Source organism: Micromonospora sp. NBC_00330, assembly GCF_036136635.1.
GTDB lineage: Bacteria > Actinomycetota > Actinomycetes > Mycobacteriales > Micromonosporaceae > Micromonospora > Micromonospora salmantinae.
Genome location: NZ_CP108012.1, coordinates 112,098 through 342,783, shown reverse-complemented (window position 1 = coordinate 342,783; position 230,686 = coordinate 112,098). Strand labels below are relative to the sequence as shown.

Annotated in this window: 211 protein-coding genes, 3 tRNA genes, 1 other RNA gene, 2 pseudogenes and 1 riboswitch (2 of these 218 only partly in view); of the genes and pseudogenes, 93 read left to right on the top strand and 124 right to left on the bottom strand. The window is 71.2% G+C overall.

Going from position 1 to position 230,686, the window contains the following annotated elements:
• Positions 1-371: the 3' portion of a peptidase inhibitor family I36 protein gene (locus tag OG598_RS01655; protein ID WP_328652734.1), read on the top strand. Its footprint begins 16 nt before the window's first position; 371 of the gene's 387 nt are visible here — the last part of the coding sequence; its start codon lies beyond the left edge, outside the window; the stop codon is at positions 369-371.
• 107 nt (positions 372-478) lie between these two features.
• Here the strand turns inward: OG598_RS01655 and OG598_RS01650 are convergent, their stop codons facing one another.
• Together OG598_RS01650 and OG598_RS01645 are read right to left on the bottom strand one after the other, a co-directional pair.
• Positions 479-3,505, bottom strand: a complete 3,027-nt coding sequence (locus OG598_RS01650) for a bifunctional [glutamine synthetase] adenylyltransferase/[glutamine synthetase]-adenylyl-L-tyrosine phosphorylase (protein WP_328652733.1) — start codon at positions 3,503-3,505, stop codon at positions 479-481.
• The gene (locus OG598_RS01645) at positions 3,505-4,272 is read right to left on the bottom strand and encodes a type 1 glutamine amidotransferase (protein WP_328652732.1); all 768 of its coding nucleotides are present in this window, start codon (positions 4,270-4,272) and stop codon (positions 3,505-3,507) included. Before OG598_RS01645 ends, OG598_RS01650 begins: the two co-directional genes overlap by 1 nt.
• A 113-nt stretch (positions 4,273-4,385) precedes the next feature.
• Between OG598_RS01645 and OG598_RS01640 the strand changes: the two genes are divergently transcribed.
• Entirely contained in the window at positions 4,386-5,321 is a 936-nt protein-coding gene (locus OG598_RS01640; protein WP_328652731.1) for a S66 peptidase family protein, read from the top strand.
• 166 nt (positions 5,322-5,487) lie between these two features.
• Here OG598_RS01640 and OG598_RS01635 read toward each other — a convergent pair whose 3' ends face one another.
• Entirely contained in the window at positions 5,488-6,390 is a 903-nt protein-coding gene (locus tag OG598_RS01635) for a Vgb family protein (RefSeq protein WP_328652730.1), read from the bottom strand.
• Between the two features lie 185 nt (positions 6,391-6,575).
• Here OG598_RS01635 and OG598_RS01630 point away from each other — a divergent pair, with 185 nt between their 5' ends.
• Positions 6,576-7,034 (top strand): hypothetical protein, encoded by a 459-nt coding sequence (locus OG598_RS01630; RefSeq protein WP_328655241.1) that lies wholly within the window; start codon positions 6,576-6,578, stop codon positions 7,032-7,034.
• A gap of 720 nt (positions 7,035-7,754) precedes the next feature.
• Here OG598_RS01630 and OG598_RS01625 read toward each other — a convergent pair.
• The 4 genes from OG598_RS01625 to glnA form a co-directional block, all read right to left on the bottom strand.
• Positions 7,755-8,138 (bottom strand): VOC family protein, encoded by a 384-nt coding sequence (locus OG598_RS01625; RefSeq protein ID WP_328652729.1) that lies wholly within the window; start codon positions 8,136-8,138, stop codon positions 7,755-7,757.
• 271 nt (positions 8,139-8,409) lie between these two features.
• Positions 8,410-9,102, bottom strand: a complete 693-nt coding sequence (locus OG598_RS01620; protein ID WP_328652728.1) for a helix-turn-helix transcriptional regulator — start codon at positions 9,100-9,102, stop codon at positions 8,410-8,412.
• 114 nt (positions 9,103-9,216) lie between these two features.
• Entirely contained in the window at positions 9,217-9,642 is a 426-nt protein-coding gene (locus tag OG598_RS01615) for a DUF350 domain-containing protein (protein ID WP_112582646.1), read from the bottom strand.
• Between the two features lie 89 nt (positions 9,643-9,731).
• The gene (gene glnA, locus OG598_RS01610; RefSeq protein WP_091409557.1) at positions 9,732-11,081 is read right to left on the bottom strand and encodes a type I glutamate--ammonia ligase; all 1,350 of its coding nucleotides are present in this window, start codon (positions 11,079-11,081) and stop codon (positions 9,732-9,734) included.
• A 284-nt stretch (positions 11,082-11,365) separates the two neighbouring features.
• Here glnA and OG598_RS01605 point away from each other — a divergent pair, with 284 nt between their 5' ends.
• Together OG598_RS01605 and panB are read left to right on the top strand one after the other, a co-directional pair.
• Positions 11,366-13,123 carry an NAD+ synthase gene (locus OG598_RS01605; RefSeq protein WP_328652727.1) on the top strand — a complete coding sequence of 586 codons (1,758 nt, stop codon included), beginning with the start codon at positions 11,366-11,368 and terminating at the stop codon, positions 13,121-13,123.
• 208 nt (positions 13,124-13,331) lie between these two features.
• Positions 13,332-14,177 (top strand): 3-methyl-2-oxobutanoate hydroxymethyltransferase, encoded by an 846-nt coding sequence (gene panB / locus OG598_RS01600; protein WP_124855798.1) that lies wholly within the window; start codon positions 13,332-13,334, stop codon positions 14,175-14,177.
• Positions 14,178-14,235: 58 nt separating this feature from the next.
• On the opposite strand, the gene npdG is transcribed toward panB, so the two are convergent.
• The 4 genes from npdG to OG598_RS01580 form a co-directional block, all read right to left on the bottom strand.
• The gene (gene npdG, locus OG598_RS01595; protein ID WP_091409546.1) at positions 14,236-14,934 is read right to left on the bottom strand and encodes an NADPH-dependent F420 reductase; all 699 of its coding nucleotides are present in this window, start codon (positions 14,932-14,934) and stop codon (positions 14,236-14,238) included.
• Positions 14,935-15,048: 114 nt separating this feature from the next.
• Positions 15,049-16,479 carry an RNB domain-containing ribonuclease gene (locus OG598_RS01590; RefSeq protein ID WP_328652726.1) on the bottom strand — a complete coding sequence of 477 codons (1,431 nt, stop codon included), beginning with the start codon at positions 16,477-16,479 and terminating at the stop codon, positions 15,049-15,051.
• Between the two features lie 80 nt (positions 16,480-16,559).
• Positions 16,560-17,390, bottom strand: a complete 831-nt coding sequence (locus OG598_RS01585; RefSeq protein WP_328652725.1) for a histone — start codon at positions 17,388-17,390, stop codon at positions 16,560-16,562.
• An 83-nt stretch (positions 17,391-17,473) separates the two neighbouring features.
• Complete coding sequence (locus OG598_RS01580; protein ID WP_328652724.1) at positions 17,474-17,677, bottom strand: hypothetical protein; 204 nt, start codon at positions 17,675-17,677, stop codon at positions 17,474-17,476.
• 175 nt (positions 17,678-17,852) lie between these two features.
• Between OG598_RS01580 and OG598_RS01575 the strand changes: the two genes are divergently transcribed.
• Positions 17,853-18,350 (top strand): NUDIX hydrolase, encoded by a 498-nt coding sequence (locus OG598_RS01575; protein ID WP_112582642.1) that lies wholly within the window; start codon positions 17,853-17,855, stop codon positions 18,348-18,350.
• A 3-nt stretch (positions 18,351-18,353) separates the two neighbouring features.
• Here the strand turns inward: OG598_RS01575 and OG598_RS01570 are convergent, their stop codons facing one another.
• Genes OG598_RS01570 through OG598_RS01555 form a run of 4 tightly spaced genes read right to left on the bottom strand, consistent with a single transcriptional unit; the run spans position 18,354 to position 21,595 of the window.
• The gene (locus OG598_RS01570; protein WP_328652723.1) at positions 18,354-19,310 is read right to left on the bottom strand and encodes a hypothetical protein; all 957 of its coding nucleotides are present in this window, start codon (positions 19,308-19,310) and stop codon (positions 18,354-18,356) included.
• Between the two features lie 31 nt (positions 19,311-19,341).
• On the bottom strand, positions 19,342-20,376 hold the full coding sequence (locus OG598_RS01565; RefSeq protein ID WP_328652722.1) for a hypothetical protein: 1,035 nt from the start codon (positions 20,374-20,376) through the stop codon (positions 19,342-19,344).
• On the bottom strand, positions 20,370-20,702 hold the full coding sequence (locus tag OG598_RS01560; RefSeq protein ID WP_328652721.1) for a PadR family transcriptional regulator: 333 nt from the start codon (positions 20,700-20,702) through the stop codon (positions 20,370-20,372). Before OG598_RS01560 ends, OG598_RS01565 begins: the two co-directional genes overlap by 7 nt.
• Before the next feature lie 20 nt (positions 20,703-20,722).
• Positions 20,723-21,595: an AraC family transcriptional regulator gene (locus tag OG598_RS01555; protein WP_328652720.1), complete on the bottom strand. Its 873-nt coding sequence runs from the start codon at positions 21,593-21,595 to the stop codon at positions 20,723-20,725.
• A 143-nt stretch (positions 21,596-21,738) separates the two neighbouring features.
• Here OG598_RS01555 and OG598_RS01550 point away from each other — a divergent pair, with 143 nt between their 5' ends.
• Both OG598_RS01550 and OG598_RS01545 read left to right on the top strand, forming a co-directional pair.
• Positions 21,739-22,359 carry a GrpB family protein gene (locus tag OG598_RS01550; RefSeq protein ID WP_328652719.1) on the top strand — a complete coding sequence of 207 codons (621 nt, stop codon included), beginning with the start codon at positions 21,739-21,741 and terminating at the stop codon, positions 22,357-22,359.
• 38 nt (positions 22,360-22,397) lie between these two features.
• Positions 22,398-22,916 carry a hypothetical protein gene (locus OG598_RS01545; protein WP_328652718.1) on the top strand — a complete coding sequence of 173 codons (519 nt, stop codon included), beginning with the start codon at positions 22,398-22,400 and terminating at the stop codon, positions 22,914-22,916.
• 14 nt (positions 22,917-22,930) lie between these two features.
• Here the strand turns inward: OG598_RS01545 and OG598_RS01540 are convergent, their stop codons facing one another.
• On the bottom strand, positions 22,931-23,506 hold the full coding sequence (locus OG598_RS01540) for a GNAT family N-acetyltransferase (protein ID WP_328652717.1): 576 nt from the start codon (positions 23,504-23,506) through the stop codon (positions 22,931-22,933).
• Positions 23,507-23,643: 137 nt separating this feature from the next.
• Here OG598_RS01540 and OG598_RS01535 point away from each other — a divergent pair, with 137 nt between their 5' ends.
• Positions 23,644-24,456: a transglutaminase domain-containing protein gene (locus OG598_RS01535; RefSeq protein WP_328652716.1), complete on the top strand. Its 813-nt coding sequence runs from the start codon at positions 23,644-23,646 to the stop codon at positions 24,454-24,456.
• Here OG598_RS01535 and OG598_RS01530 read toward each other — a convergent pair.
• From OG598_RS01530 to OG598_RS01520, 3 genes are all read right to left on the bottom strand, one after another.
• Positions 24,443-25,384, bottom strand: coding sequence for a redoxin family protein (locus OG598_RS01530; RefSeq protein ID WP_328652715.1), 942 nt, complete (start codon positions 25,382-25,384; stop codon positions 24,443-24,445). The two genes, OG598_RS01535 and OG598_RS01530, sit on opposite strands and share 14 nt — an antisense overlap.
• Entirely contained in the window at positions 25,385-26,611 is a 1,227-nt protein-coding gene (locus tag OG598_RS01525; RefSeq protein ID WP_112699541.1) for an epoxide hydrolase family protein, read from the bottom strand.
• 155 nt (positions 26,612-26,766) lie between these two features.
• Positions 26,767-27,603 (bottom strand): SDR family oxidoreductase, encoded by an 837-nt coding sequence (locus OG598_RS01520; RefSeq protein WP_328652714.1) that lies wholly within the window; start codon positions 27,601-27,603, stop codon positions 26,767-26,769.
• Between the two features lie 119 nt (positions 27,604-27,722).
• Here OG598_RS01520 and OG598_RS01515 point away from each other — a divergent pair, with 119 nt between their 5' ends.
• From OG598_RS01515 to OG598_RS01500, 4 genes are all read left to right on the top strand, one after another.
• A complete protein-coding gene (locus OG598_RS01515) occupies positions 27,723-28,325 on the top strand; it encodes a TetR/AcrR family transcriptional regulator (RefSeq protein WP_328652713.1) in 603 nt (200 codons plus the stop codon).
• Between the two features lie 55 nt (positions 28,326-28,380).
• Entirely contained in the window at positions 28,381-29,307 is a 927-nt protein-coding gene (locus OG598_RS01510; RefSeq protein WP_328652712.1) for an expansin EXLX1 family cellulose-binding protein, read from the top strand.
• Between the two features lie 88 nt (positions 29,308-29,395).
• Complete coding sequence (locus OG598_RS01505; protein WP_328652711.1) at positions 29,396-30,616, top strand: MFS transporter; 1,221 nt, start codon at positions 29,396-29,398, stop codon at positions 30,614-30,616.
• 156 nt (positions 30,617-30,772) lie between these two features.
• Positions 30,773-33,568, top strand: coding sequence for a TIM-barrel domain-containing protein (locus tag OG598_RS01500; RefSeq protein ID WP_328652710.1), 2,796 nt, complete (start codon positions 30,773-30,775; stop codon positions 33,566-33,568).
• A 72-nt stretch (positions 33,569-33,640) separates the two neighbouring features.
• On the opposite strand, the gene OG598_RS01495 is transcribed toward OG598_RS01500, so the two are convergent.
• Both OG598_RS01495 and OG598_RS01490 read right to left on the bottom strand, forming a co-directional pair.
• Positions 33,641-33,907, bottom strand: a complete 267-nt coding sequence (locus OG598_RS01495; protein ID WP_328652709.1) for a hypothetical protein — start codon at positions 33,905-33,907, stop codon at positions 33,641-33,643.
• Positions 33,904-34,170, bottom strand: coding sequence for a hypothetical protein (locus OG598_RS01490; protein ID WP_328655240.1), 267 nt, complete (start codon positions 34,168-34,170; stop codon positions 33,904-33,906). The genes OG598_RS01495 and OG598_RS01490 overlap by 4 nt, the downstream gene beginning before the upstream one ends.
• 274 nt (positions 34,171-34,444) lie before the next feature.
• On the opposite strand from OG598_RS01490, the gene OG598_RS01485 reads away from it, so the two are divergent.
• The 3 genes from OG598_RS01485 (at position 34,445) to OG598_RS01475 (ending at position 39,234) form a co-directional block, all read left to right on the top strand.
• Complete coding sequence (locus OG598_RS01485) at positions 34,445-35,251, top strand: helix-turn-helix domain-containing protein (protein WP_151496849.1); 807 nt, start codon at positions 34,445-34,447, stop codon at positions 35,249-35,251.
• Positions 35,238-35,429, top strand: a complete 192-nt coding sequence (locus OG598_RS01480; protein WP_328652708.1) for a DUF397 domain-containing protein — start codon at positions 35,238-35,240, stop codon at positions 35,427-35,429. Before OG598_RS01485 ends, OG598_RS01480 begins: the two co-directional genes overlap by 14 nt.
• Before the next feature lie 616 nt (positions 35,430-36,045).
• Complete coding sequence (locus tag OG598_RS01475; protein WP_328652707.1) at positions 36,046-39,234, top strand: NACHT domain-containing protein; 3,189 nt, start codon at positions 36,046-36,048, stop codon at positions 39,232-39,234.
• Positions 39,235-40,144: 910 nt separating this feature from the next.
• On the opposite strand, the gene rnpB is transcribed toward OG598_RS01475, so the two are convergent.
• Positions 40,145-40,560, bottom strand: an RNA gene (gene rnpB / locus OG598_RS01470) — RNase P RNA component class A.
• A gap of 127 nt (positions 40,561-40,687) precedes the next feature.
• Between rnpB and OG598_RS01465 the strand changes: the two genes are divergently transcribed.
• The gene (locus tag OG598_RS01465) at positions 40,688-41,449 is read left to right on the top strand and encodes a sulfite exporter TauE/SafE family protein (RefSeq protein WP_328652706.1); all 762 of its coding nucleotides are present in this window, start codon (positions 40,688-40,690) and stop codon (positions 41,447-41,449) included.
• 153 nt (positions 41,450-41,602) lie between these two features.
• Here OG598_RS01465 and OG598_RS01460 read toward each other — a convergent pair whose 3' ends face one another.
• On the bottom strand, positions 41,603-42,835 hold the full coding sequence (locus OG598_RS01460) for an MFS transporter (protein ID WP_328652705.1): 1,233 nt from the start codon (positions 42,833-42,835) through the stop codon (positions 41,603-41,605).
• A gap of 54 nt (positions 42,836-42,889) precedes the next feature.
• Here OG598_RS01460 and OG598_RS01455 point away from each other — a divergent pair, with 54 nt between their 5' ends.
• Positions 42,890-43,351, top strand: coding sequence for a MarR family winged helix-turn-helix transcriptional regulator (locus OG598_RS01455; RefSeq protein WP_210783502.1), 462 nt, complete (start codon positions 42,890-42,892; stop codon positions 43,349-43,351).
• 332 nt (positions 43,352-43,683) lie between these two features.
• Here OG598_RS01455 and mctP read toward each other — a convergent pair whose 3' ends face one another.
• The 7 genes from mctP to OG598_RS01420 form a co-directional block, all read right to left on the bottom strand.
• Complete coding sequence (gene mctP, locus OG598_RS01450; RefSeq protein WP_328652704.1) at positions 43,684-45,333, bottom strand: monocarboxylate uptake permease MctP; 1,650 nt, start codon at positions 45,331-45,333, stop codon at positions 43,684-43,686.
• Complete coding sequence (locus tag OG598_RS01445; protein WP_091409411.1) at positions 45,333-45,575, bottom strand: DUF3311 domain-containing protein; 243 nt, start codon at positions 45,573-45,575, stop codon at positions 45,333-45,335. The genes mctP and OG598_RS01445 overlap by 1 nt, the downstream gene beginning before the upstream one ends.
• 162 nt (positions 45,576-45,737) lie before the next feature.
• Positions 45,738-46,895: a bifunctional RNase H/acid phosphatase gene (locus tag OG598_RS01440; protein WP_328652703.1), complete on the bottom strand. Its 1,158-nt coding sequence runs from the start codon at positions 46,893-46,895 to the stop codon at positions 45,738-45,740.
• Between the two features lie 3 nt (positions 46,896-46,898).
• Complete coding sequence (locus OG598_RS01435; protein ID WP_328652702.1) at positions 46,899-47,636, bottom strand: zinc ribbon domain-containing protein; 738 nt, start codon at positions 47,634-47,636, stop codon at positions 46,899-46,901.
• Positions 47,626-48,462, bottom strand: coding sequence for a Nif3-like dinuclear metal center hexameric protein (locus OG598_RS01430; RefSeq protein ID WP_442931487.1), 837 nt, complete (start codon positions 48,460-48,462; stop codon positions 47,626-47,628). Before OG598_RS01430 ends, OG598_RS01435 begins: the two co-directional genes overlap by 11 nt.
• 118 nt (positions 48,463-48,580) lie before the next feature.
• A complete protein-coding gene (locus OG598_RS01425; RefSeq protein WP_238690551.1) occupies positions 48,581-49,153 on the bottom strand; it encodes a flavoprotein in 573 nt (190 codons plus the stop codon).
• 16 nt (positions 49,154-49,169) lie between these two features.
• On the bottom strand, positions 49,170-50,399 hold the full coding sequence (locus OG598_RS01420; RefSeq protein WP_328652700.1) for a helix-turn-helix domain-containing protein: 1,230 nt from the start codon (positions 50,397-50,399) through the stop codon (positions 49,170-49,172).
• Positions 50,400-50,647: 248 nt separating this feature from the next.
• Here OG598_RS01420 and OG598_RS01415 point away from each other — a divergent pair, with 248 nt between their 5' ends.
• On the top strand, positions 50,648-51,319 hold the full coding sequence (locus OG598_RS01415; RefSeq protein ID WP_091409390.1) for a bifunctional DNA primase/polymerase: 672 nt from the start codon (positions 50,648-50,650) through the stop codon (positions 51,317-51,319).
• Positions 51,320-51,720: 401 nt separating this feature from the next.
• Here OG598_RS01415 and OG598_RS01410 read toward each other — a convergent pair whose 3' ends face one another.
• Genes OG598_RS01410 through OG598_RS01390 form a run of 5 tightly spaced genes read right to left on the bottom strand, consistent with a single transcriptional unit; the run spans position 51,721 to position 58,011 of the window.
• Entirely contained in the window at positions 51,721-52,443 is a 723-nt protein-coding gene (locus OG598_RS01410) for an FAD:protein FMN transferase (RefSeq protein ID WP_328655239.1), read from the bottom strand.
• A gap of 49 nt (positions 52,444-52,492) precedes the next feature.
• Complete coding sequence (locus OG598_RS01405; RefSeq protein ID WP_328652699.1) at positions 52,493-53,110, bottom strand: FMN-binding protein; 618 nt, start codon at positions 53,108-53,110, stop codon at positions 52,493-52,495.
• Positions 53,111-53,123: 13 nt separating this feature from the next.
• Positions 53,124-54,542, bottom strand: coding sequence for a ferredoxin reductase family protein (locus tag OG598_RS01400; protein WP_328652698.1), 1,419 nt, complete (start codon positions 54,540-54,542; stop codon positions 53,124-53,126).
• Positions 54,539-55,921 carry a DUF1501 domain-containing protein gene (locus OG598_RS01395; RefSeq protein ID WP_238687240.1) on the bottom strand — a complete coding sequence of 461 codons (1,383 nt, stop codon included), beginning with the start codon at positions 55,919-55,921 and terminating at the stop codon, positions 54,539-54,541. Before OG598_RS01395 ends, OG598_RS01400 begins: the two co-directional genes overlap by 4 nt.
• Positions 55,922-55,929: 8 nt before the next feature.
• Positions 55,930-58,011 (bottom strand): DUF1800 domain-containing protein, encoded by a 2,082-nt coding sequence (locus OG598_RS01390; protein WP_328652697.1) that lies wholly within the window; start codon positions 58,009-58,011, stop codon positions 55,930-55,932.
• A 431-nt stretch (positions 58,012-58,442) separates the two neighbouring features.
• Here OG598_RS01390 and OG598_RS01385 point away from each other — a divergent pair, with 431 nt between their 5' ends.
• Positions 58,443-58,700 carry a DUF3040 domain-containing protein gene (locus OG598_RS01385; RefSeq protein WP_091409372.1) on the top strand — a complete coding sequence of 86 codons (258 nt, stop codon included), beginning with the start codon at positions 58,443-58,445 and terminating at the stop codon, positions 58,698-58,700.
• Between the two features lie 46 nt (positions 58,701-58,746).
• Here OG598_RS01385 and OG598_RS01380 read toward each other — a convergent pair whose 3' ends face one another.
• Both OG598_RS01380 and OG598_RS01375 read right to left on the bottom strand, forming a co-directional pair.
• Entirely contained in the window at positions 58,747-59,676 is a 930-nt protein-coding gene (locus tag OG598_RS01380; RefSeq protein ID WP_328652696.1) for an SWIM zinc finger family protein, read from the bottom strand.
• Positions 59,673-63,029 (bottom strand): SNF2-related protein, encoded by a 3,357-nt coding sequence (locus tag OG598_RS01375; protein ID WP_328652695.1) that lies wholly within the window; start codon positions 63,027-63,029, stop codon positions 59,673-59,675. The genes OG598_RS01380 and OG598_RS01375 overlap by 4 nt, the downstream gene beginning before the upstream one ends.
• Before the next feature lie 191 nt (positions 63,030-63,220).
• On the opposite strand from OG598_RS01375, the gene OG598_RS01370 reads away from it, so the two are divergent.
• On the top strand, positions 63,221-64,093 hold the full coding sequence (locus OG598_RS01370) for a carbohydrate kinase family protein (protein ID WP_328652694.1): 873 nt from the start codon (positions 63,221-63,223) through the stop codon (positions 64,091-64,093).
• Between the two features lie 28 nt (positions 64,094-64,121).
• On the opposite strand, the gene OG598_RS01365 is transcribed toward OG598_RS01370, so the two are convergent.
• The gene (locus OG598_RS01365; RefSeq protein ID WP_328652693.1) at positions 64,122-64,640 is read right to left on the bottom strand and encodes a DinB family protein; all 519 of its coding nucleotides are present in this window, start codon (positions 64,638-64,640) and stop codon (positions 64,122-64,124) included.
• An 82-nt stretch (positions 64,641-64,722) separates the two neighbouring features.
• Between OG598_RS01365 and OG598_RS01360 the strand changes: the two genes are divergently transcribed.
• A complete protein-coding gene (locus OG598_RS01360) occupies positions 64,723-64,929 on the top strand; it encodes a hypothetical protein (RefSeq protein WP_030488784.1) in 207 nt (68 codons plus the stop codon).
• A gap of 8 nt (positions 64,930-64,937) precedes the next feature.
• Here OG598_RS01360 and OG598_RS01355 read toward each other — a convergent pair whose 3' ends face one another.
• Together OG598_RS01355 and OG598_RS01350 are read right to left on the bottom strand one after the other, a co-directional pair.
• Entirely contained in the window at positions 64,938-66,080 is a 1,143-nt protein-coding gene (locus tag OG598_RS01355) for a polysaccharide pyruvyl transferase family protein (protein WP_328652692.1), read from the bottom strand.
• A 92-nt stretch (positions 66,081-66,172) separates the two neighbouring features.
• Positions 66,173-66,652 carry a GNAT family N-acetyltransferase gene (locus OG598_RS01350; protein WP_328652691.1) on the bottom strand — a complete coding sequence of 160 codons (480 nt, stop codon included), beginning with the start codon at positions 66,650-66,652 and terminating at the stop codon, positions 66,173-66,175.
• 120 nt (positions 66,653-66,772) lie between these two features.
• Between OG598_RS01350 and OG598_RS01345 the strand changes: the two genes are divergently transcribed.
• Together OG598_RS01345 and OG598_RS01340 are read left to right on the top strand one after the other, a co-directional pair.
• Positions 66,773-68,191, top strand: coding sequence for a glycosyltransferase (locus OG598_RS01345; RefSeq protein ID WP_328652690.1), 1,419 nt, complete (start codon positions 66,773-66,775; stop codon positions 68,189-68,191).
• Positions 68,128-68,361: a hypothetical protein gene (locus OG598_RS01340; protein WP_328652689.1), complete on the top strand. Its 234-nt coding sequence runs from the start codon at positions 68,128-68,130 to the stop codon at positions 68,359-68,361. Before OG598_RS01345 ends, OG598_RS01340 begins: the two co-directional genes overlap by 64 nt.
• Before the next feature lie 6 nt (positions 68,362-68,367).
• Here OG598_RS01340 and OG598_RS01335 read toward each other — a convergent pair whose 3' ends face one another.
• Positions 68,368-68,997 carry an HAD-IA family hydrolase gene (locus tag OG598_RS01335; RefSeq protein WP_328652688.1) on the bottom strand — a complete coding sequence of 210 codons (630 nt, stop codon included), beginning with the start codon at positions 68,995-68,997 and terminating at the stop codon, positions 68,368-68,370.
• A 237-nt stretch (positions 68,998-69,234) separates the two neighbouring features.
• Here OG598_RS01335 and OG598_RS01330 point away from each other — a divergent pair, with 237 nt between their 5' ends.
• Positions 69,235-69,978: an SDR family NAD(P)-dependent oxidoreductase gene (locus OG598_RS01330; protein WP_328652687.1), complete on the top strand. Its 744-nt coding sequence runs from the start codon at positions 69,235-69,237 to the stop codon at positions 69,976-69,978.
• A gap of 874 nt (positions 69,979-70,852) precedes the next feature.
• On the opposite strand, the gene OG598_RS01325 is transcribed toward OG598_RS01330, so the two are convergent.
• From OG598_RS01325 to OG598_RS01295, 6 genes are all read right to left on the bottom strand, one after another.
• Complete coding sequence (locus OG598_RS01325) at positions 70,853-71,197, bottom strand: hypothetical protein (RefSeq protein WP_328652686.1); 345 nt, start codon at positions 71,195-71,197, stop codon at positions 70,853-70,855.
• Positions 71,198-71,759: 562 nt separating this feature from the next.
• Positions 71,760-71,831 (bottom strand) — tRNA-Val (locus OG598_RS01320).
• Positions 71,832-71,907: 76 nt separating this feature from the next.
• Positions 71,908-72,372, bottom strand: a complete 465-nt coding sequence (locus OG598_RS01315; protein ID WP_328652685.1) for a peroxiredoxin — start codon at positions 72,370-72,372, stop codon at positions 71,908-71,910.
• A gap of 87 nt (positions 72,373-72,459) precedes the next feature.
• Positions 72,460-72,897 (bottom strand): DUF3052 domain-containing protein, encoded by a 438-nt coding sequence (locus OG598_RS01310; RefSeq protein ID WP_030330240.1) that lies wholly within the window; start codon positions 72,895-72,897, stop codon positions 72,460-72,462.
• A 112-nt stretch (positions 72,898-73,009) separates the two neighbouring features.
• A complete protein-coding gene (locus OG598_RS01305; protein ID WP_442931445.1) occupies positions 73,010-75,568 on the bottom strand; it encodes a thiamine pyrophosphate-dependent enzyme in 2,559 nt (852 codons plus the stop codon).
• Between the two features lie 51 nt (positions 75,569-75,619).
• Positions 75,620-76,024, bottom strand: a complete 405-nt coding sequence (locus OG598_RS01295) for a MarR family winged helix-turn-helix transcriptional regulator (RefSeq protein WP_328655238.1) — start codon at positions 76,022-76,024, stop codon at positions 75,620-75,622.
• A 279-nt stretch (positions 76,025-76,303) separates the two neighbouring features.
• Here OG598_RS01295 and OG598_RS01290 point away from each other — a divergent pair, with 279 nt between their 5' ends.
• On the top strand, positions 76,304-77,953 hold the full coding sequence (locus OG598_RS01290; RefSeq protein WP_328652684.1) for an alkaline phosphatase D family protein: 1,650 nt from the start codon (positions 76,304-76,306) through the stop codon (positions 77,951-77,953).
• Positions 77,954-78,083: 130 nt separating this feature from the next.
• On the opposite strand, the gene OG598_RS01285 is transcribed toward OG598_RS01290, so the two are convergent.
• Both OG598_RS01285 and OG598_RS01280 read right to left on the bottom strand, forming a co-directional pair.
• Positions 78,084-78,488, bottom strand: coding sequence for a YjbQ family protein (locus OG598_RS01285; protein ID WP_328652683.1), 405 nt, complete (start codon positions 78,486-78,488; stop codon positions 78,084-78,086).
• 26 nt (positions 78,489-78,514) lie between these two features.
• Positions 78,515-78,988 (bottom strand): hypothetical protein, encoded by a 474-nt coding sequence (locus tag OG598_RS01280; protein WP_328652682.1) that lies wholly within the window; start codon positions 78,986-78,988, stop codon positions 78,515-78,517.
• Between the two features lie 178 nt (positions 78,989-79,166).
• Between OG598_RS01280 and aceE the strand changes: the two genes are divergently transcribed.
• Positions 79,167-81,905 (top strand): pyruvate dehydrogenase (acetyl-transferring), homodimeric type, encoded by a 2,739-nt coding sequence (gene aceE / locus OG598_RS01275; RefSeq protein WP_328652681.1) that lies wholly within the window; start codon positions 79,167-79,169, stop codon positions 81,903-81,905.
• Positions 81,906-82,038: 133 nt separating this feature from the next.
• Here the strand turns inward: aceE and OG598_RS01270 are convergent, their stop codons facing one another.
• Positions 82,039-82,485 carry an SRPBCC family protein gene (locus tag OG598_RS01270; protein WP_238680317.1) on the bottom strand — a complete coding sequence of 149 codons (447 nt, stop codon included), beginning with the start codon at positions 82,483-82,485 and terminating at the stop codon, positions 82,039-82,041.
• A gap of 188 nt (positions 82,486-82,673) precedes the next feature.
• On the opposite strand from OG598_RS01270, the gene OG598_RS01265 reads away from it, so the two are divergent.
• From OG598_RS01265 to gltX, 3 genes are read left to right on the top strand one after another with little or no spacing between them, the layout of a single operon-like run.
• Positions 82,674-84,023 (top strand): GH1 family beta-glucosidase, encoded by a 1,350-nt coding sequence (locus OG598_RS01265; protein ID WP_328652680.1) that lies wholly within the window; start codon positions 82,674-82,676, stop codon positions 84,021-84,023.
• On the top strand, positions 84,020-85,297 hold the full coding sequence (locus tag OG598_RS01260; protein ID WP_328652679.1) for an MFS transporter: 1,278 nt from the start codon (positions 84,020-84,022) through the stop codon (positions 85,295-85,297). The genes OG598_RS01265 and OG598_RS01260 overlap by 4 nt, the downstream gene beginning before the upstream one ends.
• A 51-nt stretch (positions 85,298-85,348) precedes the next feature.
• Positions 85,349-86,758 carry a glutamate--tRNA ligase gene (gene gltX, locus OG598_RS01255; RefSeq protein WP_328652678.1) on the top strand — a complete coding sequence of 470 codons (1,410 nt, stop codon included), beginning with the start codon at positions 85,349-85,351 and terminating at the stop codon, positions 86,756-86,758.
• 114 nt (positions 86,759-86,872) lie between these two features.
• Here gltX and OG598_RS01250 read toward each other — a convergent pair whose 3' ends face one another.
• Positions 86,873-87,478 carry a copper resistance CopC family protein gene (locus OG598_RS01250; protein WP_328652677.1) on the bottom strand — a complete coding sequence of 202 codons (606 nt, stop codon included), beginning with the start codon at positions 87,476-87,478 and terminating at the stop codon, positions 86,873-86,875.
• Between the two features lie 252 nt (positions 87,479-87,730).
• On the opposite strand from OG598_RS01250, the gene OG598_RS01245 reads away from it, so the two are divergent.
• Positions 87,731-88,381, top strand: coding sequence for a hypothetical protein (locus OG598_RS01245; RefSeq protein WP_328652676.1), 651 nt, complete (start codon positions 87,731-87,733; stop codon positions 88,379-88,381).
• Between the two features lie 56 nt (positions 88,382-88,437).
• Here the strand turns inward: OG598_RS01245 and OG598_RS01240 are convergent, their stop codons facing one another.
• Complete coding sequence (locus tag OG598_RS01240; protein ID WP_112582586.1) at positions 88,438-88,767, bottom strand: hypothetical protein; 330 nt, start codon at positions 88,765-88,767, stop codon at positions 88,438-88,440.
• Positions 88,768-89,080: 313 nt separating this feature from the next.
• Here OG598_RS01240 and OG598_RS01235 point away from each other — a divergent pair, with 313 nt between their 5' ends.
• The 7 genes and pseudogenes from OG598_RS01235 (at position 89,081) to fabF (ending at position 95,801) form a co-directional block, all read left to right on the top strand.
• Positions 89,081-90,265: a sensor histidine kinase gene (locus OG598_RS01235; protein WP_328652675.1), complete on the top strand. Its 1,185-nt coding sequence runs from the start codon at positions 89,081-89,083 to the stop codon at positions 90,263-90,265.
• Positions 90,262-90,963, top strand: a complete 702-nt coding sequence (locus OG598_RS01230; RefSeq protein WP_328652674.1) for a response regulator transcription factor — start codon at positions 90,262-90,264, stop codon at positions 90,961-90,963. Before OG598_RS01235 ends, OG598_RS01230 begins: the two co-directional genes overlap by 4 nt.
• 37 nt (positions 90,964-91,000) lie before the next feature.
• Entirely contained in the window at positions 91,001-92,302 is a 1,302-nt protein-coding gene (locus OG598_RS01225; protein WP_328652673.1) for a PucR family transcriptional regulator, read from the top strand.
• 78 nt (positions 92,303-92,380) lie between these two features.
• A pseudogene (locus OG598_RS01220) lies at positions 92,381-93,298 on the top strand (ACP S-malonyltransferase); the annotation flags it as partial.
• Positions 93,299-93,303: 5 nt separating this feature from the next.
• Positions 93,304-94,248 (top strand): beta-ketoacyl-ACP synthase III, encoded by a 945-nt coding sequence (locus OG598_RS01215; protein ID WP_328652672.1) that lies wholly within the window; start codon positions 93,304-93,306, stop codon positions 94,246-94,248.
• Positions 94,249-94,332: 84 nt separating this feature from the next.
• Complete coding sequence (locus OG598_RS01210) at positions 94,333-94,572, top strand: acyl carrier protein (RefSeq protein WP_030330276.1); 240 nt, start codon at positions 94,333-94,335, stop codon at positions 94,570-94,572.
• Positions 94,573-94,574: 2 nt separating this feature from the next.
• Entirely contained in the window at positions 94,575-95,801 is a 1,227-nt protein-coding gene (gene fabF, locus OG598_RS01205) for a beta-ketoacyl-ACP synthase II (protein WP_328652671.1), read from the top strand.
• Between the two features lie 50 nt (positions 95,802-95,851).
• On the opposite strand, the gene OG598_RS01200 is transcribed toward fabF, so the two are convergent.
• Positions 95,852-96,070, bottom strand: a complete 219-nt coding sequence (locus OG598_RS01200) for a hypothetical protein (protein ID WP_238687213.1) — start codon at positions 96,068-96,070, stop codon at positions 95,852-95,854.
• A gap of 136 nt (positions 96,071-96,206) precedes the next feature.
• On the opposite strand from OG598_RS01200, the gene OG598_RS01195 reads away from it, so the two are divergent.
• Positions 96,207-96,878, top strand: a complete 672-nt coding sequence (locus OG598_RS01195; RefSeq protein WP_328652670.1) for a lipoprotein — start codon at positions 96,207-96,209, stop codon at positions 96,876-96,878.
• Positions 96,879-96,986: 108 nt separating this feature from the next.
• Positions 96,987-98,870: a potassium channel family protein gene (locus OG598_RS01190; protein WP_328652669.1), complete on the top strand. Its 1,884-nt coding sequence runs from the start codon at positions 96,987-96,989 to the stop codon at positions 98,868-98,870.
• Between the two features lie 19 nt (positions 98,871-98,889).
• On the opposite strand, the gene OG598_RS01185 is transcribed toward OG598_RS01190, so the two are convergent.
• Together OG598_RS01185 and OG598_RS01180 are read right to left on the bottom strand one after the other, a co-directional pair.
• Positions 98,890-100,623, bottom strand: coding sequence for a glycoside hydrolase family 3 protein (locus tag OG598_RS01185; protein WP_328652668.1), 1,734 nt, complete (start codon positions 100,621-100,623; stop codon positions 98,890-98,892).
• Between the two features lie 87 nt (positions 100,624-100,710).
• Positions 100,711-101,202 (bottom strand): DUF3145 domain-containing protein, encoded by a 492-nt coding sequence (locus OG598_RS01180; protein ID WP_328652667.1) that lies wholly within the window; start codon positions 101,200-101,202, stop codon positions 100,711-100,713.
• 308 nt (positions 101,203-101,510) lie between these two features.
• Here OG598_RS01180 and OG598_RS01175 point away from each other — a divergent pair, with 308 nt between their 5' ends.
• Positions 101,511-101,840: a hypothetical protein gene (locus tag OG598_RS01175; protein ID WP_030330285.1), complete on the top strand. Its 330-nt coding sequence runs from the start codon at positions 101,511-101,513 to the stop codon at positions 101,838-101,840.
• A gap of 89 nt (positions 101,841-101,929) precedes the next feature.
• On the opposite strand, the gene OG598_RS01170 is transcribed toward OG598_RS01175, so the two are convergent.
• Complete coding sequence (locus tag OG598_RS01170) at positions 101,930-102,553, bottom strand: carbonic anhydrase (RefSeq protein WP_328655237.1); 624 nt, start codon at positions 102,551-102,553, stop codon at positions 101,930-101,932.
• Between the two features lie 170 nt (positions 102,554-102,723).
• Between OG598_RS01170 and OG598_RS01165 the strand changes: the two genes are divergently transcribed.
• The 5 genes from OG598_RS01165 to OG598_RS01145 all read left to right on the top strand — a co-directional run bounded on the left by OG598_RS01165 (position 102,724) and on the right by OG598_RS01145 (position 108,914).
• Positions 102,724-103,695, top strand: a complete 972-nt coding sequence (locus OG598_RS01165) for an alpha/beta fold hydrolase (protein WP_328652666.1) — start codon at positions 102,724-102,726, stop codon at positions 103,693-103,695.
• 107 nt (positions 103,696-103,802) lie between these two features.
• Positions 103,803-105,920, top strand: a complete 2,118-nt coding sequence (locus tag OG598_RS01160) for a HelD family protein (RefSeq protein WP_328652665.1) — start codon at positions 103,803-103,805, stop codon at positions 105,918-105,920.
• Positions 105,921-106,026: 106 nt separating this feature from the next.
• A complete protein-coding gene (locus tag OG598_RS01155) occupies positions 106,027-106,944 on the top strand; it encodes a cation diffusion facilitator family transporter (protein WP_328652664.1) in 918 nt (305 codons plus the stop codon).
• Between the two features lie 118 nt (positions 106,945-107,062).
• Positions 107,063-107,194, top strand: a riboswitch (cyclic di-AMP (ydaO/yuaA leader).
• A 5-nt stretch (positions 107,195-107,199) separates the two neighbouring features.
• Entirely contained in the window at positions 107,200-108,264 is a 1,065-nt protein-coding gene (locus OG598_RS01150) for a coiled-coil domain-containing protein (protein ID WP_442931444.1), read from the top strand.
• A gap of 140 nt (positions 108,265-108,404) precedes the next feature.
• Positions 108,405-108,914 (top strand): hypothetical protein, encoded by a 510-nt coding sequence (locus OG598_RS01145; protein ID WP_328652663.1) that lies wholly within the window; start codon positions 108,405-108,407, stop codon positions 108,912-108,914.
• 21 nt (positions 108,915-108,935) lie between these two features.
• On the opposite strand, the gene OG598_RS01140 is transcribed toward OG598_RS01145, so the two are convergent.
• Positions 108,936-109,400, bottom strand: a complete 465-nt coding sequence (locus OG598_RS01140) for an SRPBCC family protein (protein ID WP_196919149.1) — start codon at positions 109,398-109,400, stop codon at positions 108,936-108,938.
• Positions 109,401-109,589: 189 nt separating this feature from the next.
• On the opposite strand from OG598_RS01140, the gene OG598_RS01135 reads away from it, so the two are divergent.
• Both OG598_RS01135 and surE read left to right on the top strand, forming a co-directional pair.
• The gene (locus OG598_RS01135) at positions 109,590-110,567 is read left to right on the top strand and encodes a 1-phosphofructokinase family hexose kinase (RefSeq protein WP_328652662.1); all 978 of its coding nucleotides are present in this window, start codon (positions 109,590-109,592) and stop codon (positions 110,565-110,567) included.
• On the top strand, positions 110,564-111,391 hold the full coding sequence (gene surE, locus OG598_RS01130) for a 5'/3'-nucleotidase SurE (RefSeq protein WP_112700029.1): 828 nt from the start codon (positions 110,564-110,566) through the stop codon (positions 111,389-111,391). Before OG598_RS01135 ends, surE begins: the two co-directional genes overlap by 4 nt.
• Positions 111,392-111,408: 17 nt before the next feature.
• On the opposite strand, the gene OG598_RS01125 is transcribed toward surE, so the two are convergent.
• Positions 111,409-111,771, bottom strand: coding sequence for an STAS domain-containing protein (locus OG598_RS01125; protein WP_030330302.1), 363 nt, complete (start codon positions 111,769-111,771; stop codon positions 111,409-111,411).
• Between the two features lie 386 nt (positions 111,772-112,157).
• Between OG598_RS01125 and OG598_RS01120 the strand changes: the two genes are divergently transcribed.
• Positions 112,158-112,301, top strand: a complete 144-nt coding sequence (locus OG598_RS01120) for a hypothetical protein (RefSeq protein ID WP_158629639.1) — start codon at positions 112,158-112,160, stop codon at positions 112,299-112,301.
• Positions 112,302-112,470: 169 nt separating this feature from the next.
• On the top strand, positions 112,471-112,869 hold the full coding sequence (locus OG598_RS01115; protein ID WP_112582570.1) for a hypothetical protein: 399 nt from the start codon (positions 112,471-112,473) through the stop codon (positions 112,867-112,869).
• A gap of 153 nt (positions 112,870-113,022) precedes the next feature.
• Here the strand turns inward: OG598_RS01115 and OG598_RS01110 are convergent, their stop codons facing one another.
• Positions 113,023-115,746, bottom strand: coding sequence for a cellulose binding domain-containing protein (locus tag OG598_RS01110; protein ID WP_328652661.1), 2,724 nt, complete (start codon positions 115,744-115,746; stop codon positions 113,023-113,025).
• Positions 115,747-116,105: 359 nt separating this feature from the next.
• Here OG598_RS01110 and OG598_RS01105 point away from each other — a divergent pair, with 359 nt between their 5' ends.
• The 3 genes from OG598_RS01105 (at position 116,106) to OG598_RS01095 (ending at position 117,931) form a co-directional block, all read left to right on the top strand.
• The gene (locus tag OG598_RS01105; protein ID WP_328652660.1) at positions 116,106-116,792 is read left to right on the top strand and encodes a BON domain-containing protein; all 687 of its coding nucleotides are present in this window, start codon (positions 116,106-116,108) and stop codon (positions 116,790-116,792) included.
• Between the two features lie 96 nt (positions 116,793-116,888).
• Entirely contained in the window at positions 116,889-117,386 is a 498-nt protein-coding gene (locus OG598_RS01100) for a redoxin domain-containing protein (RefSeq protein ID WP_328652659.1), read from the top strand.
• Positions 117,383-117,931: a DsbA family protein gene (locus OG598_RS01095; RefSeq protein WP_328652658.1), complete on the top strand. Its 549-nt coding sequence runs from the start codon at positions 117,383-117,385 to the stop codon at positions 117,929-117,931. Before OG598_RS01100 ends, OG598_RS01095 begins: the two co-directional genes overlap by 4 nt.
• Before the next feature lie 5 nt (positions 117,932-117,936).
• On the opposite strand, the gene OG598_RS01090 is transcribed toward OG598_RS01095, so the two are convergent.
• A complete protein-coding gene (locus OG598_RS01090; RefSeq protein WP_328652657.1) occupies positions 117,937-120,783 on the bottom strand; it encodes a helix-turn-helix transcriptional regulator in 2,847 nt (948 codons plus the stop codon).
• A gap of 144 nt (positions 120,784-120,927) precedes the next feature.
• On the opposite strand from OG598_RS01090, the gene OG598_RS01085 reads away from it, so the two are divergent.
• From OG598_RS01085 to serS, 5 genes are all read left to right on the top strand, one after another.
• Positions 120,928-121,368: a hypothetical protein gene (locus tag OG598_RS01085; RefSeq protein ID WP_328652656.1), complete on the top strand. Its 441-nt coding sequence runs from the start codon at positions 120,928-120,930 to the stop codon at positions 121,366-121,368.
• Entirely contained in the window at positions 121,365-122,513 is a 1,149-nt protein-coding gene (locus tag OG598_RS01080) for an alcohol dehydrogenase catalytic domain-containing protein (protein ID WP_328652655.1), read from the top strand. Before OG598_RS01085 ends, OG598_RS01080 begins: the two co-directional genes overlap by 4 nt.
• Before the next feature lie 50 nt (positions 122,514-122,563).
• A complete protein-coding gene (locus OG598_RS01075; protein ID WP_328652654.1) occupies positions 122,564-123,760 on the top strand; it encodes a saccharopine dehydrogenase family protein in 1,197 nt (398 codons plus the stop codon).
• 25 nt (positions 123,761-123,785) lie between these two features.
• Positions 123,786-124,868: a DNA polymerase III subunit beta family protein gene (locus OG598_RS01070; protein ID WP_328652653.1), complete on the top strand. Its 1,083-nt coding sequence runs from the start codon at positions 123,786-123,788 to the stop codon at positions 124,866-124,868.
• Between the two features lie 96 nt (positions 124,869-124,964).
• Entirely contained in the window at positions 124,965-126,248 is a 1,284-nt protein-coding gene (serS, locus tag OG598_RS01065; protein ID WP_124853442.1) for a serine--tRNA ligase, read from the top strand.
• A 15-nt stretch (positions 126,249-126,263) separates the two neighbouring features.
• Here the strand turns inward: serS and OG598_RS01060 are convergent, their stop codons facing one another.
• From OG598_RS01060 to OG598_RS01045, 4 genes are read right to left on the bottom strand one after another with little or no spacing between them, the layout of a single operon-like run.
• Positions 126,264-127,178: a cytochrome c biogenesis CcdA family protein gene (locus OG598_RS01060; RefSeq protein ID WP_328652652.1), complete on the bottom strand. Its 915-nt coding sequence runs from the start codon at positions 127,176-127,178 to the stop codon at positions 126,264-126,266.
• Positions 127,175-127,795: a TlpA family protein disulfide reductase gene (locus OG598_RS01055; protein WP_328652651.1), complete on the bottom strand. Its 621-nt coding sequence runs from the start codon at positions 127,793-127,795 to the stop codon at positions 127,175-127,177. The genes OG598_RS01060 and OG598_RS01055 overlap by 4 nt, the downstream gene beginning before the upstream one ends.
• 51 nt (positions 127,796-127,846) lie before the next feature.
• Complete coding sequence (locus OG598_RS01050) at positions 127,847-129,310, bottom strand: NADH-ubiquinone oxidoreductase-F iron-sulfur binding region domain-containing protein (RefSeq protein WP_328652650.1); 1,464 nt, start codon at positions 129,308-129,310, stop codon at positions 127,847-127,849.
• Positions 129,310-130,956 (bottom strand): ferric reductase-like transmembrane domain-containing protein, encoded by a 1,647-nt coding sequence (locus tag OG598_RS01045; protein ID WP_328652649.1) that lies wholly within the window; start codon positions 130,954-130,956, stop codon positions 129,310-129,312. Before OG598_RS01045 ends, OG598_RS01050 begins: the two co-directional genes overlap by 1 nt.
• A 272-nt stretch (positions 130,957-131,228) precedes the next feature.
• On the opposite strand from OG598_RS01045, the gene OG598_RS01040 reads away from it, so the two are divergent.
• Positions 131,229-132,674, top strand: coding sequence for an alpha-amylase (locus tag OG598_RS01040; protein ID WP_328652648.1), 1,446 nt, complete (start codon positions 131,229-131,231; stop codon positions 132,672-132,674).
• A gap of 75 nt (positions 132,675-132,749) precedes the next feature.
• Positions 132,750-133,661 carry a L,D-transpeptidase gene (locus OG598_RS01035; RefSeq protein WP_328652647.1) on the top strand — a complete coding sequence of 304 codons (912 nt, stop codon included), beginning with the start codon at positions 132,750-132,752 and terminating at the stop codon, positions 133,659-133,661.
• A gap of 16 nt (positions 133,662-133,677) precedes the next feature.
• Here OG598_RS01035 and OG598_RS01030 read toward each other — a convergent pair whose 3' ends face one another.
• From OG598_RS01030 to OG598_RS01015, 4 genes are read right to left on the bottom strand one after another with little or no spacing between them, the layout of a single operon-like run.
• Entirely contained in the window at positions 133,678-134,310 is a 633-nt protein-coding gene (locus OG598_RS01030) for a response regulator transcription factor (RefSeq protein WP_328652646.1), read from the bottom strand.
• A complete protein-coding gene (locus OG598_RS01025) occupies positions 134,307-135,437 on the bottom strand; it encodes a sensor histidine kinase (protein WP_328652645.1) in 1,131 nt (376 codons plus the stop codon). Before OG598_RS01025 ends, OG598_RS01030 begins: the two co-directional genes overlap by 4 nt.
• Positions 135,438-135,463: 26 nt before the next feature.
• Positions 135,464-136,276, bottom strand: coding sequence for an ABC transporter permease (locus OG598_RS01020; RefSeq protein ID WP_328652644.1), 813 nt, complete (start codon positions 136,274-136,276; stop codon positions 135,464-135,466).
• Between the two features lies 1 nt (position 136,277).
• Positions 136,278-137,177, bottom strand: a complete 900-nt coding sequence (locus tag OG598_RS01015) for an ABC transporter ATP-binding protein (RefSeq protein WP_328652643.1) — start codon at positions 137,175-137,177, stop codon at positions 136,278-136,280.
• A 59-nt stretch (positions 137,178-137,236) separates the two neighbouring features.
• Between OG598_RS01015 and OG598_RS01010 the strand changes: the two genes are divergently transcribed.
• Positions 137,237-138,172 (top strand): alpha/beta hydrolase, encoded by a 936-nt coding sequence (locus OG598_RS01010; RefSeq protein ID WP_328652642.1) that lies wholly within the window; start codon positions 137,237-137,239, stop codon positions 138,170-138,172.
• Between the two features lie 160 nt (positions 138,173-138,332).
• The gene (locus OG598_RS01005; protein ID WP_328652641.1) at positions 138,333-139,472 is read left to right on the top strand and encodes a site-2 protease family protein; all 1,140 of its coding nucleotides are present in this window, start codon (positions 138,333-138,335) and stop codon (positions 139,470-139,472) included.
• A 70-nt stretch (positions 139,473-139,542) separates the two neighbouring features.
• Here OG598_RS01005 and bdeA read toward each other — a convergent pair whose 3' ends face one another.
• The 3 genes from bdeA to OG598_RS00990 form a co-directional block, all read right to left on the bottom strand.
• Positions 139,543-140,451: a bis(hydroxyethyl) terephthalate hydrolase gene (gene bdeA, locus OG598_RS01000; protein ID WP_328652640.1), complete on the bottom strand. Its 909-nt coding sequence runs from the start codon at positions 140,449-140,451 to the stop codon at positions 139,543-139,545.
• Positions 140,452-140,594: 143 nt separating this feature from the next.
• Positions 140,595-141,866: an FAD-binding protein gene (locus OG598_RS00995; RefSeq protein WP_328652639.1), complete on the bottom strand. Its 1,272-nt coding sequence runs from the start codon at positions 141,864-141,866 to the stop codon at positions 140,595-140,597.
• Complete coding sequence (locus tag OG598_RS00990) at positions 141,863-142,582, bottom strand: hypothetical protein (protein WP_328652638.1); 720 nt, start codon at positions 142,580-142,582, stop codon at positions 141,863-141,865. The genes OG598_RS00995 and OG598_RS00990 overlap by 4 nt, the downstream gene beginning before the upstream one ends.
• Positions 142,583-142,732: 150 nt before the next feature.
• On the opposite strand from OG598_RS00990, the gene OG598_RS00985 reads away from it, so the two are divergent.
• On the top strand, positions 142,733-143,155 hold the full coding sequence (locus OG598_RS00985) for a hypothetical protein (protein ID WP_091409158.1): 423 nt from the start codon (positions 142,733-142,735) through the stop codon (positions 143,153-143,155).
• Between the two features lie 18 nt (positions 143,156-143,173).
• On the opposite strand, the gene OG598_RS00980 is transcribed toward OG598_RS00985, so the two are convergent.
• Positions 143,174-144,103 (bottom strand): LLM class F420-dependent oxidoreductase, encoded by a 930-nt coding sequence (locus OG598_RS00980; RefSeq protein WP_328652637.1) that lies wholly within the window; start codon positions 144,101-144,103, stop codon positions 143,174-143,176.
• A 98-nt stretch (positions 144,104-144,201) separates the two neighbouring features.
• Between OG598_RS00980 and OG598_RS00975 the strand changes: the two genes are divergently transcribed.
• The gene (locus OG598_RS00975) at positions 144,202-144,513 is read left to right on the top strand and encodes an ArsR/SmtB family transcription factor (protein ID WP_112699184.1); all 312 of its coding nucleotides are present in this window, start codon (positions 144,202-144,204) and stop codon (positions 144,511-144,513) included.
• Positions 144,514-145,044: an SRPBCC family protein gene (locus OG598_RS00970; protein WP_328652636.1), complete on the top strand. Its 531-nt coding sequence runs from the start codon at positions 144,514-144,516 to the stop codon at positions 145,042-145,044.
• 47 nt (positions 145,045-145,091) lie between these two features.
• On the opposite strand, the gene OG598_RS00965 is transcribed toward OG598_RS00970, so the two are convergent.
• The 5 genes from OG598_RS00965 to OG598_RS00945 all read right to left on the bottom strand — a co-directional run bounded on the left by OG598_RS00965 (position 145,092) and on the right by OG598_RS00945 (position 149,303).
• Positions 145,092-146,129: a hypothetical protein gene (locus OG598_RS00965; protein WP_328652635.1), complete on the bottom strand. Its 1,038-nt coding sequence runs from the start codon at positions 146,127-146,129 to the stop codon at positions 145,092-145,094.
• Entirely contained in the window at positions 146,129-146,398 is a 270-nt protein-coding gene (locus OG598_RS00960; protein ID WP_328652634.1) for a hypothetical protein, read from the bottom strand. The genes OG598_RS00965 and OG598_RS00960 overlap by 1 nt, the downstream gene beginning before the upstream one ends.
• 442 nt (positions 146,399-146,840) lie before the next feature.
• A complete protein-coding gene (locus tag OG598_RS00955; protein WP_328652633.1) occupies positions 146,841-147,635 on the bottom strand; it encodes a class I SAM-dependent methyltransferase in 795 nt (264 codons plus the stop codon).
• A 45-nt stretch (positions 147,636-147,680) separates the two neighbouring features.
• Complete coding sequence (locus OG598_RS00950) at positions 147,681-148,235, bottom strand: Uma2 family endonuclease (RefSeq protein WP_091409135.1); 555 nt, start codon at positions 148,233-148,235, stop codon at positions 147,681-147,683.
• Positions 148,236-148,283: 48 nt separating this feature from the next.
• Positions 148,284-149,303: an aldo/keto reductase gene (locus OG598_RS00945; protein ID WP_328652632.1), complete on the bottom strand. Its 1,020-nt coding sequence runs from the start codon at positions 149,301-149,303 to the stop codon at positions 148,284-148,286.
• Positions 149,304-149,444: 141 nt separating this feature from the next.
• Between OG598_RS00945 and OG598_RS00940 the strand changes: the two genes are divergently transcribed.
• From OG598_RS00940 to OG598_RS00925, 4 genes are all read left to right on the top strand, one after another.
• Positions 149,445-150,038, top strand: coding sequence for a TetR/AcrR family transcriptional regulator (locus OG598_RS00940; RefSeq protein ID WP_442931486.1), 594 nt, complete (start codon positions 149,445-149,447; stop codon positions 150,036-150,038).
• A gap of 10 nt (positions 150,039-150,048) precedes the next feature.
• A complete protein-coding gene (locus tag OG598_RS00935) occupies positions 150,049-150,522 on the top strand; it encodes a GNAT family N-acetyltransferase (protein ID WP_328652630.1) in 474 nt (157 codons plus the stop codon).
• A 9-nt stretch (positions 150,523-150,531) separates the two neighbouring features.
• Positions 150,532-151,011 carry a hypothetical protein gene (locus tag OG598_RS00930; RefSeq protein WP_328652629.1) on the top strand — a complete coding sequence of 160 codons (480 nt, stop codon included), beginning with the start codon at positions 150,532-150,534 and terminating at the stop codon, positions 151,009-151,011.
• A gap of 75 nt (positions 151,012-151,086) precedes the next feature.
• Positions 151,087-152,307 carry an MFS transporter gene (locus tag OG598_RS00925; protein WP_328652628.1) on the top strand — a complete coding sequence of 407 codons (1,221 nt, stop codon included), beginning with the start codon at positions 151,087-151,089 and terminating at the stop codon, positions 152,305-152,307.
• A gap of 6 nt (positions 152,308-152,313) precedes the next feature.
• Here the strand turns inward: OG598_RS00925 and OG598_RS00920 are convergent, their stop codons facing one another.
• Positions 152,314-152,907: an HD domain-containing protein gene (locus OG598_RS00920; RefSeq protein ID WP_328652627.1), complete on the bottom strand. Its 594-nt coding sequence runs from the start codon at positions 152,905-152,907 to the stop codon at positions 152,314-152,316.
• A 99-nt stretch (positions 152,908-153,006) separates the two neighbouring features.
• On the opposite strand from OG598_RS00920, the gene OG598_RS00915 reads away from it, so the two are divergent.
• Complete coding sequence (locus OG598_RS00915) at positions 153,007-153,951, top strand: RNA polymerase sigma-70 factor (protein WP_328652626.1); 945 nt, start codon at positions 153,007-153,009, stop codon at positions 153,949-153,951.
• Positions 153,952-153,967: 16 nt separating this feature from the next.
• Here the strand turns inward: OG598_RS00915 and OG598_RS00910 are convergent, their stop codons facing one another.
• The 3 genes and pseudogenes from OG598_RS00910 to OG598_RS00900 form a co-directional block, all read right to left on the bottom strand.
• Positions 153,968-154,585, bottom strand: a complete 618-nt coding sequence (locus OG598_RS00910) for a response regulator (protein WP_442931485.1) — start codon at positions 154,583-154,585, stop codon at positions 153,968-153,970.
• A gap of 250 nt (positions 154,586-154,835) precedes the next feature.
• A pseudogene (locus OG598_RS33495) lies at positions 154,836-155,759 on the bottom strand (sensor histidine kinase); the annotation flags it as partial.
• A gap of 85 nt (positions 155,760-155,844) precedes the next feature.
• Positions 155,845-156,432 (bottom strand): hypothetical protein, encoded by a 588-nt coding sequence (locus OG598_RS00900; protein ID WP_328652623.1) that lies wholly within the window; start codon positions 156,430-156,432, stop codon positions 155,845-155,847.
• Positions 156,433-156,683: 251 nt separating this feature from the next.
• Between OG598_RS00900 and OG598_RS00895 the strand changes: the two genes are divergently transcribed.
• Positions 156,684-157,871: an NAD(P)/FAD-dependent oxidoreductase gene (locus OG598_RS00895; protein ID WP_328652622.1), complete on the top strand. Its 1,188-nt coding sequence runs from the start codon at positions 156,684-156,686 to the stop codon at positions 157,869-157,871.
• Between the two features lie 204 nt (positions 157,872-158,075).
• Positions 158,076-158,660 carry a hypothetical protein gene (locus OG598_RS00890; protein ID WP_328652621.1) on the top strand — a complete coding sequence of 195 codons (585 nt, stop codon included), beginning with the start codon at positions 158,076-158,078 and terminating at the stop codon, positions 158,658-158,660.
• Here OG598_RS00890 and OG598_RS00885 read toward each other — a convergent pair.
• The 7 genes from OG598_RS00885 to OG598_RS00855 form a co-directional block, all read right to left on the bottom strand.
• Positions 158,655-159,875, bottom strand: a complete 1,221-nt coding sequence (locus OG598_RS00885; protein ID WP_328652620.1) for an Imm21 family immunity protein — start codon at positions 159,873-159,875, stop codon at positions 158,655-158,657. The two genes, OG598_RS00890 and OG598_RS00885, sit on opposite strands and share 6 nt — an antisense overlap.
• 100 nt (positions 159,876-159,975) lie before the next feature.
• Entirely contained in the window at positions 159,976-161,406 is a 1,431-nt protein-coding gene (locus OG598_RS00880) for a hypothetical protein (protein ID WP_328652619.1), read from the bottom strand.
• On the bottom strand, positions 161,403-161,933 hold the full coding sequence (locus OG598_RS00875) for a SigE family RNA polymerase sigma factor (protein ID WP_328652618.1): 531 nt from the start codon (positions 161,931-161,933) through the stop codon (positions 161,403-161,405). Before OG598_RS00875 ends, OG598_RS00880 begins: the two co-directional genes overlap by 4 nt.
• A gap of 98 nt (positions 161,934-162,031) precedes the next feature.
• On the bottom strand, positions 162,032-162,340 hold the full coding sequence (locus OG598_RS00870) for a hypothetical protein (protein WP_328652617.1): 309 nt from the start codon (positions 162,338-162,340) through the stop codon (positions 162,032-162,034).
• Positions 162,341-162,445: 105 nt separating this feature from the next.
• Positions 162,446-163,315, bottom strand: coding sequence for a hypothetical protein (locus OG598_RS00865; RefSeq protein ID WP_328652616.1), 870 nt, complete (start codon positions 163,313-163,315; stop codon positions 162,446-162,448).
• Positions 163,316-163,358: 43 nt separating this feature from the next.
• Entirely contained in the window at positions 163,359-164,078 is a 720-nt protein-coding gene (locus tag OG598_RS00860) for a hypothetical protein (protein WP_328652615.1), read from the bottom strand.
• A 93-nt stretch (positions 164,079-164,171) separates the two neighbouring features.
• The gene (locus OG598_RS00855) at positions 164,172-166,943 is read right to left on the bottom strand and encodes an AfsR/SARP family transcriptional regulator (protein ID WP_328652614.1); all 2,772 of its coding nucleotides are present in this window, start codon (positions 166,941-166,943) and stop codon (positions 164,172-164,174) included.
• 131 nt (positions 166,944-167,074) lie between these two features.
• On the opposite strand from OG598_RS00855, the gene OG598_RS00850 reads away from it, so the two are divergent.
• The 6 genes from OG598_RS00850 (at position 167,075) to OG598_RS00825 (ending at position 170,958) form a co-directional block, all read left to right on the top strand.
• The gene (locus OG598_RS00850) at positions 167,075-167,923 is read left to right on the top strand and encodes a hypothetical protein (RefSeq protein WP_328652613.1); all 849 of its coding nucleotides are present in this window, start codon (positions 167,075-167,077) and stop codon (positions 167,921-167,923) included.
• 38 nt (positions 167,924-167,961) lie between these two features.
• On the top strand, positions 167,962-168,594 hold the full coding sequence (locus tag OG598_RS00845) for a dihydrofolate reductase family protein (RefSeq protein WP_328652612.1): 633 nt from the start codon (positions 167,962-167,964) through the stop codon (positions 168,592-168,594).
• A 57-nt stretch (positions 168,595-168,651) separates the two neighbouring features.
• Positions 168,652-169,104, top strand: coding sequence for a hypothetical protein (locus OG598_RS00840; RefSeq protein WP_328652611.1), 453 nt, complete (start codon positions 168,652-168,654; stop codon positions 169,102-169,104).
• Between the two features lie 373 nt (positions 169,105-169,477).
• Positions 169,478-169,636 carry a hypothetical protein gene (locus OG598_RS00835; RefSeq protein WP_328652610.1) on the top strand — a complete coding sequence of 53 codons (159 nt, stop codon included), beginning with the start codon at positions 169,478-169,480 and terminating at the stop codon, positions 169,634-169,636.
• A gap of 146 nt (positions 169,637-169,782) precedes the next feature.
• The gene (locus OG598_RS00830; RefSeq protein WP_328652609.1) at positions 169,783-170,487 is read left to right on the top strand and encodes a TMEM175 family protein; all 705 of its coding nucleotides are present in this window, start codon (positions 169,783-169,785) and stop codon (positions 170,485-170,487) included.
• 54 nt (positions 170,488-170,541) lie between these two features.
• Positions 170,542-170,958, top strand: coding sequence for a hypothetical protein (locus OG598_RS00825; protein ID WP_328652608.1), 417 nt, complete (start codon positions 170,542-170,544; stop codon positions 170,956-170,958).
• 6 nt (positions 170,959-170,964) lie between these two features.
• On the opposite strand, the gene OG598_RS00820 is transcribed toward OG598_RS00825, so the two are convergent.
• Positions 170,965-171,663 carry an AAA family ATPase gene (locus OG598_RS00820; protein ID WP_328652607.1) on the bottom strand — a complete coding sequence of 233 codons (699 nt, stop codon included), beginning with the start codon at positions 171,661-171,663 and terminating at the stop codon, positions 170,965-170,967.
• A 153-nt stretch (positions 171,664-171,816) separates the two neighbouring features.
• On the opposite strand from OG598_RS00820, the gene OG598_RS00815 reads away from it, so the two are divergent.
• The 6 genes from OG598_RS00815 (at position 171,817) to OG598_RS00790 (ending at position 175,990) form a co-directional block, all read left to right on the top strand.
• Positions 171,817-172,392, top strand: a complete 576-nt coding sequence (locus tag OG598_RS00815; RefSeq protein ID WP_328652606.1) for a hypothetical protein — start codon at positions 171,817-171,819, stop codon at positions 172,390-172,392.
• A 169-nt stretch (positions 172,393-172,561) separates the two neighbouring features.
• The gene (locus OG598_RS00810; RefSeq protein ID WP_328652605.1) at positions 172,562-172,786 is read left to right on the top strand and encodes a hypothetical protein; all 225 of its coding nucleotides are present in this window, start codon (positions 172,562-172,564) and stop codon (positions 172,784-172,786) included.
• 59 nt (positions 172,787-172,845) lie between these two features.
• Positions 172,846-173,190 carry a hypothetical protein gene (locus OG598_RS00805; RefSeq protein ID WP_328652604.1) on the top strand — a complete coding sequence of 115 codons (345 nt, stop codon included), beginning with the start codon at positions 172,846-172,848 and terminating at the stop codon, positions 173,188-173,190.
• 613 nt (positions 173,191-173,803) lie between these two features.
• Entirely contained in the window at positions 173,804-174,616 is an 813-nt protein-coding gene (locus OG598_RS00800; protein WP_328652603.1) for a hypothetical protein, read from the top strand.
• Between the two features lie 135 nt (positions 174,617-174,751).
• A complete protein-coding gene (locus tag OG598_RS00795; protein WP_328652602.1) occupies positions 174,752-175,315 on the top strand; it encodes a hypothetical protein in 564 nt (187 codons plus the stop codon).
• A 102-nt stretch (positions 175,316-175,417) separates the two neighbouring features.
• Positions 175,418-175,990 (top strand): hypothetical protein, encoded by a 573-nt coding sequence (locus OG598_RS00790; RefSeq protein WP_328652601.1) that lies wholly within the window; start codon positions 175,418-175,420, stop codon positions 175,988-175,990.
• Between the two features lie 202 nt (positions 175,991-176,192).
• Here OG598_RS00790 and OG598_RS00785 read toward each other — a convergent pair whose 3' ends face one another.
• A complete protein-coding gene (locus OG598_RS00785) occupies positions 176,193-176,729 on the bottom strand; it encodes an SUKH-4 family immunity protein (RefSeq protein WP_328652600.1) in 537 nt (178 codons plus the stop codon).
• Positions 176,730-177,142: 413 nt separating this feature from the next.
• On the opposite strand from OG598_RS00785, the gene OG598_RS00780 reads away from it, so the two are divergent.
• Complete coding sequence (locus OG598_RS00780) at positions 177,143-177,934, top strand: hypothetical protein (RefSeq protein WP_328652599.1); 792 nt, start codon at positions 177,143-177,145, stop codon at positions 177,932-177,934.
• 82 nt (positions 177,935-178,016) lie between these two features.
• On the opposite strand, the gene OG598_RS00775 is transcribed toward OG598_RS00780, so the two are convergent.
• The 4 genes from OG598_RS00775 to OG598_RS00760 form a co-directional block, all read right to left on the bottom strand.
• Positions 178,017-178,093, bottom strand: a tRNA-Ile gene (locus OG598_RS00775).
• A 121-nt stretch (positions 178,094-178,214) separates the two neighbouring features.
• Positions 178,215-179,453, bottom strand: coding sequence for an FAD-dependent oxidoreductase (locus OG598_RS00770; RefSeq protein ID WP_328652598.1), 1,239 nt, complete (start codon positions 179,451-179,453; stop codon positions 178,215-178,217).
• Complete coding sequence (locus OG598_RS00765; protein WP_328652597.1) at positions 179,443-181,560, bottom strand: MMPL family transporter; 2,118 nt, start codon at positions 181,558-181,560, stop codon at positions 179,443-179,445. The genes OG598_RS00770 and OG598_RS00765 overlap by 11 nt, the downstream gene beginning before the upstream one ends.
• Positions 181,561-181,717: 157 nt before the next feature.
• A tRNA-Asn gene (locus OG598_RS00760) sits at positions 181,718-181,790 on the bottom strand.
• 261 nt (positions 181,791-182,051) lie between these two features.
• Here OG598_RS00760 and OG598_RS00755 point away from each other — a divergent pair.
• Positions 182,052-182,456, top strand: coding sequence for a hypothetical protein (locus OG598_RS00755; protein ID WP_091409037.1), 405 nt, complete (start codon positions 182,052-182,054; stop codon positions 182,454-182,456).
• Positions 182,457-182,520: 64 nt separating this feature from the next.
• On the opposite strand, the gene OG598_RS00750 is transcribed toward OG598_RS00755, so the two are convergent.
• The 17 genes from OG598_RS00750 to OG598_RS00670 form a co-directional block, all read right to left on the bottom strand.
• Positions 182,521-183,528, bottom strand: a complete 1,008-nt coding sequence (locus OG598_RS00750) for a sugar phosphate isomerase/epimerase family protein (protein ID WP_030488695.1) — start codon at positions 183,526-183,528, stop codon at positions 182,521-182,523.
• Between the two features lie 212 nt (positions 183,529-183,740).
• On the bottom strand, positions 183,741-184,244 hold the full coding sequence (locus OG598_RS00745; protein WP_328652596.1) for a sensor histidine kinase: 504 nt from the start codon (positions 184,242-184,244) through the stop codon (positions 183,741-183,743).
• A gap of 490 nt (positions 184,245-184,734) precedes the next feature.
• Positions 184,735-186,843, bottom strand: a complete 2,109-nt coding sequence (locus OG598_RS00740) for a ThuA domain-containing protein (protein ID WP_328652595.1) — start codon at positions 186,841-186,843, stop codon at positions 184,735-184,737.
• Positions 186,844-186,918: 75 nt separating this feature from the next.
• Positions 186,919-189,774: a PQQ-dependent sugar dehydrogenase gene (locus OG598_RS00735; protein WP_328652594.1), complete on the bottom strand. Its 2,856-nt coding sequence runs from the start codon at positions 189,772-189,774 to the stop codon at positions 186,919-186,921.
• Positions 189,775-189,994: 220 nt separating this feature from the next.
• The gene (locus OG598_RS00730; RefSeq protein ID WP_112675806.1) at positions 189,995-191,062 is read right to left on the bottom strand and encodes a polyprenyl synthetase family protein; all 1,068 of its coding nucleotides are present in this window, start codon (positions 191,060-191,062) and stop codon (positions 189,995-189,997) included.
• Complete coding sequence (locus OG598_RS00725) at positions 191,059-192,474, bottom strand: alkaline phosphatase family protein (protein WP_328652593.1); 1,416 nt, start codon at positions 192,472-192,474, stop codon at positions 191,059-191,061. Before OG598_RS00725 ends, OG598_RS00730 begins: the two co-directional genes overlap by 4 nt.
• On the bottom strand, positions 192,471-193,670 hold the full coding sequence (eboE, locus tag OG598_RS00720) for a metabolite traffic protein EboE (RefSeq protein ID WP_328652592.1): 1,200 nt from the start codon (positions 193,668-193,670) through the stop codon (positions 192,471-192,473). Before eboE ends, OG598_RS00725 begins: the two co-directional genes overlap by 4 nt.
• Positions 193,670-194,527, bottom strand: a complete 858-nt coding sequence (locus OG598_RS00715; RefSeq protein WP_196919223.1) for a TatD family hydrolase — start codon at positions 194,525-194,527, stop codon at positions 193,670-193,672. Before OG598_RS00715 ends, eboE begins: the two co-directional genes overlap by 1 nt.
• Entirely contained in the window at positions 194,528-195,136 is a 609-nt protein-coding gene (locus OG598_RS00710) for an EboA domain-containing protein (protein WP_328652591.1), read from the bottom strand.
• A gap of 20 nt (positions 195,137-195,156) precedes the next feature.
• Positions 195,157-196,083: a sugar phosphate isomerase/epimerase family protein gene (locus OG598_RS00705; RefSeq protein ID WP_328652590.1), complete on the bottom strand. Its 927-nt coding sequence runs from the start codon at positions 196,081-196,083 to the stop codon at positions 195,157-195,159.
• Complete coding sequence (locus OG598_RS00700; RefSeq protein ID WP_328652589.1) at positions 196,080-197,039, bottom strand: SCO3242 family prenyltransferase; 960 nt, start codon at positions 197,037-197,039, stop codon at positions 196,080-196,082. The genes OG598_RS00705 and OG598_RS00700 overlap by 4 nt, the downstream gene beginning before the upstream one ends.
• Positions 197,023-198,189 (bottom strand): inositol-3-phosphate synthase, encoded by a 1,167-nt coding sequence (locus OG598_RS00695; protein WP_328652588.1) that lies wholly within the window; start codon positions 198,187-198,189, stop codon positions 197,023-197,025. Before OG598_RS00695 ends, OG598_RS00700 begins: the two co-directional genes overlap by 17 nt.
• Positions 198,190-198,831: 642 nt before the next feature.
• A complete protein-coding gene (locus OG598_RS00690; RefSeq protein ID WP_442931484.1) occupies positions 198,832-200,007 on the bottom strand; it encodes a Gfo/Idh/MocA family protein in 1,176 nt (391 codons plus the stop codon).
• 54 nt (positions 200,008-200,061) lie between these two features.
• Positions 200,062-201,114, bottom strand: a complete 1,053-nt coding sequence (locus OG598_RS00685; RefSeq protein ID WP_328652586.1) for a substrate-binding domain-containing protein — start codon at positions 201,112-201,114, stop codon at positions 200,062-200,064.
• A 97-nt stretch (positions 201,115-201,211) separates the two neighbouring features.
• A complete protein-coding gene (locus OG598_RS00680) occupies positions 201,212-202,339 on the bottom strand; it encodes an ABC transporter permease (protein ID WP_091408995.1) in 1,128 nt (375 codons plus the stop codon).
• Positions 202,336-203,844, bottom strand: a complete 1,509-nt coding sequence (locus OG598_RS00675; RefSeq protein ID WP_328655235.1) for a sugar ABC transporter ATP-binding protein — start codon at positions 203,842-203,844, stop codon at positions 202,336-202,338. The genes OG598_RS00680 and OG598_RS00675 overlap by 4 nt, the downstream gene beginning before the upstream one ends.
• Positions 203,845-203,977: 133 nt before the next feature.
• On the bottom strand, positions 203,978-205,156 hold the full coding sequence (locus OG598_RS00670) for an ROK family protein (protein ID WP_328652585.1): 1,179 nt from the start codon (positions 205,154-205,156) through the stop codon (positions 203,978-203,980).
• A 532-nt stretch (positions 205,157-205,688) separates the two neighbouring features.
• Between OG598_RS00670 and OG598_RS00665 the strand changes: the two genes are divergently transcribed.
• A complete protein-coding gene (locus OG598_RS00665) occupies positions 205,689-206,162 on the top strand; it encodes a hypothetical protein (RefSeq protein WP_328652584.1) in 474 nt (157 codons plus the stop codon).
• Between the two features lie 73 nt (positions 206,163-206,235).
• Here OG598_RS00665 and OG598_RS00660 read toward each other — a convergent pair whose 3' ends face one another.
• The 5 genes from OG598_RS00660 to OG598_RS00640 form a co-directional block, all read right to left on the bottom strand.
• Positions 206,236-207,258 carry a YihY/virulence factor BrkB family protein gene (locus tag OG598_RS00660; protein ID WP_328652583.1) on the bottom strand — a complete coding sequence of 341 codons (1,023 nt, stop codon included), beginning with the start codon at positions 207,256-207,258 and terminating at the stop codon, positions 206,236-206,238.
• A 64-nt stretch (positions 207,259-207,322) separates the two neighbouring features.
• Positions 207,323-208,132: an ABC transporter permease gene (locus OG598_RS00655; RefSeq protein WP_091408985.1), complete on the bottom strand. Its 810-nt coding sequence runs from the start codon at positions 208,130-208,132 to the stop codon at positions 207,323-207,325.
• A gap of 80 nt (positions 208,133-208,212) precedes the next feature.
• On the bottom strand, positions 208,213-209,001 hold the full coding sequence (locus OG598_RS00650; RefSeq protein ID WP_328652582.1) for an ABC transporter permease: 789 nt from the start codon (positions 208,999-209,001) through the stop codon (positions 208,213-208,215).
• Between the two features lie 336 nt (positions 209,002-209,337).
• Complete coding sequence (locus tag OG598_RS00645; protein WP_328652581.1) at positions 209,338-209,886, bottom strand: hypothetical protein; 549 nt, start codon at positions 209,884-209,886, stop codon at positions 209,338-209,340.
• 198 nt (positions 209,887-210,084) lie between these two features.
• A complete protein-coding gene (locus OG598_RS00640; RefSeq protein WP_328652580.1) occupies positions 210,085-211,017 on the bottom strand; it encodes an ABC transporter ATP-binding protein in 933 nt (310 codons plus the stop codon).
• A gap of 144 nt (positions 211,018-211,161) precedes the next feature.
• On the opposite strand from OG598_RS00640, the gene OG598_RS00635 reads away from it, so the two are divergent.
• Positions 211,162-213,591 carry a TRAP transporter fused permease subunit gene (locus tag OG598_RS00635; protein ID WP_442931443.1) on the top strand — a complete coding sequence of 810 codons (2,430 nt, stop codon included), beginning with the start codon at positions 211,162-211,164 and terminating at the stop codon, positions 213,589-213,591.
• Positions 213,588-214,607, top strand: coding sequence for a TAXI family TRAP transporter solute-binding subunit (locus tag OG598_RS00630; RefSeq protein WP_328652579.1), 1,020 nt, complete (start codon positions 213,588-213,590; stop codon positions 214,605-214,607). The genes OG598_RS00635 and OG598_RS00630 overlap by 4 nt, the downstream gene beginning before the upstream one ends.
• Before the next feature lie 9 nt (positions 214,608-214,616).
• On the opposite strand, the gene OG598_RS00625 is transcribed toward OG598_RS00630, so the two are convergent.
• Both OG598_RS00625 and dnaG read right to left on the bottom strand, forming a co-directional pair.
• Positions 214,617-215,153: a hypothetical protein gene (locus tag OG598_RS00625; RefSeq protein WP_328652578.1), complete on the bottom strand. Its 537-nt coding sequence runs from the start codon at positions 215,151-215,153 to the stop codon at positions 214,617-214,619.
• The gene (dnaG, locus tag OG598_RS00620; protein WP_442931442.1) at positions 215,154-217,034 is read right to left on the bottom strand and encodes a DNA primase; all 1,881 of its coding nucleotides are present in this window, start codon (positions 217,032-217,034) and stop codon (positions 215,154-215,156) included. It abuts the gene before it with no gap.
• Positions 217,035-217,169: 135 nt separating this feature from the next.
• On the opposite strand from dnaG, the gene OG598_RS00615 reads away from it, so the two are divergent.
• The gene (locus OG598_RS00615; protein WP_328652577.1) at positions 217,170-218,375 is read left to right on the top strand and encodes a low temperature requirement protein A; all 1,206 of its coding nucleotides are present in this window, start codon (positions 217,170-217,172) and stop codon (positions 218,373-218,375) included.
• Between the two features lie 7 nt (positions 218,376-218,382).
• Here the strand turns inward: OG598_RS00615 and OG598_RS00610 are convergent, their stop codons facing one another.
• From OG598_RS00610 to OG598_RS00600, 3 genes are read right to left on the bottom strand one after another with little or no spacing between them, the layout of a single operon-like run.
• Positions 218,383-219,231: a siderophore-interacting protein gene (locus OG598_RS00610; RefSeq protein WP_328652576.1), complete on the bottom strand. Its 849-nt coding sequence runs from the start codon at positions 219,229-219,231 to the stop codon at positions 218,383-218,385.
• Positions 219,232-219,246: 15 nt separating this feature from the next.
• Positions 219,247-220,518, bottom strand: coding sequence for a deoxyguanosinetriphosphate triphosphohydrolase (locus OG598_RS00605; RefSeq protein WP_328652575.1), 1,272 nt, complete (start codon positions 220,516-220,518; stop codon positions 219,247-219,249).
• A gap of 42 nt (positions 220,519-220,560) precedes the next feature.
• Complete coding sequence (locus OG598_RS00600; protein WP_328652574.1) at positions 220,561-220,914, bottom strand: VOC family protein; 354 nt, start codon at positions 220,912-220,914, stop codon at positions 220,561-220,563.
• A 253-nt stretch (positions 220,915-221,167) separates the two neighbouring features.
• On the opposite strand from OG598_RS00600, the gene OG598_RS00595 reads away from it, so the two are divergent.
• Entirely contained in the window at positions 221,168-221,668 is a 501-nt protein-coding gene (locus tag OG598_RS00595) for a roadblock/LC7 domain-containing protein (protein WP_328652573.1), read from the top strand.
• A 42-nt stretch (positions 221,669-221,710) separates the two neighbouring features.
• On the opposite strand, the gene ppdK is transcribed toward OG598_RS00595, so the two are convergent.
• Positions 221,711-224,419 (bottom strand): pyruvate, phosphate dikinase, encoded by a 2,709-nt coding sequence (ppdK, locus tag OG598_RS00590; protein WP_328652572.1) that lies wholly within the window; start codon positions 224,417-224,419, stop codon positions 221,711-221,713.
• 316 nt (positions 224,420-224,735) lie between these two features.
• Between ppdK and OG598_RS00585 the strand changes: the two genes are divergently transcribed.
• Together OG598_RS00585 and OG598_RS00580 are read left to right on the top strand one after the other, a co-directional pair.
• On the top strand, positions 224,736-226,403 hold the full coding sequence (locus tag OG598_RS00585) for a beta-N-acetylhexosaminidase (protein WP_328652571.1): 1,668 nt from the start codon (positions 224,736-224,738) through the stop codon (positions 226,401-226,403).
• An 811-nt stretch (positions 226,404-227,214) separates the two neighbouring features.
• A complete protein-coding gene (locus OG598_RS00580; protein WP_328652570.1) occupies positions 227,215-227,877 on the top strand; it encodes a C39 family peptidase in 663 nt (220 codons plus the stop codon).
• Positions 227,878-228,192: 315 nt separating this feature from the next.
• On the opposite strand, the gene dusB is transcribed toward OG598_RS00580, so the two are convergent.
• The gene (dusB, locus tag OG598_RS00575; RefSeq protein WP_328652569.1) at positions 228,193-229,365 is read right to left on the bottom strand and encodes a tRNA dihydrouridine synthase DusB; all 1,173 of its coding nucleotides are present in this window, start codon (positions 229,363-229,365) and stop codon (positions 228,193-228,195) included.
• A gap of 64 nt (positions 229,366-229,429) precedes the next feature.
• Positions 229,430-230,686 carry the 3' portion of a glycine--tRNA ligase gene (locus OG598_RS00570; RefSeq protein WP_091409675.1) on the bottom strand. The gene runs 123 nt beyond the window's last position, so the window shows 1,257 of its 1,380 coding nt (coding positions 124-1,380); the start codon falls outside the window, past its right edge; the stop codon is at positions 229,430-229,432.

Here is a 230,686-nt window from a genome sequence, read left to right as displayed (position 1 = left end):
CGACGCTGGCCACCCTCGCCCTCGTCGGCACCGCGGTGCTGACCGGCGCCCCTGCGCAGGCCGCGACCTCCGCCGATGCCAGCCTGGCACTGAGCTGCCCCTCGTCGGGTGCGCTGTGCCTCTACAACAACATTGACCACACCAGCATCCTGGAAGTTCTCAACGGCAGCGCCAGCCTGGCCGGTCAGTACTCCGACAACAAGACCAGCTCCGTGCGGAACCGCTCAAGCTGCGCATACAAGCTCTACCGGAACAGCGACCGCTCGGACACGCCCATCACCGTGGGTCCGCGGACCGAGATCAAAAACCTCGGCACCTTCTGGGGCCAGCAATGGCAGGACTCAATCAGCTACGCGCAGATCTACTGCTGATTAATCGCCGAGCGGGGCGAATAAACATTTGACGTTGCCAGCATTGGCAATTCTGTCAATTCTTGTGGCCGCCTTTTGGCAGCACCCAGTCCTCAACGCCGGTGCGCTCACGCACCGGCGTTGAGGACCCGCTCCGCCGCGGCTCGGGAGCGGCGGCCGGTACGCAGGTACTCGTCGAGGAACTCCCCCGGGTCGTCGCGCCCGAGCAACCGGGCCACGCCCGCCAGCTCCACCCCGTGTCGGGGCAACTGGTCGCCGGCCCGGCCACGGACCAGCATCAGCGCGTTGCGGACCTGCGCGGCCAGGGACCACCCGGCGGCCATCTCCGCGGCGTCCGCCGGGTCGACCAGGCCGGCCTCCCGGGCGGCCGCGAGGGCGTCGAGGGTACGCGTGCCGCGCAGCGACGGAATCGCGCCGGCGTGCCGGAGCTGGACGAGTTGCACAGCCCACTCCACGTCGGCGAGCCCACCGCGCCCCAGCTTGGTGTGTGTGGCCGGGTCGGCACCCCGGGGCAGCCGTTCGGTCTCCACCCGGGCCTTGATCCGGCGGATCTCGACGACCTGCTCGCGGCTCAGCCCGTCGGCCGGGTACCGCACCGGCTCGATCATCGCCTCGAACTCGGCGCCGAGGTCGGCATCACCGCAGACGAACCGGGCGCGCAGCAGTGCCTGCGCCTCCCACACCCGCGACCAGCGGGCGTAGTACTGCGCGTACGCGGCGAGGCTGCGTACCAGCGGACCCTGGCGGCCCTCCGGCCGCAGGTCGGCGTCGACGCCCAGCGGCGGGTCGGGGGCGGGTACGCCGAGCAGCCGGCGCAGCTCCTCGGCGACGGCGTGCGCGGCGGCGCTGGCGGCGCTCTCGCTGGTGCCCGGCGGCGGGTCGTAGACGAAGAGCACGTCGGCGTCGGAGAGGTAGTTCGACTCGTACCCGCCGAGCCGGCCCATGCCGATCACCGCGAACCGCAGCCCCGCCGGTGCCGGCTGGCTGGCCTGGGCGGCCCGCAGCGCGGCGGCCAGGGTGGCGTCGGTGACGTCGGCGAGCGCCGTACCGACCTCGGTGATGTCGGACAGCCCGCGTGCGGGCCGGTTCGCGCCGTCCGCCCGGGTGGGGCTGGGCGCGAGCGCGCCGGCCCGGCAGAGCACGTCGGCGCAGGCCACCCGGACCAGCTCGCGACGTCGCAGCGCGCGCACCGCGCTGGTGGCCTCGACCGGGTCGGTGTGCCGGGCCGCCGCCGCCAGGAACCCCTCCCGCAGCACCCCGGGCGCGCGTGGCGCCAGCTCGTTCTCCTCGGCCAGCAGCCGCAGCGCCTCCGGGTCGCGGGCGAGCAGGTCGGCGACGTACCGGGACAGCGCGAGGACCCGGGCCAGCCGACGGGCGACCGGGCCGCCGTCGCGCAGCAGCCGCAGATACCAGGGGGTGCTGCCCAGCTTGTCGGAGACCTTGCGGTAGTTGAGCAGCCCCCGGTCCGGCTCCGGCGCGTCGGCGAACTCGCTGAGCAGCACCGGCAGCAAGGTGCGTTGGATGGCCGCCGTGCGGCTCACCCCGCCGGTGAGCGCCTGGAGGTGACGCAGCGCCCCGGCCGGGTCGGCGAAGCCGAGGATCTCCAGGCGGTTCCTGGCCGCCTCCGGGGTGAGCCGCAACCCGTCGGCCGGCACCCGGGCCACCGACTCCAGCAGCGGCCGGTAGAGCAGTTTGGCGTGCAGTCGGCGTACCTCGGTGGCGTGGGTGACCCACTCGGCCCGGAAGCTCTCCACGGCGCTGCGCCCCGGCGCGGCAGTGAAACCCAGCGCGGCGGCGAGCCAGCGCAGCGCGCCCGGCTCGGCGGGCACCGTGTGCGTACGACGCAGGCCCTGGAGTTGCAGCCGGTGCTCGACGCTGCGCAGGAAGCGGTAGCCGCGCAGCAGGGCCTCGCCGTCGGCCCGCCCGACGTAGCCGCCGGCGACGAGCGCGCGCAACGCCGGGATGGTGCCGGGCGGGCGCAGCGTCTCGTCGCCGCGACCGTGCACGAGTTGCAGCAACTGGACGGCGAACTCGATGTCGCGCAGCCCGCCGGGACCGCGCTTGATCTCGCGCTCCAGCTCCTTCGGCGGAATGTGGTCGATGATCCGGCGGCGCATGGCGCGGACGTCCTCGACCGCCTCGGGCCGCTCGGCCGCCCGCCAGACCAGCGGCGCGAGCTGGTCGATCCACTCCTGGGCCAGCGGCAGGTCACCGGCGGCCGGGCGGGCCTTGAGCAGCGCCTGGAACTCCCAGGTGCGCGCCCACCGCCGGTAGTAGGCCAGGTGGCTGGCGAGGGTCCGCACCAGCGGGCCGCGGCTGCCCTCGGGGCGCAGCGCGGCGTCCACCGGCCAGGCGACCAGCCCACAGATGTAGATCAGCCGGGTCGCCACCAGGGTCGCGGCAGACAGGTCGGCGTCCTCGGCGGCGACGAAGATGACGTCCACGTCGGAGACGTAGTTCAGTTCGCCGCCGCCGCACTTGCCCATCGCCACGACAGCGAGTCGGGGCCTCTCGGTCCCCTCCGCCAACTCCGCGACAGCGATCTCGTACGCGGCGGAGAGCGTCGCGTCGGCCAGCGCGGAGAGCGCGGCCATCGTCTGTTCCAGGCCGCGACCGCCGGTCAGGTCGGCCGCCGCGATCCGCAGCAACGCCAGGCGGTACGCGGTCCGCAGCGCCGCCACCGCGTTGCCGCCGTCGGCCGGCTCCAGCCGCCCCTCGGCGATCGGGGCGAGCCCGTCCGGGGCGGTCCGCAGCGCCTGGTAGTGCTCGGGGTGGGCGACCAGGTGGTCGCCGAGCGCCGCCGACGCGCCGAGCACCGCGATCAGTCGCCGCCGCAGACCGGGGTCGTTGTGCACGTCCGCGAGCAGCGGCGATCCGGCGCTGCCCTCGATGGTGCGGCCCTCGGCCTCCACGATGCGATGCAGTTGGCGCAGCGCCAGATCCGGGTCGGCGGCCCGGGACAGCGCGGCGAGCAGCTCCGCGGCGGCCTCGTCGACCGGCTCCTGCTCGTCCGGCCGCCACAGCCGCAGCCCTTCCGGGCCGAGCAGGTCCGCGGCGCGCGCGCCGCCGTCGCCTTCGGCGGTGCCGAAGCCGTACCGGGCGAGCCGGCCCGGTGCCCTGGTCGGCCGGCCCATCAGTGCCCGAGCAGCGGCAGGCCGCGCCGCGTCGTGCTGTCGTCCAACTCGCCGAGGGCCAGCGCGGCGAACCGGGCGGCGAACGGTTGCCAGACCTCCTCGACGTCGGCCAGCACCGAGGCGCAGGCCGCGACCACCAGCTCCGGGTCGTAGCCCAACTCGGCGAGTTGGGCCGAGTCGGTGGCCCAGTCGGCGATCATCGCGGTGTCGCACTCGATGTGGAACTGCAACCCCCACGCCCGGTCACCGAGGCGGAACGCCTGATGCGGGTAGCGGGTGGAGGCGGCCAGCAGGGTCGCGCCCCGAGGCAGCTCGGTGATCTCGTCGGCGTGCCACTGGAGCACGTCCGGGATCAGCGGCACGTACCGGAACAACGGGTCGTTCTCGGCGGCGTCACGCCGGCCGACCACGCCCGGGCCGATCTCCGGCCCGGACGGGCTGCGCTCCACCAGCCCGGCGTGCGCGGTGGCGAGCAGCTGCGCGCCCAGGCAGACCGCCAGGGTCGGCACCCGGTACCGAACCGCCTTGCGCAGCAGGCCCTCCACGGCGGGAAACCACTGCGCGCCGGGCGAGCCGTCCGGCAACGGGTACGCCTGTTGGTCGCCGCCGAGCACCACCAGCGCCGCGTACCCCTCCAGGTCGGCGGGGAGCTCGTCGCCGGCGTGCGGGCGCACCACCCACAGCTCCAGCCCAGCCTCGGTCAGCCACTCACCCAGCCGGCGCGCGTCGTCCGTCGGGTCGTTCTCGATCACCAGCGCGGTTGCCACAGGTCGAGGCTAGCCGGTACGCCGCACGGCACCACGCCCCGGCACGGGCCGGGCGGCTCCCGCCGCCCGTGCACAGGTCCCGAGGACGGCGGGGGTGATTAGGCTCTGCGGTTGTGATCAGCGAGGACACCACCGCCGTACGCCCGCCCGTCCTGCGCCCGGGTGACACGGTGCTGCTGGTGTCGCCGTCCGGGCCGACCTCGCCGGAGCGGGTGGCCCGGGGCATGGAACTGCTCACCGGCTGGGGCCTGCGCCCGGTGCCGGCGCCGAACGCGTACGCCCGCCACGGCTACCTCGCCGGCACCGACGACCTGCGCGCCGCCGACCTGAACGCGGCCTTCGCCGACCCGGACGTGCGCGGGGTGATCTGCACCCGCGGCGGCTACGGCGCCCAGCGGATCGTGGACGCCATCGACATGGCCGCCGTGCGCCGCGACCCGAAGGTGGTGGCCGGCTTCTCGGACATCACCGCGTTGCAGTTCGCACTGTGGCGGGGCGCCCGCCTGGCCGGGGTGCACGGCCCCGGGGCAGCCTGGCGCGACGAACGGACGTCGCTGCGCTCCGCCGAATCCCTGCACGCGGCGCTGATGACCACCGAACCGGTGTCGATCACCGCGGTCCCCACCGAGGAAACCTTCGACGTACGCGTCCCCGGTCGCGCCACCGGCACCCTGCTCGGCGGCAACCTGTGCCTGATCGCCGCGTCGATCGGCACCCCGGACCTGCCCGACCTGACCGGTGCGGTGCTGTTGATCGAGGACGTGCAGGAACCCCCGTACAAGGTCGACCGGATGCTCACCCACCTGCGCCGGGCCGGCGCGCTGGACGGACTGGCCGGGGTGGCGGTCGGTCAGTTCACCGATTGCGGCGACGGCTGGGACACCACAATCGTCGACGTGCTCACCGAACGCCTCGGCGACCTGGGCGTACCGGTCCTCGGCGGCCTCCCCATCGGCCACGGCCCCAACCAGCTCACAGTCCCGGTGGGCACAACCGCCACCCTCGACACCACCACCGCCACCCTCACCGCAACCCCCGCAGTCCACTAACCCCCTCTCCCTTCCCCCGCCCCCGTCCCTCCCCGGTGACCGGCCCTCCCCGGTGATCAAGAGGTTTGCGTCATGTTCGGAGCGGATCCTGACGCGAACCTCTTGATCAACCAGGGCTGGGCTGAGGGATGGGCGGGTCGGCGGGGCAGGCGGGGGTCGGTGGGGGTCAGGCGGGGGCGGGCGGGATTGTGGGTGGGGTCAGGTGGGCTACTGCGCCGATTTCCAGGGCGGCCCAGATGCCGGTGGGGGTGCGGGTGATGCCGTGGGGTTCGGCGTTGGGGGTGGGTAGGGCGTAGCCCTCGATTCGTCCAGCGGGGTCGAGGTGACCGATCCGGTTGGCACCCCACTCGGTGAACCACGCGCCGCCGTCCGGGTCGGCCACTATCGCGTGCGGGCGGGCCGCCCGGTCCGGCAGCGGGAACTCGACGATCTTGCCATCCGGGTCGATCCGACCGAGCTGACCGGCGGCGATCTCCACGAACCAGATGACGCCGTCGTCGCCCAGGGTGATGCCGACCGGGCCCGCGTTCGCGGTGGGTAGCGGATGCAGCGTCACCCTGCCGTCGACGTCGATGCGACCGATGGCATTGGCCTGGTGGAGGGTGAACCAGAGCGCCTGGTCCGCGCCAGCAGTGATCATCGAGGCGAATCCGCCGGTCACCGGCAGCGGGAACGCGGTGTGGGTGCCGTCGGTCTCGACCCGGCCGATGGTGTCGGAGGTCATCCCGGCGTACCAGAGCGCGCCATCAGGCCCCGCCGCGATGCCGCCCGGTCCGGTGCCGGCCGGCACGGCGACGGTGCGCTGCTCACCGTCGACGGTGATCCGACCGATCCGGTCGTCCCCCGAGCGGGTGAACCAGAGCGCCCCGTCCGGCCCGGCCGTGATGATCAAAGGGCGGCCGCCGGCCGGATCCAGCGGGTAGGTCCGTACCGCACCGTCGGGCGACAACCGGGCGATGCCGCCGGCATGGGCCAACGTCAGCCACAGCGCGCCGTCCGGACCAGGCGTGATGCCGTACGGCCCGGCGCCCGGCTCGACGAGTGGAATCTCCCGAATCTCGACGGTCATGCCACGGTGTCCTTCCGTCGGTGGATCGTCCACCCTGACCGCTCGGCCAGCGACCACACAACCGATTTCGCCCACCGCCGGCCCTGATTGTCAGCTCGCTGACAGGGTCGCCACGGCTTCCGCCCAGACTGCCCGGTCACTGTCGGTGATGACAGCGCAGGATGACCGAACCTCTGGAGGACAGCATGTCCCGCACCATCCGTAGGAAGCACCTGCTGGCCGGCCTGGCCACCGCCGGCGTCCTCGGCGTCGGGATCGCGGCCCCGACGATCGCGTTCGCCGCCGACACTCCCACGCCGGCACCGAGCGGCAGCACCGCCCCGGCTCCGGGCGCGAAGGCCGACCGGCAGGGCGAGTTCGCCGAGGCGCTCGCCAAGGAGCTGGGCGTGCCCACCGACAAGGTGACCGCCGCACTGGAGAAGATCCGCGAGCAGCACCGGCCGGCCGACCGCCCGCAGCGCCCGTCCACCGAGGACCGGCAGGCCGCGCTCAAGCAGCGCCTGGACCAGGCCGTCAAGGACGGCAAGATCACCCAGGAGCAGGCCGACGCCATCACCAAGGCCGTCGAGGCCGGCGTCTTCCCCGGCCCCGGCGGCCACCGCGGCCCAGGCGGCCACCACGGCGCTGGTACGCCCGGCAAGTAGTCCGGCGAGCCCGGCCCCGGCGTGCCGGGGTCGGCCCCAGCACGCCCCGGGGCATGCCGTGGCCGACCGCGGCATGCCGCGGGGCAGGCCAGGCCGACCCTCGGTACGCCCCGGGCAGGCCGCGGCCGACCTCGGTACGCCCCGGGCAGGCCCGGTCCGCCCTGTCGTGCCCCGGGCAGGCCCGGCCGCCTCTTCGTGCCGGGCCTGCCCGGGCCTGTCGCGGCTTGATCGACTCGGTTTCCGTGAAGTCGCGGTGTCCGGCGCACTCGGACATCGCGACTTCATGAAAACCGAGTCGATCACCGGTCCCGAGGCCCCGCCGGTCAGGCCGAGCACTCCCTGACAAGCCCCGACAAGCCCTGGTACGCCCGAATAGTCAGGCTTTGCGCTGGACGAGCGCAGCAGGTCAGGCCCTACCCCAGCTTGATCGACTCGATTTCCGTGATGTCGCGGTGTTCCGCGCGCCCGGACACCCCGACATCATGAAAACCGAGTCGATCACGCGCGCGGGTGCGTGCGGCCAGGGCGGCTCGGGCGTCACACCCGCTCAGGGTGACGGCCCCAGAGCCAGCCCGACCCAGAGCCAGGCCACCCGGGCCAGGCCAGCCCCGGACCAGGCCAGCCCTCACCCGGGGCCAACCCCACCCGGCGTCAACCCGACCCAGAGCCAGCCCGAGCGACAGCCAGGCCAGCCGGGCATCAGCTCGGCCCGGGAAGAGGTCAGGGCTGCGGGGGCGGGGGCGTGAACACGCCCAGGTGGTTGCCGGCCGGGTCGAGTAGGTGGGCCAACGTGAGACCACTCGGCGCCGTACGCGCTGGCACGAGGACCCGGCCGCCGGCAGCTTCGGCCTGTCGGCAGGTCTCCGCCACGTCGGCGACTTCGGCGTAGAAGACCGCGTAGTTCGGCGACGTACCGTCGATCGCTCGGATCGCCCCGCCGATCCCGTTGTCGCCGCCGGCCCCGGTCACGCGGTAGGACCCGCCGCTGGTCGAGCCCTGCTCCTCGAAGGTCCAGCCGAACAGCTCTCCGTAGAACCGCTCCGCGTCCTCGGGCCGGTCGGTGCCGATCTCGAACCAGGTGATGGGCGTGGTGGACCTGGACATCTACTGCCTCCAGAATTTCCGTGCCGGCCGTTCGGCCGTCGTCTGGAGCAGTCTCGGGGCCGTTGGCGACAGCGTCCTGTCGGTGTTTTCGGATCACCCGGCGGGGTTTCCAGCAACGAGAGCCACCGGGGCCCGCCGCGCCGCGGACGGGCCTCAGACCCGGCCGCCGAGCCGACCCCGTCTTAGACCAGGCCCGCCGCGCCGACCCCGTCTCAGACCAGGCCGCCACGCCGACCCCGTCCCGAAGCAGGCCCGCCGCGTCGAGCAGATTTCAGACCAGGCTCAGCCGGCGGACCCGCTCGTGCGGGATGTCGAGATCCGTCAGGCGTAGCTCCCGGGCCACCACGTCGGGCAGCGCCCAGACGCTCCGGATCCGGTCGGTGCGGAAGCACCGCAGTTCGTCGCGCAGACGGCACCAGGCGACCAGGTACCAATGTTGGGAGTTGCCGAGGTAGCCGAGTGGCTCGACGTCACGGGTCGAGTCGGCGCCGGCGCGGTCGGCGTACCGGATGCGCAGCACCCGCCGCGCGGCGACCGCGTCGGCGACGGTGGCCGGGACGGGCGCGGCCGGCCCGTCGCCGATCAGGTGCACCCGGCCGGCGAGGCGGTGTGCCTCGGCGGCGTCGGCGGCCGGCAGCACCGCCACCAGCTTGCGCAGCGCGGTGGCGGCCGGCCCGGCGAACGGCGAGCCGGCGAGCCGGTGCAGCGCCACTGCCATCGCCACGGCCTCGGAGGCGGTCAGGTTGACCGGCGGCAAGGTGCGGGCGCGGTCCAGGACGTAGCCGCCGGTGCGACCGGCCTCGGCCCAGATCGGCACCCCGGCCTCCTGCAACGCGCCGAGGTCCCGTTCGATGGTCCGGCTGCTCACCTCGAAGCGCGCGGCCAGCCAGCGGGCGCTGCGCGGCCGAGGTGACACCGCCCGCAACTCCTCGACCAGCGCGTAGAGGCGATCCGTGCGGTTCATGCCCCGCACGCTACGGCCGGGGTACGACGCCCGCCGGCGGCCACCCACACGGCAACGCGGACAACCGCCACGACGACGCGGACAGCCGCCCGCGTAACAACCCGGGCAGCCAGCTCAGGCGATGCAGGCGCAGACGATCAGCGCGGCCCCGAAGTGGGTGGCGGCGCTGACCCGGGCGGCCGGGTGCGGCTCGGGTGAGCAGATGACCTCGCCGAGCTTGCCGGGGGTGAGCAGGTCCAGCACCACGAAGGCCAACGCCATGATCGCCAACCCGACCAGCCCGAAGACCACGGTGGAGGCGAGCCCCTTGCCGAAGTCGCTGTAGCTGGTGAGGATCGCGGTGAAGACGATCCCGGCGATGCCGAGCTGGTTGGCGGCGAGCAGCAACCCCGCGTTGGCGTTGCGCTCGACCCAGATCAGGTCTCGCAGCCGGCCCGGGGTGAGCAGGTCGACGAGCCCGAAGCCGGCGGCCATGAGGCCGACGCCGACGATCCCGAACACCACGCTCTGCCAGGCACCGCTGAACAGATCCTCCAGCACCGACTTGCCTCCCGACTCTCCGCCCGGAGGGGTACCGGCGCGGTGATCGAGACGATAGCGGCAGCGCGCAACGGCGTCAGCCCCTGCGTCTACAGGGCCAGGTAGCGCTGCCGCTCGTACGGGGTGACCTCGCGGCGGTACTGCTCCCACTCGGCCCGCTTGTTGCGCAGGAAGAAGTCGAAGACGTGCTCACCGAGCACCTCGGCGACCAGTTCGGAGCCGGCCATCACGTCGATCGCCTCGGCGAGGTTCTCCGGCAGCGCCTCGTAGCCCATGGCGCGCCGCTCGGCGCTGGTCAGCGACCAGACGTCGTCCTCGGCGCCCGGGGGCAGCTCGTACCCCTCCTCGATGCCCTTCAGGCCGGCGCCGAGCAGCACCGCGAAGGCGAGGTACGGGTTGGCCGCCGAGTCCAGCGAGCGGACCTCGACGCGGGCCGAGTTGGGCTTGCCGTACGCGGGAACCCGGACCAGCGCGGACCGGTTGAGGTGACCCCAGCAGACGTACGCCGGGCTCTCGGTGATCCGGTCGGGCAGGTGCTGCGGGAAGAGCCGCTTGTACGAGTTGACCCACTGGTTGGTGACCGCCGTGTACTCCCGGGCGTGCACCAGCAGGCCGGCGATGAACGACTTCGCCACCTTGGACAGCTTCATCGGGTCACCGCTGTCGTGGAAGGCGTTGCGCTCTCCCTCGAACAGCGACAGGTGGGTGTGCATCCCGCTGCCCGGCTGGTCGGTGAACGGCTTCGGCATGAAGCTGGCCTGCACGCCGGTGGAGAGCGCGACCTCCTTGACCACGTGTCGGAAGGTCATGATGTTGTCGGCGGTGGTGAGCGCGTCGGCGTAGCGCAGGTCGATTTCCTGCTGGCCGGGCGCGACCTCGTGGTGGCTGAACTCCACCGAGATGCCGATCCGTTCCAGCGCGAGTACGCCCTGGCGGCGGAAGTCCCGGGCCACGGCGTGGGTGGTGTGCTCGAAGTAGCCGCCGGTGTCGACCGGGGTGGGCACGGAACCGTCCTGCGGACCGTTCTCGAGCAGGAAGAACTCGATCTCGGGGTGGGTGTAGAAGGTGAAGCCCTTCTCGGCTGCCTTGGACAGCGCGCGGCGCAGCACGTGCCGGGGGTCTGCCCAGGACGGCCCGCCGTCGGGCAGCAGGATGTCGCAGAACATCCGGGCGCTCTCGCCGCTGACCCCGCCTTCGAAGGGGAAGACCTGGAAGGTGGTCGGGTCGGGCATGGCCACCATGTCCGATTCGAAGACCCGGGCGAAGCCCTCGATCGCCGAGCCGTCGAAGCCGATGCCTTCCTCGAAGGCCGCCTCGAGCTCGGCGGGTGCCACCGAAACGCTCTTGAGCGTGCCCAGAACGTCGGTGAACCACAGCCGGACGAACCGGATGTCCCGCTCTTCCAGCGTGCGGAGGACGAACTCCTGCTGACGGTCCACTTCCCCAACCCCTCGCGACACTCTTTTGTCCGCCTTGGCCGGGCTGTACCCGACCTGATCGCCCAGTCTTCCCGGGCCTGGTTACGCAGACGTTACGCGAACTGCCGCCGGTCGTCCCCTCGTGTCCCGCCCGGCGAGCGCGGGCCCCCGCCGTGCCGCCGGGTCCGCCGCCACGACGGCCGAGCTCACGCCGTCGCGGCCTCGCGGACGCCCGTCGCGGCAGGTGGCGGCAATCTCGTCCGAGGGTACGGATTGTCGCGACGAGGCTGGGGCAAGATGAAGGCATGCCCACCCTGCGTCTCGCCCTGTCCCAGGTCAACCCGAGCGTCGGCGACCTCGCCGGAAACGCCGACCTGGTCCGCAGCTGGACTCGCCAGGCCGCCGATGCCGGTGCCCAGCTGGTGCTCTTCCCGGAGATGATGCTGACCGGGTACCCGGTCGAGGACCTCGTCTTCCGGCGTTCCTTCGTGGCCGCGTCCCGGGCCGCCGTGGAGCGGCTGGCCGCCGACCTGGCCGCCGACGGTCTCGGCGAGTTGCCGGTCGTGGTCGGTTACCTGGACGCCGACGGTCCGCCGCAGGTCAGCGGGGACGCCGAGCCGGGCCGAGGTGCCCGCAACGCGGCCGCGTTGCTGCACCGGGGCGTCGTGGCCGCCCGCTACTTCAAGCACCACCTGCCCAACTACGGGGTCTTCGACGAGGACCGGTACTTCGTCTCCGGTGACGAGCTGACAGTGGTGCGGATCGGCGGCGTGGACGTCGCGCTGACCATCTGCGAGGACCTGTGGCAGGCCGGCGGTCCGTTCGCCGCCGCCCGCAGGGCCGGCGTCGGCCTGGTCGTCAACATCAACGGCTCGCCGTACGAGCTGAACAAGGACGACATCCGGCTGCCGCTGGTCCGCCGCCGGGCCGCCGAGGCGGGCGCCGCCATCGCGTACGTCAACATGACCGGCGGCCAGGACGAGCTGGTCTTCGAGGGCGACTCGATGATCGTGAGCGCCGACGGTGAGCTGCTCACCCGGGCACCGCAGTTCGTCGAACACCTGCTCGTGCACGACGTCGAGTTGCCGGCCGCCGCCGCCCCGCCGACCACCGAGACGCTGGCCGACGGGATGCGGATCGCGCACAGCACGCTGGACGGCATTCCGCCCACGCCGTCCGGCCCGGCCGCCACCGGCGGGCTGATCGAGCCGGTGGCCGACGAGGCCGAGGTGTGGCAGGCGCTGGTGCTGGGTCTCCGCGACTACGTCAACAAGAACCGGTTCCCATCGGTGGTGCTCGGCCTCTCCGGCGGCATCGACTCGGCGGTGGTGGCAGCGCTCGCCGTCGACGCGCTCGGGCCGGACCGGGTGGTCGGGGTGTCGCTGCCCAGCCAGCACTCCTCGGAGCACTCCCGGGAGGACGCCGCCGACCTGGCCAAGCGCACCGGCCTGGACTACCGCGTCGAGCCGATCCAGCCGATGGTCGACGGCTTCCTGGCCAACCTGTCGCTGTCCGGCGTGGCAGTGGAGAACCTGCAGGCCCGGGTCCGTGGCGTGATCCTGATGGCGTTGTCGAACCAGGAGGGCCACCTGGTGCTGACCACCGGCAACAAGAGTGAGCTGGCGGTCGGCTACTCCACCCTGTACGGCGACTCGGTGGGCGGTTTCAACCCGGTCAAGGACGTCTGGAAGACGCTGATCTGGCGGCTCGCGAAGTGGCGCAACAGGGACGCGGCCCGGCGCGGTGAGACCGCCCCGATCCCGGAGAACTCGATCGGCAAGCCGCCGAGCGCCGAGCTGAGCCCGGGCCAGCTCGACAGCGACAGCCTGCCCGACTACGACGTCCTGGACCCGATCCTGATCGGCTACGTCGACGGTGACCTCGGCCGCGACGGGCTGGTCGAGTCGGGTCACGACCCGGCGATCGTGGACAAGGTGCTGCGGCTGGTGGATACCGCCGAGTACAAGCGACGGCAGTCGGCGCCGGGCACGAAGATCTCCATGAAGGCGTTCGGCCGGGACCGCCGTCTGCCGATCACCAACCGGTGGCGCGAGCACGGCTGAGCCGTACCCCTGGGGGTGCCGGGTCGGTGGCGCGGCCCGGCGCCGCCGCGCGGTGACCGCGCGGCGCGGTCCCGGTTTGCCAGGTGGGCGGCCCCGCGCTGGTGGAGTGACATCTTGCACTGGGCCCTGCCGTCAGCCCGTCTCGCGGTGCGACGATCGCGACGGAACCCGGGGACCGCGCAGGCGGCCTCGAGGAAGGGAGACAGAGATGGTGGAGTCCACTCCGCACGAGGTGACCGCGTTGTACGGCGGCCCGGCCACCCGACGGGTCCGCACCCGCGACCTGATGGCCGCCAAGGAGCGCGGCGAGCGCTGGCCGATGCTCACCTCGTACGACCAGTACACGGCGTCGATCTTCGACCAGGCCGGTGTTCCGGTGCTGCTGGTCGGCGACTCGGCCGCGAACAACGTGTTCGGTTACGAGACCACCCTGCCGATCACCGCCGACGAGCTGCTTCCGCTGGTCCGGGCCGTGGTGCGGGCGACCCGGCAGGCGCTGGTCGTCGGTGACCTGCCGTTCGGCTCGTACGAGGAGGGCCCGGCCCAGGCGCTGCGCACCGCAGTCCGGTTCATGAAGGAGGGTGGCTGTCACGCGGTGAAGTTGGAGGGTGGCCGCCGCAACGCCGCGCAGATCGCCGCTATCGTCGGCGCCGGCATCCCGGTGATGGCGCACATCGGTTTCACCCCGCAGAGCGAGCACACACTGGGCGGCTACCGCGTGCAGGGTCGCGGCGACGCCGCCGACGAGGTGCTGGCCGACGCACGGGCGGTGGCGGAGGCGGGCGCGTTCGCTGTGGTGTTGGAGATGGTGCCCGGCGAGGTGGCCAAGCGGATCACCCACGAGCTGCCGATCCCCACCGTGGGCATCGGCGCGGGCCCGGACACCGACGCGCAGGTGCTGGTCTGGCAGGACATGGCCGGGCTGCGGACGGGCAAGGCGCCCCGTTTCGTCAAGCGGTACGCGGATCTGGCCGGCGCTCTCACCGACGCCACCCGCCGTTTCGCCGACGAGGTCCGCGGCGGCGAGTTCCCCGCCGCCGAACACACCTTCTAGGACCTGAGTACGGCGTGATCCACTCGGTGCCGAACCGGAGTGGATCACGCCGCTCGGGTCAGAGGTCGGTGACGCGGATGCCGGCGTGCGCCTTGTAGCGCTTGTTGATGGCGATCAGGTTGGCGGTGAACGCCTCGATCTGGTGGGCGTTGCGCAACCGGCCGGCGTAGATGCCCCGCATGCCGGGGATCCGGGCGGCGAGCGCGCCGACGATGTCGACCAGCTCGCGGTCCTCGGTGCAGATCAGCACGTCCAGGTCGATCCGGTCGACCTCGGGGTCGGCCAGCAGCGGAGCGCTGACGTGGTTGAACGCGGCGCAGACCCGGGAGTCGGGCAGCAGCGCGGCGGCCTGCTGCACGGCGCTGCCCTCGGCGACGGTCAGCGCGTACGGGCCCTGCTTGTCGAAGCCGAGCGGGTTGACGCAGTCGACGACGATCCGGCCGGCGAGCGGCTCGGCGAGGGCGGCGACGGTGGCGGCGTGCCCGTCCCACGGCACCGCGATGATCACCACGTCGCTGCGTCGGGCCACCTCGTCGTTTGCCGCACCGGTGACGCTGCCGCCGGCCGGCACCCCGGGCAGGGCGGCGATCTCGGCCGCGGACTCGGCGGCCCGCTCAGCCGACCGGGACCCGATCAGCACCGTCTGGCCGGCCCGCGCGAACCGGTAGGCGAGGCCCCGCCCCTGGTCGCCGGTGCCGCCGATGATGCCGACCGTCAGCCCGGACACGTCGGGCAGCGTGCTCGCGTCGTATGCCATGGCATCATCCTCGCAAACCGCTCGTCCGGCAGCAGCGCCGAGCGCTGTGAGAATCCCCGCTGCCGCGAGCGCCCCGCGCCGGGGGCGAGGGTCGGGCCAGCGACGGCGGCCCGGTCAGGGCAGCTCGAACAGGACGGTACGGGCGGCCGGGTCGGCGGTGACCAGGCGGACCCGGACCCGTTCGCCGAGCGGCAGTTGGCCGAGGCAGCGGGCGCGTACCGGCGGGGCGTCCAGCGCGACTGTGCCACCGGGCGGTCGGGGCCGGGACTTGCCGTTGGGCGGGGCGTCGACGTCGAGGACGGCCGCGTCGAAGGTCTCGCCCACCCGGTGTTCCAGCACCGCCGCCTCGGCCAGGTCGACGGCGCCACGAGCCGCCGCCGAGGCGACCCGGTCGGTGCTCGCCATCACCTCGGGCAGCCGGGGCAACGCGGCGCGGGCCCAGTCGGGCACCGTCTGGCCCGTGTGCAGGGCCAGGCAGACCTCGGTGGCGTACCGGTCGGCCAGCCGCCGCAACGGCGCCGTCACGTGGGCGTACGCGGCCGCCACGCCACCATGTTCCGGCTGCTCCGGCAGCTCCCCGTCGAAGGCTGTGTACGCGGCGCCGCGCATCAGCTCGGCCGCCTGGTCGATGAACGCGGCGGCGCGCGGCTGGGCGGCGTCCAGACCGGCGATGACCTGCCCCGGGCCCACGTCGTCCGGCCAGTGCACGCCCAGCGGCGCGGCGGCGGCCCGGAGCCGCTGCACCGCCTCCGGCTTGGGCGCCGGCATCGTCCGCAGCAGACCCACCCGGCCGGCCAGCATGATGTCGGCGGCAGCCATCCCGGTCAGCAGGGAGATCTGCGCGTTGTGCTCTTCCATCGGCACCGGCGCGCGCAGCACCAGCCGCCAGCCCTCACCGTCGGGCTCCAGATCCTGCTCGGGCAGCGGCAGGTTGATGGCGCCCCGGCTCAGCCCACGGGCGGTCAGTCGGTCGCCGATCTCCGGCAGCAGCGCGATCGGGTCGGGTAGCCGGCCCGCCTCGGCTGCCGCCTGCACCCCGGTGTAGTCGAGTTTGGCGCGGCTGCGGACCAGGGCGCGTTCCAGCTCGACGGCCACGGTGCCGCCGTCGGCGTCCAGGTCGATGGTCCAGACCACGGCTGCCCGGTCGTCGTCGGGCAGCAGGCTGGCCGCACCCTCGCTGAGGGTGTGCGGGTGCAGTGGCACGTTGCCGTCGGGCAGGTAGATGGTCTGCCCCCGCCGCCAGGTCTCCGCCTCCAACGCCCCACCGGGGGTGACGTGCGCGGCGACGTCGGCGATCGCGTACCGCACCCGGTAGCCCCCACCGGGGCGGCGGCTGAGGTGCATCGCCTGGTCCAGGTCCCGCGAGGTGGCGGGGTCGACGGTGACGAACGGTATGTCGGTGCGGTCGACGGGCGGCTGCGGCGGTGCCGCAGCCGCCTCGTCGGCTTCACGCTGGGCGTCGGCCGGGAACTCCTCGGGCAGGCCGAGTTCGCGGCGCAACGCGCCGAAGTCGATGCGGGGCGCGAGTACGCGTCGGATGACCACGGGTCAATCCTGACAGCGCCACGGGTGATCCGCTTCCGGTGACCGGCCGGAAATCCGCCGGGTGAGGGGATGCCCCGCGCTCAGCCGGTCGCCTTGCGGGCGGCTGAGCGGGCCCCCCTGGGGGCGGTGGCCCGGGCGGCGACCGGGCGGGCCGGAGACTTGCGGGCGGTCACCTTGCGGGCCGGCGCCTTGGCCGCGACGGTCTTCTTCGCCGGGGCCTTCTTCGCCGCCGCCTTGCGGGCGGTGGTCGACGAGGTACCCGTCGCCTTCGCGGCCGGGGCCTTCTTGGCCGGAGCCTTGCGCGCGCCGCCGCTGGGGCGGGTCGACGCGGTCTTCTTCGCAGCTGTCGTCTTCTTCGTCGCTGTCTTCTTGGCGGTCGCCTTGGTCGCCACTTTCCGCGCCGGGGCCTTCGCCGCGCTGGTGGTCTTACGCGCCGAAGCCTTTGCGGCGGTGGTGGTCTTGCGCGCCGGGGCCTTCGCCGCCGTGGTGGTCTTCTTCGCCGCCGAGGCGGTGGTCTTCTTCGCCGCGCTCACCGTCTTCTTCGCCGTACCCGTGGTCTTCTTCGCGGCGGTGGTGGTCTTGCGCGCGGTGGACGCCGGGGCCCGCTTGGCGGCGGTGGTCGTCTTGCGGGTGGTGGTCGAGGCCTTCGCGGGGGCCTTCTTGGCCGCGGCGGTGGTCTTGGTCGTGGCCTTCTTCGCGGGGGCCTTCGTGGCCGCCGTGGTGGTCTTCCTGGCCGGGGCGCGCCCCGCCCCGCCGGCGGCCTTGCGGGCCGGTGCCTTCGCGGCAGCCGTGGTGGACTTGCGCACGGGGGTGGTCCGGCTCGCCGCCGTGTTCCGCTCCGCCGCGGCGGTCTTCTTCGCGGTGGTGCGTCGGGCGGCCGGGCGCTTGGTGGCCTGCTGTGCTTCGGCCATCGTGGTTCCCTCCTCGGGGGACGTGCTCTCGCGTGCGTCCTCGCGGAGCACGAAATACCTCGGCGCGAGCCGTCCCGCGCCGCCTATCTGTCGTCCCCGGCCCAACGAGCGTCCTCGGCATCCCACGCCTCGTTCCGCTCCTGCACTCGTTGCAGGGCGTTCTCCGCGTCGGCCGCCGAGTCGTACGGGCCGAGAACGTGCTTCGCCGGACACACGTCGGCGTCCGTCTCGACCCGGTGATGCCGGGTGCACCAGTAGAACTGCCCACCACGTTCGCTGTCGCTCATGGGAATCACTGTGCACCGCGAACCGGCCGGCCGCCACCGGATCGCACAAGTCGCCGACGATCTCCACAGTAGATATGCATTGCGTTCGTCGGGCCGAAATGGCGAAACGCGTGGGACTGGAACTCCAGAAGATGCGCAGGTGAGCCTCGCTCCAGGGCACATCTATGATCGCCGGATGGCGATACCGGACTACATCGTGGGGTTGCGCAAGCACGTCGGTCACGACCTGCTCTGGCTGCCGAGCGTCAGCGCGGTGGTCCGCAACGACGCCGGTGAGCTTCTGCTCGGCCAGCGTGCCGACGACGGGCGCTGGTCGGTGGTCAGCGGTTTCGTCGAGCCGGGCGAGCAGCCGGCCACCGCGCTGGTCCGCGAGGTGCGCGAGGAGACGGGCCTGGAGGTGGCGCCGGTGCGGATGTCCAGCGCCGTGTCGCACCCGCACACGTACCCGAACGGGGACCGCTGCGACTACCTGAACCTGGGGTTCCTGTGCCGGTTGGTGGCCGGCACCGCGCGCGTCAACGACGACGAGTCGCTGGCCGTGCGGTGGTTCCCGCTGGATCGGCTGCCCGAGCTGGACAAGCACGCCCTGCTGGTCATCGCGTACGCGCTGCGCGAGAACCAGCTGGCCGGTTACCTGGAGCCGGGTACGACGTGGGACGACGTACCCGACTGAGGTTCACACCGGGGTCGGTGCGAGGGCGACCGGCTCGGCGGGGGCCGACCGGGCCGCCCGGATGGCGTACGCGAGCGCGTACGGCATGCAGGCCAGGTAGAACATCGGCTCCAGCAACAACTGGTCGGTGATCAGGAAGATCTCCCACGACGTGGGGCGGGGCAGGCCGAAGTTCCAGTCCGTCCAGCAGGCGAGGAGCCACAACGGCGCGGAGATCCGGTCGACGCTGTCGGGTGTCATCGGGTCGACCGGACCGGTGCCGGGCCCCGGAATGGTCTGGATCACGAAGAGAATCACGGCCAGGTCGGCGGCGACGAGCGCGCCGACGAGGCCAACCAACCAGGCGAGGCCAACCCGACCCCGGGCGGCGAGGCTCGCCGCAGCCCAGAGGGCCAGCGTCAGGCCAGCCAACCAGAGCAGCAGACCGGGTACGGAACGGCCGAAGCCGTCGCCGCTGACGACGGACATGATCACGAGTACGGCCACACCGACGGGGAGCACCACGCCGAGCGCGATGCGCAGCGGGCCCTGCAGTGCGGTGTGCCGGGCCGACCGTGACGTGTACTTCGCCAACAGCACCGCGAAGCCGACGGTCAGCGTCGACCAGAGCGGCAACTGTGCTGCTGTCGACCAGCTCACCCGCATCGACAGCCAGTTGTAGACCAGATTCATGGCCAGCGCGCTGACGACGACGATCCCGGCGCAGGCGATCGGTGCCAGTGACAGGGCGGCGGCGGTGCGGCGGGCCCGCCGATGCATCATGCTGCGATCGAGAAGTGGAGCGCCGGCCCGGCTCACGGCCAGGCTCACGGCGAAGCCGACCATCGTCGTCCAGCGACCGCTCTCGGCGAGGACGTGCAGCTCGGCGGCCCATTCGCGGCGCAGGTCGTCGCGGACGTCGGTCGGCCAACGGCGCGCGGCCAACTCCAGCAACAGCTCGGCGATCCGTCGGGTCACCATGGCGGCGCTCCGGTGGTTGCTCCCGTTTCCCTCACCCGTTCGCCGATCGGGTGCCTCGATGGGGCTTTCCGCTCGCCTTGTAACTCCAGCCCGTGGCGCTGCGCGTCTGGACCAGAGCGACCGGCGCGGTGGGCGCGGACCGGGCCGCCCGGATGGTGTACGCGAGCGCGTACGGCGTGCAGGCCAGGTAGAGCATGGGCTCTATCAACACCCGGTTGGTGATCAGGAAGATCTCCCAGTCGATCGGCCGGGGCAGGCCGAAGTTCCAGTCCGTCCAGCAGGCGAAGAGCCACAGCGGCGCGGAGATCGGGTCGACGCGCTCCCGTGCCTCGATCGTCGGCCCGGCGCCGAATCCGGCGGGGTATGCGTCGACGATGACGAGGATCACCGCGAGGTCCGCGGCGACGAGTGCGCCGAGGACGCCCACCCACCAGGCCGCGCGGACGCGACCCCGGGCGGCGAGGCTCGCCGCGGCCCAGAGCGTGAGGGTCAGGCCGGCCAACCAGAGCAGCAGACCGGGTACGGCGTCGGCCAGGCCCTCGGCGTTGACGACGTACCTGAAGTTGACGACGTACACGAACAGGATGACGGCCGTACCGACCGGGAGCACCACGCCGAGCGCGATACGCAGTGGGCCGTCGAGTGCGTTGTGCCGGGCCCAGCGGGCGGCGAACACCGCCAGCACGACCGCCAGCACGATGGTGAACGCCGCCCAGACCGGCCTCTGCGCCCGCTCCACCCAACTCGCCCGCACCAGCAACGAGTCGACGGAGAACAGCGCCAACACACCGAGGGCCACGATCCCGACGCAGGCGATCGGGGACAGCAGTAGCGCTGCGGCGGTGCGGCCGGCCCGACCACGCATCACTGTGCGGTCGACGAGTGGGGCGCCGGCGCGGCTGACGGCCAGGCTCGCCGCGAAGCCCACCATCGTCGTCCAGCGACCGCTCTCGGCGAGGACGTGCAGCTCGGCGGCCCACTCGCGACGCAGGTCGTCGCGAACCTCGGCCGGCCAGCGGCGCGCGGCCAACTCCAACAGCAGCTCGGCGACCCTGCGGGTCACCACGCCGGCGCCCCGGTGGGCTCGGCGCCGCCCCACGATGGACGGCCGTCGGGGATCGCGGCCCGCAGGTCGGCGAGCGCCTGGCGGGCCTGCGTAACGCCCTCGGCGGTGAGTCGGTAGTAGCGGCGGGCCGGCCGGCCGGCCGCGACGGGGTCGATCGCCTCCCAGTCGGCGGCCAGCCAGCCGGCCCCCTGCAACCGGTGCAGCACCGGGTAGAGGGTGCCGCTGGGCAGGCCGGTCAATCGCATCAGGTCGAGCCCGTAGCGCTGCTCGTCGGGCTCGGCGAGCAGCGCCGCGAGCACCTTCGCGACCGGAATCGTCATCCGCATCCGACCACTGTATCGGAACTCTACATAGGGGTGGGTACCCGTTCGACGGGAATCCACAGCTCGGCGTCCGCCTGGGTGCCGTCCGCCGACACCCGGACCCGGGAGATCTCCGGTCCAGGTCGGCTGCGGTACGGGTTGGACGGAAACCACTGGGTGAACACGTCACGCCACAGGTACTGCACCGCCTGCGGAAAAGCGCCGGAGGTGGTGAAGACCGCCCACGACCCGGCCTGCACCGGCAGCGCGTCCAGGTCCTCCGGCGGCGCGGCGCCGGTCACCACCCCGTGCCAGTAGTCCAGCTCGGTGCCCTCCTGCCGGCTGTCGGCGAGGTTGTCGCTGACGTTGACGATTCCTTTCGGCTCCTGATCGGAGAGCGCCTCGATCCGCTCGGTCGTCTCCTTGTCGATGCTCCGGATGAACGCGACGATCGCCGGGTTCATCCCCTCGTGCACCAGCGGGACCCGGGCCTTACGCCCCACCAGCGCGAACGCGTCCTTGTCGACGATCCGGTACTCCATGCTGCCGCTCCCTTCGACTGTGAGTCGGAAGGACATCCGGGGCTGGGCGCGCAGCGCTGCCCCCGTACGCCGAGCTTCTCCGGGGCCCACGCCGTGCACGGCGTGGAACGCCCGGGCGAACGCCTCCGCCGAGCCGTAGCCGTAGTGCACGGCCACGTCGAGCAACGTCCGCTCCCCCGCCAGCACGTCAGCACCGGCGACGGTGAGCCGACGCCGACGGATGTACTCCGACAGCGGCATCCCGGCCAGCGCGGAGAACAGCCGCCGGAAGTGGTACTCCGACGTCAGCGCGATCCGCGCCAGCTCGGCCACCTCGATCTTCTGGTCGAGGTGGCGCTCGATGTACGCCATGGCCTCGTTGAGCCGATCCAGCACCCGGGCCTCCTTCCCTTTCGAGTACCGACGCTAGGTCGCGGGGTCGGTCGCCCACCCGACATCCGATGCCCGCATCGGTCGGGTACGGCCGCACCGGTCGTCGTGTCGTAGCCTGGCGGACTTTGCTTCCCGAGGAGGTTGACGTGGCCGAGTATCCGCAGGACGTCGTGCAGCGCTTCCACGGCACCCCCGAACAGGCCGACGCGGGCCTGGTGGGCGAGCCGCCACGGACGTGGGAGTCCGTCGTGATCGAGGAGTACGACAGGTCCTGGGCACAGCGGTTCATCGCCGTCCGGTCGTCGCTCACCGAGGCGCTGGGTGGGCTGATCATCACTGTGGAGCACGTCGGGTCGACGGCGGTGCCGGGCCTTGCCGCCAAGCCTGTCATCGATGTCGACCTCGTCATCGGGGACACCGCCGAGGAGGCCGCCTATCTCCCCGCCCTGGAACGGCTCGGGTACCGGCTCGTCCTTCGGGAACCCTGGTGGCACGGGCACCGGATGCTTCTCAGCCCCGCCGAGGACGTCAACCTGCACGTCTGGCCGCAGGGTGCGCCGGAACCCGTCCGGCACCTGCTCTTCCGCGACTGGCTGCGCTCGCATCCGCACGACCGGGAGCGGTACGCCGCGACCAAGCGCCGCCTCGCACGGGACACCGCAGACCGGCCCCGCGACTACAGCCTGGCGAAGAACGACGTCATCGACGAGATCTACGCGCGCATCTTCGCCGCTGCTGCGGCGGCGGCAACCGAGGCCGACGGTTGATAATCCTGGCGGTCACTCTGCCGGAAAAGGGGTCTTCGATGGTGCGATGGCACTGGGTCGTTCCGGTGGTGGCGGTGGCGATGATCGCTGGTTGTGACACCGACCCGGACGCCCCTGTCGACGCCGCGCTACCCCGCGGCGAGAGCCTCGGCGAGCTGCGTCAGCAGGCACGGGAGGCTTTGGCCCGGTACGACCAGGCCGTCATCGACGCAGGTGGCGCTGGCGCCGTCACCCCGACACCACCAGTGTGGAACTCCCCGCCGGGCATCGCCGTCGAGTCGGCGACCACGATCGGTGCCGGTACGCAGTTGGCGGCCACCTTCACCGGCGCTCGGGGACCAGCCACCGAGAGCTGCGGCGCCGACTATCACGCCCAGCCTGTCGAGTCGGCCAACGCCGTCGTGGTCATCGTCATCGCGCAGTATCACGACACCAGCGAGGTGTGTCCCATGTCGGGCTACCAGCGCACCGTCACCTTCAACCTGGCCCAACCGCTGGGCAAGCGGCCGGTCCTCGAGATACGCCAAGGGCAACCGGTCCCGCTCACCCGCAGGTGAGGCAATCAGCGTGTTCAGCGCGGCGGCTGCTGCATGATCCAGGTGGGCACGGGCTCCGGCAGGAAGCCCGCCACCTCCCAGCCGGCCCGGCGGTACAGCTCGACGTTGACCGGGTTGCTGGTCTCCAGGATCGCCGGCAGGCCGTCGGCGGCGGCGCGGTCCAGCCCGGCCCGCATGACGGCACGGCCCCAACCGCGTCCGGCGCTGTCGGGGTGGGTGCCCAGGACGCCGAGGTACCAGAACGGGAACGTCGGCAGGGCGGCGTGCACGGCGTCGTCGTAGCTCTGGACGCGGGCCAGCACGTCGGCGGGGTAGTGCGCGGCGAGCCCGGCCTTCGGTGACCCGGTCGGCGACCCCGCCGGTGGCTCCCAGATGGCGACCGACGCGCCCCCACCGAGCGTCCAGATCGACGACTGGTGCACCCGCTTGTCGAAGAGGTGCCCGAAGAAGACGGCGGCGTACCGCGGATAGGTTTCCTCGTCGGGGAAGAGGCACCGCAGGATCGGATCCTTCACGAACGCGGCGACCAGCGTATTGACCACCGCGTCGCGGTCCGCCGGGGTGGCGATGGTGATCTCGGGCGTCGTCACAGCAGTCGACACTATCCGGAGAAGCGCCTTGACCCTGACACGGTGGCGGGCCGGAGACTGGCCGCATAGACCTCGATGACTACCGGGAACACTCCCCCTACAGCGACCCTGGTCGGCGCGGCGGGCTCCTCGACGCCGTGGCGTCCGACGTCTCCACAGTGGCGGCGATCGCCCGCAACGTGATCGTCCACTACCGGGCCGGCGGCGTTGACCTGCCCGTCGACCGGCTGGACGAGGTGAACCTCCGCTGGGTGGACCGCATCCTCGACACCGACCAGTCCCGCTTTCCCCTGCCGCTCACCGCTGAGCGCTCGGCGGTGGACCGGGTGGCCGGCTGCTGCCGGGACCACACACTGCTATCGGTTGCGATCCTCCGTCAGCACGGCATTCCCAGCCGCAGCCGGGTCGGCTTCGCCTCGTACTTCACCCCCGGTTGGCACCACGATCACGTGCTGCTGGAGTACTGGAACGGCGAACGCTGGGTCTGGGCCGACCCGGAACTCGACCCGGCCGGCGACTGGCGGTTCGACGGCTACGACATCGACCCGACGGCCGGCCTCTTCGACTCGGCGGCGCGGGTGTGGTCGGCGTACCGGGCCGGGACGATCGACCCCGAGGTGTACGGCGTGAGCCCGGAGCTGCCGATCCGAGGTGCCTGGTTCATCTACACCTACGTCCTCCAGGAACTGGCCCACCGGCAGAAGGACGAGTTGCTGCTGTGGGACAGCTTCGGCGCGATGACCGACGACCTCGCCAGCGCCGACCTCACGCTCGCCGACGAGATCGCCGCCCTGCTGCTCGAAGCCGACGACGGCGACGAGGCCGCGGAGAAGGCGCTCGCCGACCGGTACGCGACCGACAGCCGTCTACGTCCCGGCGCTGAAATACGCAGCTTCTCACCGGTCTGCGGCACTGTGAACACTGTCGATCTGCACGTCAGCCGAAGGTGAAGGCGTACGCCTCGGCGCCGGGCTCGCCGAACGTGATCTCCAGGGTCCGCTCCCGGACCGCGCCGTCCTGGCGGACGAGCTGGTAGAGCCTGCCGTCCTGGAGTACGCCGTTGCCGTTCTCGTCGACGTCGACGCCGTGTGACGGGCCGGGGGCGTCGCCGTCGAGCAGCACGCGGAACGGGATCGACGCTCCCGCCCCGGGGGCCAGCACGAGATGCGCGTCGCGAGCGTGGAACCGGAAGGCGATGCCGCCGCGGGCCCGGTCCAGCACGACGTTGTCCGACCCGATCGTCCACTCCCCCGCCAGCGCCCACTGGTTGAGGCCGAGGCTCTCCGGCACCTGGTAGGCGCGGCGTTCGTCGAGTGCCGGGCCATTCGGCGACGCGAAGTGTTCGCCGCGACCGAAACCGAGGTACGTCTCGGGCGTGCGCAGGTTGGCCCAGTCGGCGTCCGCCTCCGGGCCGAGACCCTTGACGGGTACGGGTTTCCGCTCGATGCCGAGCAGTTGCTGGAGCACCCGTTCGGACTCTTCGTAGCGTCCCTCGCCGAAGTGCTCGTCGCGGATGACGCCGTCGGTGTCGACGAAGTAGAGCGCCGGCCAGTAGTGGTTGTCGAACGCACTCCAGATCGCGTAGTCGTTGTCGACAGCCACCGGGTAGTCGATCGATCGGGCCGCCACCGCCCGCCGCACCCAGTCCACGTCGTGCTCGAATCCGAACTCCGGGGTGTGCACCCCGACGACGACCAGCCCGTCATCGCGGTAGGCCTGCGACCAGGCACGCACGTACGGCTCCTGGCGCAACCAGTTGATGCAGGTCAGCGTCCAGAAGTTGATCAGGACGACGCGCCCACCCAGGTCGGCGAGGCCGAGTGGCTCGGAATTGAGCCACTCGGCGGCCCCGTTGAGCGGGGGCACGTGCACGGCCATCTAGCGCAGTGACCGGAAGGCGGTGCGAAGCTCTTCGGAGAAGATCTTCGGCTGTTCCCAGGCCGCGAAGTGCCCGCCCACGTCGAGCTTGTTGTAGTAGATGAGGTTGGAGTACGCCTGCTCGGCCCAGCTCTGCGGCGCCTCGTACAGCTCGTCGGGGAAGACGCTCACGGCGACCGGGACGTTCACGCCCTTGGCGGCGAAGAACGACAGCTTGTTCTCCGCGTACAGACGGGACGCGGAGATTGCGGTGTTCGTCAGCCAGTAAAGCGAGATGTTATCCAGGATGTCATCGCGGGTGAGGCCCGCTTGGGCCCCATCGAAGACCTGCGCGATCAGGGCCAGACTCTTCGCGTCGTGGTCGAGCAGGAAGGACGCCAGGCCAACCGGAGAATCCGCCAGCCCGGTCAGCGTCTGCGGACGTGTCGCCATCATGAGGGCGTACGCGACATGTTTCCAGACGTAGTTGGCTTCCTCGGCGGCACGCATTTCGTCGTCGGAGAGCCCGGATGGCAGCGAGCCCATGGCGTTGTTCGCGCCGGTGGTGTCGCCCTGGAACAGCAGGTCGATCTCCGGCGGGATCGCACCGGGCATATTGGTGTGGATGCCGAGCAGTTCCGGAGGCGCCTGAATGCCCATCTGGTCGACGATGACCGCGCCCCAGTCGCCGCCCTGCGCGACGAACCGGTTGTAGCCGAGCCGCTTCATCAGCTCGGTCCAGGCGGTCGCGATCTTCTGCGGGTTCCACCCCGACTCGGTCGGCTTGCCGGAGAAGCCGTGGCCGGGAAGCGACGGAATCACCAGGTGGAAGGCGTCCGACTCGCTCCCGCCGTGCGCCGTCGGGTCGGTGAGCGGCTCGATGATCTTCATCTGCTCGATCACCGAGCCCGGCCACCCGTGGGTGACGATGAGCGGCAGCGCGTCCTCGTGCTTCGAGCGCACGTGGATGAAGTGGATGTCCACCCCGTCGATGGTGGTCATGAACTGCGGTACGGCGTTCAGCCGCGCCTCGACCTTGCGCCAGTCGTACTCTTTCTCCCAATAGCGGGCGACGGCCTGAATGGTCGCGAGTGGCACGCCCTGCGACTGGTCGTCCACAGTTTCCTTGTCCGGCCAGCGGGTGGCTTTGATGCGCCTCTTCAGGTCATCAAGGTCGGCCTGAGGAATGTCGACCGAGAACGGCCGAATCTCCGTGGTGCCGGGACGAGTCTTGGTTTTGACAGCCATGCGTGTTTCCTCTCCGTCTAGGTTTGCGCCTCGCGAGGAGAAATCATGGGTGAAAGGCTCTGCCCGGACTTATGTGCCAAGGATGGGCACGCCGCCGCCATATCTCGGAGCCTAGAACGCCGCACCGGTTGCTCGTGGCGATACGAGCAGCCCTCTCATCCGTCAGCTCCGGGGGCCGCGACGGCGTGTTCGGCGGCGCGGCTGACCTGCTCCCAACTCGCCCAGGTGTCCATCCGGCGACGGGCGATGTCGAACGCCAGGTCGTACACCATGCTGCCGAGCAGCAGCCGCAGCGGCGGCTCGTCGCTGTCGACCAGTTGCAGCAGCGCCTCGGCGGCCAGCCGCGGTTCGCTGTCGATCGAGCCTTCCGCCCACTGCCGCTCCAGCTCGGCGCGCAGTGGCGCGTAGGCGTCCATCGGGGTGGTGGCGCGCACGCTGGTGTAGAGGTCGGTCCAGTATCCGCCCGGCTGCACGATGCTGAGCTTGATGCCGAAGGCCGCCGCCTCCATCGCCAGGGCCTCGCTCATGCCCTCCAGGGCGAACTTGCTCGCGCTGTACAGGCCGGTGCTCGGGAAGCCGCCGAGCGCGGCGATGCTGGAGACCTGCACGATGTGGCCGGACCGTTGGGCGCGCAGGTGCGGCAGCACTGCCTGACCGACCCAGAGCGCGCCGAACAGGTTGACCTCGAACTGAGCGCGCGCCTCGGCCTCGGTGAACTCTTCGATCATGCCCATGGACAGGGTTCCGGCGTTGTTGACGACGATGTCGAGCCGGCCGAAGTGCGCGACGGCGGTGTTCACGGCGGCGATGACCGCCGCGCGGTCGGTCACGTCGAGGGTCAGGGCCAGCAGCCGGTCGGCGTACTTCTCGTCGAAGTCGGCCTGGGCGATGGTCCGGGCGGCGGCGACCACCCGGTCGCCCCGGTCGAGTGCGGCGTCGGCGAAGGCGCGGCCCAGGCCGCGGCTGGCACCGGTGATGAACCAGGTACGCATGTGTTCTCCCAACGTTTCAAGACGAGACGGTCCGTCTCGCGATGTGCCGAGACTAGGCCCGCGACATCCCCGTCGTCAAGACGAGACGGTTCGTCTCGTCCGCTGGTATCGTTCCCCCCATGACGCCCAACACGGCCCGCCGGAGAGAGACCTCCCGACGCGCCATCCTCACCGCGGCCTTCGACCTGCTCCAGGAAACGGCGTACGCGAAGCTCAGCATCGAGGGCATCGCCGCGCGGGCCGGCGTCGGCAAACAGACCATCTACCGCTGGTGGCCGTCGAAGGGCGCTGTCATCTTCGACGCCTTCCTCATGCTCAGCGAGGCCACCGAGGGCGGGCCGCCGACGCTGCCGGACACCGGCGACCTGGCGGCGGACCTGACAGTGGTGCTGCGGGCGACGGTCGAGGAGATGAACGACCCCCGGTACGAGCAACCGATGCGCGCGCTGGCCACCGAGATCGCGCTCGACCCCGAGCTGGCCGCGGCGTACGCCGAACGGCTCGACGGGCCGTTGAAGGAGGCCAAGCGGCAGCGCCTGCGCAGCGCCCAGCAGGCCGGCCAGATCGCCGACGACGTCGACCTCACCGTGGCGGTGGACATGATCTGGGGGCCGGTGCTCAACCGCTGGCTGCAGCGCAGCGGGCCGCTCACCGCCGAGTACGCCGACCTCGTCGTCGCCACCGCCCTCAACGGATTGCGCCCCCGCCGATCCGGCGAGTGACGATCGGTGGGACGGCTTTGCGCTGCCACAGCGCCTTGCGGCAACATCAGGCGCCGTGACGGCACCAGGCACGGCCCCCGACAACGACATCCCGGCCGGCGACGACGGCACGCCCCGGTCGAGTCGGCGGGTCAGACACTGGTTGGCCGGCGCGGGGGTCACCGCCCTGGCCGCCGTCCTGGGCATCACCCTCGCGGTCCGCGGCGGCGCCACCCCGGCCTGTGCCGCGCCACCGACGGGCAACGCCATCCACAAGGGAACTGCCAGCTTCTACGACGCGGGCCGCTCGGGCGGCAACTGTTCCTTCCCGGGTCCGCCGGCGGACCGGCTCTACGTGGCCCTCGGCGCATCCCAGTACTCCGGATCGGCTGCCTGCGGCAGTTACCTGGAGGTGAGCGGCCCGAAGGGCAAGGTCCGGGTCATGGTCATGGACCAGTGCGGCGGCTGCGGACCCAGCAAGATCGACCTGTCCACCGAGGCGTTCACCAGGATCGCGGACCGGTCGCAGGGCATCGCGTCCGTGTCGTACCGGGCGGTGGTGAACCCGCCACTCGACGGAGGGCTCACCTTCCGGATGAAGGGCGGTGCCTCGAAATACTGGTTCGCGGTGCAGGTCGGCAACCACGGCAACCCGCTCCGCTCGGTCGAGGCGAAGGGACCGGGCGGCGGCTTCCGCAAGGCCGCCCGGCAGAGCGACAACCACTGGGCCATCGAGGGCGGGATCGGCCCCGGGCCGTACAGCATCAGGGTCACCGACGTGTACGGACGCCAGGCGACCGCCACCGGCATCCGCATGGTCACCAAGCAGGTGCAACGCAGCACTGCCACCCTCGCCAGCGCCTCCCCCACGCCCAGCAGCTCGCCCTCGGTCCCTCCGACCCCCAGCGCGGTGCCCTCGCCTACCCCGGCGGAGTCGGTCGCACCCACGACGACAGTTGAAGCCCTCGCTGGCGCCGCGCCACTCGACCGCCCCCGCTGCTGACCCTCGGAGCCTTCACGGCGCGTCTCGCCACCCGACGTGTCGGCTGGGCCAAGGTCAACATCCAGGGATGGAGTACTAGAGTCGGGGGGTGTCCGAGCAGCGCAGCCTTCCGCTGTGGGCGGGACGCACTGCCGCGCTGCTGGGCATCGTGCTCGTCGCATTCACCCTGCGCCAGGCGGTTGCGACGATATCGCCGATCCTCGGCGACATCCGGGTGGACATCCCGATATCGAACATCGGCGTCGGCCTGCTCGGCACGCTGCCACCGATCCTGTTGGCGGCATCCGGGTTCATCGCGCCGCGCGTCGCCCGTGGCTTCGGCCTCGACGGCGGCCTCGTGCTCGCGCTACTGCTCATGACCCTCGGCCATCTCGTGCGCGCGTTTGCCCCGGGCTTCGCGGTGCTGCTCGGCGGCAGTGTCGTCGCGCTCGCCGGTACGGGAATCGGCAATGTGCTGCTGCCGCCGATCGTGCGGCGCTACTTTCCCGACCGGGTGGCGCTGCTGACCGCCGTCTACGTCTGCGTCGTGGGCGTGGGCACGGCCGTGCCCGCCGCGGTCGCCGCTCCGGTCGCCGAGCAGGTCGGCTGGCGGTTCCTGCTCGGCCTCTGGTCGGTGAACTCGGTAGTCGCGCTCGTTCCGTGGCTGGTCATCATCGCGCGGGAGCGCCGCCAGCGACGCTCGGATGCCGTCGCCGTCGAGTCCCCGCCTCCCGCCCTCGTCACGCGACTGTGGCGGTCACGCGTGGCCCTGTCGATCACCGTCGTGTTCTCGACCAGCACGATCTGCACCTACGCGGCTTTCGCGTGGCTGCCCGAGATCCTCGGCGACATCGCCGGCTCGACGCCGACCGAGGCCGGTGTGCTGCTCGCCGTCACCGGGATCATCAGCGTGCCCGGCGCATTCATCGCGCCCCTGCTCGTCGCGCGGCTGCGCAATGTCGGCTGGCTGATCGCCGCCGGTGTCGCCAGCTTCGTGTTCGGCTACCTCGGCCTGCTGCTCGCGCCCGCGACACTCACACTGCTCTGGGTACTGCTCATCGGCTCGGGATCGATCCTGTTCCCGGTCTGCCTCGTGCTCATCAACGTTCGCACTCGAACCCAAGGCGGCACCGTCGCGCTGAGCGGCTTCGCCCAGGGGGTCGCGTACGCGCTCGGCGCGCTCGGTCCGCTGGTCGTCGGGCTGCTGCACGACGTGAGCGGCGGGTGGACCCTGCCGCTGCTGTTCCTGCTCGCTGTCACCCTCGTGGCGGCCATCCCGGCGATCACGCTTGCCAGGCCCGCGTTCGTCGAGGATGAGCTCGCCCACTGACGCACCGCTGGACCACAGTGGCGATCCTCGCCGACCCCTTCCTCGTCGCTGGTGAAAGAGAGAAGGGACACCCTCCGCGGTCCGTTGACATGTGTTTCAGGTGAGTGACAGCGTTGTCATCGACTCATTTCCTCCATTTGAGACGAGGAGCGCATCTTGCTCTATCGGAACTCACAGCGCCGCAGCGCGACAGCAGCCGCCGCAGTCGGCATCCTCATCACGGGGCTGGCGCTCGCCCCGTCCGCGCCGGCCCAGGCCAGCCGCCACCGGGCGCAAGACGGAGCCGTACGCTCGGGTGACGCACGTTTCGAGGTGCTGTCCCCGACCCTGATCCGCACCGAGTACCAGAAGGACGGCAGGTTCACCGACGCCGCCACGTTCAACGCCATCGGGCGCGACGATTTCCCCCGTACGCGTTTCACGAAGCACGTCGACCACGGCTGGCTCACCATCGACACCGGCGCGATGACGTTGCGTTACCGGGTCGGTTCGGGCGCGTTCACCGCCGACAACCTCACAGTGCAGCTCAAGGCCGGCAAGCAGGTCGTGCAGGGCCAGCCGTGGGCCGGTCACACCGCCCCGGCCTGCGCGTTCGGCGCGCTCTGCGAGGCCGAGTCGTTGCAGTTGAACGGCCCCGGCGTGGCCACCGACCACAAGGGATTCACCGGACGCGGCTTCGCGGCCGGCTTCGCCTCGTCCGGCGACTCGGTCACGTTCGCGCTGGACGCTCCCGAGGGCGGCACGAAGCAGCTCGCCGTCCGCTACGCCAACAGCACCGGCGGCGACGGCCAGAACGTGGACCGCACCCTGACCGTTCAGGTCGACGGCGACGCCGGCAACACGCTGACGCTGCCGCCCACCGCGAACTGGGACACCTGGGGCCTGGCCACCGTGCCGGTCGACCTCACCGCGGGCCGGCACGAGATCAGCGTCGTGCGGGGTCCGAACGACTCCGGCAACGTGAACGTCGACAGCCTCGCGGTGGTCAACCCGGGTGATTCGTTCCCGGCGCCGACCCCGCCCCAGCCGCAGCCCCTGCGGTTCGGCACGCTGGCAGAGGCCGAGACCGGCGCGCTGACCGGCGGCGCGAGGCCCGCGAACGACCACAACGGCGCATCCGGTACGGGATTCCTGGCCGGCCTGGAGAACACCAGCTCCGCCGACGCGCTCACCGTGACTGATGTTCCGTCCGCCGGTGACTACCAGGTGCAGATCCGCTACGCCAACGGCCAGGCCGGCGCCCAGCCGAGCCAGACGCGCACCATGTCGGTCACCGCGGGAACGGCGGCGCCGGTCACGGCGACCCTTCCGCCGACCAGCGGATGGGACTACTGGAACACCGTTTCCGTCCCGGTCCACCTCAACAAGGGCACCAACACGGTGACGCTGGGGTGCCCCACGGACGCCAGTTGCAACGTCAACGTCGACACGGTCGCCGTCACGAGCAAGGGCTCCCCGCTGCTCGCCCCGCACGCGCCGCTCGGCGGCTACCGCCGGGGCCTGGACGGCGTGACCGGTTCCGCCCTCACCGCTCCGGGCCTGCTCTACCAGGACGGCTGGTACCTGCTCGACGACTCGGCCTCGGCCCTGAGCACCACCAAGCCCCGGCCCGCCGCCGAACAGGACGGCTACGTCTTCGCGTATGGGCAGGACTTCACCCGCGCTCTCAAGGACCTGTCGACCCTGACCGGGCCCACGAAGCTGCTGCCGAAGTGGGCGTACGGGGTGTGGTACTCCGAGTACTACGACCGCACCGCCACCGAGTTCCAGAACCTGGTGACCCGGGCCAAGGCCGAAGGCGTGCCGCTGGACGTGCTCGTCCTCGACACCGACGTCAAGGCGCCGGACAAGTGGAACGGCTGGAGCATCGACCCCACCCGCATCCCCGACCCGAAGGCGTTCTTCGACTGGGCCAGGAAGCAGGGCCTGCACACCGGCATCAACATCCACCCGAGCATCCTCGGTTCGGACCCGAAGTTCGCGCAGGCGCAGGCCACCGCGAAGGGCAAGCTCCAGCGCGTCGGCTGCAACGGCGGCCCCGACTGCTACGCGTTCGACTTCGGCGACCCGGACCAGCTCACCGCGTACATGCAGCTCCACGACGGGATGATCCCGAAGGGCAGCAAGGGCCCGGACCTGTGGTGGCTGGACTGGTGCTGCGACAACACGAAGTCCTCGCTCGCCGGGGTGACCGCCGACGCGTGGATCAACAAGCAGTACGCCGACAAGACCGGCTTCGCGTTCTCCCGGGCGTACGGCTCGTTGCAGGCCGGCGGCTACAGCAGCCCGACCCCGGTGTCGACCGGGCCGTGGGCCGACAAGCGCACCACGCTGCACTTCACCGGCGACACCACCTCCGACTGGTCAACCCTGCAGATGGAGGTCGGCTACACGCCGGGCGAGTCGGCAGCGACCGGGCTGGCCGCTGTCAGCCACGACATCGGCGGGCACACCGGCGGCCTCCAGGAGCCGGGCAGCGAACCGGGCAGCACCAAGCTGCCCGACGACCTGTACGCCCGGTGGGTGCAGTTCGGCACGTTCCAGCCGATCGACCGGCTGCACTCCAACCACAGCGACCGGCTGCCCTGGCAGTACGGCCCGGCGGCGAACGCGTCGGCCAAGAAGTTCCTGAACCTGCGGGAGAAGCTGCTGCCGTACACCTACGCCGCAGCCAAGGAGGCCACCCGCACGGGTACGCCCATCGTCCGCTCGATGTACCTGGCGTACCCGAACGAGCAGGCCGCGTACGCCACCGCCGGTTCGCAGTACCTCTACGGCCCGGACTACCTGGTGGCACCCGTGACGACGCCCGGCACCACCGCCACGACGTCGGTGTGGTTCCCGCCGGGCAACAGCTGGACCGACATCTTCACCGGGAAGACGTACCGGGGCGGCACCACGCAGAACATCACCACCACGCTGGACACCATGCCGGTGTTCAAGAAGCACTAGAGCCTGTTTGCAGGGATCCGGACACCGGCCGGGTGGGGCAACCCACCCGGCCGGTTCGTTGCTTGGCTGGGCTCACCGTCGGTGGGGCCGGCGGGCCAGCGACAGCCAGCCGAGGAACCTGGCGTGCATCGCGGGCAGGTCCGGGCACAGCCCCAGGCCGTACACGTCGTCGATGGCCTCCTGCATCGACGCGGCCAGGTAGAACGCCAGCGCGATCGAATGACCGTAGAACTCGGTCACGAGGGCGAGCTGCGCCGGGCCGCACGGCCAGGGCGCGGCGCAGTTGCGGCACCGCCACGCCGGGCGCATCGGCAGGTGCGGGCGAGGGCGCGCGGTCATCCGACTCGCACCGGACGCCGTCGGCGTTTGGCTGGCCTGGTCGGTTTGACGGGCAGGGCTTGCAAACGCACGCCCGCGCGCATCACGTACAACTCGCGCCGCGCCACCGCGTCGCCCGCCGCGTTCAGCTGGTAACCCTCAATCCAGACCCACCCGTCGTACGTGTGCCGCTCGGGCAGCTCGCGGATGACGCGAACGAAGATCGGGTGCAGGAACTGCACGCTCGCCGCGGTGGTCAGGTGGACCACGTCGCCGGCCTTCATCTTCCCGATCGTCTCGGGTTTGTCGTCGGGCACGGTCTCCCCTTGGTGCCGTTGGGAAGGGGCCGCTCCCGTGAGTGCACGCCCGTCGGGAGCGGCCCCGCTACGAACGCGACCGCCGGATCTCGTGGGCCTACCAGCCGCGCCGCCTGGTGACACTCTGCTGTGGAGACCATTACGCTCGGAAGGCGTTCCAGGTGTCCGGGCCGGAGCTGGCAGAACAGGCTCCAGGCGTGTGGCACCTCGGGTAGTCGATCTTTGAGTTGAGGGGCGTTGTATGGCTGACGTACCAGGGCCGCTATCGGCGTTCATCGTTGGCGAGATCCGCCGCGCCCGAGGGGCTTCCGGCATGACGCAAGAGTCCTTCGGCCGCGCTGCGGGCTTCAGCGCCTCACACGTCAGCGCCGTGGAGAGCGGCACGCGAGCGCTGACGATCGACTTCATCAAGGGTGCCGATCGAGGGCTCAACAACGGTGGGCTCTTCGAGCGCCTGGCGACGAAGTTCGGCGCACCGTCGTGGTTCCTGCCCTGGCTGGACGCTGAGCGCGAAGCGACACAGCTTCGCTACTTCGAGCCCAACCTGATTCCCGGTCTACTACAGGTGGAGCACTACGCCCGCACCGTCCTGCGAACAGTCGAAAGCCTTACCGATGACGAGGTTGAGCAGCGCGTGCAGGGGCGCATGAGCCGGCAGGCGATCCTGACCGGAGAGCGTCGGCCGCAGTTCGTCGCCGTGCTGGACGAAGCCGCGATCCGGCGCACGGGTGATGGTCTGGGCGGAATCATGGCCCAGCAGGTCGCTCACCTGGTCGCGATGGCCGAGCTCCCCCACGTTCACGTCCACGTCATCCCGATCGGCAGCGGCCTGCACATCGGGCTGTCCGGGCCGTTCGCGCTGGCTCGGTCCAGCGAGGGCGTGTGGGTCGGCCACCTCGAAAACCAGCTTGGCGGGGACGTCATCGACAAGGACGATGATGTAGCTACGCTTCAGGCAAGGTGGGAGAGCGTCCGAAACGAGGCTCTACCGCGCCGGCAGTCCATCGACCTGCTGAAGGAAGTTGAGAGCCATCATGGACCTCAGTAACGCCCGGTGGCGCAAGTCCACCCGCAGCGGCGCGAGCGGCGGGAACTGCGTCGAGGTAGCAAGCAACCTGCCCGGTGTTGTGGCGGTCCGCGACTCGAAGGACGTCACCGGACCGGCGTTGACCTTCGCTCCTGCTGCTTGGGCCGCGTTCGTCGCCCAGATCGCCGAGCGGCCGTGAGCGGCGGGGTGGAGAACACCCGCTACGACCGGAACGAGACCAGCATGCCGAGCAAACCCTTACAGAATCACAGCAGGGCTGCCGTCTAAGTTCCACCTCTACATCTAAAGGCCAGCGCCCCTTACGTTGGCGCCACGAACCGGGAGCACGGCAAGCGGGTGTCAGGCTCCGAATCGCCGACTTCGAGCCGAGTAGGTGCCCACGGCGTCAGGTGCCGCCGATCCGGAAGCGCGCAGCCCTTTCGCAGTTGACTTGGGCGGGGGTCACCGCCGGTCCTGATGAAGTCGCGGAGCGGCGTGCGGGGCCGCCTCGCAAGGTTATTGGCGCTTCCCGGCGTGGCGTGACAGCCCTACACCACCGGTGCTAACCCCGAGACCTCGGCAACTCGGCCAAAGCGCCTGTTGCCTGGCAGGGCCAAGAGCCTGCCGAGGATGCAGACGACGTCCTCCACAACGACCAGCACTGGTGTCACAAATGAGACGGGGTTAGAGACTCCTCGAGGTATTGAGCCCGCACTCGGCAGGCCTTACGATTGTGATTTCGTTCACGACCAAGCCCTCGCCCTGCACACCATCCACATCTCACCATTTAGCGTTACCCAGACTCAGGAGGATCGATGCCCGCATTGGAGGCAATTGCATATGTGCTCGGAACAGCAATTGCGAAAACGGCGTGTGGGCTATGGGCCGGGAATAACGAGTTTGGCAAAGAATTAGGCAATAGCGTCATCGATCGCATCGCGGGGCAACTTCCGAGCTCGAAGCAGCAGCGAAGATTTCGTCAGATCTGGACTGAAACTGCTGATGTTGTTTCCGACAGTATCGAATCTCTGATCGAGACGGAATTCCCAGATGTCCCGGCTCACGAACGGGAAGCAGCAGCCCTCGCGGTAAGCAAGACGTTCGAGAGTGCGACGCTTAGCGAAGAGGACCTCTTCCGACGCGACTTGGACGCGGGATTCCTAGACCGATTTCTTCGCAGCAAAGACCCCGATCGAGCTGCGCAGGCCCTTCTCTCCGATGGAGGGTCGCGCCTGTATGACCGTCTACTCAGGGAGTCATGCGCTTACGCAATCGAGGTCGTTCGAACGCTGCCGCGTGGGAACATGATCGCATTGTCCGAACTGCTGTCACGGTCTCGACAGATTCTCGATGAGCTTGCAGAGGTCCTACGGCGCTTGCCTACACTCAGGGCCGGGGTCGATTTCGAACGTGATTACCGGCAGCTTGTCGCAAATCGACTAGACCAGATAGAACTGTATGGTGCGACATTATCTGAGGGAAGTAAACGTTACCCGCTTTCCGTCGCCTACCTGAGCCTGAACGTGGGCAGCCATATCATCAATTCGGTTGAACCCATGAGCGACTGCGAGGTTCCAGTTGCCACGGCAGCCGCAGGGGAGCTATTCCGGATTGAGCGCCTACTCGCGAGTTCAGACCGCATCTTCATCAGAGGCCATGCGGGAATCGGAAAGACCACGTTGCTGCAGTGGATAGCCGTGAACAGTGCGCGTCGAAGTTTTCCGCCGGATCTTGCAAGCTGGAACGGGACCGTTCCATTTGTAGTAACGCTCAGGCGTTATGCAGCCGAAGATCTACCCACCCCTCAATCATTTTTGCGCGAGGTTGGAAGGCACATCGCCGACGAAATGCCAGCAGGATGGGTTCAGACCCATTTGCGGTCTGGACAAGCCGTTGTGTTGGTAGACGGGATTGACGAGCTTCCGGAAGGTCGACGCCGTCAAGCTCGATCCTGGATCGCGGAGTTAGTATCGACCTTCCCCAGCTCTCGTTACATTGTAACTTCGCGCCCTGGAGCCGTCCCCGCTGAGTGGCTCGGCGATGAAGACTTTACCGTCGCGGAGCTCGCCCCTATGGAACGTAATGATATTTCCGTTTTTGTCCGTCGCTGGCATGAAGCGATGCGGGGTCAAGCCCGGACCGATGCTCAACGAGACCAAATCTCGGCATACGAGCGTCGCCTTAACGAGGCGCTTGATCAAAATCGACACCTAAGACAGCTAGCTAGGTACCCACTTCTGTGCGCCCTGACTTGTGCCCTACACCAGGACAGACGCGGCCAACTTCCGAGCAGCCGTATGGAGCTATATGAGGTGGCTCTCCACATGCTGCTTGAAAGGCGCGACGAAGAACGTGAAATAAAGGCTATCAACACCTTGAGCAGGACGCAAAAGACGTTGCTTCTTCAAGACCTTGCGTACTGGTTGATACGGAATGGACAATCCGACGCACCCCGAGAAACTGCGATCGAAAGAATCCACAATAGAATAAATAAGATGCCACGGGCCGACATTGGCCCCGAGGACGCCTACAAGGTCCTCCTCGAGCGGAGCGGCTTGCTCCGGGAGCCGGTCTACAACCGAGCCGATTTCGTGCACCGAACATTTCAGGAGTACCTCGCCGCAAAAGAAGCTGTGAATGAAAACGACATTGGAGTGCTAGTTATCAACGCCCATCTCGATCAATGGCAGGAGACCATTGTGATGGCGGCTGGCCACGCTGGACCCGCTGCTCGTCGAACTCTTCTCGAAGGCATCTTGGACAGAGGCAGCCGGGACTCGGAAGGAATCGAGGTGCAGACCGCCCTGCACCTTCTTGCGCTTGCATGTCTGGAGACCTCGCCCGAGTGCGAACCCGACATTCAAGAACGTGTCCTTGCCGCAACGGCGGGCCTACTGCCGCCGGCATCTGGTGAAGCTGCGGAAGCGCTCGCCCGTGCTGGAGCACTCTCGCTCGACCTCTTGATGCAGTCACCGATTACCGACGAGCGGGACGCAGCTTTGACGATCAGGACTTTGGCCTTGATAGGAGATGCTGCGGCGATTCCATTTATGGCGAGTAGATTCGGGACGGACTCTAGGAGCCTAGTCGTGGCGAGCTTACTCATGGCTTGGGAGTACTTTGACCCGGACGATTTCGCCCGGAAAGTCCTCGCCGATTCACCTCTTGAGCATAATGGACACGCCTCGGTGACGAGCTTGGAACTTTTGCCGGCGGCCCGCCATCTAAAGAATTTAAAGGCACTAGTAGTGGGCGATCGAAATCGAACGGACAGCGTCGACCTTGCGTTCCTTGAGACATTGCCCAGCCTGATATCGCTATCAGTCCCATATTCGCAGGACTTAAGTCCTGTCGCAAGGACATCACTCAAGTTCCTTGCCGTTACTGGCGGTTACAGGGAGGACCTAGTGGTTGATGTCGGCCCCCTTGGACTAAATCAGAACCTAGCCAGTGTTCACCTACCTCACTGCAACGTTTCGAACATTGACGCATTGGGGAGACTTCCCCGACTAGAATCGCTTGGCCTTTCTTCCGCTGCCCTTGAGACGCTCACAGCGCGCTTCGATCTGCCCGCGCTGCGCCGTTTGCAGATTGTTGTAAAATCGCCAGATATGGCATTTACGCATAAATGCATCGGACAAATTATGGAGCTTAGACTGACGGTCGAGACGCCCACTGATTTGACGTTTTTGCGGAATTCCTCTCGTCTATCCACACTGAGCATAACGTCCCGTGAGGATATAGATCTGACACTGGTGCCACAACTCCCGGATCTTCGCCGCTTGGAACTTGCGCTGTGGGCACCTGAGAATGTGAATCGAGCGCTGCCCTGGGTATCTAAGATGACCGGCTTGAGGAGGCTAGAGTTGCACACTTTCGCGAGAGGAGTTGTCGACCTAAGCCCACTGCATGGAATGGAACAATTGCTGGTGGTCTTGCACGGGGCGCGTTACGTTGACTATCGCGGCAAAGAGGGTATCGCGGACCTACGAGTCGTGAACTAGCCTTCTATGTAAATCTCCGCCTCTCTTCACATACTCGCTAGAGCAGAAAATGTGTCATCTACGGCAACTTCCAGCCTCCCGCAGATTAGTCCAGACTTACGGCCTGCTTACAGGCAACGCATTGTGTGACACCGACAGATCTTAGGTCGTCATGTTCTACTACCGATTTCTTCTGTTCTGGATCAAAGCACCGCACTCCGCGCGATGCTGGGCTGGGCAAGTCCGGCTGGCGGCAAGCCGCCCCGGCTGCCTACGGCACGGGGAGGTGAGCCACGACAGTCGCCGGGCCACCACCCTTACGCCGGATGCCGGCAGCATTACGATCGCAGCATGGACGGCCCGGTCGAGCTGCGACTCGACTTGCCACCGCCAAGGACCTTCGCAATGCGTTGCACGACTGGACGAGCATCAGGCACCACAGGGAGGCCGATCCCGCACATGGACACCGAGACCAGCGGACGGCTCGGCGCGATCATGCGAGACTTGGACATACGGTTGGGGCGGCACGGACGGGTTGTATGGCTGGCTTGTCAGCGAGCGGTACGGAAGTCAGCACGCCGAACCGCCGTCGTGGTTGGGGCTTCCGCCTACCGCGCCAGGCCGGCCTCGGACTAGCTTGCCACCGAGTCGCTGGTTCGCTCCAGCGGTTCCACCGCCAAGACGCGCCCCTCCCCGCAGCCCGCCAGCTCGACACCGGACCCATCGAGCGCCGGCGGGAAGATGGCCCACGACAGCACAACCGACCCCCGGCCCGAGACGAGGTCAGCTGAGCCGACGCTCAGGGCGTCTCCAGGGCGCCAGGGCGTCGTCAGGGTGCCAAACGCCGCCCAATGTTGATAATGAACGACCATCGACACCCGAAGATAGAACCAGCTCAGAACCATGATCACGGCTCTGAGCTGGTGGGCGACGGACGAGTCGACCTGTACGCCGGATTCTGTGCGCGGCGCGTACCCCGAGGGGTTTGCGCCGGCGGCGGCCATCCATCTCGGCCTGCCGTTGCCGGCAGGCTCCAGCGGCCTACCCGCAGACATCGGGCGGGCAGCCCTCAAGCGTCTGCGCCGGGTCGTCATCTTGCGGTGACGGCCCTTGCTTGGCCTTGCTCCGGGTGGGGTTTACCGAGCCACCCCGGTCACCCGGGGTGCTGGTGGGCTCTTACCCCACCGTTTCACCCTTACCGTCCCCGTTGGGGTCGGCGGTCTGTTTTCTGTGGCACTGTCCCGCGGGTCGCCCCGGGTTGCCGTTAACAACCACCCTGCCCTGTGGAGTCCGGACGTTCCTCGGCGGCGGGCCGAAGCCCGCCGACGCGGCCGCCCGGTCGACTCGTCCGTCGCGCTCTCATCCTAACGACGAGCGTGCTGCCGGTATTGCCGCCCCGCCCGGGCAAGATCGCGCTGCTCACGGACGATCCGGCGAATGCGTGCCGTAGGGCAACGGCTAGCCTCGTGGGGCTATGGATCTCTCCCACGCCGCGCTGCTGCTCGCCGCCGGTCTCGCCGCTGGCACTGTCAACGCGGTGGCCGGTGGCGGTTCGTTGATCACCTTTCCGGCGATGATCGCGATCGGGTTGCCCCCGGTGCCGGCGAACGTCAGCAACTCCGTCGCCGTCTTCCCCGGGTACCTGGCCAGCGTGGCGGGCAGCCGGCAGGACCTGCCGCGCCCCCGCGCGCTGGCCACGCTGGTGCCCACCACCATCGTGGGCACGATTCTCGGGGCGTTGCTGCTGCTGGCCACTCCGGCCCGCGCGTTCGAGCTGGTCGTACCGTTTCTGGTCCTCGGCGCGACAGCGGTCCTGGCCTTCCAGGACCCGCTGCGCCGGCTGGTCGGTCACCCCCGGGACCTGTCGCCACGCCGGCGGACGGTCACGGTGCAGACGATGGTCGGGCTCGGCGCGGTGTACGGCGGTTACTTCGGTGCGGCGCTCGGGGTGATGCTGGTGGCCGGGCTGGCCCTGGTGCTGGACGCGACCCTGGCCCGGGTGAGCGCGATCAAGAATCTGCTCTCCGCGGTGGTGGGGTTGACGACGCTCGTGGTGTTCGCCCTGTTCGGCCCCTTGAACTGGGCGGCGGTCGCGGTGGTCGCGCCCGCCACCTTGATTGGGGGGTACGCGGGCGCCCGGCTCGTCCGCCGGCTACCGCCGGTGGTGCTCAAGACGGTGATCGTGGTGTTCGGCACGACGATCGGCCTCTACCTGCTCTGGCGCGCCCTGAACTAAGGGCGCCCGGCCCGCAAACACCGACGCGCCGTCCAAGATCTACGCAACTTCAGGGAAAGTGCTGCCTCAACCGGCAGCGAGGCAGCAGTTTCCCTGAAACTGCGCGGATCTTGGACGGCGCATCGCGGAGCGGCAGGGCCGGGGCCGGGACGGTCAGTAGGCCTCGCCTACCGGTTCCTCGGCGGCGTGCTCGGTTTCCGCGGCGGCGCGGTTCCAGCGGGACCAGAGGACCCGCTCGCCGTAGCCGGCGGCCATCACGTGTGCGAAGGCCAGGTAGACGAGCACGCCGACGGCGAGCACCCCGAATCCGACCCAGAACGGCAGCGACAGCGACTGCTCGGCGAGTTTGCCGGAGATGATCGGTGCCGGCGCGGCGGCACCCCAGCGGACCAGGTTGAACGCGCCGGTGGCGACGCGCCGGTCGCTGGAGCCGAGGCCGAGCGCCAGGTCGGTGAGGTTGGCGTTGGCCAGCCCCATGCAGAGTCCGGCGAGCACCAGGACCACGAGCGCCTCGGCGGTGCTGGTGGAGGTGGCGAAGAGGACCATGCAGACCAGCAGCCCGGCGATGGCCACGCCGACGGTCTGTACCGCGCCGATGCGGTGGGCCAGCCGGTGGCCGATCACCATGATGCCGGCGGCCAGGCCGAGACCCCAGCCGGTGAAGGCGAGCCCCAGCGAGATGACGTCCAGGCCGAGGAAGAGCGGCGTGTAGCCGAGCACCACGAAGAACACGAAGTTGTACGCGGCGGTGACCACGCAGAGGGCGATGAACGCCGGCCGGCGGTAGGTGGCGAAGATCTGACCGACGCGTACCGGTGCCTGGCGGTTGGTGGGCTCGCGGAGTTTGCGGGAGGCCACGCCGAGGGCGAGGACCATGAAGACACCGCAGACGAAGAACGGCAGCCGCCAGCTGACCTCGCCGAGCAGGCCACCGATCAGCGGTCCGACGGCGAAGCCGAGACCCAGGGCGGTCTCGAAGAGGCCCACCACCCATTCCCTGTCGACGGCCAGGTTGACCAGGACCACCATGGCGGTGGCGAAGAACATCGCGTTGCCCAACCCCCAGACGCCGCGCAGCACGGAGAGCTGCACGATGTTGTCGCTGAACGAGGCGAGGATCGCGGCGAGGCCGACGACTGAGACGCCGGTGATGAGCACCGGCTTGAAGCCGAACCGCCCGCTCGCGAGGGTCGCCGGGATCATGCCAAGGGCCATGACCGCGATGTACGCGGTGAACAGCAGCTCGACCTGCCAGGCGGTGACGCCGATCGCCTCGCCGATGGCGGGCAGGATCGGGTCGACGACGGCGATGCCGGCGATGGCGAGAAAGGCCACCAGCGTGGTGGCGTAGATGGCACTGCGGTTCGGTTCGGAACGCCGATCCACTCCGACTCCTCAGATAGCTGTATCGTACAGGTACTTATTCTGTATCATACAGCTATGAGCGACGACCATGACGAGAGCACCCTCGGCCGGATCGAGACCGAGGTGGCCCTGCTGATGCGCTTCGGCGAGGCCACCCGGCGGGCCACCGGCACCGCCGAGCACCGGGTGCTGGACCGCGCGGCGTACGTCATCCTGCGCCACCTGGCCGACGCCGGCCCGCAGAACGTCTCGGCGCTCGCCGCCCGACTCAACCTGGACGGCTCGACAGTCACCCGGCAGGTGTCCGCGCTTCAGCGCGACGGCCTGATCACCCGCACCCCGGACCCGTCCGACGGCCGCGGCACTGTCATCTCCCCCACCCCGGCCGGCCTGCAACGGATGGCCGCCGTCCAGGCCGCCCGTACCCGGCTCTACGGCGACATGCTGGCCGACTGGACCCCCGAGGACCGCAGCACGCTGGCAGCCCTACTGGGCCGCCTGAACCAGGCCCTGATCAACCGCAACCGCCCCCGCTAACCCGCCAAACCCCTGCTCTTACGCCCTCTCCCCCTCCCGCCTTCCGGCCCTCCCAGCCCCGAGCCTCACCCCGCCCGCCCGCAGCTCGTCGATCTTGGACTTATGGTGGGGCACAAGAGCCGTGAGTCGCCACATATCGCACACCACGAGTGCAAGATCGGCGCCAGCTTCGCCGATCTTGCACTTACTGTCGGAAGAAACAGGGGCGAATCGACACCGAACGGGCACCATAACTGCAAGATCGGCGCACGCACGCGCGGCACGCGAGGGGCTCGGATACGGGTACGCCCGGGCACCGACTCACGTCGGCACCCGGGCGTTCGTGCCTAAGGTCAGGCGACCGGTTCGCGGGCCGAGTCGGCGTCGCGCTCGGCGCCCGGGGTGACCCGGGGGTCGCCCTCGTCGGCGAAGTAGTCGTCCGGCTCGGTGCCGTCGACGCCTTCCTCGACCTTGGCGGCCCGCAGCACGAGCGTCACCAGCGCCGCCACGGCCAGGTTGACAGCCACCGCCACGATGCCGACGTAGATCGTCCGGGTGGTGTCGAACCCGAACTCCGACAGCGGGAACGCCGAGCCGCCGAAGTGCTTCCGGGTCGGGCTGGCCACCTGGTAGAGCATCCACATGCCCAGCCCCATGCCGGCCACCCAGCCGACGATCAGACCGGTGCGGTGGAACCAGCGGGTGTAGAGGCCCAGCGCCACCGCCGGCAGCGTCTGAAGGATGATCACGCCACCGATCAGTTGGAGGTCGATGGAGAACTGCGGGTCGAGGAAGACGATGCAGGCCACCGCACCGACCTTCACCACCAGCGAGGTGATCTTCGAGACGTTGGCCTCCTGGGCCGCGGAGGCGTCCCGCTTCAGGTACTCCTTGTAGATGTTGCGGGTGAACAGGTTCGCCGCCGCGATCGACATGATCGCCGCGGGCACCAGCGCGCCGATGCCGATCGCCGCGTACGCGACGCCGGCGAACCAGTCCGGGAACTGCTGGTCGAACAGCAACGGCACGACGGTGTTGCTGTCGACAGTGCCTTCCTTCGCGCCGGGCAGTGGCTTCACGCCGGCCGCGATGGCCATGTAGCCGAGCAGCGCGATCAACCCGAGCAGCAGGCTGTACGCGGGCAGCGCCGACATGTTCCGCTTGATCACGTCACGGTTCCTGCTGGCCAGCACACCGGTGATGCTGTGCGGGTAGAGGAAGAGCGCCAACGCCGAGCCGAGCGCCAGCGTCACGTACTGAAGCTGGTTGTTGCCGTTGAGCAGGATGCCGTCGTTGGGGTTGGGTGAGGCGTCGAACTTCGCGTCCGCGGCGGCGAAGATGTCACCCCAGCCGCCCAGCTTGTACGGCAGGTAGATGACCGCCACCAGGATCACGATGTAGATCAGGCTGTCCTTGACGAACGCGATCAGCGCTGGCGCGCGCAACCCCGACTGGTACGTGTAGGCGGCCAGGATGGCGAACGCGATGATGATCGGCAGGTGCCGGGCCAGCGCGTTGTCGCCGGTGACGCCCATCGTCTTGAGCACGGCCTCGATGCCGATCAGCTGCAACGCGATGTACGGCATGGTGGCGACGATGCCGGTGATGGCGATCAGCAGCGCCAGCACCGGCGAGTCGAACCGGTTGCGGACGAAGTCGGCAGGCGTGACGAACCCGTGCCGGTGCGACACCGACCAGAGCCGCACCAGCACCAGGAAGACCAGCGGGTAGATGACGATGGTGTACGGCACGGCGAAGAACCCGGCCGCGCCGGCACCGAACATCAACGCCGGCACCGCCACGAAGGTGTACGCGGTGTAGAGGTCACCGCCGACCAGGAACCAGGTGATCCAGCCGCCGAAGCTGCGCCCGCCCAGCCCCCACTCGTCCAGGTGCGCCATGTCCTTCGGTGCCCGCCACCGGGCGGCCACGAAGCCCATCACGCTGACCAGGAGGAACAGCAGGGAGAAGACGATGATCTCGGTGAGATGGTCGCGCCACATCAGCGGCCTCCCCGCTTCTTCGTCATCTGGTAGACCAATGTGGTGGTGCCGACGCCGAGCAGGATGAAGGCCAGTTGCAGCCAGTAGAAGCGCGGGAAGCCGAAGACCCGGGGCGAGTCGCCATTGAAGAACGCCGGGATCAGCGGCACCACGATGGGGATGAAGAGCAACCAGTTCCAGGGGCTGTGGTCCTTCGCCCTGGTCGGCGCCGTGGGCGGCGCCTCCGGTTCGGGTGCAGCCATCTGACACACCTCCGGGGAGTCGTGGCTCTCGATGTAACGGCCGGAGGCTACGACTCTGTGATGGCGGTCACCTGACCCGTTCGGAGGGTGCTGCGCCGAACGGCCGGTCGGCTGCGCCGAACGGCGCGGCCGACCGGCCGTAGCAACGAGGGGTGTGGCGGCTCAGTCGAGGGTGGCGAGGTGGGCGGTGTCGTTGACAGTGCGCACTGCCACGCCGCCGTCGGGCCACATGTCGAGCACCGAGATGCCGGCCGCGTCCAGGAAGAGCCGGTGCAGGAAGCCGTCGCCGGCCGCGAGGGCGTCGCGCAGCATCAGCTTGATCGGCGAGACGTGCGAGACGACCACCACGGTTTCACCGGGGTACGCGGTGAGCAGCCCCGAGATGACCCGGTGCGCGCGTTCGGCGACCTGGGTGAACGACTCCCCGTCCGGGGGCGCGATCCGGGGTGAGGCGAGCCAGGCGTCCATCTCCCCCGGCCACTGCTGGCGTACCTCGGCGAAGGTGCGCCCCTCCCACTGGCCGAAGTCGCACTCGATCAGGTCGTCCTCCGTGCGGACCGGCACGTCGCCGCCGAGCGCTTCGGCGATCGACGCCGCTGTGGCCGTACACCGGGACAACGGTGAGCTGAGCACTGCCGCGACGGACGGGGCCAGCTCGGCCACCCGGGTGCCGGTGGCGCGGGCCTGGGCCCGGCCACGGTCGGAGAGCGGGACGTCGCCGCGCCCGGAGTAGCGCCGCTGCTCGGTGTACGCCGTCTCGCCGTGCCGGACCAGGATCAGCCGGGTGGCGGTGAAGGTCGGCCGTGGCTCCCAGGAGGCCGGCGCGGTCGCCGGGTCGCTGCCGATGATCGGGGCGGCGGGCGTCGTCGTGGCAGGGCGGGCGGGGGCCGCGGTCGCCGAGGGACGACCCGCTGCGGCGTCCATTGCGGCGTTGGCGAGGGCGTCGGCGTGCCGGTTCTGCTCGCGTGGAATCCAGCTGAACCGGACCGCTGTGAACCGGCCCACCAGCGCGGCGGCCTGGGCGGCGAGAGGCCGCAGGCCGGGGTGCTTGATCTGCCACCGGCCGCACATCTGCTCGACCACCAGCTTGGAGTCCATCCGGACGTCCACCTCGGCGGCGCCCAGCTCGGCGGCGGCGGTCAACCCGGCGATCAGGCCCTGGTACTCGGCGACGTTGTTGGTGGCGGTGCCGAGCGACTCGGAGCGCTCGGCGAGCACCTCGCCGGTCTCCGGGTCACGGACCACCGCGCCGTAGCCGGCGGGGCCGGGGTTGCCCCGGGACCCACCGTCGGCCTCCATGGAGACCACGCGCGGCGCCACGACCTACAGGCCCGACTCGTTGGTGCGAACCATGATCCGTCGGCAGTCCTCGCAGCGGACCACGTCGTCGGGGGCGGCCTTACGGATCCGGGCCAGGTCGGCGCCGGACAGGTCCAGGCGGCACCCGCCGCAGCGGCCACCGGTGAGCAGCGCGGCGCCCAACCCGGTGTCCTCGCGGATCTTGTCGTAGAGGTTGACCAGGTCGCTGGGGAGGTCGGCGGCGAGCGGCTGACGGGCGCCCCGCTTGAACTCCTCCTCCTTGGCGATCTCGGCCAGCGTTTCGTCGCGGCGCTGCTCGGTAGCGGCCCGCTTGTCCCGGGTCTCGGCCAGCCGCTGCTCCACGCCGTCCAGTACGCCCTGCGCGGTCTCCCGCTGCTCCATCAGCTCCAGCTCGGCGTCCTCCAGGTCGCCCTGGCGGCGCTTGAGCGAGACCAGCTCGTGCTGGAGCGCCTCCAGCTCGCGGGCCGGGCCGGTGCCGGCGGCAAGCCGGTTCTCGTCCTTCTCCTTGCGGGCGCGGACCTGCTCGACGTCCTTCTCCAACCGGGCGATGTCCCGGTCCAGGTCGTCCACCGCCACCTGGGCGCGGACCCGCTCGTCCTCCATCGACGACAGCTCCCGGGCCAGTGACTCCAGCTCGGCCCGCTCGGCAAGCGTCCGCCGACGGTGGGCGAGCTGGGCGAGGTTGGTGTCGATCGCCTGGAGGTCGAGCAGGCGGCGCTGCACCTTGGGGTCAGCCTTCACGGTCGGGCTCCTTGTCGTCCACAGCGGGTGCGGCGGCGTGCACGGTCCACGGGTCGGTGTCCAGGTCGGACACCAGCGTCTCGACGTCCAGCGCCTCCCGGAGGAAGGCGGCCAGGTCGTCCAGCCACGGTCGTTCCGTCGCCCAGTGGGCGGCGTCGATCAGGGCGGGACCATCGGCGGCGAGGTGCTCGCCGGCCGGGTGGTGCCGCAGGTCGGCGGTGAGGAACGCGTCCACCCCGGCGGCGGTCGCGGCGCCGAGGAAGCTGTCCCCCGACCCGCCGCTGACGGCGAGGGTACGAACCATACGCCCGGGATCCCCCGCCGCGCGAACTCCCCAGGACGTGACGGGGAGCACCGCTGCCGCGTGCCGGGTCAGCTCGGCGAGGGTCATCGGCTGGGGCAGTTCGCCGATCCGGCCGAAACCCCTGTCGTCGCCGTGGGCGGGCGAGCCGGGCGCGGGTCGTTGAAGTGGGCGCAGACCGGTGAGCCCGAAGCGGGCGGCGAGGGCGTCGGAGACGCCCGGGGAGGCCACGTCGGCGTTGGTGTGCGCCGCGTAGAGCGCCACCCCGGCCCGGATCAACTGGTGGATGATCCGCCCCTTGAAGGTCGTCGCGGCGACCGACGACACCCCGCGCAGCAGCAGCGGGTGATGCGCGACGATCATGTCCGCGTCGGCGGCGAGGGCCTCGTCGACAGTCTCGGGCACCACGTCGACCACGCAGAGCACCCGGCGGACCGGGGCGGCCGGCTCGCCGAGCACCAGGCCCACCCGGTCCCACTCCTCCGCCCAGACCGGCGGAAAGCGCCGTTCCAACGCGGCCACCACGTCGCTGACAGTGGGGGCGGATCCGCTTGTGCTCACGGCGGGCCAGCTTACCGGCGTCGGGGCCGCCGGGCGGTGACACCCGGCCCGGCCGCGTCGTGTGGAAGATCTGCCGGACGCGCTAGGCGGCGCTCCAGGAGACGGTCTGCAATGCGGCCAGCGGCATCGCCCAGGGGAAGGCGTGCAGGTGCTGTTCCCCCGTTCCGGGCGGATGCAGAGCGATCACGTCGTCGCCGAAGAGCACTGTGACACCCCACTCGGCCAACCGGGCCACCCCGGCACGAAACGCCGGGTGGCAGGCCATCGCCGCGTTGGTGTACGGCACCGCCACGATGGGGACGCCCTTGCCCTGTGCCTCGACCAACAGCCCGAGCGCCAGTGTGTCGGTGATCCCGGCCGCCCACTTGTTGACGGTGTTGACCGTGGCCGGGCAGACGATCATGGCGTCGGCGGGCGGCAGCACGTCCGGGTCACCGGGGTTCTTGTAGTGCGTCCGCACCGGGTGGCCGGTCTGCCGAATCAGGGCCGACTGGTCGACGAACTTCGCACCGTCCGGCGTGGTGACCACGCAGACGTCCCACCCGTCCTGTTGGGCGAGGTCGACCAGACGACCGACGTGCCGGGCCAGCGGCGAACCGCAGGCGATGACGTAGAGCACCTCGCGGTGCCCGCTGTTGTGCGCTGCACCGGCCATCAGACCGGCTCCGCGCTCATACCCCTACTCCCATGTGCTCAGCCAACTCCGCTACCGGAGAAGGCGGCGCACCACGTGTGCGACGGAGGATGTCGGACATCACCTCGTGCGCGATCGGCCGGCAGCGGATCTCCGACGGGGCGAGCCGATCACCGAGCAGCAGCATCTCGCCGGCGTTCGCCACGTCACCGATCTGGGCGTACCCGCGGGCGATGTCGAGCAGGTGGTGGGCGCGGCGCTCGGGCAGCAGCGCGTTGAAGGAGGGCTCCGCGATGCGAAGCTGGTGCACCTCCACGGCCCGCCCGCCGTCGCCCAGCTCCACAGCGGCGGCGGCCCGGTGCAGTTCGACGTTCGTCGGGCCGAACGACGTCCAGTAGTGGTTGTGGTCGCCGCCGAGCAGGGTGGCGGCCTCCTGCGCGCAGTTGATCAGGTCGTCGACGCTGGCCGAGTCACCGATGCGGGACGCGGCCATCGCGCCCTGGAGCAGCAGCATCCCGTAGACGGAGAGGCGGGCCGGCGAGACCTCGTTGCTGCCACCCGGCGCCAGCCGGTTGGCGATCTGGACGTTCAGCTCCAGCGCGGGGCGGGCCCGGCCCATCGCGACCAGGGCGTTGCACACCCGGGTGGTGGCGATCCCGGCGAGCAGCGGGTCGTCGGCCCGCTGGGCCACCGCCATCGACCGGTCGGCGGCCAACCAGGCGAGCTCGCACTCGCCGAGCTTGCGCAGCACCGAGGAGGCGATCTGGTAGACCTGGCCGAGCAGGTGGGCCGCCTCGGCGGCCTGTTCACCGCCGTAGGCGGCGTCGGCCGCCTGGGCGTCGCGCAGCAGCTTCGGCAGCGCCCGGGTGAGCATCCCGTAGCGGCCGTACTGGTAGGTGAGCCAGGCGTGGTTGACGGCCTTGCGCATGTCGTCCATCGGCGGCGGGTACGGCACCGCGTCGAAGTACGCGCTCATCGAGTCGTAGCGCTCCAGCGCCGCCCGGATCTCCTGCACCTCGACCTGGTCGATGCAGTTGAGGGCATCAGCGCGCCGCTCCGGGTCCTTGCCCATCAGCAGCTGCACGTCCATCTGGAGGATGTCGGCGATCTCGTACAGGACGGAGAACTTGTCCAACCGTCGGACGCCGCGTTCGACCTTGTCCACCCAGCTCTTGGACTTGCCCAGCCGGTCCGCGAAGACCTGCTGCGACATCTTGCGTCGCCCCCGCCAGTAGGCCACTCGCCGTCCTATGGGTAGCTCGTCCATCTCCCCATCCTCCCCTGCCACCGACGACCAATCGAGTCGCGGCGATGTCCGCGGGTGCGGCGACTGCCGTTCATTTTCAGGTTTTCGCTGGTCGCACAGGATGTACGTCAGCCGTACAGCTGGTCCTCGTACTTTTCGTGCAAGTTGCACGAGCCGTTCGTCAACCTCAACGATCGTGGGTTACGGCAGTGACGGTGCTCGACATGCGACCTGGCGAACGCCGGGCCCGACGAGAGGAGTTGGCACACATGTGGGGGAATGTCGTACCGCGCGTTGCCGAACTGTCGCCGCTGGAACGGGTCCGGCTGCGCCGGGTCGCCATCCGGTACGCGGTACACGGCTGGGAGGTCACCCCGGGTGCCTGTCTGGCCCGCAGCCGCTTCGTCTGCGGCCGGGCCGGCTGTCCCACAGTGGGCTGCCACCCCGCCCTGGAGAACTGGGAGTTGGCCGCCAGCGCCGACCCGGCCCGGGTGGCGACCTGGTGGCGGAGCCGACCACACGGGGTGCTGCTGCCCACCGGCCGGGCCTTCGACGTGCTGGAGGTGCCCGCCCACCTCGGCCGGCACGTGCTCGACGCGGTCCAGATCCACCCGGCCGGCACCGGCGTACGCGGACCGGTGCTGGTCACGCCCACCGGCCGGTGGATGTTCCTGGTCCGCCCCGGCGACCCGCTCCGACCGGAGTTGGAGCACTGCTTCCACGTGGTCCGGCACGGGCCGGGCTCGTGGATCCCCGCGCCGCCCACCCGGCTGCCGGAGGGCACCGTCCGCTGGGCGGTCGCCCCGGAGCAGGCGCGCTGGCAGCTTCCGGATTCGTACCTCGTGCAGAACACGTTGATCGGGGCGCTGCGCGCCGCCGGGGTGACGCTCGCCCCCGACCTGCTCCCCGGTCACCTGCCGCTGCCCCGACGAGGCATGTGAGACCGGCCCGGTCGACGATTCGATCCGGTGCCCGACAGCGTCGCCGAGGCGTCGGTCCTCGTTGACAGGGGGACGGTGCGAACGCGCGCCACGAACGGGGGAACGATGTCCAGCAACGACAGAGCGCCTCACCCCGGCGGCACCGAGCCGCCCCGGCGCAGCCACCCGGGGCGCCGCTGGGCCGGCACCCGACCGTCCGGGTCCCGCCCCGGCCGCCCACGCCCCACCGGCTCCCGCCCAGCCGGCACCCACCGCCCCATCCGTTAGCCGGTCACCGCGACCCCACCCGGCTCTGCGGCGATCTTGCACTTTCTGTCCCGACAATCTCCATACAACGGGACAAACCAGCAACCGAAACCGCAAGATCGCGGGGAGCGGAGGGGCCGCGCGGGGCGCGGGGTCTAGTCGGTCAGGGGAAGGTCGGCGGAGTGGTACTGGCGGGCGTTGTCGGTTATCGCCGCGTGGGTGTGGTCGTCCAGGCGGGCCAGCCAGTTGAGGCCGGGGGTGCCCATGGCGAGGGCGGCGGTGGCGTACGCGTCGGCCAACCCGAGGTCCGTGCCGACCACCGTCACCGAGCGCAGCCCACTGGCCGGTGCGCCCCGGCGCGGGTCCAGCACGTGCCGGCCCCGCTCGTACACGCCGGACGTGGCTACGGCCAGGTCGGTCCCGCTGAGCACCAGGCAGGCCGCCATCGCGTCCCACGGATGCCGGATACCGATGCGCCACGGCTCCCCCGACGGCGACAGGCCCCGCACCCGTACGTCGCCGCCGGCATTCACGCAGTGGTTGACGGCTCCGGCGGCGACGAGGCGGTCCGAGGCGACCTGAGCGGCCCAGCCCTTGACGTAGCCGGACGGGTCGAGCCGACCGGTGGCGTACGCGTCGAAGAACCCGTCGGTGGCGCCCCACAGGTCGGCGCAGGTCTCCAGCACGTACCGCAGGTCCGCTGACGCCTCGGAGAGCAGCACCTCACCCCTGTCGAAGCGGCACACCTCGCTGTCCGGCTGGTAGGTGCTGAACCGCGCGTCGACCTCGTGCATCCAGGCGAAGACCTCGTCCGCCAGCTCGCGCACTGTCGCCGGTGGCAGATCGTCGGCGAGGTCCAGGGTGATCGTCGTACCCATGATCTGTTCGACCCGGCACAGCCCGGGTCGGGTCAGCGTGGCCCGCACGTCAGAATGCCTTCTCGATGGCGGACCGCAGGGACTTCTTGTAGGCGTCGCTGGTCGCGGTGGCACCGGAGACGGTGTTGAGGTTGGCGCTCTGTTTCTGCACCACCTCGGCGCCGCTGCCGTCGTAGGCGGTACGAACGTCGCCGCTGTGGATGTCGGATTCACCCCCGCTGGGCAGCGACAGCGCGACGGCGTCGACGATCCGGTTACCGGAGACGACGATCTGCACCAGCACGTACCCGTACTTCTGGCTGCCCTCAGTCGCGTCGAAGCCGGCTCCGTCGATCCGCCGGGTGGTCGACTGGGGTGCCTTGGTGGTGGTCCGCGGAGCGCTGGGGGCCTTCGTCGTCTTGGTGCCCGACGGGCGGGCGGTGGTCTTGCCGGGCTTGGGCGACGTCGACGGCTTGGCGCTTTCCGATGACGTCGGCGTGCCGCCGGCCGGGTCGGTGCCCGGCGCATCCGCGAGGGCACCGGGGTCGGTGCCCGGCCCGGAGGGGTTGACCGGCTGGGCGGTCGGCAGGTTCTGGGCGACCTGACTGGTGCCTGGCGAGCCCTTGAACACCACGAGCGCGGTGGTGCTGGCGGCCAGGCCGGTGATCGCGAGGAGCGCGCGACGCATGGGGATGCCCTTCCTACAGCTCGAACGTGGCCAGATGGATCTGCCGTCGGGGCACGCCGGCCCGCCGCAGCGCCCGCACCGACTGTTCCACCAGACCGGGCGGCCCGCACAGGTAGACGTCGCGTCGGGCCACGTCGGGCACCAGTTGCCGCAGCCCGTCCGGGCTCATCAACTGGCGGGGGCCGGGGTCGTCGCGGGAGCCGATGACGTACCAGACGGAGGTGTGGCGTTCCTGGGCCAGCCAGTCCAACTCGCGGCTGAGCAGCACGTCGGCCGGTGTGCGGGCGCGGTAGATCAGCGCGGCGCCCGGCGGCAACTCCTCCAGCATGGCCCGGATCGGCGTGATGCCGCTGCCACCGGCGATCAGCAGCGCCCGCTCGCCGAGCCGGTGCGCGGCGGTGAAGGTGCCCGACGGGCCTTCGGCCCAGACCCGGGTGCCCGGTTCCAGGTCGCGCAGGTCGGCGGTGTGGGTGCCGACCACCTTGACGGTGACCCGCAGCCAGCGGCCGTTGGCGGCGGCGGAGACGGAGAACGGGTGCGACTGCCACCAGCAGCCCCGGGTGAGGAACCGCCAGCGGAAGTGTTGGCCGCCGAGCATCGCCAGCCGGCCGAGCCGCTCCCCGGTGAGGTAGATGGAGATGGTGTCGGGGCTCTCGGCGACCACGTCGGCGACCCGCAGCTTGTAGCGCAGGTTGAACGCCAGCGGCGCGATCACGCGGCCCCAGAGCAGGGCGGCGACCACCAGCACGTAGAGCGCGATCCAGCCGGTGCGCACCGGGCCGGGCCGGTACAGCTGCGCGCCGTGGGTGAACTGGTGGCCGAAGCCGAGCAGCAGGACCAGGTAGCTGGACAGGTGCAGCAGGTGCCACATCTCGTAGGGCAACGCCCGCCGGATCGCCCGGATGCTGCTGAACCCGACGAGCATCATGATGCCGGCCGCGACGAACGCCGAGACCATGTCCTCGTAGTCGCCGAGCAACGTGCCGACCTCGGCGAGGATCGACTGCTTACGCAGGTCGGCGTAGCCGACCAGGATCAGCGACATGTGCGCCAGCACGGCGACCAGCAGGGTGGCGCCGATGTCCCGGTGCCAGCGGGCCATGTGCTCGCCGCCGATCCACCGTTCCAGCACCGGCAGTCGGCTCATCATCAGCACCTGCACCAGCAGCAGGTAGCCGGCGACCAGGCCGGTGATCCGGCCGGCCGAGGTGACGGTGGCCGCGGTGGTCCGCAGCGATCCGGCCGGGGTGCCCAGCCACCAGGGCAGCACGCTGGCGAGCAGGCCGACCAGGAGCAGCACGCCGAGCAGCCGTCGGCCGCCGGGTCCGCGCCGGTCCGGGATCTGCGGGGGTACGGGCGCAGCCGACCGGCCGCCGTGCCGGGACGAGGTCCCGGTACGACGGCCGGCGGCGTGGGTGTGCGAATGCGTCACGCGTACAGCTTCATCGGGGCGTACTTCTGGCGGGGGAAGACCTTGTCGACCTCCGCGTTGGTGAGCCCGAACCGGCCCTGCGCCACGGCGCCGTAGACGTTGAACATGTTGTTGTACTCCGGCACGTCACCGGAGTCCAGCTTGTCCAGACCGTTCCAGGTGCCCAGCAGCGAACCGGCCAGCTTCTTGCCGGACAGCAGGGTGACCACGCCGCCGTGCCCGTGGTCGGTGCCGTTGTTGTTGGAGCCGACCCGACGGCCGAACTCGCTGGACACCATGATCGTCACGTCGGCGGCCTTCGGGCCGAGGTCGGTGAAGAACGCGGCCATGGCGCTGGCCAGCTCGTTGAGCCGGCGGTGCAGCTGGCCGCCCTCGCGGGTGCCCTGGTTCTCGTGGGTGTCGTAGCCGCCCATGCCGACGGTGGCGACCCGGACGTTGGCACCGCCCTTGATCAACTGGGCGAGTTGCTGGAACGCGTTGCCGACGCCCTCGTACTTGACGCCCTCGGCGGGCTGGTACGGCTTGGCGGCGAGCTTCTGGGCGGTGGCCAGCGCGCCCATGCCCTCCTGCACGGCTTCCTCGACCGGGTGGTTGATCCCGGTGAAGAGGCCCTTGATGGCCTTCTCGGTGGCGGCCCGGAACCGCTCGTCACCGTTGAGCCGCAGGGAGCCGACGTTGTTCAGCGACAGCGCGCCGTTGTTGCCGACCAGCGAACGCGGCAGCGTGCTGCCGATGCCGACGCTGCGGAACGCGGTGCCCTTGCCCAGGTTGTCGACCAGACCGTCGAGCCAACCCCGGCCGCCGGTCTCGTTGGGCAGCCCGCCCAGGTTGCAGGCGTCGGCGGCCTGGAAGTGGCTGCGCGACAGCCGCTCGTCGGAAACCGCCGGGATGAAGCCCAGCTGACCGGCCGTGAGCCACTTCTCCAGCGGCTTGAACGCGCTGGTCAGCTTGAAGCCGCGGCCCAGGGACAGCGAGTCGTTGCCGAGCAGCAGGTCGGGCCGGGCCTTGTTGAGCACCGCGTCGTTGTCCGGCGCGATCAGGCTCAGGCCGTCCAGCCCGCCGTAGAGGAAGACGTGGATCAGGGTGCCGGTCTTGGTCGCCGCGAACGACGCCGAGGTGGTGACGAACTGGGCGGTGGCCAGCGCGGTGGCGGTGGCCGCGGCACCGGCGACGAAGGTCCGCCGGGTCACGCCGCGACCGTCCTGCTGGGCCTCCTCCAGGTCCTCCAGGGTGCGGTACCTGTCGAACTCGGCGGCGTTCTCGGCGGCGACGATGTCCGCCTCGGCACGCAGCAACGCCTCGGCCGGGTTGTCGGCCAGCCGTCGCACGTCGGGGCATTCGGGGTGCAGGGGGAAAGAGTTGTACACAGTCTTCTCCATCGGGTGCCTCACCGGAGGTGGTGCTGGGGGGAAGCGAGGATCGCCCGCGCGACGGCGGTGATGGCCCCGTTGAACGTGGCGTCGACCTTGGTGGTCGCCGCCACACCGGCCACGCCGAGGATGAGGTTCTTCTCCCGCGTGCTCAACTTCTGGCCCACCAGCCGCAGGGAGAGCGCATCCACGTACGCCCCGGCCGTCGCCGGTGGCTTGGCGACCAGCTTCTCCGGCGCCGTGTACGTGAAGGTGGTGCGGTAGCCGGCGAGGATCTCGCCCGCCTCGTTCCAGCCGTTGACCATCGTGCCGGCCGAGGTCCACGCGACGTAGACGTCCGGGTAGCCGTCCGGGGTCGGGTGACCCATCGGGGACTGGCCCAGCTCGCGCATCTTGTCGTGGATCTGGCGCAGCCCTCGGGCGTACGCGGTGCGCTTGTTGTCGCCGTTGTTGTGCTTCGGCGACGCCTCGGGCGAGACGCCCAGGGTGCGGTACGTGGCGACCAGGTACTCCATCGGCCGGCGCACCTTCTGGCCCACACCGGCCCAGAACTCCGAGGAGCAGAACAGCGTCATCAGGACCGGCTTGATCATGCCCTTGTTCGTGGTGTACGTCTTGGCCAGCCGGTCCACCAGGGACTTCGGCGGGGTGTCCGAGACGAACCGGGTGGCCAGGCTCTGCGCCACGTACTTCGCCGTCGACGGGTGCGTCGCGATGTAGGTGATGTACGCGTCGATCGCCGCTTCGGCCTTCTTCGGGTCGGCCGAGCTGTTCGGGTGGGTGAAGCCGAGGATCTTCACCTTGCCGACGTAGTGCTGCTCAGGGCGGAAGACGTACTTGCCCTTGTCGTCGACACCGCGGCCGGTCTGCAACATGGCGGCCTGCCGGACGTCGGGCTCCTTGTAGCCGCCGTCGACACCGACCGAGTAGAGCTCGAGGTTCTCCCGGGCGAGGTTCTCGTTGATCGCGTCCTTGCGGGAGTCCTTCTGGTTCAGGTAGATCAGCAGCGCCGGGTGCTTGTTCGCGGCAACCAGCATCTCGGGGTAGCTGCCCAGCGCGTGCTTGCGCACGACGTCCTGGTCGAACGAGTTGCGGTACACCTCGCCGCCGTCGAAGTCCGCTGCGACGTGCAGGAAGTCGTTCCAGAAGTCGACCATCACCTCGAACAGCTGGCGCTTGGACCAGATCTGCCGGGCGATGGTCGCGTCGACCATCTCCCGCTCCGGCTGGGCGTCCTGCTCGTTGAGCTTGTCCCGCTGGTCACGCAACTGCTGCACGGAGAGCTTCTGGGTCGGCAGCTCGGCGAGCTTCAGCTCGCCCTTGCTCGGCTCCAACTTCCCCGGGTCCAGCTGGGCGCGGATCCAGGCGTCCATGCCCTCGCGCTTGATGTCGGCGATCACCGCGGGCGTCGCGCCGAAGGTAGCGCGCCGGGCCAGGTGCAGGATCGGGTCCTTGGCCAGGACCGTCTTCACCGTCACAGTGGTCGCCGCCGCGGCCGCTGCCGGACCGGAGAAGGTCCGCCCACCGGCCGGCGCGTTCTTCTTCAGCGCCTCACCGGCCCGCGAGCCCATGTAGCTTTCGTTCTGCTCGGTGTAGGTACGCACGGTGCTGGGCTGCTGGCCGCTGGGCCGCGCCGCGGTGCCGTCGGTCACCGTGCTGCCGGTCGCGTCGCCGGCCACCGCGTCGTCGCCGAAGAGGCCACGGATCTGCGGGGTCATGGCGAGCGCCGCGCCACCGGCGACGACGGCGGCGGTGCCGCCGAGGGCCACCATCGCCTTACGTCGACCGACCTTGCGACCCGGCTCGTTGTCATCGTCGAGGGTGGGCAGTCCGGTGCCGGCCGGTCGTGCCGGGGCCGGACGGCCGAGGCCCTCCGGGCCGACCCACTGCGGACCGCGCGGGGCGGGCGCGGGCTGCCCGGCGTACTGCTCACGCGGGTCGGCCTGCGCGGCGTAGCCGCCCTGGTAGGGGTGGGGCGAGTCGTAGCCGTAGGGCGCCGGCGTGTGGGGGTCGCCGTAGCCGTCAGCGCTGGGGTGCTGATGTCCGTCCCAACCGCGGTCGTCCCGCGGTCGACGTGGTGGCACATTCTGGTCGGCCATGTACCAATCCCGATTTCTGATGAGCGCCGAAAGCTGCTACCGGGCAGGTGCGGCAGGTGCGGCGACTGTTGCCTGAGGGGGTTGCTACGGCAAGGTAACCAAGGCCCCAGGGCCCTTCAAGGTGGCCGGAACCCACTCGTGAGGGCACTTAAGACAGCGCTCAGCGCAACCTCGGCGGTGGGCGCTGGGATGGATCTGCCCGCAGACCTTCCCAGCAGGGCGTACGCGCGGCAGCCGAGCACGGATCGGACCACGCCGCCGTACGCGACAGTTTCGGCGCCGTTCACCACCAAAGGCAAACTTAAGGTTCAGGTAAGCCGGACATGAAGCGCGCTCGCGTGGAGGAAAAGTAGCAGCAGCGGGTGAGCGTGAGCCGCCACCGCAGCGGGTATGCCGCCGAACCGCTGAACGCGTGAGGGGAAGGCAGCGCCATGCTCAGCAAAGAGGATCAGCGCAGATTCGACCAGATCACCCGTCAGCTCCGGGAAAGTGACCCGGCCTTCTTCAACCGGCTGGACCATCGGGCCCGAGCCCGCAGGGGCCGCTACCTGATGTTGTTGACCATCGTGCTGTGGGCGTCGCTGCCGGCGATAGCCGTGTTCGCCGGTCGACTCACCGGCGCGATCTGCGCGGTGGTGCTGGTGGCCAATGCCGCGATCATGTGGCGGTTCCGCCGCCGCTGGACGTGACTACTCGACCGCTCGACGGGACGGCTCAACAGGTGGACGTGACAGCTCACCTGTCGGCCGGACCGAACGCCCGGTACGCGCGGCGCAACCGTTCGAGCAGTCCCGGCCCACCAATGGCCGGGGCCGGCGCTCCGAGCTGGCGCAACAGCAGGTCGGTGCCGGTGACCAGTCGGGGCGGCCGATCCGGCAGCGGCACCGGCGCCGACCAGAACCGGTCCGCCGTATCCGCCAGCGGCGTCGCCGACAGCCCGGCGAGCGCGCGGGCGGCACCGACCGGCGCCACGACGTCCACTGTCGACACCGCACCGTCCGGTCCGGACGGTGGGTCGACCGGTGGGGGCGGTGGTGTGGCACCGGTGGTCGCGGCCCGCCGGGCGCGGAGTTCGTCGAGCAACTCCGCGCGGGACCGGCCGCGCCAGTGCAGCAGCTCGAACGGGTCCGCGTCGAACGCCTCGGCCAGCAGGTAGAACGTCGCCGCGAGGTGCTTGCACGGCACCGCGAAGTCGGGGCAGTTGCAGCGCTGGGTCAACTCGTCGACGGCGGCCGGGAAGAGCGGCGCGCCGGCGGCGGCGAACAGCTCCTCCAACTCGTCGGGGAGGTCCCCGGCGAGCAGCCGGGCACTGAAGAACGCCTGCCCGGCCAGCTCGTCCTCGATTCGGGACCACAGCGCCGCCGGGAACGGCTTCAGCGCGATCGACACCTGGTACGGCTGCGGCCGGGAGCCCTGCACCACCGCGTCGACCCGCCCGGGTGTGACGTCGAGCGTGAGCACCTGGCCGGCGCGCGCGTACGACCGGCCCCGGGTCAGCCGGGTGCCGAGCGCGAACGACTCCAGCACCTCCAGGAAACGCCGCGACCACCAGGACCGGCCGATCGCGCCCCGGGCGCTGCGCGCCCGCAGACCCCCGTCGACCCGACGCGGACGCCCGTAGTCGGCGAACCGGTCGGTGCTCGCGCCAACGCTTCGCTCGCTCACTCCACCACCGCGCCGGCTTCCAGGGCGAACAGGTCCCGCAACTGGCCGGTGGACAACTCGGTGATCCACTGCTCGCCGGTGCCGACCACCCGTTGGGCGAGGCTGCGCTTGTCGGCGATCATCGCGGCCACCTTCTCCTCGACAGTGCCGGCACACACGAACTTGCGCACCTGCACCCGTCGGCGCTGCCCGATCCGGAACGCCCTGTCGGTGGCCTGGTCCTCGACCGCCGGGTTCCACCACCGGTCCACATGCACCACATGGTTCGCGGCGGTCAGGGTCAGCCCGGTGCCGCCGGCCTTGAGGGAGAGGACGAACAGCGGCGGACCCTCCGCCGACTGGAAACGCTGCACCAGGGCGTCCCGCTCGGCCTTGCCGAGGCCACCGTGCAGGAACAGCACCTCCCGGCCGAACCGCGCCGACAGGTGACCCCGCAACATCGCACCGAACTCGGCGTACTGGGTGAAGAGCAGAGCCCGCTCCCCCGCCGCCAGCACCTCCTCCAGGATCTCGGTGAGCCGAGCCAGCTTGCCGGAGCGGCCCTCCAGCGGTGAGCCGTCGCGCAGCAGTTGCGCGGGGTGGTTGCAGACCTGCTTGAGGCGGGTCATGGTGGCCAGCACCAGGCCGCGTCGTTCGATGCCGTCGCTGGTCTCGATCCGGGCGAGCATGTCGTCGACCACCACCCGGTACAGCGCGGCCTGCTCCGCGGTGAGGTTGCAGAGCACCTCCATCTCCAACTTCTCCGGCAGGTCGGAGATGATCGACGAATCGGTCTTGAGCCGGCGCAACACGAACGGGCCGGTGATCCGGCGGAGCCGCTCGGCGGCCTCGGCGTCGCCGTGCCGCTCGATCGGCTCCGCGAACCGTTTGCGGAACGTCGCGGCCGGCCCGAGCAGACCCGGGTTGGCGAACTGCATGATCGACCAGAGGTCGGCGAGGCGGTTCTCCACCGGCGTACCGGTCACCGCCACCCGCTGCCGGGCGGGCAGCGCGCGCACCGCCTCGGCCTGCCGGGTCGACGCGTTCTTGATCGCCTGCGCCTCGTCCACCACCACCCGGTGCCAGTCGATGCCGGCAAGGTCGGCGGCGTCGCGTGCGGCCACCGAGTAGGTGGTGAGAACCAGGTCCGCGCCGTGCGCGGCCGCTGTGAACTCCGCCCCCCGCGCCCGCTCGGCACCGTGGTGTACGTGCACCCGCAGCTCCGGGGTGAACCGGGCCGCCTCCCGCTGCCAGTTGCCGACCAGCGACATCGGACAGACCAGCAGGGTCGGCCCGGCCTCCGGTGAATCCCCGGCGAGCAACGCGAGCAGTTGCACGGTCTTGCCCAGCCCCATGTCGTCGGCGAGCACACCGCCCAGACCGAGTGAGCGCAGAAAGGCCAGCCAGGCCAGCCCCCGCTGCTGGTACGGCCGCAGCGTCCCCCGGAAGCCCGGTGGCGGGTCCAGCGGGGTGAGTCGCCGCTCGACCGCGCCGGCGAGCAGGTCGCCCAGCGCCCCGTCGGCGGTCACCTCCAGCACCGGCAGCTCACCGGTGGCCTCGCCGTCGGCCAGCCCGAGGCGGAGCAGATCGGCGACGGTCAGCTCGCCCGCTGAGCGGAGCAGGCGCAGTCCGGCTGCGAGCCGCCCCGGGTCCAGCTCCACCCACCGGCCGCGGAGCCGGACCAGCGGGGTCTTCGTCTCGGCCAGCGCCGCCAACTCCTCGGCGGAGAGCGGGTGATCACCGAGCGCGATCTCCCAGCGGTAGTCGACCAGGGCGTCCAGACCGACACCGGCGTCGGCACCACCGACAGTGCCCGGCGCGGTGCGGCTGCGCGCTCGCAACCGGGCGCCCAGTCGCGCCGACGGACGCTGCCACCAGGACGGCAGCAGCACCCCGAAACCGGCCGCGTGCAGCACCGGGGCGCCCGCACTGAGGAACCGGTGCGCCCCCTCGACGTCGAGTTCCATCGCCTCCGGCGCGGCGGTACGCAGCGCGGCGTCCAGGTCCGGCCAGAGCCGACTGGCCCGGCCCAGCTCGGCGAGGAGCGTCTCCTGCGGGCTGGTCGTCCGGCCGACCAGGCCGCCGAGGGTCTGCGGCGCCCGCCAGATGTCCCCGGCGTCGACGTGCAGGCCGGGCTCGTCCGCGGCCTGCAACCCGAACTCCAACCGCCAGCGCCCGGCACCGATCGACCCGACCGACACCGGCGCGCTGTCGGCGGGCACCGGCGCGGGCGCACCGTCGGCGGACACCGGTACCGGCGTACTGCCGGCAGGCACCGGCGCGGTGCCGGCGGGGACCGCTCGGGTGGCCAGGATCGGTTCGGTGACCTCGTCGGGGGCTGGTTCCACAAGGCGGAAACTCGCCCGCACCGGGCCACCGGCGGCGTCGCGCTGCCAGGCGTCCAGTTCGGCGGAGAGGGTGTCCAGCCCGGCCGGGTCGATGGTGAAGTCCCGCTGCGGGCCGGCGAGCGCGGCCAGCCAGGCCGGTGCCGGACCACCCGGGCGCAGCCCCCGGGCCAGCGTGGTGGTCGCCAGCGCAGCCCTCGCGGCGGCGTCGGTCAACGCGTCCAGCGCATCCGCGACCAGAGCGGCAGCGGTCAACTCAGGCCCGCCCGAACCAACGCTCGCCGCAGCGGAGGTGACGGCGCTCCCGGTGGGCCCCTGAGCGGCGACGGGGGACGGCAGCGCGGCGGTGGCGGGCGGCTGGACGGCGGCTCGGGCGGCCGGTGGCAGGGCCAGCGCCAGCGAGCGCGCCCACGCGGCGTCGGTGCCGGTCAGCAGCGGACGCCAGACCGCCTGCGCGGGCACCTGCCCGGCGCCGCCCGAAGCCGTCGTCGCGCCAGCGCCGGGCGTCTGGTCGGCCGTCGTCGCTCCAGCGCCGGGCATCTGGTCGGCCGTCGTCGTGCGCACGCCGGGGAGGACGCGGCCGCGGGCCACCAGGTCGGCGGCGAAGTCGGCCAGCTCGGCGAGGTGCCGCACTGTGGCCCCGGCCACCGCCGGGATGTCGTCCAGGGCTCGCAGCAGCGACAGGGCGTCGTCCGGGGCGTACACCACTGTGGGGACCCGCCACCCGGCCAGTGTGAGCCGGCCGCGGGCCGCAGGTGCGACGGTGGTCCGGATCAGCTCGGGTGAGTCGGTCGGCGCACCCGCCAGGGTGGGCAGGGTGAGCAGCGCGGTGTCCGGCCGGCTCGGCTCGGCGGCGTCGGCGAGGACGGCGGCCAGATTGGTGTGCCCGGCGGCGAAGGGGTGCGGGCGCTCCCGGGCCGGCCGGCCCGAACGCGCAGCGGGAATCGGTGCGGCGCTGTCCTCGGCCCAGACGGCGAGGCCGCCGGTCGAGCTGCCGCCGGGCAACCACAGCCCGTGGATGACCAGCACCTGCTCCCCCTAGTCGCCGCCCGCCCCCAGAATAGGCGGCCCGCCCGACCAGGCGTCCGCACCCACCGGCCCACCTGCGCGATCGTGCAGTTCGTGTCGGCGTTCTGCGAACGGTGCACCTTTTGTCGCCACAGAAAGTGCAAGATCGCGGGCGCTGGAGGTGGGAGCGGCAACGGACTAGCGTCGGCGTTGTGGTCGATCTCCTTGTTCTCGGCGGGCTCGGCGTGGACGTACGGGTTCGGGTGCCCGCTCTGCCTCTCCCGGCTGCCGATTCCCACACCGTCGAGCCGATCGAGCTGCGGATCGGCAACACCGGTGCCGGGGTGGCGTTGGCCGCCCGGGCGCTCGGCCTGCGGGTACTGGTGGTCGACACCCTCGGTGCGGATCCGGCCGGTGAGCTGGTCCGGGCGGCGTTGACCCGGGCCGAGGTGCCGGCGTTGTTCGCCGAGCACCGGGGCGGCACCCGCCGGTCGGTGAACCTGGTGGACCCGGGCGGGCGGCGCACGTCGCTGTACGACCCGCGCCCATGGCAGGGCGGTCCACCGTTTGTCGCCAGCGAATTGGCAGCACTGGTCCGCGACGCCCGGCACGTCCACCTCTCGATCATGGATTGGACGGTGCCGTTGCTGCCCGCCGTTCGGGCTGCCGTTCCGACGGGCGTGGCGCTCTCCACCGACCTGCACGACTGGGACGGCCAGAACACCTACCACCGGCCGTTCGCCGAGGTCGCCGACCTGGTTCTGCTGAGCGGGGTGCGGTTGGGCGACCGGGCCGCGTCGATCGCCGGCACGCTGGCGCCCCGGACTGTGGTGGTGACCCGCGGCGCGGACGGCGCCGAGCTGTACCCGGGCGACGGCACTGCGGTGCCCGTGCCACCCGCCGCCCCGGGAAAGCCGGTGGTGGACAGTAACGGGGCGGGCGACGCCTTCGCGGCCGGCCTGATCGCCGCCCGGCTGCGCGGCGAGCCACTGGCGCGTGCCGCCCGGTACGCGGCGCGGGTTGCCGCTGCGGCCTGTACGCATGACGGGATGGAGTACCCGCCGGGCCTGTTGCCCACCGGTTGACGGCCGACGGGGTGCGGCCGACCGGGGCTCAGAGCGCGCCGGCCTCGCCGTCGGTCAGCTCGCGCAGGATGTCGGCGTGGCCCGCGTGCCGAGCCGTCTCCTCGATCATGTGCGCCAGAATCCAGCGCAGCGACACCTCACCGAGCTGCGGGTGCGGCACCACGTGGTCGAGGTCGATGCTCGCGGCGACCGCCCGGGAGCGGGCACAGGCCCGCTCGTACGCCTCCGTGAGCCCGACGATGCTGTCCTGGTCGCCCAGCGTGAAGCTGGCGACCGCGTCCTCCTCGGAGGTGAGGTAGACGTCGCCGGGCTCGGGGGCCAACAGGGTCGGGAACCAGTTCCGCTCGACCACTGTCAGGTGCTTGACCAGCCCGGCGAGCGTGGTCGCCGACGGCACCAGCCGGCGTCGGGCGTCGGCGTCGGAGAGACCGCGCAGTTTGCGCAGCAGCACGGCCCGGTGGAAGTCGAGGAACGAGGTCAGGACGGCGCGTTCGTCGCCGGTGCGGGCGAGCACCGGACCGAGCGTGGGATCGATCGTCTGCTCCATCCGCCGACCCTAGCCACGGGCCGGGCGCCCCGCTGCCCCGCTATCCGCTGCGGGCGGGCGCTGGGCCGGGCAGGATGGGCGCATGGCTTCCTCCGTGCAGATCCTTCTCGTCGGCGGCACGGCGGACGGGCAGACCATCACCGTCGAACTGGACAGCAACGGTCGTCCGCCGCTGACCCACCATCACCTCGGCTCGGGTGGGCTGGCCGACGCGCAGATCTACGAGTTGGAGACCGCCCGCGAGGAGGCCCGCGAGTGGCGCTACCGGTGGACCGGCCCGGCGGTGTGACCGCCCGCTCAGACGCGGGTGAGGGCCTGGCTTCGCAGGCTCTCCAACACGCCGCGCGTGACCTCCGAGGTGCCCCGCGCCTGATCGCACACCTCCGCCACCCGTCGTGCGGTGGCCTCGGCGCGTTGCTCCCGCTCGTCCCAGAGCCGGTCGACCTCGGCCAGCAGCGGGCCCTCGACCTCCCGTTCCACGCCGCGTAGCGCCGGCACGCCGAGTCGTTGGGCCAGGTCGAAGACCTTGCCGGCGTACGGCAGGGGCAGGAACGGCGTACCGACCATCGCCGCGAAGATCAGGAAGTGCAGGCGCATGCCGACGGCCAGGTCGAAGTGGCGCATCAGCCCCAGCACCTGCTGCGGAGAGTAGGTGCCGTGCAGGATGCGACCTCGTTCGGCGGCGACCATGTGCGACAGCACCCCGTGGGAGTGCCGGATGTCGTCGCGCTCCATCGGCACGAACAGCACGTACGCGTCGATCCGGTGCACCAGGAAGTCACCGATCTGGGCCAGCAGCCGGTGGTAGCCGTCCACGTCGAGGCGTTCGGCGGCCCGGCCCGGCTCCCGCACGCTGATCCCGACGAGGCGCTTGCCGACCGGCACACCCTCCTCGGCCAGCAGGTGGGCCGGAAACTCCTCCGGTTTCAGGAGGAACGCCGGGTCCGCGGTGACCGTGATCGGGTTGAGCAGGCCGGCCTCCTCCAGCACCATCCGGGACTCCTGGTCCCGGACGGTCACCTGGGTCGCGCTGGCGAGCGTCTCCCGGACCATGCCGGTGTCCACCGAGTCGCTGAGCGGCCCGACCCCCACCGCGTACGTGATCAGCGGCAGGCCGCGTTCCTGGGCCACCCGGACCACCCGCAGGTAACGGCGGGCCTCCCGGTCGTACAGGATGCCGCCGCCGCCCAGGATGAGCAGGTCGAGCTGGGCCAGAACCAGGGCAGAGTCGGTACGGCTCACGCCCTCCCAGGGCACCGCTTCGACATCCGGGTGTGCAGCCCGGGTGTGCTCCGGGTTCCGAGAGAAGACGATGATCCGGGCGTTCGGTTCCTGCATACGCAGATCGGTGAGCAGGCCGGTGAGGATCGCCTCGTCCCCGAGGTTTCGCCCGCCGTACGAGCCGAGCACACCGATGGTCAGTCCGGCGCCATGCGTCATCCGTCGCTCCTCCCCAGGTGCGGTCCGCGCCGGTTTCCCGCTGGGCAGGTGAACAGTCCTGCCGAGGGGACCCGTCCCAGGCCGCCGCCGGCTCAGCCCGCCGGGGTGAGGCGCTTTGCCATCTGCTGCGAGGTGACCTCGAAGCCCAGACTGCGGTAGAGGCCGATCGCCACGGTGTTCGTACCGAAGACGTTCAGACCCAGCTCGGCCACGCCGAGCTGGGCGAGTTCGGCCTCGATGAGCTGGATCATCCGCCGCGCGTACCCGTGTCCCCGGTGCCCCTCGTGCACCTCGATGTTGTGGATCCAGGCCTGGTCCGGGGCGGCGGCCGTCGGCAGTGTCACCCAGATCCAGCCGACCTCGGTGTCGCCGACCCGGCCCACCCGCAGCAGGGCCCCCTCGGTGGCCGCGCCCGCCGGCAGCGACTCCCGGATCTGGGTGACCGACCGATCGAGGGCCGCCTCCGGGGTCATCCCCCGGTGCGCCACCAGGTCGTCGGCGTACCCCTGCTCCAGTGATTCGAGCAGGCGGGCCAATTCCTGTGCCGTCATCGGCGTCAGCGTCAACTCCACCGCGTCTCCCTCGTCGTCGCGAGCGGGTAGTGCAGCAGAACCGGCCCGGCCACGCCAACTGTTTCTCCGCCCGGGGCGGACGGGACGGCCGGGGGTGCGCGGGCGGGCGACGATGGCAACGTGCGGATCGCCCATGTCAGCGACAGCCACCTCACCAACCCGGAGGGGGTGGCCACCTCGGTCGGCACCACTGTGGCGCTGCTGCGCGCCGCCGGGCACCGGGTCGTGTTGCACTGCCCCGGCCCACTGTTCCGGTGTCGCCGCCGACCGGGCGAGGTGCCCTCGCTGTCGGTGCCGACCCGGCCGTACCGGTTGGCGCTGCCCCGGCCACCCAGCGCACCGGTCGACGTGGTGCACGTGCACACCACCGGCCCGCTCGGCGTCGCCGGCCTGCGCTGGGCCGCCACCCGGGGCGTACCGACCGTGCTGACCTGGCACACCGACCTCGTGGCGTACGCCGCGCACTATCCGGAGATCCCGATCGGGGCCGCGTACGCCGGCATGCGGCTGGGCCTGCGCTGGCGGGTGGGCGACCTGTGGGCGCTCGCCCACCCCGGACCGGGTCGACAGGCCCGACTGGCGGCGCTCGGGCGAACCCTGCTGGCCCACACCACTGTCCTGATCGCCCCTTCGGCGAAGACCGCGGAGATGATGGCGACGATGGCGGGGCGTACGCCGGTCGTGGTCCTGCCGACCCCGGCCGCCGCGCCGCTCGCCGACGCCGACGACCGGCGGCGGCTGCGGGCCCGGCTCGGCATCCCGGCGGACGCGCCGGTGCTGCTCGCTGTGGGACGGGCCACGCCGGAGAAGAACCCCGAGCTGCTGCTGGCCGCGTTCGCCCAGGTCCGCAGCGAGTTGCCGGCCGCCCGGCTGGTGCTGCTCGGGGCCCGACGGCACCGGCTCGCGGTTCGCCGGATGGCCCGCCGGTACGGCGTGGCGGGCGCGCTGCACCTGCTCCGTCCGGTGCCACGCCACCGCGTCGGCGCCCACTACCGGGCGGCGGACGTGCTCGCGTTCACCTCCACCACCGACACGCAGGGCCTGGTGCTCGCCGAGGCCGAGGCGTACGGACTGCCGGTGGCCATGGTGGACACTCTGCTCGCCGAGCGGCCGGGCACCGGCACCACCCGACCGGTCGCCGAGCCCAGCCCGGCGGCGTTCGGGGCGTTGCTGATCCGGCTGCTGACCGAGCCTGAGTTGCGCGGGACCGTGATCCGGGACGGCCGGGCGGCCGCGACGGACTGGTCCGCGGAGCGCTACCTGGCCGAACTGGTCAAGCTGTATGCGTCGCTGCCGCCCGTCAGCCCAGCGGGAGGCACTGCCATTCCCGGGGCGCGGCGAGGTGACGCGGGGGCCGGGTCGCAGCGACCAGTCGACCCGGCGCCAGCCGGGCACGGCTGCTCGTCACCGTCTACCTCGTCGGCACCGCGGTGGTCTTCGTCCTCGTACTGGCCAACCCGTGGAGCGGCTACGCCATGGTGGCGACCCCCGAGGCTCGGGGGCTGGTCTCCGACGCCGGCAACCTGCTGCTGTGGCTGACGGTGATCCTGGTCCGGGGCGCCTTCGGCGAGGGCCGCTACCTCTACCCGTTCCTCGACGTACCCCGACTCGGGTATCCCACCGTCGCCCTCAACGCCCTGCTCTTCGGCGTCACAGTGCTGCTGATCGCCCTGACCGCGGTTCGCCTCACCCGACGGCGCATTGGTTGACAGTGGTCAGGGTGCCGACGGCGTCGACTCCAGTTGGTGCGCCAGTTGGGCCAGGTCGTGCAGACGCAGGTCGCCGTCGAGGCCCTTCAGCGCGGCGGTCATCGCCTCGGCCGCCCGACCGGCCCGCAGGCCGACCTCGGCGTCCTCGACGACCAGGCACCGCGCCACGGGTACGCCCAGCAGCGCCGCGCCCCGCAGGTAGCCCTCCGGGTCCGGCTTGCCGACGCTGACGTCCTCCACTGTGACGAGCACCGGCGCCTTGATGCCGGCGGCACCGAGCCGGGCCTCGGCGAGCCGCGTGTCGGCGCTGGTCACCACCGCCCAGGGCAACCCCAGCCGGGCCAGCGTGTTCAGTAGTTCGTGCGCCCCGGGGGTGGCCGTCACGTCGGACAGGTCGTCGTACTGTAACGCGAGCTGTCGTGCCGCGGCGGCGGCGACCGCGGCCTCGTCGAGCGCGGGCAGCAGCCGGCGGATGGTCCGGTCGGCAGGGCTGCCGTGCGCGATCGCCAACGCCGACGCCGGGTCGACGGCGTACTCGGCGGCCCACCGCTCCCAGGCCCGCTCCACGGCGGCGTCGGAGTCGACAAGGGTGCCATCCATGTCGAACAGCACCGCGCCAATGCCTGCCAATTCCACGACCACGCTCCCCGAATCGCTCGCCCCACCCTCCCCCACCTCGCAAGATCCGTGCAACTTCGGTGATCCTGCTGTCTCGTCGCCTGGTGAGGCAGCAGGATCCGTGACGTTGCGCGGATCATGGCGCCCGCGGGGTCCGCAGGCCGTCGAGCGATCGCGGGTATCGGACCTTGCGGTCGGAACGAGACGTCCGATGGCCGCCAGACGGGAGGGCTGCGCGGCCAGATGATCGTTTGCATGACGACGACACTCAACGACAAGGTCGCCTTGGTGACCGGCGGTTCCCGGGGCATCGGAGCCGGCATCGCGCTGCGCCTGGCACAGGACGGGGCCGACGTGGCGCTGACCTACCGGCAGGACGCCGCGCGGGCCGCGACAGTGGTGAAGCAGATCGAGGCGCTGGGCCGCAGAGCGCTGGCGATCCAGGCGGACGGCGCCGACCCGGCCGCCGTGCGAGGCGCGGTCGACCGGGCAGCCGCCGAACTGGGTCGGCTGGACATCCTGGTGAACAACGCCGCGGTGTTCCTGGTCGGCGCCCTGGACGAGCTCGGCTCGGCAGAGATGGAGCAGACCATCGCGGTCAACATCCGGGCACCGTACGTCGCCGCGCGGGCGGCCCTGCGGCACCTGGGCGACGGCGGACGGATCATCAGCATCGGCAGCAACGTCGGTGAACGGGCGGTCTTTCCCGGGCTGACGCTCTACGCGATGAGCAAGACCGCCCTGGTCGGGCTGACCCGGGGCCTGGCCCGTGAACTGGGCCCACGGGCCATCACCGTCAACCTGGTCAACCCCGGGCCGACGGACACCGACGCCAACCCGGCGGACGGACCGAACGCGGCGGCGATCAGCGGATTCACCGCCGTCGGCCGGTACGCGCGCCCCGCCGACATCGCGGCCACCGTCGCGCACCTGGCCAGCCCCGAGGCCGGCTACGTGACCGGTGCGGTGGTGAACGTGGACGGCGGCTTCACCAGCTGACTGTCGGCGTACAGCGGCACCGGGGTACCGGGCGGGGCGTGACCGCGACCCTTCTGGGTGCCAGACGTGATCACCACCATGCGGTACGCGTCGTCCGGGCCGACCATCCGTTCCGTACCGGCCTCCCTCTTCAACTCGCCGTGTCGAGGACGCCACGCGGCACGAATGGGGGATGATATGCGCCAAATGTCCCGCCACGGTTACGTCACCGCTGGACTGCGCGTTGGGTAGTGCGGCGGCCACGTGCTCGGAGCTGATGCGTGCCGCCCAAAGCCGTGGAGTGCCAGGAGCGGGGATACCAGACGTGACCGTGTCAGTGATGGTGGGCGTGTTCGTCCAAGCGGTGGCAGTGGCGTGGGTCCACGCCACTATCCGGGGTGAGTGGCTGCGACGGCCGGGCGCCCTGATGCTGCTGGCCGCTGTCGTCTTCCACGGGGTCACAGAGGTGATGCAAGCGGTGTGGCCTGGCCGCAACTTCTTCCGCACCTACGTCGACCAACGGCTGATCGACGACTGGATGTTGCTCGTCTCCGCCGCCGTCGCCTGCTACGCGCTCGCGTACGGGCTGTTCGTGGTCCGGTCGCGGCGCGTCAAACCGGCCGCCCATGCCCACCATGAGGTCGGTTTGGCGCGGTTGCGCCTGCCGTGGCTGCTGCTGCTGGCGATGCCGCTGCTCGTGGCCACCAGCCAGGGAAAGGGTGCGCTGCAACCCCTCGCACCGGGGGCCACTGAGGGAGACGTCCCCGAACGCGGTGGCGTCCTCGTGGACCTGGCCGGCGAGTTCCTGGTGCCAGTGGTCGCGATCATTGGCGCGGTGTTTGTGGTCAGGTGGGGCATGCGGTGGCTTGTGCCGGTTTTGGCGGTACAGGGGGCTCTACTCGCGTTGGCGGGCACCCGCTCGATGATCGTTTTCGCTGCTGTTCTCACGCTGGTCGGCGCGGCCGTGCATGGCCTGCGACCATCCCGGCGGCAGGTGGCATTGGTCTTGGTGGTCGTCGCCGCCTTCACGGCGTTGATCTCGTCCACCCGCGCGGTCGCCGGCCGAGAAGTGTTCAACGCAGGACAGGGCGGCGGTGAGCGGGCGGAGGCCCTCATCGACGGCGCGGCGAGAATCCACACCGAGGAAAGCCGCGAAGCGATCCTCAACGATGTTGTCTACCGGTTCGACGGCAACACCTTCGGTGCCTTGGTCTTCGACGGACTGCGCGGCGCCGGGCAACCCGTCGGGCTGGAAACCGTCGGGAACAACCTCGCGATGCTCGTCCCGAGTTTCCTGGCCCCCGGAAAGCTGGGGAACCGCAGCCTGGAGCAGCGCAGCGAAGAGTCGTACATCGACTCAGCGCACGGGCTGAGTCAGCACGTCGACTGGCTGCCGACGATCCTCGGAACAGTGGTCGCCTACTACGGGCCAGTGGGGCTGCTGCTGATCGCCCTGCTCCTTGGCGCGGCAATGGGGGCCGCCGAACTGTTCGCGCTCCGGTCGATGAGCACCGTCCGGGTGGTGTTCGCCGTCGGGCTCGGGCAGTGTGCCCTGCTGTACGGGTCGGGCCCGCAGTCCGTCATCACCACGCTGCGGATGGTTGTCGTGCTTACGTTGCTGATGTCGGCGGTGGCGTGGCTACGGAACCGTCGGACGGCACGGGCGGCGCCTTTCGACCCGAGGCGAGCTGGCGTGCGGCGGGCATCGGAGCCGAGGCACAGGGTGGCCGGACCGGCCGGCACCGTGAACGTGCCCGCAAGGCTGCACGCCCTCGACGTCCTGCCTGGTCGGAGGGGGGTTGTGGGCGCGGCAGGTTTCGAACCTGCGACCCCCCGCTTGTAAGGCGGGTGCTCTCCCACTGAGCTACGCGCCCGGATCGCCCGTGTGGCGGGCCGGTGGCTGGCAAGTTTACCTGCCCGCCACCGACCCGGGCGCACGGCGTACCCCGGTCAGTTTGTCGCTTCGGCGATGGCCTTGCGCCAGCCGTGCTGGTCGCGGGCCTCGCCCGGGCCGTTCATCTCGGCGAAGCGGACCACCCCGGTCTTGTCGATGACGAAGGTGCCCCGGTTGGCGAAGCCGGCCACGTCGTTGAAGACCCCGTACGCCTGGGCGACGGCACCGTGCGGCCAGAAGTCGGCGAGCATCGGGAACTGGTAGCCCTCGCGGTCGGCCCAGATCTTGTGGCTGTAGGCCGAGTCGACGCTGACGGTCAGCACCTGGACGTCGTCGTTCACGTACTCGCCGAGGTTGTCGCGCACCTCGCCCAACTCGCCCTGGCAGGTGCCGGTGAAGGCGAGCGGGTAGAAGACCAGCAGCACGGCGCGCCTGCCCCGGAAGTCCGAGAGGCGGACCTCCTGGTTGTTCTGGTCCTTGAGCACGAAGTCGGGTGCTTCGGCACCAACCTCGATGGGCATGCGAACTCTCCTCGCGTCGAGTCGGGTGACGGCGTCAGCCTGCTACCCGGCGGTGGGCGGACCGTCGGGCGAGCGGAGCGGCGCTGGCTACTTCTTGGCCTTGGCCCCTCGACGCAGCACCAGACGGGCGCCGCTCCAGTCCCGGCCGGCGTTGACGGTCGAGGTCTGCTGGAGGCCGGCGGTGGGCGCGGACTCCGCGACCTCGCTCGGCTCGACGTGCCCCTCACGCCCCGCCTTCGGGGTGAGCAGCCACACGACGCCGTTGTCGGCCAGCGGGCCGAGGGCATCGACGAGCAGCTCGAAAAGGTCACCGTCGCCGTCCCGGTACCAGACCAGCACCGCGTCGACCACCTCGTCGGTGTCCTCGTCGACCAGATCTCCACAGCGGTCGGTCAGGGCGTCTCGGAGATCCTGGTCGACGTCGTCGTCGTACCCCATCTCCATGACGACCATCCCCGGTTCGATTCCGAACCGGTCCGCCAGGCTGCGTACCCCGTCGGCGGCCTGACCAGCGGTCGCGCTCACTGTCGCGTGCCTCCTCATCTCGTCCCTGCTCGCGACGTCGCTGCGACGCCGTCAGGCAAAGTCCACACAGTTGTGCCTCCGCGCGCAAGTGGCGCACCGGGTGGAACGGAATTTACCGTGCCAGCAGCGTACGGGCACCGTCGGTAATGGCTTCCTCGGAGACCAGTACGTGACGTGCTGCCGGACCTAATGGTACAAACGAGTCAACTCCTGCCACTCGACGTGCGGCACCGACATATCCGGCGTCGACCAACGCGGCGATCACACCCTCGCCGACCCCGCCGGAGCGGCGTGTCTCGTCCACCACCAGCACCCGGCCGGTCGCCGAGGACTCCCGGATGATGTCGGCCACCGGCAGCGGAGCCAGCCAGCGCAGGTCGACCACGCGGGTGCCCACCCCCTCCTCCGCGAGGACGGCCGCGGCCCGCAGCGACATCCGTACCCCGTTACCGAAGGTGATGATGGTGAGGTCGTCCGCCGAGCCGACCCGGTAGACCCGGGCCCGCCCGATCGGCACGTGCCCGGCCACCCACCCGCCCGGCTCCGGATAGCCGGCCAACCACTCCCCGTCACCATCGGTGTACAGGTCGCGGGTGTGGTAGAGCGCGATGGGTTCCAGGAACACGCAGACACTGCCGTCCACCGCCGCGCTCGCCAGACAGGTCCGCAGCATGGGCGCGGCATCGTCCGGCCGCGCCGGCACCGCGACCACCAGACCGGGCACATCCCGGAGTACGGCCACCGAGTTGTCGTTGTGGAAGTGCCCGCCGAACCCCTCCTGGTACGCCAGGCCCGCCACCCGTACCACCATCGGGTTGCGGAACGCCCCCTGCGAGAAGAACCGCATGGTCGCCGCCTCACCGCGCAGCTGGTCCTCGGCGTTGTGCAGGTACGCCAGGTACTGGATCTCCGGCACCGGCAGCATCCCGGCCAGCCCGGCACCGAGGCCCAGCCCGAGCACCGACGTCTCGTCGAGCAGGGTGTCGAAGACCCGGGCCGCCCCGAACCGGTCGCGCAGCCCCTTCGTCACCCCGTACACGCCGCCCTTGGCCGCCACGTCCTCGCCGAAGAGCGCCATCTGCGGGTGGTCGAGCATCCCGTCGGCGAGCGCGGCGTTGATGCTCTGCGCCAGGGTCATCGGCCCGGCCAGCTCCGGCGGCTTCCCGCCGAACGCCTCCGCCCGGGCGCCCGCGCCCGGTCCGCTGGCCCGCGCCGCGGCGTCGGCCACCGCCCGCGCCACCCGCACCGGACGTCGGGGGGCCAGCGCCGACACCACGTCGGCCGCGGAGGCCAGCTTCGGCTCGCCCAGCACCTCCTCGGCCAGCCGGCGTACCTGCCAGCCGGTCTCGTCGTACCGGGCCAGCAGCTCCTCGCCGGTCGCCACGCCGGCGTCCACCAGCAGCCGCGCGGTGGCGGCAACCGGGTCCCGGTCCAGGTCCTCGGCCAGCTCGGCCGGGCTCCGGTACGCCGACTCCGCGTCCGCCCCGGCGTGCCCCATCAGCCGTACGGTGCGCAGGTGCAGCACGGCCGGCCGCCGGTTGCGGCGTACCCAGGCCGCGGCCTCCGCCGCCACCTCGTACGTCCGCACCGGGTCGGCGCCGTCCGCGCTGAAGTAGCGGATGCCCGGCTTGGCCCGCAGGGTCGCCTCGACCCAGCCCTCCGGCGAGCGGACGCTGATGCCCAGCCCGTTGTCCTCGCAGACGAAGAGCACCGGAATCCGCAGCCCGGCGTGGTCGTACCACCCGGCGGTGTTGAAGGCGGCGGTGGCGCTGGCGTGGTTGACCGAGGCGTCGCCGAAGGAGCAGACCACTATGGCGTCCGGTGGCCAGGGGGCGTGCGTGGCGCCCGCGCCGCTGCCGACCCGCACCCCGGCCCCGGTACGCCGTCCGGCGCTGTCCAGCCGGCGCAGCCGCTCCACCGCCAGTCCCATTCCGACCGCGCGGGGCAGGTGCGAGGCGATGGTCGAGGTGGTCGGCACGATGGCCAGGTCGGCACGGCCGAACACCTTGTGCCGGCCCCCGGCGATCGGTTCGAGGCTGGACGCGACCATCCCGCGCAGCACGTCCCGGGCCGCGTCGGCGTACGCCGCGAACCCGTTGGCGGCCCCGGTCGCCGATGTCGCTTCAATGCCGGCCGGCTCCGATTCGGACACCTGCGGATCGGCTGCCGACTCGGGTTCACTGGTCGACGCGTCGTCGACTGTCGACTCACCGTCGGCGGACCGCACGGCGCCAACGGCCCGCTCTCGGTCGGCGTCCTGGTCGGGGTCGACGGTTCGCGCCGGGACGGCGGACGGCTCGGCGTCGGTGGCCAGCGTCGGGTCGGCGGCGAACTGAGCGGCACGCAGGCAGTAGAAGGCACCCGAGCGGTAGTGCAGCAGCGCCGGATCGGTGGGACGCAGCGCGGCGGCGACAGCGGCGTTGCCCTCGTGCCCGGCCGAGCCGATGGTATAGAAACCCTCCCCGAAGCTGCGCAGCCAGCGGCCGGCCAGGTCGAGTTGCCGGCTGGTCACCTGCGCGTCGAACAGGTCCAGCATCTGCGCGCCGGTCAGCGGGGCATCGTCGGTGACCGGGTCGGCGGGGTCACGCCGCCGCTCGGCGGCAGGCAGCGCCGCCAGCGTCTCCCGGAACCGGTCGTCGAGATCTTGCGGGGTGGTCACGTCGGACAGCATTACCGACGGAAGCCCTGCTCGCCCAGTGGGACACGGCCGGCGGGGGTGCGCTCACTCCGGCCCGAGGGACTCCGGACAACCGCCGTCGGACACCTTCCAGACCAGGTCACGAAGGGTGCTCAGCTCCTCGTCGCTCAGCCCGGACAGGAGTCGGGAGTCGGACATCACCTCGATCACCCGGGCCCGCACGACGCGACCGTCCTCGGTCACCACCAGCGTCTTCTGCCGCCGGTCCGTCGGGTCGGTGCGGCGCTCGACCAGCCCGGCCTGCTCCAGCTTGTCGACAAGCACCGTCACGTTCGACCTGTCGCAACCCAACTGACCGGCGAGGTCCCGGGCCGGCAGCGGGTGGTCCGGGTCCAACTCCCGCAGCGCCCGGGCCGCCGCCGGGGTGAGCCCCAACTCGGCGAACGCGGAATCCTGCCGGTGTCGCAACGCGGCGGTGACGTGCGCCATCCGCCGCACCACGTCGACCGCGAGGCCGGCGCGGTCCACCGGCTCACCTGTTGCGGGACCGACCTGCTGCGCCACCGCCACATCGTACGCACGCCATCTGGCCGCCCAGGTCAGCGATCACACTCCTCGCCGAGGACCGGAGCCCGGCAGGGACGGATCGACCGCGATCATCGGTGTTCGACTGCCGGCGACGGACCGGGGCCCTCGCCGTCACCTCCCGGCCACCAACGCTCGCGAGGCTCCCCTGGTCACGAGAGATCGGATTCTGGGGAGGATTTCGTGTCACTGTCCCGACGTACCATCCTGCTGTCCGGCGCCGCACTCGGCGCCGCGGGCGCGGTTACCGGGCTGCCGGTGGCGGCCGGCGCGGCGGCGGCCCACCGGCCGCTGACCTACCCGTTCACCCTCGGTGTCGCCTCCGGCGACCCCGACCACGACGGGTTCGTGCTGTGGACCCGCCTGGCCCCGCAACCTCTGGCCGAGGACGGCCTCGGCGGCATGCCGGACCGCGACGTGCCGGTGCACTGGGAGTTGGCCGCCGACGAGCGGTTCCGGCACGTGGTGCGCCGTGGGGTCGCGGTCGCCCGCACCCGCTCGGCGCACAGCGTGCACGTGGAACTGGCCGGCCTGCTGCCCGGGCGCGAATACTTCTACCGGTTCCGCGCCGAGCGACACCTCTCGCCGATCGGGCGCACTCGCACCGCTCCCTCGCCGTCGAGCATGCCGGCCGCCCTGGCGATGGGCTTCGCGTCCTGCTCCCAGTACGAGCACGGCTACTTCACCGCCTACCGCCGCCTCGCCGAGACCGAGCCGGAGCTGATCCTGCACCTGGGCGACTACCAGTACGAATACGCCCCGGACACGTACAACGTCCCGGGTGGCAACCCGCGTGACCATGAGGGACCGGAGACGCGGACGCTGGCCAACTACCGGCAGCGGCACGCCCAGTACAAGACCGACACCGACCTGCAGGCGGCGCACGCGGTGGCGCCCTGGGTGGTGGTGTTCGACGACCACGAGGTGGAGAACAACTGGGCCGACGAGGTGCCCGAGGCGCCGGACCCCGAGTTTCCCGCGCGTCGGGCGGCGGCGTTCCAGGCGTACTACGAGAACATGCCGCTACGACGCGCCTCGATCCCCCGGGGCATCGACATGCAGCTCTACCGGAGGGTGCGCTGGGGGCGGCTGGCCACGTTCCACATGCTCGACACCCGGCAGTACCGCGACGACCAGGCCTGCGGCGACGGCTACCGGGACTGCGCGGCGGCATCGGACCCGGGCCGTTCCATCACCGGCGCGGAGCAGGAGGCGTGGCTGCTGGACGGCTTCCGCCGTTCGGACGCCCGGTGGGACATCCTGGGCCAGCAGGTCTTCTTCGCCCAGCGGGACAACAACGCCGGGCCGCTCACCGTCACCAGCATGGACGCCTGGGACGGCTACGTCGCCTCCCGGGACCGGATCACCCGGGGCTGGCTCGGCGCCGGGGTACGCAACCCGGTGGTGCTGACCGGCGACGTGCACGCGCACTGGGCCAGCGACCTCAAGCTGGATTACGCCGACCCGACCTCACGCACCGTCGGCACCGAGCTGGTCTGCTCGTCGATCACCTCGACCGGCGACGGCGCGGACTCGGTCTCCGGCTCGCACCCGTGGTTCGCGTTCAACCCGCACCTGCGCTTCCAGAACAACCTGCGGGGGTACGTCCGCACGACGATCACCCCGGGGCAGCTCACTGCCGACTTCGACGTACTGCCGTACGTCACTCGGCCGGACGCGCCCGCGTACACGCGGGCCTCGTTCGTGATCGAGGACCGCGTGCCCGGCCTGCACCAGACGGCGGACAACCCGCTTCCGTCAGCGGCCCGCACTGCCACGCCATCCGCGGATCCCGGCCAGCAGACCGTCCAGCAGGAGACCGCCCGCCCGTAACCCGCCCTACGCCTCAAGATCCGCGCAACATCAGGGAACGTGTTGCCTCGCCACGCGCTGAGGCAGCAGTTTCGGGGAAGTTGTGCGGATCTTGAGGCGGGACGGCGGCGGCGCCCGACAGGGAACGTGATCAGCCGGGGAGGAAGGAGAAGCGGACCTGGCGGGTCGGGTTGTCGCCGTTGGTGTCGACGAGGCAGATCGACTGCCAGGTGCCGAGCGCCAGTCGACCGCCGAGCACCGGCAGCGTGGCGTACGGCGGGATGAACGCCGGCAGCACGTGGTCGCGGCCGTGGCCGGGCGAGCCGTGTCGGTGCCGCCAGCGATCCTCGGTGGGGAGCAGGTCGTCCACGGCGCTGAGCAGGTCGTCGTCGGACCCCGACCCGGTCTCGATGATCGCCAGGCCGGCGGTGGCGTGCGGCACGAAGACGTGCAGCAGGCCGTCGCCCTCGCCCGAGACGAACTGCTGGGCCTCGGCGGTGATGTCCCGGACGGTCGGCCGGGACCCGGTCTGGACGGTGATCACGTCGCTGCGCATACGTCGCATTCTGCCGCAGGGTGCGGTCAGGAACTGCCGCCACCGCCGCCAGAGTCGCCGCCACCGGACCAGCCGCCACCGGAGTCACCGCCGGACCAGCCGCCACCCGAGTCACCGCTGGACCAGCCCCAGCCGGACCAGCCTCCCCCGGAGTCGCCGCTGCCGCTGGCCGGCTCCGGATCGTCGGAGCTGTCGTGGTCGCCGTCCCGCTGGCGGCCGACGTGCCCGCTCCCGGCGTCCCCGGCGGGCATCGGGTAGAAGCCGTACCCGCCGCCGTCCGAGTCCGGGCGACGGCGACGACGGCCGTCCTGGCCGCTCGGACGGGCCGCGCGGATCGCGTCGCGCAGCAGGCCCGCGCCGAGCACGGCCACCAGGGCGCCGAGGGCCACCAGTCCGACCATCGGCAGGTTGCCGGCGGCGAGGGTGACAGCGCCGATGACCAGGCCGACCACCCCCACAACGATCATGCTCGCGGCGACCGCGACACGGCGTCCGTTCATGGCGGCAACGGTAGGAGTGACGGTCAAACCGCTCAGGTTCCACACTGTCGTCGCGCTAAGTTACCGGCGAGTACCTGTGTTCAGCATCGCGTCGGGGGGACCTAGACGTGACGACGGGTGCCACCAGGGGGCAGGATGGCGCTAGAGACCTATCCCACACACAACCGAGGGAACGCCTGTGGCTACGGAACGCAAGCGCCCGGTGATCAGCGACGGCCTACCGAGCCAGCTTCCGGACATCGACCCTGAAGAGACAAGCGAATGGGTCGAGTCGCTTGACGGTGTCATCGACGAACGCGGGGCCAAACGCGCCCGCTACGTCATGCTGCGCCTGCTGGAGCGGGCCCGTGAGCGCCAGGTCGGGGTTCCGCCCCTGACCACCACCGACTACATCAACACCATCCCGTCGGAGCGCGAGCCCTGGTTCCCGGGTGACGAGCACGTCGAGCGGCGAATCCGGGCGTACGTCCGGTGGAACGCCGCCATGCTGGTGCACCGGGCGCAGCGCCCGGAGATCGGCGTCGGCGGGCACATCTCCACCTTCGCCAGCTCGGCGTCGCTCTACGAGGTGGGCTTCAACCACTTCTTCCGGGGCAAGAACCACCCGGGCGGTGGCGACCAGATCTTCTACCAGGGTCATGCCTCCCCCGGCATGTACGCGCGGGCGTACCTGGAGGGGCGGCTCAGCGAGCACCAGCTCGACGGGTTCCGCCAGGAGCTGTCGCACCCCGGTGGTGGGCTGCCCTCGTACCCGCACCCTCGGCTGATGCCGGACTTCTGGGAGTTCCCCACCGTCTCGATGGGCCTCGGCGGTCTGAACGCGATCTACCAGGCCCGGTTCAACCGGTACCTGCAGCACCGCGGCATCAAGGACACCTCCCAGCAGCACGTCTGGGCGTTCCTCGGCGACGGCGAGATGGACGAGCCGGAGACGCTCGGCGCCATCGGCGTCGCCGCCCGCGAGGAGCTGGACAACCTCACCTTCGTGATCAACTGCAACCTGCAGCGGCTGGACGGCCCGGTCCGGGGCAACGGCAAGGTCATGCAGGAGCTGGAGGCGTTCTTCCGGGGTGCCGGCTGGAACGTGATCAAGGTCGTCTGGGGTCGTGAGTGGGACCCGCTGCTCGCCGCGGACACCGACGGCGCGTTGGTCAACCTGATGAACACCACGACCGACGGTGACTACCAGACCTACAAGGCGGAGTCCGGCGCGTACGTGCGGGAGCACTTCTTCGGCCGTGACGCACGGACCCGCAAGATGGTCGAGCCGCTCAGCGACGACGAGATCTGGAACCTCAAGCGGGGTGGGCACGACTACCGCAAGCTCTACGCGGCCTACAAGGCGGCCACCGAGCACACCGGTCAGCCCACTGTCATCCTGGCGAAGACGATCAAGGGCTGGACCCTCGGCTCGCACTTCGAGGGCCGCAACGCGACCCACCAGATGAAGAAGCTGACGCTGGAGGACTTGAAGACCTTCCGCGACCGGCTCTACCTGGACATCCCGGACTCGGCGCTGGAGGACAACCCCTACCTGCCGCCGTACTTCCACCCGGGCGAGAAGTCCGAGGAGCTGGCGTACCTCAAGGAGCGGCGCGAGCAGCTCGGCGGGTACCTGCCGTCCCGGCGGACCAGCACGAAGCGGCTGGCCATCCCCGGCCCAGAGCGGTTCGCCGACATCAAGCGCGGCTCGGGCAAGCAGAAGGTGGCCACCACGCAGGCCTTCGTCCGTCTGCTCAAGGACGTGATGAAGGACAAGGAGTTCGGCAAGCGTTGGGTGCCGATCATCCCGGACGAGGCCCGCACCTTCGGTCTCGACTCGATCTTCCCGACCGCGAAGATCTACTCGCCGCACGGCCAGCGCTACACCTCGGTCGACCGGGAGCTGTTCCTGTCGTACAAGGAGTCGACCTCCGGGCAGATCCTGCACGAGGGGATCAACGAGGCCGGTTCGGTGGCCTCGTTCACCGCTGCCGGCTCGGCGTACGCCACGCACGACGAGCCGATGATCCCGATGTACATCTTCTACTCGATGTTCGGGTTCCAGCGGACCGCCGACGGGCTGTGGGCCGCGGCCGACCAGATGGCCCGGGGCTTCCTGCTCGGCGCCACAGCGGGTCGGACCACGCTCAACGGTGAGGGCCTTCAGCACGAGGACGGGCACTCGCTGCTGATCGCCGCCACCAACCCGGCCGTCGTCGCGTACGACCCGGCGTTCGCGTACGAGATCGCGCACATCCTGGAGCAGGGTCTGCACCGGATGTACGGGGACGCGCAGGAGAACGTCTTCTACTACCTGACGGTCTACAACGAGCCGACGCTTCAGCCCGCCGAGCCGGCCGACGTGGACGTGGAGGGCCTGCTCAAGGGCATCTACCGCTACTCGCCGGCACCGCAGGTCGACGGCCCGAAGGCCAACCTGCTCGCCTCGGGCACGGGGATGCAGTGGGCGCTCAAGGCCCAGCAGCTCCTCGCCCAGGACTGGGGGGTGGGCGCCAACGTCTGGTCGGTGACCTCCTGGACCGAGCTGCGCCGCGACGCGGTGGAGACCGAGGAGTACAACCTGCTCAACCCGGGCGCCGAGGCGAAGGTTCCGTACATCCAGCAGAAGCTGGCCGAGGCGGACGGGCCGAAGATCGCGGTCAGCGACTTCATGCGCGCGGTACCGGATCTGATCGCCCGCTGGGTACCCGGCGACTACACGTCGCTCGGCACCGACGGTTTCGGCATGTCGGACACCCGGCACGCGCTGCGCCGGCACTTCCACGTCGACGCGGAGTCGATCGTGGTGGCCACGCTGCGGCAGCTCGCCCGCAGCGGCGCGGTGGCGACCACGGTGCCGGCCGAGGCCGCCAAGAAGTACGCGATCGACGACGTCAACGCCGCCCCGGTCGGCGAGACCGGTGGCGACAGCTGATCCAGCACCACTGAGGAGGGCCCGGCGCATCAGCGCCGGGCCCTTTTCGGTGTACGGAGCGGCGGTGGTCCGGGGCCCTGGCGGGGATCCGGACCACCGCCGTCGCGGGTGACGCCGGGAGGATGGGCGCTCGTCAGCCGACGGCGGCCAGGTCGGTGAGCCGGGCCAGCGAGTCCTCCAGGTCGGCGCCGACCCGACGCAGTCCGAGGCGCAGCATGGCCGCCTTGACCGGGCCGGCCGGCCAGCGGACCACGATGAGGCGCACGATGGTCCCGCCCTCCTCCTCGTCTCCGGTGAGCTGGACGTAGATCTCGGTGCGCGCTTCCGCCCGAGATCCAGCACCCCTGGCCCGTTCCCGCCAGCCGATCAGCGTCGGCTCCTGGTAGGCGATCACCTCGGCCTCATGCGCCGAGCCGCGCCCAGCCTGGACGAGTTGTCGCCGCCCGAAGCCCTCTCCCGAGAGCACTTCGGCCGCTCGGACCCCGGCCAGCCAGGCCGGCAACTGCTCGGCCCGCTGCACGACATCCCAGACCACTTCAATTGGCGCCGCCACGTGCGCACTGCGTTCCACGAGGATCATTTCCGTCTTTCCTCCGGTGAGGACATCCCACGATATCGGCACTCTATGCGCTAAATCGGACTTACCTGGACGGGTTCGGAAAAAGACACGCCGATCAACCATTGCGGAATGCGCCAGGCCGGCCTATGGCGCATTCATCGAGAGCGCCCTAAAGTCCCGAGCACGTTTCACGTTGACCGGGAGGGCGCATGTCGACCGCACCGATGCCCCAGTTCCCCACCGGCTTCCGCTGGGGCGTCTCCACATCGGCCCACCAGATCGAGGGCGCCACCACTGCCGACGGCCGAGCTCCGTCCATCTGGGACACCTTCGCGCGCTCTCCCGGGCGGATCAGCGACGGCAGCAGCGGTGAGGTGGCCTGCGACCACTATCACCGGCACACCGAGGACGTGGCGCTGCTGGCCGGCCTGGGTGTCTCCGCGTACCGGTTCTCCATCGCCTGGCCCCGGGTCCAGCCCACCGGCGCCGGCCCGGCCAACCCGGCCGGCCTGGACTTCTACGACCGCCTGGTGGACGAGTTGCTGGCCGCCGGCGTCGACCCGGTGGCCACCCTCTACCACTGGGACCTGCCGCAACCCCTCGAAGACGCCGGCGGCTGGATGCACCGCGACACCGCCGCCCGCTTCGCCGAGTACGCCGAGAAGACCGCCGCCCGTCTCGGCGACCGGGTCCGGCTCTGGATCACCCTCAACGAGCCGTTCATCCACATGAGCCTCGGCTACGGCATGGGTGTGCACGCCCCCGGCCGAATCCTGCTGTTCGACGCCTTCCCGGTCGCCCACCACCAACTGCTCGGGCACGGGCTCGCCGTCGCCGCGCTGCGGACCCACACCGCCAGCCCGGTGGCGATCGCCAACAACTACTCGCCGGTGCGGGTGCTCGGCGACAGCGACGCCGACCGGGCCGCCGGGGCGGCGTACGAGGCACTGCACAACCGGCTCTTCACCGACCCGCTGCTCGGCCGCGGCTACCCGGAGCTGCCCGGCTTCGACCCGGGCGTCATCCACCCCGGCGACCTCGACACGATCGCCGCGCCGATCGACGTGCTCGGGGTGAACTACTACAACCCCACCGGCGTACGGGTGGCCGAGGAGGGTTCGCCCCTGCCGTTCGACCTCGTGCCGCTGGACGGCTACCCGCGTACCGCCTTCGACTGGCCGGTGGACCCGGACGGGCTACGCGAGCTGCTCGGCTGGCTGCGCGACACCTACGGCGACGCGCTGCCGCCCATCGAGATCACCGAGGGCGGCTGCGCGTACGACGACACACCCGACGCCGACGGGCAGGTGGCCGACCCGGAGCGGATCGCGTACCTCGACGGGCATCTACGGGCGGTACGGGCCGCCATCGACGACGGGGTGGACGTCCGCGGGTACTTCGTCTGGTCGCTGCTCGACAACTGGGAGTGGGCCGAGGGGTTCACCAAGCGCTTCGGTCTGGTGCACGTCGACTACGCCAGCCAGAGGCGTACGCCGAAGTCGTCGTACACCTGGTTGCGCGACGTGATCGCGGCCAGCCGGCCGGGGTCGGCGCGGTGACCACCCTCGACCCGACGCCGGCGTCGCTGCCGGCGGCGCTCGCCGAGCCGACGGTGCCGGTGCGGCGCGGCTGGATCGGCCTGATCTTCGCGGCCAACCTCGGCGTGTGGATGGCATTCTTCACGCCCATCCAGGTGCTGCTGCCGCAACAGATCGAGCAGATCGCGCCCGGCGACAAGGAGAACATGCTGGCAGTGGTCACCGGCCTCGGGGCCTTGGCCGCGGTGCTGGCCAACCCCCTGGCGGGCGCGTTCTCCGACCGGACCTGCCTGCGGATCGCCGGCCGCGAGTTCGGTCGTCGCCACGTCTGGACGGCGGGCGGGGCCGTGCTGGGCGCGGCGGCCCTGGTGCTGCTGGCCCAGCAGCGGACCATCCTCGGGGTCGCCCTGGGCTGGGTCGCCGCGCAGGTCTGCTTCAACGCGATGCTGGCCAGCCTGAGCGCGGCCATCCCGGACCGGGTTCCGGTGCGCCAGCGCGGCGGGGTCTCGGGGTGGGTGGGCATCCCGCAGGCGCTCGGGCTGGTGCTCGGCGCGGTGCTGGTCACCGCCGTGGTCACCGGCAACGCCGCGGGCTACCTGGCCATCGCCGTGGCCATCCTGCTGCTGTCGCTGCCGTTCGCGCTGCTCACCCCCGACGAACCGCTGCCGCGTACCCATCGGCCGGCGATCCGGACGCGGGCGCTGCTGGCCTCGATGTGGATCAGCCCCCGCCGGCACCCGGATTTCGCCTGGGCCTGGATCACCCGGTTCCTGGTCCAGTTGGGCAACGCCCTGGGCACCCTCTACCTGCTGTACTTCCTCAGCGACGGGGTGCGCCACCCCGACCCCGAGGGTGGCCTGCTGGTGCTGATCCTGCTCTACACGCTCGGGATGATGCTGACCGCAGTGGTCGCCGGCCGGATGTCCGACCGTTCCGGCCGCCGCAAGATCTACGTGATCGTCTCCGGGCTGATCATGGCGGTGGCGGCGCTGCTGCTCGCTGTCGCTCCGGTCTGGCCGATGGCGATCGTCGCGGCGCTGCTGCTCGGCGCCGGCTACGGCGTCTACCTCTCGGTGGACGCCGCGTTGATCACCCAGGTGTTGCCCCGGGCCACCGACCGGGCCAAGGACCTGGGCGTCATCAACATCGCCAACTCGGCGCCGCAGGTGCTCGGCCCGGCGCTCTCCGCCCCGCTCGTGGTGTATCTGGGCGGCTATCCCACGCTCTACGCGGTCACCGCAGTGGTCACCCTGCTCGGCAGCGCGCTGGTCGTCAAGATCCGCTCGGTTCCCTGAGTCGAGGCCCCTGGCCGGAATGCGCTCGACCCCCGCCGTAGGCTGGGGGACGTGACAGTACGTGTGCGCTTCGCCCCTTCCCCGACCGGTATGTTCCACGTCGGCGGCGCCCGCTCGGCGCTGCAGAACTGGATCTACGCCAAGCAGCAGGGCGGCGTGTTCGTGCTGCGCATCGAGGACACCGACGCGGCGCGCAACAAGCCCGAGTGGACCGAGGGCATCCTCTCCGCGCTGGACTGGATCGGGATCTCCCGGGGCAGCTACGAGGGCCCGTACTTCCAGTCGGCGAACGCAGGCGAGCACCGGGCCGCCGCCGCGCGCCTGAACGAGTCGGGCCGCGCCTACTACTGCGACTGCACCCGCGAGGACGTGCAGGCCCGCACCGGCTCGCAGTACCAGGGCTACGACGGCTACCACCGCGACCGTGGCCTCGGCCCCGGCCCCGGGCACGCCCTGCGCTTCCGTACGCCCGACGAGGGCACGACAGTGGTGGTCGACCTGATCCGTGGTGAGCCCACCTTCGAGAACAAGCTCATCGAGGACTTCGTCATCGCCCGGGGCGACGGTTCGCCGGTCTTCCTGCTGGCCAACGTCGTCGACGACATGACCATGGGGATCACCCACGTGATCCGGGCCGAGGAACACCTGCCCAACACCCCCAAGCAGCAGTTGCTCTGGGAAGCCCTCGGGGCCAAGCCGCCGATCTGGGCACACGTGCCGGTGGTGGTCAACGAGAAGCGGCAGAAGCTCTCCAAGCGCCGGGACAAGGTCGCCCTGGAGGCGTACCGCGACGAGGGTTACCTCGCCGGCGCGATGCGCAACTACCTCATGCTGCTCGGCTGGGCCCCCTCCGGCGACCGGGAGATCGTTCCCTGGTCGGTCATCGAGGACGAGTTCCGGCTGGACGAGGTCAACCTCTCCTCGGCGTTCTTCGACGAGAAGAAGCTGCGCGCGTTCAACGGCGAATACATTCGTGCGCTGCCGGTGGCCGAGTTCATCGACGCCTGCCAGCCGTGGCTGACCGGCACGGGGACCATCGCGCCGCCGCCGTGGCAGCCGGAGGAGTTCGACGCCGACGCGTTCGCCGCCGTGGCGCCGCTGGCCCAGACGCGGATCGCGGTGCTCAGCGAGATCGTGCCGAACGTCGACTTCCTCTTCCTGGCCTCACCGCTGATCGACGAGGCCGCCTGGACCAAGACGATGAAGGACGGTTCCGCCGCACTGCTGGACGACGCCGTCGCGGCGTTCGAGGCGCTGGAGTCCTGGGACGCCGAGTCGTTGAAGTCGACGCTGGAGGCGGTCGGTGCCGAGCGCGGCCTCAAGCTCGGCAAGACGCAGGCGCCGGTGCGGGTCGCGGTCACCGGCCGCACCGTGGGTCTGCCGCTGTTCGAGTCGCTGGAGGTGCTCGGTCGCGAGCGCACCCTGACCCGGATGCGCGCCGCCCGCCTGCGTCTGGTCTGACCCACCACCACCAGTACCGCGCCGATCTTGCACTCTCTGTTGTCGACATGAGTGGGATGCCCCTTGTGTCGGGACAGTAAGTGCACGATCGGCAGAGCAGGGCCAGCCCGGTGGTCAGTGGGCTTTGCGTCGGCGGCGGAACACGAGGCCGGCACCGAGTGCGGCGAGCAGCAGCAGGCCGGCGAGCGCCCAGATCCACCAGCGACCGCCGGAGTCTGACCGCTCCGACGCCGCCGGCACGGTGGAGGCCGTCGGGCTGCCCGGCGTCGCCGACGTAGGCCCGGCGGAGGGTGCGCCGACGGCCGAGGGCGAACCGGCCGGGTTGGTGCTGGCGGCGGCCGACGGCGAGGCGGACGGATCGGCCGCGGTGCCGGTGGTGAGAGTGAACCGCACCTCGCCCTTCACCGGGTGCCCGTCGGACGACGCGAGTTGGTAGCCGACGATGTAGAGCCCGGCGGCGGCCGGCGTGAACGGCACCCGCACCCGAGTGCCGTCGAAGGCGGGAGTCCCGCCAGCGACCACATTGTCCGGTCCGGTTATTGTGATCTTCGTCGTAGTCGGCGACGGCTTGGCGAGGAACCGCAGCTCCACCCGGGCGGGTGCCGACGCCACGCGGGCGCCGTCGCGCGGGTTGCTGCCGGTCAGCTCGTTGTGGGCGGCGGCCGGAGTCGCCGGCACCAGAAACGACACACCGAACGCCACGCCGAGCACCACTGGCATGACCCGCACCGTACGTGTAACCCTGCCCCCCATGAACCCCTCCGTAAGGGTACGATCCGCCCGCTGATCAAACGGCTCCTCATTAGTCGAGCAGAGATCGCAGATAGTTCCAAATACTGTTCCGAAAGCTGCAACTCATCGACGTTCTGCGGAGTCTGTAGGAGTGGACGCGACCATCCGGTCGATGCCGCACCGGCAGATCGGTCCAGACGTCACGACGAAGCCATCCATCGAACGGGGCGAGGAGGCGGGATGGTCCGACACATGAGGCGGTTGGCCGCCGTGTTGGCGGGCACGCTGGCGGTGGCACTGCTGTCGCTCGGCACCGCCGGCTCGGCCTCGGCGGCGCCGAAGCCGGCACCCGCCGGAGTGGACATCACCGGCACGGGGCTGTCCGCGCCGCTGCGGTTGCACGCGGACAAGGAGCCCGCCCTCGTGGGCGCGGTCATCGACCAGGTCAACTTCCTCGCTCGCACCGGCATGCCGACCGGTCCGAAGGCAGCCAACCTCGGTCCGAAATACACTGTCGTGGTGCTCGCCGGCGAGACGCCGAAGCAGACCTACGACCTCTATCCCAAGGCGATCGGCGGCCCCCGCGTCTTCCGGCCGGCGAAGCAGCCGGACGGCCGCAAGGCCAGCGCCGGCTGGTTCCTGGGTCGGCTCAGCATGTCCGAGACCCTGCGCACCGCCGGTGTGCCGCTGGAGCGGCAGTTCGACACTGTCAGTGGCGGCGCGGGCGGCGGCGAGCGTGTCCTCCCTGAGGACACGCTGGACCCGGCGAAGGACCTCGACGAGGCGCTCGGCGACCTGCAACACCTGCTGCTGCTCAACGTCGGCGTGATGCTGACCATCACTGTCGGCCTCGCCGGGATCGCCCTGCTGATCCGCCGCCGCACGCGCTGAACCGGCTCACGCGCTGACCCGACGCACTCGCTTCTCGGCGGGTGCGTCGGCGGTGCTCAGCACCAGCGGCGCGGTGGGCGCTCCCGGCGGGTGGCCCGCGGCCGTGGTCGGACCGCGCCGTGCCGATGTGCCCCGGCCCAACCGGGAAGTTCGCTGAGGCAACCAGCGGGAACGTCCGAGTCGGGTTCGGCGAGACCGGCGGGCTCGGCGGAGCGCTGACGCGGCAGCACGGGCTCGTCATCGACGCGCCCGTGCAGTGGCTCCACCGGGTGCGATGGTGCGCCGCCGACCGGCCGGCGATGCTTGCCAGCCGCCTGCGGGTCGTGGTGCCCCGGCCGGCAGGGCTCGCCCTGGGCGCAGCCGTGCTCGGCCTCCCCGTGCGCCATCCCCGGTCTCCTCACGCTCGCCTCACCCTCGGGTGCTCTCCCCGAGGTGCCCTGTCACCGTACTGGCCGGGACCGACGGGCCGCGCGCAGCGTACCCGTGGTCCGGACCGGCCGATCCTCGAAGACGCCGCTGAGCGCGGGGGCCGGTTACGCAGTTCACAGCTTCTTCTGGTGCCGTTCACCCGGGGCGTTCCGGCCGCTGGCGTACCGGCGGTCGGTAAGGGCCCGCGTACCCCTTTCGGCGCATGGCGGTGCGGCCGAGGTCCTCCCCCGGTGGGAGTTCTGCGGGCGACGGCTGTGGTGGGATCGGGGCATGCGTGCGCCACCGTGGCTCGACTCCGGCACCCTCGGCCGCGACCTCGTGCTGGCCGGCGCGTCACTGGCCGGTGGCCTGGTGCTGCACGCCCTGGGTTGGCAACCGCAGGTCCGCCCGGACGGGAACGTGCCGTCGGCGTTGTTCCTGCCGCCGCTGGTGGCGGTCTGCGTCGCCGTCGGCCTACGGCGGGTCGCGCCACGCGCCAGCCTGGCCGTGGGGACGGGCGCGCTGGTGGTCGACACGGCGCTGGGCAGTTCGCTGGGCACGGTCCTGGTCTACACGCAGGTGCTCTACGACGCCTGCGTGTACGGCCCGCCCCGGCTGTGGCGGTGGTTGCTGCGGATCACCGTGGCGCTGAGCCTGGTCGGGGTGGTCGTCGGCGTGCTCGGGTACGGCCAGTGGCGCGGCGCGGCGCTCGGGGTGCTTGTGGTGCTCGCCGGGGTGCTGCCGGTCCTGACCGGCATCAGTGTGCGGCAGTACCGCGACCAGGCCGCCGCCGAGCGGGCGCGGGCCGAGCAGACCGCCCGACTCGTCGAGTTGGACCGTCGGCAGGCGGTCAGCGCCGAGCGGGCCCGGATGGCCCGGGAGCTGCACGACGTGGTCGCGAACCACCTCAGCGCGGTGGCCATCCACGCCACCGCCGTGCTCTCCGTGCCGGGCTTGGATCGCGGTCAGGTGGAGTCGGCGTTGCGGGTGATCAGGGAGAGCAGCGTGCAGGGCCTCGCCGAGATGCGTCAGATGATCGAGGTGCTGCGCGAGCCCGGGACCAGCGCCGACCCGGCCACGCCGGAGGTGGTCACCGCGCGGCTGGCCGAGGCGGACGGACTGGTCGACCGGGTCCGGGCGGCCGGCCTCGCGGTGCGGGTCCGGACCGATGGCACGCCGGGCGCGTTGCCGGTGGGGGTGGACCTCGCCGCGTACCGGATCGTGCAGGAGTCGCTGACGAACGCGCTCAAGCACGGTACGGGTGAGGCGGAGCTGACGATCGCGTACCGGCCGGCCGAGGTGGTGCTGACCGTGGAGAACCCGGTGCGCCAGGCCGGGGCCGGGTTGCCGGGCGCCGGGGCCGGGCTGATCGGCATGCGGGAACGGGCCACGCTGCTGGCCGGCCGGTTCACCGCCGGGCCGCACGACGGCCGCTGGCAGGTGCGGGCGGCCCTGCCCACCGGGGAGGGCGGGTGACCGCGCCGGCGCGGCCGACGGACGACGCGGGCCCCGCGACGGTACGGGTGGTGCTCGCCGACGACCAGCCGGCGGTACGGGCCGGACTGGTCCTGATCCTGAACGGCTCACCGGGCGTCGAGGTGGTCGGCGAGGCGGCCGACGGCGATGCCGCGGTACGCCTGTGCCGGGAGTTGCGCCCCGACGTGGCGGTGCTGGATGTGCGGATGCCGCACCGGGACGGGATCGCCGCCACCCGGGCGATCGTCGGCGACGGGCTCGCCGACGTGCTGGTGCTCACCACCTTCGACCTGGACGAGTACGTCTTCGGGGCGTTGCGGGCCGGCGCGGCCGGGTTCCTGCTGAAGGACACCGATGCCGACGGCCTGGTCAGCGCGGTGCGGACGGTGGCGCGGGGCGACGGCTTCATCGCGCCCACAGTCACCCGCCGGTTGATCACCGCGTTCGCGGCCACCGCGCCGGGTGCGTCGGCGGACGCCCGGGCCGCGCTGGGCACCCTCACCCCGCGTGAGCGTGACGTGTTGGCCTGCCTCGGGTTGGGCCTGTCCAACCAGCAGATCGCCGATCGACTGATGCTGGCGGAGAGCACCACCAAGACCCATGTGAGCCGGATCCTGGCGAAGCTGGACCTGCGCAGCCGGGTGCAGGCCGCGATCCTGGCCCAGGAGGTGGGCCTGCCCGCTCCCCCGCAGCCGTGAGACGGGCGCCGGCGGTGGTCGGCGGACCGGTGCCGGCGTGGTTGGCCTGCTCACGACGTGTCAGGCTAGGGCGGTGAGCACGCCGGGCGGTGGGGAGCTGTCGGCCACGCTGCGCCGGATCGAACGATCGGCGGGGGCGTTGGCCACCTCCAGCGTGGCCCGGATGGACGAGACGCTGCCCTGGTTCCGGGCGCTGCCGGCCGACCAGCGTTCCTGGGTGATGCTGGTGGCCCAGGCGGGCGCGAGCTCGCTGGTGCAGTGGCTGCGCGAGGGCGGCGGCACGGCGGACAGCACCCAGGAGGTGTCGGACGAGGTCTTCGCCGCCGCCCCGCAGGCGCTGGCCCGGTCGATCACCCTCCAGCAGACCGTGGCGTTGATCAAGGTGACGATCGACGTGGTCGAGGAGCAGGTGTCGCACCTGGCCGCCGAGGGTGAGGAGCAGCAGCTACGCGAGGCGGTGCTGCGCTTCTCCCGGGAGATCGCGTTCTCCGCCGCCCGGGTGTACGCGCGGGCCGCCGAGTCGCGCGGCGCCTGGGACGCCCGGTTGCAGGCGCTGCTGGTCGACGCGCTGTTGCGCGGTGACTCGCCGGACGTCCTGGCCAGTCGGGCCGCCGCGCTCGGCTGGGCGGACGCGCCGCCGGTGGCGGTGGCTGTCGGTCGGTCGCCCGGCGGCGAGGTCTCCGCGGTGCTGCACGTGGTCTATCGGCAGGCCCGCCGGATCGGCGTGGAGGTGATCGGCGGTGTGCACGGCGACCGGCTGGTGATCGTGCTGGGCGGCGCACCTGACCCGCTGACCGCCACCGCGAAGCTGCTGAGCGCGTTCGGGGACGGCCCGGTGGTGGTCGGTCCCGCCGTACCGAGCCTCGACGAGGCGACCGAGTCGGCGCGGGCCGCGCTGTCCGGCTTTCGGGCCGCACCGGCCTGGCCGAGCGCGCCCCGGCCGGTGCCGGCCGCGGACCTGCTGCCGGAGCGGGCCCTCGCCGGCGACGCCGAGGCCCGTCGGCGGCTGCGTCACGATGTGTACGCGACGCTGGTGCGCGCCGGTGGGGAGCTGCTGGCGACCCTGGACGCCTTCCTGGCCGCCGGTGGCACGCTGGAGAGCGCGGCCCGGGCACTGTTCGTGCACCCGAACACGGTGCGCTACCGGTTGCGGCGGATCGCCGAGGTGACCGGGTTCTCGCCACTGTCGCCGCGCGACGCGTTCGCCCTTCAGGTCGCGCTGACAGTGGGTCGGTTGGATCCGGTCGCCCCGCTGGCCTCGCCGGTCCCGACTCAGACAATGACCCCGGCTACCCGGAAATCCGCCCAAACCGAGGATGATCCTCGCCGATCTTTGTAGGAAACCTCTAAAGGTCCTAGTGTGGTTTGGTCGAAGGCGGCACCGCGTTACCCGCCTTTATCCGGGAGAGTCATAGACGTGCTCGCCGTACTTAGTCCCGGCCAGGGTTCTCAGAAACCCGGCTTCCTGACCCCCTGGCTCGACCTGACCGGCACCGAGGCGCGACTGCGCGACTGGTCGGCGTTGGCCGGGGTCGACCTGCTGCACCTGGGCACCGACGCCGACGCCGACGAGATCAAGGACACCGCCCGCACCCAGCCGTTGCTGGTCGCCGCGGCGTTGCTCGCGGCCGAGCACCTGCCGCTGGACGGCGTCGCGCTCACCGCCGGCCACAGCGTCGGCGAGTTGGGTGCCGCCGCCCTGGCCGGTGTGCTGTCGGCCGACGCCGCGATCACCCTGGCCGGCGTTCGCGGCCGGGAGATGGCCGCCGCGTGCGCGCTGGAGCCGACCGGAATGGCCGCGGTGCTCGGTGGCGACCCCGACGAGGTGATCGCCGCCATCGAGGCGAACGGGCTCTACCCGGCCAACCGCAACGGCGCCGGGCAGATCGTCGCCGCAGGCGCCCTGGACGGGCTCGACAAGCTCGCCGCCGCGCCGCCCGCCCGGACCCGGATCATCCGACTCCAGGTGGCCGGCGCGTTCCACACCCCGTACATGGCTCCGGCCGAGACCGCGCTCGCCGCGGAAGCCGCCGGGATCACCCCCGCCGACCCGGCCCGGACCCTGCTGTCGAACCTCGACGGCACCGCTGTCGACAACGGCGCGGCCATGGTGCAGCGCCTCGTCCGTCAGGTCACCGCGCCGGTGCGCTGGGACCTGTGCATGCGTACGCTGGCCGACCTCGGGGTCACCGGCGTGATCGAGCTGCCCCCGGCCGGCACCCTCGCCGGCCTGGTCAAGCGGGAACTCAAGGGCGACGGCGCCCCGGAGATCGTCACCCTCAACACCCCGGACGACCTGCCGGCCGCACGGGACCTGATCGCCCGCATCGGAGGTCGTTCATGACTGGCAGTCGCATCGTCTCGATGGGGCACTACCAGCCCTCCCGGGTGGTGACAAACGACGACATCGCCCAGCTCGTCGACACCAACGACGAGTGGATTCGCGACCGGGTCGGCATCGTCAGCCGGCGGATCGCCGACAGTGAGACCGTCGCCGACATGGCCGCCGCGGCTGCCGGCAAGGCGCTGGCCAACTCGGGCCTGACCGCCGCCGACATCGACCTGGTAGTGGTCGCCACCTGCTCCTCCATCGACCGCAGCCCCAACGTGGCCTGCCGGGTCGCCGCCAAGCTGGGCATCACCGCCCCGGGCGCGTTCGACCTCAACACCGCCTGCTCGGGCTTCGCGTACGCGCTGGGCACCGTCGACCACGCCATCCGGGCCGGGGCGTCGCGCAACGCGATCGTCATCGGCGCGGAGAAGCTGTCCGACTTCACCGACTGGAACGACCGCTCCACCTGCATCATCTTCGCGGACGGGGCCGGCGCCGCGGTGGTCTCCGCCACCGCCGACGACGAGCCGACCGGGATCGGCCCGGTCGTCTGGGGTTCGGTGCCGGACAAGAGCGACGCGGTCCGCATCGAGGGCTGGCGCCCGTACATCCAGCAGGAGGGGCAGGCCGTCTTCCGCTGGGCCACCACCGCCATCGCGCCGCTCGCGCTACAGGCCTGCGAGCGGGCCGGGGTCCACCCGTCCGAGCTGGCCGCGTTCGTGCCGCACCAGGCCAACGCCCGGATCATCGACGGCATCGCCAAGCGGCTCAACATCCCCGACGCGATCATCGCGAAGGACATCGTCGAGTCCGGCAACACCTCCGCGGCGAGCGTGCCGCTGGCCCTGTCCAAGCTGGTCGAGCGCCGGGAGGTGCCCTCGGGCGCACCGGTGCTGCTGTTCGGCTTCGGCGGTGGCCTGACCTACGCCGGTCAGGTCGTCCGCTGCCCCTGATGCCCCCTCGGGCGCGTACGCGTCCAGGAGTGGCGGTCGGCGACGCCGACCGCCGGAGAACCCCGATGAAAGGAACCAACCGCAATGACCCGTGACGAGATCACCACCGGCCTCGCCGAGATCCTCGAAGAGGTTGCCGGGGTGAACCCGGACGACGTGGCCGAGGGGAAGTCCTTCACCGACGACCTCGACGTCGACTCGCTCTCCATGGTTGAGGTAGTGGTCGCGGCCGAGGAGAAGTTCGGCGTCAAGATCCCGGACAACGAGGTGCAGAACCTCAAGACCGTCGGCGACGCTGTCAGCTACATCGCGGCGCAGTCCTGATCATGAGTCGTCCAGACGTCGTCGTCACCGGGCTCGGCGCGACGACCCCGCTTGGCGGGGACGTCGCGTCGACCTGGGACGCAATGCTCGCCGGCCGCTCCGGGGTGAGTGCCCTCACCCAGGAGTGGGCCGAGCAACTGCCGGTCCGGATCGCCGCCCAGTTGGCAGTGGAGCCGTCCGAGGTGCTGGACCGGGTCCGCCTGCGCCGCCTGGACCGTTCCGAGGCGATCGCGATCATCGCGGCGCAGCAGGCCTGGGCGGACGCCGGCCTCGCCGGCTCCGACCTCGACGGCGAGCGGTTGGCCGTCAGCGTCGGCTCCGGCATCGGCGGCGCCACCACCCTGCTCGCCCAGGACGACATCCTGGAGGCGTCCGGGCCGCGGCGGGTCTCCCCGCACACCATCCCGATGTTGATGCCGAACGGTCCGGCCGCCTGGGTCGGGCTGGAGCTGGGCGCCAAGGCCGGCGTGCACTCGGTGGCCAGCGCCTGCGCCACCGGCGCCGAGGCGATCGCCCTCGGTCTGGACATCATCCGCTCCGGCCGGGCCGACGTGGTGGTGGCCGGCGGCACCGAGGCGGTCATCCATCCCCTGCCGATCGCCGGCTTCAGCTCGATGCGGGCCATGTCGACCCGCAACGACGACCCGGAGCGGGCCTCCCGCCCGTGGGACCGGGGCCGCGACGGCTTCGTCCTCGGCGAGGGCGCCGGCATCGTGGTGCTCGAGCGGGCCGAGCACGCCGCAGCCCGGGGCGCCCGGGTGTACGCGCGCCTCGCCGGCGCCGGCATCACCTCCGACGCGTACGACATCGTGCAGCCGCACGCCGAGGGCGAGGGCGCCATCCGGGCCATCGCCAAGGCGATCGCCGACGCGGACGTGGCCAAGCGGGACATCGTGCACGTCAACGCGCACGCCACCTCGACCCCGGTCGGGGACATGCTGGAGATCAGCGGGCTGCACAAGGCGCTCGGCGACCACCCGGTGCTGTCCGCGACGAAGTCGATGACCGGTCACCTGCTCGGTGCGGCCGGTGCGCTGGAGTCGATCGCCACCATCCTGGCGATCCGCGACAGCGTCGTCCCTCCGACGATCAACCTCGACGACCCTGAGCCAGGCCTCACCCTGGATGTCGCCGCGCACAAGGCCCGTCACATGGAGATCCCGGCCGCGTTGAACAACGCGTTCGGCTTCGGCGGCCACAACGTGGCGCTCGTCTTCGCTCGCCCCTGAGATCCCGCGAAAGGGCCCCTCCTCGTCGAGAGGAGGGGCCCTTTCGTCGTTCAGCCTCGGTTGCGGGGGTGCTGCTTCGCGGTGCGCTCGTTGCCGTGGCGGTAGTTGCCCGTCCAGCGGGCCATCACCAACTGCGGGTCGTCGTCGACCTCGGCCAGGAACTCCGCGGCCCGAGCGCCGCGCAGCGTGCCGGCGACCCGGCCGTGGTGGGTGATCACCACGGTGCCGTCCGCCCGTTGCTCGTGCCGGAATCCTGCTGCCGCTCCCATGGGGCTGAGGCTGTCAGACCGACCGGCACGGAGGCGACCGGATTTCCGTCGTGCGGGGCCCACGATCCCGATTGACGTCGAAAGACCGCACGGCTTAGATGGGCCGACTGAAGATCGACTGACGGGGATCACCATCATGGACACTCGTGCCCGCGTCGCCGTGTCGGCGGCGCTCACCCTCGGCCTGCTGGCCGGCTGCGGCGACGACGCCGCCGCTCCCGCCGGGCCCGCGGCCGGCGGCCCGGCCCCACAGGCCACGGGCGAGCCCTGGTACGACGAGGTGACCCCGGCATCGCCCGGCGGCACCGCCGGCGGCGCGGCTTCCCCCTGCCCGGTACCGGTGACGTTTCCGCTGGCCGAGGGCTGGACGGCGAAGGCGATCGAGCCTCCCAAGGGTGAGCTGGCCGAACTGGTCGGCGAGGTGCTCACCAAGCGCGGCGGCAGCACCGTGCGCTGCGAGGTGGACGGCCGGCCGGCCGGTGGCGGATTCCTGCGCATCTGGGCGGCGGACTCGCCGACCGTCACGCCGCGCGCCGCGCTGGAGAGTTTCGCCGCCGGGGCCGGCGAGACGGTCGCCGGCCAACAGTTCCGCGACCTCCGCGCCGGCGGCTTCGACGCCACCGAGATGACCTGGCTCGCCACCAACCCGCTGGTCGAGGAGGAGGACGAGTCGCGGAACTGGGCGCTGGCCGTCCAGTCGGCGGGGCAGACGCTGGTCTTCGCTGTCAACGAGGGGCTGATCACCGAACGGACCGACGTGCTGCCGGCGTACCGGCTCGCGGTGCGGGGGCTCGCGAAGGGCGAGTAAATCATCCGAGGGCGATTGTTCCCGCCGATCCGATCGGCTCTCCCGACGATCCTTCCGCATGGGGTCGCGCGGACCGGTCGCCTGGTCAGCGCCAGCTACCATGCGGGCGTGCCCGACGACAGCGCGGACGGCATCGAGCCGGAGCCCGGTCGACGATTCGTGGTCTGCGGCGACAACGCTCTGGCCCGCCGACTGATCACCGAACTGGTCGACCGGCACGGCGTCGCGGTCACCGTCCTCCTGCCATCGTTGTCCGACAACCACGCACCGGACATCGCCGAGCTCGCGTCGGACCCTGACGCGCAGGGCTCACGCCCCGAGGTGGTGGTGGCTCGCCGGCTGACCGCCGAGGTCCTGGAGCGGGCCGGCGTACGGGCTGCGGCGGCGGTCGCTGTGGTCAGCGCCGACGATGTGGCCAACGTGGATGCCGCGCTGATCATCCGGGAGTTCGACCCGGACGTACGGATCGTCGTTCGCCTGTTCAACCCGGTGCTCGGCGAGGGCGTGGCCACCATGCTCGGCGACTGCGCGGTGCTGTCCGGTTCGGAGATCGCCGCGCCCGCGTTCGTCGCGGCCACCCTGGGCGACGACACGCCGACCTTTCTCCGGCTGCCCGACGACGAATTGCTACGGACAGCGAGCCGGGACGCGCTCGACCCGGCCACCGCGGACGTGGTCTGCGCACTCGCCGACACCAGCGGGCGCGAGCCGATCACGCTGCCAGAGGACGAGGACTCCGCCGATCTCGTGCTGGTGCGGGCGTACGGTCGGCAGCGTCCTGTTCGTGCCCGACCTCGCCGCCAACTGCTGCAGACCGCCCGGCTGATTCTCAGCAGACGCCTGCGCTGGGCGTTGGGCGCTTCAGCTGCGCTGCTCGCCGTCGGTAGCGTGCTGCTTGGCCAGGCTCGGGACCTGGACCCGATTCAGGCCGGCTACCTGACCCTGCTCACCGCCCTCGGCAGCGCGGAAGCGAATCCGGCCGGGTCATCGGTGGAGAAGCTCACCGCGCTCCTGTTGGTGATCATCGGCGTGGCCCTGGTCCCCACGGTGACCGCACTGGTGGTCGACTCGGTGGTACGGGCTCGGCTGGCGGTCGCGGCCGGTCGTCTCACCGAACCGCTCGACGACCACGTGATCGTGGTCGGGCTGGGCAACATCGGCACCCGGGTGATCCAGGAACTGCATTCGTTCGGCGTGGCCGTGGTGGCGGTGGACCGAGCGCCGACGGCCCGTGGCGTGGCAGTGGCCCGCGAGCTGGGCCTGCCGTTCCTGATCGGCGACGCGACCAGCCCGGAGATGTTGCGGGCGGCGTCCGTGTCGACCTGCCGGGCGCTGGTGGTGCTCTGTGCGGACGACGTGACGAACCTGGAGACCGCGCTGCTCGGCCGTTCGCTGCACAGGGTGGCGAACGGCGGTGTGGCGACTCCGTTGCGGGTCGTGCTGCGGCTGTTCGACGAGGGGTTCGCTCAGCGGGTGCAGCGCGCCTTCGGGATCAACCACTCGCGCAGTGTCTCGTACCTGGCGGCGCCGGCGTTCGCGGCGGCCATGATGGGCCGTGAGGTGATCGACACGATCTCGGTGGGACGGCGGGTGCTGCTGGTCGCCGAGCTGCCGGTCGGGGCCGGCTCGGATCTGGAGGGGCGCTCCTGCCCGGAGGTCAGCCGCCCGCGCGAGGCCCGGGTGATCGCGATGCGGACTGGGCGGGCTGGGCAGACCATCTGGTCACTGCCGCAACGCCGGCCCCTGGTGCGCACCGATCGGCTGCTGGTCGTCGCCACCCGAGCCGGACTGGCGGCACTGCTCGGCCGCACGGTGGCCAGCGCCGATCCGCCACCGACGTCACCGGCCACCGTCGGTGGCACGCCGCTGCGGTTGCTGCGCCCACCGGCGACCCGCCATCCGGCTGGGCGGCCGGAGGCGGACGCGCCATCGTGCCCCGAGCCGGCCGGCGGAGACATCACCGACCGGCCGACGGCTGAGGGTGGGCTCTGACCGCGTCCGCGCCGACCGGTCAGGTGCGACAGGTCGTCGCGGGCAGTCCGGGAACGGCCACCGGGGACCGACCGCCCGGCCGGGCCTTGCCGGCGAGCACGGCGGCCAGGGCGGTCATCGACGCCCGACTGGAGGAGTACGTCGCCAGCAGCGTCGGTGACTTCGCGTCGGCCAGCACGTACGGGGTGTCCATGGCGACGGTGACCGCCGCGTCGGGGCTCAGGTCCTTGGCGCCGTCGCCGTAGCCCACCAGGTGCACGATCGTGCCGCCGCTGGGCTTGACCTGCACCCCGGCGGCGGTCAGCGCGGCGGTCAACGTGGCCCGGGTGCCGTCCCGACCGCCGGACGAGGTGACGGTGACCGGCCCGCGTACCGCTTTGCCGCAGGCGCCGCGCAGCACTGTGACGGCGGCGGCGGCCAGCGCCTCGGCCGCCGCCCGGTGCTGCGGGGTGTTGAGCGTGGACATCTGCGCGGCCGGCAGCTCCGCGAGCTGGAACTTCATGGTCAGCACCCGGGTGACCGCCTCGACCAGCCGGGTGCGGGGCAGCGATCCGCCGCGCAGCGCGGCGAGCAGCCCGTCGTACGCCTGACCGACGTTCGGGGTCATCAGGATGAGGTCGTTACCGGCGTTGAGCGCCCGGACCGCCGCCTCGCCGGGGGCCCAGCGCTTCGCGGGCGGCATGTTCATCCCGTCGGTGATCACCACGCCCTTGAAGCCGAGTTGGCCGCGCAGCACCTCGGTGAGCAGCTTGTGCGAGAACGTCGCCGGGGTCCCCGGGTCGATCGCGCGCGCGTCCAGGTGACCGGACATCACCGCCATCGCGCCCGCGTCCATCCCGGCGGTGAACGGCGGCCACGCGCCGCTCTGCAACGCCGCGGCGGACTGGGTCAGCACCGGAAGGTCCTGGTGCGAGTCGTCGGCGCTGTGGCCGTGCCCGGGGAAGTGCTTCAGGGTGGCCGCGACCCCGACCGCCTGGAGGCCCCGGACCGCGCCGCCCACCTGCGCGGCGGCCTGCTTCGGGTCGGCGCCGTACGACCGGGAGCCGATCACGGCGCTGCGGGTGGCCAGCACGTCGGCCACCGGGGCGAAGTCGATGTTGATGCCCATCGCGGCCAACTCGGCGCCGGCGGCCCGCCAGGCGGCCTCGGTGAGCTTCGGGTCACCGGCCGCTCCGGCCGCGAGGGCGCTGGGCAGCACTGTGACCCCGTCGGTCACGCGGGTGACGACGCCGTACTCCTGGTCGGTGCCGATGAGCAGCGGCGCCGAACCGGCGGCGAGCCGACCGGCGGCGGTACGCAGCCCGGTGGTGAGCTCGTGCACCTGCTTGGGGTTGTCGACGTTCGTGGTCTCCTGGTTGCCCTTGGTCGGGTCGTCGGCGCTGAAGCCGACCAGGATCAGGCCACCCAGTCGGTACTTGGCGATCATCTCGGCGGGGGTGTCCACCCCGGCGAGGGCCTGGTTGCCGGCCGCCGAGCCGGCGGAGACCTTCGTCGCCGAGTCGCCGTAGGCGTACGGCATCAGCACCTGGCCGACCAGGTCTTCGTCGGACAGCGTCGCCACCAGCGCGGCGGCGCGGCTGGCGGGGTCGCTGGCCGGCGGCGCGGCCGGGGCGCTCGGGCCCGCGGACGTGCCGACCGGGCTGGGCGTCGGCGTGGGGCGCTCCGGGTCACCTGAGCAGCCGGAGACGAGCAGGGCGGTCAGGGCGGCGACAGCGACACTGGCGCGCCACGGGCGATTCGACACGCCGCCCATCCCACCAGCTTCTCCCTTATCGGGGCAACTTGACCTTACCGGTCGTCACCGGCGCGACGGCGTACGGCCAGCGGCCCGCCGGCCGGATCAGCCGACCCGAGTGAGCAAGGTCACCGGGGCGCCGTCGCCGGCGTACCGGTAGGGCTCCAGGTCAGCGTCCCATGCCGTGCCGAGCGCCTTGTCGAGGGCGTGCGCCAGCGCCTCGGGGGCCCGGGAGGCCGCCATCAGCGCCCGAAGGCGGTCCTCGCCGAGCTGGATGTCGCCGGCCACGCCGACCGTTGCCCGGAACAGGCCACGGGCCGGCACGTACATGAAGCGCTCACCGTCGGCATTGGGACTCGGTTCCTCGGTGACCTCGAAACGGATCATGGGCCACTGCCGTAGGGCAGCAGCCAGCTCGGCGCCCGTCCCCGGACGACCGGTCCACCCGCACTCGGCCCGGCGTGCGCCGGAGTCGACGGGCTGAGCCGTCCACTGCAGGTTGACCGGCGCGGCTAGGACGCGCGCGATCGCCCACTCGACGTGTGAGCACACGGCGAGCGGGGTCGAATGGACGTATACGACGCCACGCGTTGGCACGGTGACCTCCCGGAGAGCGAGGTGCGTCTTCCCCTACGACCTCGTCCACCCAGGTGGCTGCTGCAACACATGATGACTCCTGTGACAGGTGGTGCGCCAGGGAATCGGAAAAAACGCCGGGTGGAATAGCCGGACGGGTGGTCGCCGTTGCCTCTCAGGACACCGCGACGACCAGCATGATGTCGTGGTCCTGTACAGTTCCACCGGCGGCTTATGCCGCGTTACACCTTCGCGGGTCGAGTCACGTACGACCCGCACACAGCCCCCGGACGTCCAGTCCTCCCGTACGTCTTGCAAGGAGTACCTCCGTGGCGAGCAACACCTCTAAGACCGCGCGCGCGTCCGTCCGGGCCGGCCAGGCTGGCCAGGGTGGCGCCCTCAGCGTGCTGGGCGAGTTCAAGTACCTCATCCCGCTCAACGGCGGCAAGCACGCCTACGTGCGGAACCTGACCAACGGCAAGACCGCGCACCTGCGCACGGACTCCGACGCCTTCGTCGAGGAGATCCGCGTTCTGGCCGCCGCCGGCCACGCCGCCAAGATCCGGGCGGAGATCAACAACCTGGCTGCCACCCACCCGGGTGACGGCTGGGAGGCCACCGAGAAGCGCCTGGTCGCGGCCGGCGTCTTCGAGGGCTGAGCCCTCCCCCACCGCACCAACGAAAACGCCCACCGGGAGTTCCCGGCGGGCGTTTTCGCATGTCCGGGGACTGGAGGGCCGGGGCCGGGTCAGCCCGGATCGAGCAGGGCGACCTCGCCGGTGGCCAGGTCGTAGAGGCCGCCGACCACTGCCACCCGGCCGGCGGCCACCGGCCCGGCCAGCAGATCGTCCTCGCGCAGGGTGCGCACCGTGCGCCGGACGTGCCGGCGGATCGCCAGCGGCTGCACCGCCGGATCGTCCAGCCCCACCTCGGTCACCGCCGGGGCGATCTCGTCCACCAGGTGCGCCAGCGACCCGCCGGGACGCTGCCCGGTGCGCAGCGCCTCCACAGTGGCCTGCACCGCGCCGCACCGCTCGTGGCCGAGGACCATCACCAGCGGTACGCCGAGCTGGCCGACCACGTACTCGATCGAGCCGCAGACCGCGCGATCGAGGACGTGCCCCCCGGTACGGATCACGCAGATCGCGCCGAAGGTCTGGTCGAAGATCGCCTCCAACGGCACCCGGGAGTCGATGCAGCCCAGCACCACCGCGTACGGCTGCTGGTCGCCGGAGGCCGCGGCGGCGGCCGTGACGTCGTGTCCGTGCACCGGCTGGCCGCTGACGAACCGCCGATTGCCTGCCAGCAGGTCGGCCAGCGCGGCGCGGGGCGTACCGCCGGCCTGCCGCCCCTGCCCCGACGTCGCACCCATGGGCGCTCCCGACGACCCCATGCCGTTCAGCTTGGCCCGCCGCCGTCCGGCACGGGCGAGGTCGGGAATGTTCGCCACGGTGCGATTGGCGTGGTGTCATGGCGGGTAGCCGGTGTTACCGCCGGGTATCGGAGGTGCTGGTGGTACTGGGCGGCCCTGGGGAGGTGGCGATGCCGGAGCGGTTCGAGGTCGGTCTGCCGGACGGCGTACGGCTCAACGTCGAGGCGACGGGTCCGACGGACGCCCAGGTCACCGCCATCCTGCTGCACGGCTGGACGCTGGACGGGCGCGCCTGGCACCGGCAGGTCGACGCGCTCACGGCGCCGCCGTTCGGCGGTGACGTGCGGGTGGTCGCCTACGACGCGCGGGGGCACGGCCGGTCCAGTTGCATGGCGCTGCCCACTGCCACAGTGGCCCAGTTGGGTGACGACCTGGCCGCGGTGATCGACGCGGTCGCGCCGACCGGCCCGGTGGTGCTGGTGGGGCACTCGATGGGCGGCATGACGATCATGGAGTACGCCCACCGCCACCCCGCGCACTTCGCCGCCCGTACCGCCGGCCTGGTCTTCGTCTCGACCACCGCCGAGGGGCACACGCACACCGTCTACGGGCTCTCGCCGCGAATCGCCCGGTTGATCCGGTTGGCCGAGACGACCGGCGCCGGCGTGCTGGCCCGGTGTGGCTCGTGGCGCGCGCCCCGGGCACTGCTGAACGCGCTGCAACCGAGCATCCGATGGATGCTCTTCGGTGACCGCTGCGAGCCGGCCGACATCCGCCTGGTGACGTCGGCGGTGGCTCGGGCCTCGCTGCGCTCGATCGGCGGGTTCCGCGCCTCCATCGGCACCCAGCATCGACTGGACACCCTCGCCGCGTTGGCCCACCTGCCGGCCGCCGCGCTGGTCGGGGACCGGGACCGGCTGACCCCGCCGCCGTGCGCCGAGTCGATCGCGGCGGCTCTGCCGGCCACCGAGCTGACCGTCTGCCCGGGTGCCGGGCACATGCTGATGATGGAACGTCCGGACGAGGTCAACGCCGCGCTGACCGGCGTCGTACGACGGGTGCTCGCCGAATCGCCGTCGGCCCACCGTGGCGCATCGTCGCCGGCTCACCGTGGCGCGACCCCCGCCGAGGCGGGTGCCTGAATACGTTCGCGCACCTCGGGCGCGGCGGGTCGGGCCCAGGGCCGTACTCTTCTCTGTTGGCCCGCGCGGTTCCCGCCGCCTGCCGGCGACCTCTGAAGGAGCGTGCGTTGACCGACCAGACCGGCCTGGAGCAGGAGATCGCCGTCGAGCAACGACACCTCGACCGGGTGTACGCCCGACTGGCCGAGCTGCGGCAGTCAGCCGTCCGCGCCGAGCGTGACGGCTACCGGATGGCCCGGGTGGGCACGCACGGCGCCCTGGTCGAGCGCGACGCGATGGTCTTCCACGCGGCGCAGCGGCGGCACACCCTGGACGCCGAGCACGAGGGGCTGGTCTTCGGCCGGCTGGACCTGCGCGACCGTCAGGTGCTGCACGTCGGGCGACTGGGGATCCGCGACGAGAACGCCGTCACGCTCGTCGTCGACTGGCGCGCGCCGGCCGCCGCCGCCTTCTACCAGGCCACCCCGGCGCAGCCGCTGGACGTGGTGCGGCGCCGCACCATCCAGTCCCGCGCCGAGCGGGTCACCCGGATCGAGGACGACCTGCTGGACCCGACGGCCGCCCCGGAGGGGATGACCGTCGTCGGTGACGGCGCGTTGCTGGCCACCCTGTCCAAGGCCACCGGCCGGGGCATGCGCGACATCGTGGCGACCATCCAGCGGGAGCAGGACGAGGCGATCCGTTCGCCCGGCTCCGGGGTGACGATCGTCGCGGGCGGCCCCGGCACCGGCAAGACCGCTGTCGCCCTGCACCGGGCCGCGTTCCTGCTGTACTCCGACCGCAGCCGCTACGCCGGCGGCGGCATCCTGGTGGTCGGCCCGTCGTCGGTCTTCGTCGAGTACATCGGCTCCGTGCTGCCGTCGCTCGGTGAGGACACCGCGACACTGCACTCGCTGGGCACCCTCTTCCCGGGGATGACCGCCACCCGCCCCGACCCGCCGGAGGTGGCGGCGGTGAAGGGCTCGCTGCGGATGCGCCGGGTGCTGGAGCGGGCGGCCCGCGACGCGGTGCCGGGCGGCCCGGGTGAGCTGCGACTGCTCTACCGGGGCACGCTGCTGCGGCTGGACCGGGCCGCGCTGGACCGGATCCGGGACCGCGCGCTGCAACGCGGCGCACGACGCAACGAGGTGCGCCGGGCCGGTTTCGACGGGGTGTTCGCCGCGCTCTGGGCGCAGGCCCGTGAGCTGAGCAGCGGTCGGCTGCCGGAGCAACCGGCCTTCGAGGCGGAGATCGCCGAGCGGTCGGAGTTCCGGGAGTTCCTCAAGGCGTGGTGGCCTCGGCTGCACCCCCGACACGTGCTCGGCTGGCTGGCGCAGCCGGACCGGCTACGCCGGTACGCCGGGGGGATTCTCTCCTCGGCGGAGATCCGGCTGCTCAACGCCGCGTACCGGAATCTGGACTCGGCGGGGCTGACGATCGCCGACGTGGCGCTGCTGGACGAGTTGGACGCGCTCCTCGGCAAGCCCGCGCAGCCGGCCAAGGCGCGACGCGACCCGTTCCAGCTCGCCGGTGGCGTCCGCGAGCTGAGCACCCTCGGGGAACGGCAGCGGGCCGCCCGCGCGGCGGCCCGGGAGCGTCCGGAGGACTACCGGGAGTACGCGCACGTGGTGGTGGACGAGGCGCAGGACGTCTCGCCGATGCAGTGGCGGATGATCGGTCGACGCGGCCGGCTGGCCTCCTGGACCGTTGTGGGCGACCCCGCACAGACCGCGTGGACCGGCGATCCGGAGGAGCTGACCCGAGCCCGCGACCAGGCGCTGGGCCGGCGCAAGCGACACGACTTCACGCTCACCACCAACTACCGCAACTCGGCGGAGATCTTCGCGGTGGCGGCGGCGGAGATCCGTCGGCTCTACCCGGACCTGCCGCTGCCGACTGCCGTCCGCTCCACCGGGGTCGAGCCGGTGGAGCTGGTGGTGCCCCCGACGGGGTTGGAGACCGCGACGGTGGAGGCCGCCACCGGCCTGCTGGCCGAGGTGGAGGGCACTGTCGGGGTCATCACGCCGGTCCCCCGCCGCGACGAGGTCGCCGGTTGGCTCGGCGCGCTCGGCGCGCCGAGGTTGCAGGTGGTGACCAGCCTGGAGGCCAAGGGCATGGAGTACGACGGGGTGGTGCTGGTCGCCCCGAGCGAGATCCGGGCGGATCCGGGCGCCGGGGTGCGCACCCTGTACGTGGCGCTCTCCCGGGCCACCCAGCGGCTCACCACCATCGACCCGACCGGCTGACGTGCGCGGACTGCCGCCAACGGAAGGCGCCGCCCGTACACTTGCACACATAGCGATGTGAGCATACATTTGACCGGGTCCCGACCAGCGGCGGAAGGTGGTTCTCGTGGGCGCAGGTCATGACCACCACCATGGGTCCGTCGCCAATGCCGCACACCAGCACCGAGGTCGCCTCTGGGCGGCATTCGGGTTGCTCGCCACCCTGATGGTGGTCGAGGCGGTGGCCGCCCTGCACACCGGCTCGCTCGCCCTGCTCTCCGACGCCGGGCACATGTTCACCGACGTGCTCGGCATCGGGATGGCGCTCGCCGCCATCACGGCGACCCGGCGGGCCACCGGCGACCCGCAACGCACCTTCGGGCTCTACCGGCTCGAGGTGCTCGCCGCGCTGGCCAACGCCGTCCTGCTCTCCGGCGTCGCGATCTACGTGGTGATCGAGGCGATCCGCCGTTTCGGCGACCCGCACCAGGTCATCGCCGGCCCGATGCTCGCGGTGGCAGTGCTCGGCCTGCTCGCGAACATCGCCGCCTTCGCGCTGCTGCGCGCCGGGGCCCGGGAGAGCATCAACCTCCAGGGCGCCTACCTGGAGGTGCTCGGTGACCTGCTCGGCTCAGTCGGCGTCATCGGCGCGGCGCTGCTCATCACCGTCACCGACTGGTGGTGGGCCGACCCCCTGGTCGCGGTCGCCATCGGCGTGTTCATCCTGCCGCGCACCTGGCGGCTGGCCCGCGCCGCCATCCGCATCCTGGTGCAGGCCGCCCCGGAGCACCTCCAGGTGACCGCCGTGCACGACCGGCTCGCCGCCGTCCCCGGTGTCGTCGAGGTGCACGACCTGCACGTCTGGACGCTCACCTCGGGCATGGAGGTGGCCTCCGCTCACCTGACCATGGCACCCGACGCGGAGGTCGGCGCGGTGCTCACCGCGGCGCGTACCGCCCTGCACGACGACTTCCGCATCGAACACGCGACGTTGCAGATCGAGCCCGGCGCCGCTTCTGGAGCCTGTGGCTCCATCGAATGGTGACGGGGCCGTCATTTTCCGTGGTGACGCACGCACCGTCCGTCACATTGGCTGCAGCCGCCCCATCCGCACCGGTAGGCTCGGTCCCGGCCTCCACCAGGCGGCGCCCTCCCGGCGCCGGTGGCGGTCGCCGCCTAATCGCCCAACTGGGCGAACCGGGGAACCATGTTCCTGGGGTGTATCCGCGTCAGCGGTAGGGATCTTCCGTCCCGAACCCGTCAGCTAACCCGGTCGGCGGCTGACGGAAGGACATGCGCAGTGGCACCAGCACGACCACCCGCCGCCCGACTGGCGGCCCTGATCGTCGCGATGTTCGCCCTCGGCGTCGCGCTTCCGGCCGGCACCGCCTCGGCCGCTCCCCCGACCGGCCTGCGGGCCGCCGCACCCGACTCCGACGAGGAGGGCGGCACCCCGGCGTTGCGCGCCCAACTCGAGGCGGCCAGCAAGGGCTACCTGGACGCGAAGCGCGCCCTGGACACCTCAGTGCAACGGCAGAAGCAGCTCGCCACCCAGCTGACGACCATCGAGGTCGAGATCGACCAGCGCAACGGCAAGGTCAGCGAGATCGCCGAGGTGGCCTACCGCACCGGCCGGCTCGGTGCGATGTCGGCGCTGCTCAACAGCAACACTCCGGAAGGCTTCATGGACCGGGCGGCCGCGCTGGACGCGGTGGCGGCCAACGAGGACCGGGTGCTGCGCGACCTGCTGAACAGCAAGGACAAGGCCAACCGCACCCGGGTCGCCCTGGACGGCGAGATCAACGAACAGCGCAAGCAGGTCGCGGTGATGGCCAAGCGCAAGGAGCAGGCCGAACGGGCCCTGACCGTGGCCACCACACCCAAACCGCAGACCACCGCCGACGCCGGCTCCAACCGGGGCACCTCCAGCGCCAACGCGAAGGCCGCGCCGCGCAACTCCGACGGCTCCTGGCCCTCCGAGTCGTGCAGCATCAACGACCCCACCCCGGCCAGCGGCTGCATCACCCCCCGCACCCTGCACGCGCTCAACCAGGCCAAGGCCGCCGGATTCACCAGGTACGTCTCGTGCCACCGCCCCAGCGGCTCCGGTGAACACCCGAAGGGCAGGGCCTGCGACTTCGCGGCGCAGAAGGGCGGCTTCGGCGGGGACGCCACCGGCGGCGACAAGACGTACGGCAACAACCTGGCCGCGTACTTCATCCGCAACGCCGACCGGCTCGCCGTGCTCTACGTGATCTGGTACAGGCAGATCTGGCTGCCCAGCAGCGGGTGGAAGTCGTACAGCGGGGCTCACGGCACCCCGTCCACCGACCACACCAACCACGTACACCTGTCGGTCTACTGACCCACGCGTCGTGATGCCTGTGAGTCGCCGATGACTCACAGGCATCACGTGCGTCCGGGGCCGGACTACGTCGCCGGGCGTACCCCTGATGTCGTCGCTCGTCGGACGACCCGGCCGCGGTCGGCGGGCAGCATCGCGGTATGCCTCGGATCCGACCCACCACCCGCAAGGCGCTGCTCACCCTGCACCTCGTCACGTCGCTCGGCTGGCTCGGCACCGACCTGGTGCTGCTCACCCTCGGCATCGCCGTTCAGCGGGGCGCCGACCCGGCGGTGGTCTACCCGGTCACGGCCCTCGTCGGCACCGTGCTGTTCGCGCCGCTGAGCGTCCTGGTCTGGCTGATCGGAGTCACCAGCTCGCTGCTCACCCCGTGGGGCCTGCTGCGCCACCGCTGGGTGCTGGTCAAGCTCGTGCTCACCACGGTGATGGTCGGGCTGGTGCTGTTCCTGCTCACCCCGAACCTGCGTCACGCCGGAGCGGTCGGCGCCGCCCTACCCGCACGGGATCGCGCCGACCTGGTCATCGCGCCGGCGGTGTCGACCAGCCTGATGATCATCGCGACGGTGCTGTCCACCTACAAGCCGTGGGGACGGCGTCCCGCCACCCGACCGGCCCGCACGAGCCGTGATCGCGCCACAACCACGATCTAGACGCCACCGCCGCGGCGCGGGTCAGGTGGGCGGGGGGTTGCCGGTGCGGTCGAGGGCGGCGCCCAGGCGGGTGGCGAGGGCGAGGTGAGCGGCCTGGGCCTGGCGGAACGCGTAGCGGAACAGTGGCGTCGGCGCGGTCAGGGTGATCTCGACGTCGATGCGGACCAGGCCGTCCGGCTCGGCGCGTAGTCGGGTGTGGTTTCGCACCGTGGTCGCCGGCCACTGGCGGGCCACCATGACGATCTCGTCGGCCTCGCTGATCAGCACGTCCGCGTGGTAGGTGGTCCGGAAGCGCAGCGGACCGGCCGCCAACCGGTCGTTGATCGTGTAGCTGGCCTGGGCGCCGGGCCGGGGCGGCACCCGGCGAACCCGGACGATCAGCGGATGCAGCTCGCCCTGCCGGGTCAGGTCGCTGAGCAACGCCGCCGCCTCGGCGGGTGAGCACCGGGCCTGGACGGTGTAGCTGAAGGTATCGCTGCTGAGCACACCGTCTCCCGCCGTCGTTGGTCGCCCGATCGTCCCGTACCGATGTCTGGCTGGCAACGCCCCTGGGCCGTCAGCGCCGCGCCGGACCGGGGCGATGCGACGACCTGCCACCACCTGCGCCATTAAGGTCGATTAGTACGAAATCTTCCGAAGGTGCCGGAGGGCGGCCAGCATGAACGGCGACGACCGATGAGTGGGCACGTGATGGTCTTCGCGCCCACTCCACAGCTGACGGTGACTGTGGACCAGCCCAACGACCACCCCGAGCTCCACCTGCACCCCGGCGGGCAGGGCGTCTGGCAGGCCCGGATGGTGATCTCCCTCGGAGTCGACGTGGTGCTCTGCGCCGCCCTCGGCGGTGAGATCGGCCAGGTGCTGGAGCCGCTGTTGGTCAGCGAGGGCGTGGACCTCAAGGTGGTGGTCCGTGACTCCGGCAGCGGCGGGTACGTGCACGATCGCCGCGAGGGCACCCGCCAGGAGATCGCCGACGTGCCCGGTCAGCCGCTGAGCCGGCACGAGATCGACGAGCTGTACAACCTCGCCCTCGGCGAGGGCCTGCGGGCCTCGGTGAGCATCCTCAGTGGGCCGAACGAACCGTGGCTCGTACCCGCCGACCTGTACCGACGCTTCGCCGCCGACCTTGGCGCGAACGGCGGCCGGGTGGTGGTCGACCTCTCCGGCGATCACCTCGGTTCGGTGTTGGAGAGCGGGGTGTTCTTCCTCAAGGTGAGTCACGAGGAGTTGATCCGCGACGGCCGCGCCCGCAGCGACGACACCGAGGAGCTGACCCGGGCCATGTACGAGTTGCACGCGGGCGGCGCCGAGACGGTGGTGGTGAGCCGCGCCGACCAGCCGGCGTTGGCACTCATCGACGGGGAGCTGTTCCAGGTCGAGATGCCCCGGCTGGAGGCCGCCGACCCCCGCGGCGCGGGCGACTCGATGACGGCCGGAGTGGCGGCCGTCGTGGCCAGGGGCGGGGACATTCGGACCGCCATCCGCACCGGCGCCGCCGCCGGCGCGCTGAACGTGACACGGCACGGCCTGGGCACCGGGCGGCTGGACTCGATCACCGGCCTGGTGGACCGGGTCCGGCTGGTGCCGGCGGACAGCCGGCAGCAGGAGCGGACCACCCCGGACGAGTTGGCCGGCCGGGTGGTCGAGCGATGACGGTGCGGGTGTTGATCACCAACGACGACGGGATCGCGGCGCCGGGGATCCAGGCGCTGGCCTGGGCTGCCCGGCAGCGGGGCCTGGACGTCGTCGTGGCCGCGCCCATGGAGGAGGCGAGCGGCACCAGCGCCGCGATGAGCGCCATGGAGCGCGACGGGCGGGTCGTCGTGAACGACCACCCGCTGCCGGATCTGGCGGGTGTGCCGGCCTACGGGGTTGCCGGGTCCCCGGGCTTCATCACGCTGATCGCCCTTCACGGGGCGTTCGGCCCACCGCCGTCGGTGGTGCTCTCCGGCGTCAACCGGGGCGCCAACGCCGGCCGGGCGGTGCTGCACTCCGGGACCGTGGGCGCCGCGTTCACCGCCGCCACCAACGGCTGCCGGGCGATGGCGGTCTCCCTGGACGTGCTTTCCGCCGGCGAGGCGACGGCCGCGAGCGGTGGCGCCGCAGTGGACGCCGCCGCCCGGGTACGCGACGCCGAGCGGCACTGGGGCACCGCCGCGCGGGTCGCCCTGGACCTGCTCCCCCGCTTGACCTCCGCGCCCATGGAGAGCGTGCTCAACGTGAACACCCCGGACCTGCCGCACGGGCAGTTGCGCGGAGTGCGGCGCGGCACCCTGGCCAGCTTCGGTCAGGTGCAGATGACGGTGGCCGAATCCGGGCACGGGTTCGTCCGCACCTCGTTGGAGGAGCCGGGGCAGGCCGCACAGCCGGGCACGGACGTGGCGTTGCTGGCCGCCGGGTACGCGTCGGTGACGGCCATCCGAGCGGTCACCGAGGCGACCGACATCGACCTGACCGGCCTGGACGAGCAGCCCTGACGGGACGCCCGGCGCGCTCAGGCGCCGGGCAGCACCTCGGGGGTGGCAGCGCCGGCGAAGTAGGGCTCCGGGGCGCCGAAGAGGCCGAGCAGGCCGGTCACCCAGAGCTGCCGGTGCACGAACCGGCTCGGCTCGGTGACCACCAGCTTGACGTCGCTGACCTCGGCTGTCTGGAAGCCGGCGACCATGGCGCTGATGCCGACCGAGTCGATGAAGGTGACCAACCTCATGTTGAGTTCGATGCGTAGAGGGCGGCCCTTGGCCAGCACCTCTGCGATCGCTTCGCGCACCTCGTACGCTGTGTCGACGTCGATCTCACCCCGTGGGGCGATCTCCACGACACCACCGGACAGAACCGACTTCACGATCGACAGGCTCACGCGAGCACCTCCACCCGCCCGTCCCCCGGGCGCCTCATCAGTACGCGGGCCGCGACCGAGAGTATTCCTCCGACGGCCTCGGTCGCCACCCCTCGGGATGAGCAATTCGCGGATCCGGGCCCACAAAGCCACCCATATCCGTACTTTTCAGTATCTGATTACTCAAGACTTTTCGTTATCTGACCATCGACGATCGGTCGTGACCGACGCGCCGCCGAACCAGGGTAGCGGTCCGGACCCGGCACGCCCGACAACCGGCCCATGACGTACGCCTGCCCCGTGTGCCGTCGGCGTGTCGCCCATTGCCGTCCGGCGCGATCCGCGTCCCGGGTTGCCGACGCGCCCTAGCATCGGCCGGGACACCACCGCGACGGAGAGGATCTTCGATGATCAAGCGACTTGCCGGGCTGGCCGGCGTCGGTGTTCTGCTCGCCCTCGTCCTGGCCTGCGGTTTCGGTGGCGGAGGCGACGATGACGACGATGACGACGACGACTTCGCCAGGGGTGTCGCCGTGTCAGCGGTGCGCTGATCCGGTGGCGCGTCGGGTTCCGGCGCGCCGAGCTACCGGTGCTCCGCGGAGGTCGGGGTTTGCGTCCGGCTGACGCGGGGCACTGCGGGGTAGGCGACACCGTGACGCGCTGGAGAGACGCCGAAGTCCGAAGTGGCCGGCGGCTTCGGTACCCGAGGAGGTAACCACGATGTTCGGAACCAACCTGCTGGACCGCCGCAGCAAGCCGGAGCGGATCGCGGACCAGGCCTGGGAGCACCTGCTCTCGGCCGTCAGCTATGCCGGAGACAGTGTGCGGGACACCGCCCGCTCGGCCCGCCAGAACAGCAGCGATCTCGCCGACGGGGCGGGTGACCTGGTGGGATCCGCCGCCGAGGAGGCGCGACGCCGCGCCTCGCTGGCCTTCGACGCGCTCGCCGGCCGCCAGCCGGCACTGCCCTGGACGCTCCTGATCGGCGCCGCGCTCGTCGGCGCGGCGGTCGGCTGGGCCGTCGGCTCCGCCGCGCGGGCCGCCGGCAGCCGGGACGACAGTGCCGTCGACGACGTGGAGTTCGTCGACGTCGACCGCCCCAACTCCCCCGCCATCTGAACGACAGCGCCACAGCGGGCCCCGATCGACTCAGGTCGAGCGGGGCCCGCTGTGGTGCCGGGGTGGACCCGGTCCGCCGGGTGCCGGACCCCTCAGGCGGCCCGGCGGACCGGTGTTCGGTGGTGATCCGGGGTCCCGACCCGGATCACCCGCTCAGCGACTCGTGCAGGTGATGGCAGCCGGGGACGTGTTGCTACCGGCCCACGAGCCGAGGAAACCGGCTGTGGTGCTGGCCCCGGCGGCGAGCGCGCCGTTCCAGCCCGTGTCCCGGACCGACACGGCGGCTCCGGTCTGGGTGTGGGTGCCTCCCCAGAGCTGGTCGATCCGCTGGCCGTCGGTGAAGGTCCAGCCCAACGTCCAGCCGGCGATGGGGGCGCTTCCGGCGTTACGGACCACCAGCTCGGCCTGGAAACCGCCGGACCAGGAGCCGGTCACCCGGTAGGTCGCCGCGCAGCCGGCGGACGGCGGCGGCGTGGTCGGGGGCGGCGTGGTCGGGGGCGGCGTGGTCGGGGGCGGCGTGGTCGGGGGCGGCGTGGTGGGCGGTGGGGTCGTCGGGGGTGGCGTGGTCGGGGGCTCGCCGCCGGTGCGATCGGCGACGAGGATGCCTCGGCCGTTGGTGCCGAGGTAGACCCGACCGTAGACACGCGGGTCGCCGGTCAGCGCCTCGGTCGGATTGCCGTACTGGTGGCGGTCGTCGTTGACGCGTACCCAGGTCGCGCCGGCGTCGTCGGAGCGGTGCACGCCCGGTTGACCGTTCACGGTGCCGTAGAGGAACACGGCGGGGTTGGTCCGCCCGGGTGCCGCCTTGCCGAAACCGACGTTGCCGGAAGCGCTGACGCCGTCCAGCCTCGTGAAGCTGGTGCCGGCGTCGGTGGAACGCCACAGGCCACCCGGCCCGGCCAGCCACAATTCGCCGGCCCGGCCCGGGAGGGCCTTGAACCGCACGTCGGTGGTGGGCAGCCCGGTCGCCGCGGTCGGGGTGAAGCTGGCCCCGCCGTCGGTGCTCAGGTAGAAGCGCCCGCCGCTGAAGCCGTAGAACCGGGTGGGGTCGACCCGGTCGGACTCGATCGTGGCGTTCGCCGGGATGCCTGTCGACGCTGCCCAGGAGTTGCCGAAACCGACCGAGTGGACGACGCGTTGGCCCGCGTCACCGGGCGCCCAGACGAAGCGGCTGCCGTCGGCCGCAGCGGCCACCGTGCCGCCGAGGTTGACCCCGGACGGTTCGGTGCCCTGGAACCAGGTGGCGCCGCCGTCGGTGGAGAAGGCGACGTGACTGTCGTTGGGCCGGTCGGCGTCGGTGAAGTTGCCGGCGCGCACCAGCACCGCGGGCTTGCTCTCGGCGTAATCGAGGCTGGTGGTGGACGTGAACACCGGCTGGGTGAACAGCATCGACGGAATCGCGTCCAGGTCGGTGTGTCGGAAGCCGCCGACGTCGCCGAGCGCGCTGATCAGGGGTGCGCCGCTGGGCGGGCTGACCAGGTCGAGGACGGCGGTCTCCTCCAGCCCCCGGACCATGGGCCGGAGGGTGAACTGACCGCCGGTGTCCCACTTGGTCAGGTCGGTCGTGCCGTAGATGGTGGCGCCGGTGCCGTACATCATGCGGTTGGAGTCGTGCGGGTCGATCTCCACCGACTCGTTCATCCAGCCGAGCTTGGGCGCGTCCTCCGGGGGTGCCGGGTTGAGACCGAAGGTCAACCAGGGCACCGAGCTGATGTCCATGGTGTAGCGGCGGGACCTCTGCGGGTAGTTGCTGAACTCCCAGATCCGCGTCCAGCTCGCCCCGCCGTCGGTGCTGCGGAAGAAGATGGCGTCCGGCCACCAGGAGACCTGGGTGGCCACCAGCAGGGTGTTCGGGCGAAGTCGATCGATGGTCAGCCCGCTGTAGCCGAAGTAGGCGTCGGCGCTGGTGGAGGGCACCGGGCTGATCCGCGTCCAGGCCCCGGTCGACCGGGTGAACTTCCAGACGTCGCCCTTGCCGCCGTCGTACGGGCCGCCGGTGTCGCTGGTGGCGATGTAGAGGTGACCGCCGACCGGGTCGACGACCCCCTTGTGGGCCAGGTAGCCGGTGGGCTGACCGGGGATGCGCGCCCAGGTGACGCCGCCGTCGGTGCTGCGGTAGACCGGGTTCTCCTTGTCCGCCACGCCCACGTAGATGGTCTGCGTGGTGGAGCCGGCGGTGCCGGTGCTCTTGTCGAAGCTGACCCAGGTGAGGCCCTGGTTCTGCCCGTTGTAGCCGTTCGGGTCGCTCGGGTCCGCCCGGTAGTTGCCGACGTTGGGGAAGGCGGCGACGCGGGCCCAGGTCACGCCGTGGTCGGTGCTGCGCCACAGCCCGTTGCCACCCTCGGCGCCGTAGTACACGATGCTGTTCCGGTTGGGGTCGACGGCGAGCCGCTCCCCCATTCCCCGGCCCGGCATGTTGCCGCCGTTCTTGAACGGCAGCTCGGTGGCCTGCCAGGTGGCGCCCTTGTCGGCCGAGCGCAGGATCGCGCCGTTGTTCGGGTCCCAGCCGTTCGTGTACATGCCGACCGCGGCGTACACCCGGTTGGTCTGGACCGGGTCGGTGGCGATGCTGACCACGCCGTTGTAGCCCCACCGGTCGGCGCCGACCCAGTCGAGCAGCGGCGTCCAGGACTGGCTGGTCTGTTCCCAGCGGTACGCCCCGCCGATGTCGGTGCGCGCGTAGACGAGGTTCTTCTCGGTGGGGTTGAAGACGATGCCGGGTACGAAGCCGCCACCGCCCACCGGGACGTTCCGCCAGGTGTACGCCTCCGCTGCGGCCAGGGTGGGGGCCGACCCAGCGGCGGTGAACGGGACCACCACGACGGCTGTGGCGGCGGCCAACACGGACACGACAGTGCCGGCGAGACTTCTCCGCATCTGCGGTTCCTCTTTCGGATGGAGCCCCGGGGGACGGGGTCGATCGCCTGGGTGACGCCGTGGCCCGGGGGACGAGCACGACGTCGGGGACGGGCAGAGCTGCCCTGGCTCCACCACCCGACGCGACGGCTCCCGCGATCGAGGAACGCGATTACCGTAACCGAAATCGGCTCGCTTTGGAAGCGCTCCCATCATCGATGTTGGTCCCCGTTTCCCACCCGTGCCGCCCAGGTCGGACCCCGCCGTCACCCGGTCCGGGCGAGGGCGGCTCACCCGGGGCGGCGGCAGGATCGCAGCACGGCGGACCTCAGGCCGCGGCCACCACCCGGTCCGCCATCGGAACAGCGGAGGAGGGACAGATGGCCATCGCGGAGATCAACCGCACCGACCAGGACATCCAGTCCGCCGTGCTCGACGAGCTGACCTGGGAACCGCGGGTGCAGCCGCACGAGATCGGCGTGACCGTCGCCGAGGGCGTCGTCACCCTGACCGGCCGCGTGGACAGCTACGCCAAGAAGTGGGCCGCCGAACGGGCCGCCCACCGGGTCGCCTCGGTCCGGGCGGTCGCCAACGACGTGGCCGTGCAGCTCACCAACGGCACCGAGCGCGCCGACAGCGACCTGGCCGCGGCGGCCAGCCACGGGCTGGAGTGGGACGCGTTCGTGCCCATCGAGAAGCTCCAGGTCACCGTCTCGGCCGGCTGGGTGACGCTGCACGGCGACGTCGAGTGGGAGTACCAACGTCGAGCCGCCGAACGCGCTGTGGCCCGGCTGACCGGCGTACGCGGGGTGAGCAACGGCATCACCGTCCGACCGGCCACCGCGCCGGACGCCCGCAACCTGGCCGACCGGATCGTCGACGCCCTCGCCCGGGCCGGAGCGACCGAGGCCGAACGGATCAGCGTCCGGGTGCACGGCGACACCGCGATACTCGCCGGGTTGGTGCACTCGATGCCCGAACGGGCCGAGGTCGAGCAGGTGGCCTGGTCCGCGCCGGGCATCCGGGAGGTGCAGAACCACATCGCTGTCGCCCCGGTGCTGCGCTGAGCGGGCGCGGACGCCCGGCCAGCGGGCGCTGAACGCGCGCGGAACCACCCGGGGTGGGTGAGCCCGTCTCACCCACCCCGGGAGCAGGCTGGCGGCATGAGTGATCCGAACGGGCTGATCCAACCGGGACGCACCGCGCCCGGTTTCACACTGCCGGCCACCCCGGACGGGGCTCTGCTGGGGCCCGAGCAGTTCCGTGGCCAGCCGGTCGTGCTCGCCTTCTACCCCGCCGACTGGAGCCCGGTCTGCGGTGACCAGATGTCGCTCTACCAGTCGGCGGCACCCGTCTTCGCCCAGTACCGGGCGGTGGTGCTCGGCCTGTCGGTGGACGGCATCTGGTCGCACCGGGCGTTCGCGGAGAGCCGGGGCATCGAGTTCCCCCTGCTGGCCGACTTCGAGCCCAAGGGCGAGGTGGCCCGCAGCTACGGCGCGTACATGCCGAACGGTGAGGCGGCCCGCGCGCTGGTGGTGCTGGACCCGGCGGGGAAGGTGACCTGGAGCTACCTGTCGCCGCCCGACGTCAACCCCGGCGCGGACGGCATCTTCGACGCGCTGGACCAACTCGCCGCCGATCGGAAGGTGATGGCCGGATGAGTACGCCACTGCAGGTCACCGCCCGACTTCGAGACCCGGTGACCACCGACGACCACATCCGGGGGCCGTCCGACGCGGCGGTGACCATCGTCGAGTACGGCGACTTCCAGTGCCAGTTCTGCGGTGCCGCGTACCCGAACCTGCACGAGTTGCTGCGGCAGCGGGCCGACACCGTACGGCTGGTCTACCGCTACTTCCCGATCGCCAACGTGCACCCGTACGCCGAACGGGCCGCCGAGACGGCCGAGGCCGCCGGGGTTCGGGGCCGGTTCTGGGAGATGCACGACTGGCTCTACGAGCACCAGGACCAGCTCGACCCGGTGCACCTCTCGCTCGGCGTCGAGCAGGTCGGGTTGCCGCCGGACGAGTTGAACGCCGAGGTGGAAAACCGTGCGCACGCGGACCGGGTGCGCCGGGACTTCGTGGGGGGCATCCGCAGCGGGGTGAACGGCACCCCGACCCTGTTCGTCAACGGCATCCGGCACGACGGCGGGTACGACCTGCCCGACCTGTTGACGGCCGCGGACGCCGCCGCCAACGCCTGACCCGCTCAGATCAGCCGCAACTCGCGCGCCCGCCGGACCGCTTCACGCCGGCGGGTCGCGTCGAGTTTGCGGTAGATGTTGCGGACGTGGGTCTTCACGGTGTTGACCGAGAGGGACAACTCGCCGGCGATCTCCACGTTGGACAGGATGCTCTGCAGGTAGCGCAGAATGGTCAGCTCCCGCTCGGTGAGCGGCTCGTCGAGCGCGCCCCTCGGCCCGGCGGCCGGCCCGTCGGCGCCCTGCCCCGCACCCCGCACCAGGTCACTGACCAACGCGAAGTGCGCGGTGCCCGCGTCCAGGTGCGCGGCCAGCAGGTCCCGCACCGATGGTTCGGCGCGGGTGAAGACCCTGCGGCAGCCCTGCGGGCCGGCCAGGTCCAGCGTCTGCTCAAGGATCCGACCCGCCCGACGCCCGTCCCCGGCGCGCTGGGCCAGCATCGCTTCGAGCAGACCGGCGTCCAGGCGTACCGGCAGCGGCCAGGCCGTGGCGGCCGGCGCCTGCCAGTCCGGCAGGGTCCGCTCGGCCGTGGCGGCGTCGCCGGCTCGCAGCTGCACCTTCGCCAACGTCACCGCGAGCACCGGGTCGGCCCCCTCGTCGGCGGCGTCGGCCAGCAGGTCGCGGGCGGAGTCCAGGTCGCCCCGCGCGGCCCGCAGTTCGGCCTCGGCGGCCCGCAGCAGACCGGTCAGCTCGTCGGCGGACGGCCGGTCGGCCAGCGCCTCCCGGGCCCGGACGAGCAGCCGCTGGCCGGTCGCCGGGTCGCCGGAGTCGCTGCGTAGCTGCGCCCGGCACAGCGCGGCCACCGCCGCCGCCACCGGTTCGTCGGAGGCGGCGGCCAGCCAGTCGCCGCCCACCTCGGGCTCGCCGGCCCAGCCGCCACTGACGTCCAGCGCCGGGAGGGCGAGGGCGAGGTTCGTGGTGGCCTCCTCGGGCTGGTCGCGCATCAGCGCCACCACGGCGAGAGCCAGGTACGCGTGCCCGCAGTCGAGCCGACAGGACCAGCCCCGACAGGGCGGCATGCCGAGCGCGTCCCTGGCCGCCTGCTCCGCCGACCGCAGCTCGCCGCGCACCGCGAGCAGCAGCGCGGCGCGGCTCGCGGCGACCAGCTCGGTACGTGGCCGGCCGGCTTCCCGAGCGGCCGCCCGGGCCCGCACGAACCGGGCGGTGGGCAGCGCCCCGTCGGCCAACTCGGCCAGCCCCAGCGCGGTGCCGGTGAACGCCCGCAGATCCAGGTCGTCGGCGGCGCCGCCACCACCGGCCGTCGGGGCGGAACCGGTCACCTCCGTCGGCACCCGGGTCGGCGTGGCCTCCGCCGGGCGGGTGCGCAGCAGGCGAGCGGCGGCGGCCCGGACCTCGGTGCGGTCGTCGCCGAGCCGGGCCGCTGTCAGCTCCAGCGCGGTGACCAACCGCAGGAACCGGTCCCGGCGCGGCACCGGCAGCCCCGCGGCGTGCCCGGCGGCGGCCCGCAGGTGACCGGTGGCGGCCGGCAGGTCACCGGCGTACGCGCGCTCGGCGGCGCAGGCCAACGCCACCTCGGGGTCGGCGCGGATCACCTCCGCCGGCGGCGGGGTGGGTGGCGGGGCGTGCACCGGGTCCCGGTCGTAGCGGGTCAGCTCCGGCCAGTGCGCGACGAACAGGTCACCGGCCAGGTCCCAGCGGCCGGCGGCCAGGGCGTGCCGCAGGGCGTCGGCGGGTCGGCCGTCGCCCGCGTACCAGTCTGCGGCCCGGACGTGCAGCTCGCGTAGCTCCTCGGCGGGCAACCGGGCGAGGTCGGCGCGGAGCAGGTCGGCGACCAGGGACTCGTACCGGTACCAGGGCGGCCGGGTGTCCTCCCGGTGCAGCAGACCACCGGTCCCGGCCAGGTCGGCCAGCACCTGCCCGGCGTCGGCGCGGCCGGTCAGCGCCTCGGCCAGGTCGGCGCAGACGGTGTCGACGACGGCGGTACGACGCAGCAGGTCCTCCTCGGCCGGGTCGAGCGTCGCCAGCACCTCCTCGTGCAGGTAACCGGCGATCTCCGGCTGGTCTCCGCCGAACTGCCCCACCCAGCGCTCCGGGTCGGGCTGTCCGCGTACCGCCAGGGCGGCGATGCGCAGCGCGGCCGGCCAGCCGCCGGTGCGCTCCCGCAGCCGGTGCACGGCGGTCGCCGGCAGCGCGGCGGCGTGGGCGGTGAGCAGGTCGGCCACCTCGTCGTCGGTGAACGCCAGCTCGTCCGGGCCGATCTGGGTCAGCTCGCCGGCGAGGCGGAGCCGGTGCAGTGGCAGGTGCAGTCCGGCCCGCGCGCCGATCACCAGACGAAGCCGCCCCCCGGCATGCCGCAGCAGGAACTCCAGGCCGGTCAACGCCGCCGGGTCGGCGACCCGGTGCAGGTCGTCCAGGATCAGCAGCACCGGCCGGTCGGCGGCGGCGAGCGTGGCGGCCAGCGCCTCCAACTGGTCGGGGCGCGGCGGCCGGTCGGGCACCGGGCCGCCCTCCGTCGCCCCGGTCGCCGAGCGCAGCGCCGCGGCGAGGTACGCCCAGAGCCGGTCGGAGTCGTCGCCGGCCTCCACCGACATCCACGCCGAGACCGGATCGTCGGCGGAGGAGACCGACAGATCGCCGGAGTCCGGCACCATCGCCCCCGGCTCCACGTCGGGTGGCGCCCCGCCCAGCCGCATCCAGGAGGCGAGCAGTGTCGTCTTGCCCCAGCCGGCGGGGGCGGCCACCAGGGTGACCGGTCCCGCGCTGCCCTCGTCCAACCGGCGCAGCAGGCGGGGCCGGGCGACCACCGGCTCCGGCGGCACGGCCGGCGTCAGTCGGGACGCCAACAGCCGTGGCCCCGGTGCCGGTTCGACCCGTACGTGATCCTGTTCCGGCACCCAGCCCCACCCCCACCACGCGCTCCGCCCCCGGTCGGCGAGCGGTTACCCGGCACGGGCCGGTTCACCCCTTCCGGGCGAGCGCGCTTCACCCGGGTGCGACAGACGATCGGGGGACGTGAACCGGGAGGACGGGTGGTACCGATGGGACGGCTGGCGCGGGCGGGACCCGCCCTCGGCGGCGCGGCGCTGGCCGGGGCGGCGCGGCTGCTGCGAGTACCCCGTCGGGGTGCCCGGCCCGGCGCGGACGGCGACGCTGCCGCGCCGGCCCGGTGGGAGGTGGTGACCGTCGACCGGCCGCCGGAGCAGGTGCTGCCGGACGGCCGCTGGCCCGAGCCGCTGCGCCGCCTGGACGGGGCGGTCGAGGTGCGGGTGCGCCCGGCGCCCGGTGACCGGGGCACCGAGTTGGCCGCCCGGCCGCTTGTCGGCGTCACCCCGCCCACCGGGCTGGCCGCGCATCTGGTCGGCGACGACCCGGGCCTGCTGGTCCGTCGAACCCTGCTCCAGATCAAGCAACGGGTGGAGGCCGGTGAGGTGCTCCGCGCGGACCGCTCCGCGCTGGACCGCCCCGAGGTCCACTGGTGAGAGCGCTGTGTTGGGTGGCCGCCGGCGAGCTGGCCGTACGCGAGGTCCCCGACCCGGAGCTGCGCAATGAGCGTGACGTGATCGTCCGGGTTCGGCGCAGCGCCACAGGCGGGGGTGACCTGCCGCTGCTGGCCGGCCGGCACCCGCTGCTGCGGCCCGGCGACGTGCTCGGCGCGGAGTTCCTGGGCGAGGTGGTGGAGGTCGGCCCCGGGGTCCGCCGACACCGCGCCGGCGATCGGGTGGTCGTCGGCGCGAGCGTGGCCTGCGGCGGTTGCTGGTACTGCCGCCAGGGCCTGCACTCCTGCTGCGACAACGCCAGCGCCGACCTGCCCAGCGCCGACCCCGACCGGGCCCGCTCCGACGCCGGCTGTTTCGGCAGGCCCCGGGCGGCGGGCGGTTTCGCGGGCGGCCACGCCGAGTACGTGCGGGTGCCGTACGCCGACGTGAGCGCCTTCCGGGTGCCGGACGCCGTCGACGACGACCGGGCGGTGTTCGCCGCGGACGTGGCGCCGACCGGGTGGCTCGCCGCCGAGTTGGGTGCGGTGCGTCCCGGCGACGTGGTGGCGATCTGGGGCGCCGGGGCGGTGGGTCAGTTGACCGCCCGGGCGGCGGCGCTGCGCGGGGCCGCCCGGGTGCTGGTCGTGGACCGGCACGAGGAGCGGTTGCGGATGGCCGAGCAACACTTCGACGCCGAGCCGCTCGACTACCGCCACGCCGACGTCACGGCGGAGCTGCGCGACCGTAGCGGTGGGCGCGGGCCGGACGTGTGCGTGGTGGCGGTCGGCACGCCGCCGGCCCGGTCGAGGGCCGACCGGTTCGGCGGCCAGCACGCCGACCGACCGGACGCGCTGCGGGAGGCCGTGCACGCGTGTCGCAAGAGCGGCGTGGTGGTGGTGCTCGACGGGACGGCCGGGTTCGTCGACGCGTTCCCGCTGGGTGCGCTGACCGAGCGGCGGCTCACGCTGCGCGGTGCCGGTCGGCCGGATCTGCGGGACGTGCCGATGCTGCTGGACCGGATGGCCCGTGACGAGTTGCGGACCGAGCACCTGGCCACCCACCGGCTGCCGTTGGCGCAGGGCCCCGAGGGGTACGCGCTGTTCCGGGACCGGGTCGACGGCTGCGTACGCGCCGTGTTCACGCCGTGACCGCCTGCTCGTGATCGCTGATCGGCGACCACGAATGGCAGACTCTGAGGATGACTGGCGAGCGAACGTACGACGTGGTGCTGTTCGGAGCGACCGGGTTCACCGGCGGCCTGACCGCCGAATACCTGGCCCGGCACGCGCCGGCCGAGCTGCGCTGGGCGCTGGCCGGGCGCAACCCGCAGCGCCTCGCCGCCGTACGGGACCGGCTCGCCGCCATCGACCCGAGCCTGGTTGACCTGCCGCTGCTCACCGCCGACGTGACCGACGCCGACTCCCTGCGGGCGGTGGCGGAGAGCGCCCGGGTGGTGGCCAGCACTGTCGGCCCGTACATCCACCACGGGGAGCCGCTGGTCGCGGCCTGCGCCCGGGCCGGCACCGACTACCTGGACATCACCGGCGAGCCGGAGTTCGTCGACAGCATGTACGTGCGTCACCACGCCGAGGCGACACGCACCGGCGCGCGGCTGGTGCACGCCTGCGGCTTCGACTCCGTCCCGCACGACCTGGGCGTCTGGTTCACAGTCAAGCAGCTGCCCGCCGACGTCCCGATCACAGTGGACGGGTACGTGCGCGCCGGCGGCCGGTTCTCCGCCGGCACCTACCACTCGGCGCTCACCGCGTTCTCGCGTACCGGGCAGGCCAGCCAGGCCGCCCGGGACCGCCGGGCGGTCGAGCCGCGGCCCACCGACCGGCGGGTCCGGGCGGTGCCCGGCCGGCTGGCCCGCTCGGCGGAGCTGGGCATCTGGACCGTGCCGCTGCCGACCATCGACCCGCAGGTGGTCCGCCGCTCGGCCGCGGCCCGCCCGGAGTACGGCCCGGACTTCCGCTACCGGCACTTCGCCGCCGTGAAGCGGCTGCCCACGGTGCTGGCCGGCGCGGCCGGGCTCGGCGCGCTGATCGGGCTGGTGAAGCTGCCGCCCAGCCGACGCTGGCTGCTCGGCCGGCTCGCGTCCGGGCAGGGGCCCACCGCCCAGCAGCGGGCGTCGTCCTGGTTCCGGGTCCGGTTCGTCGGCACCGGCGGCGGGCAGCGGGTGGTCACCGAGGTCGCCGGCGGTGACCCCGGCTACGACGAGACGGCGAAGATGCTCGCCGAGTCGGCGTTGTGCCTGGCGCTCGACGAGCTGCCGTCGACCGCCGGCCAGCTCACCCCGGTCACCGCGATGGGTGACGCGCTGCTCGACCGGCTCGTCCGGGCCGGCCTCACCTTCCGGGTCCTCAAGCAGGAGACGCGGGAGCCCGCGGCTTGACCCTCAACCGGGTCGAGGGGGCAGGATGCCCAGCGTGAGCGACCTGCACAGCATCGGCGAGCTGGCCCGGGCCAGCGGCCTGACCGTCAGCGCACTGCGCTTCTACGACTCGGCGGGGGTGCTGGAGCCGACCCTGGTCGACCCGGTGACCGGCTACCGCTGGTACACCGAGGGCCAGATCGCCCCGGCCCGGCTGGTGGCCGGGCTGCGTCGGATCGGCATGCCGGTGCCGGAGATCGCCGCCGCGGTACGCGCCGAGCCGGCAGTGGTGCACCAACTGCTCGACGCGCACCTGCGCCGGCTGGCCGACGGGCTCAGCGACGCCCGCCGCGAGGTCGACCGTCTCCGGGCCCTGGTCGACCCGGCCCCGCCGACCGCCACCACACTCCTGGTCGCCCCCGCCGCCCTGGCCGCCGCGCTCGACGCGGTGCGCTTCGCCGTCGGCGTCGATCCGGAGCTGCCGATGCTCGCCGGTGTGCTGTTCGACGTGGAGTCCGACGGCGTCCGGCTCGTCGCCACCGACCGGTACCGGCTCGCGCTGGCTCGGGCCGGGGCCGACGTCGACGGACCGCCGGTGCGGGTGTTCCTGCCGGTGGCCCTCGCCGACCAGCTCCGGCCACTGCTCGACACCGCCGACACCTGGCCGGTGCGTCTGACAGTGGCGGGCGCGGACCTGCGGGTGCGGGTGGCCGACCGCACGCTGACCGGCGCCGCCCTGCCGTACGACTTCCCGGACTACCACCGGCTGCTGCGCAAGTCCGTCGGTGAGCGGCCGACCGCGCGCCGGATCCCGGTGGACGTGGCAGCGCTGCGCGCCGCGCTTGCCGACCCCGCAGCCCCCACTGTCGCCCTCGACCACGACGGCACGACCCGTGAGGTCACGGTGCTCGGCGTGGACGACCAGGGCGGGCTGCGGCTGCTTCCCGCCGCCGACCTGGGCACCGACGCGCTGCGGGTCGGGGTGGACGGTGGTTACCTGCTGGACGCGCTGAACGCGGCCGGCGCGCCGCAACTGGTGCTGGAGCTGGACGGGCCGATCGCACCGCTGGCCGTACGCCGACCGGACGACGCGGACACCTACTCGGTGCTCATGCCGATCCGGCTGTAGAAATCCCTCGCGCTCCCCGTCCCCGGGTGGAAACGTGCGCGACGGTAACATCTGATGGTTCACCAGTGAACCCCGGACGGAGGCGTACGGAGCAGCATGCTCGACATGGAGTTGATCCGGAAGGATCGCGAGGCGGTGGCAACCGCGCTGGCGAAGCGTCTGGATCCCGCCGAGGTCACCCGTGCCCTGGACGAGATCCAGCGGCTCGACCAGGAACGCCGCGCCCTGATCACGGAGATCGACGCCGAGCGGCAACGCCGCAAGGCCGAGGCCCGGGCGTACGCGCAGGCGAAGCGGGCCGGCGAGGAGCCGCAGGCCGCCGCGCCGGAGGCGGAGCGTAAGCAGCTCGCCGAGCTGGAGTCCCAGCTCGACGAGGTGCAGGCCCGGCTGCGCGACGCGATGAGTGAGCTGCCCAACCTGCCCAGCGACGACGTCGTGGCCGGCGGCAAGGAAGCCAACCGGGTGGTGAAGACCTTCGGCGAGCCGCCGGTGATCGAGAAGGTCCGCGACCACGTGGAGCTGAGCCGCGCGTTGGGCCTTGTCGACTACGAGCGCGGGGTCAAGCTCGGTGGGTCCGGTTTCTGGATGTACACCGGTGTCGGCGCCCGGCTGGAGTGGGCGCTGCTCAACTACTTCGTCGACCAGCACATCAAGGCCGGCTACGAGTTCCTGCTCCCGCCGCACCTGCTGCTGGATTCGGCCGGCTTCGCCGCCGGGCAGTTCCCCAAGTTCTACGACGACGTCTACCACCTGGACTCGGCGTCCGCCCCGCGTGGCCAGTTCCTGCTGCCCACGTCGGAGACGGCGATCCTCGGCGCCTACCAGGACGAGATCCTGGAGACCCCGAAGCTGCCGCTGAAGGCGTTCGCCTACACCCCGTGCTACCGGCGGGAGTCGGCCGGCTCGCACTCGGACGAGCGGGGCACGGTGCGGGGGCACCAGTTCAACAAGGTGGAGATCTTCCAGTTCACCCTGCCGGAGCAGGCCGACGCGGCGCTGGAGGAGATGCTCGCCCACGCCGAGAGCCTGGTCGAGGGGCTGGGTCTGCACTACCAGCGCACGTTGCTCTCGGCCGGTGACGCCAGCGCCTCGATGAAGAAGACCCTCGACATCGAGGTGTGGATGCCCAGCACCGGCAAGTACAAGGAGGTGTCGTCGGTCTCCTGGGCCGGTGACTACCAGGCTCGTCGGGCGGCCATCCGTTACCGCGAGCCGGGCGGCAAGCAGACCCGCTTCGTGCACACCCTCAACGGGTCGGCGTTGGCCACCAGCCGGCTCTTCCCGGCCATCCTGGAGCAGTACCAGCAGGCCGACGGCAGCGTCCTGGTCCCCAAGGTCCTCCAGGACCGCCTAGGCACCGACCGCCTAACCCCCCGCTAGCTCGGACCCGTTCCCTCACCCCGTCGATCTTGCAGTTTCGGTCTCCGCAGTGCTGGGCTCCGCGGCTTTTGCCGTGACAGAAACTGCAAGATCGCGGGGGTGGGGGCGGCGCTTCGCCAGGGCTGCGGTTAGCAGCAGGAGGGCCGCCAGGGCGGCCAGCAGCAGGGTTGGGCCCAGGGTGTCCAGGGTGTTGGACACTGTTTGTTGTAGGTGGGACGCCGCTTGGATCACCGGGTCGTCGAGGGCTTCGCGGTGACCGGCGGCCAGACGTAGCTCGTAGCGGCCGTACCAGGCGACGTAGCCGCCGGCGACCAGCAGCACCAGGCCACTGAGGCGGGGCACCAGCGCGCCGGCGACGCGCAGCCGGGCCACCAGGCCGTCGCGCAGCAGCGCCACCCCGAGCGCGGCGACCGCTACCACCAGACCCATCCCGAGGGCGTACGCGCCGAACAGCGCCAACCCCTGACCTGTCGAGCCGGCCTGGAGGCTGGTCACCACGATGGCCAGGAACGGCGCGATGGCGCAGCCGAGCGACGCCAGCGCGTACACCGCGCCGAACAGCGCCATCGACGGCCAGGACCGGGTCAGCCGGGGCGCCCGGGCGGACCAGCCGGGGGCGGGCAGCCGCCGACCGGCGAGCAGCCAGCAGCCGGCCGCCAGCAGCAGCACGCCGAGCGCCACTGTCAGCCACGGCAGCCGGGGCCGCAACCAGCCGGCCAGCGGCGCGAGCGCCAGGCCGAACGCGCCGAACACCAACACGTACCCCACTGTCAGCCCGGCCGCCGCGGTGAGCGCGCGGCCGACCGCGCCGCGGGTGTCCGACGTCCCGGCGACCAACAACGAGAGGTACGCGGGCAGCAACGCGAAGCCGCACGGGTTGACAGCGCCGAGCATGCCGGCGGTCAGCGCGAGCAGCAGTGTGGCGGTCACGCCCCGGCCAGTGCGGCGACCTTGGCGGTGAGCGCCTCACCGTCGAGGAAGCCGTGGTGGACGACAGTGCCGTTCCGGTCGATGATCACGAAGATGCTCTGCTCGGTCACCTTGAACCGCTTCCAGAGCGCGCCAGTGCTGTCCTCGATCTGTGGCGTCGCGCCGAGGTCGAACTCGGTGACGAACTCCTTCATGGCCTTCCGTTCGCCCAGCCCGGCGACGCCGACGATCGGCACGGTGTCCCGGTACCGGGGTTCGATCTCGGCCACCGTCCAGGCCTGGCTGGCGCAGGTGGCGCACCACGGCGCCCAGAACCACAGCACCACCGGTTTGCCGGCGAGCTGTGCAGCGTCGAACGCGGCCCCACCGAGCGTGGTCCCGGTGAAGCGCAGCACGTCCGGGACCTGCGCCGAGGGTGGTCCGCCGGTCGGGGTGGACGGAGCGTCGGTCGGCGTGGGCGGGGCGCCGGTCGAGGCCGGGGCCGATCCGGCGGCGGCCGGCCCACCCGGCGCGGTGCCGGTACAGGCGGCAACACCCAGCAGGGCCACCACGAGCGCCCCGGCGGTGGCGGCACGGCGAAGCTGCCCGGCCCCTGTCCACGCCATGCTGATCCGCATCCGCTTCTCCGTTCCGGTCCGGGAGGGACCCCTGCTGGGCCTGAGGCTTCGCTATTCGGCCTTGGCGAGTCGGAGAGCCAACTCCGGGCAGACCTTGACCGCCTTCAACGCGCCCTCGCGCAGCCAGGTCGGTACGGGGGTGGCCGGGAAGGCGGGATATCCGTTGGCGTCGAGCCGGATGAAGTCCGGTACGACGTGCGCGCAGAGGCCGTGCCCGTCGCAGCGGGACCAGTCCAGTGTGAGCTTCTGCGGGTTCGCGTCGGGTGCGCCCGGCAGCCCCATCATGCCCTTGACCCGTCGGCCGCAGCCGTCGCCGGTGCTGTGCAGCCGCAGATCCTCGGCGAAGACCTCGATCGCGGAGAGCGCGAAGCGGGCGGTGCCGTCCGGGTGGCTGCACGCGCCCCGGCCCTTCACCTCGCCGGCAGCGGCGCGCACCACGTCCGCCGGTTGGCTGCCGGCGACGGCCAGGTCCACGGCGCGGGCCAGGTCCGGCAGACCCATCTTGCACGGCCCGCACTGGCCGGCGGACTCGCCGGCCAGGTAGCGCACCACCTGGGCGGCCTCACCGAGCGGGCAGGTGTCGACACCGAGCGGGATGATGATGCCCGCACCGAGGGTGCCGCCGACAGCGGCCAGCCCCTTGCGGGAAACCTCGGCCTTCTCCGCCGCCTCCGGGGTGATCCACTTGCCGTGGTAGCCGCCCATCAGGATGCCCTGGACGTCCGGGACCTCGCACAGGTCGAGGACGTCGCGCAGCGGCATGCCGGCGGTGCACTCCACCACTGCCGGTCGGCCCGCCGCGCCGGTCACTGTGAGCAGCACGGTGCCCGGCTCGTCGTCGGTGCCGAGCGCCGCGTACTCGTACGGGCCCAGTCGGGCGCCGATGGCGAGCTGGGCGTACGTCTCGGCGTTCGACAGCAGGGTGGGCAGGCCGCTGACCCCGGAGTCGCTGGAACGCTTCTTGGTGCCCGGCGGGATGTGCGGCAGCCCGTTGATCCCGTTGACCAGCGCGCCGCCCTCGCCGGAGATGAACCGGTGCGGCACTGTGACGATCGTCGTCTGCACCGGCATCCGGCGCTCTTCGAGGGCGTCCATCAGGGAGTCACGGCCGACCCCGTCGTCCGCCACGCCGATCACGATCTCGTCGGCGTCCAGCGCGTACGCGGCCAGCGCCGCCCCGTCCAGGATCAGGTGCGGGGCGCGGGTCAGCAGCACCTTGTCCTTCCAGCTGGCCGGCTCCCCCTCGGTGGCGTTGACCACCACCACGGCGGCGAGGTCCTGCCGCTCGCAGGACTCCAGCACCGCGCGCAGTTTGCGGGCGAACGGGAAACCCGCTCCGCCCTTGCCCTTGAGCTGCATGCCCTCGGCGAGTTGGAGCAGCTGGGCCGGCTCCATCGGGCCGATCGGTCCGTGCACCTCCTCGTGGGCGAGCAGGTCGAGCCGGCCGTACTCGGCGAAGCCGGCGGTGAGCCGGGGCTCGCCGACACAGGCGACCGGCGGCACGACGGTCCGCATCACTTCGCCTCACCCCGCAGCCCGGCCCAGTACGCCCCGTCCACCGCGTCGGCGCTGGCCTTGCGGCGCTTGGACTTGCCCTCGCCGGCTGCCCGTCGGGCACGGCGGGACGCCAGGTCGACAAGGGTGGGGGTGTCGTCGACGGGCGGCGCCACCTCGTCCGGCACGTACCGGGCCGGCGGACGCCAGTAGTCCGGCTCCTCGGGCAGGTCGTCCTCGGCGCTGTGCCGGCCGCTGCCGCTGCGCGGCGCCGACGAGATCGGGCTGCTGGAGATCGGGCCGACCGAGATCGGCTCGACGGAGATCGGGCCGGCGGAGATGGGCTCGTCGGCCTGCCACCGGCGTGGACTGTCCCACGGCTCCTCGGCGTCGTCGACTGTCGCCTGCGGTGGCGCCGAGTAGCGGCTGCCGTCGTCCTCGCTGCGGGACCGGCGACGGGACCGCTCAGAGGTCTGCTCGTCGGCGCGCCGCCGGCCGGTGGGCACTGCCTCGTCGCGGGTGCGGGAGCCGCGCCGCCGGGTCACCGGCTCCAGCTCCTCCTCGTCACGTCGGAACGTGCCGGTGTCCTCCACGCTGCGGCGGGCCGATCGGCTGGTGGTGGTCTCCTCGACCCGCCGGCTGCGCGAGGACCGTTCGGTGTCGCGGCGGGCCGCCGGCTCTTCCTCCCGCCGACGCCGGCTGGGCCGGGTCGGCTCGACGAGGGAACCGGGCTCGGGCACCACCGGGACGGTGAACCGTTCCGGGTCACGTCGCGCGGCCGGTGCGGCCCAGGTGGCGGTGGTGGTCTCCGCCCAGGCGGGACGCTTGTCCGCGGCCTTGCTGCGCCGACCCAACCCGGCCAGCAGCGATCGGGCGGTCTTCGCCTCCTCGGCCCGGCCTGCCATCACCGCGTTGCGCACTGCGGCCTGGTGCTGCTCGCGGCTGCGCCGACCGATGGTGACCGAGAACCGGACCAGCAGGGCGAGCACCACCAGCAACATGCAGCCGAGGTAGCTGAACATCACCCAGGGCGCTGCGGCCCGACCGGCGTTGAGGCCGTGAAAGATGGCGAACGGCCAGGCCAGGTACGCGGTGGAGTGCAGCGTGCGCCACAGCCACTTCGGACCGACGCCGGCGAAGCGGGCCCTGATGATGCCGGTCCAGATCACGCTGACCATCAGCAGCGCGGCCACGGTGCCGAGCCCGACGTAGAGCCCTCGGCCGCCGACGAACGGCACCAGCGCGTCGGTCGGTGCCGCCCGCCCGGTGGCGATCTTGGTGAGGACGTGGAAGCCGAGCCCGGCCACGCCCAGCACGCCGGTGGCCCGGTGCGCCGACTGCATCAGCACCCGGTGCGCGATGCGCAGCACCAGCCGGTCGGTGGCGAGCAGGCCGAGCATCACTGTGAGGCTCAACGCCACCAGGGAGACCACCCCGGCGAAGAACTCGGTGAAGAAGAAGCCGTACGCGTACGCCGTCTGACCGACGCCGGTCAGCATGATCGCCGCCCAGAGCGCGGCGAGCAACGACGCGATCAGCAGGGCGGTCGCCGACCGCGTCGGGGTGCGCACCCCCCGACTGCTGGCGCTGGTCCGGACCGTCGCCGCCTTCTTGTCCTGCTGTGCCCGGGCCATCTGCTCCTCGATCGTCTCGCGGCGGCGTACCACCGGCCGACCCCTGCTCCCCCATCCAGTACGGACCGGCGGGGCGCGCGGATCACCCGCCGACGGAAATTTCTCTGCCGAAATCGAACCGAGGGGGGCGGCCGTGCGTTGCACCCGCCTCCACCCACCGATCAGGACAGTGACGAATATGCATGCATTGACAGTCGCCGCAACACGCTTGTAACCTTTCAGCAAATTTCAGCCAGGCTTGCAAGATTCCGGCAACCCGGCACTCCCCCACCGCACCACCACCCCCGCTCCCGTCAGGAGTCCCCATGCACCGACGTCGACGCGGCTCGGCGCTCCTCGCCCTCGGCCTGATCGCCAGCCTGCTCGTCCCCACCGCAGTGACGGCACCCCCGGCCGTCGCCGCACCGTCCGGCGGCAAGAAGGTCATCGTCCAGCTCTTCGAGTGGAACTGGCCCTCGGTGGCCAGCGAGTGCCAGAGCACCCTCGGCCCCAAGGGTTACGGCTTCGTGCAGGTCTCACCCCCGCAGGAGCACGTGCGGGGCAACCAGTGGTGGCTGGCGTACCAGCCGGTCAGCTATCGGATCGAGTCCCGCAAGGGCACCCGGGCCCAGTTCCAGTCGATGGTGAACACCTGCCACGCGGCCGGGGTCAAGGTGATCGTCGACGCGGTGGTCAACCACATGTCCGGTCAGGACAACGGCGGCACCGGCTGGGCCGGCTCGTCCTACTCGCACTACGACTACCCGGGCATCTACCAGACCCAGGACTTCCACCACTGCGGGCGCAACGGCGGCGACGACATCGCCAACTACAACGACCGGTACGAGGTGCAGAACTGCGAGCTGGTCAACCTCTCGGACCTGAAGACCGAGTCGGACTACGTCCGCACGAAGATCGCCTCGTACCTCAACGACCTGCTCTCGCTCGGCGTCGACGGCTTCCGGATGGACGCCAGCAAGCACATGCCGACCGCCGACATCGCCGCCATCAGGGGCAAGCTGTCCCGCTCCGCGTACATCGTGCAGGAGGTCATCCACGGCGCCGGCGAGCCGGTGCAGCCGACCGAGTACACCGGCAACGGTGACGTGCACGAGTTCCGCTACGGCAAGGACCTGGCCCGGGTGTTCCGCTCCGAGCGGTTGGCGTACCTGCGCAACTTCGGCGAGGGCTGGGGGCACCTGCCCACCGGCCCGGCCTCGGTGTTCGTGGACAACCACGACACCCAGCGCGACTCCGGTGGGGTGCTGACCTACCGCGACCGGGGCATCTACGCGCTGGCGAACGCCTTCATGCTGGCCTGGCCGTACGGCTCCCCGACCGTCATGTCCAGCTACACCTTCAGCAACCGCGACGCCGGCCCACCGTCGGACGGCGCCAACAAGACGCTCAACGCCACCTGCTACTCCGGCTGGGAATGCGAGCACCGCTGGCCGGTGATCGCCAACATGGTCGGCTTCCGCAACGCCACCGAGGGCGCCAGCGTGGCCAACTGGTACGACAACGGCAACAACCACATCGCGTTCAGCCGCAGCGGCAAGGGCTTCATCACCGTCAACGACGAGGACGCCGCTGTGAACGGCCGCACCTACTACACGGGGCTGCCCGCCGGTCGATACTGCGACGTCATCCACGGCACGTACGCGGGCGGCACGTGCAGCGGACCGGTGATCACGGTGGACGGTAGCGGCTGGTTCGCGGCGAACGTGCCAGCGCACGACGCCGTGGCCATCCACATCGGCGCGCGAATCTGATGCGACAGGGGCCTCCGGACGGCGGGTCTCGCCGAACCGGGGGCCCCGAAGCATCCGCCACCATAGAGTGGTTTCGTGCCGTTTGACCGAAAGACTCCGTACCGTCGTCGCGGCGTCTGGGTGGCCGCCGCGATCGGCGTACCCGCGCTGCTGGTGACCGCGCTGCTGGTCGGCCAGGCCCTCACGCCCAGCTCGACGGCCCCCGACGACCGCAACGTGGTGGCAGCCGACCCCACTCCGAGCAGTGTGGAGCAGAGCCCGGAGGAGTCGATCCCTCCGGCCGCGCCCGCCCCGGACGGGCTGCCGGTGGTCGACTACGACCCCGCGCCCGGAGGGTTCCCCGCCGATCCGAACACCCTGGACGTCACACCGCTGACCGAGGGCGTGCACCCGACCACACGGATCGCCGCGTACGACGCGCCCGGCGGTCGGCCGCGCGCCTTCCTCGAACCGAGCATCCGCGGTGTCGAGCTGACCATGCCGATCGCCCAGCGGCGCGCCGGCTGGACGGCCGTCCTGCTGCCCTCGGCCAACCGCCGGCTCGCCTGGCTGCCGCCGGGCGGGTTCGAGACGGTGCCGCTGCGCGACCAGATCGTGGTGGAACGCAAGGTCCACCGGCTCACCTGGTACCGGGCCGGCAAGGCGGTGCGCTCCTGGGAGGTCAGCCTCGGTCAGTCCGGCCAGGAGACTCCACTGGGGCGGACCTTCATCCTGGGCCGCACCCCACCGCCGGAGGAGGTCTACGGCGGGGTGGACATCTACGCCCTCGGTTCGGTGCCCGACGACCCGGAGTCGGTGCCGTCCGGGCTGCGCGGCGCGCACATCGGGGTACACACCTGGCAGCACGACGACGAGCTGGGCGAGAACACCACTAACGGCTGTATCCGGCTGACCCGCAGCGGTCAGCGGGAACTGCTCGCCGAGGTCCGTCCCGGCAGCAGCGTCGTCGTGGTCGACCAACTGGCCGCCCCGCCGCCGACCGCCTGAGCGCCCGAGCGCCCTGTCACTCGCCGAGCAGCCAGCCGTTCTGCTCGGCGACCCGGATCGCGTCGGCCCGGTTGCGGGCACCGGTCTTGCCGATCGCCGAGGACAGGTGGTTGCGTACCGTTCCCTCGGAGAGGTGCAACGCCCTGGCCAGGTCGGCGACGCTGCCACCGCCCCGGGCGGTGCGCAGCACCTCGGTCTCCCGCTCGGTCAGCGGGCTGACCCCGGCGGCCAGCGTCTCCGCGGCCAGCGTCGGGTCGACCACCCGCAGGCCGGCGTGCACCCGGCGGACCGCGTCGGCGAGCTGCCGGGCCGGGGTGTCCTTGACGACGAAACCGCTCGCACCGGCCTCCATCGCCCGGCGCAGGTAGCCGGGTCGGCCGAAGGTGGTCACCACCAGCACCCGGCAGGTCGGCAGCGCGGCCCGCAACGCCGCGGTGGCGGCGATCCCGTCCAGGCCGGGCATCTCCACGTCCAGCAGGGCGACGTCGGGGCCACTGCGTCGGGCCTCGGGCACCACCTCGTCGCCCCGGCCGACCTCGGCGACCACTGTCAGGTCCTCCTCCAGCGAGAGCAGGGCGGCCAGCGCACCCCGGACCAGCGCCTGATCGTCGGCGAGCAGCAGCCGGATCGGCGTGGGCACGGCGCTCACCGGGCTCCCGCCGGCGCGTGCACCCGCAGCAGAAAACCGTCACCCGCCGGTCGACGACCCACGGTCACCACCGCGTCCAGCCGCCGCGCCCGCTCCCGCAGGCCCACCAGCCCGTGCCCGTTCGCGTCGGGAGTGGACGGGCCACGACCGTCGTCACTGATCTCGACCCGATCCGGGTGCACCCGGATCACGCAGCACCGCGCCCCGCTGTGCCGGACCACGTTCGTCACCCCTTCCCGTACCGCCCAGCCGAACAACCGGTCCCACTCCTCCGGCAGCTCCGGCACCTCGGCCGACACGTCCGCCGCGATGCCCGCCGCGGCCAGCGCGGAGCGGGCGCCGGCCAGCTCGGCGGCCAGGCTGACCTCGCGGTACGCCCCGACCGTCTGTCGTACGTCGGCCAGCGCGGCCCGGGCCAGCGCCTCCACCTCGGCGATCTCGGCGGCGGCCCGCTCCCGGTCGACCTCGATCAGACGCCCGGCCAACTCGGCCTTGATCGCCACCACTGTCAGCGAGTGCCCGAGAATGTCGTGCAGGTCGCGGGCGGCGCGGGCCCGCTCCTCGGCGACCGCGAGCCGACCGATCTCCTGCTGGGCGGCCCGGAGTTCGCTGTTGCGCTGCGCCAGCCGGGACACCCCGAACATGGCGAACGAGGCCAGCAGCACCGCGAAGGTGACAGTGCTCTCCCCCGTCCAGGTCGGCACCAGCCAGGCCCCCACGAGAGGGATCAGCGCGCAGAGCCCCACGATGATCAGCGCCTGCACCGCCGACAGCAGGAACACCGCCGACGCGGCCACGAACACCAGCGTCGCCGTCCAGTCCCCGGCGGTGCCCGGAATGCCGGCCAAACCCAGCACGACCAGCCCCACCAGCGCGAGCCCGGCGCGGCCTGGAGGGATCGGTCGGAGGTGCTCGCGCAGGTTACGGGCCCACTGGAACAGCAGCACGTAGCCGAGGCCAAAAGCGAACAGGGTGGCGACGCCGACGATCCGCCGCCACGGCTGCGGCTGGTGCAGCGCTGTGGAGAGCGGCACGTTGAGAAAGAACAGCCACACCCCGGCCAGCAGCCAACCGGTGAACCGCCATCGGCGGCTCACCGGTCGGGGTTGACCCGTCAGGGAGTCCATCGGGTCCACGCTAACGGTCGCGGTGGTCAGACCCGCGCGGTGTCCCGGCGGAACAGCCGGGCCGCGCCGACGCCGAAGACCAGCGCCCAGAAGACCATGTTCGCCACGCCGGCCATGCTCACCCCGTCGCCGGTGAGCGGGGCGCGGGACAACTCGCCCATGCCGTACACCGGGGTGAACTTCGCGACCTGCTGAAGCACGTGCGGCAGCACCTCGACCGGGACGAACAGCCCGCCGAACATGGCCAGGATGGCGAGGATCGGGCCGATGAACTGCATGACGTTCTCGGCCGGCACCAGATAGCCGATGAACAGGCCGAACGCCGCGAAGACCAGTGAGCCGATCCAGGCGGCCAGCCCGGACAGCAGCCAGACGTACGCCGGGATGCGGACCCCGGCCACCGCGCCCACCGCGAACTCGACGACGACCGCGAGCAGACCGAGGGTCATCGCGGTGACCAGCTTGGTGGCCACGTACGCGGTCGGGCGCAGCGGGGTGAGCCGCAACTGCCGGCTCCAGCCCAACGCCCGCTCGGTGGCCACCGCGCCGCCGGCGCTGGTGGTCGCCACCATGGCCGCGTAGACGGCCAGGCTGATCATGACGTACGCGGTGACCGGGCGGCCGTTGTCCAGGTTCTGTCCGCCCTGCGGCAGGCCGAAGATGAGGAAGAAGACACCCGGCATGATCAGCGTGAAGGCGAGGGTACGGCGGTTGCGCAGCACCCGGCGCAACTCGATGAGCAGGACGCCCGGGGAGAACCCGCCCAGGGCGGGCAGCCGACGATCCGGCTCGTCGGCGCGGACGGGAGTGGGGGTGGGGGTGGCCGGCAGGGTGGTCATCTCAGGCTCCGGTCTGCGCGGTGGTCAGGGCGAGGAAGGCGTCCTCGAGGTTCTGCGAGGTGATCTCGACGTCCCGGGCCTCGGTCCGGGTCAGCAGGTGCCGGGCGATCGCGTCCGAGTCGCCGGTCCGCACCAGCACGCTGTCTCCGCGCACCTCCACGGCGTCCACGCCGGGCAGCGCCGCGAGTGCGGCCTGGTCGGCACCGGGCAGGGTGGCCCGCACCGTACGGCCGGCGGCCAGGTTCTTGATCTCCGCGGTGGTGCCGTCGGCCACGATGCGCCCCTGCCGGACCAGCACGATCCGGTCGGCGTACGCATCCGCCTCGTCGAGGTAGTGGGTGGCGAAGATGACTGTCCGTCCGCGCCGGGCGTCACGGCGCAGGGCCTGCCAGAAGTCGCGCCGACCCTCGACGTCCATGCCTGTGGTCGGCTCGTCGAGCACCATCAGGTCCGGGTCGGGCAGCAGGGCCAGCGCGAAGCGCAGTCGTTGCTGCTGACCGCCCGAGCAGCGTCCGACCACCCGATCGGCGATGTCGGTGATGCCGGCGCGCTCCAGCACCTCCGCCGCCGGGCGGGTGTGCCGGTAGAAGTGGGCGGTCATCCGTACCGTCTCGCCCACTGTGAGGTCCTTGAGCAGCCCGCCGGTCTGGAGCACGGCGGCGACCCGACCTCGGGCCACCGCGTCGTCCGGGGTGCCGCCGAGGACGCGGACGGTGCCCGTGTCCGGACGGGACAGCCCGAGCAGCATGTCGATGGTGGTGGTCTTGCCCGCGCCGTTCGGGCCGAGGAACGCCACCACCTCGCCAGGCTGCACCCGTAGGCTCAACCCGTCGACAGCGGTGACAGCGCCGAAGCTCTTGGTGAGGCCGTCCAACTCGACAGCCGGATGCGTACTGGTCATGCCACTGATGCTCCGGCGGCGCGTACCCCGATGCCCGGAGCGGTCGTCACGCTCCGACCGTGACATTTGTCAGGGCGGCCGGATTCCGGACGGGCACAGCGGGTAACCGCCGGGCCGAGCCGCGACACCGGGAGGACGCGATGGGTGCCAACTCGCAGGGTCAGGTCGACACTGTCGTACTGATCCACGGGCTCTGGATGACGCCGCGCAGCTGGGAGGGGTGGACCCGGCGGTACACCGAGCGCGGCATGCACGTCATCGCCCCCGCCTGGCCCGGCATGGACCGGTCCGTGGAGGAGTTGCGCGACGACCCCGCCCCGATCGCCGAGCAGAGCATGGCCACGATCGTGGCGCACTACGACCGGATCATCCGGGCGCTGCCCCGACCGCCGATCATCATGGGGCACTCGTTCGGCGGCCTGTTCGCCCAGGTCCTCGCCGACCGGGGTCTCGGCGCGGCAGTGGTGGGAGTGCACCCCGCCGCGGTGAAGGGCGTGCTGAAGGTGCCGCTAAGTCAGCTGCGCTCGGGCTTTCCCATCCTGCGCAGCCCCGCCAACCGCGGCAAGGCCGTCCCGTTCACCCCTGACGACTTCGCCTACGCCTTCGGCAACACGATGAGCCGCGAGGACTCCGACCGGGCCTGGCGGCGCTACGCAGTCCCCGGTGCCGGGCGGGTCTTCTTCGAGGGCGCGTTCGCCAACCTCGACCCGCGCTCGCCGGCCCGCGTCGACGTCGGTCGTACCGACCGGGCGCCGCTGCTGCTGATGGCCGGCGAGGTCGACCACGTGGTGCCGGCGTCGGTGGTCCGCGCCAACGCCGGGCTCTACCAGAAGTCCCGGGCCCTCACCGCGTACGAGCAGTTCGCCGGCCGGTCACACTTCACCGTCGGCCAGGACGGCTGGGAGCAGATCGCCGACTACGCGCTGGACTGGGCACTACGCGCGGCGGCCCTGCCCCGGGAGATGACCATCGCCAGCGAAACCCCCCGCCGCTGACCGGGGCTCGGCCACCATACAGCCGAGCATGATCCACTCGACGTCCGTGAAATCGCGGTAACCCTGGCGCCGAAACCCCCCGACTTCACGAAAGCGGAGTGGATCACACGGTCTGGCTGATTCTCGGCATGTCCACGGTCTGGCGGGGTATCCCGGTGGGATGAGGGCCAGTTTCCGGCTTGGCCGGGTCGCGGGAGTGCCGGTCGGCGTCAACTGGAGCGTGCTGGTCATCTTCGCGCTGATCGCGTGGGGGTTGGCCGCGAACCAGTTCCCCCGCTCGTACCCCGACCGCTCGTCACTGGCGTACCTGAGCGCCGGGCTGGCCGCGGCGGTGGTCTTCTTCGTCGGCCTGCTCGCCCACGAGGTGTCGCACGCGGTGGTGGCCAAGCGCAACGGGCTGGAGGTCGACGGCATCACGCTGTGGCTGTTCGGCGGCGTGGCCGAGTTGCGGGGCGAGCCGCGTGACCCGGGCGCGGAGTTGCGCATCGCGGGCGTCGGTCCGCTGGTCAGCCTGCTGATCGGGGCGTTCTTCGGTGCCATCGCGGCGCTGCTCGCGCTGGCCGGGCAGGGCGGGCTGCTGTTCGGGGCGGTGGCCTGGCTGGCGGGGATCAACGTGCTGCTGGCCATCTTCAACGTGCTGCCGGCCGCGCCCCTGGACGGTGGCCGGTTGCTGCGTGCCGCGGTCTGGAAGGCGACCGGTGACCGGACCCGGGCGTCAGTGGTCGCCGCCCGGGCCGGCTGGGTGCTGGGTGTGCTGCTGATCGGCCTGGGGTTGTGGCAGTTCCTGTCCGGTGTCGGTTTCGGGGGGCTCTGGTTGGCGCTGATCGGCTGGTTCCTGATCGGGGCGGCCGGGATGGAGGAGCGGCAGGCCCGCACGGGCACCGCGCTGCGCGGGATTCGGGTGGGCGATGTGATGACCCCGCAGCCGCAGACCGCCTCGGCGCAGATGACTGTCGCGGACTTCGTCGACCACTACCTGTTCGCGTACCGGCATTCGGCGCTGCCGCTGACCGAGGACGGCCGGCCGACCGGCCTGGTCACCGTCGACCGGGTGCGGGGCGTGCCGCCGGAGCGGCGGGCGTCGACAACGCTGGCCGAGGTGGCCTGTCGAGCCGACCAGTTGGTGCTGGCCCAGCCCGACGAACAGCTCAACGACCTGCTCCCCCGGCTCTCCGAGTGCGCCGACGGCCGCGCCCTGGTGGTCACGGAAGACGGCCACCTGACCGGCATAGTCTCCCCCAGCGACATCAGCCGAGCCGTCCAACGCAGCACCCTCCGCACCCCCACCCCCTCCCGGTGATCATGGAGTTGACGGCGCGACACGCCGACCTCGGCACCGCCAAGCCCATGATCAACGGAGGGGGCGCGGGTCAGGAGTGGGGGCAGGTGTTGCGGTACTCCTGGATGGTTGTCGAGGCCGGGGGTGCGGGGCAGAGGAACTGGTCGTAGCGGGTGTCGTCGTCCACGAAGCGCTTCAGCCAGGAGATGCTGTACTTGGCGACGGTCACGTTCGTCGAGGTGGGCGCTGAGTGGCTGGCGTTGTTGAGTTCCAGGTACGCCTTGTCCAGCGTGGACGGCAGGCTGGTGTAGAAGGGCTTTGAGTGCGACGACACCGGCGCCACCGAGTCGTTCTCCGCGCCGACCACCAGCGTCGGCACCCGTACGCCGGACCAGTTCTTGACTGTGTGCCAGCCGGTCAGTGGGATCGCGGCCTGCAACTGCGGTCGTGAGTTCGCCGCCGAGAGGCTGCCGCCGCCGCCCATCGAGTGCCCCATCACGGCGAGCCGGTTGCGGTCGATCCGGGTACGCACGCCGCTGGTGTTCGTGAGGTAGTCCAGGGCTGCGAGCAGTTGCGTGCCCCGGCTGGCCGGTTGGTCGTAGCGGGACAACGTGTCGATGGTGATCACCACGAAGCCCTGCGAGGCGAGGCGCGGCCCCAGCCAGGCCACGCTGGACTGGGTGGCGGTGTAGCCGGGTGAGATCGCCACCGCGCCGAAGGTGCCCTCGGCGGTGCTGGTCGGGTAGTAGATCGTTCCGCCCCGGAAACCGCTGACGCTGGAGGCGGCGACGGTGCTCTGGGCGATGGCGAACGCGCCCCGGCTGGCCTCGATGCTGGCCACTGTGGGGGCCGGGCCGCGCTCGTACGGGCTGGCGGCGGCGTGGGCGGCCGGCGCTGCGCCCAGTCCGGCGCCGAGCACGGCCAGGGCGAGCGCCCAGCGCAGACCGCGACGGGGGCGAGGGGCGACTGGTTCGGGGGTGATGGCGGGTACGGGCTGCATGTCTCGCTCCGAGGGGTGGAGCCGACGGTCCCGGGACGGGGACCGGACGATGAGACTCATCGACATGCATCAGTGTCTGTCCGGTGTCTTCCACCCCACCAATCCCAGCCGCCCCATGCCACAGCGCTATGGCACGCGCTCGGTCACCGGGGGAAGTAGCGGTCCAGGGCGTCGGTGCGGAACGTGCCCTTCGGGTCCAGGTCGGCCAGGAGCGCGGCGAAGTCGGCGTACCTCGGGTAGCGGGCGGACAGCTCGGTCGGGTCGGTGACGAAGACCTTGCCCCAGTGGGGGCGGGGCGCGAAGGGCGCCAGCCGCTCCTCGACGGCGGCCACCACCGGCAGCACCGCCGCGGTGTCGTCGACCCAGGTGAAGTGCAGCACGAAGCTGTCCCGCCGGTAGTTCGGGCTGAGCCACAGCTCGTCGGCCGCGACCGTCCGCAGCTCGGACACCAGCAGCACCGGTGCGATCAGGTCCGCCAGGTCGTCCAGCGCGGCGAGCGCGTCCGCCGCAGCCGTACGCGCGACGTGGTACTCGGACTGCAGTTCGTCGCCGCTGCTCGGTGTGAAGCCGAGCTTGAAGTGCGGCAGCCGCTCGTGCCACGGGCCCGGCTCGCCGAGCTGTGGGGTGCAGTTCTCCGCCGGCATCCCGAGCACCGGGTGCCGGGGCTGGTCGGCGGCAGTGGTGCCCAGCCAGTCCGCCGAGGGTGGCGGCTGGTCCGCCAACTGCTTGCGCCACACCTCGCGCAGCCGGGGCGTACGGAAGTCGGTGAAGACACTCACGCTGTACGCCGAGCCGAGCGCCTCGTCCAACGCAGTCCGGTCCAGGTCGAGGCGTACGTACTGGCGCAGCGCGAAGGTCGGCACGACGTCCACTGTGACGCGGGTGACCAGGCCGAGCGCGCCGAGGCCGACCACCATGCCGGCGAACGTGTCGGTGTCGCGGTCGACGCGGAGCAGATCCCCGTCGGCGGTGACCAGCTCCAGGCCGGCGACAGTGCTGGCCAGGTTGCCGTGGGTCTGGCCGGAGCCGTGAGTGGCGGTGGCCACCGCGCCGGCCACCGAGATGTGCGGCAGCGAGGCGAGGTTCGCCAGCGCGTACCCCTGGGTGTGCAGCTGTCGGGCGACGTCGCCGTAGCGCAGCGCGCCGCTGACTGTGGCCTGCCCCCGCTCGTGGTCCACCTCGACGACAGCCGGCAGCCCGGCGAGGCTGACCAGGTCACCGTCGGTGTCGCCGAGACGGTTGAAGGAGTGCCCGCTGCCCACCGCGCGGATCCGGCCGCTGCCGGCGACGAGCCGGCGCAGTTCGTCGACGGAGGTGGGGCGGTGGAACGCCTTCGCGGCGTACCGCACGTTGCCGGCCCAGTTGCGGCGCGGAACGTCAGTGGTCGACGCGGCGTGCGATCCCTGCGCGGTCATGTGGCGGTCTCCCGATCGGTGCTCTGGTGGTCGGCCAACGCGGTGACGAGGGCGTCCAGAACCGTATCCGTCTGGAAGGTGCTGTAACCACGTTGGGCGATCGGCAGACCGGCAGTGGTGGCGCGTTCGATCTCTCCCCGGGCCGCCTGCCGGGCCGACGCGTCCCCGGACATCAGCGCGTCCTGGCCGCGTCGGATCAACCGGTCGACCCGGTCCATCTGGTAGCCACGCAGGCCGACCGGGATCTCCGGGGCTTCGAAGGCGGCGCGACGCAGCGCGAGCAGGTCGACGAAACGGCCGCCGGCATATTGGGTGAGCGCGGCGGACACCTGCTCGGGCTGCTCGCGGACCTGGTCGAGGACGAGCAACTCGACGGCGGGTCGGCCGTCGAGCGGATGGCGGGCCGTCAGCTCAATCGTCACACCCGGCACGGGCACCAACAGCAGTCGCGGCGGCTCCGGGTGGCCGTCGCGCCGGGGCGGCTCGTCGAGGACCAGCGCGTCGACCTCCGCCCACCGGACGTCCCGGCGCAGGCCGGGCCGCCGGATGGTGAGCCCGTCCGCGTGGATCCCGAATCGGAACGGCCGCATCGCGCTGACCAGCGCCACCGCGCCGAGCGCTATCGCCCCCACCGCGATGATCGTCCGCAGCAGGGCGCCGTCGCTGGGATAGACCAGCAGGAGCACTCCACCGAGTACGCACACCAGGGCGAGCACACGGGCCCCCCGATTCCGGCGCAGTTCCACGCTCGGACCCCCGTTTCATGACCGTGGCGTCGGTCCCGACATCTTCCGCCAGACCGGGCACCAAGGACACCGGTCGATCGGGCACGGTTGTTCTCGTCGTCGTCGGGGAACCCTACGCCCATGAGCAGCTACCGCGATCCGGCCGCACGAGGTGACGTCTTCCCCTCGGAGGAGGAGCTGGACCCCACCGGCACCGAGGTCGAGCAGGCCAGCGCGCCGCCGGCCGGCGGGTTTCCGAGCCACCCGTCGCCCACTCCCGGTCCTCGACCGACACCGGCGCCCGCGCCCGCCCCGACGCCGGTGCCGGCACCCGGCCCGCCGCCGCGCGCCAGTGGCGCACAGTCGATCGTGACCCGTCACCTGGACGGCTCGGTGGAGGTGGTCACCGACCTCGACGGTGACGGCGTCGCCGACGTCGTCCAGATCGACGTCGACGGTGACGGGATCCCGGACATCACCTACGTGGACAGTGACCGCGATGGGCGGCTGGACACCGTGCTGGGCGACCCGAACGCGGTCGGGACGGGCGCCCACCGGGCCTGACCCGGAGGCGCTGTCGACTCAGAGCTTCGCCATCACCTCGCTGGCGACCAGCTCCAGGTGCTCCAGGTCGCCAAGGTCCAGCACCTGGAGGTAGAGCCGCTCGCTGCCGATCTCCGCGTACCGGCCGATGGTTTCCAGCACCTCGGCGGGCGTCCCGGCCAGGCCGTTGGCCCGCAGCTCGTCCGGTTCGCGGCCGATGGCGGCGGCCCGTCGGGCCACCTCGGCGTCGTCGCGCCCGCAGCAGAGCACCAGGGCGTTGGACCAGACCATCTCGGCCGGGTCCCGGCCGATCTCGACGCAGGCCGCGCGGACCCGGTCGAACTGCGCCGCGGTGTCCGGCACCGAGGCGAACGGCAGGTTGAACTCGTCCGCGTAACGGGCGGCCAGCCGAGGGGTGCGCTTGGGACCCGTCCCGCCGAGCAGGATCGGAGGACGCGGCTGCTGCACGGGCTTGGGCAGGGCGGGCGAGTTCCGGACCGGGTAGTACCGGCCGTCGTGGTCGAACCGCTCCCCCGGAGGCGTGGCCCAGAGCCCGGTGATGACGGCGAGCTGCTCCTCCAGCCGGTCGAACCGCTCGGCCAGCGGCGGGAACGGGATGCCGTACGCGCTGTGCTCCTCGGCGTACCAGCCGGTGCCGATGCCGAGTTCCACCCGGCCGCCGCTCATCTGGTCGACCTGCGCCACGGTGATCGCCAGCGGGCCGGGCAGCCGGAAGGTGGCGGCGGTCATCAGCGTGCCGAGCCGGATGCGGCTGGTCTCCCGGGCCAGGCCGGCGAGAGTGGTCCACGCGTCGGTGGGGCCGGGCTCGCCGCTCACGTCACCCATCTTCAGGTAGTGGTCGGACCGGAAGAACGCGCCGTAGCCGGCGTCCTCCGCGCAGCGGGCGACGGCGAGCAACTGGTCGTAGCTGGCACCCTGCTGGGGCTCGGTGAAGATCCGAAGTTCCATGATCCGAGCATAGGCAGCCGATCGGCGGTGCCGCGTCGGGACGGCGGCTGCCGTCGTATGCTTTGACAGTCATATGACGGAGGAGGCATATTGGGAAGGTGTCCACCGACGCCTTCACCGTCCTCGCCGAGCCCACCCGGCGCCGGATCCTCGATCAGCTCCGCGACGCCGAACGCAGCGTCGGCGAGCTGGTCGACGGGCTCGGGGTCAGCCAGCCGGCCGTCTCCAAACACCTGCGGGTGCTTCGCGACGCCGGCTTCGTCACCTGCCGGACGGCCGCCCGACAGCGGATCTACCGCCTCGACCCCGGCCCACTGCGGGACGTCGACGGCTGGCTCGACCCGTACCGGCGGCTCTGGGCCCGACACCTGGACGCCCTGGAACGGCACCTCGACAGTCAGGAGCAGTGAATGGACCGCGACGCGTTCCGCCCGAGCCCACCCGCCGACGTGCGCGCCGAGCCCAGCGACGCCGGCGCGACAGTCGTCTTCGTCCGCGACCTGCGGCATCCGCCAGCCACCGTCTGGGCGGCACTGACCGACCCGGCCCAGCTCGCGCAGTGGGCGCCGTTCCTCGCCGACCGCGATCTCGGCAACGCCGGCGCCGCCGTGCTCACCCTCGTCGACGGCGAGACCACCCAGGAGGACCCGTCGACGGTACGCCGGGCCGAGCCCCCGCACCTGCTGGAGTACACCTGGGGCGACGACCTGCTGCGCTGGGAGCTGAGCCCGCTGGGCAGCGGCACCCGGCTCACACTGCGGCACACCGTCGCCGACCGGGGCATACTGCCGATGGTCGCGGCCGGCTGGCACCTCTGCCTCGACGTGGCCGACCTGCTGCTCGACGGTGACCCGGTCGGCCCCATCCGCGGCGCGGAGGCCAAGGACTACGGCTGGCCCGAGCTGCGCGACGCGTACGCCGAACGGCTCGGTGAGGGCTGACCGGTGCAGTCCCGGCGGCCCCGGAGCCCGGAGCCGCCGGAACCCGGTCAGACGTACGGCCGCTTGGCGTACGCCTCGCGGAGCGCGGCCAACCCGACCGCCTTCGGCGTCAGGGTGCCCCACCCGGAGTTGAAGTAGTTGGTACGCACGATCCGTGGCCCACCCTCGGCGTTGAGCTGGGCGATCGCCGCCGGCACTGTGGCGATCCAGGCCGCCTGGTCCGGGATCTCGGCCGACCTGACCCCCCACTCGGCGATGATCACCGGTCGGGACAGCGCCACCGGGCCGAGATCCGCCACTGCCCAGTCCTTCGTCCGGCGAAACCGGGCCAGCGCGGTGTGGCTGGCGTTGGTGCCGTACGCGTTCCACTGGAGATAGTCGAGGCGGGACATCAGCGACTCCGGGTGGGTGCGCTGGAAGCAGGCCCGGTCGAAGCCTCCCAGCCCCACCGAGAAGGTCGTCCCGACCGGCAGCGTCCGCGCCTTGAACCACGTGAGGATGTAGTTCATCGCCTGCACCGCCCGAGCGTCCGACTCGGCCCAGGTGTACGCCTTGCCGTCCTCGGTGGTGCCGAACTCGTGATCGGTGTCCAGTTCCGAGGCGAGCTGGATGTTCACCCCGAAACCGAGCGTCCGGTACTGCGACAGGGCGCGGGCGAACAACCCGTCACACTGCCCCTTGAGCACCTGGCCGTACCCGTACGCCTTCGGCCAGGTCGTGCCGGGACGCTGCTGGATGGTCATCGTCGGCGCCGGCACCGTGTAGCTGGTGCCGTCCACAGTGAAGCTTTGCGGCCCGTAGTTCGGAGCGCCGTAGTGCTTCAGCTCCAGGACCATGTTCATCTGCACCCCGGCCTTGCCCAGGTTGACCAGCCAGGGCCGGTTGTAGCCGGGGAAGATGTAGCCGTCGGCGAAGCTGCGGTACTGGGTGAGCGACCGGAAGTTGCCGCCGGCCATGTCGGCGGTCGGATCGGCGCCGCCGGACAGGTAGTAGCCGCCGAGCACGGGTTGGCCCAGGCTGTAGTCGGCGGTGGCCGTCGCGGTGTTGCCGGCGGCGTCGCGGACCTGGACGGTTACCCGGGGCATCACGCCACCGACCGATACACGGCCACGGAGCCGTTGTCGGAAACCCGGGTCCAGGTACGCCCGGAGTTGTCGGTGACGCTCACGCTGAGCGGGTCGATGATCGCCGTGACCTTGACCGGCGCGCTGCTGTTGCCCTGCGCGTCGGTGACCACGATGGTGACGGTCAGCGGCTTGGTGTCGGCGTCTGAGTAGGTGACGGTCAGCAGCATCTGGTCACCCGGCGCGAAGACGGATGCGTTCAAGGCTGCGGTTGCCGTGGGAGCGGCCATGTCGGGCCCTTTCTTGCTCGGTCGCCGGGCCTCGGCGCGCGGTTCAGCGACGTCGGACCCGGCGGGGTCCACAGTGCGAAAGGCCGGCGGGGCACGGGGACGGCAGGTACGACCGGCGGACGGCGCTGCCTGACTGCCGGTGGTGCTGACGTCCTTGTCCCGATGGGCGGAGGCACCGCTGCGGGCGCCCGCAGGGGTGTCGGTGACAGCCACGGCCTGTCGTACGCGCGATCGGCACGGCGGCTGTGCCGTGACCGCCACGGCTTCGAGGCCGGGCTGGGTGAGGGCGGCACCGGTGTGGACGATGTTGTCCCCACCGGACCGGAGGATCGGGATGTGGCCCGCCACCCGTCTACCTCCACCTGCCCCAAGGGTGCTCTACCAGGGGCTTTACCGTCTTGTCCGAATTGCGACAAGGGCCCGGAAGGGCTCGGCGCGGCGGTTACTCGGGCGGCGTCCCGCGCACGGCCCAGGCCCGCGCGGTGAGCCGGATCGAGCCGTCCGGCTCGACCGGCAGCCGGGTGGCCAGCGACTCCCGCAGCGCGGCCCGGTCGGATTCGGCCAACGTCGCGACGTACCCCGGCGCCGACCCCTGACCGCCGAGGAACGGTGTCCAGTAGTCGGCGAAGTCGGTGAAGGTCGTCGGCACGTCGACCGGCCAGACCGACACGTCCCGCAACCCGGCCCGCTCCCAGAGCGTGCGGAGCGCGTCGGGCTGACACACTGTGGTGCGGTTCCCCTCGTCCAGCTTCGCCGAGGCCGGGTCGAGCCGTGCGGCGGCGGCCCAGAAGTGCCGCATCATCGCCATCCCCTCGGCGTAGTCCCAGACGTAGGCGGCCACCACCCCGGCCGGCCGGACCACCCGGGCGAACTCCGCCACCGCCCGCGCGGGCTCCGGCACGAAGTTGAGCGTCAGTCCGCTGACCACCACGTCCGCGACGCGATCGGGCAGCGGCAGCGCCCGCGCGTCACCGACCTGGAAGGCCGCCCGGGGGTCGGTGACCCGCGTACGCGCGACAGCGACGAACCCCTCCGACGGGTCGATGCCGGTTATCTCGGCGGGATCGTCGTGGGTGAGGATCGTCGAGGTCAGCGCTCCGGTGCCGCAGCCCACGTCGAGCCAGTGCCGCCCCGGCGCAACGGCCAAGCCGCGCAGGAATTCCACAGCGACCAGGCGGCTCCACCGACCCACGTACGCCTCGTACGCGTCACCGTTCGCCCACACCGGCTGCACCATCCCGGAACGATACGACAGGCCTGGGCAGGCCGTCGGTGCTGACGTTCAGTCGAGATGGTCGGCGGGGGCGGTCTGGAGCAGCCAGGCCAACGGCATCCGCGCCCGCGTCTCGTAGCTGCCGTCCCCGCCCAGCCGGTGCAGGGTGACCGTCTGCGCGCCGTCCCGATCGACCACCCAGTACTGCGGGATCCCCGCCGACGCGTACTCGCGGACCTTGGTCACGGAGTCCATCGCCTCCGAGCCCGGCGAGACGATCTCCACGACGAGTACGACGTCGGCGACTGCGGCCCAGACGCTGCGGGACGGCGGCTTACGCCAGACACTCACATCGGGGATGCGGCCACCGTCACCGTCCGGTCCGGAGATGCGCACACCGACTGCTTGGAGCACCTGCTCGGCGGGCCAACCCGCCACGATCAACCAGGCGAAGAGGCGACTGGCGATCATGGCGTGTTCCGAATCGGGCGGCGGCATGACCGACAGGACCCCCTCGGGGCTGGTCTCGTAGCGGTGACCGTTCGGATCGGCAGCGTTCATCGCCGCCACGTCGTCGAGCGTCACAACGGCGGGCATGTGCATGCCGACAGCCTCAGCGCTCATGAGTCACATCCTAGGTGACCAGCGGCGCCGATCACCGCACCCGTTGGCTCAGCGACGCCGCCGCGCCGGGTCGAGCAGCGCGGGCGGGGTGTCGAACTTCTCGGCTGCGGCGAGGTCGACCCCGGGTGCGACGATCGCGTCGATCGCGTCGAGCACGTCGGCCGGGAGCACGGTGTCCGCGGCGGCGAGTTGGGCGTGCAGGTGCTCGATGGTGCGGGGGCCGATGATCGCGCTGGTCACGGCCGGGTGCGCGGTGACGAACCCGAGGGCGAGCTGGATCAGGGTGAGCCCCGCCTCGTCGGCGACGGTGGCCAGTCGCTCGACGGCGTCGAGCCGCGCCTGGTTGGCCGGGACGCTGAGGTCGAAGCGGGCGGGCAGGAGCGCCGAGCGGCTGGTGGTGATCTCCCGGCCGGCGCGGATCGCACCGGACAGCCAGCCCGAGGCGAGCGGGCTCCAGGCGAGCACGCCGAGCCCGTACTGCTCGGTCACGGGCAGGACGTGCGCCTCGATCCCCCGTTGCAGGATCGAGTAGCTGGGCTGCTCCGTGACGTACCGGCCCAGGTGGTGCTCCCGCGCGGCCCACTCGGCCTGCACGATGCGGTACGCGGGGAAGGTCGAGGAGCCGAAGTAGCGGATCTTTCCGGCCCGTTGCAGGTCGGTCAGCGCCGACAGGGTCTCCTCGTCGCTGGTGGTCGGGTCCCACCGGTGGATCTGGTAGAGGTCGACGTGGTCGACGCCGAGGCGGCGCAGGCTGTTGTCCAACTCGGTGACCAGCCAGCGGCGCGAGGCGCCCCGCTGATTGCGCTCGTCGCCCATCGGCATGCCGGCCTTCGTGGCCAGCACGATGTCGTCGCGGCGGCCGGCGATGGCCTTGCCGACCATCTCCTCCGACTCGCCCTGGCTGTACATGTCGGCGGTGTCGATCAGGTTGATTCCGGCCTCCAGCGCGGCGTCGACGATCGCCGTCGCCTCGCCCTGGGTGGTGTGCCCCAGCTTGCCGAAGTTCATAGCGCCGAGCACGAGGGTGCTGACCTGGACGCCGGTGCGCCCCAGGGTGCGGTACTGCATGGTTGTTCCTCCACGGAAGGGTGAGGTGACACTGGCCCACTCGCTCTGGCATCCTGAGTAAGTGGAACCACGTTCCGCTAAGAACGATACGGAACAGCGTTCCGTTTGCCAAGTGACGGAGGTAACGGCGCGGTGGCCGACATCGACAGCGAATCGGGGAGGTCGACCCCGCGGAAGCGGGCCGACGCCCGACGCAACGAGGCGACACTGCTGGACGCCGCCGCCGCTGCCTTCGTGACCTCGGGCGTGGACGCGCCCGTACGCGAGATCGCCGCCCGGGCGGGCGTCGGTGTGGGCACCATCTACCGTCACTTCCCGACCCGCGCCGACCTCATCGTCGCCGTCTACCGGCACCAGGTCGAGGCGTGCGCGGAGGCGGGCCCGACGCTGCTGGCCGACAGCGGCACTCCACACGCCGCCCTCACCCAATGGATCAACCTCTTCGTCGACTTCCTGGTCACCAAGCACGGCCTCGCCGAGGCGCTACAGTCCGACAACGCGGCCTTCGAGACGCTGCACGCCTACTTCCTCGACCGCCTCGTGCCGGTGTGCGCCCAACTCCTCGACGCCGCCGCCGCGGCCGGCGAGATCCGCCCCGACGTGACGGCATTCGAGCTGCTGCGCGGGGTCGGCAATCTCTGCATCGGCGCCGGCGAACCCCGCTACGACGCGCGTCGCATGGTCGAACTCCTCGTCGCAGGGCTGCGCGAACACCAGGGCACCGGGCCGCGATAGCTTATTGATCATGGCGGACTGGGAGCTTCGGCCGGCCTCGACGGCGGACGTCGAGGCGGTGGCCGAGTTGCGGGCGGTGGTGCTGCGGGCCGATCTGGAGCGGCTCGGCCGGTACGACGATCAGCGGGTGCGGCAGCGCCTGCGGGACGGTTTCGCCCCGGCGTACACCTGGGTCGTCGAGGTGGACGGCGCGTTCGCCGGCTGCGTGGCGCTGCGGCCCGACGCGGACGCCCACTGGCTGGAGCACTTCTACCTGGCCCCGCGGCTACAGGGCAGTGGCATCGGCACGGCCGTGCTGCGCGACCTGCTGGACCGGTGCGATCGCGCCGGCACGCCGGTGCGGCTGAACGTGCTGCGGGGCAGCCCGGCCCGGAGGCTGTACGAGCGGCACGGCTTCACTGTCGACAGCGAGGATCCGGTGGACGTGTTCATGGTCCGCGCCCCCAGGACGATCACCGCCGAGGTCCCGACGGTGTCAATGTAACGTTGACGGATGACGTCGGAGCTGGCCCGGTTGGCGGAGGTCCGCGCTACCCGCGTGCGGCTGGACGAGCAGGAGCTGGAGATCATCGACCGCGCGCGCCACGACGGCGCGACGTGGGCCCAGATCGCGACCGCGCTCGGCCTCGGCAGCCGGCAGGCCGCCGAGCAGCGTCGACAACGGCTGGTGGCGGCGCGATGGACGCGGCGGCAGCAGCTCGACCTCCGGATGCCTGCGCAGATCGCGGCGCTGCGGGCGGCGGTGGCCGACCTCGCCCGGTGGATCGGCGCCGACCAGCGGTGGGACAGCCGATTTCGTCGAGCGGCGCTCGTCCGGAGCACAGTGGATGCCGCGTTGGACGCCGCCCCGGGATCGCTGCACGCGTTGGCGGCGCTCCTCGCCAGCGATCTCGCCGAGGCGGGTGCGCGACTGCCCGCGCCGGCTCGGACCGCCGCCACGAAAATCGACGCCGCCCTGTCAATGAATCGTTGACAGTATCCGGCGGCATTGCCTGGGCTTCGCTCAAGCTTCAGGATGTGAGTCACCTCGACTCAACTCGGAGTGCTCATGCGTCGCAACGCGGGCCTGTTCGTGACGATCTCCCTGCTGTCCGGCTTCGGCAGCAGCGCCATGTCCCTGGTCGCCGGCATCTGGATCCTGGACCTCACCGGCTCCACCAGCCTCGCCGCCCTCGCCGGGCTCTGCGTCTACGCCCCGGTGCTCGCCGGCCCGTGGTTGGGCGGTCTGCTCGACCGGGCACCCCGGCGGCCGTTGGTCATCGCCGTCAACCTCATGCTGGCGGCCGCCCTACTGGCGCTCCTCGCGGTGCGCGGGCCGGGGCAGACGTGGCTCATCTTCGCCGTCTCGTGCGCCTACGGCGTCAGCTACGTGCTGATCGACGCCGGCGAGACGGCGCTGCTGCCGTCGGCACTCGCGCCGACCGAACTCGGCGACGTCAACGGGTGGCGCTCCAGCGCGCAGGAGGGCATGAAGCTCGTCGCTCCCCTGGCCGGGGCCGGCCTCTACGCGTGGCGGGGCGGCCACGCGGTCGCCGTCCTCAGTGCGGCCGCGCCGGTCCTGGTCGCCACCCTGTACGCGCTCCTTCGCCTGAACCGGACGCCCACCGACCGACCCACCGAACGCGGCGACGGCCCGCGTACCGGATTGGTGGTCCTGTTCGGACAGCCAGCGACACGTCTGCCGGTCGTGCTCGCCGCAGTGTCCATCGCCATGTCCGGCTTCACGACGGCGGGAATCTACGCGATCGTCGTCACCGAGCTGCTCCTGCCGACGACGTTCCTGGGTGTGCTGGCCAGCGCGCAGGGCGCCGGTTCCATTCTCGGTGGCCTGATCGTCGGCCGGCTCATCGCGACAAGAGGTCCCGTTGCCGTCGGTGTCGCCGGGACGGCGCTGTTCGCGGTCGGCTGCCTCGCGCGCTGCCTGCCGTGGTGGCCGGCCACTGTCGTCGGAGCGGTGGTGGCCGGCGTCGGGCTGCCCTGGACCCTGGTCGCGGCGGTGACCGCCGTGCAGACCCACACGCCGTCGGCGCTGCTGGGACGGGTCTCCGCGACGGCCAACACCGCGATGTTCGGGCCGCTCGTCGTCGCGATCCCGCTCGGCTCCGCGGCCGTCCACCTCGGCGCCCGCCCGCCGCTCATGGCCGCCGCGGCGATCTGCCTGACCGCCGTGGTGGCGACCACGTTCCACAGCCGGTCGACGCCGCACGACGAGACACCGACCGCGCCGCCGCCGCGCCGAACTGCCGGAACGGGTCCGGCGAGCCGCTGACCGGGTTCACCCGCGTACCGGATGGGCCGCCTGGAAGGCGAGTCGACCGTCCGCGTCGGCGGCGATCTGGTCGAGGATGTCGTCCAGGTCCAGGAAGACCGACCAGCGCTCGCGGCCTGTGGCGTCGGCAAGCCGGTCCACGAGCAGCTCCTCCAGGTCGGTGACCCGCTTTCCCTTCCACACCTTGTCGGCCACGCTGACCAGCAGGTCGTCCACGCCCACCCCGTCCTGGTGCCAGGACGCGTGGTCGCGCGCGAACCGGGCCCACGACTCGGCGACGCCGTGCTGGAGCAGCAGCTCGTAACCGGCGGGCTCGTGCGCGGAACCGGGCCCGGACAATTCCTCCGGGTGCCGGACCTTGCCGATGTCGTGGGTGGCGGCGCCGAAGAGCACCGCCTCGCTGTCGAACGGGAGTTGCGGGAACCGGTGCGCCATCGCGTCGGTGAGCTGCGCGGCCACGTCGTGCACGGCCCGCAGGTGCGCGGCGAGGCGCGGCGGCGCGTCCAGGACCTCCAACAGGGCGACGACCCGGTCGGGCAGGGGCCGTAGCGGCGGTTCCGCGGGTGCGGTGAGGGCGCGGCGCAACGATTCGGACGTCACGGCGGCAAGGGTACGACCACCACGCACTGCCAGGTGAACCCTTTCGATGTACGAACTCGACCGGTCGGCGAGGTCGCACGCGTGGTTGACTATCGAACCATGCCGCTCAGTCCGGACGAGGTCGAGCTGTTCGAGCACTCCAGGGCCCGCCTGGAGGCGATCGCCTATCGCCTGCTGGGCTCGGCCAGCGACGCGGAGGACGCCGTCCAGGACACCTTCCTCCGCTGGCAGGGCGCCGACCGGGAGCATGTCGAGACGCCCGAGGCGTGGCTGACGAAGGTCCTCACCAATGTGTGCCTCAACCAGCTGACCTCCGCACGGGCCCGGCGGGAGACCTATGTGGGCACGTGGCTGCCCGAACCGGTCCTCGCCGGGGACCGGATGCTCGGCCCGCTCGACACCGCCGAGCAGCGCGAGTCGGTCTCGGTGGCGGTGCTCACCCTGCTGGAGCGGTTGTCGCCCAACGAACGCGCGGTGTACGTGCTGCGGGAGGCCTTCGGCTACTCGCACGGTGAGATCGCCGAGATCCTCGGCATCACCGAGTCGAACTGCCAGCAGACCTACCGGCGTGCCAAGCAGCACGTCACCGCCGAACGGGCCCGCGCGGAGGTCGACCGGGCCACCGCCCGGAAGATCGTCGCGGAGTTCCTCACGGCGGCCAACAACGGCGAGATCCAGCGGCTGGTGGAGTTGCTGACCGACGACGCGACGAGCACGGCCGACGGCGGCGGCAAGATCCCGGCCCGGTCCGCGCCGATCGTCGGCGCGCTGGCGGTCGCGAAGTTCCTGCGTGGCCTGTTCAAGCCGGCCGACGTCAAACGGGACCTGGTCGGTGGCAGCCCCGCCATGTACGTCACCACCGCCAACGGCGCCCCGGCGGTGGTGGTCGTGATCGACGACCGGGTCATCGGCGTGATGTCGGTGCAGGTGACGCCCGAGGGTGTCACGGCCATCCACAACCAGGTCAACCCCGACAAGCTCGTCCGCGCCACCAGGCAGTGGTCCGCCTCCGAGCACGAGGAGCCCACCCTCCACGTCTGGTGACGTGCGGTGATGCCGCTCAGTTCTCGCCGGCGGTGATCAGGCCGGTCTCGTACGCGCAGATCACGGCCTGGGTGCGGTCGCGGAGGCCGAGCTTGGTCAGCACGTTGCTGACGTGGGTCTTCACCGTGTGCTCGCTGACCACCAGGGTCTGGGCGATCTCCGCGTTGGCCAGGCCGCGACCCAGCAGGTGCAGGGTTTCCCGTTCGCGGGTGGTGAGCACGTCGAGGCGGGCGTCGGGCGCGACGGCCGACCGGGGCGTTCCGGGGCGGTGGCGGCCGGTGATGTCCGAGATGATCTGCCGGGTCACCGACGGGGCCAGCAGCGAGTCGCCGGCGGCCACGACCCGTACGGCGTGGACGAGGTCGTCGCGGCGTACGTCCTTGAGCAGGAAGCCGCTGGCGCCGGCGTAGAGCGCCTCGTAGATGTAGTCGTCCTGGTCGAAGGTGGTCAGCATGATCACCCGACTGGCGCTCTGCGCGCAGATGCGGCGGGCGGCCTCGATGCCGTCCATCGTCGGCATGCGGATGTCCAGGAGCGTCACCTCCGGCTGGTGCTCCCGGACGGCGGCCACGGCCGCGGCCCCGTCGCCGACGTCGGCGACGACTGTGATGTCCGGCTGGGCGTCGAGGATCATGGAGAATCCGCTGCGGACAAGCTCCTGGTCGTCTGCGATCACCACCCGAATCGTCACGCCGGGAACGGTAGCCGAGCCTCGACGGTGAACCCGCGCCCACCTGTCCCCGGTTCGGCTCTCGCCGTACCGCCGCAGGCGATCGCGCGTTCCGGATGCCGATCAGGCCGTGTCCGCCGCCCGGGCCGCCGGTTCCGGCACCGTCGTCGGTCACCGTGACAGTGAGGGCATCGGGCGACCAGTCCAGGTGTACGTCGACAGTGCTGGCCGCCGCGTGCTTGAGCGCGTTGGTGAGGGCTTCCTGCACGATCCGGTACGCGGCCAACTCCACGTCGGCGGACACCGGGCGCGGCTCCCCGGTCACCCGCAGGCCGGCCACCGGTACACAGTCGATCAGCGACCGCAGTTGGGCCAGGGTGGGCTGCGGGCTGCGGGGACCGGGCTCGGAGCGCAGCAGGCCGAGCATGCCGCGCAGTTGCACCATGGCGTCCCGGCCGGCGTCGGCGATCGCGTCGAACGCCGCCTCGGCCCGGTCCGGCGCGGTGCGTACCGCGACCGGCCCGGCCTCGGCCTGCACGATCATGAGGCTCACCGCGTGGGACAGCACGTCGTGCATCTCCCGGGCGATCCGGGCCCGCTCGCGTGCGGCGGCCCGATCGGCCTCGAACTCGCGCTCACGTTCGGCCCGGAGCGCCCGGTCCTCCAGTGCTGTGGCGCGTTCCTGCCGGGCGGCGCCGAGCCGACCCAGCACGTACGCGGTGAAGAAGACCAGGAAGGTGTAGAAGTACTCGCTGACGCGGTTGGTGTTGAACGCCACCCCCGCGGCCACCCCCGGGAACGTCGCGGCGAGTGCCCACCAGCGCTGCCGGCGACCGCCGAGTGCGGCGACCGTGTAGAGGGCGACCAGCCCTCCGTACGCGAGCGGCTGCCCCGGCGCGTCCGCCGCTTTACCAGCGATAGTGGCCAGTGCCACCACCAGCAGGACGGTGAGCGGCACCGTTCTGCGCCAGATCAGCGGGATCGCCGTACCGGCGGTCAGCAGGTAGGCCAGCGGCCCGGGTTCGCCACCCGGTCCGGGAAGCACGAACGGCAGTGACACCGCGATCAGGACGAACACGGTGATCGCCGCATCCACCACGTACGGATTGGTGGTACGCACGAGGCGGGCAAGCGACATCGCGACAGTATTCACAGCCCCTGAACTCCTCCCCCACGGGCACCCGATCCCACCGGTGGTGGGGGATCGGTTCGGGACTCGCCGCTCAGGCGAGGACGGGCACCGGCTGCGTCGGGGTGGCGGCGATGCCCCGGGCCAGCGGGAGGAAGGAGACCAGCAGCAGGGCCGAGCCGAGCGGGATCAGGTCCTTGTCGATGAACGGCGTGGCGAGGTCGGCCAGCACCAGGATCGGCGTCCACAGCTTGACCCGGCGCTGCACGGCGAGCAGGACGACCAGCACGAGCTGGCCGAGGTAGAAGGCGTAGGGCCCGAAGTCGTAGGCCAGCTGCGAGATGCCGGGCAGGGTGCGCACGTCGTGAATGATCATGCTCATGCCGTAGTTGTCGGTGGCCAGAAAGCCGGCGACGAGGTCGATCGAGAACTGGGTGATCAGTGCCAGTGCCCCGAAGGTGCCGGCTGTGGCGCTCACCGTCGCGAGGGTCCGGCCGCCGGCCATGCGGCGCATCTGCCAGAACACCGAGATGAACGCGACGAGCGCGCCGAGGAACGCGAGGTGCCCGATGGTCCAGGCCGGGCCGGGACCACGGACACCGTCCAGGCCGTCGATCAGACGGACGATGCCGTAGCCCATGACCAGGACCGGGGCGGCAATGAATGCGGGGCGAAACTGCATCGTGGTGACTCCTTGGGAGGCGTTCACGTCGGGTGTTCGACGTGATTGAGCCTGCCGTTTCGCCGCCGCGCGGACATCGCTCCGCCCGGCGATCTTGCCGCGGTCCGGCGACTCCCCCGCACGCATGAGCGCCTCCCTCGCACGAGCGAGTGAGATCGGAAGCTGGTGACCCAGGTCATAGCCGTGGCCTGTCAGGAATCGAGCCGCTGTCCGGTTCAGGAAGCGACCACCACCGAGACAGGAGTGCCACCATGAAGCACCGCATCGTCGTCCTCGGAGCGGGTTACGCCGGAGCCATGGCCGCCGGGCGCCTCGCCAAGCGGCTGCACCCGGACGACACCGAGATCACAGTCGTCAACGCCGACGCGGATTTCGTCGAGCGGGTCCGCATGCACCAACTCGCCGCCGGGCAGGACCTCACACCACGCCCGCTGAGCAAGGTCTACGCCGGCACCGGCGTCAACCCTCGGCGGGCGCACGTGACCGCCGTCGACGTCGACCGCAGGACCGTCGCGCTCGCCGACGACAACGGCACCGACGAGATCGCGTACGACACGCTCGTCTACGCCCTCGGCAGCGTCACCGCCGACCACGGCGTCCCCGGGGTCGGCGAGCACGCGTACGACATCGCCGGCAGGCCCTCGGCGCTGCGGTTGCGCGACCGCCTCGCCCACCTCGCGGCCGGCGGGACCGTGCTCGTCGTCGGCGGCGGCCTCACCGGCCTGGAAGCGGTCACCGAGATCGCGGAGACCCGGCCGGACCTCGATGTCGCGCTCGCCGCCCGCGGTGGCCTCGGCGACTGGCTCAACGGCAAAGCGCAGCAGCACCTGCGTGGCGTGTGCGACCGGCTCGGCATCACAGTGCACGAGCACACCGACATCGCGCGGGTCGAGGCGACCGGTGCTGTCACCCGTGACGGTCGGGAGATCCCGGCCCAGGTGACGGTGTGGACGACCGGCTTCGCCGTGCACCCCATCGCCGCCGCCACGACCCTGGCGGTCGCGGCGACCGGACAGATCATCGTCGACTCCAGCATGCGGTCGGTCTCACACCCCGAGGTGTACGCGGTGGGCGACGCCGCGATCGCCGAAGGACCGGGCGGCAAGCCACTGCGGATGTCCTGTGCCTCGGGCATCCCGATGGCCTGGCAGGCCGCCGACGCCATCGCCGCACGCCTGACCGGCAGGGCGAAGTTCCCCAAGGCCCCGCTGCGCTACTTCAACCAGTGCATCAGCCTCGGTCGCCGCGACGGCATCATCCAGTACGTGACCGCCGACGACCGGGCCAGGCCAGCCCAGCTCACCGGGAAGCTGGCGGCCCGGTACAAGGAGTTCGTCTGCGCGGGCGCCGCCTGGAGCATCGCGCATCCGGTGCTCTACCCGGTCCGCCGCCACCGCGTCGTCCCCAACCGGTCGGAGATCCGCGCGGCGGCGTCCTGACAGGCCTGAGGCACAGCGCCCGGCTCCGGTGCTCCGAGAGCGAGCCGAACCAGGCGGGCCGCGTCAGTGTCCTCACGGGCTGACCGTTGGCGCGTTCCTCTGGAGATGCCGCATCAACGACCGCCTGCCCAACTTCAGCGCCGCGCTGGTGACCGCCTGATCACGTTGATGAGACTGGACATGTGCCAGCCCTAGGCTGTCGCAATGGCGGCAGAGCATGTGGTGATCGACCTCGACGAACACGGTCATGAGCCGGCCGAACGGAGCGGCATCGTCCGGTGGAACGTCGCGAACAGGCGGAAGGTTCTCCTTCCGCTCGTCGCCGCCTTCGTGATCGGTGTGGTGCTCGGCGGCGTCGGTGTCGGTGAGTTGCGCGACTCTCGTGCAGAGCGCGAGCGGTCCACAGTGGTCTCGCTCGTGGCCCTACCCGAGTCGGGCTTTTCGGGAGGCTTCAACAGCAGGGGAACCGTCCTGCTGAACGGGCAGCTGACACTGATCAACACCGGTCCCGCGCCGATCACGATCCGCGGGGTGCAGGCAGAGAGGCCGGGCGTCCAGGTACGGAGTATGGGCCAGGCCCGGCAGGTCCGCCCGGGTGGCACCGGCCAGATCCCCGTCGATCTGCAATTGGAGTGCGCGACGGCGTTCGAGCTGGAGCCGTTGTCCGTGCGGTTCTCCGTCGAGACCGAGGACAAGCGACTCAGAGAGGTGCGCTACCCGGTCGCTCTGGTCGGGAGCGCCTGGGAGGAGGACGCCCTGCGCCTGTGCGAGCCCCGGCTCGACTCATAGCTGGAACGGCGTCTGCTCGACCAGGTGGACCAGCATCAGCGCCGTCCTCCTGTCGGGTTGCACGAACGCGGTGCGAATCAGGTACGTGCCACGAGCCAGGTCCACTGTGAGGTGGGTGGTGTGCTCCAGCCCGTCGCCGGTGTAGCCGGAGTCGAACAACTCGGCTGGCCCGCTGGTCGTCCACGTACCCGCGTCCTCCCAGCGAGCGATCTTGACCGCCCGGGGAATGAGGCGGACGACGTCTGCCTCGGAGGCGGCGTAGAGCCACCGCACGAGGATCCGCCGGTCCGGGAGGTACGTGGTGGAAGCCGGCTCGTCGGCCAGAACGAGCGCCTGGGCGGCACCGACGTCAAGCACCCCCACGTAACCGTCGACCTGGCAGGCCCGGTCGTAGTCACCCCAGGAGTCATCGTCGTCATCCGACGCGCCCTTCCACTCGCCGAGCGCCGTCGTCGGTACGACGATGAGCGGCCCGCCGCCCGAATCGACCCACGGCAGCAGGTTGACCGGCGTGCGCGTACGAGCGAGGACGCCGGCCAGGTCGGTCATGTCGGTCACGATCGCGTCGGCACCAGCGGCGGCGAGGCGTTCGGCCTTGCCGGGTTTGTTGGCGTACCCGATGCAGGCGACACCGGCTGCTCGGGCGGCTTCGACGTCGGTGACCGAGTCACCGACCAGAACAGCGGCCTCGGGTGGGATCTTCAGCTCTTGCAGGGCCCGCACAACGGGCGCCGGGTTGGGCTTCAGCAGATCGGGGTGCTCGCCTCGCCCGATGACGGCGGCGAAGTAGCGGGCCCGGTCGCGGCGCCCGAGGTAGGCGCCGATGGCGGCGGCGGAGTTGTTGCTGACGATGGCGAGGGGGCGCCCGGTCGCCAGGCATGCCGCGACCACGTCGAAGGCTCCGATCGTGGTCTCGGCGGACGCCGCCGCCTCGACCTCCGCCGCCGCCAGGGCCGCACCGACGACGCCGACCAGCTCGGGCGCGAACACGGCTGTCGCGCGGAACAGCTCCAGCGGGTCGTCCCCGTCGCGCAGCTCGTCGGGCAGGACGACGCCCCGGCTGAGGATCAGCTGACGAAGGTCGGCGGCGATACGCGGGGCGGCCCTGCTGCCGAACAGGCGGCAGATCGGACCGTCGAAGTCGACGAGGACGACTTCGGCCCGCTCGGTGATGTCGGCGAGCCGGTCCGTCGGCCGTTCTGCCTCGGTCGTCACCATGCGCTCCCGCAGGCCGTTTTCGTCGTCACGGCTGTCGATCCTAGAGACCGACGCGGGCCGAGCCGTCCTGGGACGGTTCGGCCCGCCTGCCGCTGCGTCACTGTGTCACCCTGGTGGCCGGGCTGTCGCCCGGTAGTCCCCCCGCGCTGCTGTCGCTCTCCACGGGCGGCAACGGGGTGGTCCCGAGGACGCCACCGTCCCTGCCGTACGCGGTGAGAGTGGCCGCCTGGTCCGCTGGTACCCGGGTGGTGCCGGCGTTCGACGCGTCGAGGGCGACAGTGGCCGGGGGTGCGCCGCCGACCGTCACCGTGACGCGGGCCGCGTCTTGCGGGGCGATCACCTGCACCTGGCCCGTGGCGGGACGGGCGCCGTCCTCGGTCCGGACCCGCCAGCCGATCGGCCGCTTGTCGACGCCCTCCGCCGGCAACAGCAGCCGCAGGTCGATCGACCAGCCGGTCCGATCGTCGCCGTGCATGGCGTACGCGATCACTCCCCCGCCGGCCGGCTGCACTGTGAGCAGCGCGGCGGCCTGGCCGTGCTCGCGGCCCGACCACCGCACCCGTACCGTCGTGCCGACGGCCGGGAGGTGGCTGTCCTGAAGTGCCGTCTGGACGAAGTTGCGGAGGTTGGCGTCGTCGAGCGGGGTACCTCGGGCGGGTCGGCGAGCGCCGGTGAGCAGGGCGTCCATCTCCGGCCCGGTCGGATCGAGCGCGGCGTACGGGCCGCCGCCCAGACCGCCCTGGAAGTACACCCGGTCGCCGCGGCCGACCCGGACGACGGGTTCGTGCGGCAGGGGTTCGGGCGGCAGCACGGCGAACCCGACCCCGCCTCCGTCCGCCCTGGCGATGTCCTGGTACTCCACAGTCCCCCTCGACGTGTATCGAGGGTCGCCACTGATGGTCACAGTGGATTCGGGCGGACCGACGGCGACCGCGAACCCGGCCCGGTCGGGGTAGGCCTGCATCAGCGTCATCACCGGGTCGTCGTCACCCTCACTGTGGCCGCCGTACCGCATCTGTTGGGCGCCGGCCCCGGCCGGACCCACGTACCAGACCAGTGCCTCCCTGGTCAGCAGGCCGAACCGCAGCGGCACAGCGACCAGCGCGACCCGGTGGCCCGGCTGGTCACTGCCGTAGATCAGACGGATCCGGTCACGATCGCCGATCTTCCACTCACCCACCGGGGCGTCGATTCGCACCGGCGGATCGGCGCTGATCCGCGTTCGGAGCGCGTCCAGCCAGGCCCGGTCCCCGGCGAGCGCGCCCCGCGGTGGCGCGTCGAGCAGCGCCGTCGGAGTGGCGGCGACAGCGATGCCCGGTGCCCATCCGGGCAGCGGAACCACGTTGGTCTGGACCCCGACGAGCGCGACCCCGATCGCGGCGGCCAACGCCGTGCGGATCAGCCGCGTCCGCTGGTGCCGTCGCTCGCGGCGGGCGAACCCGGGCCAGGGGTCCTCGGGTACGTCGACGCCGTGCGCGGCCTGCCGCAGCGCGGGACTGAGCGTCGAATTGGCGAAGCTTCCGGTCATGCCAGTTCCTCCTCGAGCCGTACCGGGGACTGAGCGGCGGGCGGGACGAAGTCGCTCCGCAGCCGGGCCAACCCGCGCGACGCCTGGCTCTTCACGGCGCCGACGGAGCAGCCGAGGACCTTGGCGGTGTCCGCCTCGCTCAGATCCTCGAAGTAGCGCAGCACCAGCACCGCCTGCGTCCTGGGCGGTAATCGCCGCAACGCGGCGAGGAGTAGTTGCCGCTGCTCCACCTGCACGTACGCGTCATGCGCCGGCTGGCTGTCGGAGGTCAGCAGCGGCACCTCCAACGGCCGCCGCCGACGCCGCCAGGAGATCGCCGTGTTCACCATCGCCCGGCGTACGTAGACCTCGGGCGCGTCCCGGCGCAGCACCCGCCCCCAACGCCGATGGGTCTTCTCCAACGCCGACTGCGTCAGGTCCTCGGCTGTCCCCCGGTCACCGGTCAGCAGGTACGCCGTGCGGAGCAGCGATCCCCACTGTCGTTGGACGAACAGCCGGAACTCTTCGTCGTCCTCGTGCCGACTCACTCCACCTCCAGGTCGCGTCCACCTCGCGTCCAACTGCGGACGCAGAGTGAGACGCCACCGACAGCCTTCGGGGTTGAGTGGAGGATGGTGCGCCGGGCTCAGCCCTCCGGTTGTTGACCCACGGACGGCCCATCGGCCTGAGCCTGACGCTCGGCCTGCCAGATGGCGTGGCCCTTGAGCAGGTATCCGATCCAGTAGATCGCGAAGAGGATCAGGAAGCAGGCGAAGAACACTCCCGAGACGATGCTCGCGAGAACGAGCCCTTCCCCGCCGTCGGCCATTCCGCGCGCAGCGAAACCAACGAGGCCAAGGAAAAAGAAGATGACCATGTAGAGCGGCAGGGTTGAACTGTCTGCCGGGTGGGACGCGCGAGTCGACCACGGGACGCGATGGTCATTGCTGATCACTCGCCGAGTATGAACCGGCTCGCTCAAGCGCGGGATCCCGCTCCTCTCGACCGGGGAGGTCGATGCGGAGCGGGACCATTGACGGTCTACCCGTCAGAACCCCCATCAAAGGGCCGAGCACTTCCAGGTCTTCCCGCCATCCTTCGAGTCGCACAACAAGAGGACCTTGCCGAGGACCGGAAAGGTGAAAGTGAAGAGGTGACCTTTGTTCTTCGAGTACACGACGCCGGACTTCTCCGCGATGTCGGCCAATGCCCACCCGGGGTCCGGCCCGTCCACTGTCGCCACCCGGCGCATCGACTCGATGTCCTTGCCGTCGAGGAGCATCTTGATCTCGTCCGCCGAGGGCTCACGATCGCCGATCAGCGTCTCCACCGTGTCCGGGCCGTCGACGGCGACGCCCTTGGCCTTCTCGAAGGCAGCCTTGGTCCCACCGACCGTGGTGGTGCCGGCGAGGTCGAGGGTGAGGATCAGGTCGCCCGTTCGCCGCGACAACAGGCACTCCCAGATGGTCTTGCCCGAGGCGACGCACATGGTCAGGCACCACTCCCGGCCGTCTGCGGTGGACGAGGCGAAGAGCAGGGACGTCGCCGTCCCGCTGTCGCCGCTGCCGTCGTACGCGCCGTCGGCGAGGTCGGCCATGGTCGTGCCGAGGACGTCCCGGCTGCCCGGAATCGTGCCGACGACAGTGACCCCGTCCACCTTCTCACCGGCGGCGAGCGCTGCGAGTTGGCCGCCGGTGAGGTTCCGCCCACCGGTGTCGACGGCCAGCACCTTGTCCAGGTCGCCGACGGGTCGGCCGGTCAGGTCCTCGAACTGTCGAAGCATCGTGCCCGGGGCACCGGGATGGTCGGTGATCGTCGTCCGGGCCTCCCCCTCGGCGGCCTGCGACGGAGCGTACGAAGCGGTCAGCCCGACGATCAGGGCGGTCGTGACGATGGTGGCGCGCCTGGTGATGTCCCGCAGAGTTGTCATCCTGTCCTCATCTCGGTGATCGGTGTCGGCGGGGTGGGACGGGCTACCACTGACACGTGACGATGTCGCCGAAGTCGTTCGGGGACCCCACGTCGCAGTGGTCGTCGATCCACTCACCGATCTCGCCGATCGTGTCCACGATCCAGGCGAACACGGACTTGATCGCGCCCCAGATGCTGAAGTAGACGACTGTCGTCTCGGGGGTGCCGCCGGCCTCGTCGATGACGTCCTTCGTCGACATGGCGGCGTTGGGCTTCTCGATGATGTCCAGCACCCGCACCCCGGTGTCGTCCTTGCCGGCCAGCAGCGCCTCGACCTGCTCCGGGGTCCGCTCCTTGCCGTCGTCGACAGCCACGATCGCGCGGTCGATCAGGACCTCACGGCTGCCGCTGACGGCCTGGGCGATGCCGGTCATCTCGCCCACCGTGAGGTCGTTGCCGAGTGCGGGGCCGGTGAACCGCCGGACCGAGGCGTCACCCGCCGGGTTGATCTGGATCTCGCCGGCCGTGATCAGGTCGTCCGCTCCGAACGGCGCCCAGGCGAACGTCCACTGCCCGGCGACGCAGCGGAACTGGTCGTACTCCCGGCCCTCGGGCGCGGTCTCGGTGCGGAGAATTTTGCCGCGCTCGTCGACGTGCTGGACCACGCAGTCGGCGCCCTTCTGCGGCGGCTTGTCGGTCTGGGCCACGGCGGCGGAGGACATGGCCAGCACCGTCCCGCTGACCACCCCGATCACCGCGAGGCGGTGTGCCAAACGACTCATCGAACGCTCCATTCCTGATGCGGAAGAAACTGGTGTCCGAAGAGTGGCGGGGCACGCTGAAGCGGCCCGGAAACGGCGCTGAAAGCGGGTACCTCAGTGCAGCCGCGTGGCGTCGAGCTGTTCGAGGTCGGCGCGGATCGAGTCGGCGTCGGCGTCGCCGAGCTCGTCGAGGATGGTCAGGGCTCGGCGCCACGCGGCACGGGTGGCGGGGACGTCGCCGAGCGCCCGGTGGCTGCCGCCGAGATTGACGTACGTGCTCGCTTCGGCGTACCGGTCGTTGACCTGCGTGAAGAGTTCGAGGGCGTGCTCGTAGCAGGCGATCGCGCGCCGGTCGTCCCCGAGCTGGTGGTGGGCGTGGCCGAGGCTGTCCCAGGTGTCGGCCTGCCCCTGGACGTCGTCCACCTCCTGCAACATCCGCAGCGCCTCACCGCACGATTCAAGGGCGTGGTGGTAGTTGCCGAGCAGCGCTTCCTGCCAACCGACAGCGTTGAGGGTGTACCCCTGCCCGGCCCGGTTCCCGGTCCCCCGGAACAGGGTCAGCGCCCGGCGGGAATGGCGCAGCGCCTCCTGGTGCTGCCCCTGCCGCTCGGCCAGTTGACCAAGGTTGAGGCAGGTGTGCGCCCGTCCGGCGTCGTCGTCGACGTCGGTGAACAGGTCGAGTGCGCGCCGCAGGTGGTCGTCGGCCTCGTCGTACCGTCGGAGCCGGGAGCAGGCGAGACCGAGGCTGCGGTGCGCGTGGCCCTGCCCCGCCTGATCCCCGATGCGGGACGCGGCGGCCAGAGCGATTTGTTGGGTGCCGAGCCAGTCCTGCCAGTGCCCCTGCCGGTGCAGGAAGCCGGCCATGGCCCAGGCGAGCCGCCAGGCGTGTCCCTCGAACCCGGACCGCGCCGCGAGCGGCACCGCGGCGAGCAGGACGGGGACCTCGGTGGTGAACCACGCCGCGGCGGCCGACCGGCTCCTGGGGCGCTCCGGCGTCACGCCCGCCCGGGGTGGCGGGAGGCTGATCGCGCTGAAGTGCGGGTGCAGTGCCAGGTCGGCGGCGTGAGCGGTGTGCAGACAGTGGTCGAGCAGCCGGTGGATGGCGGCCCGACGCTCGGCCGGCGGCTCGGCCTCGTCGGCGAGGCTGGCCGCGTACGCGCGCAGCAGGTCGTGGAACGCGTAGCGCCCGTACGTGTGCTCGGTGAAGAGGTTCGCCCGGGTCAGTTCGGTGAGCAGGGGGCCTGTCGCCGGCCCGTCGAGGCCGGCCAGGCTGGCCACGGCCGGGGCGGAGACGTCCGGGCCGGGATGCAGGCTCAGCAGCCGGAACAGCCGGGCCGCGGGTGGGCTGAGCGTCCGGCACGACCAGGAGAAGACCGCCCGTACGTCGGTGGCCTCGTCGCCGGCGCGGAAGGCGTCCAGGTCGCCCAGTTCGCCGGCGACGGCGGCCAACGAAAAGTGCCTGTTGGTGGCGGCTCTGGCGGCCACGATGGCCAGGGCGATGGGCAGCCGCGCACACCGGTCGGCGATGGTGTCGGCAGCGGCGGGTTCGGCGGCGACCTGGCGCTCCCCGAGCCGGCGGACCAGCATGTCGCGAGCTTCGCCGAGGCTCAGCAGGTCGAGGGGCACCGGTTGGGCGCTTTCGGTGACGACCAGCGGAATGAGCTGGTCGCGGCTGGTGACGATCGCAAGGGAGTCCGGTGAGCCGGGCAGCAATGGCCGGACCTGTTCCGCGTCGCGGGCGTTGTCCAGCACCACCAGCAGTCGCTTGCCCGCCACCGTCGTGCGGTACAAGCTCGCCATCGCGTCCGGGTCGCGCGGCATCCGGGCCACCGGAACGCCGAGCGCCTCCAGGAAGCCGTGCAACGCTCGCGCCGGTTCGGTGGGTGTGGCCGCCGGGTCGAAGCCGCGCAGGTTGACGTAGAGCTGCCCGTCGGGGAAGCGTTCGGCCGCGCGGTGCGCCCAGTGCACGGCGAGGGCGGTCTTGCCGACGCCGGCGGTTCCGGACACCACGACGGCGCCGCCCCGGTCGACCAGCGCGTCGAGGGCCGCCAGCTCCGCGTCGCGTCCGGTGAACGTGGGTACGGGGGGAGGCAGTTGCGCCGCGACCCGCGTCGGTGCCGCCGTGGCCGGTGCGGCGATAGCGGTGTCCTGGCGCAGGATGGCGCACTCCAGGTCGCGTAGCCGCGGACCCGGGTCGAGGCCGAGGTTCTCCCGCAGGTTGTCGCGCAGCCGCCGGTACGTGGCGACCGCCTCCCCCTGGCGGCCGTCGCGGTACAGGGCGAGCATCAGCTGCGCGTGCAGGTGCTCGTCGAAGGGGTGCTGTCGGACGAGCCGTTCCAACCCGGGGACGAGCCCGGCGTGCTCACCGACGGACAGCCGAGCCTCGGCGAGCGATCGTTCGGCTTCCAACCGTAGGCGTGCCAGGTGTTCGGCCTGCTCCTCAAGCCAGGCCGACCCGGCCACGTCGGCCAGCGGTGGGCCCCGCCACAGTGCCACAGCGGCCGTCAGGTGCCTCACCTGCTCGTTGCGGTCCGTCGAGCGTCGGGCCAGCTCGATGAGGCGCTCGGCGGCCTGGACGTCGGTGGAGTCCGGCCCGGTGTCGAGCAGGTATCCGGGCTGCCGCGCCACGATCGACAGGGGCTCGCCGAGCACCCCGCGTAGGTAGGAGACGTGGCGTTGCAACGTGTTCGCCGCGGTGGCCGGTAGCTGGTCACCCCAGACCACGTCGATGAGCCGGTCGATGCTGACGACACGGCCCGCGTGCAGCGCCAACGTGGCCAGTACCGCCTTGCGGCGCACGCCGTTCACCGCCTGCGGACTGCCGGCGACGACCACCTCCACCGGCCCGAGCAGCCTGACCCGCACGGCCGTACCAACCATCGACATCACCGAATCAAACTAACGTCCCCAGCCCAGCAAACTCGATCTATTCGTCGCGTAATGGACACGATCCACGGGGCATCGGGAACGGACTCCGGGAGCTACCGTCTAGCGCATTACGGCAGGGAGGTACGCCGGTGGGCCATCGGCTGCGGCGCGTCGCGCTGGTGCTGCTCGGTGCGGTGTTGCTGGGCACTGTCGGCCTGAGTCTCGGCTCCTGGTACGGCGGTCGCGGCGTCACACCGCCCAGCGGCGACCAGGCGCAGAGTCTGGCAGCGCAACTGCTTCCTGGTGCGGTGCCGGGCGACTCGGGCCGGGTCGTGCGTGGCTACCGGTGGGGCGTCCACCTCGCTGCCGACGACCTGGGCTCCGGCCGGGAGTCCTTCTGGTACGACGATGGTGACGACTGTGGGCTCTCCGAGCAGTTCCGGCGCAGCGCCGGGACGCAGGGATGGCAGGGCCTCCGCCGCGTTCCTGGCTACCTGTGCGACGGCTGGCGCGCCGAGCGCGACGGAATGACTGTCGCGCTCGAATACTCTGCGAGCGGAACGGAGCTGACCATCGCACCGGCCGCGCCCGGCACGTTCCTACCCAGCACTGTCGCTGGCACTCTCGTCGGCGCAGCAGCCGGCGCGGCGCTGTTCGGGTGGGTGGCACGGCGACGTCGACCCGTACCCCTGCTGGTCTGCACCCTGGTGACGGCTGGCCTCCTCCCGGGCGTCGCCCTCACCTGGATGGTCCTGGGTCCGGGCATCGTCGTCGAGCCGATCTGGCCCGTCTGGCCCGCTCTCGCTCCCCTGCTGGTGCCCCTGTGGCTCGTTCTCCTCCTGGTGGGCGTGTATGCCTTCCCGAAACGGGAGACCGAGCCCAGCTCTCGGGTCACTGTGGTGGTGGTGAGTGTCGCGTGCGCCCTGGCCCCCGTGGTGCTGGCCGCCGCGCTGCTGTTCATGTTCGTTGGAGCGCAGCCCGTTCAGGGGTGGCCGTAGGCTGGCCACTCGCCTACGAGTCGCCAATGGAGAGCGCTGTGACCACACGTAACGGCAAGGTGATCGTCGACCAGACCATCTCCGCCGACGGGTACTCGGCCGGGCTCAACCAGAGCGAGGAACGCCCGTTCGGCGACGACGGCGGTGACGGCTGGGGCCGTGGGCTGCACGCCTGGATGTTCGACGCGGCTGAGGAAAACCAGGCCGAGCTCGACCAGACCACACTGGCCTCGGCGATCATCATGGGGCGCAACATGTTCGGCCCGGTGCGCGGCGAGTGGGATCGGCAGTGGAACGGCTGGTGGGGTGACAACCCGCCCTTCCACAAGCCGGTGTTCGTGCTCACCCACCACGCACGGGAGCCGCAGCCGATGGAGGGCGGCACCACCTTCCACTTCGTCACCGACGGGATCGAGTCGGCGCTCGCGCGGGCGCGGGCGGCAGCCGGTGGCGGCGACATCCTGATCCACGGCGGCGCGACCACCATCAACCAGTACCTCGCCGCCGGTCTGGTCGACGAACTGCGGCTGCACATCGTGCCGCTCACCCTCGGCACCGGTGTGCGGCTGTTCGAGGGCGTCCCGCCGCTGACACTCGAACAGGTGACGGCGCGGGCGGCGAGCACGGTCCTGCACGTCACCTACCGCGTGCTCGTCACTCCCTCTCGGTAACCTGCCCGGCGAGCCGGCGGAAAGCCGCAGCGGCAGAGTCGTACGACGGAGGATGCGTTGTCTGCTATCGCGTCACTGACAGTGGTCCGCAGGGACAGCATCACCGAGCTGGCCCGCCTGGCCCGCACATCGCCGTCGTCGTTCCGCACGTACCTGGCCGAACACGGGAGCAAGACGCGGCAGGAGTACGACTGGTCCGGCTACTGCATGCTCTACGTCCTGACCTATCTGGAGGAGCGCGGCATCGACCTGGACCAGTCGGAGCTCAATGCCGAGTCGGAGGCCATCAACAGCGCGTACGGCCTGACCACGCTCATCACTCGAGCGCCAGGGTTGCTGGATCAGCTCGACCCCGGCGCGCACCGCGCGGAGGAGCTGGTTGGCCACTTCGAGGAGATGGGGATGGACTTCGAGGAGAGCGGCGCGGCCGGTCTGGACACACTGAGGCTGTTGCGTGACACCATCTCCGACCTTCGCGACGACCAGGTGTTGCTGATCAATATCGGCTGAGACCGACTCATCCAGGCGGTGTCACCACCGCGCGAATGGGTTGGCAGGGCCTGGCCGTGGTGTGGCAGGGTGCTCGTCATGACTCAGCCCCGAAAGGTCCATGGCGCGTAGGTCACCTGGTGCGCTGCGCGCACTGTTGAAGTCGGCCGGGCGGAATGCGGGCAAGCTCCGCCCCATCGATGGTCTGTCGAACGGCGCGAACGCGGCGATCGTCAGGCTCGAAGGCACCCATCCGGGTTTCGTTCCGGTAGCGACCGCGCTGGCCGGCTACCGTCGCGCCATTCGACGCTCGGGACGGTGGCTGGATCTAGGGGATGACTGTCCCTGTCCGGGTTGCGATGTTTTGTACCAGCGAGACGTCCTGGACGACGCGATGCGCCGACTGCCAACGGCCGCCTCCCGCGAGTTGCGACGTGTCGTCGACCCGCTGGACGAGGAGTTTCTCCGGAAGACGCTGCCCGACCCGCGAGCTGCCGAGCTGAGTCCGTGGCACGCGCAGGCGTGGTGGCGGCAACGGATCAGGGAACGGTGACGGCAGCAGGGGCTGGTACGGCAGCCGCAAGCCGGTTTGGTTCATGAGACGGCGGGAACCCGCGGCACCGGACGGCTCTTGGATGAGCACCGTGGGCAGCCCTGCCCGCGGTGCGTGACCGGGCGCTCTCACAGTGGGGGAGGCTCATGCGCTGGTTCCGCGCGGCTCGCGGCGCCTCCACGGAGGGCGCAACCAGATCCAGCAACCCGATCGGTGCGGAGCGAGACCCGAAGCGGGCAGTCACCTTCAGCGATGCGGTCATTGCCATCGCCGTCACCCTGCTCGTCCTGGAGATCCAGCCGCCGGAGGACACCGAGCACCTGCTCCGCGGCCTCGTCGAACTGTGGCCCTCATACGTGGCGTACGCGATCACCTTCCTGCTGATCGGGCAGATGTGGGTGAACCACCACGTCATGTTCGATCACATCCGCTCCGCCGACCGCATGCTGCTCTTCCTCAACACCCTGCTGCTGATGGTGATCGCGTTCCTGCCGTTCGCCTCGTCCCTCCTGGCCCACGCGTTCGAGTCCGGCCACGGCAAGCGCACCGCACTCATCTTCTACGGAGCCACCTACGAGGTGGCGGCCATCCTCTTCAACGTGATCTGGGAGTACGCCAGGCACGGCCGTCGCCTGCTGACCTCCGCCACCGACAACGACACCGCCCGAGCGATCAGCAGACGCTTCCGCCCCGCGCCGTTCTGGATCGCCGTCGGGACCGCTCTGGGCGCTCTTCATCCGGTCGTGGGCCTCATCGTGGTCATCGCGTTCATCCCCTTCTACTGGCTGCCGATCAAAGGCGAGGTCGGCAGCATTCAGCGCACCCGCGCGCAGAGTCAGGGTGACCCATAGGTCTAGCGCCAACTCCTGCGGCGTGGTGACATCGACCGTTGTAGGGTGCGCGACGTGGGATACACGGTGATGCCCTCAGGCCGACTGAACCTCCCGGAGTCGGAGGACGCCGCTGCGGTCGCCGCTGTCCAGGCCGCCCTGGCAGAACGAGGCGGCTGGTACGGGCCGGATGAGTTTCCGTCGGACGGCACGCTGATCGACCTGGCGGATCCGGCCAGGGCCACGATCACCCGCGACGGAGACTGGATCGAGTTCGGGCACGACGACGAGGGCGACCCCAAGTGGTCGAACCAGACAACGGCCTTCTACGTCGCGATTGCGCCGTTCGTTCGCTCCGGAACCGTCCAGATCGAGGGCGAGGACGGCGCCCGCTGGTCGTACACCTACGCGAACGGGCAGGTCACCCAACAGGGTTGGAACGGTTGGGATGGGTCCGTCGAGCCGTTCGGCGAGTACGTGGACCACCCGTAAGCACTGTCACTCACCGGCCGCCAGGACTTCGGAGGACCGGGCGCTCTCCCAGACCGGCCGCTGGGGCTCGTCGTTCTGTACGACGATGTCGGCGTGCTGTGTCGGGCGGGCCGTCGCGAAGTAGAGCTCCTGCGAGGGGATGTAACGCTCGCGCCAGCGTCGTTCGATGTCGACCCGAGTCGACACCCGGCGCTCTCGGATCACGGCACGACCCACTGTCTTCTCCAGTGCCGCCGACACGAAGATGCGCAGGTCCCACCGATCAATCAGTTCCGGGCGCAGGAGGAAGACGCCGTCGAAGACGAGCACGGCGTCGGCGGGGGCGGCCGTGACCGGCGGGGACAGCACGGCATCCGCGTCGCGATCGTAGACAGCGGGTTGGAAGCGTCGATCTCCGCCCGGGCCCAGCGGATCGAGCAGAACCCGGTTCAGCGCCTCCTTGTCGTGGGTGTCGTGGTAGCAGCCCTCGGCCGAGTACTCGCCGCGCGGATAGCGCCGGGCCCGGGGAAAGAGGAAATCGTCGATCGTGGCGCGGATGACGTGGCGGCCCTGTTCACGCAGGACGGCGGCCAACTCGTCGGCGAGGGTGGTCTTGCCGGCGGCGGGCGGCCCGTCGACGGCAACCCGCGTCGGGTGGGCGACAGTGACGGCGTCAACCGCCTCAGCCAAGCGCTCGAGCAGCTCGTCACGCGTGCCTTGAACCATGTCCTGCTCCTCTTCACATGGACCGCGCGGCTGCCGGGCCGGATTGGTACCCCCATCGAAGTCGGTCACATCACGTAGGGTCTTCCGATGGTCGCACGGATCCTGGCGCACCTCCGCCCGCCGCTTGTCGTCTGCGGACACCTGGTTGCCCTGGTGTTGCTCGTCCTGGACGCGCGCCGTGAATGGAGTGCGTACGGGCTTGTCATGCTTCTCCTGTTGCTTGGTGGGCTTGCCGTGATACCAGCGGCGTTGGTCGACTCGCCAAGGTTCCGGCCGGTCAGCCTGGTCGCACAGGCCGTCGGAGCCGGCGTCGTCGCGTTGGCCCTCCATGACTCGGCCGACAAGCGGGCTCTCTGGGTGTACGCGCTGTCCGCCCTGGTGGCGGTGATTTCGCCGACCAGCCGGCCAGGGCTTGGCCGGACGACAGTGATCGGCGTGGGGACGGCAGTGGTGCTCACCATCGGCGTGTCGGCCCCAGCACTGGCCTGGGATGGCAGTCAGCCCGAGGCGACGGTGTGCGTGCGGCAGGGGCAGTCCGCTGAGGAGCTGGTGCTGGAGAACCACCGCTTCGACCCGAACCACGTGGTTGCGGGCTTTGGGTCGGAAGGGCCGCAAGCGCCCTGCCTGGAGGTGATGTTCGATCCCGGTGCCACCGCTGGCGACGCCGACGACGTCGTCCGCCGCTACTCCGTAGACTCGAGGGTCTCGTCCGTCGGCCGGACACGCTGACACTCACCGCTGTGTTCCGCGCCGGGCCCGGCGCGGCCGACGTGTCGCGCCTGGCGGCCACCATCGGATTGACGCGGTAAGCCAAATCCCCTTTCCGGATGCGGACCGCTCTCGTCAAGGCGCTGTGCAGGCACCTGGCCGGTGAGACCCGGCATGACAGACTTCGCCCGTGACGGACGTATCGCGGTTCTCCACGGTCAGGCACTTCGCGCAGGCCAACCCGGCCGGCCCTGGTCAGGACAGCGTTCCCGCGCTGCTTCGCCGTCTCGCCGACAGCATCGAAGAACTGGGGGACGTCGAGGTTGCGGACGTCGTCCTGCACCAAGAGATCACCGCTGACGCGGACGGCGATTGGTGGTCCGGCACCGTCTACTTCTACGACCCATCTGAGTGATCCGCCGTCTACACCCATCAGCTTGAGAATTATCGATGTCCGGCTGTAGCGTTCTGCCAGTGGAACGGCTGGTGGACCGGCACCGTGATCTCGCCGGGTGGTTGGTGACGCCGCTGCTCACCCTGGTGGCCGCTCCAGTGTTGGCAGGCCTCGTCGGGGTGTTGGGAAGCCTCGTGGACCACAACGGCCCGCCGGCGCTGTGCAAGGAGGCCATTGCCGAAAACATGTGCGAGGAGACCAGCCTCCGGGTGATCGGGGTACATGTGGCCCTCTCAGGCGCCATGTGGTTGCTGCTCTGGGTAATCCCGTGGTGGCGAGGTCTTCGCACGGTACGCGTTCTGCTGGCCGTCGCTGCGACCGTCGTTCTCGTACTCCTACCAGTGCGGATGTTCAACTGGTCCTGACGCACCTGACAATCGCGCGTCGCCGCATGGCTGATCATCCGCGTGCTGGCCTACAGCGGGCTGCCCCGGCCTGGTTGCCGACCAGATCCCCCGGGTAGAGGCAAATCCATGGACCCCCGAACCTTGTTCCAAATGCTGTTGGGCGTCGGCGGATTGGTCCTTGCCAGCTACGGTGTCCGTCTCCTGCTGACCGGCCGCATGTCGCAGTTCGCCCAGAGAAGGTGGAAGCGACCGGTTGACGCAGCGATGTGGTTCATCTGCACTGGACTATCGCTCTCGATACTCGCAGTGGGATACCTCGGACGTCTCATCGGCGCGTTCGGACCCGCAACAACGTGGACGCTTGCGAGCGTGGCGCTCGTGTTCCTCGCCGTCGGCCTCGTCAGGTATCGGCCACGCGACAGCGGACGTGCCGGGTCTTCGCACCTGACGTAGCCAACTTCTACGCCGCTGCCGGTGCGGCCGACGTGGCTCGCTTCGCCACCACTGTCGGACTGACCCGGCACCAGCGCAGCTAGTGGTACGGAGCCGTGCGCTTGTACACCATGATCCACTTTGCCTATTTCTGTTATGCCAATTGACACAACATCATGCAGCTCCTAGATTCTCTGACATGGATGAGGTCAGACGGCCCGGACGGCCTCGCAAGACCCCCGGCCAGCTCGCCCGGTGGACTCCACCGGAGGGCTGGTCCCGCTTGGTCGCCTGGCTCTCGCCGGAGGAGAAGAGGGCGCTCAAGCACGTCGCCGTCGAGGCCGACGTGGCCGTGGCCGATCTGGTCCGTGCGCTGGCCAGCGGCCTGGCCGACGGTGCCATCACCGCCGAGGAACTGATCGCAAAGGTCAGGAGAGGGGCCCAGGTCATGGAGAAGATCCCCACGCTGTTCGAACGCGACGAGCACTTCCGGGTCGTCGACCGCCCCAGGCCGGACTGCGCCTGGGTGTTCGACGGCGAGGGCGCCCCAACCGAGAAGCTCGACGGCTCCAACGTGCGCCTCACCGTCCGCTCAGGACAGCTGGTGCGAGTGGAGAAGCGCCGCAACCCCAGCAAGGTGCAGAAGCAGCAAGGCATCGTCGATGGGTGGTATGTCGACACCGACGATCACGCTGCGGAGGACAAGTGGATACTGGTCGCCGCCCGCAACACCGACGTGTCGAACTGGCCCGACGGCGAGCACGCGTGCGAGGCGCTCGGTCCCCGCGTCCAAGGCAACCCGCTCGGTCTGGAAGAGCACACATGTGTGCCGTTCAACCTCCGCGTGCCCGCCCTGCCGGACGCGCCCCGTAGCTACTCCGAGTTGCGGGGCTATCTAGCCGCGCTGGAGAGCCGATTCGCGCCGGGCCACTTGGCCGAGGGCATCGTGTTCCACCACCCGGATGGCCGGCGCGCCAAGATCAAGCGTAAGGACTTCCCCCTCAGCGCGTGACCACTCGCCGTCACCCCCACAGTGCCCAGGGTTCGATGGGAAGACGGCGGGAAGTCCGTGGTTGTCGGGCAACGTCGGCGTTTGCGGGCAGTCTTGGCTGTACGGATGGCTGTATGCCACGACTATTTTGGTCCGGTGATCGAGATCCTGGACAACCTCGATGTCCTTGCCCAGCCCTTCCTCGATCTTCGGACGCTGGCCCTCGCCGGGGTCCACTACGGATCGAACGCAGCTGACACCATCGACCGAGAGCGGATCGAGCAAGTCACCCTCTCCCCGATCGTTCACACGCAGAAGAGCGGTGATGGCACCACGCCCGAATATTACGATGCAGGCGGCCGGCGGATCACTCTCGACGAGGTGGTCGGCAGCGTTATCGACGCTGGGGGCATGCTGCACGTGGCTGGCAACATCAGCTACAAGGTCGCGGGCGGAACAGTGGTCGGCTTCGCGTTTTACGGTGCGGAGCGCGGCCCCCTGGCCTACTTCAATTCGCTGCGGTCGTACGAGGATTTCCTCACCGAGTTCGGGACACCCGACAGCGTCGAACGCAATGAGGCTTACGGCGACCTGTTGGGACTCCACAACTACTACTGGGGCTCGAAGAAGCAGGCGTACTGGGACAGCTGGGACGAGCGGTTGTCGTCGGTGAATCTGGGCGACTACGACGGGAACCACGGGCCCAGGCAAATGCCTTGAGCTTCGACCAACAGCCGTGCTGGGCCTAAGGGCAGCTCTACGGCCGGGCGACCTGCTGGAGTGAAGGGGCCCTAGGCTGACGCCCATGTTGGGGAGCACGCAGTGATCGACCTGGATGAGCGCAACAACCAGTCGGCGAAGTCGGGTACCCCCGCCCATGACCGCTCCGTGCTCAGACAGAAGGTGCCGCTGCGGCTCCTCGCCGCCTTCGCGGTCGGCGTTGTGCTTGGCGGCTTCGGCTTCAGCCAACTGCGAGACTCGCGTGATCAGCGGGACCGGAACGCCGTGGTCGCACTCGTGGCCTTCCCTCAATCGGCCGACTCCGGAAGCGCAGCCTCCGAAGGATCCGTCCGACTGTCCGGGTATTTGGCGTTGGCCAACGGCGGTCCCGGGCCGAGCACCGTTCGTGGGGTTCACGCAGAGAGGCCGGGCGTCGTTATACACAGCATCGGAGCGCCCCGGCTGTTACCCCCTGGCAGCACCGGTCAGCTCGCGGTCGAGCTGTGGTTCGAGTGCTCGGTCGCACGCCTCCAGCGAGAGCCGCTGCCGCTAGGGCTATCCGTCGAGACCGATGACGAGCAAGGCAGGAAGGTCAGCTACCCCGTCGCTCTCGTAGGAGACGACTGGGAGCGCGATGCTCTGAGCAAGTGTTCAGGCATATTCGCGGTGGGCTGACGCGTAACAGACCAAGGCCCCCAGCGCTGGAGCGGCTCTCCTCATCGGGCAAGAGGGCTTGGTAGGCCGGAGCGCGGCCGGCCGGCCCGGCCGATGGCGGCCGGAGGTCGCCAGCAGGCCAGGGCCGGGCCGGCGCGGATCGCGGCTACTTGGAGACTTGGGCCAGGATCGGTGTCCGGCCAGAAGAGGATGCCTGCGTCGGTCAGTAGAGCCACCGGTCGAGCACTCCGGGCCAGAAGTGGGTTGTATGGTCGCCGTCCCCGAACGCGGGCGGGTCAACGGCCTTGATCCGCTCCAACAGGTCGGCGAGCTCCGCGAGTGCTTCGTCTTCGGCCTGTCCGTCTTCGTCCCAGCGGTCGATGACGGTTGAGCTGGTCAGCCAGCTACCAACCATGTGCAGCGAACACAGCCAGTGGGTGATCGTTGAGTTGACGAACCCGGTGCTGCTGCCGTCCGACGACCAGATCTGCACCTCGCCGGTCCCCGGCGCGGCACCGTACACCCAGTCCAGGTCATCGGCGTTCGCCAACCGGTACATCGTCGGCTCTGCCTGGAACGACACCGCACTCACGAGGTCATCGATCAGCGGTACGCCAGAGGAGACCAGCGCGGCCTTCTGCGGCTCGGGAAGCCGCCACGTCGCCACGTCCAGCTCCGTAGCACGCACCACCCGCCCAGTACCGGCCCAGGCCGTGACCGCCTCGAACGCGGGAGGCAACGGAAGATCATCAACGGGCACGCCAATGAGGGTAGTCCGGCCACGGTTCCAAGCCAGTGTTCGTTGTAGCGACCAGGCATCCGATCATTGACAGATTCGTGCGTCCACGCCCGAGGGCCTGCTGCTCCAGTTCGGTGGAGCCGTCGCACTTCGACTGGCGGAGATCTGTCGCGCATCTCTTGTCGGACGACAGCGGGTTCCGTCAGAACTTGCGTGATCTCGATGGCCCTCGCTCGAAGCGATCGGTCCAGGGCCCGTCCGCGACCGCACTGCACTGCACTGCACTGCACTGGAGCCTGCCACCGCCGTTAGACGTGAAAATCTGGAACGGACGCGCGAGGTCAGCCTTGCTCGGCGTTGCTAACGTCGGGGCGACGTCCGGAGGGGCCAACGGGGAGGACGACGCTGTGGCCAGCAGCGGGAGTGCAGCGGCCTTGGCAAATCGGCGTGCTCGCGCGCCGATGGTCGTGATCGGCAGCGTCGTCGCGTTGGCCGCCCTCATCGCGCTGGGGTACCGGCTGGGTACCGACCCGCGGGTCGAGCAGCGAGAGGGCGACATCCTCGTGGCGCTGGCTCCGGGAACCTTTCTGGTGCTGTCCTGGCTCGTCCGCCTTGTGCAGTGGTGGGGTGCCGCTCGTGCTCCCGCGAGGCGCGTCATGGTGACCGCGCATCTGGCGCAGTCGCCGCAGCCGGGAAGTGCGGGGCGGGTCACCGCTGCGGCGGGCGCCGTGAGCGCCGCCGGCGGGATCGACGCCGGTCCCAAGGGATACTCCGTGTGGCTGACGGTGAGCGGCCGGGACGGCGGTGTCCTGCACCAACGCGTCGTCTGGGAACCGTGGTTGCGCGAGCTGACCAGGCCTCGTCAGGCCACGGTCCGGCACGGGTCCGGCGTCAGCGTGGTCGACGTGGCCGGGTACGGGCGGCTCTGGCCGGCGAGTCTCACGCTGCGCCGTCGTCCCTACGGAGTCAGACTCATTCCGTTCCGCAAGGCCCAGAGGTTGCCGAAGGAGAACAGCCTCTCGCACGGTCGTCTGGCCTGCCTTCTTCTCCTGTTCGTCGCGCCCGGCCTGGCCGGCGCCGTCACCCAAGGCGCGTGGGCGCTGCTCGGGTGGTGGGTGGCGTACGTCGTCGCCTCGATGGTCGCCACCGGAGCCTGGTTCGGCATCATCCCGCCCGGCGTGCTTCCGGAAGCAGCCCGTCGGGGCCGCGCCCCGACGACCTCGTGACCACGGACGCGATCGAGCGGACAGGCGGCGGCCTCGGCCAGCTCCGCGAGGCGCTGCTCGGCAGCATCGCCAGGAAAACGGCTGGTGGGGCGGGCGGGACTCGAACCCGCGACCGAGGGATTATGAGTCCCCTGCTCTAACCGGCTGAGCTACCGCCCCGAACACCGCGCCGGATCTTATCCCGCTCGGCGGTCAGCAGCCAGCATCGAGCCGGCCGGCGCCCACGCCTGCGCCAGCACGATGGGCAACAGGAATATAACAGCGTGCTCGGGTACGCCTGTCAGCCGGCGCGCAGCTCGTCCAGCACGGCGCCGGCGGCGCGCCAGCCGCTGGTGAGGGCGCCCTGGATCGATGGGCTGTCCCGGTGGTCACCGGCCACGAACAGGCCCTCCCCCAGCGCCACCGGCTTGCGCAGTCGTCCCTGCGGCGGCGGTGCGGCGGGTAGCGCCTCGGGGATGGCCACTGTGGTGAGGTGGGTCCAGTCGGCGGTGGAGCGGCCGTACAGCCGGGTCAACTCGGCCCGGATGGTCGGCTCGGGTGGGGCCGTCGGGCCGACCACCGAGGTGGCGATCAGGTGCCGTCCGGCGGGCGCGTACGTAGCGGTGGCGTTGCTGAGCACCACTGTGTTGGCGACGAGTTCGCGTCGGTCGCCGTCGACGAGCAGGATCGGCTCGGTGAGCGGCGGCTCGGGCGCGCTGTGGTAGTAGGTGGTGTAGCTGTGCATGCGTACCGTCGCCAGGGCTGGCAGCAGCGCGGCCGCGGCGGGCGGGTCGACGGCGACCACGACGGCCCGGCAGCGGATGTCGCCGGCCTGGGTGCGGACCCGGCCGGGGGTGACCTCCACGACCGGGGTGTCCAGGTCGAGCAGGTCGGCCGGCAGCGGCGCGGCGACGGCCCGGGGCAGCGCGGCCATCCCTTCGGCGGGCACGCCGATCCGGCCGCGGGCGAAGGAACGCAGCACCATCGCCAGCACGTGACTGGAGGTGGACAGTTCCCGGTCGATGAACACACCGGACAGGAACGGTCGCAGCAGTTCCTCGATGATGGCGTCGGAGAGACCGGCGCGGCGCAGCGCCGTCTCGGTGCTGGTCTCCGGCGCGGCGAGCAGCCGGGACGCGGGGAGGGTGGCGCAGCCGGTGGCGAGCGCGGCGAAGCGCAGCCGGTCGAGCAGGGAGCCGACCCCGGCGAGCGCGGTGCCGGGTCCGCCGGTCGGCTCGCGCAGCGGGTTGACCAGCCGCAGCAGCTTGTCGCCCTTGCGGACCAGCACACCGGAGGTGAAGTAGCCGAGGTTGAGCTGGTCGATGTCGAGCAGCGTGCCGAGCCGGGGGTAGGCGGTGTTGAGCACCTGGAAGCCCTGGTCGATGAGGTGACCGTCGACCACGTCGGTGGCGACCCGGCCGCCGAGCCGACCCTCGGCCTCCACCAGCCGCCAGGGCACGCCGGCGCGGTGCAGCCGGCGGGCGGCGGCGAGGCCGGCCAGGCCGCCGCCGACGATGACCACATCGGTTTCAGCCAGCACCGCGCGCCTCCCGCTCACCGTTCGCCCGGGACAACCGGCCCGGCCACCAGATCTTCGGCCCGATGTCGTACGCGAGTGCGGGCACCAGCAGCGACCGGACGATGATGGTGTCGATCAGTACCCCGATCGCGACCGCCGTACCCAACTCGACGAGTATCACCAGCGGCAGGACGGCGAGGGCGGAGAACGTCGCGGCGAGCACGACGCCGGCGGAGGTGATCACCCCGCCGGTGACGGCGAGGCCGGCGAGCACCCCGGCGCGGGTGCCGCGCTTGACCGACTCCTCGCGGACGCGGCTCATCAGGAAGATGTTGTAGTCGATGCCGAGCGCGACCAGGAAGACGAAAGCGAACAGCGGGAACGACGAGTCCACGCCGGGGAAGTCGAAGACGTGGCGGAACAGCAGCGCGCAGAGGCCGAGGGTCGCCGCGAAGCTGAGCAGCACTGTGGCGATCAGCAGCAGCGGGGCGAGTAGCGCCCGCAGCAGCAGGGCCAGGATGACAGCGATGACCACCAGCACCACCGGGATGATGACGTTCTGGTCGCGCTTCGCGGCGTCCGACGTGTCCACGTTGATCGCTGTAAAGCCGCCGACCACCGCGTCCGCGCCGGGCACCTGGTGTACGGCCACCCGCAGCTCTCTGATGGTCCGCTCGGCGCCGTCGCTGTCGGGTGGGTCGGCCAGGGTCGCCTCCAGCTGCACCCGCCCGTCGACGACCTTCGGGGCGGCGTTCGCCTCGGGTGGGCCGGTCTGCGGGCCGGCCGGAAGCGGGCGGACGTCGGCGACCCCGGGCACGTCCTTCGCAACCTGGGCGACCTGCCGGGCGGTCTGCTCGGTGGTGAAGATGGTGGCCGGGCTGCCGGTGCCGGCCGGGTAGTGCCGGGAGATCACCTCCTGGCCGTCGACCGAGTCGGTGCGCTGGGTGAACAGGTCGGACTGGCCGAGCGTGGTGGTGCCGAGCTGGGTGAGGCCGAGGGTCAGCAGGGCCAGCACGACGGCGGTGCTCAGCCAGATCGGGCGGGCGTGCCGGGCCACGAAGCCGGCGACGCGGCTCCAGATGCCGTGTTCGGCCCGCGGGTCGGCCTGGTCGGCTCGGGGCCGGCGGGGCCAGAACGCCCACCGTCCGCCGAGCACCAGCAGCGCGGGTAGGAAGGTGAGCATCACCAGCAGGGTGGCGGCGATGCCGATGGCGGCGACCGGGCCGAGTGCCCGGTTGGAGTTGAGGCTGGACAGCAGCAGGCAGAGCAGGCTGACGATGACGGTGCCGCCGGAGGCGATGATGGCCGGCGCGGCGCCCTTCCAGGCGGTCTTCATGGCATCCCACGGGCGGTCGTGCCGGTGCAGCTCCTCCCGGTAGCGGGCGATCAGCAGCAACGCGTAGTCGGTGCCGGCGCCGAAGACCAGCACTGTGAGGATGCCCTGGGCCTGCCCGTTGAGCTTGACCACGTCCGCGTCGGCGAGCAGGTAGACGAAGACCGAGGCGAGGGCGTACGACATCCCGGCGGCGAGCAGCGGGAAGATCCAGAGGACCGGGCTGCGGTAGACGATCAGTAGGATGACCAGCACCACGACCAGGGTGACCAGCAGCAGTGGTCCGTCGATGGCGGAGAAGACCTCGATCAGGTCGGCGAGCAGACCGGCCGGGCCGGAGACGTCGACGGTGAGGCCGTCGCGGTCACCGCCGGTGATGTCGCGCAGTTGCTCGACGACAGCGCCGATCTCCTCGCCCTCGGCGTCGTCCACCGGTACGACGACCTGGAGTGCCTGGCCGTCGTCGCTCGGGATGGGCGGGGGCAGTGGGGTGACCACGCCGGGGATCTGGGCGAACCGGGCGGCGTCGGCGCTCACCCGTTGCCGGTCCGCGTCGGTGATCCCGGAGGGCCGCTCGTAGACGATCAGAGCCGGGATGGTCTGCCGGTCGACGAATTCGCCGGCGAGGTCCTGGGCGCGGGTCGCTTCGGCGTCGGTGGGCAGGAAGGCGGCGTTGTCGTTGGTGGCGACCTCGCTGAGGCGCCCCGCGTACGGGCCGGACACGCCGCCGATCACCAACCAGGCCAGCACGACCGCCACCGCGATCAGCGTGGCCTTGCCGCCTCGTCCGGACATCCGCACTCACCCCAAGGATCGACGCATCAATCGACGCAGCGGTAGCCTCAGTCGACATCGACCATCCTGCCGGGCAAGCAGGTCGAGGGTGGGTGAAACCGGGTCACACACACGAAAACGCCCGTCGGCCGGTGGCTGACGGGCGTACGTGGAAAAGCTCCCCCGATTGGACTCGAACCAATAACCTGCCGGTTAACAGCCGGCTGCTCTGCCAATTGAGCTACAGGGGATCGTGCTCCGCCCGACTTCGGATCTCCCCGACGCCTTGCGACGGGACAAGAGTACAGGACATCCCCCGGTGGTGGTCCAGTGGGTTGCCTCCCCGCCGTCGCATTGACAATAGGGGTAAATCGCCATCCCGGCACAACAATGCTTGAGCGGAGAGCAGGATGGGTAGTTAGCTGCGGACAGAGGACGCAGGCGCGAACAGGTCGCCTTTCGACGGGGCAACTCGCCGGGGTGACGGCGCGTCAGGTACGGAAGGAGCCGCCATGCGCGGAAAGATCATGTTTCTTGGCGGGCTGGCTGCGGGATTCGTCCTGGGCGCCCGTGCCGGCCGGGAAAAGTACGAGGAGCTCGTGGTCAAGGGCCGCAAGGTGCTCGACCACCCGACCGTCCAGGAGGCGGCCGGGGTCGCGCAGGCCCAAGCCAACAAGCTCTACAGCGAGGGCAAGGACAAGCTCGGCCAGACCAAACTGGGCGAGAAGCTGGGCACCACCAACGGCAGCACCGGCAAGCAGGAGCTGACCGCCGCCGACGACGCGTTCGCCGGCACGCCCGCCACGGTGGGCGCCAAGGCGGGCACCAGCACGGTCGGCACGACCTCCGGGTCGCCGTCGTCCACGAACCCCCGCACCAAGCCGTCCGGCTCGGGCACGAACGCCAGCACGCTCTGACCAATCGCACGTCGACGGGCCGGTCGCCGCAGGGCGACCGGCCCGTGGTCTGTCCGACGTGCTGTCAGTCCTTGCTGCTGAACGCCGCGTCGAAGGCGGCGCTCGGTGCGTCGAAGGCGAGCCGGCGGACGAACTGCAACGCCTCCGGGGCGCCGACCAGCCGGTCCATTCCCGCGTCTTCCCACTCGACCGAGATCGGGCCGGTGTAGCCGATCGCGTTCAACGCGCGGAAGCAGTCCTCCCAGGGCACGTCGCCGTGGCCGGTGGAGACGAAGTCCCAACCGCGCCGCAGGTCGGCCCAGGGCAGGTGCGAGGCGAGCCGGCCACGCCGGCCATCGCCGGTACGCACCTTCGCGTCCTTGCAGTCCACGTGGTAGATCCGGTCGGCGAAGTCGAAGATGAAGTTCACCGGGTCCAGCTCCTGCCACACGAAGTGCGACGGGTCCCAGTTCAGCCCGAACGCGGGCCGGTTGCCGATCGCCTCCAGCGTCCGCTTCGTCGTCCAGTAGTCGTACGCGATCTCGCTGGGGTGCACCTCGTGCGCGAACCGCACTCCCACCTCGTCGAACACGTCGAGGATGGGGTTCCACCGGTCGGCGAAATCCTGGTAGCCGCGCTCGATCATCGACGGCGGCACTGGCGGGAACATCGCGAGGGTGTGCCAGATCGACGAACCGGTGAAGCCGACGACCGTCTTCACCCCGAGCTTCGCCGCCGCCCGCGCGGTGTCCTTGATCTCCTCGGCGGCCCGCTGACGAACCCCCTCGGGCTCCCCGTCGCCCCAGATGCGGCCGGGCAGGATGTCCTGGTGCCGCTCGTCGATCGGGTGGTCGCAGACCGCCTGACCAACGAGGTGGTTGGAGATCGTGAAGACCTCAAGGTTGTGCTTCGCGAGGGTCTCCCGCTTGCGCTCGACGTACGAGTCGTCGGCGAGCGCCTTGTCGACCTCGAAGTGGTCGCCCCAGCAGGCGATCTCCAGACCGTCGTAGCCCCACTCGGAGGCGAGCCGGCAGACCTCCTCGAACGGAAGATCGGCCCACTGGCCGGTGAAGAGCGTGATGGGTCGCGCCATTGTCCTTCTCCCCTAGTGTGATGGGGATTCCTTGTGCGGACCGGGGCGAGGGTGACCGGACGTGCACGGCACCCGAGTGGTCACCGGTGGGTGCGGAACACACCTGAGCCCGGCGGGTTGCGCCTCCCACCGGGTCACCGGCCACCAGCACGGTCGCCGACCCCCACCCTATTTCCGCAGTGCCCCATCGGGGAAGCCCCGCGGTCGGCCGATCATCCGATCATTTCCTCGGGCGCGGGCAGGACAGCCCGTACGGTGAAGCCGCCACCGGCGCGCGGGCCTGCGGAGAACGTGCCGCCGAGCCGCTCGGCGCGCCTGCGTACCCCGAGCAGACCCCGACCGGCGCTGTGGGTGCCGCCGCCGGACGGAGCGGGACCGGCGCCCTCGTCGCGGACCTCGATGGTGATGCCCGCGGCGTCGTAGCGCAGGCGGACCCCGACCGGAGCGCCCGGCGCGTGTCGGCACGCGTTGGTCAGCGCTTCCTCGATGATCCGGTACGCCACCACGTCGACCGGGCCGGGCAGCGGTCGGGGTTGCCCGGCCATGGTCCACCGCACCGGTTGACCGGCGGTGAAGCCCTCCACCAGCGCGTCGAGCCGGTTCAGGCTGGGCGCCGGCTCGGACGGGTCGTCGGGCTCATCGGCCCGGCCGAGCGCACCGAGCAGCTGATGGCTTCGCGCCAGCACCGTCCCACGCCACTGCGCGAACAACCCCATGCAGGTCAAGGTACGGCAGCCCGCTGTGAGCCGGTCGGCGGCGTCCACGCGCAGCGGCAGGCCACCGCCGCCGACGAGCGGGCGCGATGTGCCTGCATCCGCATGCCCTGGCAGCGGCGCGGGGGCCAGCCCTACACCGAGGCCCAGCCTCCCCGACAACCCCGCACTTCCGCACGCGGCGCCCGGCGGGACGGCGACCCGGCGGACGGCGACCCGGCGGACGGCGACCCGGCGGACGGCGACCCGGCGGACGGCGACGACCGGCGGACGGCGGCGACCGGCGGACGAAGCGGTGCGAGCGTGATGCCTCTGAGTCATCTTGATGACTCAGAGGCATCACGCTCGTTGGAGACACCGCTCGTCGCGCTTCGACGATGCGACCGGTCGGCGGGGGACGTCGACCGGGCACGGCGACCGGGCACGGCGACGGTCAGGCCGGCTGGGCCGGAGGGGCCGACGACGTGAGTCGCGGCCCCTCCGGGTCAGTCGGTCAGGGCAGGGTCCACTTCTGGTTGGCCGCGTTGAGGCAGGTCCAGAGGTGCACGACGGTGCTGTCGGCGGAGTTGTTACCGGAGACGTCCAGGCACTTGCCCGACGACGGGTTGCGCAGGGTGCCGTCGGACGCGGCAGCCCAGTTCTGCGCGCCGCTGCCGTTGCAGGTCCAGAGCTGGATCTTGGTGCCGTCGGCGGTGCCGCTGCCGGAGACGTCCAGGCACTTGCCGAGCGCCTTGATCGTCGAGTTCGGCGTCACGGTCCAGGTCTGCGCGGTGCTGCCGTTGCAGGTGTAGAGCTGGATCTGGGTGCCGTCGGCGGTGGCGGCGTTGCGCACGTCCAGGCACTTGCCGGCGAGGCCCTTGACCGGGCCGACGCCGGTGCCGCCGCCGCTGCCCTTGACCAGTGTGAAGTCGTCCAGGTCGAAGAGCCCCGTGCCGCTACCGGTGAAGGTGAGGTAGAGGTTCTGGGTGCTGGACGGGACGTTGGACAGTGCCGTGGAGACGTTGGCGTAGGTCGTCCAACTGCCGGTGTTGGGCACCGCGACGGTGCCGAGCACCGGGCCGGTGGCCGAACCGGTGCGCACCTGGATGGCGCCACCGGCGCCACCGGAGACGATCCGGGCCGTGAACGAGGTGACCCCGGCCAGGTTGACCCCGTTGTACGCGGCCCAGTCGCCCGGGTCGATGTAGCCGACGGTCTGCCCACCGTTGGCGCCCTCCTTGGTGAACGCGGAGACACCGTTGGCCGAGCTGAACGCCTCGGCCTGGATCGTGCCGGTGGGCGGCGGCGTGGTGCCCAGCTCCTTGATCCGGATGTTGCGGAACGAGGCGTCGTCACCGGTGCCGTGGTTCTGGATGCCGATGTGACCGGCCAACGAGCGGACCGGGTTGGTGTTGGTGAAGTCGTTGATCTTCACTCCGTTGAGGAAGATCTGTAGCCGCTCGCCCTCGACCAGCAGCTCGTACGTGTTCCACTCCCCCGCCGCGTTCAACGCCGCGTCGCGGGCGGCGATGTCGGCGGACTTGTAGGTGTAGACCGCGCCGGTGGTGCGGTCGGCCGCGTCGGTGGCGTCGATCTGGATCTCGTACCCGTTGTCGACAGCCGACCACGGGTCACTCGACGGTGGGAACCCGATGAAGATGCCGGAGTTGTCGTCACCGGCCAGCTTCCAGTCCATCTTCAGCGAGTAGTTGGTGAACTGCTTGGCGTTGTACCAGTACAGCCCCATGCCGCCGACCGAGGTCAGGGTGGCGTCGGTGTTGGTGAAGCTGCCCGGGCCGGCCTGTGACCAACCGGCAGTCGAGCCGTTGAACAGCGGGGTGTAGCCGGTCTCGGGCCGGCAGTCGGCCTTGCTCCGACCGGAGGCGTACCGGATGCCGCCGAGCAGGTGGTTGCGGAACCCCGCCTCCGCGTACGACGCCTGGGTGTGCCCGGCGCCGGTGTAGAAGGACCGGCCGCCGCTGTAGCTCTTGCACCAGCTCAGCGGGTGGTCGGCGCCCATCCCGCCGCCGGAGTACGACGACTCGTCGAGGGTGGCCAGCACGTGGGCGCTCGACCGGGCGTTGGTGCGGTAGTTGTACCACTCGTCGGTGCGGGTCCAGGTCTGCGGCAGGTGCCCGGTGGCCGCGTGGCCCCGGTCCTCCACCTTCATGTTGGCCTGCTGGATCGCGGGGTGCGAGGCGAACCACGCCCCGACGAGGTTGCCGTAGAACGGCCAGTCGTACTCGGTGTCGGCTGCGGCGTGCACACCCACGTATCCGCGACCGGAGCCGATGTACGACTCGAAGGCGGTCTGCTGGCTGGCGTTGAGCACGTCGCCGGTGGTGTTGAGGAAGACGACAGCCTCGTACTGGTTGAGGTTGCTCGTGGTGAACGCGGCGGCGTCCTCGGTCGCGGTGACCGTGAAGTTGTTCCCCGCGCCCAGGTCGCGGATGGTCTGGATGCCGACCGGGATCGCGTCGTGGCGGAACCCAGCGGTCTTGGAGAAGACCAGCACGTCGTAGGGGGCGTCGGCGGCGCTGGCCGGGGTGGCCGGGGTGGTGCAGGCGATGACGGCGAGTGCGGCCATGGCCGCACCGAGGACGGGTCGCAGGCGTCTGCGCATATCGCTCTCCTAATTGCGGTTAGGAGGGGCCCCTCGCCTCACACTAGGCGTTGTCGAGGGGCCCCTCCCGCCAGCTCAGGGCAGGGTCCACTTTTGGTTGGCGGCGGCGGTGCAGGTCCAGAGGTGGACCACCGTGCTGTCAGCGGAGCTGTTGGCGGAGACATCGAGGCACTTGCCCGACGACGTGTTGCGGAGCGTGCCGTCGGCCTGGGCGGCCCAGTTCTGCGCGGCGGTCCCGTTGCAGGTCCAGAGCTGGATCTTGGTGCCGTCGGCGGTGGCGCCGCCGGACACGTCCAGGCACTTACCCAACGACTTGATCGTGGAGTTGGGGGTGACCGCCCAGGTCTGCGCGGCACTGCCGTTGCAGGTGTAGATCTGGATCTGCGTGCCGTCGGCGGTGGCGGCGTTGCGCACGTCCAGGCACTTGCCGCCGAGGCCCTTGATCGCCCCGGCCCCACCGGCCGGGGGCGTCCCGGTCACGAAGGTGAAGGCGTCCAGGTCGTAGAGCGCCCCGGTGCCCGACCCGGCGAAGGTCAGGTAGAGCGTGGTCGTGCCGGTCGGCGGGTTGCTGATCGTCCCGGTGACGGTGGCGAAGGTTTCCCAGCCGCCGGTCACCGGGACCGTGGCCGAGCCGAGCACGGTGCCGGTGGCCGAGCCGGCCCGGACCTGGAGGGTGCCGCCCGCGCCCGCCGAGGAGACCCGGGCGTTGAACGAGGTCACGTTGCCCAGCCGGTACGGCTGGAACGCGATCCAGTCGCCGTTGTTGATGTCGCCGACGGTCTTGCCACCCTCGGCCGGGGTCTTGCTGAACACGTTGACCCCCGACGAGGTGCCGTAGAACTCGGCCTGGCGGTGCCGCGGCGGCAGCGTGTGCTGGGTGTGCGTGGTCAGCCCACCGGCGTCGGTGTACTCGGCGTCGAAGATCGCGAAGATGTTCGCCGCGTCGTCGTGCTCACCGTCGACCGGGATGGTGATCGAGCCCGAGCAACCGGTCTTCGAGGTGATCTGGTGCCCGTGCTGGTCGTGCCCGAGCACGTAGGTCATCTTGACCTTCGTGCAGTCGATGGTGCCGTCCTCCGGGTCGGTCACGGTGATGCTGTACGCCACCGTGTCCCCGAAGCCGAACAGCTGACCGTTGCCCGGGTTGTTGATCGTGACGGTGGGCGCGGTGTTGCCGACGCTGATCTGCACGCTGCTGCTGCCGGTGGCGCCCTGCGGGTCGCGCACCGTCAGCGTGGCGGTGTAGGTGCCGTTGGCGCTGTAGGTCTTCGTCGGGTTGGCGGCGGTCGAGGTGGTCCCGTCACCGAACGCCCACGAGTAGGTCAACGCGCCGCCCTCGGGGTCGGCCGAGCCGGCCGAGGAGAACGTCACAGCGAGCGGGGCCGCGCCGGAGGTGCGGTTGGCGCTGGCCTTCGCGGTGGGCGCCCGGTTACCGCCGCCGACGTAGTCGAAGCGGTAGAGCGCCGAGTTGGCGTCACCGTTGAAGTAGCCGGTGCCGTAGTCGAGCACGTAGTACGCGCCGTCCGGGCCGAACGCCGAGTCCATCACCTGCTTGCCGACCCAGGGGAAGGTGTCGATGGTGCCCCGGGAGCCGTCGGAGTTGACGTGGATCGGCTTGATCCAGCCCCGGCCGAACTCGGTGGCGAAGAACTGCCCGTCGAACGACTGCGGGAACTTGGTGGTGGAGGTCGACGAGGCGTTGTACCGGTAGACCGGGCCGCCCATCGGCGACTCGGAGCCGCCGCCGAACTCGGTCGGGGTGCCGGCGTCGCCGGCGTACCGGATCCAGGCCGGCTGGGCCGGCGGCAGGGTGGTCAGGCCGGTGTTGCGGAACGAGTTGTTGGTCGGCCCGCCGGTGCAGTTGTACTTCGCGCCGCTGGCGCTGGTCGCGAAGTCGAACTCGTTGTACGTCTCGGTGCTGGTGTTGGTGCCGGTGCAGTACGGCCAGCCGTAGTTGCCCGGTGCCGCGACCCGGTTGAACTCCACCTGGCCGGACGGCCCGCGGGTGGAGCTGGTGGAGCCGGCGTCCGGCCCGTAGTCACCGACGTAGACCACGCCGGTGGCCTTGTCCACGCTGATCCGGAACGGGTTGCGGAACCCCATCGCGTAGATCTCCGGCCGGGTCCTGGCCGTGCCGGGGGCGAACAGGTTGCCCGACGGGACGGAGTACGTGCCGTTGGCGTTCACCTTGATCCGCAGGATCTTGCCGCGCAGGTCGTTGGTGTTGCCGGCGCTGCGCTGCGCGTCGTACGCGGGGTTGCGGTTGGTCCGCTCGTCCAGTGGTGAGTAGCCGGACGACTCGAACGGGTTGGTGTCGTCGCCGGTGGACAGGTAGAGGTTGCCGGCGGCGTCGAAGTCGATGTCACCACCGACGTGGCAGCAAATGCCACGGCTGGCCGGGACGTCGAGCACGTCGACCTTGCTGGACTGGTTGAGCGTGAAGTCCGAGTTGAGGGTGAACCGGGAGAGGCGGTTGACCCCGTCAAAGGCCGAGAAGTCGGTGCCGGTGGCCGGCGCGTCGCCGCCGGGGGTGGAGAGCGGCGGAGCGTAGTAGAGGTAGATGTAACGGTTCGAGGAGAAGCCCGGGTCGACGCCGACGCCCTGCAACCCCTCTTCGTCGTGCTGGTAGACCGACAGGGTGCCGACCACGGAGGTGGTGCCGTTCGCGTCGGTGCGGCGCAGGGTGCCGTTGCGGGCGGTGTGCAGGACCGAGCGGTCCGGCAGCACCGCCAGCGACATCGGCTCACCCATGTCGGTCACGCCGCGAGCCAGCTCGACCTGCTGGAAGTCGCTGGCGACGATCGTGTGTGCCTGGGCGGGGGCCGAGCCGGCGGCGAAGGTGACAGTGCCGGCGGCGACCGCCAGCAGCAGCGCTGATCCGGCGGAGAACCATCGTCGGGACCGTTGTCTGGGAGCGTCCTTCATGGACATCTGTGCTGTCCCTTCCTGACGTGTGACTGCCAGGCCGGGCGCGCGCCGTCGCGCCGGATGCCGTAGCGGTGATGGTGGGGGTCGATGGGTTACCGCGCCGCCGGTTCACCTCGACGAAACATTGTCGTGTTGGTCACGACACTAAGTCGCACATGTCGATGTGTCCATACCTTCCGGCGGTTCAGCACCAACTTTTGTCGATTTGATCGAAAGTCGCCGGTCAGGCGCGTCGGTCGATCGCCTGCCCGGCCAGCGCAACCAGGGCCGCGCGGGCCTCATCGGCCACCATGGCGTTCTGCAGAGCGGAGAGCGCGGCCTCGGTCCGGACACGGATCATCTGCTCGATCCGCTCCCGCGCACCGGTCGCCTCGATGATGTCGCGCAGCTCCGCCGCGCCCTCGGCGTCCAACGCCGGGTTGCCGAACAGCTCCCGCAGCCGGATGGTCTGCGGTCGGTCGGCGGCGCTGCGGGCCAGCGCCATCATGACTGTGGGCTTGCCCTCCCGCAGGTCGTCCAGGACGGACTTACCGGTGACCGCCGGGTCACCGAACACGCCCAGGACGTCGTCGCGGAGCTGGAACGCGTCACCCAGCGGGTCACCGAACTCGCCCAGCGCCGCGATCAGCTCCGGCCCCGCGCCGGCCAGGGCCGCACCGATCTGCAACGGCCGGGTGACCGTGTACCGGGCAGCCTTCATCCGGATCACCGTGAGCGCGCTGGCCACCGAGCCGTCACCCACGCCCGAGACCAGGTCCAGGTACTCCCCCGCGATCACCTCGGTACGCATCAGCGCGAACACGCCGTACCCCCGGTGCACCTGCTCGGTGCTCAGCCCGCACTCGTGGAACATCTGATCCGACCAGGCCGCGCACAGGTCCCCGCAGAGCAGCGCGGTGTTGCGGCCGTACGCCTCGGGGTCACCGCGCCACGACGAGCGGGCGTGCAGGTCGGCGAAGAGCCGGTGCACCGACGGCTCACCCCGGCGGCGGTCGCTGCCGTCGAGGATGTCGTCGTGGATCAGCGCGAACGCGTGGAACAGCTCCAGGGCCGCCGCGGCCACCACGATGGGGGTGCCGTCGGCCGCCCCCGCGCCGCGCCAACCCCAGTAGCAGAAGAGCGGTCGTAACCGCTTGCCACCGGCCAGCACGAACCGTTGCAGCGCGGTGAACACGCCCCGCGGCGCCCCGTCCGGCCAGTCCGGGCCCTGCCGGCTGAGAAACCCGGCCAGCTCCGCGTCGAAGCGCGCCCGCAGCTCGCTGGCGTCGGTGGGCGCGACGGTGACCGTCATGAAACCTCCCCCGACCCGACCGCACCGCCGGGGCTCAGCCCGGCCAGCTCCAGCAGCAGCGCCTTGACCTCGGTCGCCGCGATCTTGTCCCGGGCCGCTGTCGGGTCGGAGCAGAGCAGCACCGGGCCGTCCGCCGGGTCGTCCGGCAACCGCCCGTGCGAGCCCCGTACCGCCCGCGCGCCGGCATCGAGGCCGACGGCGCTCATCAGGTATCGCATGCCGAGCTTCTTGCGGGCCAGGGCGAGCCCGGCCCGGGCCTTCGCGGCACCGGGGTTGGCCGGGTCGAAGAACAGCTCCGCCGGGTCGTAGCCCGGCTTCCGGTGAATTTCCACGAGCCGGGCGAAGTCCGGTGCCTGGGCGTCGTCCAGCCAGTAGTAGTAGGTGAACCAGGCGTCCGGCTCGGCCACCAGCACCAGCTCACCGGCGCGCGGATGGTCCAGCCCGTGTGCGGCCTTGCCCTCGGCGTCGAGCACCTCGGCCACCCCGGGCAGCCCGGCGCAGAGTTTCGCCACCGCCGGCACGTCGGCCGGATCCTTGACGTAGACGTGCGCGATCTGGTGGTCGGCGACAGCGAACGCCTTGGACGTCCACGGGTCGAGGTACTCCATGCCCGCCTGGGTGTGCACCCGCAACAGGCCCTCGGCGCGCAGCAACCGGTTGACGTCCACCGGGCGGGACACGTCGGTGATGCCGTACTCCGACAGCACCACCACCGTGGCGTCCCGGGCCCGGGCGGCGTCCAGGAGCGGGCCGAGCACCGTGTCCAGCTCGGCTGCCGCCGCGGCGGCCTCGGCCGACGAGGGACCGAAGCGTTGCAGGTCGTAGTCCAGGTGCGGAACGTAGACCAGGGTCAGGTCTGGTGACACGTCGGCGAGGATCTGCTCCGCCGCCTGGCAGATCCACCGCGACGACGGCAACCCGGCCGTCGGCCCCCAGTAGGTGAAGAGCGGGAAGGTGCCCAGTCGCCCGGTGAGGGCGTCGTGCAGCTCCGGCGGGTCGGTGTAGCAGTCCGGCTCCTTGCGCCCGTCGGCGTAGTAGACCGGGCGGGGCGTCACCGTCCAGTTGACGTCGGCGCCCATCGCGTACCACCAGCAGACGTTTGCCACCGTGTAGCCGGGTTCGGCCCGACGGGCGGCCTGCCAGAGCTTGTCCCCGCCGACCAGCGCGTTGTGCTGCCGCCACAGCAACACCTCGCCCAGCTCCCGGAAATACCACCCGTTGCCGACGATCCCGTGCCCGCTGGGCTGTTCGCCGGTGAGGAAGGTGGACTGCACCGAGCAGGTCACGGCGGGCAGCACCGTGCCCAGCTCGGCCCGGAAGCCGCCGTCGGCGACACCCCGCAGTCGAGGCATGTGCGCCAGTAGTCGGGGCGTCAACCCCACCACGTCGAGGACCACCAGTCGCCGGCTCATCGCGTCGCTCCCATACTCGCGGTTCGTTCTGCGGTCAGGCCGAGGCCGACCAGTTCGTCACGGGCGAAGGCCAGCTCCGCGGCGATGCCGGCGGCCAGCTCCGCGTCGGTGCCGGGCCGTCGGGCGGCCGGCAGCACCCCCCAGGTGTACGTCTCGACGTCGAGGTGGTCGCAGCCGGCGGCCGGGCCGTCGAAGAGCGCTCTCAGGGCCGCGCGAAGCACCGGCAGGGTCGAACCGAGCGGCTCCTCGGGTGGGGCGTGCAGCGGCACGTGGTAGTGCACCCGCCACGGGCCGGGCAGCGCCCGGTCCAGCGCCTCGTCCAGGTCGTCGGCCGCGTACGTCGGGTCGGCCGGGTCGGCCAGACCGGCGCAACCGGCGCCCCGGGTCTGGTGCAGGAAGCGGGGCTCCACCCAGCGGCGCAACGCCTCGGCCCCGCCCTCCGGGTCGGCGGCCTCGACAGCGGCCGAGACCTGCACCTTCACCACCGGCAGTCCGGCCGCCCGCAGCCGTTCCAGTGCTTCGGCCGGCTCCTCCCAGGCGCAGGCCAGGTGGGCCAGGTCGAGGCAGACACCAAGCCTGTCGGTGTCCATTCCGGACAACAGCTCGGCCGCCTGACCGGTGCTCTCCACCACACAGCCGGGCTCCGGCTCGAAGGCGATCCGCACCTCACGCCCGGTGTCCCGCTGCACGTCGGCCAGCCCTGCGGCCAGCTCGTCCAGCCGGCGTCGGGCCGCGTCGGCCCGGCCGGTGTCCCACGGTTGACGCCAGGCCAGCGGCAGCGTCGAGATCGAACCTCGGGCGGCGTCGTCGGGCAGCAGGTCGGCGAGCACCCGGGCCAGGTTGACTGTGTAGGTCAGGCGCTGCTCGGTGGTCCAGTCCGGGTGGTACACGTCCTGCTTGACCACCGGGGCCTGGAAGGCCGCGTACGGGAAGCCGTTGAGGGTGACCACCTCCAGGCCGCGCGCGTCCAGCTCGGTGCGCAACCGACGGCGTAGCGTCGGGTCGGCGGCAAGCTCGGCGGCGACCGGGGCGGCCAGCCACAGGCCGAGCCCGAGCAGGTCGCTGCCGAGCGCCTCGCGCACCGGCACCGCGTAGGTGTCCAGTTGACCGAGGATGCCGGCGAGGTCCTCGGCCGGGTGCACGTTGGTGCAGTAGCCCAGGTGGACGGTCTCACCGCCGGCATGTCGCAGCCGCATCAGCTGCCGCCGCGCAGGATCGAGTTGCCGGTCTGCGGGTCCACCGCGGCGGCGACGTCCAGGTCGCTGAGGTCGAGCCGCCCCGACTGCCCGTAGAACTCCACCGGGTTTCGCCACAGCACCTTGTCGACGTCGTCGTCGCTGAAACCGGCCGCGAGCATCGCCTCGCCGGTGGCCCGGGTCAGCAGCGGGTCGGAGCGCCCCCAGTCGGCCGCCGAGTTGACCAGCATCCGTTCCGTGCCGTACTCCCGCAGCAACTCCACCATCCGCTGCGGCGTCATCTTGGTGTCCGGGTAGATGGAGAAACCCAGCCAGCAGCCGCTGTCGCGGACCAGCTTCACCGTCACCTCGTTGAGGTGGTCGACGACCACCCGACCCGCGTCGATGCCGGACTCGGCGACCACGGCGAGGGTCCGCTCGCAGCCGCGCGCCTTGTCCCGGTGCGGGGTGTGCACCAGCGCCGGCAGGTCGTACGCCACAGCGAGGGCGAGCTGCGCCGCGAACGCCTCGTCCTCCTCGGGCGTCATCGAGTCGTACCCGATCTCGCCGACCGCCACCACCGCGTCCTTGTCCAGGTAGCGGGGCAGCAGGTCGAGGACCGGACGGCAGCGCGGGTCGTTGGCCTCCTTGGGGTTCAGCGCGATGGTGGCGAAGTGGCGCACCCCGAACTGCCCGGCCCGGAACGGCTCCCAGCCGATCAACGAGTCGAAGTAGTCGGTGAACGAGGCGGCGCTGGTGCGCGGCTGACCCAGCCAGAACGCCGGCTCCACCACGGCGCGCACTCCGGCGGCGGCCATCCGTTCGTAGTCGTCGGTGGTGCGTGAGGTCATGTGGATGTGGGGGTCGAAGATGCGCATTCACGCCTCCCGGGGCAGTGCGGCGGTGAGCCGGTGGAGCAGGTCATTGGCGTCGGCGGGCAACTCCCGGCCGGCGGCGTGCCGTTCGGCGGCGAGCGCGGCCAGCATCGCGGTCAGCTCGCCGTCGGCCCGGGTGTCCAGGTCGGCCACGTTGGCCAGGGGGACACCGCTGAACACGCACTTGAGCACCGCCTGCCGCCAGGCGGCCTGGTCGAGGTGCCGGGCGTACGGGCCGAGCGCGGCGGCGACCAGCCGGGTGTCGTTGGTCCGGATCGCGTCGTGCAGCAGCGGAACCCCGTCGGCGCCGATCGGCAGCAGCGGCAGGGCGCGCAGCACGGCGCGTCGCTCGGCCGCGTCACCGTGCTGGTAGAGGCGTTCGGCGTACGTCGCGTGCTCGCCGGGCAGGCTGGTGAGCAGCAGCACCCGGGCCGCGTCGTCGGCGGTCCAGCCGGGGGCGTCGGGCAGCGCGGCCCGGCCGCAGCGTCGGCCGGCGGCGGGAAAGAGCCGGGTGATCGCGGTGGGCTCGGTGGTGATCCGGCGCAGCGCCGTGTCCAGCCATTCGGGATCGGGTACGCCTCCCAGCGCGGCCCGTAGTGAATCCGGTGTCATCCCGTCTCCTCCCCTTGTTGCTACGCAGGCACCCCAGGAATGTCTGCGGGCAGTTCGTCCTTCGTGCGGCCGGCCAGTGCGGCGGCACGCAGGAACTCGATCGACCGGGCGGCCACGGCGGGTGCGGCGTGCGAGTCGCGGGGCAACTCGACGGCGACCAGGCCGCGGTAGCCGGCGTCGCGCAGCGCGGCCAGCACCGGCGGGAAGTCGATCTCGCCGACGCCGAACTCCAGGTGCTCGTGCACGCCTCGGCGCATGTCGTCGATCTGCACGTTGACCAGGTGGTCGGCCACCTCGGCGACGCACTGCGGCACCGGCCAGGGCTCCAGGCACCGGCAGTGGCCGATGTCGAGGGTGATGCCGAAACGGGCCGGGTTGTCGAGTGCGGCGTGCAGCCGACGCCAGTCCGCGATGTCCTGCACCAACATGCCCGGCTCCGGTTCGAAGCCGACTGTGACGCCGGCGGTCTCGGCCGCGTCGACCACTGTGGCGCAGCCGGCGACCAGCCGGTCCCAGGCGCACTGCTGTGACACCGCCTCGGGTCGGACACCGGCCCAGAACGAGACCGCCTCCGCGCCCAGGTCGGCGCCGATCCGCACGGCCCGGCGCAGGAACTCGATCCGCCGGGTCGGGTCGTCGTGCAGCAACGTCGGTGCGTGCTTCTGCCACGGGTCGAGCAGGTAGCGGGCACCGGTCTCGATGACCACCGCCAGGCCCAGCGACTCCAACCGTCGACCGACAGCGGCGACCCGGCGGGTGAGCCCGGGCGCGAACGGGTCGAGGTGGTCGTGGTCCAGGGTGAGCGCCACCCCGTCGTAGCCGAGGTCGGCGATGACGGCGAGCGCGTCGTCGAGGCGGTGGTTGGCGAAGCCGTTCGTGCCGTACCCGAGGCGCAGCGTGGTGGCGTCGGCGGCCGACGCACCGGGCCGGGGCTCGGGGACGCTCATGTCGGGGAGACCTTCCGGGCCAGTCGCCGACCCAGCGGCGCGGCCGCCGCGACGGCCACCCCGAGCAGACCCGCTCCACCCCGTGCGGTGAGGGCTCCCTGGAGGGCCGGCAACCCGGTGATCCCGGCGCCGACTGCCGCGCGGACCCGCCCGGCCGACGGGTCCCGGACCACCTCGGCCTGGGCCGCGCCGTACCGGGCGGCGTACCAGCCGGCCAGCACTGCGGGCAGCACCGCCGCGATCGTGGCCGACCGGCTGCGACCCGCGCGCACGCCGATCTCGTCGACGGTGTGGGCCCGGTCGACGGCCCCGGTCTGGTTCGTCGTTCGAAGGGATGCGCGTCGGGCGCCCGGCACGGCGACGGCGGCACTGGCGGCGACCAATGCGGTGCCGGCGAGGGTGCGCATCGGCAGTGTGGCGTCGGCGCCGGAGACCTCCCGGCGGGACAGCGCGGTGACCGTCCAGGTGTGCGCGGCGACGGTGGCCGCCGCCGGCAACGCCCGGGTGATCCGGCCGCCGGACGCGCCGAGCAGCACGTCCAGCCCTCGGCAGGCGGCCATCACGGCCGGGCCGGCCGCTGTGTTCTTGGCCAGCAGGTCGTACCCCCAGATGGTGGCGGCCAGCGGCACGGCGAGTGCGGCGGCGCGGCGACCGCCCACGGCGGCGGCCAGGCCCACGCCGGCGGCCGTGAGGCCCGCCGCGAGACCGACAGCGGCGGCCGGGGTGATCCGCCCGCTGGGGATCGGCCGCTCGGGCCGTTCCTCGGCGTCCAGGCGTCGGTCGGCCCAGTCGTTGGCGGCCATGCCGGCCCAGTAGAGCAGCACCGACGCGCCGGCCAGGGCCGGGGTACGCGGGCTCAACGCGCCGGCCGCCGCGGCCCCGGCGATCACGTCGCCGGGCACCGAGAGCGCGGCCGGCGCCCGGACCAGCTCGGCGAGATCAGCCAACGTTGTCATGATCACCGTCCCGGCCGTCGTGCAGTTGCCGGGTGAAGGCGGTCAGCCGGGCCCACTGCTCGCCCAGCGAGTGGGTGGGCGCACCCAGCGGGTCCTTGAAGAAGAAGCCCAGGTCGGCCAGCGGCCCCACCTGCCCGGCGGCGTGCGCGGCGGCGGTGAGTCGGGCCAGGTCGAGCACCAGCGGCGCGGCCAGCGCCGAGTCGCAGCCGTGCCAGGTGAACTCCATCCGCATGCCGGTGCCGAGGAAACCGCTGAAGGTGATCAGATCCCAGGCGGTCTTGAAGTCGCCCAGCTCCTCGACGTACTCGATGCGGGTGCCGCCCTGCGGGACGTAGCCCAGCGTCTCGCCGAGCACCCGCTGCTTGCTCTGCACCTTCGCCGCGTTCGCGGCCGGGTCGGCGAGGGTTGCGCCGTCGCCACCGCCGAGCAGGTTGACACCGGACCAGGAGCCCACGGCCAGGTTGCGCATCGCGAACATCGGCGCGAGCACCGACTTGACCAGGGTCTCCCCGGTCTTGCCGTCGTGCCCGGCGTACGGCAGTCGGGCCTCCTCGGCCAGCGCGGCCAGCGCCGGCAGCCGCAGCCCGGTGGACGGGGTGAAGTCGACGTACGGGCAGCCGGCGAGCACTGCGGCGTAGGCGTAGAGGGAGCTGACCGGCAGCACCTCGTTCGGGCCGTCGAGGGCGGCGCGCAGCGCGGCCGGGTCGGCGTGCGCGGGGTGCGGTTCGGGGGCCGGCTCGGTGGCGGAGACGTTGACCACCACCACCCGGTCCAACTCGTGCCGCTCGCGGAAGCTGGTCAGGTCGCGGACCACTGCCTCGGCCCGGTCGGCCTGCGTGTCGCCGACCGGTGCGGGGCGCAGCTCCTGCTCGACCACGCCCAGCTCGTCGCGGAGCGCGGCGACCAGTCGCCAGGGGATGACACCGGCGTCGGCGAGGGCCTCGGCGCGCTTGCACAGCGGGGTGGTGGCCAGGTCGTGTCCGCCGAAGACCAGGTCGGCGAAGGCCGGCAGGGCCGGGCCGCGCAGCTCGGGAAGCTCGGTGACGCAGCCGGTGGGCCCGGCCAGGCCGGCCCGCAGCGCGAGCCCCCCGACGATGCTGGTGGTCGCGACGGACCCGCGCGCTCCTACCAGCCAGACACCTGTTCGCATGGTGCTCCTTCCCCTTCACGAGGAACCGTCGGTACCGCTAAATATAGGAATATCAGAATATGTTTCGGAAAGATACGGCCCAGTTTCGGAAACTTTCGGGCCGGGTGGATGGGCCCCGTCCGCTCGCCCCGCACCGGAACAGCACCGGCTTCCGACGTCGGCGTCGGCGGCGACGACGCCGGACCGGATCCCGGCAGGTGCGAGCAGACGGGGCTGGTAGGCAGGGTCGGGTCGGCGTCTCGACCCTGCCTCCCCCGCATCCGGCCGGCCGGGGCATTGGCATGCCCCAGACGGGCGTCTCAGGCCGCCGCGCCGACCGGAACACCGACCGAACCACTACCCGCCGGGAACCGGCGAGCGGATGCGGTACGGGTGGGCACGGCGGCGGGCGGTGTCATCAGGTCCTCCGGAGGTCACCGGTGGTGGCGGTCCTCCGGTGCGGCCGGGGAATCCCGGTCCGGTCGCACCGGACGACCGTCCTGCTCGTGCGCCACCGGGCCGTGGGGCCCGGCTGCACGCTCTCCGATGCCGACCTCTGTCCCGGCCACGGGGCGCAATCCGTGGCTGGTCCCTCGCCGGTCGGCTTCGGAAAGCCGGTCGGGCGATGGCGGTGCGAACACCGCCGTCGCGGATGGTCAATGGTCAGACGGCCGCCGCGGTCAGCGTCGGTTCCACAGCGGCCCAGGAGGAGCCGAGATCCGCCGAGCGGGCCACCGCGTCCAGCACCAGCTGGACCTGCAACGCGTCGGCGAAGGAGGGAGTCGGGTCGACACCGGTGGCGACCGCCTCGATGAAATCGCGCATCTCGTGCGTGAACGAGTGCTCGTAGCCGATGATGTGGCCCGGGGGCCACCACGCCGACATGTACGGGTGCTCGCCCTCGGTCACCAGGATGCGGCTGAAGCCCTGCTCCACGGCCGGGCGGGTCGCGTCGTAGAACTCCAGCTCGTTGAGGCGCTCCAGGTCGAAGACCACACTGCCCAGCGAGCCGTTGATCTCGACGCGCAGCGCGTTCTTACGGCCGGTCGCGAACCGACTCGCCTCGTACGTGGCCAGGGCGCCACCGTCGAGCCGGGCCACGAAGACCGCGGCGTCGTCGACGGTGACAGTCCCGGTGGGCGCCGTGTGGCCGTCCACCGAGGCCGCCAGACCGCTCGACTCGGCCGGCAACGGCCGCTCCTTGACGAAGGTCTCGGTGACCGCGCTGACGCCGCTGATCCGCTGACCCGTGACGAACTGGGTCAGGTCGATGATGTGCGCACCGATGTCACCGAGCGCGCCGGAGCCCGCCCTGTCCTTCTGCAACCGCCAGACCAGCGGGAACTGCGGGTCCACGATCCAGTCCTGCAGGTACGTCGCACGGACGTGTCGAATCACCCCGAGCCGTCCGTCGGCGACCAACTGGCGCATCATCGTGACCGCGGGGACCCGGCGGTAGTTGAACCCGCACATCGACCGCACTCCGTTGGCCCGGGCGACGTCCGCCGCAGCGGTCATCGCCCGTGCCTCCTCCACCGAATTGGCCAGCGGCTTCTCGCACAGAACGTGCTTGCCTGCGGCCAACGCGGCGAGAGCGATCTCGGCGTGGCTGTCGCCCGGGGTGCAGATGTCGACAACGTCGATGTCGTCCCGGTTGATCAGGTCACGCCAGTCGGTGGTGTACGCGTCCCAGCCGAGTGTGTCGGCGGCGTCAGCCACCTTCGCTGTGTCTCGGCCGCAGATCAACGCCATCCGGGCCCGCGCCGGCAGGTCGAAGACGCGGTTCACGGTGCGCCATGCCTGTGAGTGCGCGGCGCCCATGAACGCGTAGCCGACCATGCCGACCCGCAGTTCTTTGTCTGTCGTGGACAAGGTGGGTCTCCCCCCGGTATGTCAGAACCCGAGCTTGTCGTAGCTGCTCGCGTTCTCCTTGGTGATCGTCTCCGAGGCCAGGGTCACTTCCTTGGGCACCTGCAGCTCCGTCAGGTCGCCCAGGCCCCGACCCTGCGCGATGAGCCGCGCGAGCGAGACCGCCGAGGAGGCCATCGACGGGTTGTAGGTGACAGTGGCCTTCAGCACGGTGTTGTCGGCCTTGATGGCGTCGATCGCGAGCTTGGAGCCCGCGCCGCCGACCATGAAGAACTCCGACCGGTTGGCCTGCTTGATGGCCGCGAGCACACCGATGCCCTGGTCGTCGTCGTGGTTCCAGATGGCGTCGATCTTCGGCAGCGCCTGGAGCAGCTGGGACGCCTCGCGCTGGCCGCTGTCCGAGGTGAACTCGGCCGAGCGACGGTTGCGCACCGTGAACCCGTAGGTCGCCAGGGCGGCCTTGAAGCCGGCGCTGCGCTCGACGGTCAGCGGGATCTCCAGACCGGCGATCTCACCGATGACCGGGTTGGTGACGCCCTTGTCCTTGAGCATCTTGCCGATGTAGTGCCCGGCCGAGACGCCCATGCCGTAGTTGTCGCCCTTGATGACCAGCCGCGAGGCCAGCGCGTCGGGGAACGCCCGGTCGAGGTTCACGATCGGGATGCCCGCCTGCATCGCCTGGAGGGCAACGGCGTTGACCTCCTTGCCGTCGTGCGGCAGCACGACGATGATGTCCGGCTTCTGGGCGACCAGCGTGCCGAGCGTGGAGCGCTGGGCCTCGGAGTTCGACCCGCCGTCGACCTCCTTGAACTCCACGTCGGAGTAGGCAGCGGCCTGGGCCTTGGCGTTGGCGTGGATCGCGCCCATCCAGCCGTGGTCGGCGGCCGGGGCGGAGAAGCCGATGACGACCTTCTTGCCCGGGGCGTTGTTGCCTTCGCTGTTTCCGGCGGCCTTGGTCTGGGTGCTGGCAGCCGGGGTCTCGTTGCTGGTGCAGGCGGTGAGGAGGGTGGCAGCGCCCACTGCGGCTCCACCGAAGAGCAACCGGCGGCGCGACAGGTCGCGACTGTGCTGGGTCATGAATGACCTCCTGGGAGCGGGATGTGACTTATTGAGGGTGTGCGAGGCCCGGCCAGCGTCGAATGTCTCGACGTCGCCAGGACAACGGTGCGGTGCGTCAGGTTGCGGTGGTGACCCTGTTCCGCGCGAGGAGCCGAGTGACTGACTTGAACTGGAACTGCTGGACCAGGACGGCGGCGACGATGATGCCGCCCTTGACCATGTTCTGCGCCTCGATGGAGAGGCCGTTGATGGCGAAGAGGTTCGTGATGGTGGCGAAGATGATGACGCCGAGCAGCGAACCGACGATCGTGCCCCGGCCGCCGCTGAGCAGCGTCCCGCCGATGATCGCCGCAGCGATCGCGTCCAACTCGTACAGGTTGGCCATCGCCGCCTGCGCCGAGGTCGCCTGCGAGGTGAGCATGATGGCGGCGATACCGCAGCAGAGACCGGAGAGCGCGTAGAGCAGCATGGTGTGCCGCCGGACGTTGATGCCGGCCAGCCGGGCGGCCTCCGGGTTGCCACCGACGGCGATGGTCCGCCGGCCGAAGGTCGTGCGGTTGAGCACCACCCAACCGGCCAGCACTACCGCGCCGAGGATGTAGACCAGGATCGGGATCCCGATCACCTTGCGCGCTGCGATGTCGTTGATGAAGGTGCTGCTCGACACCTGGGTCTGCTTGTTGGAGATCGACGCCGCGAGCCCTCGCGCGGCCACCAGCATCGCGAGCGTCGCGATGAAGGGGACCAGCCGCCCGTACGAGATGAGCACACCGTTGACGAGGCCGACGCAGATGCCGACAGCGAGAGCGGCGAAGATCATGCCGCCGGCGCCGTAGCTCTGGGTGGCCACAGTGGTGCACCAGACCCCGGCCAGCGCGACGATCGCGCCGACGGACAGGTCGATGCCACCACCGATGATCACGAAGGTCATCCCGACAGTGACCACGCCGACGACCGAGGCCAACTGCAGAATGGCCAGGACGTTGTTCCAGACCCAGTTCGGGTCGCCGTACAGGTCGGGCTTGGTGACCGCGCCGACCACGATGAGCGCGGCCAGCACCCCGATCAGGCCGAGGTTGCGCTTGGCGCCGTCGCCACCGTCACCTCGCCACCAGGAGAGTTTGCCCCCGGATCCAGCCTTGTTATTGGCCACCGCCGTCTCCGCCGGGTCCACCGGCGGCGACTGCGCCGGAAGCTGCGGGCGCTCCGGTGTCGCGGTGGGAGTGGGAGTCGCGTCGCTCATGCCGGTGCGCCTTCCATCAAGGACCCCGCCATCACGAGGTCAAGCACAGTGTTCTCGTCGAGTTCGCCGGCCGCGGCTTCGCGGACGACCCGCCCTTCCCGCATCACCAGCACCCGGTCGGCCAGACCCAGCACCTCGGGCACCTCGCTGGAGACCAGCAGCACCCCCACGCCCTGAGCGGCCAATCCCCGGATGACCTGGTAGAGCTCGGCCCGGGCGCCCACGTCCACACCCCGGGTCGGCTCGTCGAGAAGCAGCAACTTGGTGCCGCCGAGCAGCCACCGCCCGACCACCACCTTCTGCTGGTTGCCGCCGGACAGCGTGCGTACCGGCCGGTCGACGTCCCGGGGCCGCAGCTCCAGGGTCTCCGCGATCCGGTCCGCCTCGGCGCGTTCCTTGCCGGCATTGGTGAAGCCGAGCCGCGCGTACCGGCCGAAGGTGGCCAGCGTGACGTTGCGGTAGATCGGCTCGCCGAGCAGCAGCGCCTGGCTCTTGCGTTCTTCCGGTGCCATTCCCATGCCGGCGCGAACCGCCGCGCCGACGCCGGGCCGCAGGACCTTTCCGTCCATCTGCACAGTGCCGGCCTCCGGGAGGCGGGCACCGTAGATCGTCTCCAGCAGTTCGGAACGACCGGAGCCGACCAGCCCCGCGATGCCCACGATCTCCCCGGCACGCACGTTCAGCGACACGTCGGCGAACTCGCCAGTGCGGGTCAGCCCCTGCACCTGGAGCAGGTCGGCGCCCGCGGAGTCGTCGGTCGGCCGGTCCGGGAAGACGTACTCGATGGTGCGGCCGGTCATCCGGCTCACCAGGTCGCGGGTCGGGGTGTCGCGCGCCGGCAGGTTCGCCGCCGTGGTCCGGCCGTCCTTGAGTACGGTGACCCGGTCGCCGATCTCGCGGATCTCCTCCAGGCGGTGGGAGATGTAGATGACGGCGATGCCCTGCGCGGTCAGCTCCCGGATGATCCGGAACAGGTTGCCGACCTCGTCGTGGGCCAGCACCGCGCTCGGCTCGTCCATGATGATCAGTCGGGCCTCGTGCGACAGCGCCCGCGCCATGCTGACGATCTGCTTACCGGCCGCCGGCAGGGACCGGACCATCCGCCCCGGCGGGATCTCACCGTGGCCGAGCCGGCTGAGGATCTGCCGGGTGTGCCGGGCCATCCGGCCGCGCCGGACGAAACCGAAGTTGCGGTACTCGTGCCCGAGGAACGCGTTCTCCGCCACCGACAGATCCTCGACGAGGTCGAGCTCCTGGTAGATGGTGGCGATGCCCGCCTTCATGGCGGCCTGCGGGTTGGCGAACGTGGCCGGCTCACCGCGCCACTCCACCTGCCCGGAATCCGGTTGGTGCACACCGGCGAGCACCTTGATCAGGGTGGACTTGCCGGCGCCGTTCTGCCCGAGCAGGCAGTGCACCTCGCCGGCACGCACCTCCAGCTGCACGCCGTCGAGCGCGCGTACGCCGGGGAAGGTCTTCACCAGGTCGGTGAGGCGCAGGACCACCTCGCCCGCGACGGTGTCGGCGGGAGCCTCGACCAGCGGCGCCTCGGCGACGGCCTCGGCCGACGCGGTGGCGGGGTCATCCTCGGGCAGAGCCACAGTCTCCTCCTCGCTCACGACGGAATCTCGAACAGCTTCATGCGGCTTCCCCGAAGGCGACGTCGCTCGCGAGCACCGCCGCGCCGGTGACACCGGCACGGCCGCCCAGCTCGGACAGGACGACGGGAAGGTTGCCGGTGGCCAGTGGCAGTGACCGGCGGTAGACCACACTGCGGATCTCGGCGAGCAGGATGTGGCCCAACTGGGCCAGCCCGCCGCCGATCACGATCATGGACGGGTTGGTGAAGCTGACCAGACCGGCGAGCACTCCGCCGACCCGCCGTCCGCCGTCCCGGATCAACTGGATGCAGGTCACGTCGCCCTCGACGGCGCCCTCGGCGACGTCCAGCGCGGTGACGACACCCCGCAGCGCCAGCCGCTCGGCCAGCGCCGGCGACGTGCCACTGCGGGCGGCGGCTGCGGCGTCCTTGGCCAGCGCGGCGCCGCTGAACAGCGCCTCCAGGCAGCCGACGTTGCCGCAGGAGCACATCGGACCGTGCGAGTCGACCTGGATGTGGCCTATGTCGCCGGCACAGCCGTCGGTGCCCCGGTAGACCTCGCCGGTGAGGTAGATGCCGCACCCGATGCCGGTGCCGATCTTCACGAAGAGGAAGTCGTCCACCGAGTGGGCGACCCCACCGTGCCGCTCGCCGATCGCCATGATGTTGACGTCGTTGTCGACCACCGCCGGGCAGCCGTGCTCCCGGCTGAGCAGCTCACGCACCGGGAACCGGTCCCAGCCCGGCATGATCGGTGGTGAGACCGGCGTGCCGTCGCGGAAGCTGACCGGGCCGGGTACGCCGATGCCGACCGCGTCCAGGCGCTCGTACGCGCCGTCGACCCGGGCCTTGTGCAGCAGTTCGTTGACCCGTTGCAGGGTCACCTTCGGGCCGTTGCGGATGTCGGCCGCCTCGGCGTAGTGGGCCACCGGTTCGAGGCGGCCGTTGACCACCTCGACGTCCATCGAACTGGCGCCGAGGTCGACGGCGGCGAAGCGCAGCTTCGGGTTCAGCTCGACAAGAGTCGAGCGACGCCCACCTCGGGATGCGGCGAGCCCGGCCTCGGCCACGTAGCCCAGCGTCACCAGGCGGTCCAGCTCGGCCAGCATGCGCGGACGCGGCATCTGGAGCCGGTCGCCCAGCTCGGCCCGGGACACGGCGCCCTCGTCGCGGAGCAGCCGCAACAGGCGCACGTGTAGGGGGTCGACGGTACGCACCCGGGTCCCCCTCTTCTTTGGCAGCGTTCACATCGACGCAATGTCGATGTGTTGTGTCCGACACAGTAAGAGCGGTCGGATCGCCTGTCCAGAGCTTCGGCTGTTCCGACGCTAACTTTTGCTCAAACGGACAGAAGTTTCGGTCGCGCTTGCGACGGGATGGACCGGCTTCGCTGTGCACCCTCGCCGTACCGGCATCCACCGACCGGGTGAGCCGGCCCCGACCACCACCGCGGCGACGCCGACCTCCACGCGCTCCCGACGGGCGAATGTCGTCGCCATCAGCCATCATGGGTGTTAATCGGTATCGATGCGCTCAAGCAGCGATTACGCCACCGAGGCGGACGTCCGCAGCCCACCCGAATCGTCGGATCCACCGTCGCCGCAATTGCAAAGGACGTTGACAGTCGTCTACATGGTCGTTAACGTTCCTGGGCATCGGCAGCTACGGGGCGAGTCGCGCACCGCAATTCTCCAATCGCGATGACCTTCCGTTCTGGCGTGCCCGAACACCCCGACGGGAAGGACCCCAATGAATCGACCGACGCGCTTTGTCGCGGCCGTTTCCGCAGTAGCGTTCGTCGCGCTATTCTCCCCATCGGCAGCCCAGGCGGCGCCGTCGGCGACCAGCTCCGACGTCGGTGTTGCGGCTGCGGCGCCCGTCCGGCAGGCCGCTTCCAGCGCTGCCGAGGGTGACTTCGGCACCCTCGGGAACTGCACCGCCGGGATCTTCTGCGGCGAGGTGAAGAACCGGCTCGGCCGATCCATCAAGCTCTCCGGAAACTGGCCGACCAACAGCAAGACGATGTGGCTGCCGGCCGGCCAGGGCAGCGCATCCGACTCGAGGTATTACTACGAATTCCGGGACACCGACGGTTTCCAGGTGCCCAGCGGTTACATTTACTACGACAGCGTGGGTAACAAATACTACCCCGGCTGGCACAAGGTGAACGACCTCCAGGTAGTCACGCTCAACGGCTGGTGTCTCACCTCAGCCTGCAGTTGACGATTGGCTCCAAAAATGCGCGCGTCAGTGGCTGCCGGGCCGGCACGGGTCCGGCAGCCACTGACGCGTCGCCTCAACCGACCGAACCGCGCTGGTTGCGCTTCTTCTTGAGCTTGCGGTCGTCGCGCAGCTCGACGTACGGCTCGTCGTCGACCGCGTGACCTGCCGAGATGGCGCGGCCACGCTCCAACTCCGCGTCGAACTCCGCCCCCAGCAGGATCGCGATGTTGCTCAGCCAGAGCCACACCAAGAAGATGATCACCCCGGCCAGCGTCCCGTACGTCTTGTCGTACGAACCGAAGTTGCTCACGTAGAAGGCGAACAGGCCGGAGATCACCAGCCAGATCACCACGGCCAGCACCCCGCCCGGGCTGACCCAGCGGAAGCCGCCGTGCCGCGCGTTCGGTGAGGCCCAGTAGAGGATCGCGAACATCAGGCTGACCAGGATCAGCAGCACCGGCCACTTCGCGATGTCCCACACCGCGACCGCCGTCGAGCCGAGCCCGATCACGTCACCGACCGACTCGGCGAGGCGGCCGGTGAAGACCACGATCACCGCGCACACCAGCAGCAGCACGCCGATCACCGCTGTCACACCGGCCCGGATCGGCAGCGTCTTCCAGATCGGCCGACCTTCCGGCACGTCGTAGATGGTGTTTGACGCTCGCATGAACGCACCGATGTAGCCGGAAGCCGACCAGAACGCGGCCAACAGACCGATGATCGCCGCGATGCTGGCCAGGCCGCCGTTCTGCTGGGCGGTATTGATCGCGCCCTCGATGATCTGCTGAATGCTGTCGTTCGGCACCGCCTGGTTGACGGTGTCCTTGACGCCCTCGGTGGCGCTCTCGCCGAGCAGGCCGAGCAGGGAGATCAGCACCAGCAGGCCGGGGAAGATGGACAGCACCCCGTAGTAGGTCAGTGCCGCCGCCCAGTCGGTCAGGCTGTCGTCCTGAAATTCGGTGATCGTCCGGCGCATCGCCGCCTTCCAGCCGCTGCCGGGCAGGTCGGTGGGGCTGTCCGGGCCCGCATCGGGCCCGACCGGCGTGGTGGCGGGGTCACGCTCACGCTGGGCGGAAGACTCGTCCGAGGCCATCGCCCCTCCTCCTGGTCGGCGGTGTCACCTCCGGACATGCCCCGTCGGCGGGCGCGGATAACCCCTACTTGTAGAGCAACCTCGCCATTCGGCGAGAAGCCACCAGCAGGCCGACCGCCACCATCGCCAGCAGGTAGAGCACGTCGAGCAGCCAGAGCCAACCACCACTGCCCAGCGCGACCCCCCGGATCAGGTGCACCGACCGGTACAGCGGGGTGATCTCGACGAGCCAGTGCAGCACTGTCGGATATGCCTGCGCCGGCACGAAGGTGCCGGAGAAGAGGAAGAGCGTGAACTGCGCGGAGCCCATCAGGTCGAAATCCTGCCAGCTACGCATGAAGGTGGAGATCGCCATGCCGAGCGCCCCGAACGCGAACCCGACCAGCACCGCGGCCGGGAGAGCGGTCAACGCGCGGGTGACGCTTGTCAACTCCAGCGCGACCATCACGCCGAGGAACGCCGCCGAGTAGGCGCTGCCCCGCAGCATCGCCCAACCCAACTCGCCGACTGCGATCTCGAACGGCCGTACCGGGGTGGCGATCATCCCGTCGTACAGCTTCATGTACTTCATCTTGCCGAAGAAGTTGAAGGTGGTCTCCGCGAGCGCCCCGGTCATCGCCGAGGAGGCGAGCATCGCCGGGGCCACGAACTCGGCGTACGAGACCAGCCGCCCGTCGGGCAGCGGCAGGTCGCCGACCAGCGCGCCGACGCCCACCCCGATGGAGAGCAGATAGAGCAGCGGCTCCACGAAGCCGGAGAGCAGCAGCAGCCAGTAGACCGACTTCAGCGCCGCGACGTTGCGCCCCACCACCGACGCCGACCGCCGGGACGCGGCGGAGACGTCGACCAGCCGGGGCAGGATCAGCGTGACCACGACACCCTCTCTGCTCGCTCTTCGGGTTGCTGTTCAGACGACGAGTCGCCCTTGCCTGCTCGGCCGCCGGGCCTGCTCGGTTAGACGACGAGCTTGCGACGGAACGCGCGCACCGCCAGCAACCAGCCGGCGACCGCCCAGGCGGCCAGGTAGAGCAGATGCCCGACGACCGACCACTGTGCGGCGACGCCGAGCGTGGCCGCGCGGCACAGGTCCACGGCGTGCCACAACGGCGTCGCGTACGCCAGCCAGCGCAGCGCCTCGGGCAACGACTCGACCGGAAAGAACACCCCTGCGAAGAGCGTCATCGGGATGACCGCGAACCGGAACAGCATCGCCAGCCAACTGTCGCTCGACACCGACGCGGCGTACGCGAAGGTCGGCGCGGCGACCGCCAGCCCGAGCAACGCCACCACCGGCAGGGTGGCCACCGCCCACGGCGACCGCAACGCCCCGAACAGCCCGGTGACCAGCAGGAACGCCGCAATCGTGGTGAGCACCCGGAACAGCACGAAGGCCAGGTGCCCGGCCACGATGTCACAGACCCGCAGCGGCGACGCGCCCTGCGCGAAGTAGGTCTTGACCCACTGGAAGTTGCTGAACACCGGCCAGGTCGAGTCACCGACGGTCACCTGGAGCGCTGTCGAGGCGATCAGCCCGGGGACCAGCCAGTCGAGGTAACGCACCCCGCCGACGCCCTGGTCGATGTAGGCGCCGACGCCGACCCCGAACCCGAGGACGGTCAGCACCGGCAGCAGGAACGAGGAGAACACCCCGGCCCGCCAGGTGCGCCGCAGACCCACCAGGTAGTGCTCGAACACCGCGTACGCCGGCACCCATGGGAACCGCGCCGATCCCGCCACACTCACCCGATCACCCCGCCCACCGCGCCGACCACCACGACCTGTCTACCCCCGGGGTACGACAGACCGCCGGTCACCCTACGACGACCCCGGCGACGTGTCGCCCGGGTTTCGCGGCGTCGCCCTGGGCGGGGTCGTGCCTGATCGACCAGGTTTTCAGGAAGTCGCGGTGTCAGAGCCGCCCTGATGCCCCGATTTCCTGAAAGCCGAGTAGATCTAGACGGGCCAGCCGGTCCTTGGAGTCACGCACGGCCACCAGCCCAGGCAGGTTGCGCGGGAACGGCTGCTGCTGAGCTGCCAACGATCGGACGGTTGAACCGTCAATGGTTGGACCGGGTCGACCTATGCGGGCAGCGCCGGTCGGTAACCGCGGATCAACGCCTGCACGGCGTAAGCGAGCAGCAGCACTCCCGCGCCGACGCCGATCACCAGCCCGGCGGAGACTGCCGAGGCGAGGCCGGTGACGAGGCCCGCCACCGCCACTAGGCACAGCGCGGCACCGAGCGGACGAAGCAACGGATCCCGCAGGAGCGGGGCGAGCGGGAAGAAATGCAGACCGACCACCAGGCAGACCAGCACCGGCACGTACTCGGACCAGTTGGCGGCGACCAGCACGGCGGCACCCAGGCCGGCGGCGGCGAACTCGGCCACGACGATGAGCAGGTACGGGCGGTCGGCGGCCCGGTCCCGGGGGCTGCCGGCACCCCGCAGGCGGGAGGCCAGCACACCGCCCAGCACGGCGGTGAGCAGTGCGGCGATGCTGCCCACCACGAGCAGGGCACGCAGCGGCTGCTCCGCCGCCGGCACACTGAACCAGACCATCGCGAAGACGCCGAGGTAGAGGGCGGTCAGCCCGGCCTGACGTCGGTTGGCGATCACCAGATCAGACATGAAACTCCCCCGGGTTACGACAGACCGCCGTCACCCTACGGTCCTGGCCGGTGCTTGATCGACTCGGGTTTCAGGAAATCGGGCGGTCCGTGCGGCCGCAACACCCCGACTTCCAGGAAGCCGAGTGGATCTTCGTGAGTGTGGGGCGGTATGCCGGAGACGTCTCGGGACCGACCCGCCAACGTCACTCGCCCGCGGTCAGTCGACCAGGGTGCGGCCGGTCAGGTGCAGGAAGACGTCCTCCAGACCGCTGCGCCGGACCAGCACGTTCGCCGGCTGGAGCCCCAACGCGGTGACCTCGGCGACCGCCGCGTCGCCGTCGGGCACGTACAGCAGGACCCGGTCGGGCAACACCTCGACCCGCTCCCCCAGCCCGTCGAGCTTGCCGGCGAACGGTTCCTGCGACTCGGCGGCGAAGCGCAGCTCGACCACCTCACGGGTCGAGTGCTGCTCGATCAGCGCGCGGGGCGAGCCCTCCGCGACGATCCGGCCGCCGTCCATCACCACCAGGCGGTCACAGAGCTGCTCGGCCTCGTCCATGTAGTGCGTGGTGAGCACCAACGTGACGCCCTGCTGCTTGAGCCGGAACAGCCGCTCCCACACCAGGTGCCGGGCCTGCGGGTCCAGCCCGGTGGTCGGCTCGTCGAGCAGCACGATCTCCGGATCGTTCACCAGCGCGCGGGCGATGGTCAGCCGACGCTTCATGCCACCGGACAGCGGCTCGACCTTGCTGTCGGCCCGCTCGGTGAGCTGGACGAAGTCGAGCAGCTCGGCGGCGCGCTCCCGGGCCGCCCGGCGGGAGATGCCGAAGTAGCGGGCGTAGACGGTCAGGTTTTCCCGGACGGTCAACTCCGGATCGAGATTGTCCAGCTGGGGGCACACCCCGAGACGCGCCCGGATCGCCGGCCCGTCAGCCACCGGATCCATGTCGAGGATGCGCAGCTCACCCCCGCTGGGTGGGGAGATGCAGCCGACCATCCGCATGGTGGACGACTTGCCCGCGCCGTTGGGCCCGAGGAAGCCGAACGCCTCACCCGGGTGAACCTCGACGTCGATGCCGTCCACGGCGGTGAAATCGCCGAACCGCTTCACCAGCCCGCGAGCCTGAATGAGTGGTCGCTCCGAAGTCACCGCCCGACCCTAACCGCCGGGTCCGACAGCCCTCCACGCAAATATCCGCCGGCGACCAGCCGGTCGCCATCGTGTCCGTACCACCGGCGACGAAACGCCGATCGATGCCCCACCGGTCAGCCAATCGACGTGTATCGTCCTTTTGTGTCGCCCATCAGCTCGCCCGATGGTTCGCCATCACCTGCCCGACCAGCCAACTCTCCCGTTGACGGGCCCGCAGCGAGCCTTGGCGGCGGGCCACCCCGACCACGACCGGAAGCCGAGCCGACAGAGCCCGGCGAACCCGTCGACGCGCATCTGCCCGACGCAAGCAAGCCCGAGCCGAACGGGCCGGGCGTGGCCGAGCCGACCGGGCCGGGCGTGGCAGACCCGAACGGGCCAGCCGTAGCCGAGCCGAACGGGCCGGGCGTGGCCGAGCGGGCGACTCGGGACCTGGCCGCCCAGTTCGAGGACGAGAAACCGGGACGGGTGCTCTCCGGGCCGGCGGGTCTGCTCCTCACCACGGCGGCGCTGGCGGTCGGCACTCTCGCCCTGTGGCAGGTGTTCCGCCCCCTGTCGCAGGGCAGCAAATATTACTTGATCATCTTTCTGGCCGGCGTACTCCCGCTGGTCTTCCTCGCCTACCCGGCCGACCTGCGGCTGCCGGCCCGCCTACGCGCCCGGCGACGACGCGCCAACCACGCCGAGGCCACCGCCAGCGACAGCGAGACCGACAGCGACAGGCGTACCCCGGCACTCGCGTCGTCGGGGCCCACGGTGACCGACTGGGTTCTGGTCGTCCTGGCGGTCGCGGCCTGTCTCTACCCCGTCCTGCCGATCCGGATCGGCAGCGGTGGCGGCGGCTACAACGCGTTCCTCGACCGGCAGGGCCTGCTGGCGCCGACGGATCTGGTGCTGGGCACCGTCCTGCTGCTCCTGCTGCTCGAAGCGTGTCGACGTACCACCGGGTGGATCCTGCCCGCGGTCTGCCTGCTGTTCCTCGGCTACGGCTACTACGGCGGGTTGTTGCCGCAGTCCTGGCCGGTAGCGCACGCCGGGCTCGACTTCAGTCAGTTGGTCGACTCGTTCTACAACTCCGACAGCGGCTTCTACGGCACGCCACTCGACGTGGCCGCCTCGTACATCGTGCTGTTCACCATCTACGGCGCGGTGCTGGAGTTGTCCGGGGCCGGGCGGTTCTTCGTCGAGTTGTCGGCGGCGGCGTTCCGACGTTCCCGTACCGCCGCCGGCCGGACGGCGGTGGCCTCGGGCTTCCTGCTCGGCACCGTCTCCGGCTCCGGCGCGGCGACGACGGTGAGCATCGGCGCGGTCACCTGGCCGCTGCTGCGCCGCGCCGGCTATCCGCCGGAGCGGGCCGGCGGCATGTTGGCCGCAGCCGGGGTGGGCGCCATCCTCTCCCCACCCACACTGGGTGCGGCGGCGTTCATCATCGCCGAGTACCTGGGCGTCTCGTACCTCCAGGTGCTGGGCTGGGCGACGGTACCGACGGTGCTCTACTACCTCGGCATCCTGCTCGCCGTGGAGATCGACGCTCGCCGCTCCGGCGTACGCCCCGTGGTGATCGACGTCGGCTCGCCGTGGCGGCTGCTGGCCCGGTTCGGCTACCACTTCGCCTCGCTGATCGCCATCATCGTGTTCCTCGCCATCGGTGTGTCCGCGACCAGGGCTGTCGTCTTCGCCATCGTGCTCACCGTCGCGTTGTCGTTCCTGGCCCCCAAGAACAACGGCGCTTCCAGCAACGACCGCGCCCCCAGCAACGACCCCGCTCACCGACTCACCCCGGGCCGGCTGGTGACCGCGCTCGTCACCGGCGTACGCGGCGTCCTCGCCGTCACCGCTGTCTGCGCCGCCGCCGGCATCATCACGGCGACCACGACGAAGACCGGCCTCGGGCCGCAGGCGGCGGCGCTGCTGATCGGCGGGGCGCAGGCCGCCACCTCTGACCCGACGCTGGTGCTGGTGCTCACCGCGCTGCTCGCCGCCGTCGCGCTCACCCTGCTGGGCCTGGCCGTTCCGGTCACCGCGTCGTTCGTGATCGGTTGGGTGATCGTCGGTCCGGCCCTGCTCGACCTGGGCGTCACCGCGCCGGCGGCGGCGATGTTCGTCTTCTACTTCGCGGTGCTGTCCGAGGTGTCCCCGCCGACAGCGCTCGCCGCGGTGGCCGCCGCCGCGGTCACCGGCGGCCGGCTGGTGCCGACCATGTGGCAGACACTGCGGTACGCGCTGCCGGCGTACCTGACCCCGATCGCGTTCGTCATCACGCCGGCCGGGCTCGGTCTGCTCGGCATCGGTGGTGTCCAACGGATCGCCTTCGCCGCCGCAGTCACCGCGCTCAGCGTGGCGGTGCTCGCCGTCGCCGCCGGTGGCTGGCTGCCCGGCGTGGGCCCGGCCGGTGCCCCGGAACGGGTGTTGGGCGCCCTCGCCGGCGTCATTCTGCTCTGGCTCGAACCCGTGCCGGTCACTGTCGGCGTGGCGCTGGCCGTCGTCGCGGCGGCTGGCGTGTTCGTCCGACGCGGCGCCGCCGACCGTTCATCGTCCGGATCACCAGCCAATCCTGTGGAGGAACAACTGTGAGACGAATCGACGTACGGCTCGCGGCGGGCCTGAGCGTGCTCGCCCTCGTCACTGTCGGTGCCGCGGGTTGCGGAGGTCAGCAGGGCGGCGCGGCCACTGACGACACGGCCAGCGAGGTCACCTGCGAGGTGACGAAGGAGACGCGCGTCGGCATCGCCACCGGCAACGCGACAGGCGTCTACTACGTGGTCGGCAACGCCCTGGCCGGGCAGTTGTCCGGGGCGACCGGCGGCAAGCTCACCGGCACCGCCGCCGAGACCGGCGCCTCGGTGCAGAACGTCGAGCAACTGGTAGGTGGCCAGTACGACGTGGCGTTCTCGCTGTTCGACACGGCGGTCAACGCGGTCGAGGGCAAGGGCAGCTTCACCGCGCCGCAGCCGGTGCAGGCGCTGACCCGCATCTACGACAACTACACCCAGGTGGTGGTCCGCAACGACTCCGGGATCACCTCGGTGGCCGACATGCGGGGCAAGCGGATCTCCACCGGCTCACCGAAGTCCGGCACCGAGGTGATCGCCAACCGGCTGTTGGAGGCCGCCGGCCTCGACCCGGCAACTGACATCCGGGCGCAGCGACTGGACCTGACCAAGACCGTCGAGGGGATCAAGGACGGCAGCGTCGACGGCTTCTTCTGGTCCGGCGGTCTGCCCACCGGGGGCCTCACCGACCTGTTCACCACGGCCGGCGACTCGGTGAAGTTCGTCGACATCTCGCCGTTGCTGCCGAAGATGACAGCGTTGAGCCCCGCCTACCAGGCCGGGACGATCGGCCGGGACGCGTACCGGACGGCGACCGACACCCCGACCATCGTCGTACCCAACGTGTTGTTGGTCCGTAAGGACCTGGACGCCAACGTCGCATGCGCGATCACCCGGACGGTCTTCGACAAGCGGGACACGCTGGCCCAGGCGAACCCGGCGGCCCGGGGCATCTCGCTGGAGACCGCCCGCAAGACCGAGCCGGTGCCGCTGCACCGCGGCGCCGAGAAGGCCCTGAAGGACCTCGGCGCGAACTGATCCGGCCGGTCAGACGTCGGCCGGCGCGGTGGCGGCGCGTGCCACACCGACCAGCCGGTCGGTCTCGGTGAGCAGTGCCTCGTCGTCCGCCGGAGTGCCGGGGTCGAGTCGGACCGTCCAGGTCAGACCGTCGACCCCGGCCACGCGCCGGGCCGCGACCCGCGCCGCGCCGCCGGGCACCGGCTGGTGCTCGGTGTACGCGACCGAACGGGTCACCCGGGCCCGCACCTGGTGCGGCAACTCCCCCGGGTCGAGCAGCAGGTACGTCTCGGCCGGACCGTCGGCGACCACCGTGTAGCCGTCCCGCTCGACGAGCGGCTCGGCGGGGGTGACCGTCAGCTCCCGGCCGGACCAGACCGCCTTGAGGATGGTGTGCCAACCGAACCGGTGCCCTCGACCGGGCAGCCACAACCCGAGGTTGGTGGCGACCACCACCCCGTCGCCCTCGCCGTTGCCGGCGGCGGCCCAGGCCAACACCCGCTCGTCGGCGGTCAGCGGCGGCCGGTCGGCCGGCGGCAGCTTCGGCTTGCGGCTGAACAGTCCCATCTAGAGGCCTCCCGCAGCCTGCTCGCGCAACGCCCGGGCGTGCTGCTCCAGGGACAGCAGCTCACCGAAGGCGGCGAAGTACTCGTCCTTGTTGTTCACCGGGTTGATCCGCTGAATGCGTGACTTGAGGTCCCGGACCCGGGCGGTCACCGACCCGAACTGCACGCGGGCCATGGTGATCGACACGTAGCGCGGGTCCGGTTCGCCGTCGATCCGCAGTGGTTCGACTGCCAACTCACCGACCAGCGCCGCGGCTGCCAGGTCCTCGCAGGCGTCGCGGACCGACTCGATCCAGACCGCGCCGCCGGTCGCCGACGCGGCACCACCGGCCGCCGCGATGGCCGTACGCACCGCGACGTGCACCGGGTGGCGGTATTCGGTGGCCTCGACCGCGTCGAACATGGGCCCGGCCAGGACCGGTTGCTGGAGGGCGAGTTTGAGCGCCTCCCGCTCGACCATCGACTGTGGGCTGTCCACCGCCGGCTCGGGGCGGGCCGAGGTTGGCCGGGCGGCGGGGGCCGCGTCGCGGGCGCTGGGCGGCGGGGTGTTGCCGGCGGCGAGCACCGCCCGCTGCACCGGCTCGATCTCCATGCCGAGGTCCATGGCGAGCTTGCGGACGTACTCCGGGCGCTTCTCCCGGTCCTTGAGGCGCGCGACCAGCGGCGCGGCGTGGCGCATCGCCTCGACCCGGCCGTCGACGGTGTCCAGGTCGAAGCGGCTGATCACGTGTCGCAGCGCGAAGTCGACGAGCGGCTCGCGGCGGGCGACCAGGTCACGCACCGCCAGGTCGCCCTTGGCCAGCCGCAGGTCGCACGGGTCCATGTTGTCCGGGCTGACCGCGATGAACGTGCGCCCGACGAACCGCTGGTCGTCTTCGAAGGCGCGCAGCGCGGCCTTCTGCCCGGCGGCGTCGCCGTCGAAGGTGAAGATGATCTCGCCGGCCACTTCGTCGCTGTCGAACAGGAGCCGACGCAGGACGGAGATGTGGTCCGCGGCGAAGGCGGTGCCGCAGGTCGCCACCGCGGTGGTCACCCCGGCCAGGTGACAGGCCATCACGTCGGTGTAACCCTCGACGATCACCGCCCGACCCTGCTTGGCGATCTCCCGCTTGGCCTGGTCGATGCCGTAGAGCACGTGCGACTTCTTGTAGATCGGCGTCTCGGGGGTGTTCAGGTACTTCGGGCCGTCGTCGTCGTCGAAGAGCTTGCGCGCGCCGAAGCCGATCACGTCGCCGGCGAGGTCGCGGATCGGCCAGAGCAGCCGGCGACGGAACCTGTCGATCAGGGTGCCGGAACGGGACTCCCGGGACAGCCCGGCGGTGACCAGCTCCTGGTGGGTGAAGCCCTGCTGGCGCAGGTGTTTGGTGAGCGGGTCCCAACCCTCCGGCGCGAAGCCACAGCCGTAGCGCTCGGCGGCGGCCCGGTCGAAGCCCCGTCGCGCCAGGAACTCCCGTGCCGGCCGGGCGCCGGCGGTGCTCAGTTGCGCGCTGTAGAACTGGACGGCGGCGGCGTGCGCGGCGACCAGGCGCTGCCGTTGACCCTGCTGCGGGCGGGGGCGCGGGGTGCCCTTGTCGTCCTCGATGTAGCGCAGTTGGATGCCGGCGCGGCCGGCCAGCCGCTCGACGGACTCCACGAAGCTGAGGTGGTCGGCATCCATCAGGAACTTGATCGCGTCCCCGCCGGCCCCGCAGCCGAAGCAGTACCAGACGTTGCGGGCCGGGGACACGTTGAACGACGGACTCTTCTCGTCGTGGAACGGGCACAGGCCCTTGAGGTTGCCGCCGCCTGCGGACTTCAGGGTGACCGTCTCGGAGATCACATCCCCGATCGAGGTGCGTTCCCGGACCAGTGCGATGTCCTCGTCCCGGATCCGCCCAGCCATGCGCCACCCCCTCGCCGTACATCCTGCCCTGCCGGACCGACGACACGCCGGCCGGGGGACGCCGGTGTGGCGGCGGCCGCTGCCGGCTGGGCGGTTCCGGCCCGCAGGCCGGGTCCGCACGGGGACCATGACCAGATGCGCAGGGTACGGCCCGACGTCCCCCGCCTGCCCAGATGGCTGGCCGGTCGGATCGGGCTGAGCGGACAGGCCCCGCCAGCGGACGAGGCCGGACACCGCCACGCCACCTGGTTGGAGCTCTTCCTCGACCTCATCTTCGTGTACGCGCTGGCGGCGGTGGTGGCCCGGCTGGGCGTCGACCCGACCCCGTCCCCGCGCGCCGTGCTGGCCGTGATCGGGCTCTTCGTGGTGATCCAGTGGGCCTGGATGGGGCAGGTGTACTACGACACCCGGTTCGATCCGGACGACGCGCTGCACCGACTGCTGGTGCTTGTCGCGTTGGTGGGCGCGGGCGCGATGACCCTCGGCGTCGACGAGGTCCCGGAGAGCGTGCTCCTGCCGGTCGGGTACCTGATCGTGCGGGGTGTGCTGCTCCTGCTGTACCTGCGTGCCTGGCCGACCAGCGCGAAGGCCCGCATGGTGACGACCGTCTATCTGATCGGCTTCGGGTCGGGCTGGTTGATCTGGCTGGTGTCGCTGACAGTGCCCACCGAGCTGCGCCCGGTCCTGTGGATCGTCGCGATGGTCATCGAGCTGGCCACGCCCTGGGTCGGGGTGCGCTGGCTCAACCGCTGGCCGGTGGACAACAGGCACCTGCCGGAACGGATCGGCCAGTTCACCATCATCGTGCTGGGTAGCGCGCTGGCCAGCCTGCTCTTCGCCGTGCCGGACCACCCCCCGCCACACATGATCCTCACCGCCGCGATGGCCTTCCTGATCCCGGCGGCCGTCTGGTGGGTCTACACCACCTTCGTGACCACCCGGCTGCTCCAGAGCCGGCTGCGCGGCGGGCAGGCGTACAGCTACCTGCACATTCCGCTGGGCGGTGCGCTGCTGCTGCTCGGCTGGTCGCTCGGGCAGGTGGTCCGGCTGGTCGACGACAACGCGAACCACCTGCCGCTGGAGCTGCGGCTGCTGCTGGGCGCATCGATGGTGATCTGGACGCTGTGTGGTCTTGCCCTGTACTGGCTGTGGACACGACCGAGCGCCGCCCGGTTGGCGATCGCCGCCTACGGGGTGGTCTCGGTCAGCCTGATCACCGCGGCGGTGCACCAGCCGAGGCTGATGCTGTCGCTGCTCTCCCTGGCCGTCGTCGGGTACGCCGTCCTGCTCAGCCGGCGCCTCGCCCGGGCCGGCAGGGAGATGAACACCCCCGAAGGATGAGCGGTGCTCAGGCCGCCGCGGCGGGCTCCGGGATGGCTGTCTCCTCGGCCGCCACCTGCTGGTTCCAGTCGGCCTTGGTGGAGCGCCAGCCTTCGTCGTCCATGCCGCGCCGCCAGTAGCCGGAGATGGAGAGCCGGTCGAGGGGAATTCCCCGCTCGCGGCGCAGCAACCGGCGCAACTCCCGGACGAAGGCGGCCTCGCCGTGCACGAACGCGTGCACCCGGCCGGCCGGGAACTCCAACGCCCGCACCGCCTCGACCAGCGCCTGGCCCACCGGGCGGTCGCCGCGATGCAACCAGGTCAGTTCCACGGCCCCCGGGCTGAGCAGCTTCTGCTCCTCCGCCGGGTCGGCGATCTCCACGAAGACGTGGGCCGGGGCACCCAGCGGGAGACGCTCCAGCGCGGCGGCGATCGCCGGCAGGGCGCTCTCGTCACCGACCAGCAGGTGCCAGTCCGCGTCCGGGCTCGGGGCGTACGCGCCGCCGGGGCCGACGAAGTGCACCGGGTCGCCGGGGCGCAGCGCGGCGGCCCACGGGCCGGCCAACCCCTCGTCGCCGTGGTGCACCACGTCGACGGTCAGCTCGCCGGACAGCGGATCCCAGCGCCGCACCGTGTAGGCGCGCAGCCGGGGCCACTGCTCCCGGGGCAGGTCCCGGCGGATCGCGGCGAGGTCCAACGGTTGGGGGTACGCGACCCCCGACTGCGGGAACACCACCTTGATGTAGTGGTCGGTGAACTCGCCCACCGGCAGGCCGACAAGCTCGTCCCCACCGAGGACGATCCGGATCAGGTGCGGGGTGGGCCGCTCGGTGCGCAGCACCCGGGCCGAGGTGACGTTCCTGGAGCGTTCCGTCATGTCAGTTAGGTTAGCCTAAGCTGGCTCGTGGTCGCCCGGGGGTGTCCCCTTGCCGACCAGGCGGGTGTGCCAGGTCACCGCCGCCGGGTCGGTGAGCGAGGCGACCTGGTCGATCACCACCCGCAGTCTGGCCCGGTCGTCCGGGGCGGCCCGCCACAGCGGGGCGAAGATCGGGTCGAGCCCTTCCGGGGCACGCCGGACCAGCGCGGCTACCAACTCCGCCAGCATCGTGCGCTGCCGCTCGTAGCGGCCCCGGAAGCCACTGCGACGCATCACGTACCGCAACGCGATGCCCTTGAGCAGCGCGCACTGCGCCCGGACCAGGCGGGGCACCACCAAATCGGCGGCGTAGCGGCGGTGCGGGCCCGGACCGAAGCGCTCCTCCGTCGCCGCCACCGCCGCGGACACGAACAGCCCGGTCACACCGCTGGTGGTGGCCTTCAACGCGACCTGCGCGCGATGACTGCCGTCGTAGCCGGTGAACGGGGCGAGCAGCGGACCGGCCAGCAGGTCGACGAGCACCTCGGCCAGGTCCGCAGCGGACTCCCCGGAGTAGGCGGCAGCCACGTCGGCACAGAGCGCGGCCCGCTCGTCGGCGTCGGTGAGCAGCGGGTGCAATGTGACGTAGCCACCGTGGATGCCGTCCTCCACGTCGTGCACCGAGTACGCGACGTCGTCGGCCCAGTCCATCACCTGGGCCTCCAGGCAGCGCCGGTCACCGGGCGCGCCCGCGCGGATCCAGTCGAAGACTGCCGCGTCGTCGGCGTACACCCCGAACTTGCGCTCCCCCGGCCGGCGCGGCCAGGGGTACTTGCCGATCGCGTCCAGCGACGCCCGGGTCAGGTTCAGCCCGGCGGACGAGCCGTCCGGGGCGAGCACCTTCGCCTCCAGGCGCGTCAACACCCGCAGGGTCTGCGCGTTGCCCTCGAAGCCGCCGCACGGCGTGGCGAGCAGATCCAGCGCGGCCTCGCCGTTGTGCCCGAACGGCGGGTGCCCGAGGTCGTGCGCGAGCCCCGCGACGTCCACCACGTCCGGGTCGCAGCCCAGCCGGGCACCCATCTCCCGGGCGATCTGGGCCACCTCCAACGAGTGGGTCAGCCGCGTACGCAGGAAGTCGTCGGTGCCGGCGGTGTGCACCTGGGTCTTGGTGGCCAGCCGGCGAAACGCCGCCGAGTGCAGCACCCGGGCCCGGTCGCGCTCGTACGGCGACCGGCGATGCCCGGTGTCCTTGGGCGGCTCCTCGACCAACCGCGCGTCCGCCGCCCCCGGCTCACTCCTCGCGCTCACGCAGCCGCCGTCGTTCGCGACTGCGGGGCTCGCAGGACCGGCTCACTCCTCGCGCTCACGGAGAACGCAGAACTCGTTGCCTTCCGGGTCGGCCAGCACCGTCCACTCGACGTCTCCCTGACCGATGTCGACGTGCCGGGCGCCCATGTCGACCAGGCGCTCGACCTCAGCCTCCTGGTTGGCGGGGCGCAGGTCGAGGTGCAGCCGGTTCTTGCGCTCCTTGCCCTCGGAGACCGGGCCGAAGAACAGGGCGGGCAACTGGTCCGGGGACTGGCGGATCTCCACGCCGCTCGGAGTCTCGGTGACGACGTGATAGCCGAGCGCCTCGGCCCACCAACGGGCCAGTCGGGCCGGATCGCGGGCGTCGACAGTCAGGCTCTCCCAGACACTGGTCATGCAGTCACCTCTTCCCGTTCGCCGCGGCGCCCAATCGGCCGTGTGCGAGCGAGCCAAGATTACGCCCGCCACCACTGCTCGACAGGCTCACGACGCATCGACGAACTGCACACAACCACCGATTGGCCCCCAGTTGCCGACCGATCGCCGAGGGTTACGGGCTCGCGGCCGGAAGTCGCCACCGGTAGCCTTCCCAGCGCGGAACGTAACCAGCCGACTGACACGCAGAGCCGACCGGTGAGGGGTGACGCTCGTGGACGCAGACACGGTGGTGGGAACGGAGCTACGCCTGCTGCGCCAGCGCCGACCCGACGTCGCCGGCACGGTGCTCGCGGGCACCGACGGCCTGCTCATCTCCAGCGACCTGCCCAGCACCGACGCCACCCATCTCGCCGCGCTCGCCGCCGCGAGTTTCGGGCTCGGGCACCGGGTGGCCGACACCGTCCGGCAGGGTGAGTTCCGGGAGTCGGTCGTGTGCACCACGGCAGGCTGCGTGGTCACCTATCCGGCCGGGCGGAGCGCCCTGCTGACCCTCGTCACCATGTCGGCGGCGGGGGACCTGGAGGCGCTGCACGAGGAGGCCCGAGCGGTGGCCCACCGCGCGGGGTCGTTCCTGGACGTTCGCGGCGGAGGCATCGGCGCGACCTCCGTACCGGACGCGCACGCCCCGCTGGCCACGCGTACCCCGATGGCGACCCTGCCGGCGCAGTTGCGCCGCTCGTCCCGACCCACCTGGCGTCGTCCGCCGATCTGAGCGCCGGCGGCGGCCGGGTGACCAGGCCGCCGCCGACGTGCGTCAGCGGCTGTCCGACCCGCCGGTCTCCACTACCGCCCGACCTGCCTCCAGCCGGGCCACCGGCACCCGGAACGGCGAACAGGACACGTAGTCCAGGCCGACCTCGTGGAAGAAGTGCACCGAGTCCGGGTCGCCACCGTGCTCACCGCAGACACCGAGCTTCAGCCCGGGGCGGGCGGCCCGCCCCTCCTCGGCGGCGATCCGCACCAGACGGCCGACGCCGTCGCGGTCGATCGACTCGAACGGCGAGATGCCGAAGATGCCCAACTCCAGGTAGCGCCAGAAGAACGCGCCCTCGACGTCGTCGCGGGAGAAGCCCCAGCCCATCTGGGTCAGGTCGTTGGTGCCGAAGGAGAAGAACTCGGCGGCCTCGGCGATCTGCCCGGCGGTCAGCGCCGCCCGGGGCACCTCGATCATGGTGCCGATCAGCACCTCGACGCCGCTGTCCCCGACCACCTCGGCAATGATCTTCTCGGCCTCGGCGCGGACCGTCTCCAGTTCCTGCACCGCCCCGACCAGCGGCACCATGATCTCCGGCTTGGCCACGCTCCCGTTGCGGGCGCAACTGACCGCCGCCTCGGCGATGGCCCGGACCTGCATCGCGAACAGGCCGGGGATGACCAGGCCGAGGCGTACGCCCCGCAACCCGAGCATCGGGTTCTCCTCGTGCATCCGCCGGACGGCGGCGAGCAGCGCCTCCTCCTTGGCCACGTCCTCGCCGCGTTCCTGGGCGACCGCCACGTTGACGGCGAGCTGCTCCAACGGCGGCAGGAACTCGTGCAACGGCGGGTCGATGAGCCGGACGGTGACCGGCAGGCCGTCCATCTCGCGGAAGATCTCCTCGAAGTCGGCCCGCTGCAACGGCAGCAGCGCCGCCAGCGCCGCCTCCCGCTCGCCCGGGGCCCGGGCCAGGATCAGCCGCTCGACCAACTCCCGCCGGTCGCCGAGGAACATGTGCTCGGTGCGGCACAGCCCGATGCCCTCGGCGCCGAAGCGCCGGGCCCGGGCGGCGTCCGCGCCGGTGTCGGCGTTCGTGCGGACCGCCAGCCGCCGCTTCCCGTCGGCGTGCGTCATGATCCGGTGTACGGCCCGGACCAGCGCGTTGTCGATGTGCTCGGGGTCGAGGCTGCCCTCGAAGTACTGCACGACCTCGGAGGGCATGACCGGCACCTCGCCGAGGTAGACCTTGCCGGTGGTGCCGTCGATGGACACGACGTCGCCCTCGTTGACGGTCTGCCCGGCGACGGTGAACCGCTTCGCCGGCACGTTCACCTCGATCTCGTCGGCACCGGAGACGCAGGTCTTGCCCATGCCCCGGGCCACCACAGCGGCGTGGCTGGTCTTGCCGCCGCGCGAGGTGAGGATGCCCTTCGCGGCGATCATGCCGTTCAGGTCGTCCGGGTTGGTCTCCCGGCGCACCAGGATCACCGACTTACCCTCGGCGGCCAGCTCGACGGCCCGGGCGGAGGTGAAGACCACAGTGCCGGACGCCGCGCCGGGCGATGCGCCGATGCCCTTGGCGACCGGCTGGAACTCGTGGTCGAGCTGGAAGCGCGGGAACATCAGCTGGGCCAGTTGCGCGCCGTTGACCCGGTGAAGCGCCTCGTCCAGGTCGATCAGACCCTCATCGACGAGTTGCCCGGCGATGACGAACGCGGCGGCGGCGGTGCGCTTGCCGACCCGGGTCTGCAACATCCACAGCTTGCCGCGTTCGATGGTGAACTCGATGTCGCAGAGATCCTTGTAGTGCTCCTCCAGCCGGGCCATGATGCCGAGCAGCTCGTCGTAGGAGGCCTTGTCGAGCTGCTCCAACTCCTGCAACGGCACTGTGTTGCGGATGCCGGCGACAACGTCCTCACCCTGGGCGTTGGCCAGGTAGTCGCCGTAGATGCCCTGCGCGCCGCTGGCCGGGTCACGGGTGAACGCGACACCGGTGCCGGAATCCGGGCCGAGGTTGCCGAAGACCATCGTCACCACGTTGACAGCGGTGCCCAGGTCGGCCGGGATGCGCTCCTGGCGGCGGTAGAGCACCGCGCGCTCGGCGTTCCACGACTCGAAGACCGCCCGGATGGCCAGGTCGAGCTGTTCGCGTGGCTGCTGCGGGAACTCCCGACCGGTGTGCTTCAAGAAGATCTTCTTGTACGCGTCGACCAGCCCACGCAGGTCGTCGGCGTCCAGATCCAGGTCGTTGTGGGTGCCCTTGGCGCGCTTGGCCTCGTCGAGCGCGTGCTCGAACTCCTCGCCCGGCACCTCGCAGACGGTCTTGCCGAACATCTGGATGAGTCGCCGGTAGGAGTCCCAGGCGAACCTGTCGTTCTGTCCCGCCTGGGCGGAGAGCCCAACCACGCTCTCGTCGTTGAGACCGACGTTGAGGACGGTCTCCATCATGCCGGGCATGGAGAACTTGGCACCGGAGCGGACGGAGACCAGCAGTGGGTCCTGCGGGTCACCGAGGCGCTTGCCCATCGCGCGCTCCAGCGATTCGAGGTGCGCCTCGATCTGGCCGGCGAGCCCGTCCGGCTCCCGTCCCGTCGCGAGGTACGCCTGGCACGCCTCGGTGGTGATGGTGAAGCCGGGCGGGACGGGCAGGCCCAGGTTGGTCATCTCGGCGAGGTTTGCCCCCTTGCCACCGAGCAGCTCCTTGAGTTCCTTGTTGCCTTCGGAGAAGTCGTAGACGTACTTGTGATCGACGGTCTCTTGCGCTGCCACCAGAGCCTCCACAACACACGCGCCGGATTGACACTTAACGAAGGTTCAGTTTTCTTCTTCCCCGGGACGGACCGCCGGTAATCCCGGGGTCAACGTCGATCGGTGGGCGAAGGTTAAGCGAACATCGAGTGACCTGGGACCGTTCGGTGACAATTGGCACAGCCATCACGACTATCCGTGTTCGTACCGGTTTTTGGGAACGCTTCCATGCGCACCATCACGCATCCCGGCCGAGCGTCGTACGCTTGACGCCACGCCAGCCGGTGAACCTCACTTTTGCCATAACCGACGCGAATACACCCCCGGAGTCGCCGCCGTGCCGACCACCCCCTCCCCCGGCCCCACCGCCGTCCCCACGCCGCTGTCGGCCGGGGAACCGGACGCGGCCACTCTGGCCCGCACGGCCGAGCAGACCGCGAGCGCGTTGCTCGCCCCGGCGGCCCCGCACCGGCTGACCGACGTCGTGCCCGCCCCACAGCAGGTTCAGCCGGACCCGACCGCCGACTGGGCGCTGCCGGCCGAAGCGGTCATCGTGTCCAGCGCCGAACCCGCCGCGTTGGCGGTCGCCGAGCATCTCGCCCAGCTCCTGCGTCCGGCCACCGGCTACCCGCTGCCGGTCACCGACGCCACCACGCCGGAGCCCGCCGGTGGCATCGCGCTGGTGCTCGACGACAGCGCCGACCTCGGCGCCGAGGGCTACCGCCTCGACATCGCCACCGACGGGGTACGCGTCTCCGCCGCCACCGCCGCCGGCCTCTTCTACGGCGCTCAGACGCTGCGCCAACTGTTGCCGGCGGCGATCGAGAGTCCGACTCCGGTCACCGAACGCTGGGCGTTGCCCGGCGGGACCATCACCGACGCACCCCGGTTCCCCTACCGGGGCGCGATGCTCGACGTCGCCCGGCACTTCTTCGCCGTCGAGGACGTGCTGCGGGTGGTCGACCACCTGGCCCGCTACAAGCTCAACCACCTGCACCTGCACCTCACCGACGACCAGGGCTGGCGGATCGCCGTCGACTCCTGGCCGAAGCTGACCACCGTCGGCGGGACGACCGAGGTCGGCGGCGGCCCCGGCGGGCACTACACGAAGGCCGACTACGCGCGGATCGTCTCCTACGCGGCCGCACGCCACATCACAGTCGTCCCGGAGATCGACCTCCCGGGGCACACCAACGCGGCGCTGGTCGCGTACCCGGAGCTGGCACCGGACAAGACCGCACCGCCGCCGTACACCGGCACCGAGGTCGGCTTCAGCTACGTCGACCCGGCCGACGAGCGGACGTACGACTTCGTCGCCGACGTGCTGCGCGAGGTGGCCGTGCTCACCCCCGGCCCCTGGCTGCACATCGGCGGCGACGAGGCGTTCAAGGTGAAGGGCGAGGTCTACACCGGTTTCGTCGAGCGGGTCCAGCGCATCGTGGCCGACCTCGGCAAGACCGTCGTCGGCTGGCACCAGCTCGCGCCGGCGGCCCACCTCGACGGGCGGGTCCTCCAGTGGTGGGGCACGAACGGCGAAGACCCCACCACCGTCGACGCCGTACGCAGGGGCGCTCGGCTGATCGTCTCCCCCGGCAACCACGCCTACCTGGACATGAAGTACGCCCCGGACACTCCGATCGGGCACGACTGGGCCGGCCTCATCGACGTGCGAAAGTCGTACGACTGGGATCCGGGCACGCACGTCGTGGGCGTACCCGCCGAGGCGGTTCTCGGCGTGGAGGCACCGCTCTGGACCGAATCGGTCACCTCGCTGGCCGACATCGAACTCCTGCTCCTGCCCCGCCTCCCGGCCATCGCCGAGTTGGGCTGGTCCACCCGGGCAAGCCACGACTGGGCCGACTTCCGCGACCGCCTGGCCGGCCAGGGCCCGCGCTGGACGACGGCCGGGATCACCTTCCACCACGCGCCCGAGATCCCCTGGCCCACCGCACCGACCGTCCCGACACAGCGCACCACGCCCCAAACCGACACCGCCAAGCCCTGATCCCCGCGCTGGACCGGTCCACCCGACCTCTGCCCGGTGGGCCGGGCCGGTCCGGGGTGCCGGTCCGGGGTGCCGGTCCGAGGCACGGACCGCTCCGAGGCGCGGGCCGCTCCGGGCGCACGAACGGCGCAGACCGGCATGATCCACTCGGGTTTCATGAAGTCGGGGGATCCCCGACTCCCGGACACCGCGACTTTCAGGAACCCGAGTCGATCACCCCGCCTCGGCCGCCGGGTCCGTATCGTCGGGCGGGCGCGGTGGGTGGGTTGTCGGGTTTGACCGTTGGTGTCGGGTGGTCGGGGCCACCCCGACGGCGGAATCGGCGGCCGGGCCGGGTCGTTATACCTGGCAGAGCACCGCAACAGGCCGGGTCAAGGCGCGCCGACCCCGCCGGGAACCGCCGCCAGGCCCTCCCGCCGCGAACAGCCGCCGGGAACACCCGGCAAGCCGCCCCGGTTACACCCCCGCGCCGCCGAGCTCCACAAGGGCCGGGCACGGCAGCCGCCGGGAACACCCGCCAGGCCGCCCCGGTTACACCCCCCGCGCCGCCGAGCACCACAACGGCCGGGCATCGCAGCCGCCGGGAACACCCGGCCGGCCGCCCCGGTTACACCCCCGAACGGCCGAGCACCACAACGGCCGACGGGTAGGCGGAATGATCCGCCACCGGCACCCGTTGCACCCTGTCCCGACGCCGACCCCCCCTGTCGTGGGTCGCCGGGCAGAACCCCCGTGAACTTTCCCCGCACGGTCGCACTACCCCCCGTCGAGTGCCGTGCGGGATACCCCCGATGCAGAGGAGCACGCCATCATGCGTACCGATCTGATCCGTAAGACCGCCCTGACCGCCGCCGGCCTCGCCTTCACCGGAGGCGCCATCGCCGGCCCCGTCACCACCGCCTTCGCCGCACCCACCACCACCAAGCCGGCCACCCAGACCCAGACCGACCGCAAGAGCCACGGCGAGCGAGAGTTGGGCGTGCGCTACGAGGCGCAGCCGAACTTCTACTACTGCGGACCCGCCGCCACCCGAAACGCCCTGTCCGTGCAGGGCAAGAACATCAACGTCGACGACATGGCCAAGGAAATGGGCACCACCGAAGCCGGCACCAACTCCATCAACGACATCACCCCCGTGCTGAACAAGGAAACCGGCAAGACCAACGCCTACCGGTCCGTCGAAATCAGCACCCCCGACGCTGACGCGAAGCAGACCGACACCCTCCGGGCTGACATCGTCAAGACCGTCGAGGACGGCCGCGCCGTAGTGGCCAACATCGCCGGCACCAGCACCGACACCAACGGCACCACCCACTCCTACGAGGGCGGGCACTACATCAGCGTCGTCGGCTACCGCGACAACGGCAACACCGTCACCATCGCCGACTCCGCCGACCCCAACCAAGCCGCCTACCAGATCAGCGTCGAACACCTCGCGGACTGGATCGCCACCCGCGGCTACGCCACCAGCTGACCCCGCACACACCCGCAGCACATGACCGAAGGGCCGGACCCCACCACGGGGTCCGGCCCTTCGGCATGACGCATGACCGGATCACTGTCCAGAACACAGCGGGCCACCCCGCTGGCTGCGTCACGGGTCCTTTGGAGCTGATGTCGTAAACGAATCAGGGCCTGGCAGAGCGGACCGAGCCGAGTTGAGCCGAGCGGTGATTCGTTCACGACATCAGCTCGACAGGGCGCCGAACTCATATGCCAGCCTCCAGGCCCGAGGCCGCGTTCCGAAGGGCTGTTGATCGCGGGGCGTCTCTGCTCGACCGCCGGGGGCTCAGCCGCCGGAGTCGTCCATCTCGGCACCCTCGGGGACCGTGTCGTCGTCCCGGCTGGCCAGCCAGCCCTCCGGCAGGGAGACCTTGCCGGGCGAGTTGGTACGCCCGCGCGGCTGCCCGAGGGCGGCCACCGGGAACGGCTCCGCCGGGTCGAGCTTGCCGAGCAGGTCGTCGAGCTGGGCCAGGCTTTCGATCATCGCCAGCGAGCGCCGCAGCTCGCCGCCGACCGGGAAGCCCTTGAGGTACCAGGCGACGTGCTTGCGGAAGTCGGTGCAGCCGTCCCGTTCACCTCGGGCCGGGTTGCGGGCGCCGGCCGTGAACTGGTCGACCAGCAGCTCGGCGTGCCGGCGCATGGTCACCGCCACCTCGCCGAGGGTGGGCAGCCGCCGCTCCGACCGACCGTTGAAGGCGGCCTCCAGGTCGGCGAAGAGCCACGGTCGGCCCAGGCAGCCGCGCCCGACGACCACACCGTCGACGCCGGTGTGGGCCACCATGCGCAGTGCGTCGTCGGCTTCCCAGATGTCGCCGTTGCCGAGCACCGGCACGTCGAGGGCCTGCTTCAGGGTGGCGATCGCGTCCCAGTCGGCGGTGCCCGAGTAACGCTGCGATGCCGTACGCCCGTGCAGGGCCACCGCGGCCACGCCGGCCTCCTGGGCGGCGAGCCCGGCTTCGACGTACGTCAGGTGGTCGTCGTCGATGCCCTTGCGCATCTTGACGGTGACCGGCACCCCGGCCGGTGACGCGGCGGCCACCGCGGCCCGCACGAGTCGCGCGAAGAGCCGGCGCCGCCACGGCAGCGCGGCGCCGCCGCCACGCCGGGTGACCTTGGGGACCGGGCAACCGAAGTTGAGGTCGATGTGATCGGCCAGGTTGCGCTCGACGACGATCCGCACGGCGGCGGCGGTGATCTCCGGATCGGTGCCGTAGAGCTGGAGGCTGCGGGGCTTCTCGTCGTCGCCGAAAGCGATCATGCGCAGCGTCTTCGGGTTGCGCTCGACCAACGCCCGGGTGGTGATCATCTCGCAGACGTAGATGCCGCCGCCCTGCTCCCGACAGAGCCGACGGAACCCGATGTTGGTGATCCCGGCCATCGGCGCGAGCACGACCGGCGGCCACACCTGGTGCTGGCCGAGAGTCAGCGGGCGCAGCGCGGGCACGGTCGAGGCAGTCACCGGACAAGTGTACGGGGCCCCGACCGGCGCTTATCGCGTCGGCCGAGGCCCCGTGCGCAGAGTCTCAGCAGCCGGGGAGACGCTCGATCAGGTAGCGCTCGACCTGGTCCAGGGAGACGCGCTCCTGGGCCATGGTGTCCCGGTTGCGCACCGTCACCGCGTTGTCGTCAAGGGTGTCGAAGTCGACGGTCACACAGAACGGGGTGCCGATCTCGTCCTGCCGGCGGTAGCGACGCCCGATCGCCTGCGAGTCGTCGAACTCCACCACCCAGCGCTTGCGCAGCAACGTCGCGAGGTCCTTGGCCTTGGGCGACAGCGCCTCGTTGCGGGACAGCGGCAGCACCGCCACCTTGACCGGGGCGAGCCTCGGGTCGAACCGCATCACTGTGCGCTTGTCCACGCCGCCCTTGGTGTTCGGCGCCTCGTCCTCGTCGTACGCCTCCAGCAGGAAGGCGAGCACCGCGCGGGTCAGACCCGCGGCCGGCTCGATGACGTACGGCATCCAGCGCTCACTCTTGCTCTGGTCGAAGTACGACAGGTCGACGCCGGAGTGCTTGCTGTGCGTGGACAGGTCGAAGTCGGTGCGGTTGGCGACACCCTCGAGCTCGGCGAACTCGGTGCCACCGAACTGGAAGCGGTACTCGATGTCCACAGTCCGCTTCGAGTAGTGCGACAGCTTCTCCTTGGGGTGCTCGAACAGGCGCAGATTGTCCGCCGAGAGGCCGAGGTCGAGGTACCAGTTCCAGCGCTCCTGGAGCCAGTACTCGTGCCACTGCTCGTCGGTGCCCGGCTCGACGAAGAACTCCATCTCCATCTGCTCGAACTCGCGGGTCCGGAAGATGAAGTTGCCCGGGGTGATCTCGTTGCGGAACGACTTGCCGGTCTGCGCGATGCCGAACGGGGGCTTCTTGCGGGCGACCGTCTCGACGTTCTTGTAGTTGACGAAGATGCCCTGCGCGGTCTCCGGGCGCAGGTAGTGCAGCCCCTCGTCGCTCTCCACCGGGCCCAGGTAGGTCTTCATCAGGCCGTTGAACATCTTCGGCTCGGTGAAGGTGCCCTTGTTGCCGCAGTTGGGGCAGTTCAGCTCGGCCAGTGAGGTGAGCGGCTTGCCGTGCTTCTCGGCGTACGCCTCTTCCAGGTGGTCCGCCCGGAACCGCTTGTGGCAGAACTGGCACTCGGTGAGCGGGTCGACGAACTCGGCGATGTGGCCGGACGCCTCCCACACCTTGCGGGACAGGATCACCGCGGAGTCCAGGCCGACGACGTCGTCGCGCTGCTGGACCATCGTCTTCCACCACTGCCGGCGGACGTTCTCCTTGAG

Coding starts and splice junctions, on each gene's coding strand:
- surE (WP_112700029.1), top strand. CDS start 110,564: ATGACGGTGCGGGTGTTGATCACCAACGACGACGGGATCGCGGCGCCG.
- OG598_RS01235 (WP_328652675.1), top strand. CDS start 89,081: ATGCGTGCGCCACCGTGGCTCGACTCCGGCACCCTCGGCCGCGACCTC.
- OG598_RS01525 (WP_112699541.1), bottom strand. CDS start 26,611: ATGGCTGTCAAAACCAAGACTCGTCCCGGCACCACGGAGATTCGGCCG.
- OG598_RS00765 (WP_328652597.1), bottom strand. CDS start 181,560: ATGTCCGGACGAGGCGGCAAGGCCACGCTGATCGCGGTGGCGGTCGTG.
- OG598_RS01520 (WP_328652714.1), bottom strand. CDS start 27,603: ATGCGTACCTGGTTCATCACCGGTGCCAGCCGCGGCCTGGGCCGCGCC.
- dnaG (WP_442931442.1), bottom strand. CDS start 217,034: ATGGCTGGGCGGATCCGGGACGAGGACATCGCACTGGTCCGGGAACGC.
- OG598_RS00625 (WP_328652578.1), bottom strand. CDS start 215,153: ATGGGACTGTTCAGCCGCAAGCCGAAGCTGCCGCCGGCCGACCGGCCG.
- OG598_RS01200 (WP_238687213.1), bottom strand. CDS start 96,070: ATGGGAGCGGCAGCAGGATTCCGGCACGAGCAACGGGCGGACGGCACC.
- OG598_RS01095 (WP_328652658.1), top strand. CDS start 117,383: ATGAGTACGCCACTGCAGGTCACCGCCCGACTTCGAGACCCGGTGACC.
- OG598_RS01070 (WP_328652653.1), top strand. CDS start 123,786: ATGCCCAGCGTGAGCGACCTGCACAGCATCGGCGAGCTGGCCCGGGCC.
- OG598_RS01105 (WP_328652660.1), top strand. CDS start 116,106: ATGGCCATCGCGGAGATCAACCGCACCGACCAGGACATCCAGTCCGCC.
- OG598_RS00935 (WP_328652630.1), top strand. CDS start 150,049: ATGGCGGACTGGGAGCTTCGGCCGGCCTCGACGGCGGACGTCGAGGCG.
- OG598_RS01250 (WP_328652677.1), bottom strand. CDS start 87,478: ATGCCAGTGGTGCTCGGCGTGGCGTTCGGTGTGTCGTTTCTGGTGCCG.
- OG598_RS01360 (WP_030488784.1), top strand. CDS start 64,723: ATGGCTTCCTCCGTGCAGATCCTTCTCGTCGGCGGCACGGCGGACGGG.
- OG598_RS00865 (WP_328652616.1), bottom strand. CDS start 163,315: ATGACAACTCTGCGGGACATCACCAGGCGCGCCACCATCGTCACGACC.
- OG598_RS01635 (WP_328652730.1), bottom strand. CDS start 6,390: ATGACCGTCGAGATTCGGGAGATTCCACTCGTCGAGCCGGGCGCCGGG.
- OG598_RS00660 (WP_328652583.1), bottom strand. CDS start 207,258: ATGGCCTCGGACGAGTCTTCCGCCCAGCGTGAGCGTGACCCCGCCACC.
- OG598_RS00680 (WP_091408995.1), bottom strand. CDS start 202,339: ATGAGCGACGCGACTCCCACTCCCACCGCGACACCGGAGCGCCCGCAG.
- OG598_RS01075 (WP_328652654.1), top strand. CDS start 122,564: ATGACTGGCGAGCGAACGTACGACGTGGTGCTGTTCGGAGCGACCGGG.
- OG598_RS01425 (WP_238690551.1), bottom strand. CDS start 49,153: ATGGCCGGTGCAGCGCACAACAGCGGGCACCGCGAGGTGCTCTACGTC.
- OG598_RS01570 (WP_328652723.1), bottom strand. CDS start 19,310: ATGGTGACCCGACGGATCGCCGAGCTGTTGCTGGAGTTGGCCGCGCGC.
- OG598_RS00700 (WP_328652589.1), bottom strand. CDS start 197,039: ATGACAACGTTGGCTGATCTCGCCGAGCTGGTCCGGGCGCCGGCCGCG.
- OG598_RS00900 (WP_328652623.1), bottom strand. CDS start 156,432: ATGCAGTTTCGCCCCGCATTCATTGCCGCCCCGGTCCTGGTCATGGGC.
- panB (WP_124855798.1), top strand. CDS start 13,332: ATGGTGGAGTCCACTCCGCACGAGGTGACCGCGTTGTACGGCGGCCCG.
- OG598_RS01245 (WP_328652676.1), top strand. CDS start 87,731: ATGGTCCGACACATGAGGCGGTTGGCCGCCGTGTTGGCGGGCACGCTG.
- OG598_RS01410 (WP_328655239.1), bottom strand. CDS start 52,443: ATGGGTACGACGATCACCCTGGACCTCGCCGACGATCTGCCACCGGCG.
- OG598_RS01330 (WP_328652687.1), top strand. CDS start 69,235: ATGACGACGACACTCAACGACAAGGTCGCCTTGGTGACCGGCGGTTCC.
- OG598_RS00690 (WP_442931484.1), bottom strand. CDS start 200,007: ATGGTCGGCTACGCGTTCATGGGCGCCGCGCACTCACAGGCATGGCGC.
- OG598_RS00615 (WP_328652577.1), top strand. CDS start 217,170: ATGCGCAGGGTACGGCCCGACGTCCCCCGCCTGCCCAGATGGCTGGCC.
- OG598_RS01340 (WP_328652689.1), top strand. CDS start 68,128: ATGGTGGCGACCCCCGAGGCTCGGGGGCTGGTCTCCGACGCCGGCAAC.
- OG598_RS00930 (WP_328652629.1), top strand. CDS start 150,532: ATGACGTCGGAGCTGGCCCGGTTGGCGGAGGTCCGCGCTACCCGCGTG.
- OG598_RS01055 (WP_328652651.1), bottom strand. CDS start 127,795: ATGCGGATCAGCATGGCGTGGACAGGGGCCGGGCAGCTTCGCCGTGCC.
- OG598_RS01110 (WP_328652661.1), bottom strand. CDS start 115,746: ATGCGGAGAAGTCTCGCCGGCACTGTCGTGTCCGTGTTGGCCGCCGCC.
- OG598_RS01315 (WP_328652685.1), bottom strand. CDS start 72,372: ATGCCCATCGAGGTTGGTGCCGAAGCACCCGACTTCGTGCTCAAGGAC.
- OG598_RS01305 (WP_442931445.1), bottom strand. CDS start 75,568: ATGCTGTCCGACGTGACCACCCCGCAAGATCTCGACGACCGGTTCCGG.
- OG598_RS01170 (WP_328655237.1), bottom strand. CDS start 102,553: ATGGGTGCGACGTCGGGGCAGGGGCGGCAGGCCGGCGGTACGCCCCGC.
- mctP (WP_328652704.1), bottom strand. CDS start 45,333: ATGTGGCGCGACCATCTCACCGAGATCATCGTCTTCTCCCTGCTGTTC.
- OG598_RS01280 (WP_328652682.1), bottom strand. CDS start 78,988: ATGAACGGACGCCGTGTCGCGGTCGCCGCGAGCATGATCGTTGTGGGG.
- OG598_RS01020 (WP_328652644.1), bottom strand. CDS start 136,276: ATGACCACCCTGCCGGCCACCCCCACCCCCACTCCCGTCCGCGCCGAC.
- OG598_RS00710 (WP_328652591.1), bottom strand. CDS start 195,136: ATGACACCGGATTCACTACGGGCCGCGCTGGGAGGCGTACCCGATCCC.
- OG598_RS00705 (WP_328652590.1), bottom strand. CDS start 196,083: ATGAGCGTCCCCGAGCCCCGGCCCGGTGCGTCGGCCGCCGACGCCACC.
- OG598_RS00610 (WP_328652576.1), bottom strand. CDS start 219,231: ATGACGGAACGCTCCAGGAACGTCACCTCGGCCCGGGTGCTGCGCACC.
- OG598_RS00800 (WP_328652603.1), top strand. CDS start 173,804: ATGGATGAGGTCAGACGGCCCGGACGGCCTCGCAAGACCCCCGGCCAG.
- bdeA (WP_328652640.1), bottom strand. CDS start 140,451: ATGCAGCCCGTACCCGCCATCACCCCCGAACCAGTCGCCCCTCGCCCC.
- OG598_RS01285 (WP_328652683.1), bottom strand. CDS start 78,488: ATGCGCAGCGACGTGATCACCGTCCAGACCGGGTCCCGGCCGACCGTC.
- OG598_RS00855 (WP_328652614.1), bottom strand. CDS start 166,943: ATGTCGATGGTTGGTACGGCCGTGCGGGTCAGGCTGCTCGGGCCGGTG.
- OG598_RS01485 (WP_151496849.1), top strand. CDS start 34,445: ATGGCTGACGTACCAGGGCCGCTATCGGCGTTCATCGTTGGCGAGATC.
- OG598_RS01050 (WP_328652650.1), bottom strand. CDS start 129,310: ATGCGGACCGTCGTGCCGCCGGTCGCCTGTGTCGGCGAGCCCCGGCTC.
- OG598_RS00995 (WP_328652639.1), bottom strand. CDS start 141,866: ATGACCGCGCAGGGATCGCACGCCGCGTCGACCACTGACGTTCCGCGC.
- OG598_RS00960 (WP_328652634.1), bottom strand. CDS start 146,398: ATGGCCGCTCCCACGGCAACCGCAGCCTTGAACGCATCCGTCTTCGCG.
- OG598_RS00820 (WP_328652607.1), bottom strand. CDS start 171,663: ATGGTTCAAGGCACGCGTGACGAGCTGCTCGAGCGCTTGGCTGAGGCG.
- OG598_RS00600 (WP_328652574.1), bottom strand. CDS start 220,914: ATGACCAGTGTCTGGGAGAGCCTGACTGTCGACGCCCGCGATCCGGCC.
- OG598_RS01295 (WP_328655238.1), bottom strand. CDS start 76,024: ATGGCGCACGTCACCGCCGCGTTGCGACACCGGCAGGATTCCGCGTTC.
- OG598_RS01630 (WP_328655241.1), top strand. CDS start 6,576: ATGTCCCGCACCATCCGTAGGAAGCACCTGCTGGCCGGCCTGGCCACC.
- OG598_RS00910 (WP_442931485.1), bottom strand. CDS start 154,585: ATGATCCTCGACGCCCAGCCGGACATCACAGTCGTCGCCGACGTCGGC.
- OG598_RS01490 (WP_328655240.1), bottom strand. CDS start 34,170: ATGAAGGCCGGCGACGTGGTCCACCTGACCACCGCGGCGAGCGTGCAG.
- OG598_RS01195 (WP_328652670.1), top strand. CDS start 96,207: ATGGACACTCGTGCCCGCGTCGCCGTGTCGGCGGCGCTCACCCTCGGC.
- OG598_RS01355 (WP_328652692.1), bottom strand. CDS start 66,080: ATGACGCATGGCGCCGGACTGACCATCGGTGTGCTCGGCTCGTACGGC.
- OG598_RS00745 (WP_328652596.1), bottom strand. CDS start 184,244: ATGGGGTTGTTCGCGCAGTGGCGTGGGACGGTGCTGGCGCGAAGCCAT.
- OG598_RS01390 (WP_328652697.1), bottom strand. CDS start 58,011: ATGGCCGACCAGAATGTGCCACCACGTCGACCGCGGGACGACCGCGGT.
- OG598_RS01475 (WP_328652707.1), top strand. CDS start 36,046: ATGCCCGCATTGGAGGCAATTGCATATGTGCTCGGAACAGCAATTGCG.
- OG598_RS00645 (WP_328652581.1), bottom strand. CDS start 209,886: ATGTCTGATCTGGTGATCGCCAACCGACGTCAGGCCGGGCTGACCGCC.
- OG598_RS01085 (WP_328652656.1), top strand. CDS start 120,928: ATGGGACGGCTGGCGCGGGCGGGACCCGCCCTCGGCGGCGCGGCGCTG.
- OG598_RS00915 (WP_328652626.1), top strand. CDS start 153,007: ATGCCGCTCAGTCCGGACGAGGTCGAGCTGTTCGAGCACTCCAGGGCC.
- OG598_RS00890 (WP_328652621.1), top strand. CDS start 158,076: ATGGCGGCAGAGCATGTGGTGATCGACCTCGACGAACACGGTCATGAG.
- OG598_RS00665 (WP_328652584.1), top strand. CDS start 205,689: ATGAATCGACCGACGCGCTTTGTCGCGGCCGTTTCCGCAGTAGCGTTC.
- OG598_RS01495 (WP_328652709.1), bottom strand. CDS start 33,907: ATGACCGCGCGCCCTCGCCCGCACCTGCCGATGCGCCCGGCGTGGCGG.
- OG598_RS00725 (WP_328652593.1), bottom strand. CDS start 192,474: ATGAGCCGGCGACTGGTGGTCCTCGACGTGGTGGGGTTGACGCCCCGA.
- OG598_RS01185 (WP_328652668.1), bottom strand. CDS start 100,623: ATGGGCGGCGTGTCGAATCGCCCGTGGCGCGCCAGTGTCGCTGTCGCC.
- OG598_RS01215 (WP_328652672.1), top strand. CDS start 93,304: ATGACTGGCAGTCGCATCGTCTCGATGGGGCACTACCAGCCCTCCCGG.
- OG598_RS00965 (WP_328652635.1), bottom strand. CDS start 146,129: ATGCCCCGGGTAACCGTCCAGGTCCGCGACGCCGCCGGCAACACCGCG.
- OG598_RS01480 (WP_328652708.1), top strand. CDS start 35,238: ATGGACCTCAGTAACGCCCGGTGGCGCAAGTCCACCCGCAGCGGCGCG.
- npdG (WP_091409546.1), bottom strand. CDS start 14,934: ATGGCATACGACGCGAGCACGCTGCCCGACGTGTCCGGGCTGACGGTC.
- OG598_RS01580 (WP_328652724.1), bottom strand. CDS start 17,677: ATGAGCGACAGCGAACGTGGTGGGCAGTTCTACTGGTGCACCCGGCAT.
- OG598_RS00755 (WP_091409037.1), top strand. CDS start 182,052: ATGCGCGGAAAGATCATGTTTCTTGGCGGGCTGGCTGCGGGATTCGTC.
- OG598_RS01465 (WP_328652706.1), top strand. CDS start 40,688: ATGGATCTCTCCCACGCCGCGCTGCTGCTCGCCGCCGGTCTCGCCGCT.
- OG598_RS01415 (WP_091409390.1), top strand. CDS start 50,648: ATGTGGGGGAATGTCGTACCGCGCGTTGCCGAACTGTCGCCGCTGGAA.
- OG598_RS01560 (WP_328652721.1), bottom strand. CDS start 20,702: ATGCGGATGACGATTCCGGTCGCGAAGGTGCTCGCGGCGCTGCTCGCC.
- OG598_RS01515 (WP_328652713.1), top strand. CDS start 27,723: ATGACGCCCAACACGGCCCGCCGGAGAGAGACCTCCCGACGCGCCATC.
- OG598_RS00830 (WP_328652609.1), top strand. CDS start 169,783: ATGCGCTGGTTCCGCGCGGCTCGCGGCGCCTCCACGGAGGGCGCAACC.
- OG598_RS01650 (WP_328652733.1), bottom strand. CDS start 3,505: ATGGGCCGGCCGACCAGGGCACCGGGCCGGCTCGCCCGGTACGGCTTC.
- OG598_RS01395 (WP_238687240.1), bottom strand. CDS start 55,921: ATGGAGAAGACTGTGTACAACTCTTTCCCCCTGCACCCCGAATGCCCC.
- OG598_RS01605 (WP_328652727.1), top strand. CDS start 11,366: ATGCCCACCCTGCGTCTCGCCCTGTCCCAGGTCAACCCGAGCGTCGGC.
- OG598_RS01620 (WP_328652728.1), bottom strand. CDS start 9,102: ATGAACCGCACGGATCGCCTCTACGCGCTGGTCGAGGAGTTGCGGGCG.
- OG598_RS00945 (WP_328652632.1), bottom strand. CDS start 149,303: ATGCAGTACCGCACCCTGGGGCGCACCGGCGTCCAGGTCAGCACCCTC.
- OG598_RS00955 (WP_328652633.1), bottom strand. CDS start 147,635: ATGGTGCAGCCGGTGTGGGCGAACGGTGACGCGTACGAGGCGTACGTG.
- OG598_RS01115 (WP_112582570.1), top strand. CDS start 112,471: ATGTTCGGAACCAACCTGCTGGACCGCCGCAGCAAGCCGGAGCGGATC.
- OG598_RS01455 (WP_210783502.1), top strand. CDS start 42,890: ATGAGCGACGACCATGACGAGAGCACCCTCGGCCGGATCGAGACCGAG.
- OG598_RS01135 (WP_328652662.1), top strand. CDS start 109,590: ATGAGTGGGCACGTGATGGTCTTCGCGCCCACTCCACAGCTGACGGTG.
- OG598_RS00750 (WP_030488695.1), bottom strand. CDS start 183,528: ATGGCGCGACCCATCACGCTCTTCACCGGCCAGTGGGCCGATCTTCCG.
- OG598_RS01040 (WP_328652648.1), top strand. CDS start 131,229: ATGCACCGACGTCGACGCGGCTCGGCGCTCCTCGCCCTCGGCCTGATC.
- OG598_RS01265 (WP_328652680.1), top strand. CDS start 82,674: ATGTCGACCGCACCGATGCCCCAGTTCCCCACCGGCTTCCGCTGGGGC.
- eboE (WP_328652592.1), bottom strand. CDS start 193,670: ATGCGGCTGCGACATGCCGGCGGTGAGACCGTCCACCTGGGCTACTGC.
- OG598_RS00740 (WP_328652595.1), bottom strand. CDS start 186,843: ATGCGCAGACGCCTGCGACCCGTCCTCGGTGCGGCCATGGCCGCACTC.
- OG598_RS01625 (WP_328652729.1), bottom strand. CDS start 8,138: ATGTCCAGGTCCACCACGCCCATCACCTGGTTCGAGATCGGCACCGAC.
- OG598_RS00970 (WP_328652636.1), top strand. CDS start 144,514: ATGGACCGCGACGCGTTCCGCCCGAGCCCACCCGCCGACGTGCGCGCC.
- OG598_RS01445 (WP_091409411.1), bottom strand. CDS start 45,575: ATGGCTGCACCCGAACCGGAGGCGCCGCCCACGGCGCCGACCAGGGCG.
- OG598_RS01420 (WP_328652700.1), bottom strand. CDS start 50,399: ATGGACGAGCTACCCATAGGACGGCGAGTGGCCTACTGGCGGGGGCGA.
- OG598_RS01575 (WP_112582642.1), top strand. CDS start 17,853: ATGGCGATACCGGACTACATCGTGGGGTTGCGCAAGCACGTCGGTCAC.
- OG598_RS00685 (WP_328652586.1), bottom strand. CDS start 201,114: ATGACCCAGCACAGTCGCGACCTGTCGCGCCGCCGGTTGCTCTTCGGT.
- OG598_RS00880 (WP_328652619.1), bottom strand. CDS start 161,406: ATGACCGGAAGCTTCGCCAATTCGACGCTCAGTCCCGCGCTGCGGCAG.
- OG598_RS01025 (WP_328652645.1), bottom strand. CDS start 135,437: ATGGACTCCCTGACGGGTCAACCCCGACCGGTGAGCCGCCGATGGCGG.
- OG598_RS01240 (WP_112582586.1), bottom strand. CDS start 88,767: ATGGCGCACGGGGAGGCCGAGCACGGCTGCGCCCAGGGCGAGCCCTGC.
- OG598_RS01120 (WP_158629639.1), top strand. CDS start 112,158: ATGATCAAGCGACTTGCCGGGCTGGCCGGCGTCGGTGTTCTGCTCGCC.
- OG598_RS01100 (WP_328652659.1), top strand. CDS start 116,889: ATGAGTGATCCGAACGGGCTGATCCAACCGGGACGCACCGCGCCCGGT.
- OG598_RS01145 (WP_328652663.1), top strand. CDS start 108,405: ATGCCTCGGATCCGACCCACCACCCGCAAGGCGCTGCTCACCCTGCAC.
- OG598_RS01165 (WP_328652666.1), top strand. CDS start 102,724: ATGCCGGAGCGGTTCGAGGTCGGTCTGCCGGACGGCGTACGGCTCAAC.
- OG598_RS00715 (WP_196919223.1), bottom strand. CDS start 194,527: ATGCGCATCTTCGACCCCCACATCCACATGACCTCACGCACCACCGAC.
- OG598_RS00980 (WP_328652637.1), bottom strand. CDS start 144,103: ATGGAACTTCGGATCTTCACCGAGCCCCAGCAGGGTGCCAGCTACGAC.
- OG598_RS00925 (WP_328652628.1), top strand. CDS start 151,087: ATGCGTCGCAACGCGGGCCTGTTCGTGACGATCTCCCTGCTGTCCGGC.
- serS (WP_124853442.1), top strand. CDS start 124,965: ATGCTCGACATGGAGTTGATCCGGAAGGATCGCGAGGCGGTGGCAACC.
- OG598_RS01385 (WP_091409372.1), top strand. CDS start 58,443: ATGCTCAGCAAAGAGGATCAGCGCAGATTCGACCAGATCACCCGTCAG.
- OG598_RS00985 (WP_091409158.1), top strand. CDS start 142,733: ATGAGCAGCTACCGCGATCCGGCCGCACGAGGTGACGTCTTCCCCTCG.
- OG598_RS01015 (WP_328652643.1), bottom strand. CDS start 137,177: ATGACCAGTACGCATCCGGCTGTCGAGTTGGACGGCCTCACCAAGAGC.
- OG598_RS00835 (WP_328652610.1), top strand. CDS start 169,478: ATGCGCCGACTGCCAACGGCCGCCTCCCGCGAGTTGCGACGTGTCGTC.
- OG598_RS00695 (WP_328652588.1), bottom strand. CDS start 198,189: ATGCGAACAGGTGTCTGGCTGGTAGGAGCGCGCGGGTCCGTCGCGACC.
- OG598_RS01405 (WP_328652699.1), bottom strand. CDS start 53,110: ATGCGTCGCGCGCTCCTCGCGATCACCGGCCTGGCCGCCAGCACCACC.
- OG598_RS00730 (WP_112675806.1), bottom strand. CDS start 191,062: ATGACGGTCACCGTCGCGCCCACCGACGCCAGCGAGCTGCGGGCGCGC.
- OG598_RS00580 (WP_328652570.1), top strand. CDS start 227,215: ATGCGTACCGATCTGATCCGTAAGACCGCCCTGACCGCCGCCGGCCTC.
- OG598_RS01545 (WP_328652718.1), top strand. CDS start 22,398: ATGGTGCGATGGCACTGGGTCGTTCCGGTGGTGGCGGTGGCGATGATC.
- OG598_RS01005 (WP_328652641.1), top strand. CDS start 138,333: ATGAGGGCCAGTTTCCGGCTTGGCCGGGTCGCGGGAGTGCCGGTCGGC.
- OG598_RS00860 (WP_328652615.1), bottom strand. CDS start 164,078: ATGAGTCGTTTGGCACACCGCCTCGCGGTGATCGGGGTGGTCAGCGGG.
- OG598_RS00735 (WP_328652594.1), bottom strand. CDS start 189,774: ATGTCCATGAAGGACGCTCCCAGACAACGGTCCCGACGATGGTTCTCC.
- fabF (WP_328652671.1), top strand. CDS start 94,575: ATGAGTCGTCCAGACGTCGTCGTCACCGGGCTCGGCGCGACGACCCCG.
- OG598_RS00950 (WP_091409135.1), bottom strand. CDS start 148,235: ATGAGCGCTGAGGCTGTCGGCATGCACATGCCCGCCGTTGTGACGCTC.
- OG598_RS00895 (WP_328652622.1), top strand. CDS start 156,684: ATGAAGCACCGCATCGTCGTCCTCGGAGCGGGTTACGCCGGAGCCATG.
- OG598_RS01210 (WP_030330276.1), top strand. CDS start 94,333: ATGACCCGTGACGAGATCACCACCGGCCTCGCCGAGATCCTCGAAGAG.
- OG598_RS01270 (WP_238680317.1), bottom strand. CDS start 82,485: ATGATCCTCGTGGAACGCAGTGCGCACGTGGCGGCGCCAATTGAAGTG.
- OG598_RS01365 (WP_328652693.1), bottom strand. CDS start 64,640: ATGGAGCAGACGATCGATCCCACGCTCGGTCCGGTGCTCGCCCGCACC.
- OG598_RS01585 (WP_328652725.1), bottom strand. CDS start 17,390: ATGGCCGAAGCACAGCAGGCCACCAAGCGCCCGGCCGCCCGACGCACC.
- OG598_RS01530 (WP_328652715.1), bottom strand. CDS start 25,384: ATGGCCGTGCACGTGCCCCCGCTCAACGGGGCCGCCGAGTGGCTCAAT.